Source organism: Terrabacter carboxydivorans (assembly GCF_039532035.1).
In the GTDB taxonomy this organism is placed as follows: domain Bacteria; phylum Actinomycetota; class Actinomycetes; order Actinomycetales; family Dermatophilaceae; genus Terrabacter; species Terrabacter carboxydivorans.
The window spans coordinates 1-226067 of sequence record NZ_BAAARE010000010.1; the positions used below are offsets into that span (position 1 = coordinate 1).

Annotated in this window: 212 protein-coding genes, 1 pseudogene and 3 riboswitches; of the genes and pseudogenes, 101 read left to right on the plus strand and 112 right to left on the minus strand. The window is 72.6% G+C overall.

The features are described 5' to 3' along the window. Positions 1–288: 288 nt before the first annotated feature. Entirely contained in the window at positions 289–1629 is a 1341-nt protein-coding gene (locus tag ABD297_RS11975) for an HNH endonuclease signature motif containing protein (protein ID WP_344255167.1), read from the plus strand. 31 nt (positions 1630–1660) lie between these two features. Here the strand turns inward: ABD297_RS11975 and ABD297_RS11980 are convergent, their stop codons facing one another. Together ABD297_RS11980 and ABD297_RS11985 are read right to left on the minus strand one after the other, a co-directional pair. Continuing rightward, complete coding sequence (locus ABD297_RS11980) at positions 1661–2053, minus strand: VOC family protein (protein ID WP_344255168.1); 393 nt, start codon at positions 2051–2053, stop codon at positions 1661–1663. Between the two features lie 93 nt (positions 2054–2146). Continuing rightward, entirely contained in the window at positions 2147–2326 is a 180-nt protein-coding gene (locus tag ABD297_RS11985; RefSeq protein ID WP_344255169.1) for a hypothetical protein, read from the minus strand. Positions 2327–2417: 91 nt separating this feature from the next. On the opposite strand from ABD297_RS11985, the gene ABD297_RS11990 reads away from it, so the two are divergent. Both ABD297_RS11990 and ABD297_RS11995 read left to right on the plus strand, forming a co-directional pair. Further along, complete coding sequence (locus tag ABD297_RS11990; RefSeq protein WP_344255170.1) at positions 2418–3380, plus strand: GlxA family transcriptional regulator; 963 nt, start codon at positions 2418–2420, stop codon at positions 3378–3380. A 239-nt stretch (positions 3381–3619) separates the two neighbouring features. Then, entirely contained in the window at positions 3620–4849 is a 1230-nt protein-coding gene (locus ABD297_RS11995) for a lipase family protein (protein WP_344255171.1), read from the plus strand. 9 nt (positions 4850–4858) lie between these two features. Here ABD297_RS11995 and ABD297_RS12000 read toward each other — a convergent pair whose 3' ends face one another. From ABD297_RS12000 to ABD297_RS12025, 6 genes are read right to left on the minus strand one after another with little or no spacing between them, the layout of a single operon-like run. Then, a complete protein-coding gene (locus tag ABD297_RS12000) occupies positions 4859–6256 on the minus strand; it encodes a tryptophan-rich sensory protein (RefSeq protein WP_344255172.1) in 1398 nt (465 codons plus the stop codon). Between the two features lie 4 nt (positions 6257–6260). Continuing rightward, entirely contained in the window at positions 6261–6980 is a 720-nt protein-coding gene (locus tag ABD297_RS12005) for a CPBP family intramembrane glutamic endopeptidase (RefSeq protein ID WP_344255173.1), read from the minus strand. Between the two features lie 8 nt (positions 6981–6988). After that, entirely contained in the window at positions 6989–8350 is a 1362-nt protein-coding gene (locus ABD297_RS12010) for a cryptochrome/photolyase family protein (RefSeq protein ID WP_344255174.1), read from the minus strand. Continuing rightward, on the minus strand, positions 8350–9660 hold the full coding sequence (locus ABD297_RS12015) for a class I SAM-dependent methyltransferase (protein ID WP_344255175.1): 1311 nt from the start codon (positions 9658–9660) through the stop codon (positions 8350–8352). Before ABD297_RS12015 ends, ABD297_RS12010 begins: the two co-directional genes overlap by 1 nt. After that, a complete protein-coding gene (locus tag ABD297_RS12020) occupies positions 9657–10412 on the minus strand; it encodes a DUF1365 domain-containing protein (RefSeq protein WP_344255176.1) in 756 nt (251 codons plus the stop codon). The genes ABD297_RS12015 and ABD297_RS12020 overlap by 4 nt, the downstream gene beginning before the upstream one ends. Beyond that, on the minus strand, positions 10409–11689 hold the full coding sequence (locus ABD297_RS12025) for an NAD(P)/FAD-dependent oxidoreductase (protein WP_344255177.1): 1281 nt from the start codon (positions 11687–11689) through the stop codon (positions 10409–10411). Before ABD297_RS12025 ends, ABD297_RS12020 begins: the two co-directional genes overlap by 4 nt. Before the next feature lie 147 nt (positions 11690–11836). Between ABD297_RS12025 and ABD297_RS12030 the strand changes: the two genes are divergently transcribed. Genes ABD297_RS12030 through ABD297_RS12050 form a run of 5 tightly spaced genes read left to right on the plus strand, consistent with a single transcriptional unit; the run spans position 11837 to position 16284 of the window. Beyond that, positions 11837–12292: an SRPBCC family protein gene (locus ABD297_RS12030; RefSeq protein ID WP_344255178.1), complete on the plus strand. Its 456-nt coding sequence runs from the start codon at positions 11837–11839 to the stop codon at positions 12290–12292. 3 nt (positions 12293–12295) lie between these two features. Further along, the gene (locus tag ABD297_RS12035; protein WP_344255179.1) at positions 12296–13231 is read left to right on the plus strand and encodes a MerR family transcriptional regulator; all 936 of its coding nucleotides are present in this window, start codon (positions 12296–12298) and stop codon (positions 13229–13231) included. Between the two features lie 2 nt (positions 13232–13233). Further along, on the plus strand, positions 13234–13971 hold the full coding sequence (locus ABD297_RS12040; RefSeq protein WP_344255180.1) for a cobalt-precorrin-6A reductase: 738 nt from the start codon (positions 13234–13236) through the stop codon (positions 13969–13971). Positions 13972–14000: 29 nt separating this feature from the next. Next, a complete protein-coding gene (locus ABD297_RS12045) occupies positions 14001–15809 on the plus strand; it encodes a SulP family inorganic anion transporter (protein WP_344255181.1) in 1809 nt (602 codons plus the stop codon). 10 nt (positions 15810–15819) lie between these two features. Next, positions 15820–16284: an MOSC domain-containing protein gene (locus tag ABD297_RS12050; protein WP_344255182.1), complete on the plus strand. Its 465-nt coding sequence runs from the start codon at positions 15820–15822 to the stop codon at positions 16282–16284. Here the strand turns inward: ABD297_RS12050 and ABD297_RS12055 are convergent. The 11 genes from ABD297_RS12055 to ABD297_RS12105 all read right to left on the minus strand — a co-directional run bounded on the left by ABD297_RS12055 (position 16250) and on the right by ABD297_RS12105 (position 27336). Continuing rightward, entirely contained in the window at positions 16250–17209 is a 960-nt protein-coding gene (locus ABD297_RS12055; RefSeq protein WP_344255184.1) for a cobalamin biosynthesis protein, read from the minus strand. The two genes, ABD297_RS12050 and ABD297_RS12055, sit on opposite strands and share 35 nt — an antisense overlap. Next, positions 17206–18219 carry a uroporphyrinogen-III C-methyltransferase gene (gene cobA, locus ABD297_RS12060; protein WP_344255185.1) on the minus strand — a complete coding sequence of 338 codons (1014 nt, stop codon included), beginning with the start codon at positions 18217–18219 and terminating at the stop codon, positions 17206–17208. The genes ABD297_RS12055 and cobA overlap by 4 nt, the downstream gene beginning before the upstream one ends. Further along, positions 18209–19264, minus strand: a complete 1056-nt coding sequence (cobC, locus tag ABD297_RS12065; protein WP_344255186.1) for an Rv2231c family histidinol phosphate aminotransferase CobC — start codon at positions 19262–19264, stop codon at positions 18209–18211. The genes cobA and cobC overlap by 11 nt, the downstream gene beginning before the upstream one ends. Further along, the gene (locus tag ABD297_RS12070; RefSeq protein ID WP_344255187.1) at positions 19261–20727 is read right to left on the minus strand and encodes a cobyrinic acid a,c-diamide synthase CobB; all 1467 of its coding nucleotides are present in this window, start codon (positions 20725–20727) and stop codon (positions 19261–19263) included. Before ABD297_RS12070 ends, cobC begins: the two co-directional genes overlap by 4 nt. Further along, the gene (gene cobO, locus ABD297_RS12075) at positions 20721–21332 is read right to left on the minus strand and encodes a cob(I)yrinic acid a,c-diamide adenosyltransferase (protein WP_425581164.1); all 612 of its coding nucleotides are present in this window, start codon (positions 21330–21332) and stop codon (positions 20721–20723) included. The genes ABD297_RS12070 and cobO overlap by 7 nt, the downstream gene beginning before the upstream one ends. Continuing rightward, entirely contained in the window at positions 21332–23455 is a 2124-nt protein-coding gene (locus ABD297_RS12080) for a magnesium chelatase subunit D family protein (RefSeq protein ID WP_344255188.1), read from the minus strand. Before ABD297_RS12080 ends, cobO begins: the two co-directional genes overlap by 1 nt. Positions 23456–23536: 81 nt before the next feature. Further along, a riboswitch (cobalamin riboswitch) is annotated at positions 23537–23608 on the minus strand. A 56-nt stretch (positions 23609–23664) separates the two neighbouring features. Further along, positions 23665–24462 carry a hypothetical protein gene (locus ABD297_RS12085; RefSeq protein WP_344255190.1) on the minus strand — a complete coding sequence of 266 codons (798 nt, stop codon included), beginning with the start codon at positions 24460–24462 and terminating at the stop codon, positions 23665–23667. Next, on the minus strand, positions 24459–24953 hold the full coding sequence (locus ABD297_RS12090; protein WP_344255191.1) for a hypothetical protein: 495 nt from the start codon (positions 24951–24953) through the stop codon (positions 24459–24461). Before ABD297_RS12090 ends, ABD297_RS12085 begins: the two co-directional genes overlap by 4 nt. Next, entirely contained in the window at positions 24950–25339 is a 390-nt protein-coding gene (locus ABD297_RS12095) for a hypothetical protein (RefSeq protein WP_344255192.1), read from the minus strand. Before ABD297_RS12095 ends, ABD297_RS12090 begins: the two co-directional genes overlap by 4 nt. A 93-nt stretch (positions 25340–25432) precedes the next feature. Further along, positions 25433–26473, minus strand: a complete 1041-nt coding sequence (locus ABD297_RS12100) for a hypothetical protein (RefSeq protein WP_344255193.1) — start codon at positions 26471–26473, stop codon at positions 25433–25435. Between the two features lie 80 nt (positions 26474–26553). After that, positions 26554–27336 carry a hypothetical protein gene (locus ABD297_RS12105; protein WP_344255194.1) on the minus strand — a complete coding sequence of 261 codons (783 nt, stop codon included), beginning with the start codon at positions 27334–27336 and terminating at the stop codon, positions 26554–26556. Positions 27337–27502: 166 nt separating this feature from the next. Between ABD297_RS12105 and cbiE the strand changes: the two genes are divergently transcribed. The 5 genes from cbiE (at position 27503) to ABD297_RS12130 (ending at position 31226) form a co-directional block, all read left to right on the plus strand. Next, complete coding sequence (gene cbiE / locus ABD297_RS12110; protein WP_344255195.1) at positions 27503–28813, plus strand: precorrin-6y C5,15-methyltransferase (decarboxylating) subunit CbiE; 1311 nt, start codon at positions 27503–27505, stop codon at positions 28811–28813. Then, positions 28810–29583, plus strand: coding sequence for a precorrin-4 C(11)-methyltransferase (cobM, locus tag ABD297_RS12115; RefSeq protein WP_344255196.1), 774 nt, complete (start codon positions 28810–28812; stop codon positions 29581–29583). Before cbiE ends, cobM begins: the two co-directional genes overlap by 4 nt. Positions 29584–29633: 50 nt before the next feature. Next, a riboswitch (cobalamin riboswitch) is annotated at positions 29634–29809 on the plus strand. A 31-nt stretch (positions 29810–29840) separates the two neighbouring features. Further along, complete coding sequence (locus ABD297_RS12120; RefSeq protein WP_344255197.1) at positions 29841–30038, plus strand: CbtB domain-containing protein; 198 nt, start codon at positions 29841–29843, stop codon at positions 30036–30038. A gap of 22 nt (positions 30039–30060) precedes the next feature. After that, complete coding sequence (locus tag ABD297_RS12125; protein WP_344255199.1) at positions 30061–30831, plus strand: CbtA family protein; 771 nt, start codon at positions 30061–30063, stop codon at positions 30829–30831. Further along, the gene (locus tag ABD297_RS12130; RefSeq protein WP_344255200.1) at positions 30828–31226 is read left to right on the plus strand and encodes a hypothetical protein; all 399 of its coding nucleotides are present in this window, start codon (positions 30828–30830) and stop codon (positions 31224–31226) included. The genes ABD297_RS12125 and ABD297_RS12130 overlap by 4 nt, the downstream gene beginning before the upstream one ends. Before the next feature lie 4 nt (positions 31227–31230). On the opposite strand, the gene ABD297_RS12135 is transcribed toward ABD297_RS12130, so the two are convergent. The 4 genes from ABD297_RS12135 to ABD297_RS12150 all read right to left on the minus strand — a co-directional run bounded on the left by ABD297_RS12135 (position 31231) and on the right by ABD297_RS12150 (position 35114). After that, a complete protein-coding gene (locus ABD297_RS12135; protein WP_344255201.1) occupies positions 31231–31521 on the minus strand; it encodes a DUF1905 domain-containing protein in 291 nt (96 codons plus the stop codon). A gap of 235 nt (positions 31522–31756) precedes the next feature. Further along, entirely contained in the window at positions 31757–33286 is a 1530-nt protein-coding gene (locus ABD297_RS12140; protein WP_344255202.1) for a precorrin-2 C(20)-methyltransferase, read from the minus strand. Beyond that, positions 33283–33954: a precorrin-8X methylmutase gene (locus ABD297_RS12145; RefSeq protein WP_344255203.1), complete on the minus strand. Its 672-nt coding sequence runs from the start codon at positions 33952–33954 to the stop codon at positions 33283–33285. Before ABD297_RS12145 ends, ABD297_RS12140 begins: the two co-directional genes overlap by 4 nt. Then, the gene (locus ABD297_RS12150; protein ID WP_425581165.1) at positions 33945–35114 is read right to left on the minus strand and encodes a precorrin-3B synthase; all 1170 of its coding nucleotides are present in this window, start codon (positions 35112–35114) and stop codon (positions 33945–33947) included. Before ABD297_RS12150 ends, ABD297_RS12145 begins: the two co-directional genes overlap by 10 nt. 30 nt (positions 35115–35144) lie before the next feature. Continuing rightward, positions 35145–35278, plus strand: a riboswitch (cobalamin riboswitch). A gap of 40 nt (positions 35279–35318) precedes the next feature. Here ABD297_RS12150 and cobN point away from each other — a divergent pair. Next, the gene (gene cobN, locus ABD297_RS12155; RefSeq protein ID WP_344255205.1) at positions 35319–38990 is read left to right on the plus strand and encodes a cobaltochelatase subunit CobN; all 3672 of its coding nucleotides are present in this window, start codon (positions 35319–35321) and stop codon (positions 38988–38990) included. Positions 38991–39003: 13 nt separating this feature from the next. Here the strand turns inward: cobN and ABD297_RS12160 are convergent, their stop codons facing one another. The 3 genes from ABD297_RS12160 to ABD297_RS12170 form a co-directional block, all read right to left on the minus strand. Next, complete coding sequence (locus ABD297_RS12160; protein ID WP_156415514.1) at positions 39004–39144, minus strand: hypothetical protein; 141 nt, start codon at positions 39142–39144, stop codon at positions 39004–39006. Positions 39145–39193: 49 nt separating this feature from the next. Then, positions 39194–39652 carry a DUF2510 domain-containing protein gene (locus ABD297_RS12165; RefSeq protein WP_344255206.1) on the minus strand — a complete coding sequence of 153 codons (459 nt, stop codon included), beginning with the start codon at positions 39650–39652 and terminating at the stop codon, positions 39194–39196. A gap of 158 nt (positions 39653–39810) precedes the next feature. Further along, positions 39811–40413, minus strand: coding sequence for a helix-turn-helix domain-containing protein (locus ABD297_RS12170; protein WP_344255207.1), 603 nt, complete (start codon positions 40411–40413; stop codon positions 39811–39813). A 61-nt stretch (positions 40414–40474) separates the two neighbouring features. On the opposite strand from ABD297_RS12170, the gene ABD297_RS12175 reads away from it, so the two are divergent. After that, complete coding sequence (locus tag ABD297_RS12175; RefSeq protein ID WP_344255208.1) at positions 40475–41050, plus strand: dienelactone hydrolase family protein; 576 nt, start codon at positions 40475–40477, stop codon at positions 41048–41050. 9 nt (positions 41051–41059) lie between these two features. Here the strand turns inward: ABD297_RS12175 and ABD297_RS12180 are convergent, their stop codons facing one another. The 3 genes from ABD297_RS12180 to ABD297_RS12190 form a co-directional block, all read right to left on the minus strand. Next, complete coding sequence (locus ABD297_RS12180) at positions 41060–41662, minus strand: hypothetical protein (protein WP_344255209.1); 603 nt, start codon at positions 41660–41662, stop codon at positions 41060–41062. 71 nt (positions 41663–41733) lie between these two features. Then, entirely contained in the window at positions 41734–43110 is a 1377-nt protein-coding gene (gene cobF, locus ABD297_RS12185) for a precorrin-6A synthase (deacetylating) (protein WP_344255210.1), read from the minus strand. After that, positions 43107–44639 carry a cobyric acid synthase gene (locus ABD297_RS12190; protein WP_344255211.1) on the minus strand — a complete coding sequence of 511 codons (1533 nt, stop codon included), beginning with the start codon at positions 44637–44639 and terminating at the stop codon, positions 43107–43109. The genes cobF and ABD297_RS12190 overlap by 4 nt, the downstream gene beginning before the upstream one ends. A gap of 56 nt (positions 44640–44695) precedes the next feature. On the opposite strand from ABD297_RS12190, the gene ABD297_RS12195 reads away from it, so the two are divergent. After that, on the plus strand, positions 44696–45202 hold the full coding sequence (locus tag ABD297_RS12195) for a nitroreductase family deazaflavin-dependent oxidoreductase (protein WP_344255212.1): 507 nt from the start codon (positions 44696–44698) through the stop codon (positions 45200–45202). Between the two features lie 66 nt (positions 45203–45268). Here the strand turns inward: ABD297_RS12195 and ABD297_RS12200 are convergent, their stop codons facing one another. After that, the gene (locus ABD297_RS12200; RefSeq protein WP_344255213.1) at positions 45269–45991 is read right to left on the minus strand and encodes a PadR family transcriptional regulator; all 723 of its coding nucleotides are present in this window, start codon (positions 45989–45991) and stop codon (positions 45269–45271) included. 393 nt (positions 45992–46384) lie between these two features. Between ABD297_RS12200 and ABD297_RS12205 the strand changes: the two genes are divergently transcribed. Genes ABD297_RS12205 through ABD297_RS12220 form a run of 4 tightly spaced genes read left to right on the plus strand, consistent with a single transcriptional unit; the run spans position 46385 to position 50012 of the window. Continuing rightward, a complete protein-coding gene (locus ABD297_RS12205) occupies positions 46385–46822 on the plus strand; it encodes an ATP-binding protein (protein ID WP_344255214.1) in 438 nt (145 codons plus the stop codon). A 37-nt stretch (positions 46823–46859) separates the two neighbouring features. After that, entirely contained in the window at positions 46860–48347 is a 1488-nt protein-coding gene (locus ABD297_RS12210) for an LLM class flavin-dependent oxidoreductase (protein WP_344255215.1), read from the plus strand. A gap of 28 nt (positions 48348–48375) precedes the next feature. After that, positions 48376–49263: a DUF5926 family protein gene (locus ABD297_RS12215; RefSeq protein WP_344255216.1), complete on the plus strand. Its 888-nt coding sequence runs from the start codon at positions 48376–48378 to the stop codon at positions 49261–49263. 14 nt (positions 49264–49277) lie between these two features. After that, a complete protein-coding gene (locus ABD297_RS12220) occupies positions 49278–50012 on the plus strand; it encodes a glycosyltransferase family 2 protein (RefSeq protein ID WP_344255217.1) in 735 nt (244 codons plus the stop codon). A gap of 273 nt (positions 50013–50285) precedes the next feature. Here ABD297_RS12220 and ABD297_RS12225 read toward each other — a convergent pair whose 3' ends face one another. Both ABD297_RS12225 and ABD297_RS12230 read right to left on the minus strand, forming a co-directional pair. Continuing rightward, positions 50286–50843, minus strand: coding sequence for an orotate phosphoribosyltransferase (locus tag ABD297_RS12225; protein ID WP_344255218.1), 558 nt, complete (start codon positions 50841–50843; stop codon positions 50286–50288). Positions 50844–50853: 10 nt separating this feature from the next. Continuing rightward, positions 50854–53046 (minus strand): hypothetical protein, encoded by a 2193-nt coding sequence (locus tag ABD297_RS12230; RefSeq protein ID WP_344255219.1) that lies wholly within the window; start codon positions 53044–53046, stop codon positions 50854–50856. A 97-nt stretch (positions 53047–53143) separates the two neighbouring features. On the opposite strand from ABD297_RS12230, the gene ABD297_RS12235 reads away from it, so the two are divergent. Both ABD297_RS12235 and pheA read left to right on the plus strand, forming a co-directional pair. Then, positions 53144–53644: a DUF4446 family protein gene (locus tag ABD297_RS12235; protein ID WP_344255220.1), complete on the plus strand. Its 501-nt coding sequence runs from the start codon at positions 53144–53146 to the stop codon at positions 53642–53644. Continuing rightward, positions 53641–54588, plus strand: a complete 948-nt coding sequence (gene pheA, locus ABD297_RS12240) for a prephenate dehydratase (RefSeq protein ID WP_344255221.1) — start codon at positions 53641–53643, stop codon at positions 54586–54588. The genes ABD297_RS12235 and pheA overlap by 4 nt, the downstream gene beginning before the upstream one ends. A gap of 19 nt (positions 54589–54607) precedes the next feature. On the opposite strand, the gene ABD297_RS12245 is transcribed toward pheA, so the two are convergent. Next, positions 54608–55387 carry a peptidoglycan-binding domain-containing protein gene (locus ABD297_RS12245; RefSeq protein ID WP_344255222.1) on the minus strand — a complete coding sequence of 260 codons (780 nt, stop codon included), beginning with the start codon at positions 55385–55387 and terminating at the stop codon, positions 54608–54610. Positions 55388–55846: 459 nt separating this feature from the next. Between ABD297_RS12245 and ABD297_RS12250 the strand changes: the two genes are divergently transcribed. The 4 genes from ABD297_RS12250 (at position 55847) to ABD297_RS12265 (ending at position 61145) form a co-directional block, all read left to right on the plus strand. Further along, positions 55847–57418 carry a S8/S53 family peptidase gene (locus tag ABD297_RS12250; RefSeq protein WP_344255224.1) on the plus strand — a complete coding sequence of 524 codons (1572 nt, stop codon included), beginning with the start codon at positions 55847–55849 and terminating at the stop codon, positions 57416–57418. Then, entirely contained in the window at positions 57415–57996 is a 582-nt protein-coding gene (locus ABD297_RS12255; protein ID WP_344255225.1) for an RNA polymerase sigma factor, read from the plus strand. The genes ABD297_RS12250 and ABD297_RS12255 overlap by 4 nt, the downstream gene beginning before the upstream one ends. 1 nt (position 57997) lies before the next feature. Beyond that, the gene (locus ABD297_RS12260) at positions 57998–58495 is read left to right on the plus strand and encodes a hypothetical protein (protein WP_344255226.1); all 498 of its coding nucleotides are present in this window, start codon (positions 57998–58000) and stop codon (positions 58493–58495) included. Between the two features lie 106 nt (positions 58496–58601). Further along, positions 58602–61145, plus strand: coding sequence for a CHAT domain-containing protein (locus ABD297_RS12265; protein WP_344255227.1), 2544 nt, complete (start codon positions 58602–58604; stop codon positions 61143–61145). Between the two features lie 139 nt (positions 61146–61284). On the opposite strand, the gene ABD297_RS12270 is transcribed toward ABD297_RS12265, so the two are convergent. Continuing rightward, the gene (locus tag ABD297_RS12270; RefSeq protein ID WP_344255228.1) at positions 61285–62469 is read right to left on the minus strand and encodes a flavin-containing monooxygenase; all 1185 of its coding nucleotides are present in this window, start codon (positions 62467–62469) and stop codon (positions 61285–61287) included. An 80-nt stretch (positions 62470–62549) separates the two neighbouring features. Between ABD297_RS12270 and ABD297_RS12275 the strand changes: the two genes are divergently transcribed. Next, positions 62550–63437 (plus strand): methyltransferase domain-containing protein, encoded by an 888-nt coding sequence (locus ABD297_RS12275; protein WP_344255229.1) that lies wholly within the window; start codon positions 62550–62552, stop codon positions 63435–63437. Between the two features lie 37 nt (positions 63438–63474). On the opposite strand, the gene ABD297_RS12280 is transcribed toward ABD297_RS12275, so the two are convergent. Next, on the minus strand, positions 63475–64158 hold the full coding sequence (locus ABD297_RS12280; protein ID WP_344255230.1) for a DUF2461 domain-containing protein: 684 nt from the start codon (positions 64156–64158) through the stop codon (positions 63475–63477). Between the two features lie 112 nt (positions 64159–64270). On the opposite strand from ABD297_RS12280, the gene efeU reads away from it, so the two are divergent. The 3 genes from efeU to efeB all read left to right on the plus strand — a co-directional run bounded on the left by efeU (position 64271) and on the right by efeB (position 67675). Next, entirely contained in the window at positions 64271–65140 is an 870-nt protein-coding gene (gene efeU, locus ABD297_RS12285; protein ID WP_344255231.1) for an iron uptake transporter permease EfeU, read from the plus strand. A gap of 61 nt (positions 65141–65201) precedes the next feature. Next, positions 65202–66383 carry an iron uptake system protein EfeO gene (gene efeO / locus ABD297_RS12290; protein WP_344255232.1) on the plus strand — a complete coding sequence of 394 codons (1182 nt, stop codon included), beginning with the start codon at positions 65202–65204 and terminating at the stop codon, positions 66381–66383. Beyond that, positions 66380–67675: an iron uptake transporter deferrochelatase/peroxidase subunit gene (efeB, locus tag ABD297_RS12295; protein WP_344255233.1), complete on the plus strand. Its 1296-nt coding sequence runs from the start codon at positions 66380–66382 to the stop codon at positions 67673–67675. Before efeO ends, efeB begins: the two co-directional genes overlap by 4 nt. Positions 67676–67694: 19 nt before the next feature. Here the strand turns inward: efeB and ABD297_RS12300 are convergent, their stop codons facing one another. Continuing rightward, complete coding sequence (locus ABD297_RS12300; RefSeq protein WP_344255234.1) at positions 67695–68798, minus strand: diacylglycerol/lipid kinase family protein; 1104 nt, start codon at positions 68796–68798, stop codon at positions 67695–67697. 71 nt (positions 68799–68869) lie between these two features. On the opposite strand from ABD297_RS12300, the gene ABD297_RS12305 reads away from it, so the two are divergent. From ABD297_RS12305 to ABD297_RS12330, 6 genes are all read left to right on the plus strand, one after another. Next, positions 68870–69418 (plus strand): DinB family protein, encoded by a 549-nt coding sequence (locus ABD297_RS12305; RefSeq protein ID WP_344255235.1) that lies wholly within the window; start codon positions 68870–68872, stop codon positions 69416–69418. After that, positions 69415–70470 carry a Gfo/Idh/MocA family protein gene (locus ABD297_RS12310; RefSeq protein ID WP_344255236.1) on the plus strand — a complete coding sequence of 352 codons (1056 nt, stop codon included), beginning with the start codon at positions 69415–69417 and terminating at the stop codon, positions 70468–70470. The genes ABD297_RS12305 and ABD297_RS12310 overlap by 4 nt, the downstream gene beginning before the upstream one ends. An 88-nt stretch (positions 70471–70558) precedes the next feature. Further along, positions 70559–71056: a hypothetical protein gene (locus ABD297_RS12315; RefSeq protein WP_344255237.1), complete on the plus strand. Its 498-nt coding sequence runs from the start codon at positions 70559–70561 to the stop codon at positions 71054–71056. 88 nt (positions 71057–71144) lie between these two features. Then, positions 71145–71561 (plus strand): DUF2500 domain-containing protein, encoded by a 417-nt coding sequence (locus tag ABD297_RS12320; protein WP_344255382.1) that lies wholly within the window; start codon positions 71145–71147, stop codon positions 71559–71561. Between the two features lie 135 nt (positions 71562–71696). Continuing rightward, complete coding sequence (locus tag ABD297_RS12325; protein ID WP_344255238.1) at positions 71697–72293, plus strand: hypothetical protein; 597 nt, start codon at positions 71697–71699, stop codon at positions 72291–72293. Further along, on the plus strand, positions 72290–72673 hold the full coding sequence (locus ABD297_RS12330) for a hypothetical protein (RefSeq protein ID WP_344255239.1): 384 nt from the start codon (positions 72290–72292) through the stop codon (positions 72671–72673). The genes ABD297_RS12325 and ABD297_RS12330 overlap by 4 nt, the downstream gene beginning before the upstream one ends. Positions 72674–72685: 12 nt before the next feature. Here the strand turns inward: ABD297_RS12330 and ABD297_RS12335 are convergent, their stop codons facing one another. Then, positions 72686–73150, minus strand: coding sequence for a cupin domain-containing protein (locus ABD297_RS12335; protein WP_344255240.1), 465 nt, complete (start codon positions 73148–73150; stop codon positions 72686–72688). 291 nt (positions 73151–73441) lie between these two features. On the opposite strand from ABD297_RS12335, the gene ABD297_RS12340 reads away from it, so the two are divergent. Beyond that, positions 73442–73888, plus strand: a complete 447-nt coding sequence (locus tag ABD297_RS12340; RefSeq protein WP_344255241.1) for an SRPBCC family protein — start codon at positions 73442–73444, stop codon at positions 73886–73888. A gap of 235 nt (positions 73889–74123) precedes the next feature. On the opposite strand, the gene ABD297_RS12345 is transcribed toward ABD297_RS12340, so the two are convergent. Genes ABD297_RS12345 through ABD297_RS12355 form a run of 3 tightly spaced genes read right to left on the minus strand, consistent with a single transcriptional unit; the run spans position 74124 to position 75858 of the window. Next, positions 74124–74573: an SRPBCC family protein gene (locus tag ABD297_RS12345; RefSeq protein ID WP_344255242.1), complete on the minus strand. Its 450-nt coding sequence runs from the start codon at positions 74571–74573 to the stop codon at positions 74124–74126. Further along, entirely contained in the window at positions 74570–75313 is a 744-nt protein-coding gene (locus tag ABD297_RS12350; protein ID WP_344255243.1) for a hypothetical protein, read from the minus strand. The genes ABD297_RS12345 and ABD297_RS12350 overlap by 4 nt, the downstream gene beginning before the upstream one ends. After that, positions 75313–75858, minus strand: coding sequence for a hypothetical protein (locus tag ABD297_RS12355; RefSeq protein WP_344255244.1), 546 nt, complete (start codon positions 75856–75858; stop codon positions 75313–75315). The genes ABD297_RS12350 and ABD297_RS12355 overlap by 1 nt, the downstream gene beginning before the upstream one ends. A 354-nt stretch (positions 75859–76212) precedes the next feature. Here ABD297_RS12355 and ABD297_RS12360 point away from each other — a divergent pair, with 354 nt between their 5' ends. Further along, entirely contained in the window at positions 76213–76617 is a 405-nt protein-coding gene (locus ABD297_RS12360; RefSeq protein WP_344255245.1) for a hypothetical protein, read from the plus strand. Positions 76618–76927: 310 nt separating this feature from the next. On the opposite strand, the gene zwf is transcribed toward ABD297_RS12360, so the two are convergent. Continuing rightward, positions 76928–78361, minus strand: a complete 1434-nt coding sequence (zwf, locus tag ABD297_RS12365) for a glucose-6-phosphate dehydrogenase (RefSeq protein WP_344255246.1) — start codon at positions 78359–78361, stop codon at positions 76928–76930. A gap of 107 nt (positions 78362–78468) precedes the next feature. Between zwf and ABD297_RS12370 the strand changes: the two genes are divergently transcribed. After that, positions 78469–79473 carry a YihY/virulence factor BrkB family protein gene (locus ABD297_RS12370; RefSeq protein WP_344255247.1) on the plus strand — a complete coding sequence of 335 codons (1005 nt, stop codon included), beginning with the start codon at positions 78469–78471 and terminating at the stop codon, positions 79471–79473. A 27-nt stretch (positions 79474–79500) separates the two neighbouring features. Next, on the plus strand, positions 79501–79764 hold the full coding sequence (locus tag ABD297_RS12375) for a GlsB/YeaQ/YmgE family stress response membrane protein (protein WP_344255248.1): 264 nt from the start codon (positions 79501–79503) through the stop codon (positions 79762–79764). Here the strand turns inward: ABD297_RS12375 and ABD297_RS12380 are convergent. The 4 genes from ABD297_RS12380 to ABD297_RS12395 form a co-directional block, all read right to left on the minus strand. Then, the gene (locus ABD297_RS12380; protein ID WP_344255249.1) at positions 79754–80362 is read right to left on the minus strand and encodes a hypothetical protein; all 609 of its coding nucleotides are present in this window, start codon (positions 80360–80362) and stop codon (positions 79754–79756) included. The genes ABD297_RS12375 and ABD297_RS12380 overlap by 11 nt on opposite strands. A 36-nt stretch (positions 80363–80398) precedes the next feature. After that, positions 80399–82057 carry an ABC-F family ATP-binding cassette domain-containing protein gene (locus ABD297_RS12385; RefSeq protein WP_344255250.1) on the minus strand — a complete coding sequence of 553 codons (1659 nt, stop codon included), beginning with the start codon at positions 82055–82057 and terminating at the stop codon, positions 80399–80401. Positions 82058–82344: 287 nt separating this feature from the next. Further along, positions 82345–83055, minus strand: coding sequence for a response regulator (locus ABD297_RS12390; protein ID WP_344255251.1), 711 nt, complete (start codon positions 83053–83055; stop codon positions 82345–82347). Next, positions 83052–84287, minus strand: a complete 1236-nt coding sequence (locus ABD297_RS12395; RefSeq protein ID WP_344255252.1) for a sensor histidine kinase — start codon at positions 84285–84287, stop codon at positions 83052–83054. Before ABD297_RS12395 ends, ABD297_RS12390 begins: the two co-directional genes overlap by 4 nt. Positions 84288–84473: 186 nt before the next feature. On the opposite strand from ABD297_RS12395, the gene ABD297_RS12400 reads away from it, so the two are divergent. Together ABD297_RS12400 and ABD297_RS12405 are read left to right on the plus strand one after the other, a co-directional pair. Next, positions 84474–85373: an ABC transporter ATP-binding protein gene (locus ABD297_RS12400; protein WP_030202693.1), complete on the plus strand. Its 900-nt coding sequence runs from the start codon at positions 84474–84476 to the stop codon at positions 85371–85373. Next, positions 85370–86230: an ABC transporter permease gene (locus ABD297_RS12405; RefSeq protein ID WP_344255253.1), complete on the plus strand. Its 861-nt coding sequence runs from the start codon at positions 85370–85372 to the stop codon at positions 86228–86230. Before ABD297_RS12400 ends, ABD297_RS12405 begins: the two co-directional genes overlap by 4 nt. An 85-nt stretch (positions 86231–86315) precedes the next feature. Here the strand turns inward: ABD297_RS12405 and ABD297_RS12410 are convergent, their stop codons facing one another. Beyond that, positions 86316–87902 (minus strand): catalase, encoded by a 1587-nt coding sequence (locus tag ABD297_RS12410; protein ID WP_344255254.1) that lies wholly within the window; start codon positions 87900–87902, stop codon positions 86316–86318. A 77-nt stretch (positions 87903–87979) separates the two neighbouring features. Here ABD297_RS12410 and ABD297_RS12415 point away from each other — a divergent pair, with 77 nt between their 5' ends. After that, positions 87980–88519, plus strand: coding sequence for a hypothetical protein (locus tag ABD297_RS12415; RefSeq protein ID WP_344255255.1), 540 nt, complete (start codon positions 87980–87982; stop codon positions 88517–88519). A gap of 172 nt (positions 88520–88691) precedes the next feature. Next, positions 88692–90017, plus strand: coding sequence for a serine--tRNA ligase (gene serS / locus ABD297_RS12420; protein ID WP_344255256.1), 1326 nt, complete (start codon positions 88692–88694; stop codon positions 90015–90017). A 67-nt stretch (positions 90018–90084) separates the two neighbouring features. Here the strand turns inward: serS and ABD297_RS12425 are convergent, their stop codons facing one another. The 6 genes from ABD297_RS12425 to ABD297_RS12450 all read right to left on the minus strand — a co-directional run bounded on the left by ABD297_RS12425 (position 90085) and on the right by ABD297_RS12450 (position 95384). Next, positions 90085–91131 carry a Gfo/Idh/MocA family protein gene (locus ABD297_RS12425; protein ID WP_344255257.1) on the minus strand — a complete coding sequence of 349 codons (1047 nt, stop codon included), beginning with the start codon at positions 91129–91131 and terminating at the stop codon, positions 90085–90087. A gap of 45 nt (positions 91132–91176) precedes the next feature. Continuing rightward, a complete protein-coding gene (locus tag ABD297_RS12430) occupies positions 91177–91917 on the minus strand; it encodes a GntR family transcriptional regulator (RefSeq protein WP_344255258.1) in 741 nt (246 codons plus the stop codon). A gap of 66 nt (positions 91918–91983) precedes the next feature. Beyond that, positions 91984–92397 carry a universal stress protein gene (locus ABD297_RS12435; protein WP_344255259.1) on the minus strand — a complete coding sequence of 138 codons (414 nt, stop codon included), beginning with the start codon at positions 92395–92397 and terminating at the stop codon, positions 91984–91986. 13 nt (positions 92398–92410) lie between these two features. After that, positions 92411–93226 carry an ATP-binding cassette domain-containing protein gene (locus ABD297_RS12440; protein ID WP_344255260.1) on the minus strand — a complete coding sequence of 272 codons (816 nt, stop codon included), beginning with the start codon at positions 93224–93226 and terminating at the stop codon, positions 92411–92413. A gap of 1 nt (position 93227) precedes the next feature. Continuing rightward, a complete protein-coding gene (locus ABD297_RS12445) occupies positions 93228–94289 on the minus strand; it encodes an ABC transporter permease (RefSeq protein WP_344255261.1) in 1062 nt (353 codons plus the stop codon). Positions 94290–94379: 90 nt separating this feature from the next. After that, positions 94380–95384 carry a substrate-binding domain-containing protein gene (locus ABD297_RS12450; RefSeq protein WP_344255262.1) on the minus strand — a complete coding sequence of 335 codons (1005 nt, stop codon included), beginning with the start codon at positions 95382–95384 and terminating at the stop codon, positions 94380–94382. 385 nt (positions 95385–95769) lie between these two features. Here ABD297_RS12450 and ABD297_RS12455 point away from each other — a divergent pair, with 385 nt between their 5' ends. The 10 genes from ABD297_RS12455 (at position 95770) to ABD297_RS12500 (ending at position 107545) form a co-directional block, all read left to right on the plus strand. Next, positions 95770–96774: a Gfo/Idh/MocA family protein gene (locus tag ABD297_RS12455; RefSeq protein ID WP_344255263.1), complete on the plus strand. Its 1005-nt coding sequence runs from the start codon at positions 95770–95772 to the stop codon at positions 96772–96774. Positions 96775–96788: 14 nt separating this feature from the next. After that, positions 96789–97838, plus strand: a complete 1050-nt coding sequence (gene iolC / locus ABD297_RS12460) for a 5-dehydro-2-deoxygluconokinase (protein WP_344255264.1) — start codon at positions 96789–96791, stop codon at positions 97836–97838. Continuing rightward, the gene (locus tag ABD297_RS12465; protein ID WP_344255265.1) at positions 97835–98779 is read left to right on the plus strand and encodes a Cgl0159 family (beta/alpha)8-fold protein; all 945 of its coding nucleotides are present in this window, start codon (positions 97835–97837) and stop codon (positions 98777–98779) included. The genes iolC and ABD297_RS12465 overlap by 4 nt, the downstream gene beginning before the upstream one ends. Beyond that, the gene (gene iolB, locus ABD297_RS12470) at positions 98776–99696 is read left to right on the plus strand and encodes a 5-deoxy-glucuronate isomerase (RefSeq protein ID WP_344255266.1); all 921 of its coding nucleotides are present in this window, start codon (positions 98776–98778) and stop codon (positions 99694–99696) included. Before ABD297_RS12465 ends, iolB begins: the two co-directional genes overlap by 4 nt. Further along, the gene (iolD, locus tag ABD297_RS12475; RefSeq protein WP_344255267.1) at positions 99693–101663 is read left to right on the plus strand and encodes a 3D-(3,5/4)-trihydroxycyclohexane-1,2-dione acylhydrolase (decyclizing); all 1971 of its coding nucleotides are present in this window, start codon (positions 99693–99695) and stop codon (positions 101661–101663) included. The genes iolB and iolD overlap by 4 nt, the downstream gene beginning before the upstream one ends. Beyond that, a complete protein-coding gene (locus tag ABD297_RS12480; RefSeq protein WP_344255268.1) occupies positions 101660–102541 on the plus strand; it encodes a sugar phosphate isomerase/epimerase family protein in 882 nt (293 codons plus the stop codon). The genes iolD and ABD297_RS12480 overlap by 4 nt, the downstream gene beginning before the upstream one ends. 52 nt (positions 102542–102593) lie before the next feature. Then, positions 102594–104093 (plus strand): CoA-acylating methylmalonate-semialdehyde dehydrogenase, encoded by a 1500-nt coding sequence (locus ABD297_RS12485; protein ID WP_344255269.1) that lies wholly within the window; start codon positions 102594–102596, stop codon positions 104091–104093. A gap of 41 nt (positions 104094–104134) precedes the next feature. Further along, positions 104135–105067 carry a TIM barrel protein gene (locus tag ABD297_RS12490; RefSeq protein WP_344255270.1) on the plus strand — a complete coding sequence of 311 codons (933 nt, stop codon included), beginning with the start codon at positions 104135–104137 and terminating at the stop codon, positions 105065–105067. Between the two features lie 30 nt (positions 105068–105097). Then, the gene (locus tag ABD297_RS12495) at positions 105098–106102 is read left to right on the plus strand and encodes a Gfo/Idh/MocA family protein (RefSeq protein WP_344255271.1); all 1005 of its coding nucleotides are present in this window, start codon (positions 105098–105100) and stop codon (positions 106100–106102) included. A gap of 84 nt (positions 106103–106186) precedes the next feature. Then, positions 106187–107545, plus strand: a complete 1359-nt coding sequence (locus tag ABD297_RS12500) for an MFS transporter (RefSeq protein WP_344255272.1) — start codon at positions 106187–106189, stop codon at positions 107543–107545. 78 nt (positions 107546–107623) lie between these two features. Here the strand turns inward: ABD297_RS12500 and ABD297_RS12505 are convergent, their stop codons facing one another. Genes ABD297_RS12505 through ABD297_RS12515 form a run of 3 tightly spaced genes read right to left on the minus strand, consistent with a single transcriptional unit; the run spans position 107624 to position 110656 of the window. Next, entirely contained in the window at positions 107624–108511 is an 888-nt protein-coding gene (locus ABD297_RS12505) for an ABC transporter permease (RefSeq protein WP_344255273.1), read from the minus strand. Then, complete coding sequence (locus ABD297_RS12510) at positions 108498–109469, minus strand: ABC transporter ATP-binding protein (RefSeq protein WP_344255274.1); 972 nt, start codon at positions 109467–109469, stop codon at positions 108498–108500. Before ABD297_RS12510 ends, ABD297_RS12505 begins: the two co-directional genes overlap by 14 nt. Next, the gene (locus ABD297_RS12515; RefSeq protein ID WP_344255275.1) at positions 109466–110656 is read right to left on the minus strand and encodes a LolA family protein; all 1191 of its coding nucleotides are present in this window, start codon (positions 110654–110656) and stop codon (positions 109466–109468) included. Before ABD297_RS12515 ends, ABD297_RS12510 begins: the two co-directional genes overlap by 4 nt. Positions 110657–110750: 94 nt before the next feature. Between ABD297_RS12515 and ABD297_RS12520 the strand changes: the two genes are divergently transcribed. Together ABD297_RS12520 and ABD297_RS12525 are read left to right on the plus strand one after the other, a co-directional pair. Beyond that, positions 110751–111401 (plus strand): response regulator transcription factor, encoded by a 651-nt coding sequence (locus ABD297_RS12520; protein ID WP_344255276.1) that lies wholly within the window; start codon positions 110751–110753, stop codon positions 111399–111401. Further along, complete coding sequence (locus ABD297_RS12525; protein ID WP_344255277.1) at positions 111398–112783, plus strand: sensor histidine kinase; 1386 nt, start codon at positions 111398–111400, stop codon at positions 112781–112783. Before ABD297_RS12520 ends, ABD297_RS12525 begins: the two co-directional genes overlap by 4 nt. 88 nt (positions 112784–112871) lie before the next feature. Here the strand turns inward: ABD297_RS12525 and ABD297_RS12530 are convergent, their stop codons facing one another. From ABD297_RS12530 to ABD297_RS23715, 3 genes and pseudogenes are all read right to left on the minus strand, one after another. Next, on the minus strand, positions 112872–113315 hold the full coding sequence (locus ABD297_RS12530; protein WP_344255278.1) for a ferritin-like domain-containing protein: 444 nt from the start codon (positions 113313–113315) through the stop codon (positions 112872–112874). A gap of 116 nt (positions 113316–113431) precedes the next feature. Beyond that, entirely contained in the window at positions 113432–113884 is a 453-nt protein-coding gene (gene arr / locus ABD297_RS23710; protein WP_425581168.1) for an NAD(+)--rifampin ADP-ribosyltransferase, read from the minus strand. A gap of 114 nt (positions 113885–113998) precedes the next feature. After that, positions 113999–114385 (minus strand): annotated as a pseudogene (locus ABD297_RS23715) (putative immunity protein); the annotation flags it as partial. A gap of 63 nt (positions 114386–114448) precedes the next feature. Here ABD297_RS23715 and ABD297_RS12540 point away from each other — a divergent pair. Together ABD297_RS12540 and ABD297_RS12545 are read left to right on the plus strand one after the other, a co-directional pair. Next, positions 114449–115756, plus strand: coding sequence for a hypothetical protein (locus ABD297_RS12540; RefSeq protein WP_344255280.1), 1308 nt, complete (start codon positions 114449–114451; stop codon positions 115754–115756). 52 nt (positions 115757–115808) lie between these two features. After that, positions 115809–116963, plus strand: a complete 1155-nt coding sequence (locus ABD297_RS12545) for a DNA glycosylase AlkZ-like family protein (protein ID WP_344255281.1) — start codon at positions 115809–115811, stop codon at positions 116961–116963. Here the strand turns inward: ABD297_RS12545 and ABD297_RS12550 are convergent. Both ABD297_RS12550 and ABD297_RS12555 read right to left on the minus strand, forming a co-directional pair. Beyond that, a complete protein-coding gene (locus ABD297_RS12550) occupies positions 116929–117867 on the minus strand; it encodes an alpha/beta hydrolase (RefSeq protein WP_344255282.1) in 939 nt (312 codons plus the stop codon). The genes ABD297_RS12545 and ABD297_RS12550 overlap by 35 nt on opposite strands. Positions 117868–118008: 141 nt before the next feature. After that, a complete protein-coding gene (locus ABD297_RS12555) occupies positions 118009–118926 on the minus strand; it encodes a patatin-like phospholipase family protein (RefSeq protein ID WP_344255283.1) in 918 nt (305 codons plus the stop codon). 128 nt (positions 118927–119054) lie between these two features. Here ABD297_RS12555 and ABD297_RS12560 point away from each other — a divergent pair, with 128 nt between their 5' ends. The 3 genes from ABD297_RS12560 to ABD297_RS12570 all read left to right on the plus strand — a co-directional run bounded on the left by ABD297_RS12560 (position 119055) and on the right by ABD297_RS12570 (position 120727). After that, complete coding sequence (locus ABD297_RS12560) at positions 119055–119255, plus strand: hypothetical protein (protein ID WP_344255284.1); 201 nt, start codon at positions 119055–119057, stop codon at positions 119253–119255. A 119-nt stretch (positions 119256–119374) separates the two neighbouring features. Further along, complete coding sequence (locus tag ABD297_RS12565; protein WP_344255285.1) at positions 119375–120115, plus strand: DUF72 domain-containing protein; 741 nt, start codon at positions 119375–119377, stop codon at positions 120113–120115. 51 nt (positions 120116–120166) lie between these two features. Then, positions 120167–120727: an NYN domain-containing protein gene (locus ABD297_RS12570; RefSeq protein WP_344255286.1), complete on the plus strand. Its 561-nt coding sequence runs from the start codon at positions 120167–120169 to the stop codon at positions 120725–120727. A gap of 231 nt (positions 120728–120958) precedes the next feature. On the opposite strand, the gene ABD297_RS12575 is transcribed toward ABD297_RS12570, so the two are convergent. Then, positions 120959–121837, minus strand: coding sequence for an oxidoreductase (locus ABD297_RS12575; protein WP_344255287.1), 879 nt, complete (start codon positions 121835–121837; stop codon positions 120959–120961). 401 nt (positions 121838–122238) lie between these two features. Here ABD297_RS12575 and ABD297_RS12580 point away from each other — a divergent pair, with 401 nt between their 5' ends. Next, positions 122239–131601 (plus strand): SpvB/TcaC N-terminal domain-containing protein, encoded by a 9363-nt coding sequence (locus tag ABD297_RS12580; RefSeq protein WP_344255288.1) that lies wholly within the window; start codon positions 122239–122241, stop codon positions 131599–131601. 84 nt (positions 131602–131685) lie between these two features. Here the strand turns inward: ABD297_RS12580 and ABD297_RS12585 are convergent, their stop codons facing one another. Together ABD297_RS12585 and ABD297_RS12590 are read right to left on the minus strand one after the other, a co-directional pair. Then, positions 131686–132054 (minus strand): hypothetical protein, encoded by a 369-nt coding sequence (locus ABD297_RS12585; RefSeq protein WP_344255289.1) that lies wholly within the window; start codon positions 132052–132054, stop codon positions 131686–131688. A 77-nt stretch (positions 132055–132131) separates the two neighbouring features. Next, positions 132132–133499, minus strand: coding sequence for a ferredoxin reductase family protein (locus ABD297_RS12590; protein ID WP_344255290.1), 1368 nt, complete (start codon positions 133497–133499; stop codon positions 132132–132134). A gap of 172 nt (positions 133500–133671) precedes the next feature. On the opposite strand from ABD297_RS12590, the gene ABD297_RS12595 reads away from it, so the two are divergent. Then, positions 133672–135276, plus strand: a complete 1605-nt coding sequence (locus ABD297_RS12595; RefSeq protein ID WP_344255291.1) for an alkaline phosphatase PhoX — start codon at positions 133672–133674, stop codon at positions 135274–135276. Positions 135277–135334: 58 nt separating this feature from the next. Here ABD297_RS12595 and ABD297_RS12600 read toward each other — a convergent pair whose 3' ends face one another. From ABD297_RS12600 to ABD297_RS12610, 3 genes are read right to left on the minus strand one after another with little or no spacing between them, the layout of a single operon-like run. Next, on the minus strand, positions 135335–136372 hold the full coding sequence (locus tag ABD297_RS12600) for a Gfo/Idh/MocA family protein (RefSeq protein ID WP_344255292.1): 1038 nt from the start codon (positions 136370–136372) through the stop codon (positions 135335–135337). Positions 136373–136377: 5 nt separating this feature from the next. Continuing rightward, a complete protein-coding gene (locus ABD297_RS12605; RefSeq protein ID WP_344255293.1) occupies positions 136378–137364 on the minus strand; it encodes a sugar phosphate isomerase/epimerase family protein in 987 nt (328 codons plus the stop codon). A gap of 45 nt (positions 137365–137409) precedes the next feature. After that, the gene (locus ABD297_RS12610; RefSeq protein WP_344255294.1) at positions 137410–138591 is read right to left on the minus strand and encodes a Gfo/Idh/MocA family protein; all 1182 of its coding nucleotides are present in this window, start codon (positions 138589–138591) and stop codon (positions 137410–137412) included. A 152-nt stretch (positions 138592–138743) separates the two neighbouring features. On the opposite strand from ABD297_RS12610, the gene ABD297_RS12615 reads away from it, so the two are divergent. Further along, positions 138744–139856, plus strand: a complete 1113-nt coding sequence (locus ABD297_RS12615; protein ID WP_344255295.1) for a LacI family DNA-binding transcriptional regulator — start codon at positions 138744–138746, stop codon at positions 139854–139856. Positions 139857–139893: 37 nt separating this feature from the next. Continuing rightward, a complete protein-coding gene (locus tag ABD297_RS12620; protein ID WP_344255296.1) occupies positions 139894–140550 on the plus strand; it encodes a VOC family protein in 657 nt (218 codons plus the stop codon). Positions 140551–140575: 25 nt separating this feature from the next. Here the strand turns inward: ABD297_RS12620 and ABD297_RS12625 are convergent, their stop codons facing one another. Continuing rightward, positions 140576–141367 (minus strand): alpha/beta fold hydrolase, encoded by a 792-nt coding sequence (locus ABD297_RS12625; protein ID WP_344255297.1) that lies wholly within the window; start codon positions 141365–141367, stop codon positions 140576–140578. Continuing rightward, positions 141364–142389, minus strand: a complete 1026-nt coding sequence (locus ABD297_RS12630; protein ID WP_344255298.1) for a LacI family DNA-binding transcriptional regulator — start codon at positions 142387–142389, stop codon at positions 141364–141366. The genes ABD297_RS12625 and ABD297_RS12630 overlap by 4 nt, the downstream gene beginning before the upstream one ends. A gap of 117 nt (positions 142390–142506) precedes the next feature. On the opposite strand from ABD297_RS12630, the gene ABD297_RS12635 reads away from it, so the two are divergent. Together ABD297_RS12635 and ABD297_RS12640 are read left to right on the plus strand one after the other, a co-directional pair. Continuing rightward, positions 142507–143538, plus strand: coding sequence for a Gfo/Idh/MocA family oxidoreductase (locus tag ABD297_RS12635; protein WP_344255299.1), 1032 nt, complete (start codon positions 142507–142509; stop codon positions 143536–143538). Then, entirely contained in the window at positions 143535–144329 is a 795-nt protein-coding gene (locus ABD297_RS12640) for a TIM barrel protein (protein ID WP_344255300.1), read from the plus strand. The genes ABD297_RS12635 and ABD297_RS12640 overlap by 4 nt, the downstream gene beginning before the upstream one ends. Before the next feature lie 143 nt (positions 144330–144472). On the opposite strand, the gene ABD297_RS12645 is transcribed toward ABD297_RS12640, so the two are convergent. After that, positions 144473–145324: an SCO6745 family protein gene (locus ABD297_RS12645; RefSeq protein WP_344255301.1), complete on the minus strand. Its 852-nt coding sequence runs from the start codon at positions 145322–145324 to the stop codon at positions 144473–144475. A 23-nt stretch (positions 145325–145347) separates the two neighbouring features. Next, positions 145348–145884 carry a MarR family winged helix-turn-helix transcriptional regulator gene (locus ABD297_RS12650; RefSeq protein ID WP_344255302.1) on the minus strand — a complete coding sequence of 179 codons (537 nt, stop codon included), beginning with the start codon at positions 145882–145884 and terminating at the stop codon, positions 145348–145350. A 26-nt stretch (positions 145885–145910) separates the two neighbouring features. On the opposite strand from ABD297_RS12650, the gene ABD297_RS12655 reads away from it, so the two are divergent. Next, positions 145911–147725 (plus strand): chloride channel protein, encoded by a 1815-nt coding sequence (locus tag ABD297_RS12655; RefSeq protein WP_344255303.1) that lies wholly within the window; start codon positions 145911–145913, stop codon positions 147723–147725. A gap of 10 nt (positions 147726–147735) precedes the next feature. On the opposite strand, the gene ABD297_RS12660 is transcribed toward ABD297_RS12655, so the two are convergent. Together ABD297_RS12660 and ABD297_RS12665 are read right to left on the minus strand one after the other, a co-directional pair. Continuing rightward, positions 147736–148470, minus strand: coding sequence for a sulfite exporter TauE/SafE family protein (locus ABD297_RS12660; RefSeq protein ID WP_344255304.1), 735 nt, complete (start codon positions 148468–148470; stop codon positions 147736–147738). Between the two features lie 119 nt (positions 148471–148589). Next, positions 148590–150227, minus strand: coding sequence for an LCP family protein (locus ABD297_RS12665; RefSeq protein ID WP_344255305.1), 1638 nt, complete (start codon positions 150225–150227; stop codon positions 148590–148592). A 175-nt stretch (positions 150228–150402) separates the two neighbouring features. On the opposite strand from ABD297_RS12665, the gene ABD297_RS12670 reads away from it, so the two are divergent. The 9 genes from ABD297_RS12670 to ABD297_RS12710 all read left to right on the plus strand — a co-directional run bounded on the left by ABD297_RS12670 (position 150403) and on the right by ABD297_RS12710 (position 159476). Further along, positions 150403–151770: a dihydrolipoyl dehydrogenase family protein gene (locus ABD297_RS12670; RefSeq protein WP_344255307.1), complete on the plus strand. Its 1368-nt coding sequence runs from the start codon at positions 150403–150405 to the stop codon at positions 151768–151770. Positions 151771–151946: 176 nt separating this feature from the next. Then, positions 151947–152804, plus strand: a complete 858-nt coding sequence (locus ABD297_RS12675) for an HAD family hydrolase (protein WP_344255308.1) — start codon at positions 151947–151949, stop codon at positions 152802–152804. A gap of 29 nt (positions 152805–152833) precedes the next feature. Continuing rightward, positions 152834–153796 (plus strand): hypothetical protein, encoded by a 963-nt coding sequence (locus ABD297_RS12680; RefSeq protein ID WP_344255309.1) that lies wholly within the window; start codon positions 152834–152836, stop codon positions 153794–153796. A 56-nt stretch (positions 153797–153852) separates the two neighbouring features. Beyond that, positions 153853–154293: a YciI family protein gene (locus ABD297_RS12685; protein ID WP_344255310.1), complete on the plus strand. Its 441-nt coding sequence runs from the start codon at positions 153853–153855 to the stop codon at positions 154291–154293. Positions 154294–154393: 100 nt separating this feature from the next. Continuing rightward, positions 154394–155689, plus strand: coding sequence for an RNA polymerase sigma factor (locus tag ABD297_RS12690; RefSeq protein WP_344255312.1), 1296 nt, complete (start codon positions 154394–154396; stop codon positions 155687–155689). Between the two features lie 86 nt (positions 155690–155775). Then, the gene (locus ABD297_RS12695; protein ID WP_344255313.1) at positions 155776–156609 is read left to right on the plus strand and encodes a uracil-DNA glycosylase family protein; all 834 of its coding nucleotides are present in this window, start codon (positions 155776–155778) and stop codon (positions 156607–156609) included. Next, the gene (locus ABD297_RS12700; protein WP_344255314.1) at positions 156594–157973 is read left to right on the plus strand and encodes an amidohydrolase family protein; all 1380 of its coding nucleotides are present in this window, start codon (positions 156594–156596) and stop codon (positions 157971–157973) included. Before ABD297_RS12695 ends, ABD297_RS12700 begins: the two co-directional genes overlap by 16 nt. A gap of 59 nt (positions 157974–158032) precedes the next feature. Further along, positions 158033–158770 (plus strand): phosphotransferase, encoded by a 738-nt coding sequence (locus tag ABD297_RS12705; RefSeq protein ID WP_344255315.1) that lies wholly within the window; start codon positions 158033–158035, stop codon positions 158768–158770. A 79-nt stretch (positions 158771–158849) separates the two neighbouring features. Further along, positions 158850–159476, plus strand: coding sequence for a hypothetical protein (locus ABD297_RS12710; RefSeq protein ID WP_344255316.1), 627 nt, complete (start codon positions 158850–158852; stop codon positions 159474–159476). A gap of 120 nt (positions 159477–159596) precedes the next feature. On the opposite strand, the gene ABD297_RS12715 is transcribed toward ABD297_RS12710, so the two are convergent. From ABD297_RS12715 to ABD297_RS12745, 7 genes are all read right to left on the minus strand, one after another. Continuing rightward, on the minus strand, positions 159597–160673 hold the full coding sequence (locus ABD297_RS12715) for a TerC family protein (RefSeq protein ID WP_344255317.1): 1077 nt from the start codon (positions 160671–160673) through the stop codon (positions 159597–159599). Between the two features lie 211 nt (positions 160674–160884). Continuing rightward, positions 160885–161580: an NADPH-dependent F420 reductase gene (locus ABD297_RS12720; RefSeq protein ID WP_344255318.1), complete on the minus strand. Its 696-nt coding sequence runs from the start codon at positions 161578–161580 to the stop codon at positions 160885–160887. 176 nt (positions 161581–161756) lie between these two features. After that, on the minus strand, positions 161757–163133 hold the full coding sequence (locus tag ABD297_RS12725; protein WP_344255319.1) for a HAMP domain-containing sensor histidine kinase: 1377 nt from the start codon (positions 163131–163133) through the stop codon (positions 161757–161759). After that, positions 163130–164002 (minus strand): response regulator transcription factor, encoded by an 873-nt coding sequence (locus tag ABD297_RS12730; RefSeq protein ID WP_344255320.1) that lies wholly within the window; start codon positions 164000–164002, stop codon positions 163130–163132. Before ABD297_RS12730 ends, ABD297_RS12725 begins: the two co-directional genes overlap by 4 nt. Before the next feature lie 57 nt (positions 164003–164059). Further along, on the minus strand, positions 164060–164590 hold the full coding sequence (locus tag ABD297_RS12735) for a DedA family protein (protein ID WP_344255321.1): 531 nt from the start codon (positions 164588–164590) through the stop codon (positions 164060–164062). A gap of 88 nt (positions 164591–164678) precedes the next feature. After that, positions 164679–165239, minus strand: coding sequence for a cysteine hydrolase family protein (locus tag ABD297_RS12740; RefSeq protein ID WP_344255322.1), 561 nt, complete (start codon positions 165237–165239; stop codon positions 164679–164681). A gap of 85 nt (positions 165240–165324) precedes the next feature. Beyond that, a complete protein-coding gene (locus ABD297_RS12745; protein WP_425581166.1) occupies positions 165325–165750 on the minus strand; it encodes a VOC family protein in 426 nt (141 codons plus the stop codon). 78 nt (positions 165751–165828) lie between these two features. On the opposite strand from ABD297_RS12745, the gene ABD297_RS12750 reads away from it, so the two are divergent. From ABD297_RS12750 to ABD297_RS12765, 4 genes are all read left to right on the plus strand, one after another. Beyond that, a complete protein-coding gene (locus ABD297_RS12750) occupies positions 165829–166647 on the plus strand; it encodes an AraC family transcriptional regulator (protein WP_344255323.1) in 819 nt (272 codons plus the stop codon). A 174-nt stretch (positions 166648–166821) separates the two neighbouring features. Next, on the plus strand, positions 166822–167250 hold the full coding sequence (locus ABD297_RS12755) for a DUF2000 family protein (protein WP_344255324.1): 429 nt from the start codon (positions 166822–166824) through the stop codon (positions 167248–167250). A 103-nt stretch (positions 167251–167353) separates the two neighbouring features. Continuing rightward, positions 167354–168211, plus strand: a complete 858-nt coding sequence (locus ABD297_RS12760) for a TrmH family RNA methyltransferase (RefSeq protein WP_344255325.1) — start codon at positions 167354–167356, stop codon at positions 168209–168211. A gap of 151 nt (positions 168212–168362) precedes the next feature. Further along, entirely contained in the window at positions 168363–168998 is a 636-nt protein-coding gene (locus ABD297_RS12765) for a VOC family protein (protein ID WP_344255326.1), read from the plus strand. 170 nt (positions 168999–169168) lie between these two features. Here the strand turns inward: ABD297_RS12765 and ABD297_RS12770 are convergent, their stop codons facing one another. The 10 genes from ABD297_RS12770 to ABD297_RS12815 form a co-directional block, all read right to left on the minus strand. Continuing rightward, positions 169169–170185, minus strand: a complete 1017-nt coding sequence (locus ABD297_RS12770; protein WP_344255327.1) for a hypothetical protein — start codon at positions 170183–170185, stop codon at positions 169169–169171. 127 nt (positions 170186–170312) lie between these two features. Continuing rightward, positions 170313–170651 carry a VOC family protein gene (locus ABD297_RS12775; RefSeq protein ID WP_344255328.1) on the minus strand — a complete coding sequence of 113 codons (339 nt, stop codon included), beginning with the start codon at positions 170649–170651 and terminating at the stop codon, positions 170313–170315. 31 nt (positions 170652–170682) lie between these two features. Beyond that, positions 170683–171270, minus strand: coding sequence for a hypothetical protein (locus tag ABD297_RS12780; RefSeq protein ID WP_344255329.1), 588 nt, complete (start codon positions 171268–171270; stop codon positions 170683–170685). 23 nt (positions 171271–171293) lie between these two features. Further along, complete coding sequence (locus ABD297_RS12785) at positions 171294–173858, minus strand: heavy metal translocating P-type ATPase (RefSeq protein ID WP_344255330.1); 2565 nt, start codon at positions 173856–173858, stop codon at positions 171294–171296. Continuing rightward, a complete protein-coding gene (locus ABD297_RS12790; RefSeq protein WP_344255331.1) occupies positions 173855–174076 on the minus strand; it encodes a heavy-metal-associated domain-containing protein in 222 nt (73 codons plus the stop codon). The genes ABD297_RS12785 and ABD297_RS12790 overlap by 4 nt, the downstream gene beginning before the upstream one ends. Positions 174077–174132: 56 nt before the next feature. Continuing rightward, positions 174133–174414, minus strand: coding sequence for a metal-sensitive transcriptional regulator (locus ABD297_RS12795; protein ID WP_344255332.1), 282 nt, complete (start codon positions 174412–174414; stop codon positions 174133–174135). A 51-nt stretch (positions 174415–174465) separates the two neighbouring features. Beyond that, positions 174466–174879, minus strand: a complete 414-nt coding sequence (locus ABD297_RS12800; RefSeq protein WP_344255333.1) for an MmcQ/YjbR family DNA-binding protein — start codon at positions 174877–174879, stop codon at positions 174466–174468. Positions 174880–174949: 70 nt separating this feature from the next. After that, on the minus strand, positions 174950–176362 hold the full coding sequence (gene purB / locus ABD297_RS12805; RefSeq protein WP_344255334.1) for an adenylosuccinate lyase: 1413 nt from the start codon (positions 176360–176362) through the stop codon (positions 174950–174952). A gap of 119 nt (positions 176363–176481) precedes the next feature. Next, on the minus strand, positions 176482–177273 hold the full coding sequence (locus ABD297_RS12810; protein ID WP_344255335.1) for a VOC family protein: 792 nt from the start codon (positions 177271–177273) through the stop codon (positions 176482–176484). Positions 177274–177277: 4 nt separating this feature from the next. Then, on the minus strand, positions 177278–177880 hold the full coding sequence (locus ABD297_RS12815; RefSeq protein ID WP_344255336.1) for a low molecular weight protein-tyrosine-phosphatase: 603 nt from the start codon (positions 177878–177880) through the stop codon (positions 177278–177280). 173 nt (positions 177881–178053) lie between these two features. Here ABD297_RS12815 and ABD297_RS12820 point away from each other — a divergent pair, with 173 nt between their 5' ends. Beyond that, positions 178054–178473, plus strand: coding sequence for a YybH family protein (locus ABD297_RS12820; protein ID WP_344255337.1), 420 nt, complete (start codon positions 178054–178056; stop codon positions 178471–178473). A gap of 9 nt (positions 178474–178482) precedes the next feature. Next, the gene (locus ABD297_RS12825; RefSeq protein ID WP_344255338.1) at positions 178483–179832 is read left to right on the plus strand and encodes an MFS transporter; all 1350 of its coding nucleotides are present in this window, start codon (positions 178483–178485) and stop codon (positions 179830–179832) included. Positions 179833–179865: 33 nt separating this feature from the next. Here ABD297_RS12825 and galE read toward each other — a convergent pair whose 3' ends face one another. The 7 genes from galE to ABD297_RS12860 form a co-directional block, all read right to left on the minus strand. Next, entirely contained in the window at positions 179866–180882 is a 1017-nt protein-coding gene (galE, locus tag ABD297_RS12830; protein WP_344255339.1) for a UDP-glucose 4-epimerase GalE, read from the minus strand. Between the two features lie 41 nt (positions 180883–180923). Further along, positions 180924–181820 carry a M56 family metallopeptidase gene (locus ABD297_RS12835; protein WP_344255340.1) on the minus strand — a complete coding sequence of 299 codons (897 nt, stop codon included), beginning with the start codon at positions 181818–181820 and terminating at the stop codon, positions 180924–180926. A gap of 35 nt (positions 181821–181855) precedes the next feature. Continuing rightward, positions 181856–182266 (minus strand): BlaI/MecI/CopY family transcriptional regulator, encoded by a 411-nt coding sequence (locus ABD297_RS12840; RefSeq protein ID WP_344255341.1) that lies wholly within the window; start codon positions 182264–182266, stop codon positions 181856–181858. Positions 182267–182277: 11 nt separating this feature from the next. Beyond that, entirely contained in the window at positions 182278–184224 is a 1947-nt protein-coding gene (gene cydC, locus ABD297_RS12845) for a thiol reductant ABC exporter subunit CydC (RefSeq protein WP_344255342.1), read from the minus strand. Beyond that, positions 184221–185963, minus strand: coding sequence for a thiol reductant ABC exporter subunit CydD (cydD, locus tag ABD297_RS12850; RefSeq protein ID WP_344255343.1), 1743 nt, complete (start codon positions 185961–185963; stop codon positions 184221–184223). The genes cydC and cydD overlap by 4 nt, the downstream gene beginning before the upstream one ends. A gap of 63 nt (positions 185964–186026) precedes the next feature. Next, positions 186027–187076: a cytochrome d ubiquinol oxidase subunit II gene (cydB, locus tag ABD297_RS12855; RefSeq protein WP_344255344.1), complete on the minus strand. Its 1050-nt coding sequence runs from the start codon at positions 187074–187076 to the stop codon at positions 186027–186029. 16 nt (positions 187077–187092) lie between these two features. Continuing rightward, on the minus strand, positions 187093–188571 hold the full coding sequence (locus ABD297_RS12860; RefSeq protein ID WP_344255345.1) for a cytochrome ubiquinol oxidase subunit I: 1479 nt from the start codon (positions 188569–188571) through the stop codon (positions 187093–187095). 154 nt (positions 188572–188725) lie between these two features. Here ABD297_RS12860 and ABD297_RS12865 point away from each other — a divergent pair, with 154 nt between their 5' ends. Together ABD297_RS12865 and ABD297_RS12870 are read left to right on the plus strand one after the other, a co-directional pair. Further along, the gene (locus ABD297_RS12865) at positions 188726–189094 is read left to right on the plus strand and encodes a GntR family transcriptional regulator (RefSeq protein ID WP_344255346.1); all 369 of its coding nucleotides are present in this window, start codon (positions 188726–188728) and stop codon (positions 189092–189094) included. Positions 189095–189507: 413 nt separating this feature from the next. Continuing rightward, positions 189508–190116, plus strand: a complete 609-nt coding sequence (locus ABD297_RS12870; protein ID WP_344255347.1) for a hypothetical protein — start codon at positions 189508–189510, stop codon at positions 190114–190116. Positions 190117–190150: 34 nt separating this feature from the next. Here ABD297_RS12870 and ABD297_RS12875 read toward each other — a convergent pair whose 3' ends face one another. The 6 genes from ABD297_RS12875 to ABD297_RS12900 form a co-directional block, all read right to left on the minus strand. Next, the gene (locus ABD297_RS12875) at positions 190151–190576 is read right to left on the minus strand and encodes a nitroreductase/quinone reductase family protein (RefSeq protein ID WP_344255348.1); all 426 of its coding nucleotides are present in this window, start codon (positions 190574–190576) and stop codon (positions 190151–190153) included. Between the two features lie 126 nt (positions 190577–190702). Then, positions 190703–192052, minus strand: coding sequence for a phenylacetate--CoA ligase PaaK (paaK, locus tag ABD297_RS12880; protein WP_344255349.1), 1350 nt, complete (start codon positions 192050–192052; stop codon positions 190703–190705). A 130-nt stretch (positions 192053–192182) separates the two neighbouring features. Then, positions 192183–193031 (minus strand): amino acid ABC transporter ATP-binding protein, encoded by an 849-nt coding sequence (locus tag ABD297_RS12885; protein WP_344255350.1) that lies wholly within the window; start codon positions 193029–193031, stop codon positions 192183–192185. Next, positions 193031–193981, minus strand: a complete 951-nt coding sequence (locus ABD297_RS12890) for an amino acid ABC transporter permease (protein WP_344255351.1) — start codon at positions 193979–193981, stop codon at positions 193031–193033. The genes ABD297_RS12885 and ABD297_RS12890 overlap by 1 nt, the downstream gene beginning before the upstream one ends. 11 nt (positions 193982–193992) lie before the next feature. Further along, on the minus strand, positions 193993–194895 hold the full coding sequence (locus ABD297_RS12895) for an ABC transporter substrate-binding protein (protein WP_344255352.1): 903 nt from the start codon (positions 194893–194895) through the stop codon (positions 193993–193995). Between the two features lie 179 nt (positions 194896–195074). Then, positions 195075–196208, minus strand: a complete 1134-nt coding sequence (locus ABD297_RS12900; RefSeq protein WP_344255353.1) for a ScyD/ScyE family protein — start codon at positions 196206–196208, stop codon at positions 195075–195077. Between the two features lie 424 nt (positions 196209–196632). Here ABD297_RS12900 and ABD297_RS12905 point away from each other — a divergent pair, with 424 nt between their 5' ends. Further along, positions 196633–198222, plus strand: a complete 1590-nt coding sequence (locus tag ABD297_RS12905) for a DEAD/DEAH box helicase (RefSeq protein WP_344255354.1) — start codon at positions 196633–196635, stop codon at positions 198220–198222. 173 nt (positions 198223–198395) lie between these two features. Here the strand turns inward: ABD297_RS12905 and paaI are convergent, their stop codons facing one another. Both paaI and ABD297_RS12915 read right to left on the minus strand, forming a co-directional pair. After that, positions 198396–198857, minus strand: a complete 462-nt coding sequence (gene paaI / locus ABD297_RS12910; protein WP_344255355.1) for a hydroxyphenylacetyl-CoA thioesterase PaaI — start codon at positions 198855–198857, stop codon at positions 198396–198398. Next, entirely contained in the window at positions 198854–200098 is a 1245-nt protein-coding gene (locus ABD297_RS12915) for a 3-hydroxyacyl-CoA dehydrogenase NAD-binding domain-containing protein (protein ID WP_344255356.1), read from the minus strand. The genes paaI and ABD297_RS12915 overlap by 4 nt, the downstream gene beginning before the upstream one ends. A gap of 105 nt (positions 200099–200203) precedes the next feature. Between ABD297_RS12915 and paaN the strand changes: the two genes are divergently transcribed. Together paaN and ABD297_RS12925 are read left to right on the plus strand one after the other, a co-directional pair. Continuing rightward, positions 200204–201928 (plus strand): phenylacetic acid degradation protein PaaN, encoded by a 1725-nt coding sequence (gene paaN / locus ABD297_RS12920; RefSeq protein WP_344255357.1) that lies wholly within the window; start codon positions 200204–200206, stop codon positions 201926–201928. A 7-nt stretch (positions 201929–201935) separates the two neighbouring features. Continuing rightward, entirely contained in the window at positions 201936–203258 is a 1323-nt protein-coding gene (locus ABD297_RS12925) for an MFS transporter (protein WP_425581167.1), read from the plus strand. 91 nt (positions 203259–203349) lie between these two features. On the opposite strand, the gene ABD297_RS12930 is transcribed toward ABD297_RS12925, so the two are convergent. From ABD297_RS12930 to ABD297_RS12940, 3 genes are all read right to left on the minus strand, one after another. Continuing rightward, positions 203350–203730 (minus strand): DUF1304 domain-containing protein, encoded by a 381-nt coding sequence (locus tag ABD297_RS12930; protein WP_344255359.1) that lies wholly within the window; start codon positions 203728–203730, stop codon positions 203350–203352. A gap of 165 nt (positions 203731–203895) precedes the next feature. Beyond that, positions 203896–206889 carry an AAA family ATPase gene (locus ABD297_RS12935; RefSeq protein WP_344255360.1) on the minus strand — a complete coding sequence of 998 codons (2994 nt, stop codon included), beginning with the start codon at positions 206887–206889 and terminating at the stop codon, positions 203896–203898. Position 206890: 1 nt separating this feature from the next. Then, complete coding sequence (locus ABD297_RS12940; RefSeq protein WP_344255361.1) at positions 206891–208087, minus strand: exonuclease SbcCD subunit D; 1197 nt, start codon at positions 208085–208087, stop codon at positions 206891–206893. Positions 208088–208373: 286 nt separating this feature from the next. On the opposite strand from ABD297_RS12940, the gene ABD297_RS12945 reads away from it, so the two are divergent. The 3 genes from ABD297_RS12945 to ABD297_RS12955 are packed head-to-tail and all read left to right on the plus strand — an operon-like array spanning position 208374 to position 210627. Then, entirely contained in the window at positions 208374–209141 is a 768-nt protein-coding gene (locus ABD297_RS12945) for a LamB/YcsF family protein (protein WP_344255362.1), read from the plus strand. Continuing rightward, complete coding sequence (locus ABD297_RS12950) at positions 209141–209770, plus strand: 5-oxoprolinase subunit B family protein (protein WP_344255364.1); 630 nt, start codon at positions 209141–209143, stop codon at positions 209768–209770. The genes ABD297_RS12945 and ABD297_RS12950 overlap by 1 nt, the downstream gene beginning before the upstream one ends. After that, on the plus strand, positions 209767–210627 hold the full coding sequence (locus ABD297_RS12955; protein ID WP_344255365.1) for a 5-oxoprolinase subunit C family protein: 861 nt from the start codon (positions 209767–209769) through the stop codon (positions 210625–210627). The genes ABD297_RS12950 and ABD297_RS12955 overlap by 4 nt, the downstream gene beginning before the upstream one ends. Before the next feature lie 161 nt (positions 210628–210788). On the opposite strand, the gene ABD297_RS12960 is transcribed toward ABD297_RS12955, so the two are convergent. Both ABD297_RS12960 and ABD297_RS12965 read right to left on the minus strand, forming a co-directional pair. After that, positions 210789–211166, minus strand: coding sequence for a phage holin family protein (locus ABD297_RS12960; RefSeq protein ID WP_344255366.1), 378 nt, complete (start codon positions 211164–211166; stop codon positions 210789–210791). A 4-nt stretch (positions 211167–211170) separates the two neighbouring features. Beyond that, positions 211171–212259 (minus strand): 6-phosphofructokinase, encoded by a 1089-nt coding sequence (locus ABD297_RS12965; protein ID WP_344255367.1) that lies wholly within the window; start codon positions 212257–212259, stop codon positions 211171–211173. 147 nt (positions 212260–212406) lie between these two features. On the opposite strand from ABD297_RS12965, the gene hisC reads away from it, so the two are divergent. The 5 genes from hisC to ABD297_RS12990 all read left to right on the plus strand — a co-directional run bounded on the left by hisC (position 212407) and on the right by ABD297_RS12990 (position 217679). After that, on the plus strand, positions 212407–213564 hold the full coding sequence (gene hisC, locus ABD297_RS12970) for a histidinol-phosphate transaminase (RefSeq protein WP_344255368.1): 1158 nt from the start codon (positions 212407–212409) through the stop codon (positions 213562–213564). 50 nt (positions 213565–213614) lie between these two features. Beyond that, on the plus strand, positions 213615–215120 hold the full coding sequence (locus tag ABD297_RS12975; protein ID WP_344255369.1) for a hypothetical protein: 1506 nt from the start codon (positions 213615–213617) through the stop codon (positions 215118–215120). 121 nt (positions 215121–215241) lie between these two features. Then, positions 215242–215682, plus strand: a complete 441-nt coding sequence (locus tag ABD297_RS12980; protein ID WP_344255370.1) for a glyoxalase superfamily protein — start codon at positions 215242–215244, stop codon at positions 215680–215682. A gap of 1 nt (position 215683) precedes the next feature. Beyond that, positions 215684–216226, plus strand: coding sequence for a hypothetical protein (locus tag ABD297_RS12985; protein WP_344255371.1), 543 nt, complete (start codon positions 215684–215686; stop codon positions 216224–216226). A gap of 61 nt (positions 216227–216287) precedes the next feature. After that, positions 216288–217679 carry an AAA family ATPase gene (locus tag ABD297_RS12990; RefSeq protein WP_344255372.1) on the plus strand — a complete coding sequence of 464 codons (1392 nt, stop codon included), beginning with the start codon at positions 216288–216290 and terminating at the stop codon, positions 217677–217679. 58 nt (positions 217680–217737) lie between these two features. Here the strand turns inward: ABD297_RS12990 and ABD297_RS12995 are convergent, their stop codons facing one another. Beyond that, positions 217738–218247 carry an SRPBCC domain-containing protein gene (locus tag ABD297_RS12995; protein WP_344255373.1) on the minus strand — a complete coding sequence of 170 codons (510 nt, stop codon included), beginning with the start codon at positions 218245–218247 and terminating at the stop codon, positions 217738–217740. 95 nt (positions 218248–218342) lie between these two features. Between ABD297_RS12995 and ABD297_RS13000 the strand changes: the two genes are divergently transcribed. The 4 genes from ABD297_RS13000 to ABD297_RS13015 all read left to right on the plus strand — a co-directional run bounded on the left by ABD297_RS13000 (position 218343) and on the right by ABD297_RS13015 (position 222657). Further along, entirely contained in the window at positions 218343–218840 is a 498-nt protein-coding gene (locus ABD297_RS13000) for a winged helix-turn-helix transcriptional regulator (RefSeq protein ID WP_344255374.1), read from the plus strand. 212 nt (positions 218841–219052) lie between these two features. Then, positions 219053–220207: a pyruvate dehydrogenase (acetyl-transferring) E1 component subunit alpha gene (gene pdhA / locus ABD297_RS13005; RefSeq protein ID WP_344255375.1), complete on the plus strand. Its 1155-nt coding sequence runs from the start codon at positions 219053–219055 to the stop codon at positions 220205–220207. Then, entirely contained in the window at positions 220207–221193 is a 987-nt protein-coding gene (locus ABD297_RS13010) for an alpha-ketoacid dehydrogenase subunit beta (RefSeq protein ID WP_344255376.1), read from the plus strand. The genes pdhA and ABD297_RS13010 overlap by 1 nt, the downstream gene beginning before the upstream one ends. A gap of 15 nt (positions 221194–221208) precedes the next feature. Further along, entirely contained in the window at positions 221209–222657 is a 1449-nt protein-coding gene (locus tag ABD297_RS13015; protein ID WP_344255377.1) for a dihydrolipoamide acetyltransferase family protein, read from the plus strand. A gap of 172 nt (positions 222658–222829) precedes the next feature. Here ABD297_RS13015 and ABD297_RS13020 read toward each other — a convergent pair whose 3' ends face one another. Continuing rightward, positions 222830–223924: a YeiH family protein gene (locus ABD297_RS13020; RefSeq protein WP_344255378.1), complete on the minus strand. Its 1095-nt coding sequence runs from the start codon at positions 223922–223924 to the stop codon at positions 222830–222832. A gap of 102 nt (positions 223925–224026) precedes the next feature. On the opposite strand from ABD297_RS13020, the gene ABD297_RS13025 reads away from it, so the two are divergent. Next, complete coding sequence (locus ABD297_RS13025; RefSeq protein WP_344255379.1) at positions 224027–224938, plus strand: LysR family transcriptional regulator; 912 nt, start codon at positions 224027–224029, stop codon at positions 224936–224938. Here the strand turns inward: ABD297_RS13025 and ABD297_RS13030 are convergent. Next, positions 224920–225741 carry an oxidoreductase gene (locus tag ABD297_RS13030; RefSeq protein WP_344255380.1) on the minus strand — a complete coding sequence of 274 codons (822 nt, stop codon included), beginning with the start codon at positions 225739–225741 and terminating at the stop codon, positions 224920–224922. The two genes, ABD297_RS13025 and ABD297_RS13030, sit on opposite strands and share 19 nt — an antisense overlap. Between the last annotated feature and the right edge of the window lie 326 nt (positions 225742–226067).

Genomic DNA, 226067 nt, shown 5'->3' on the forward strand with positions numbered 1-226067 from the left:
TCCAGACATGACTGGTTGTCCGGGAACCACTCGAGCAGCTGCTGGTACGTCGCTGGGTAGTCCTGCCCCCGAATCGGATTCGCGGTCATCCACAAAGGCTACTTCACCTAAGCAGATATGCAGAACATGTGTTCTACTTGAGGAGTCGGCGACCCGGGTGGGAGGAGTGAGTTCGTGCCATTCCTCGACTCCGGGCGCTCGGCTTCCGATGCGACTGACGGCGGGATCAACCCGCGTATCGTCTGGCTGCTGAGCCACGCGAGGTCGGGGTCCAGGCAGGTTCCGAGGGTGCGGCCCGAGCCGCGCCCACCGCTCTCCCTCCTCGACGAGGCCGAGGCGGTGCTCTCGCAGATCGAGCGCCTCGAGGTGCACAAGGCCCGCCTCGAGGGCCGGATCGTCGACGCGTACGCCGCTCTGCACTCCGTCGAGGAGCAGCACCTCTCCCAGCTCGTCACGAGCTCGCCCGTGCCCATCACGGCTCACCAGGTCGTGACGCAGGAGGTCGCGTGCGCGACCGGAGTGGGTGCCGCAGAGGTCGCACGCCGGCTCGAGCTGGCGACGGCGCCCCGGCGGCACCGAGTCCTGCGCGAGCGGCTGCGCGCGGGGTCGGTCAGCCTGCACCGGGCGCTGCGCATCGTCGTCGAGACGAGGATGCTCGCCGATGACGCCCTCCCCGATCTCGAGGCGACCGTCCTCGCGCCGGCTCGCGACGGGTCGATCTCCTCTCACCGTCTCTTCGGCGAGCGGTTGCGGCGCTGCGTGCGTGCCGCCGACCCGCGCGGCCATGAGGAGCGTCGTCAGGCTGCCACGGCCAGGCGCACGGTCTTCGGCCGTCTGGTCGAGGACGGCATGGGCACCTTCACGGTCGTCGCTCCGGCCGAGCGGGTCGTCGGCGTCCTCGACCGGGTCGACGCGATGGCACGGGCCGCGCGTGCCGCCCGCGACGCCCGCACCCTCGACCAGCTGCGCAGCGACCTGCTCTGCGACCTCGTCCTCTTCGGGGCTGTCGCGGAGCCCGAGGGAGACCGGTCTGCAGGGTCCGCCGGGTCTGCGAGCTGGTCCGGCCTGTCGGACGCCCCGCCTGCGGCGGTGCGCATCGTCGTCCCCTTCGAGGTCGCCGCAGGGCTCTCGGATGCTCCGTGTGAGCTGACCGGCCACGGCTGGGTCACGGCCGCGCACGCCCGCCAGATCATGACGGCCCCGGGGTCCGTCTGGCAGCGACTGGCCGCCGACGTCGACACCGGACGCGCGTTGGAGCTCTCGACCGAGCGCTACCTCCCGACGCCCGAGATGGTCGCCCACGTCAAGGCGGTCGACGGCGTCTGCCGTGGCCCGGGGTGCCAGGTCCCGGCCGACCGGTGCGACGTCGACCACCTCCAGCCGTGGCCAACCGGGCGCACGCACGTCTCCAACCTCGACTCCCTGAGTCGCGGCTGCCACAACGGCAAGACCTCTCGGGTCTGGAACGTCCGGCGCGTGGCCGACGAGGGGATCTCGTGGACCTCTCTCGCCGGCCGCGAGTACATCACCTATCCCAAGGACTGGCGCGGGCCGCTGCGCGGGCCCGGGTCCGGGCCGACCCGGGACGTCTCACCCGGCTCCCCGCCGGGCGATCCGCCGCCGTTCTGAGGGGCGGGTGCGGGTGGAGGCGGCTGGCCGGTCAGTCGCCGGTGACGGTCGTCAGGCAGAAGGGGTGCCCGACCGGGTCGAGCAGCACTCGCCAGGCCGACGGCGCCGGCTGGTGGGCGGCCTCGTTGGCGCCGAGGGCGATCGACCGCTCCACCGCGTCGTCGAGGTCGGTGACGAGGATGTCGAGGTGCAGCTGCTGCTGCTGGCCCGGCTCCGGCCAGGTCGGCCGCACGTGGTCGGCGGCCCGCATCATCGTGACGGCGATGCCGCCGTCGGACAGCGACACGACACCTCCGTCCGGGCTCTCGTAGGCGCGCGGCAGGCCGAGCAGTGCGCCGTAGAAGTCGGCGAGCACGGACGGGTCCGGGCAGTCGAGCGACACGGAGGCGAGTCGGCCGACGGCGGGGGCGGGAGAGGTCGTCATGCACCCGAGCCTTCCATCCGGGTCCGACGTCCGGGTCGGGCGCCCCTGGCCGAGGTCGCTCGTGCGGCGCGATCGGCCGGCGAGCGCCGAGCCTCAGTGGGCGACGCGGGTGTCGTGCGCCAGCGGCGCGTCGTGGAGCACCCGGTCGATGTCCCGGTCCAGCTCGGCATCGGCACCGAACGGGGCCCGTGGCAACGAGAAGGTACGGCGGTGGTGCGGCCCGAGGGCTGCGACGAGAGCGACGATCATGGCGATGAAGAAGATGATGTCCATGGCAGAAAGCCTGCGCTCATCAGGATCCCGCCACGAGTGGCAGAACTGTCGACGTTCGACAACATCCTGCCAGTGCTGGCATGCTGACGGGATGCTGCGCACCATCGCCGTGATCGCCCAGGAGCCCGTCGCCATGTTCGAGCTCGGCGTGCTGTGCGAGGTCTTCGGCATCGACCGCACCGACGACGGCGTCCCGGCCTTCGACTTCCGGGTCTGCTCGGCCCGGCCGGGCGAGGTGCTGCGCACGACGAGCGGCATGAGCATCGTCGCCCCGTTCCCCCTCGAGGCCGCCCGCGGCGTCGACCTCGTCGCCATCCCGGGCGGCGCCGTCGACGGCCCCTACGACCCGGACGTGCTCGACATCCTGCGACACAACGCCGCCGGCGGCGGACGCGTGCTCTCCGTCTGCTCGGGCGCCTTCCAGCTCGGCGCGGCCGGCCTGCTCGAGGGACGCGAGTGCACGACCCACTGGAGGTATGCCGCCCGCCTGGCCGACGAGCACCCGCGGGCCTGCGTGGACCTCGACGTCCTCTATGTCGAGGACGGCCCGGTCCTGACGAGCGCCGGCACCGCGGCCGGCATCGACGCGTGCCTGCACCTCGTGCGCACCGAGCTCGGCTCGGAGGTCGCCACCCGCATCGCGCGCCGGATGGTCGTCCCGCCCCACCGCTCCGGCGGTCAGCGCCAGTTCGTCGAGACGCCGGTCCCGTCCGAGCCGTGCGAGGGGCTGCAGGACGTCATGGAGTGGGTCGCCGAGCACCTCGACGAGGAGCACTCGATCCCGACCCTCGCCCGCCGGGCGGCCATGTCCGAGCGGACGTTCGCGCGGCGGTTCACCGCCGAGGTCGGCACCACGCCGCACAAGTGGCTGACGAGCCAGCGAGTGCTCCGGGCCCGCCACCTGCTCGAGTCCACCGACCTCGACATCGAGCGCATCGCCCGTGAGAGCGGCTTCGCCACCGCCGCCGTCCTGCGCCACCACTTCCAGCGCGAGATCGGGATTCCACCTGTCGCCTACCGTCGCGCCTTCACCCGTCAGCCCGCCCCGGCCTGACTTGGCCCGCCCCGGCCTGACCCGGTCTGACCCCCGGACGGGCCTCGGACAGATCACCCGTCACGGCAGGTGTCGATCCCCGTATGGGCACGTATCGGACGAGCGCTAGACGGCCGAAGACGATGTGATCGGTCTCTTGGCCGGCGCCCGCTCGGCGCGACAGCCGTGGTTACCGCCAGTAGGTTACTGGCCAGTGGGCGCCACCGACGCCGCCTGCCTGCCTCGAGGAGCACGCCGTCATGCTGCGTTCGACCCACCGCCTGCCCCGGACCCGACGCGTCGTGGGGGTGCTCGTCCTCGCCCTGGCGGCGGCCGTCATGGCACCGGTCACGACAGCCCGCGCGGACGGGTTCTACGACCCGCCTCCGTCCGTCGCTGCAGCGCCCGGCACGGTGCTGAGGTCCGAGGCCATGATCTTCTACCTCGACCCGGCGAGAACGATCCGCTCGACCGCGCACGCGACGCGCGTCATGTATGCCACCCGCGACCGCACGGGAGCCCCGATCGCAGTCACCGGCACGGTCCTCGTCCCGCCGGTCCCGTGGGTCGGCAAGGGGCAGCGTCCCGTCATCGGCTACGCCGCGGGTACGCAGGGCATGGGCGACCAGTGTGCGCCGAGCCGACAGCTCGCCGCGGGGTCTGAGTACGAAGGTGCTTTCATCTCAGGCCTGCTCGCCCGCGGCTACGCCGTCGCGATGACCGACTACCAGGGCCTCGGTACGCCCGGCACCCACACCTACATGGTCCGCGCGGCGCAGGCCCACGCCGTCCTCGACATGGTCCGTGCAGCCCAGCGGCTGCCCGGCTCGGGCCTGCCCACGGCCGGCCCCGTCATGCTCGCCGGCTACAGCCAGGGCGGCGGCGCGAGCGCAGCCGCCGCCGAGCTCGCGCCGACCTACGCGCCCGAGCTGGAGCTCAAGGGTGCCGTGGCCGGAGCCGTCCCCGCCGAGCTGGGTGCCGTGGCCGCCCACCTCGACGGCAGCCTCTACTCCGCCTTCGCGCTCTACGCCGTCGCCGGCCAGGCCGCCGCCTACGGCCTCGACCTCGGCACCGTCCTGAACGACCGCGGCACGTCGGTCATCCACGCGGTCGAGGGCGAGTGCGTCGGGGAGTCCATCGCCCTGCACGCCTTCACGCGCTCGAGCGACCTCACGAAGGACGGCCGATCCCTGACCGAGCTCGCGGCCACCGAGCCGTTCCGCTCGATCATCGCCGACCAGCGCATCGGCCGCCTCGAGCCCACCGTGCCCGTCCTGCTCACGCACTCGGTGCTCGACGACGTCATCCCGTATGCCGTGGGGCGCGGCCTCGCGCACGACTGGTGCGCCCGCGGGGCGAACGTCGCGTTCTCGGCCAACGTCACGCCCACGCACGTCGGGGGAGCGGTGCCGTCGTTCGCGAAGGAGTACGCCTTTCTCGAGGCGCGCGTCGCCGGCCTCCCGCAGGTCTCCGACTGCTGGTGGCTCTGAGCGGGAGCGTCAGGCGTTGCGGCGCGCGATCGCGGTCGAGAGGGCGGTCGCGAAACCGCACCACGCGGCATACGGCGACAGGGCGATCCCGGCCCCCTTGCTCGCGATGCCCGCGCGTCGGGCCAGGTCGGCCGAGCTCGCGGTGAGCAGGGCGGCCTCGGCCGCGGCGACCCACGGCCGGCGGGAGCGCCAGAAGAGGACGCTCCAGGCCGCGTTGAGCGCGAGGTTGGTGCCGAACGCCTTGAGGTACGCGTCGCGTCCCTCGGTGTCGCCGGCCTTGTCGTACGCGTTGAGCGCGGTCGCCGAGCTCGCCGCGATGTCGGCGTAGAGCGCGGTCCACACGACCGGGAAGGCGATCGTGGGCGGCTGCCACTCAGGCAGGTCGAGCGAGCGGTACCACGCCGAGTCCGGCTTGGTGGCAAGGGTGCCCACGGCGACGGTCGCCACCGTCGCGGCACTCGTCAGGGCGAGGTTGCGCATCGCGGTGTCGGGCTTGGCGGTGCGCATCGCCGAGCGCACGGCGGTGTCGAAGTCGATGAAGCCCCCCGGCACGTCGACGTAGCCGACGAGGTCGTTCTCCTTGGCGACGACCTCGTGGACGAGGCTGCCGACGAGCGGTTTGGCCAGGCCCGCGGAGATCGGCGTGACCAGCCCGACCCAGTGGCTCGCGAGGCGCGGCGTCAGCACCGGCACGGTCACGACGACGGGACGGCGGCGGCCCGTGGCGTCGGAGAAGCGCCCGATCATCTCGCGGTAGGTCAGCACCTCGGGACCACCGATGTCGAAGGTACGGTTGACCTCGGAGGGCAGGCTGCCGGCGCCGACGAGCAGCGTCACGACGTCGTCGATGGCGATCGGCTGGATCTTGTTGTCGAGCCACTTCGGCGCGACCATCGCCGGCAGGCGGGTCGTGAGGTAGCGCAGCATGTCGAACGACGCCGACCCGTCGCCGAGCACGACCGCAGCCTGGAGCACGGCGGTGGGCACGCCCGAGTCGAGCAGGATGCGACCGACCTCGACCCGCGAGGCCAGGTGCGGCGAGAGCACCTCGTCGTCGGGGTGCAGCCCGCCGAGGTAGACGATGCGCGAGACGCCGGCATCCTTGGCCGCCTCGGAGAAGATCGTGGCCGCCTCACGGTCACGCTCGGCGAAGTCGGGCTTGTCGTCCATCGAGTGCACGAGGTACCAGGCGGCGTCGACCCCCTCGAGCACGCGGCGCATGTCGTCGGCCGAGCCGACGTCACCCTCGGCGACCTCGACGCGGTCGGCCCACGGCTTGCCGTCCATCGAGCTGCGGCGGCGGGTCAGCACGCGCACCGTCCAGCCCTCGTCGAGCAGCCGCGGCACGACCTGCCCCCCGATGTAGCCGGAGGCTCCGGTCACGAGGGCGGTGCGGGAGGAGGTCATCGGATCACCTGGTCAGCTCGAGGGCGGGTGGGAGGAGGACGAGCATCCCGGTCGACCACACGACGTGCGTGATGATCGGCCCGAGGAAGCCGCCGGTGACGCGGCGCTGCAGCGCGGTCACGAGACCGATGACGGCGGCGGCGAGCACGAGCAGCGGGATCCCGCTGCCGACGGTGGTCAGGGCGTAGAGCAGCGTCGTCAGGGTCACCTGGTGGCGGGGCAGCGCGGCATACAGGGCGCCGCGGAAGTAGAGCTCCTCGACGACGCCGTTGACGAACGTGATGGCGAGCACCGCCGCGAAGGCGCCGAACCGGGCGTGGTCGAGCAGCTGGTCGACCGGCTCGCGCAGCACGGGGATGCGTGCGACGACGAGCGCGCCGACGAGGAAGACGAGCAGGAGCAGCACCCCGAGCACGAGGGACTGCACGATGGGCCGGGCGGGCTCGCCACGACGCGTGTGACCCCACCCGGCGTGCAGCGGCCCGGACAGCAGCGCGCCCACGAGCCACACCGCGGCCAGCGCGAGCGTCGCGACGTAGAAGATCGGGTCGCCCGGCGTGATCCGGAGCGCCCAGGCCAGCACCGCGCTGCCGACGACGAAGGTGACGGCGACGACGACCTGGCGGCGCCGGAAGACGTCGTCGGGGTCGTGGTGGTCGCGGTCGACCTTCTCGATGAGCGCCGCGTTGACGAAGGCGCGCAGCTCGGTCACGGGGCCCCGCATCTGCTCTCCTAGCCTCGGGCGCGCTCGTAGCGGGCCAGGGTCTCCTTGCGCTCGTCGTCGTGGTCGACGACCGGCTGGGGATACTTCTCGTCATACCCGTTGTCGTGCTTCCACGGCTCGTGCGCGGCGCTGCCCGACAGGTGGCGCAGCTCGGGCACCCAGCGCCGGACGTAGTCGCCGTCGGGGTCGAACTTCTTGCCCTGCGTCACCGGGTTGAAGACCCGGAAGTACGGCGAGGCGTCGGTCCCGGTGCCTGCGACCCACTGCCAGCCGTGGTTGTTGCTGGCGATGTCGCCGTCGATCAGGTGGTCGAGGAAGTGCTGCGCACCGACGGGCCACCACACGTGGAGGTCCTTGGTCAGGAAGCTGGCGGTGATCATCCGCACCCGGTTGTGCATCCAGCCCTCCTCGAGCAGCTGGCGCATGCCCGCGTCGACGATGGGGTAGCCGGTGCGACCCTCGCGCCAGGCGTCGACGAGCCGGTCGGTCTCGGCGCCGGAGTCGTAGGGCAGCTTCGCGAGCTCGCCCCGAAGGTCGTGCCACGCCGAGTCCGGCTGGTGCCACAGCACGTCGGCGTAGAACTCGCGCCAGATCAGCTCGGTGACATAGGTGTTCGCCGCCTGCGACCGACCGGCCGAGTGGGCGGCGATGTCGGCGAGGATCGTGCGCGGGTGGATCTCGCCGTACTTCAGGGGCGCCGACAGCCGCGAGGTCGTGTCGAGGTCGGGTCGGTCGCGTTCCTTGTCGTATGCCGTCAGCCCGTCGCGCAGGAAGCTCTCCCACCGCTTCAGCGCGGCCGACTCGCCGGCCTCGAGGTCGGAGTCCACCTTCGGCAGCGGGTCGCTGTGCACGTCGTCGCGCAGCCACGGGATCCGTTTGGGCCGCGCGGCGGGCGCCGGCCGGCCGTGCTGGTGCCACGCCTTGGAGAACGGCGTGAAGACCTTGTACGGCGAGCCGGACTGGTTGACGATGCGACCGGGCCCCACGGCATACGGCGACCCGGTCGCGACGAGCTCACGCCCGTCGTCCGCGAGCGCCTTCTCGACGGCCTCGTCGCGGCGGCGGCCGTAGGGCGTCGTCTCGCGCGAGACGTGCACGTGCGTCGCGCCGACCTGCTTCGCGAGCGCCGGGATGACCTCGACCGGGTCACCGTGGCGGATGACGAGGGCGCCCCGGGTGTCCTTCGACAGCGCCGCCACCGAGGCAAGGAGCCGTCGGGTGCGGGGCGTGTCGTGCTCGAGCAGCCGCGGGTCGAGCACGAAGACCGGCAGCACGTGCGAGGCCGAGTCGACGGCCGCGAGCAGCGCCGGGTGGTCGTTCAGGCGCAGGTCGCGCCGGAACCACAGGATCGACGTCGAGGCCGCTGCCATCACGAGGCCGCGGCCGCGGCACCCTCACGCTCGAAGCGGACCTGGGCGACGTCGAGGTAGCCCGTCGCGAAGCCGGCCTCGCAGTAGGCGAGGTAGAACTCCCACTTGCGGCGGAACGTCTCGTCGAAGCCGAGCGCGTTGACCTCGGACCAGCGGGCGAGGAACGTCTCGCGCCAACGGCGCAGCGTCTCGGCGTAGTCGGTGCCGAAGGCCTCGACGGCCGACATCCGCAGCGTCGTCGCGGCGTCGGTCGTCTCGCTCATCGCCTGCAGGCTCGGGATGAGGCCGCCGGGGAAGATGTGCTTCTGGATCCAGCCGTAGGAGTGCTTCGTGGCCATGAGCCGCTCGTGCGACATGAGGATCGCCTGGATCGCGGCGATGCCCCCGGGCGCGAGGCGCTCGTCGATGGTGCGGAAGTAGGTCTCCCAGTACTCCTCGCCGACGGCCTCGATCATCTCGACGCTGACGACCGCGTCGTAGACGCCCTCGACCTCGCGGTAGTCCTGGATGCGGATGTCGACCGTGTCGGCGAAGCCGGCGTCGGCGATGCGCTGACGGGCCAGCGCCGCCTGCTCCTTGGAGAGCGTGACGCTCGTGACCGTGGCGCCGCGGCGGGCGGCCTCGAGGGCGAGCGTGCCCCAGCCGGTGCCGATCTCGAGGACGCGGCTGTCCTGGCCGACCTTGGCCATGTCGAGGATCGCGTGCACCTTGCGCAGCTGGGCCTCCTCGAAGGACTGCGTGCGCAGCGGCTGGTCCTCGTCGAAGATCGCCGAGCTGTAGCTCATCGTCTCGTCGAGGAACGTCGCGAAGAGGTCGTTGGACAGGTCGTAGTGCGCCTCGATGTTGCGGCGAGAGCCGAGCAGCGAGTTGTTCTGGATCGTCGGGATGCGGCGGTCGACGAAGCCGCGCAGCCGCAGCCAGCCCCCGGGAACCGCCGTCGTCATCCGCTCGGCGAACGGCATGAGCAGCTCGGCGAGGTCGGTGCCCTCGGCGGCCTTCCAGTCGCCGGCCATGTAGGCCTCGCCGATGCCGATCTTCGGGTGGTGCGCGAGCCGCTCGAAGAGGGCGGTCGGCCGCACGATCTCCAGACCGGGACGGTCGGCCTGGCGCGTGCCGCCGCCGAGCAGCGACCCGTCGGGCATGACGACGTCGACGGGGACGCGCTTGGCGACCTGCGCGAGGATGCTGCGGGCCAGGCGGGCGCGGACGCAGAGGACCCGCAGGCTCGGCCGGCGCAGGCAGATGGGCTGGGCCATCGACAGCGTCGGCGAGACGGGCGACTGGACGGACGGGGCGGACTGGGCGGTCATCGGACGGCCTCCTCGGGGTGGTGGGGGCGGGGCATCACGGGCAGGCGACGCAACCACAGTCGTATGCCGTGTACCCGGATCAGGGCCGTCACCCTCTGGGTCATGAGGCCGTGACGGCGGACGAGTCGGAGCAGGGAGCGGGTGGTGGCGGGTTCGGGGGTGCCGCGGGTGACCGCGGTCATGATGCGTTCGCCGCCGCGGTCGAGGCCCACGGTCACCGCGACGGCGTCGGGGGCGAGGACGAGGCGGACGGCATACTCCCCGCTCGTGTCGTTGAAGGGCGAGACGTAGAAGGCCTTGGCGACGGTCGCCGTGCCGTCGTCCTCGACGTCGAGGAGGTAGGCGTGGCGCTCGCCGTAGGTGTTGTGCACCTCGAAGACGACCGCCAGCAGCGTGCTGTCGGGGCGGAGGCACCAGAAGACGCTGAGCGGGTCGAAGGTGTGGCCGAGCACCCGCGCGTTGGCGAGCATGAGCACCCGGTCGTCGGCGCCCAGGGTCACGCCACGCGCGGCGAGGAACCGCTCGACGTCACCCCGGATGCCCCCGCCGAGCCGACCGCCGTCGAGGTGGTCGCGCGCATCGAATCGTGCGAGCAGCCTTGCCGGCCAAGGGAGTCGGGGCAGCTCGTCGATGTCGACGAGCCACTGGTACTGGCCGTGGGTGAAGGAGTGGTGCAGCGGCGTGCGGCGCGAGTGCGCCACGGTGCCGTCGACGAGCGCCGGCACCCGCGGCGGCGTGAGGACCGCCGTCACCAGCGCACCCCGAAGGACTCGGCGGCGTGCACGCCCGAGCGGCACCCGTCCTCGTGGAAGCCCCAGCCGAGGTGTGCACCGGCGAAGGCCAGGCGGTCGCCGCCGGCGCCGCGCAGGCGCTCCGCGGCCTCGACGGCCTCCTGCGTGAAGATCGGGTGGTCGTAGGACATGCGCGCCGTCACGAGCGACTCGTCGACGGTGCCGGCCGGGTTGAGCGACACGACGTGGTCGTCGCCGTCGGTGATGCCGTGCAGCCGGTTCATCCAGTAGCTGACCGTGACGTCGGGGGCCGGCGCGTCGCAGGCGTGCATGCGGTAGTTCCACGAGGCCTTGGCCTCGCGCGGGCGGGGCAGCACGGAGGAGTCACGGTGCAGCCAGGTCTCGTTGCGGGAGTAGCGGATCGCCGACAGGTCACGCTTCTCGTCGGGCGTCGCGTCGGCGAGCAGCTCGAGCGCCGAGTCGGCGTGCGTGGCGACGACGGCGCGGTCGAACGTCGCCGTCTGGCCGTCGCGCACGAGTACGTCGACGCCGTCGTCGTGCCTCGTCACCGCGGTCACCGGGCTCTCCTTGCGCACGTCGGGCAGTCGTGCGACGAGCCGGTCGACGTAGGTGGCCGACCCGCCGGTGACGGTGCGCCAGGTCGGCGAACCCGTCACCGTCAGCATGCCGTGGTGGTCGAGGAACCGGAAGAGGTGGCGGGCCGGGTAGGACGTCGCGTCGAGGTCGCCGCACGACCACACGCAGGCGACGAGCGGGATGGCGAAGTGGCGCACGAAGTAGTCGGAGAAGCCCTGTGCGGCAAGGAATTCGCCCCACGTCGGGTTCTGCGACTCGTCGGCCAGCAGGGCGTGCGCGGCCTTGTGGAAACGCGGGACGTCGCTCAGCATCTTGACGAACCGCGGGTCGAGGAGGCGGCGCTTCTGGGCGAACATGCCCTTGGCGCCGCGCCCACCGGCATACGACAGGCCGCAGCCCTCGCACGTGATGCTCATGCTCATCTCGGTGGGCTGGGTGGGCACGTCGAGCTCGCGGAAGAGCCGGAGCAGGTGCGGGTACGTCTTCTCGTTGTGGACGATGAAACCGCTGTCGATGCGCAGGCTGCCGTCGCGGCCGGCGACGTCGTGCGTGTGGGCGTGCCCTCCGAGGCGGCTGTCGCTCTCGTAGAGCGTCACGTCGTGGGTCCTGCTCAGCACGTGGGCTGCGGTCAGTCCCGAGACCCCGGCGCCGATGACGGCTGCGGTGGGTCGGGTGCTGTCGTTTCGGTTCGGTCGAGTCACCGAGGCCTCCTGGCTGATGTGGTCCCGTGTGCTTCGGCGCGGAGCCCCGACCGGATTGTCGGAGGACAGCATGCGTGGTGCTCGTTGTCCATCCTTCGTCCACACCGTAGAGTGGCTGTTCAAGGTCTGTCAAAGGTTGGAGAAGGCATGGACATCGAGCGCACCGTCACCGTGGCACAGCCCGTCGACCGCGTGTTCGCGTACCTCAGCGACTTCACCAACACGACCGAGTGGGACCCGGGCACGGTGCGCACCGAACGGGTCGCCGGAGACGGCGGCCTCGGCACGCGCTACCACAACGTCTCGAAGTTCCTCGGCCGCGAGACCGAGCTCGACTACCTCGTCGTCGAGCACGTGCCGGGCGAGCGGTTCGCGCTCCGCGGCGAGAACGCGACAGTGGTCGCCCAGGACACCATGACCTTCGTGCGCACCATGACGGGCACCGGTGACGGTGCGGGCGAGGGCACCACCGTCACCTACCGCGCCGACTTCGAGTTCAAGGGTGTGGCCAAGCTCGTCGCGCCCCTGCTCGCGCCGGCCTTCAAGAAGCTCGGTGACGAGGCCGAGCAGGGCATGCGAGACGCCTTGAGCAGGTTGGGGTAGCCGATGTACACCATCAAACGTGCCGCTGAGCTGACCGGCATCAGCGTCGCCACCCTCCGGGCCTGGGAGCGCCGCTACGGCGTCGTCAGCCCCCAGCGCTCCGACGGCGGCTACCGCCTCTACGGCCCCGAGGACGTGCGCGCCCTCGCCATCATGAACTCCCTCGTCAACGAGGGGTGGTCCGCCCGCGAGGCGGCCGCCGAGACGACCCGCCGACTCTCCAGCCGCGACCTCGCCGGTCGCGACAACGGCTCGGGCCGCCTCGAGCGAGAGGGCCGCGGCGCCCGGGTCGCCCCGCTGCGCCCCGGCGGGCGCTACCAGTCCGAGGACGCCGAGGCCTTCGTGCGCGCCGCCGAGCGCCTCGACTCGGCGTCGGCTACGGCCGTCCTCGACGCCCGCTTCGCCCTCGGCACCTTCGAGCACGTCGTCGACGACTGGCTCATGCCCACGCTCAAGCTCGTCGGCGAGGAGTGGGCCCACGGCCGCCTCACCGTCGCGGGCGAGCACCTCGTCTCGTATGCCGTGCAGCGGCGTCTCGCGGCCGCCTACGAGGCCGCGTCCGGCCGCGTCGACGGCCCGACCCTGCTCATCGGCCTGCCGCCGGGGGCCCGTCACGAGCTCGGACTGCTCGCGTTCGCCGTGGCCGCGCGCCGGGCCGGGTTCGCCACCGTCTACGTGGGGGCCGACCTGCCTGCCGACGAGTGGGTGCGTGCCATCGAGGCCCGCCACGCCGCCGGGATGGTCATGGCCGTGCCGCGCAACATCGACATCACCGCCGCCCAGGAGATCGTCGACACCGTCGGGCGCACCCACCCCGAGGTCGTCGTCGGGCTCGGCGGCAGCCAGCAGAACGAGATCAACGGCCCCTGCGTGCACCTCGGCCACTCGATCACCGTCGCCGTCGGCGAGATGACGCGCCGCCTGCGCATCCCCGCCTGAGCGTGCGCGTCCTCGTCCTCGGAGGCACCGGGGAGGCCCGCGACCTCGCGGCACGCCTCGTCGACCGGGGGGACGACGTCGTGTCGAGCCTCGCGGGCCGGGTGAGTGCGCCGGCCCTGCCGGTTGGGGAGGTGCGCACGGGCGGCTTCGGCGGCGTGGACGGTCTCGCCGCCTACGTCGACGGGTCCTTCGACCACGTCGTCGACGCGACGCACCCCTTCGCCGCCCGCATCACCGACCATGCGGTGCGGGCCTGCCAGCGGGTCGGGGTCCCGCTGGTGCGGCTCCAGCGTCCCGGGTGGACGCGCCACCCGCTCGCGTCGACGTTCACCTGGGTCGACGACGTCGAGGGCGCCCGCGTCGCGGCCGAGCGGCTCGGGGTCCGGCCCTTCCTCACGACCGGCCGGCAGCAGCTCGAGACCTTCGCCGCGTGGGACGACCGCTACGTCCTGGCCCGCGTCGTCGACCCGCCCGACTGGGACGTGCCCGCGTCGTGGGAGGTGCTCCGCGCCCGCGGCCCCTACCCCTACGCCTCCGAGCGCGACCTGCTCGAGAGCCGGCAGGTCGACGTGCTGCTGACCAAGGACTCAGGCGGCGCGCTCACCGAGGCCAAGCTGGTGGCCGCGCACGACCTCGACGTGCCCGTCGTCGTCGTCCGCCGGCCGGCGGTGCCCGAGGGCGTGCCCGTCGTCGAGTCGGTGGACGACGTCCTCGAGGCGTTGGGCGCGAAACGGGCCTGACGGCATACGTCCTCGCGTACGTTCGTCGCGTGACGGCGGGTCCGACGGAACGGCTGGGACGGGCGCGGTGGGAGCGGCTGCTCCCCGGCGTCGCGGTGCTGCGCCGCTACGACCGGGTGTGGCTGCGCGGCGACGTGCTCGGCGGGATCACGGTCGCCGCCTACCTCGTGCCCCAGGTGCTCGCGTATGCCGAGGTGGCCGGCCTGCCCGCGGTGACCGGCCTGTGGGCGGTCGGGCCGGGGCTGCTCGTCTACGCCCTGCTCGGCTCGTCGCGGCAGCTGTCGGTCGGGCCCGAGTCGACGACCGCCCTCATGACCGCGGCCGGGGTGGGAGCGCTCGTGACCGCGGGCGGCGGACTCGCGATGCGCCAGGAGATGGCCGCGCTCCTCGCGATCGCCGTCGGGCTCCTCTGCCTCGTCGGCTTCGTGACGCGGCTCGGCTTCCTGTCCGACCTGCTCTCCAAGCCCGTCCTCGTCGGCTACATGGCGGGCATCGCGGCGCTCATGGTCGTCAGCCAGATCGGCAAGGTGACCGGGCTGAAGGTCGTCGGGGACTCCTTCCTCCAGGAGCTGAGGTATGCCGTCACGCACCTCGGCGACGTCCACCTGCCGACGCTGTGGCTGGCGCTCGGGGTGCTCGCCGCGCTCTTCGCGTTCCAGCGGTTCGCGCCCCACTGGCCCGGTCCGCTCATCGCCATGCTCGGCGCGACCGTCGTCGTCGCGGTGCTCGGGCTCGTCGAGCGGGTCGGGGTCCACGTCGTCGGCGCGGTGCCGCAGGGGCTGCCGGCGGTGCGGCTGCCGAACGTCGCCGACGTCGACGTGTGGGCGCTGCTGCCGGCGGCGCTCGGGGTGGCGGTCGTGGCCTACTCCGACAACGTGCTGACCGGGCGCGCCTTCGCCTCCCGTCACCGCGACAGCATCGACAGCGACCAGGAGTTCCTCGCGCTCGGCGGGGCCAACGTCGCCTCCGGCCTGCTCCAGGGCTTCCCGATCAGCTCCAGCGGCAGCCGCACCGTCATCGCCGACGCCATGGGCTCGCGCACCCAGCTGCACTCCCTCGTCTCCCTCGTCATCGTCGTCGCGACGCTGCTGTGGCTCGGGCCCGTCATCGGCGCCTTCCCGACGGCGGCCCTGGGCGCGGTCGTGGTCTTCGCGGCGATCCGGCTCGTCGACGTCGCCGAGCTGCGGCGGATCGCGGCCTTCCGGCGCAGCGAGCTCGTGCTGGCGCTCGCGACGACGGCCGCGGTGCTGCTCTTCGGCGTGCTGCCGGGCATCGGCGCAGCCATCGCCCTGTCGGTGCTCGACCTGCTGCGGCGCATCGTCCACCCGCACGACGGGGTGCTCGGCTACGTGCCCGACGTCGCCGGCATGCACGACATCGACGACCACCCGAACGCCGTCCAGGTGCCCGGGCTCGTCGTCTACCGCTACGACTCCCCGCTCTTCTTCGCCAACTCCGACGACTTCGTCACGCGTGCGCTCGAGGTCGTCGACGCCGCGTCGCGCCTCGGCCACGTCGAGTGGTTCCTGCTCAACTCCGAGGCCAACACCGAGGTCGACCTGACGGCCGTCGACGCGCTCGAGACGCTGCGCTCGACGCTCGCCGGCCGGGACATCCGCTTCACGATGGCGCGGGTCAAGGAGGACATGCGGGCCTCGCTCGACGCAGGCGGCTTCATCGACGAGGTCGGCACCGACAACATCTTCCCCACCTTGCCGACCGCCGTCGCCGCGTATGCCGCGTGGTACGAGCACGAGCACGGCTCGGGGCCGCCGGGGCTGCGCATCCCGCCCGTGCCCGCGCAGCCCGAGCCCACCCGGCCGGAGACCGACGCCTAGCCTTTGCGGCATGGACATCGAGCGTGAGGCAGGCGAGGGGACACCGACCGTGGTCGCGATCCACGTCGCCAAGGGCCGCCGGCTGCCGACCCGGTCGGTGCCGAGCGTCGAGGCCGAGGCGGGAGCCGGGCTCGTCGGCGACCGCTACCACGGCAGCAGGCACCGGCACGTGACGATCCAGGCGCTGCCGGACCTCGAGGCGGCCGCGGCCGACCTGGGACGGCCCGTCGACCCGGGCCTGACGCGGCGCAACCTGACGATCTCCGGCGGGACGATCCCGACGAGGCCGGGGGAGCGCATCACCATCGGCGACGTCGAGCTCGAGGTCGTGCGCATCGCCGCGCCGTGCCGGCTGCTCGACGACAACCTCGGGCCGGGCGCCGCGCGGGCGCTGCACGCACGGGCCGGGACGGTGTTCCGGCTGCTGACGTCGGGGACGATCAGCGTCGGCGACGAGGTCGACCTCTCGCACTGAGGGCCTCGACGGCGACGACCACTGCGACCGCGAGGGCGAGCGAGCCGGCCGACACGCGCTGCGCCAGACGGCTCCCGCGGGCGATGTCCTGCACGCCGGCGGCCGGGCCGTCGCCGAGCGTGCCGCGGTCCTCGGACCGGCCGTCGTAGGTGTTGGACCCACCGAGACGCACGCCGAGCACCCCGGCGAAGGCGGCCTCGACCACACCGCCGTTCGGGCTCGGGTGCGCCGGGGCGTCACGCCGGATGGCGTCCCGCGCGTGCGCCGCACGCCCGCGGGAGCCGCTGCTCACGAGGGTCAGGGCCGCTGCGACCCTGGCCGGGATCCAGTTGACGACGTCGTCGAGCCTGGCTGCCGCCCAGCCGAACTCGCGGTACCGCTCGTTGCGGTGGCCGACCATGGCGTCGAGCGTGTTGACGGCGCGGTAGCCGAGCAGGCCCGGGACGCCGAGCAGCCCGCCCCACAGCAGCGGGGCGACGACGGCGTCCGAGGTGTTCTCGGCGAGGGACTCGATGCACGCCCTGGCCACCTCGTCGGCCTCGAGCGCGGAGGTCTCGCGCCCGACGAGGTTGCGCACCTGGACGCGTGCGGCGTCGAGGTCCCCGCGGCGCAGCTGGCCGTCGATCGTGGACGCCTCACGGGTCAGCGAGCGGCCTCCGAGCACCGCCCACGTCGCCGCAGCGGTCACGAGCGTGTGGGCGGACCGGTGGCGCCGTGTCGCCCGCTCGACCGCGACGCCGAGGACGGTCGTCGACGTCACCAGGAGCGCGACGTGGGCGGCCCCGTTCACCCGCGAGCCGGCATACGTCCTCTTCTCCAGCGAGCTGGCGGCTGAGCCGAAACCGGCCACCGGGTGCCACCGTCGAGGGTCGCCGAGGGCCTGGTCGAGCAGCCAGCCGAGCGCCAGGCCGAGCGCTCGGCTCATCGCAGGACGTCGAGCGCCGCGACGTCGCCGATGACGACGACCGCGGGGGCGCCGAGCCCCTCCCTGCGGGCGACGACGTCGATGTCGGCGAGGGTCGCCCGTGCCGTGCGCATGCTCGGCAGGCCGGCGTCGGCGACGACGGCCGCCGGTGTCGTCCCCGCCAGGCCCTCGGCGACGAGCGTCTCGGCGATGGCGCCGAGCGTCGCGACGCCCATGAGCACGACGACCGTCGTGCGGCTGCGGGCGATCGCACCCCAGTCCAGGGTGCTGCGGGGGTCACCCGGGGGCACGTGACCGCTGACGACGGTGAAGCCCTGGACCAGGGTCCGGTGCGTCACCGGGATGCCGGCAAGGGCCGGCGCCGCGATGCTCGACGAGATGCCCGGGATGACGACGACGGGGATGCCGTGGGCCGCGCAGGCCTCCGCCTCCTCGCCACCGCGGCCGAAGACGAAGTTGTCACCACCCTTGAGGCGCAACACGTCCCGTCCGGCGAGGGCGTGCTCGACGAGGAGCTCGTTGATGCGCTCCTGGGGGGTGAAGTCGCCACGCGGGATCTTGCCGACGTCGATGACCTGCACGTCGTCTCGGGCGTGGCGCAGCGCGCTGAGCGGGGCCAGCCGGTCGTGGACGATGACGTCGGCCGCACGGATCGCCTCGATGCCGGCGACGGTGAGCAGCCCGGGGTCGCCGAGACCGCCACCAAGCAGGGTGACGGTGCCGACCGCCCGATTCTCCTGCGCGACAGCCCGATCCGTCGGCAGGGGCATCGGTGTCGTCGAGACGTCGCCGCGGATGACGACGTCGTGGGTCGTCGGGTCGGCGTCCGGGTCGAGCGTCACGAGCCCGCGCTCGGCGAGGTCGCGCAGGGAGGTCGGCAGGTCATCGAGGGCTGCGGCGACGGTCACGCGGGCGCCGTCGCGCAGCAACGCGTGGACGGTCGCGACCGAGTGCGGCGCGACGCGGGCGAGGAGGACCGACAGTCCGGAGAAGCTCAGCTCAGGCGACACGACGCAGTCTCCTCAGGTCGGTGAGAGCCGCCGCGACGGCGCGCGAGGTCTCGGGGTCGCGGACGGCGAGGCGCACCCACGTCGGGCCGAGCCCGGGGAAGGTCTCGCCGCGGCGCACGGCGAAGCCCAGGCGGGCGAGGTCCGGGCGCACGGACGTCCCTCCGAGCGGGCTCGTGTCGACGAGGACGAAGGGGGCGTGCGAGGGCGCCGCCGTGCTCAGCCCGGCCGCGGCGAGCTCGCCGACGAGCACGTCCCGGTCGACGGCGTAGGCCAGGGCCGCGGCCTCCGCCTCGGCGACGGCACGGGGGGACAGGCAGGCGACCATCGCCGCGACCGCCGGGCTCGACACCGACCACGGCGGCTGGACGGCACGCAGCCCCTCGACGACCGCCGGGTCCCCGACGACGTAGCCCGCTCGCAGCCCAGCCAGCCCCCACGTCTTCGTCAGGGACCGGATGACGAGCAGGCCCTCGAGGTCCGCTCCGGCGAGCGACTCCGGCTCGCCGGGCACGGCGTCCATGAAGGCCTCGTCGACGACGACGACGCGTCCGCTTCGGCGCAGGGCGCGCAGGTCCGTGGCCCGGTGCAGGACACCCGTCGGGTTGGTCGGGTTGCCGACGACGACGAGGTCGGCGTCGGCGTGCTCGCCGTGCGGTCCGAAGGCGTCGGGGTCGAGCCGGAAGCCGTCCTCACGCCCGAGCACGCACCGGCCCACGCCGCGACCGGCCGTCACGAGAGCGGCCTCGGGCTCGGTGAACTGGGGGTGCACGACGACAGGCCGCTCGCCGCGCACCGCTCGCGCCACGAGCGTGAACGCCTCGGCGCCCCCCGCGGTCGGCAGCACGCACTCGGGCGGCACCCCGTGCCGAGCGGCGATCGCCTCCACCGCAGGCGCCGGGTCGGGGTAGCGGCCGAGGTCGCGCAACGAGTCGGCGATGACGTCGGCGAGCCAGGGCGGCGGCGCCGGCAGCCGGACGTTGACGGCGAGGTCGACGAGACCGGGGGAGACGTCACGGTCGCCGTGGTGGTGCAGGTCGACGCTCACGAGGCCCGCCTGCGCGAGCCGGACGACACCTGCGACGCGCACGACACGGACGACACGGCATACGCGTGCACGGCGTCGGCGAACCGCGCTGCCAGACGCGGGTGCCCGGCCCAGTGCGTGTGCAGGTAGGACGCGTGGAGCGTGGCACGACCGGTTCCGGCGGGGTCGAGCGCGAAGCCCTCCGGGGTGCCGTCGAGCAGCCAGGCGGCGCTCGGCGCGGGCGAGCCTGCCTCCACGCCGCTCACGGTCGTACGGTGGAACTCGTGCCCGGTGACCCGGGTGCCGGGGACGCCGAGCACCGAGTCGCCGGGGGCGATCGCGCTCCGGTAGCCCAGCGTCAGGCGCGGTCCCATGGACCCGGCGACCGGAAGGGCACCGACCATCTCGTGACCGTCGACCGACTCGGCCAGGTAGAGCATGCCCGCGCACTCGGCGACGGTCGGCAGACCACTCCTCACGCAGTCCCGGATGTGCTCTCGCAGAGCGGAGTTCGCCGACAGCTCCTCGGCGTGCACCTCGGGGAAGCCGCCGCCGAGGTAGAGCCCTGCGGCCTCCGGCGGCAGCGACCGGGCGTGGAGGGGGTCGAAGACGACGGGCTCGAGACCCGCGGCGCGGAGCAGCTCGTCGGTCTCGGCGTAGCGGAACGTGAAGGCGCGGCCCCCGGCCACGGCGACGACCGGGCGGTGGCCACCGTTCGTGGGACGCGCCGCGTCCCCGAGGGCGGTCGTGGGATCCCAGGCCGGGCCGACGAGGTCGGGGGCCGACCCGGCGATGGCGAGCACGGCGTCGAGGTCCACGTGGTCGGCCACGCGCTCGGCGAGCAGCCGCACCGACCGAGCCGCCTCGTCGCGCTCGGCAGCGGGCACGAGTCCGAGGTGCCGTGACGGGGCCTCGATGCCCGTGTCGCGGGGCAGCACGCCGAGCACCGGGACCCCGGTGGCCTCGAGAGCCGACCACACCTCGCGCGTGTGCCGGCCCGACGCGGCCTTGTTGAGCACGACTCCGGCGACCCGGACGCCCGGCTCGAAGGTGGCCAGGCCGTGGACGATGGCGGCGGCGGTGCGGGTCGTGTGGCTCACGTCGAGGGCGATGACGACGGGGGAGCGGGTCAGCGTGGCCACGTGCGCGGTGGAGGCGAAGCCGTCGCCGCCGATCCTGCCGTCGAACAGGCCCATGACGCCCTCGACGACCGCGACGTCGGTGGGTCCGTCGGCGGTCGCCCCGTGCAGGAGCAGCGGCGCCACCTGCTCCTCGCCGCACAGGAAGGGGTCGAGGTTGCGGCCCGGGCGACCGGTCGCGAGGGAGTGGTAGCCCGGATCGATGAAGTCGGGCCCCACCTTGAAGCCCGAGACCGCCAGGCCGCGGGCCCGCAGCGCAGCCATGAGGCCGGTCGCGACGGTGGTCTTGCCGTGTCCCGACCCGGGGGCGGCCACGACGAGACGGGGCAGGTGGGCGGTCACCACTCGATGCCCCTCTGGCCCTTCTGGCCCGCGTCGAACGGGTGCTTGACCTTGGTCATCTCCGTCACGAGGTCGGCGAGGTCGAGCACGGCCTGGGGGCAGCGGCGCCCGGTGATGACGACGTGCTGGTGACCCGGTCGGTCGCGCAGGGTCTCGACGACGTCGTCGACGTCGATCCAGCCCCACGCCATCGGGTAGGTGAACTCGTCGAGGACGTAGACGCCGTGGGTCTCGGCGGCGAGGCGGCGCTTGATCTCGGCCCACCCCTCGCGCGCCGCCTCGGCGTGGTCGTCGTCGGTGCCCTCCTTGCGGCTCCACGACCAGCCGGACCCCATCTTGTGCCACTCCATCGGACCGCCCTTGCCGGTCTCGCGGTGCAGCTCGCCGAGCGTCTCGACCGCCGTCTGCTCGCCGATGCGCCACTTGGCGCTCTTGACGAACTGGAACACCCCGACCGACCAGCCCTGGTTCCACCCGCGCAGGGCGAGCCCGAAGGCGGCCGTCGACTTCCCCTTGCCGTCGCCGGTGTTGACGATGAGCAGCGGCCGGTTGCGCCGCTGTCGCGTCGTGAGCCCGTCGGCCGGGACCGCGGTCGGCTGGCCGCGCATCAGGCGGCCCGTCCCGTCGCGGGCCGTGCGGTGCGGGCGGCGCCCACGATCGCCGAGGCGGCGAGGTCACCCACCGGTAGGTGCTCGGCGCCGAGGTGCTCGGCCAGCCGGGCCGCGAGGCCGAGCCGGAAGCGCCCCGACTCGCAGTCGAGCACGACGCTCTCGACCCCCTCGTGACGCAGCTGCGCGGCGACGCGGGTGGCGCGCGCCAGGGCGTCGCTGCCGCTCGTGGCCCGGCCGTCGGTGACGACGACGAGCAGCGCTCGCCGGTTCGGGTCGCGCAGTCGCTCGAGCCGCAACGTGTCGTATGCCGTCTCGAGACCCTCCGCGAGCGGCGTCCGTCCGCCGTGGGGCAGGTCGCGCAGCCGTCGGGCGGCGATGTCGACGGAGCCGGTCGGGGGCAGGGTGAGCTCGGCGCCCGCACCCCGGAAGGTGACGAGGCCGACCTTGTCGCGGCGCTGGTAGGCGTCGAGCAGGAGCGACAGCACGGCCGACTTCACGGCCTCCATGCGCTTGCGGGCGGCCATCGAGCCGGACGCGTCGACGCAGAGCAGCACGAGGTTGGACTCGCGGCCCTGCAGCACCGAGCGACGCACGTCGCCGGGCAGCACGAGCAGCCGGCCGGTCGCCTCTCCGCCCCGGGAGGCGGCCGCACGGATCGTGGCGGGCAGGTGGACCGGGCCGGTATGGGCGCTCGTCGAGCCGACCCGGCGGCCGGTGCTCGTGAGGGCGTTGGACCGGCGGCCGGGGTCGCCCTTGCCGACGCCCTTGGCGCGCAGCAGCCGGGCGCGGTACGGCTCGTCGGCGGCGCTGACACCGGATGCGGCTGCCGCAGCGGGAGCGGTCGGCGTCCCGGCCTCGGCCTCGGATTCGGGCTCGGCCCCGGGCTCGGACCCGGGCTCGGTGGACTCGTGCTGGGCCCGCTGCGGTTCGGGTCGTGGGGCGCTCTCGCCCGCTTCGCCGTCGTGGTCCGCAGGCTGTGCCTGCGGGTCGTCGCCGTCGCCCCGGTCTGGCTCGGGCTCTGGCTCGTGGTCGGCGTCCGGCTGCCCGTCGGGCTCGGGGTCCGGCTCGTCGTCGCCGAGCAGGCGGTCGAGCAGGTCCTCGTCGAGGCCGGGGGAGTCGAACGGGTTGCGTCGGCGGCGGTGGGGCAGCGCCAGGCGCGCGGCGGCGCGCACGTCGGCGACGGTGACCGTCGTGCGGCCCGACCAGGCGGCGTGCGCCACGGCAGCCCGGGCGGTGACGATGTCGGCGCGCAGGCCGTCCACCTCGAAGGCCGCACAGACGGTCGCGATCCTCGTCAGCATCGCGTCGGTGAGCGTGACCGAGCCGCGTCCCGCCCGCGCCTGCGCGATGCGTCGTCGCAGCGCCTCCTGGTCGTCCTCGAACCGGGCCACGAACGCAGCGGGGTCGGCGTCGAAGGCCAGCCGACGGCGTACGACCTCGGCCCGCAGGCCGGGCTCGCGGGGAGCCGCGACCTCGACGGTGAGCCCGAAGCGGTCGAGCAGCTGCGGGCGCAGCTCGCCCTCCTCGGGGTTCATCGTGCCGACGAGCACGATGCGGGCCGCGTGCGAGACGGAGACGCCGTCGCGCTCGACGGTGTTGCGGCCCATGGCCGCGGCGTCGAGCAGCAGGTCGACGAGGTGGTCGTGCAGGAGGTTGACCTCGTCGACGTAGAGGATGCCGCGGTTCGCGGCCGCGAGCAGGCCGGGCTGGTATGCCGTCTCGCCGCGTCCCAGCGCCCGCTCCAGGTCGAGCGACCCGACGACGCGGTCCTCGGTGGCGCCGATCGGCAGCTCGACGAGGCGGGCTGCGCGGCTGGCCGCCGGTGTCGCGGGGTCGTGCGGGCCGTCGGGGCAGGCCGTGCGGTCGCCGGGCGCGCAGCCGAACCGGCAGTCGGCCACGACGAGCTGGTGGGGGAGCACCGCGGCGAGGCCGCGCACCATCGTCGACTTCGCCGTTCCCTTCTCGCCGCGCACGAGAACGCCGCCGACGTCCGGGGACACCGCGGTGAGCACGAGGGCCAGCGCCAGGTCGTCGGAGCCCACCACCGCCGAGAACGGGAAGGTCTCAGGCGGGATGGCCTGCTGGACAGAAGTTTTCGAGTCGTTCGAACCGTCGCGCATGTGACTGCGAGCCTCCTGCGGGTGCCTCGCCCGCGTCGGTGGACCGGTCACGTCCGGACGGGCGCGACCAGCGACGGGAGATGCCCTGGCTTCCCCCGACCGGTTGGTCGGAGGTTCACAGTGGCGGGACCGCTCCGGATTCGCACCGGATTCCTCTCCAGTCGCCACCGCGCAGTCTGCCAGACGTCCGGCGACCTGGCGCGCGGGTGTCAGACCTGGACGTCGGCTCCGAGGTCCGCTCCGAGGTCGGCGTCGGACGGCAGGATGCTCGAGACCATGAACCACACGTCGGACGGCGTCGTCGGCGTCAGCTCCAGGTGGTCCCGGCCCGAGGCGTCGGCCCCGCCCTCGAGCGTGAGCATGCCCGCCGTCGTGTCGAGCGCGCTGACGCGGCGGCTGGACAGGTCGGCGTCGGAGCGGACCGTCCGGCCGGGCGGCGCCCACAGCACGTCGGCCGACCAGAAGCACCAGGCTCCGGAGCGCACCAGCTCGGCGACCTCGCCCCAGTGGGGGGAGAGCGCCGTCGCGAGGTCGTCGGCCACACGGGATCGACGTCCGTCGTCGGAATCGATCAGCCCGTCCAGCAGGTCGGGGGTCACGGTCACGCTGCCTGAGGCGAGCCGTTGCCGCGGGCGCAGCCGGACGAGACGGACGATCGTGGTGGGCACGAACTCCGTCGCCACGCCGGCGAAGTCGTAGGTGCCGTCGCCGACGTCGGCGAGCACGGCCGACAGGACCGACATCCAGCCCTGGTGCACGAGCAGGCTCTGGCGCGACGCGACGACCGCCTCGAGCCGCGCGAGGGGCCGGGTGACCGCGGCGAGACCGGGGGTGAGCACCTCGTGCGGACGACCGTCGACGACGGCCCCGGCTGCGGTCAGGTCCTCGAGCGGGCCTCGATGGTCCGCGGTGCCCGTGCGTGTCCCCGAGCCCAGCTCGACGAGGGCCTCGAAGGTGGCCGGGTCGAGGCGGACCCGGCCCACGCCGGCGTCGAACTGCACGGTCACGCGGACCGCCTCCCGGTCGCGGTGGGGTCGACGACGAGGCTCGAGAAGACGTGCCCGAGCAGCTGACCCTGCGCAGCCCAGGCGAGCGTGCTCGTCGTCGCGGTCAGGGTCACGCCCGTGCCGTCGACGAGCGCGGCTCTCTGCTCGACCGTGACCGAACGGTTGTCGTCGGTGGCATACGTCGCCAGGCGTCGCAGGCCGGGCTGGCCACCGACGACGAGGCGCTCGGCGTCGAGGGGGACGTAGTCGGCGAGGTGCGCGGCGAGGTAGGACTCGGTGCCCACCTGCCAGTCGCGCAGCGACATCGCGACCTCGGTCACGGTGAGCACGAGGTTGGCCCGGAAGAGGCCCTCCTGCTCCGGCTCGACGACGACGAGCTCGACCCCGTCGTGCGGGTGGTGGACGGTCTCCCACGCGTCGGGGACGAGGAGCGACACGGCTCCGCCGGCGACGACCTCACGGCGTGGCTCGCCGGGCAGCGGCAGGCTCATCGGGCGTTCCGTCGGTCGGGTCGGCGGTCGGGGCGGCGGCGGTCGCCGATGATGCGGACCTGCAGGCGCGGGGCCCGAGCCTCCTGCGACCAGCGAGGCACGTACCAGCGGGGAGCGGGGAGGAAGAGGCCGCCCCAGAGGCTGACGACGAGCCCCACGAGCAGCAGCGGGACGAACGCGAGGGCTCCCTTGTTGGCGCCGTCGTCGTAGCCGCGCAGGCCGGCCGTGGCGGCCAGCACGAGCGCGAGCCCGGGCAGCCAGAAGAGGATCGCGGACTCCTGGAGGCGGTCGCCGACCCACCAGCGGGCCCCGTGCGTGCGGCCCAGGCGGGACCAGACGACGAAACCCAGCATGGCGACGGCGACGACGACGAGGAGGGCGGACACGGCCACGACTCTACCCACGCAGGCCGGTGACGGCCTGTCCGGAACGACGGGGGCAAGGGCGGTCGGGACGACGGCGGTAGGGGCTGGCGGGCATCAGTCGAACAACCCTCCGATGAAGCTGCCGGCGGCCTTGAAGCCGTCGCCGATCTTGTCGCCTGCCCACTCGGCGGCGTCGCCGACCGGTCCGACCACCTGGTCGCTGACCCAGCCGCCGACCACACCTCCGAGGCCTCCGCCGACGAAGCCACCGATGGCTCCGCCGATGACCGCGCCGACCGGGCCACCGACGGCGGCCCCGATGAGGGCGCCGCCCTGGGCCCCGGCCCATGCCCCGGCCCACGACCCGGCGGCCGTGACGGCGCCGGCGGTGGCCGAGCGCGTGACCCGCTCGGTCGTGCCCATGGTCGGGTCGGCGGAGTCCCTGTTCCACTGGCCGAACGCCGAGGTGGCGAACGAGGTCACGGTGCCGGCGCGGCCCGCCCACTTCGAGGCGGTGCCCCACCTGGCGACGGTGGCGGCGCGGTAGGGGTTGGCCTGCCAGTTGCGGGCCTGGTTCATCGACCAGGCGGAGGCCCAGCGTCCCGTGGGCCGGGGGAGGTAGCCGTAGCGGCCGTTGGCCATGTAGCCGCGGGGCTGCCACCGCCCGAAGTGGTTGCGCTGCATGTACGAGGCGAGGGCGCTCGTGCCGAACATCGCGTTCGCGGTGATGAGGCCGGGCCACGCGAGGAAGGAGGCCGAGCCGTCAGGAGCGAGGTTGGACTGCGTGAGGAGCTTGTCCCAGAAGGAGTCCCCGCCCTTGTCTCCCGGGCCGCTCGTCGGCATGGCAGCGGTCAGGAAGGCGGCCGAGTTGATGGATCCGCCGTCACCGCTCACCCCGCGCTGGGCCTGGGCGTTGCGGGAGAGCCGGTCGCCGAGACGTCCCAGCTCGGTGCCGAACCGGTCGATCTGGGCCTCCATGGCCGGCCACTGGGAGATCAGGGACTGCAGGTTCTCGCCGCCCCAGTTGCCCTTGAGAGAGCCGAGGACGCCGCTGACGGCCTGCCGCGACGAGGCGGCCTCGCGGGCGTAGACGGCGAGCAGCTCGGCGGATCGATCCAGTGCGTCCGGGTCGGCGCCCTTGCGATAGATGGCCATCGCTCCCCCTGTCGTGTGTCGGCGCGCCCGAGCCTACGGTCGGCTGCGGGCCTGCGCGATGGGGAGCGCTCCCCATCGCCTCAGGCGGGGGCGTCGGGCCCAGAGGGGGCGGCGTCGGCCGGCAGCGCCCGGACGAGGGCCTGCCAGACGGCCCCGGTCGTGGTCCCGGTCAGGACGGGACCGGCGGGGTCGTCGTCGAGGCGGAGCACCCCGGCGGGCGTGTCGAGCCAGATGAGCTGCTCGGTCGCCGTGCTGCCGCCACGGCTCTCCGCGACGTCGACGGCGCTCAGGCGCCACGAGCCGGTCCTGAGGCACTCGGCGACCTGCGGCCAGGCCGCGGCCGCGTCCGCGAGTGCCGCCTCCGATGCGGGACAGCACTCGCCGGCCGGGATCAGGAGCGCCTCCAGCGTGTCGGGGTCGACGTGCCCACCGCGGCCCTCGAGGCGGGGGCGAGGCTGCAGCATCGTGAGGTGCGCGATCGCGGCCGGCAGAAAGGCGACGTCGACCTCGACGAGTTCGGCCCCCTCGTCACCCTGGTCGACGACGAGGGCGCTGGTGCGGTCGACCCAGCCGTGGTGCAGCCGTGTCGAGGCCTGGGTGCCGACCGCGATCTCGAGCCGGGCGTACGGGTCGGCGACGGCAGCGAGGCCGGCGTGCAGCCCCAGGTGGAGCCGGCCGTCGACGAGAACACCTGCGCCGGCGAGTGATTCGTGCTGCTCGGCATCGAGTGCCGTCTCGTCGCCGAGATGGAGGTCGACGAGGCCGAGGACGGCCGACACGTCGGCGCGGAGCCGGCCCGTGGATGCGTCGAAGTGCGGTGCACGCCGTGCGCGCGCAGCCGTGGTCCACCAGTTCTTGTGCATGCTGCCTGGCCCCGTCCCCCCGGGAGATCCGTAGCGGGCCTGCCCCTTGCCTGGCCCGCTGCCCATCATGGGGCACGAAGGACCGGTTGGGACCTGAATGTCCACACCCCGTCCCGGAGGTCGGGCGGGAGAGTGGGTGTGTCCTCCTCCGGCTAGGGTCGCCGTCGTGGTCTCGAAGGCGCAGGTGGACAGCAGCGACGGGGCGGAGAGGGCGACTCGCGGACCCGCCGCCGACTCCGAGGACGCGGTCGTCGACGTGGTGGGCGTGGGCGCGGCCGGCCTGGGCTCGCTGGGGCCCGACGGCCTCCAGCTCGTCGACCGGGCGGCCGTGGTCGTCGGCGGCGAGCGCCACCTCTCGATGCTCACGAGTCGCCCCGGTCGCCGCCTCGTGCCCTGGCCGTCGCCCCTGCTGCCGCAGCTGCGTGCGCTCTTCGACGAGGTCGGTCCGGGCCGAGTCGTCGTGCTGGCGAGCGGCGACCCGCTCGTCTCGGGCGTCGGCGCCACCCTGATCCGTGAGCTGGGCCCCGACCAGGTGCGCATCCACCCGGCCGTCTCCTCCGTCTCGCTCGCCCGGGCCAGGATGGGCTGGTCGGCGGAGGAGTCCGACGTGGTCACCCTGGTCGGCCGCGACGTCGACCGGCTGCGCCGCGACCTCGCACCCCGGGCACGGATCGTCGTGCTGACCTCGGGTGAGGACGCCCCCGCCCGGGTTGCTGCCCTGCTCGTCGAGGAGGGGTATGCCGACAGCCGGCTCACCGTGCTCGGTGACCTCGGCGCGCCGAGCGAGTCGCGGACCGACGCGGTCGCAGGTTCGTGGGGCGCGCACCCGGTGCCCCGCCTGCACCTCGTCTGCATCGAGTGCCAGGAGCGTCCCAGCCGTAGCGCGAGGTCCCTCGTGCCGGGACTGCGCGACACGGCATACGACAACGACGGGCAGCTGACCAAGCGGGTGGTGCGCGCGGCCGCCCTGGCGCACCTGGCTCCCCAGCCGGGTGACGTGGTGTGGGACCTCGGCGCCGGGGCGGGGTCGGTCGGGATCGAGGTCGCCCGCCAGCACCCGCGCAACGAGGTGCACTCGGTGGAGCGTGACCCCGTGCGAGTCGACCGGATCCGTCGGAACGCCAAGGCACTCGGCGTGCCCGGGTTGCGTGTCGTCGAGGCTTCCTCCCTCGAGGCGGTCTCCTCTCTGCCGCGGCCCGATGCGGTCTTCGTCGGGGGCGGCGCCAGCGCGGCGCTGCTCGACGCCTGCTGGGAGGCGCTCGCGCCGGGCGGGCGGCTCGTCGTGCACGGTGTCACCGTCGAGACGGAGCTCCTGCTGCACGAGGTCCGGGCCCGTCTGGGTGGGTCGATGAGCCGCATCGCCGTCGAGGACCTCGACACGATCGGCTCCCTCCACGGCTGGAAGCCTGCGCGGTCGATCGTGCAGTGGTCGGTGGAGAAGCTTGTGCAACAGACAGATTCGGAGACCCTGCTGTGACCGTCCACTTCATCGGCGCCGGACCTGGTGCTGCCGACCTGCTCACCCTCCGTGCCGTGCGGCTGGTGGGGGCCTCGCCGGTGTGCCTCTATGCCGGCACCTACATCGGCGCCGAGGTGCTCGCGCACTGCCCCGACGGCGCCGAGCTCGTCGACACCCAGAGCCTCGACCTCGACGCCATCACGGAGCACTGCGTCCGGGCCCACGACGCGGGACACGACGTCGCCAGGCTGTGCTCGGGAGACCCCTCGCTCTACTCCGCGATCGCCGAGCAGACACGTCGGCTCGACCGCGCCGGGGTGCCGTGGGACGTCACGCCGGGCGTGCCGGCCTACGCCGCTGCGGCGGCCATCGTCGGGCGCGAGCTGACGGTGCCCGAGGTGGCGCAGTCGGTCGTGCTGACGCGCGCCCACCGCGACTCGACGCAGATGCCCGAGACCGAGTCGCTCGCCCACTTCGCGAGGTCCCGGGCGACACTCGTGCTGCACCTCGCGATCCGCCGCACCCGTGAGCTCATGGCGTCGCTCGTGGCCGACTACGGCGACGACTGCCCGGTCGTCGTCGTCGCCAACGCGGAGCAGCCCGACCAGCTCGTGCTGCGTGGGACGTTGGCCGACATCGCCGACCAGGTCGAGGCCGCCGGGCTGCGTCAGGCGGCGGTCATCCTGGTGGGGCGTGCGCTGGCCGCCCGCGACACCGACGACTTCGTCGAGTCGCACCTCTACGGCACGCGCATCAGGGGTCAGGAGCCAAACACCCCGCGTCCGTGAGGGTTTCGGACTGTCCGGTGGGTCCCCATGGCATCCCGGCGCCGCCTGTGTCAGGATGCCAGTGCCGCAGTGCACGGGAAGTCGGTGTGATTCCGACGTGGTCCTCGCCACTGTGACCAGGGAGCAAGTCCCCATCGTTCGCCACTGGTGACCTCAGGTCGCCGGGAAGGCTGGGGAGGCGTGACGATCTGGAAGCCAGGAGACCGGCTGCGGCGATGATCTGTCCACGAGGCATGGAAAGAAAGGGTCAATTCGCCATGACCACAGCTGCATCCGTTCACGCCGCCACCTCCGTCCGCGTCCCCGCCTGGGCGTGGGCCCTGCTCGCGTTCGCGGTCTTCGCGCTCTACTTCGTCTCGCAGGAGAACGGTGCGCTGCTCAGCGCGCCCGCCGCGCAGATGCTCCACGAGCTGACGCACGACGCGCGTCACGCTCTCGGCGTCCCCTGCCACTGAGGTGGGCCTGAGCTTCGGCTCCGTGCTGCGGCGCGGGGTCCTTGCCGGCGTGCTCGCAGGCCTCGCGGCTGCCCTGGTGATCTGGCTCGTCGTCGAGCCCGTCATCAGGCGGGCGCTCGTCATCGAGGACCGGCGTTCGATGCACGGGGGCCAGTCCGCGCCGTCCGGCCTGCTCGCCCACGGCGGCGACGAGCCGCTCGTGTCGCGCGCGGCACAGGTCGTCGGCGGGGCCGTGACCTCGGTGGTCGTCGGGGTCGCCGTCGGCGTCATCTTCGCCGTCGTCTTCGCCAAGGTCCGCGACCGGTTGCCCGGACGCGGAGACTTCGGGCGGTCCCTGGCGCTGGCCTCCATCGGCTTCGCAGCCGTGAGTCTCCTGCCAGCACTGAAGATCCCGGCCAACCCGCCCGCAGTGGGTGACCCGTCGACCGTCGGGCGACGCACGATGCTGTATGCCGTCGTGCTCCTCCTCGGGGTCGCCGCTGCCGTCACCGTGCCCCAGCTCGACCGCCACCTCGGCCGACGCGGCATGAGGTCGTCCACCCGGTGGGCACTCGACATCGCGGTCGTCGTCGTGCTCATCGGGCTCGTCGCCGCTCTCGTGCCGGGCACGCCGGACCAGGTGCCGGCCGACGTGCCGGCCGACCTCGTCTGGGACTTCCGGCTCGCGTCTCTGGCCCAGCTCGCGGCGCTGTGGCTCACGCTGGGCGTCACGTTCGGGCTGCTGCTCGAGCGGGACGGCCGACGCTCCCCATTGGGCGAGCGTGCCGGCGCCGGCGCACGCGTCCCGGCGTGACGGCATACGACAGCAGCGCTCGCGATCTCGGCACGTGCATCGTCCGCGTCTGTCGCGACTGCTGCTGCGGCACGGAGGCCAAGCACCCGGGCGTCGACCACGACGGGCTGCTCGCCCGCCTCGAGGTCGGCACCCGGGGCCGCGCGAGGGTGCTGCGCAGCGGCTGCCTGCTCGCGTGCGACCACTCGAACGTCGTGGTCGTGACACCCTCGCCGGCGGGCCGGAAGGCGGGTGGGCGCCCCGTGTGGCTGCAGTCCGTGCTCGACGCCGCGACGGTCGACGCGATCAGCGCCTGGGTCGCCTGCGGTGGGCCCGGCATCGCCTCGATGCCTGAGTCGGTCCACGAAAAGGCTTTCGCGCCAACGCAGCTGGCCGCCACGTGGACGGCGGTCTGACCGCTCAGGGTTCAGTGCGGACGTCCAGCCCGACCGCAACCGTGTCGCCGTCCTGGACGTCCTCGGCACGCCGGACGGCGACCTTGAGCGGCACGACGTAGCCACCGTCCTTGGGCCACAGGGAGGTCGTCCACTCGGTCCTCCCGACGCGGGCGGTGACCGGGATCATGCCCCAGCCGTAGCTGACGTGGGCCACGTCGTGCAGCGCCTGGGACTCGTCCTCGGGCACCGTGACGAAGTAGTAGGGCGCTGGACCACGCCACTGCCAGACCTCACCGCTGAACTCGAGCTGCATGGGCTCAGGATGTCAGGTGTCGCGCACCCGATGAGGTCAGTGCGAGCCCGGCCGCCCGAAGGCGCTGACCGAGCCCGTCGCCACGCAGCGTCGCGCGTCGTTCGGTGAGGTCATGCATCTGTCGTCCCTGTCAGGTCCTGCGGTCGGGCACCCGGTCGAGGGCCGCGAGGTAGCGCCTCGTCATCATGTCCTGAACCGCTGCGTCGACGGGAGGCAGCAGGCCGGCGTGCCGACGTCACACGACGAAGCGCGGGGTCCAGACCTGTCCCGTCGGGGTCACCCGGGTCCCTGAGGCGCAGACCATGACCAGGCACTTCATGTCGATCGTGGCCGGGTCGAGGTCCTCGAGGGTGGTCACCGTCAGGGACTCCTCTGCGCGGCCGACGTCACGCCCGACGACCACGACCGTGCCGGGGTCGCGCTCCTCGAGGAAGACCTCGCGGGCGCGGGCGACCTGCTCGGTGCGCGATCGCGATGCCGGGTTGTAGAGCGCGACGACGAGATCGGCCCGGGCTGCGGCACGCAGGCGCTTCTCGATGACGTCCCACGGCTTGAGCCGGTCCGAGAGCGACATGACCGCGAAGTCGCCACCGAGCGGGGCGCCGGCGCGCGCGGCGACGGCCTGGGCCGCCGTGAGACCCGGGAGCACCCGGACGGCCACGTCCGCGTAGCCGTGCGTCTCGGCCGCCTCGAAGACGGCCGAGGCCATGCCGAAGACGCCGGCGTCGCCCCCCGAGACGACGGCCACCCGCTCGCCCTTGCGCGCCAGCTCGAGGGCGTCCCGGGCGCGATCGACCTCGACCGTGTTGCCGGAGGCGTGACGCGTCAGGCCTTCCCGCTGCGGCACCCGGTTGACGTACGGCGCGTAGCCGACGACGTGCTGCACCTCCGCGAGGGCGGCCGTCGCCTCCGGGGTCAGCCAACGGTCCGGGCCCGGACCGAGCCCGACCACGACGACCTCACCGGACGGCATACGCGCTCGGTCAGGCGGTGCAGCAGGCGCATCCAAGGGTGCGGACGAGGTCGCGCGGCCGGCGGCGTCGGCGCGCAGGTCCTTGCCCGGCACGACGACCATCGACATGTACGGCACGGTCGATGCGTCCACGTCGGCGACCGGCAGCACCCGCTCGGCGTCCGAGCTGGCCCGCTCGACGTAGCGCGCCTCGTCCAGGCGCCCGGCCTGCCGCAGGGCCTCCCGGACGTTCTCGAAGGTGCGCCCGAGCTTCATGACGACGGCGGCCTCCGTGTCGGCCAGTCGGCGGGCCAGCTCCGGCACCGGCAGCGTCCCCGGCAGGATCGTCAGGACGTCCTCGTGGCGGCAGAGCCCGGTCGCGACCGCGGCGGCCGACCCGCTGACCGACGTCACCCCCGGCACGACGGCGGCGTCGTAGCGGTCCGCCAGGCGGTCGTGGAGGTACATGTAGGTGCCGTAGAAGAGCGGGTCACCCTCGGCGAGGACGACGACGTTGCGACCCGAGTCCAGATGCGCCGCAAGCCGATCCGCCGACTCGTCGTAGAAGTCGGCCATCAGCCCGTGGTAGCCCAGGGGGTGGGCGGTTACGCCGGTCGTCACGGGATAGACGAGCAGCTCCTCGACGACGCCGTCGGGGAAGTACGACGAGGCGATGCGCCGGGCGATCGAGTCGCCCCGCGGGCCGCTGTGGAACGCGACGACGTCGGCCGCGGCGATGAGCCGTGCCGCCTTCACCGTCACGAGCTCGGGGTCGCCGGGACCCACCCCGACCCCGCGGAGCCAGCCGGTCACAGCTCCTCCTCGCGAGCCAGCGCGTTGACGGCAGAGGCGGCCAGGGCCGACCCGCCGCGCCGACCGTGCACGACGAGCCATGGGATGTCGAACGGGTTCTCGGCGAGCGCCACCTTGGACTCGGCCGAGCCGATGAAGCCCACCGGGATGCCGACGATCGCCGCCGGTCGGGGACCCCCGTCGGCGATCGTCTCGAGCAGGTGGAAGAGGGCCGTCGGGGCGTTGCCGATCGCGACGACCGCGCCCTCGACCCGATCGCCCCACAGCGAGACGGCCGCCGCGGATCGTGTTGTGCCCCAGGCCCTTGCGAGCGCGGGCACCCGCTCGTCGCGGAGCGTGCAGATGACGTCGTTGTCGTGCGGCAACCGGGCGCGGGTGATGCCCGAGGCGATCATGTGGGCGTCCGTGAGGACCGGCGCGCCGGACCGCAGGGCGGAACGGGCCGCCCGGACGAGGCGCGGATGGACGGCGATGTGCTCGGTCAGCGCGACGTCGCCGCTCGCGTGCACCATGCGGACCGCAACGACCCGCGCGTCCTCCGGCAGGTGGTCGAGGCGTGCCTCAGCGCGGATCGTCGCGAACGACCGGCGGTAGATCTCTGCCCCGTCCGTCTCGTAGTCGTAGCGGCGCGTGGGCGGCGCCGGCCGCACGTCGGTGGTCACGTCCATGAGGACTCCTGCTCGGCGATGGTGGACAAGGCTTCCTCCGTGGACCGCGGCGCCAGGACGTCGAGGTATGCCGTGGACGGCGTTCCGCACCGGCGCTCGCACCCGCTGACGTGCACGGGCAGGCGGCCGGCGGGCAGCACGGGGGCGAGGTCGCGGGCCAGGGCCCGGGTGTCGACGGCGGAGCGCGAGCATCCGGGGAGACCGGTGCAGGCGTGCAGCCGGTGCCACGGCGACCCGCTGTGTGTCGCGAACCCCGCCGCCTCGAGCTCGGGGAGGGCGGCCGCGCCGTCCTCGACGACGAGCGAGCGCCACGGCGTCACGCGTACGGCATCGGTGGTGCGGGCCAGCGCCGCGACGTGGTGGGGCCGGAGGAGCCCGAGCGGCACGGCGACGACGGCGTGCTGCCCGACTGCCCCCAGGGGGTGCGGGAGAGCGCCGGCCCGGGACATCCCTCCGATCCGGTCGGGTCGGGCGGTGTAGGCAGGGCCCCCGAGCGTGAGGGGATCGTCGAGATCGTCGACGTGCCAGACCGACTCGTCGTCGGCGGCTCGCTCGACGAACTCGACGGCGAGCCGGACGATCAGGTCCACCGCCCCGTCGAGCGACACCTCCCAGCCGTCGTCGTGGCTGCCGGCGAGGACCACGCCGCGGTCGGGCCCCGTGGCGACGAAGGCCAGGTCGGAGCTCAGGTCGACGACGTCGCCGCGCCCGTCGTCGACGACGAAGAGGAAGCGCCCACCCAGGCGCGACAGCCGCGGATCCGCGCAGACGGCCTGGTCGAGGTCGGCCACGACGGGCCGCACGTCGCACCGTCCGGCACCGTCGAGGCCCGAGAGCGGCGAGGCGACGACGTTGCGCACGAGCTCGTGGGTCGGCGACGGGACGAGGCCCGTGGCCCGGATCGCGTCGTGGACCCGGGGTGTCAGCGGGTCGGGCAGTCCGCGCAGCTGCAGTGCGCCGCGAGACGTCAGCTGGATCGCCGGATCTGGCTGGGCGGCAATGACTTCCCTCAGTGTGATGAGGGCCTCGACCGCCACCGGCTGACCGGCCGGACGGAGACGCACGATCGAGCCGTCGGCGGCCGCGAAGGGTCGCTGGAGGCCGGGACAGGCGTCGCCTGCCCGACGCTCACGGCTCGACGGGGCGGTCACGCGGCACATGCTAGGCCCGGACCCATGGGCGTCAAGACGCCCGTCTCGGGCTATGGTGGCCCCAGCGTCGTCGATCCAGGAACCCGGTGAGAATCCGGGACGGTCCCGCCACTGTGAGCCGCCACCCGTGAGGGAGGCGGCGAGTCAGGAACTGCCGGCAGCGCTTCGTTTCCTATCGACCGCGGGGCGCGGATACCCCGCCGAGGAGTTCCTGTGACGCGCATCGCGCTGCTCTCGACGTCTGACACCGACCTGCTGTGCGCCCGCGGCAGCGGCGCCGACTACCTGGTCGCCAACCCCTCGCGTCCGGGCCACACCTCGATGGCCGAGGCCATCGGGGCCGCCGACGTCGTCGTGGCACGCATCCTCGGAGGGCCCCAGGACCTCTGCGATGGCTTCCGCCACGTCCGGGCGACGGGCAAGCCCCTCGTCGTGCTCGGCGGCGAGCAGACCCCGAACGCCGCCCTCATGGAGCTCTCGACGGTCGCGCCCGGCGTCGTCGCCGAGGCCCACCGCTACCTCGCCGAGGGCGGTGCCGCGAACCTCCGCGAGCTGCACGCCTTCCTCGGCGACACGCTCCTCATGACCGGGGAAGGCTTCGAGCCCCCCGCCGCCCTGCCGGTGTGGGGCGTGCTCGACCGCCCCGAGCCGGCGGGGGCCCTCACGACTTCCGGCGCTGCGGGCGATGCTCCCCGCCCGCGCGTCGGGATCCTCTTCTACCGGGCCCAGTTCGCGGCCGAGAACACCGACTACGTCCATGCCCTCGCCGACGCCGTCGACGCGGCCGGAGGCATCGGGGTGCCGGTGCACGTCTCGTCGCTCCGCGACGCGCCGGCCGACCTGCTCGAGCACCTCACGGCATACGACGTCCTCGTCACGACCGTGCTCGCGGCCGGCGGCACCAAGCCCGGCACGGCGAGCGCCGGCGAGGACGACGAGGCCTGGGACGTCCAGGCCCTCGCCGCGCTCGACGTGCCGATCATCCAGGGCCTGTGCCTGACGTGGAGCCGCGACCAGTGGGAGGCCAGCGACGACGGCATGAGCCCGCTCGACGTCGCCACGCAGGTCGCCGTGCCCGAGTTCGACGGCCGGATCATCGCGAACGCGTTCTCCTTCAAGGAGACCGACGCCGACGGGTTGCCGCACTACGTCCCGGACCCTGAGCGGTGTGCCCGTCTGGCGACCCTGGCGGTGAACCACGCCCGCCTGCGGCACACCCCGCCCGCCGAGCGCCGCATCGCGATCGTCCTGTCGGCGTACCCCTCGAAGCACTCCCGCATCGGGAACGCCGTCGGCCTCGACACCCCGGTCTCGATCATCCGGCTGCTCCGCGCGATGCGCGACGCCGGCTACGACCTCGGCGAGCCCGGCGAGATCCCCGGCACCGGGCCGCTCGAGCCCGTCGACGGCGAGACGCCCGACACGACCGCCGGCAACGCGCTCATCCACGCGCTCATCGAGGCCGGCGGCCAGGACGAGGACTGGCTGACCCAGGAGCAGCTGACCGGCCAGCCGGTGCGCATCCCCGCCGAGCGCTACCGCGAGCACTTCGACACGCTCCCCACGAACCTCCGCGACGCCGTGACGAAGCACTGGGGCGACGTGCCCGGCGAGGTCTTCGTCGACCGCCACACCGACGCCGACGGCGAGCTCGTCGCCGCGAGCCTGCGCGCCGGCAACGTCGTCGTCATCGTGCAGCCACCGCGCGGCTTCGGCGAGAACCCGATCGCGATCTACCACGACCCCGACCTGCCGCCCACGCACCACTACCTCGCCGTCTACGACTGGCTCGCCAGGGATTTCGGCGCCCACGCGATCGTGCACATGGGCAAGCACGGCAACCTGGAGTGGCTGCCCGGAAAGAACCTCGCGCTCTCCGCCGCCTGTGGACCGGATGCGACGATCGGCGCGATCCCTCTCGTCTACCCCTTCCTCGTCAACGACCCCGGCGAGGGCAGCCAGGCCAAGCGGCGCGCCCACGCGACGATCGTCGACCACCTCGTGCCGCCGATGGCGCGCGCCGAGTCCTACGGCGACATCGCCCGGCTCGAGCAGCTGCTCGACGAGTACGGCAACGTCTCGGTCATGGACCCGGCCAAGGCGCCGGCCCTGCGCGCCGAGATCTGGACGCTCATCCAGTCCGCGCAGATGCACCACGACCTCGGGCTCGACGAGCGTCCCGACGACGAGGCCTTCGACGAGTTCGTCATGCACGTCGACGGCTGGCTCTGCGAGGTCAAGGACGTCCAGATCCGCGACGGGCTGCACGTCCTCGGCGAGGCCCCCACGGGGGAGGGCCTGGCCAACCTCGTGCTCGCCATCCTGCGGGCCAACCAGGTCTTCGCCGGGGCCGTCGGCGCGGTGCCAGGGCTCCGGACCGCCCTCGGGCTCACCGAGGGGCAGTCGGGGCGCTCGTCCGTCGACGACACCGAGGCGCAGGCGGCCGCGCTCGTCGCCGGCCTCGCGGAGGCCGACTGGGACGAGGCCGCCGTGCCCCGGATCGTCCGCGAGCAGCTGGGTGCCGACCCGCAGGTCGACACCGAGGGCGTATGCCGTTCGCTCGCCTTCGCGTGCCGCGAGGTCGTGCCGCGGCTGCGGGCCACGACGGGCGAGATCGACGCCGTGCTCCACGCGCTTGACGGGGGCTACGTGCCGGCCGGGCCCTCCGGCTCGCCCCTGCGCGGTCTCGTCAACGTGCTGCCGACGGGACGCAACTTCTACTCCGTCGACCCCAAGGCCATCCCGAGCCGGCTCGCCTGGGAGACCGGACAGCGCCTGGCCGACGACCTGCTCGCCCGGCACCGCGCCGACACCGGCGAGTGGCCGCGGTCGGTCGGCCTGTCGGTGTGGGGCACCTCCGCGATGCGCACCTCCGGCGACGACATCGCCGAGGTGCTCTCGCTCATCGGCGTCCGGCCCCGCTGGGACGAGATGTCCCGACGTGTCGTCGGCCTCGACGTGGTGCCGCTCGCCGAGCTGGGCCACCCCCGCATCGACGTCACGGTCCGCATCTCCGGCTTCTTCCGCGACGCCTTCCCGCACGTCATCGCGATGCTCGACGACGCCGTCCGTCTCGTCGCCGACCTCGACGAGGGCCCCGACGAGAACTACGTCCGGGCCCACGTCGCCGACGACCTCGCCGAGCACGGCGACGCCCGCCGTGCGACGACCCGCATCTTCGGCAGCAAGCCCGGCTCCTACGGCGCCGGCATCCTGCCGCTCGTAGAGTCGGGCAACTGGCGCACCGACGCCGACCTCGCGGAGGTCTACGCCACGTGGGGCGGCTTCGCCTACGGGCGCGAGCTGGACGGCATACCTGCTCGGGCCGACATGGAGCGCACCTACGCGCGCATGGACGTCGCCGCCAAGAACATCGACACCCGCGAGCACGACATCGCCGACAGTGACGACTACTTCCAGTACCACGGCGGCATGGTCGCGACGGTCCGCGCGCTGACGGGTCGCGAGCCCAAGGCGTACGTCGGTGACTCGACGACGCCCGACGCGGTCCGCACCCGCACGCTGACCGAGGAGACCGCCCGCGTCTTCCGCGCCCGCGTGGTCAACCCCCGGTGGATCGCGGCGATGCGGCGGCACGGCTACAAGGGCGCCTTCGAGCTCGCGGCCACCGTCGACTACCTCTTCGGGTTCGACGCCACGGCAGGCGTGGTCACCGACTGGATGTACGAGCAGCTCGCCCAGACGTACGTGCTCGACAAGGAGAACCGCGACTTCGTCCAGCACGCCAACCCGTGGGCGCTGCACGGCATGATCGAGCGGCTGCACGAGGCCGTCGACCGCGGGCTGTGGGCCGAGCCCGACCCGGCGCTGCTCGCCGAGCTCCAGCAGGTCTACCTCGACGTCGAGGGCGACCTCGAGGACTGAGCCGTCTCCCCGATCAGAACTGCAGGCCACGCATGTCGTGCTCGACGACGTCGACGTCGCCGCACCGCTTGCAGGTCAGGATCGTCCGGCCGCGCAGCTTCATCCGCGTGTAGCGGTGGCCGAGGATGAGGCACTTGAGGTTTCGTCGCGCCATCTTCCCAGTGTCCTCCGCTGCTGTCGCGCCCGCGGCGGATCGACCGGAACTAGCTGAGGATGCCGTGCCGCGCGTTCCAGCGCCTCGCGCCCTCGGCGGCGTCGACCATGCCCCATACCCAGAAGCCGAGGACCCCGACGAGCCCGACGAGCACGATGACGAGCACCCAGCTGATGAAGTAGCCGACGAGGATCCCGATGCCCTTGGCGACGTCGCCGTTGATCATGCTGCCGAGGCCGGGCACGAAGAACGACGCGAGCGCGGACAGCGCGGGGTTCTTGGGGGCGACCTGGGTGAAGTAGATGGGGGCGGCGTTCACCGGTGCCGGGCCGGCGGCCGGGGGCGGCCCGGCACCGGTGGCCTGGTGGGGGAGCCCGTGCGTGTCCCGCGCCGCGACGGGCGGGGCCATGGCCGGCCGCACGTGCGGGGTCCAGGCGCTGCCGTCCCAGTAGCGCTCGCCCTCGCCCGCCGGGTACCAGCCCGCGGGCGCCGAAGGTACGTCATCCATGCCCGACTCCTCGTTCCGTGACAGGGCACGAGGGTATGCCGCCGAGCGGGCTGTTCTCGTCGTTTTGCGTCGTTCCACGCCGTTCCCCGTCGAGATCAGGCGTGAGGTCGCGCGCCCGGTGTCGCCCAGCAGCAGCGGCCGCGCGATCACCTGCCCGATCAGGCCGGGTCGTCCTCCGGCTCCGTCGGCTCCGGCGGCTCCGGGAGGACGGGCTGGTCGGTGGGGTAGAGGCCGACGGCGAGGCCGTAGACGGTCTCGCCCGAGCGGGGGAGCGCCGTGAACTCCCGGACCAGACCCTCGACCCGGCGCCAGAACTCCGAGGCGCTCTCGCGGGGGATGCGGACGTGGCGCAGCGTCGAGTAGAGGGTGTCGTCCTCGTGGGCGGGCACGGACTCTGCGGCCGCGACGGAGAGGGAGTTGACGCACACCGGGGTCATCTCGTCGCCCGGGCGCCGCGCGACACCGATCGTGATGGTCCGGCCGGTGCGGCCGTAGTAGCGCTCGTCGATGGCTCGGACCCGGCGCGTCCGCACGACGCGGAGCATGCCGGCGTCGACGAGCACACCGACGTGGTGGGCCACGGTGCTCCTGGGCCGGCCGACGGCTGCGGCGAGCTCGGCCACCGTGGCCGCGCGCTCGAGCACGAGGTCGAGCAGCGAGGAGCGCAGCGGGTCGGCGATGGCGCGCAGCTGGGCAGGCGTCGTCAGCTCGACCGCGTCGGGGAGGTCGTAGTCCGGGAGCTGCTGGCTATTGATCGACATTGTTGGATCAGTCTAGATTGTTGGATCAAAGCCACGGGAAACCTCGAGCACAGGAGCAAGCATGGCCGCCGTCCTCCTCTTCCACCACGCGCTGGGCCAGACCGACGGGTTCCTCTCCTTCGCCGACGCCCTGCGCGCGGCGGGCCACACCGTCCACGCGCCGGACCTCTACTCGGGCAAGAGCTTCGCGACCCTCGACGAGGGCATGGCCAACGCCCGCTCCCTCGGTTTCGGTGCCCTCCTCGAGCAGGGCGTCGCCGCTGCCGAGGGCCTGCCCGACGACCTGGTGTATGCCGGGTTCTCCCTGGGCGTCATGCCTGCCCAGCAGCTGGCGCAGACTCGAGCGGGTGCGCGCGGCGCCGTGCTGCTCGACTCGGCGATCCCGCTGGGGGAGTTCGCGGCCGGGTGGCCGGCCGGCGTTCCCGTGCAGGTCCACGGGGGTGAGGCGGACGAGTTCTTCATGGACGAGGGGGACGTCGACGCGGCACGGGCCGTCGTCGACGCGGCCGAGCAGGGTGAGCTCTTCCTCTACCCCGGTTGCGGGCACCTGTTCGCCGACGCCAGCGCGCCGGCCCACGACAATGAGGCTGCCGCCCTGGTGCGGCAGCGCGTCCTCGACTTCCTCGCGCGGGTGTAGCGGGAGGGTCTACGCGTCGGCCCCGGTCTGGTGCGCCACGACCTCGGCGCCACGCGTCAGCCGCAGGACCGTCGCCGCCCACAGGGCGAAGGTGGCCACGTTGAGCGCGACGAAGCCCCAGGCGTCCGTCGGGTCGGGGGTGACGCCGGGCGGCCGGGACCCACGGAGCTGTGCGGAGAACGGCACCCACAGGACGGCCCAGGCGATGGGTGTCCAGGACCGATGCCCGTGGATGGCCTTGTCCCAGCGTGAGATCCGCATTACCGGCAGGACCCAGCTGAGCAGCGGGATGCCCCACATGATCCAGAGCCCGAGGTCCGACGAGACCGACGGCACACGCCCCGCCCGGCCGAGCAGCCACTGCAGCCGGACGAGCCACACGCAGGCCACGCAGCCGGCGGCGACGAAGAGGGCCGCGGCGAGGTTGACCGTCCAGCCGGACTCTGCCGAGCCGGACGAGAGCTGGAGCTTCTCCGGCGGCAGGAAGGCGTAGACCGACAGCGCGACGAGGGACGCCGCGCCGAGCCCCAGGGACCACAACGCGGGGCGCCTCAGGCGCGGCTGCTCCACCCGCCGCGGGCGGTCGTCGGGCACGACGGGCGCGACGGACATCGGCTCCCCTGCGTCGGTCGTCCTGTTCAGGCCCCTGTCGCCCATGGCGGCACCCTAGCCCGCCGTGGCGCTCAGGCGCCGTCCTCCGGCGAGAGCTGGTCGCGCGTCAGGGCGTAGTAGATCTCGTCGGAGCGGGTGCCGTCCGGGTTGGGCAGGCGCTGGCGCAGCCGACCTTCGGGACTGAAGCCGGCCTTGGCGGCTGCCCTGCCCGAGGCGAGGTTCTCCGCCTTGTGCCCGAGCTCGAGCCGCTCGATGCCGGCCTCCTCGAACGCCCACCGGGCCACCAGCCGCAGGGCCCGCGTGGTGAAGCCGCGTCCCCGGAAGTCGGGCAGCACGCCGTAGCCGACGAGCCCGAGCCCGGGCGGTCCCATCCGCATGACGTTGATGACGCCGGCGCCTTCGCCGGTGACCGCGTCGACCATGACGAACCGTGCGGCTCGCCCCAGCCGCCACTCGCGCCGCGCCTGAGCCGCCAGCTGCCCGGCCCGCTCGTCGGTGTGGGGCTGCCCGAAGAAGTCCCAGCGCAGCGACTCCTCGTTGTTGTGCTCGTCGCGCAGCACCTGCCAGTCGCCTGCGGTGACCGGTCGCACGGTGACGATACCGTCGGTCAGCGGCGCGGTCTCGGGGAAGCCGCTCGGGCCGGCGACCGCGGGCGCGCCGGCCGGTGGCCGCAGCAGGTAGGTGTCCATGACCCACCCGTGGCGCTCGCGGGCCTCGTCGCGCACCCGGCGCACCTCGTCGACCACCTGGGCCAGCGGCCCGTGCACGAGCAGCTCGTCGGGCGTGCCGAGGTAGGCGCCCCAGTAGAGCTCGACGTCGGGGTGGGCCTGCGCGAGCTCTGCGCACGCCAGGTGCCCGTCGAGCATGACGACGACGTCGCCGAGGGCGGGGTCGTACTCGTCCACGAGCCGTCGCCCGGTCGTGATGTGGATCGGCGCGCCGATGCGGTTGAGGGGGATGCGGTGGCGGGCAGCGAGAAGCTGGGGTGCGCTGATGCCCGCGATGACGTCGTGGTCGACCTCGAGTCCCTCTGCGGCCCAACGCTGCACGAGCGCGTCGACGACACGGATGGTCGAGTCGTAGAACGCCGGGTCGCCCCACACGAGGAAGCCGACCGTCGTCTCGCTGTCGGGCAGGGACTCGATGAGCTCGGCATAGGCGTCCACCCGCGCCGCGTGCCAGTTCCGCACCCCGCGGTCGTATGCCGTGTCGTCGCGTTCCGCGTCGGGTCCGCGCCTCGGGTCGGGGACCTCGACGACGCGGTAGGCGTGCGCCGCCGGGATGAGGGCGTCGCAGACGGCTTGGCGCGCAGCGACGAGGTCGGACTTCACCTCGCCCTTGTCGGCGACGAGAAAGACGTCGACCGTGGCGAGCGCGCGGGCGGCCTCGCCGGTGACCTGCAGCGGGTCCCCCATGCCGATGCCGATGATGCGGATGCGTTCGATCACGGGGTGGCTCCCATCCGGGTGAGGGCGATCAGGGCGTCGAGGTCGACGTGCTCCTCGAGGGCGTCGGCGAGGGTGTCGAGCATGCGTTCACGGCGTGCGGCGAAGCCCGGCGCGTCGGCGTGCGGTCTCCACTCCGAGCCCGCGAGGGCCGCCACCTGCGTCAGCCAGGCCCGGCGGAAGGCGTCGCTCTCGAAGGCGCCGTGCCACATCGTCCCCCAGACCGAGCCGACGTTCCAGCCGTCCAGGAAGCCTTGCGCGCCAGCCGGATCCGCGCCCTCATCGCCCCCGCTGATGAGCGGTCGGGCGATGCCGTGGTGGATCTCGTAGGCCGTGTCCACGACGTGGTCCGACCAGGCCCCGAGCGGCCGCGCGAGCACCTTCGCCTCGCCGAACTCGGTGCGGACCGGCAGGTGCCCGAGTCCCGGCACGACCCCCACCCGCCCCTCGACGTCGTCCTCGATCTCGTGGCCGAGCATCTGGTAGCCCCCGCAGACGCCCAGCACCGGACGCCCGGCGGCGACCCGGCGCCTGACGACCTCGGCCAGCCCCCGTTCGCGCAACCACTCGAGATCACTTGCGGTCGAACGGGACCCGGGCAGCACGAGCAGGTCGGCGGACTCGGCCACGGCCGGGTCGACCGTTACGAGGACGTCGACCCCCGGCTCGGCGGCGAGGGCGTCGACGTCGGTCGCGTTGGAGATGCGTGGCAGCCGGACGACCGCCACCTTGAGCCGGTCGCGCGAGGTCGCCGACAGCGCGGTCGAGGCGCGCCAGTGGCCGACCTCGAGGGTGTCCTCGCTGTCGAGCCAGACGTCGAGCAGCCACGGGATGACCCCGTGGAAGGGCACGCCGGTGCGGTCCGTGATCTCGTCGAGCCCGGGCTCGAGCACCGAGGCGTCGCCGCGGAACTTGTTGATGACGAAGGACTTCAGCAGGGCGCGGTCGTCCTCGCCGAGCAGGGCCCACGTGCCGTAGAGCGAGGCGAGGATGCCCCCGCGGTCGATGTCGCCGACGACGACGACCGGCAGCCCGAACGCTCGAGCCAGCCCCATGTTGACGTAGTCACCTGCGCGCAGGTTGATCTCCGCGGGGGAGCCGGCACCCTCGCAGACGACGAGCTCGTAGGCGTCCGCGAGCTCCCGGTAGGCCGCGAAGGCCGCGTCGGCCAGGTGGGCGCGGCCCGCGGCATACTGACCCGCCTCGAGCGTCCCGGCCGGCTCGCCGCGCACGACGACGAACGACCGTCGGTCGGTGCCGGGCTTGAGCAGCACCGGGTTCATCGCCGTCGTGGGCTCCAGCCTCGCCGCCTGGGCCTGGAGGTACTGCGCCCGCCCGATCTCGCCGCCGTCGAGGCAGACCATCGAGTTGTTCGACATGTTCTGCGCCTTGAAGGGCGCCACGCGGATCCCGCGGCGCGCCAGGGCGCGGCACAGTCCCGCGACGACGACGGACTTGCCCGCATCGGACGACGTGCCGGCGACGAGCAGCCCCGACGGGCCCGGCGGCTGGAGGGGTGCTGACGTGGACACCCGGCCATCCTGCCCGACGCCTCGTGCGCGGGACGGGCGGGTTCTACGCTGCAGACATGCGACTGCGCCCCATCGACGAGGCGAACCCGGTCCAGCGTGCCCTGCGCGGGCTCGTCGCCTCGCGCCCCGGGGCGTGGGTCTCCCGTCGCGTGCTGCACCGGATCGACGGGGTCGCCCACCGGATCGCGCCCGGTCGCGCCCTGCCGAGTCAGTGGGTCGCCGCCGTCCCCGTCGGGATGCTGACGACGACCGGCGCTCGGTCGGGGCTGCCACGCGCCGTGCCGCTCATGCTCGCCCCGCTCGAGGACGGGTGGGGCGTCATCGCCTCGAGCTACGGCTCCGAGCGCCCACCGGCGTGGTACTTCAACCTCCGCGCCCACCCGCGGGCCACGCTCGAGGTCGACGGCGTGCGGCACCCGGTGCGGGCCGTCCAGGTGCAGGGGCCCGAGAGGGAGCGCGTGCGCGAGGCGGCGCTGGCCTACTACCGCGGCTACACGGCATACGAGATGCGCGCCGGCGGGCGCGACCTCGGCTTCTTCGTGCTGCACCCCGAGCGCGACTGAACGCGCTCGGGGTGCAGGGGTTGCTCGGTTCCGGGCGGGTGTCTACTCCGGGTTCTACTCCGGGTTCTACTCCGGGTCGCCGTCGGCGAGCAGGCGGTAGAGCTTGCGCCGGGTCTCCGTGAGGATCTCCGCCGCCTCGGCGCGCTGCTGCGAGGTGCCGGTCGTGACGACCTGCCACATGCCGCCCATGACCTGGCCGACGAGCGGCATGAGGTCGTTCGCGCCGCCGGAGGGCCGGGGCGACTCCTCCTCCTCGGTCGACTCCTCGAAGGGCCGCCAGGTGGCGGCCATCTCCTCGGCGTTCTCCTCGACGTAGGCACGACCCGCGTCGGTGAGCCGCAGCAGCCGCCGGCCCTCGACGTCGCGGCCCTCGACGAGGCCCTCGTCCTCGAGCTGCTGGACGGTCGGGTAGACCGAGCCTGGGCTCGGCTTCCACGCGCCGCCGGTGCGCTCGGAGATCTGCTGGATGAGCTGGTAGCCGTTCATCTCGTCGCCCGCGAGGACGTCGAGGATCGCGGCGCGGACGTCGCCGCGACGGGCGCGGGGCCCGCGGCGCGGGCCGCCGAAGTCGGGGCCGAAGCCGGGTCCGCCGAAGTGGCGGACGAGGTCGGCGACCCACGGGGGAGGTCCGGGGCGACCGCGGCCGCCGGGACCGGAGCCGCCGGGACCGCCCCAGGGCCCGCGACCGGGGCCGAAGCCGGGGCCGTTGCCCTGACCTCCCCAGCCGCCGCCCCAGCCGCCGTCCCAGCCGGACTCGCGACGGGTGTGGTGATGGTGGTGTCCGTGCATGGTGTGTCTCCTTCTACGAACGCGACTCACGAACAGTCGCGATAGGTCAACGATATATCGCGACTGTTCGCGAAGCAAGACGTGAATGGGAGGGGTGGAATGGGGTACGGCCGGGTCCGGAGGTCGGGTCCCACGGGCCTGCCTCGACGATCGGTCCGTATGCGGACATCTAGAAGAGCCGCTAGAGAGCCGGATAGTGAGGAAGGTGCAGGTCAGCGGCTCGGGAAAAACTCACAGTTCATTGAGGTCCGGCGCAGGTTTGGTTAGCGTTCGTCGACGGGGGAAAGCGATTCGCCCGTGAGAGGACGTGACGTGGCGAGCACACAGGGGAGCGGCTCGACGTCCCACGCCGGCGTGGGACCTCGACGAGCCGACGCAATCGCAAGGAGATCCATGAGCACCGTCCCGGCCGCTGCGCCCCTGGGCGACAAGCGCACCGTGCGCATCCAGTGGGCTCCGTCCGCAGCCCCGCGCATCCGCAAGGCCCTCGTCGAGGACCTCGTGGCCCGGCGCGTGCTGCCGCAGGTGATCGACGAGGCCGAGATCGTCGTCAGCGAGCTCGTCGCCAACGCCATCCGCCACGCCAAGCCGCTCTCCGACGGAGCCATCCGCATCCACTGGAAGGTCAAGAACGACGTCGTCGAGGTCGAGGTCTCCGACGGCGGCGGCCCGACCGTCCCGAGGCCGGCCCCACCGACGATGTGGGCGCCCGGGGGACGCGGCCTGCGCATCGTCCGCTCGCTCGCGCACGAGTGGGGCGTCATCGAGGATCCCAACGGCCGCACCGTGTGGGCCTCCCTCGGCGGGCCGTCCCGCCGCCGCTCGCACTGAGCCGTCCGGTCCCGCGCCCGTGGTCGACGTGGTGCCCGTGCCCGACCCGGCGCTCGTCGTCCTCGTCGGCGCCTCCGGATCCGGCAAGTCGACCTGGGCGTCGTCCCGCTACCGGACCGCCGAGATCGTCTCCTCCGACGCGCTGCGGGGCGTCGTCGGCAGCGGTGAGCACGACCTCGACGCCTCGGCCGACGCGTTCGCGCTGCTCGAGCAGGTCGTGGCCGCCCGGCTGGGTCGGCGCCTGACGGTCGTCGTCGACACGGTCGGCACCGACCCGGCGAGGCGTCGCCGCTGGCTCGCTGCCGCCCACGAGGCGGGACTGCCCGCGGTCGCCGTCGTGCTCGACACCCCTGCTGGCGTATGCCGTTCGCGCAACGCCGCGCGCGACCGCCCGGTCCCGGCCCGCGTCCTCGACCGCCAGCTCGCGACCGTCGCCGCCACCGTGGGCCTGCTCGACGACGAGGGCTGGGACTCCGTCCTCGTCGCCACCCCGGACGTCCCCACCCACCCCGGCAACACACCGAGCACCGGACGGCCGACCACGGTTGCAGCCGGCACGACCTCGCGCTCCTCCGGTGCGTTGCCGGAGCAGGGCGCCGGGCTGCGCGGCGTCGTGCTGCAGCTCTCACGGTTCCCGGCCGACGTCGACCTGCTCACGTGGCTGCGCGACGTCGCGGCAGCCACCGAGGAGGCCGGCCTCGCCGGCATCGCGCTCATGGACCACCTCATCCAGATCCCGCAGGTCGGTCGGGCCTGGGACCCGATCCCGGAGCCGTGGGTGACGCTCGGGGCGCTCGCAGCCTCGACGACGCGTCTGCACCTCGGCACCCTCGTGACGCCGGTGACGTTCCGCGCCCCGGGCATCACCGCCAAGGCGGCAGCCACCCTGTCTGCCCTGACGGGTGGACGGGCGTTCGTCGGGGTCGGCGCGGGATGGTGGGAGCGCGAGCACACGGCATACGGCCTCGGGTTCCCTTCTGCGAGAGAGCGGCTCGACGCGCTCGAGCGGGGGATCGAGACGATGAAGGCGCTCTGGGCGCCGGGGACGAAGACGTATGCCGGACGCCTGGTCTCACTGCCCGAGACGACCTGCTACCCCCGCCCGGTCGGTGAGCTGCCGGTCGTCGTCGGTGGCGGCGGCGACCGCACGCTGCGCGTCGCCGCCCGCCTCGGCGACGGGTGCAACGTGCTCTCCGACGACGCCGGGCTGGCCAAGGTCGCGCGCTACCTCGACCTCGTCGACGAGGCGGGCCGCGACCGGGCCACCGTCCACGCGACGGTGCTCGACCTGCCCCTGCTCGGTCGCGACCGCGACGACGTCTGGTCCCGCGTCGAGCGGCACCGAGGACGCGTCGCGGCGGCGACCTTCGCGGCCCGGCACCATGCCGGCACGCCGGGCGAGCACGCCGACCGCCTCGCGGGCCTCGCCGAGCGCGGCGTCACGACCGCGTTCGTCGCCCCGGTCGGCCTCGACGGACCCGACGACGTGCTGGCCCTCGCGCCGCTCGCGACCGCGTTCGGCTGACCCCGGCGCGGCCACTAGGGTGGCGCGCATGGGTAAGGCATCACGTCGACCGCGCGGCGAGCGCGCTGACCGTTCCGCACGTCCGCTTCCGGCCCCCTTCGTGGCGCGCCCCTTCGAGGGCCTGCCCAACGAGACCGACTGGGTCGCCATGCGCGAGATCGTCCCGGCCGCGACCGCGACGGTGCGCTTCGCCAAGGGCAAGGCGCCCGAGGGTGCGCCCGACGAGGTGACCATCGCGACGGTGCTCCCGCTCGCCTGGCCCGGCCTGCACCGTGAGGGCGGCGAGGTCGTCGTCGGCATCCAGTCCGGCAACGGCAGCGGCGACACGAGTCGCGACATCGCCCAGGCCATCGCTCTCGCGTCGGTCGCCGAGCCCGGCTCGCCCGTCGCGACGCTGCCCGTCTCGATGGCCGACACCCCGCGCCTGCAGGACATCCTCGACACCGACGCGCCCTTCGAGATGCAGCTGCACGAGGGCTTCGACTTCTGGGTCGCCGACGCCGACCTCGACGCCGACGGCAAGGAGTCGCTCGACCGCGCCAACGAGTCGGCCATCCCGACCGTCAAGCTCGACGCCGCACCGTCCGCCTTCTGGTGCCGCATCGGCGAGCGCACCTACGTGCGCTGGGTGCTGCCCTTCGCCGAGGACGACGCCACCAACGCCCTGGCCCGCCTGCACGCCGCCGGCGACAGCCACCTCGGCGAGGACGGCCGCCTGCTCGGCTGCTTCCGCTCGAGCGGCCTGCTCATCCCGGTGTGGGAGGTCGACCCCGCCTCCGAGGCAGCCGACTTCGAGGACGCCGTCGCGGCCATGAAGACGAAGGTCGACGCGGCCGCCGCCTCCACCGAGCCGCTCACCGCGGCCGAGCGCGGCGCCAAGGCCGGCCTGACCAACCGCCAGGTCACCCTGCGCTGAGAGGATGGGCGACGATGCCGACGACCCCGCCGATGTCCGTCGCCGTCGTCATCCCGGCCAAGGACGAGGCGGCCCGCATCGCCGCGACGATCCGCGGCGTGCGCACCATCCCGGGCGTCTCCGCGGTCGTCGTCGTCGACGACGGCTCGACCGACGGCACCGCAGCCATCGCCGCCCGCGAGGGCGCTGAGGTGGTGCGCCACCCGCGCAACCACGGCAAGGCCGACGCCATGATGAGCGGGCTCGGCCGGGTCAGCGGGCTGCGCCGCGTCGGGCGGCTCGAGGAGTCCACGTCGGTCCTCTTCGTCGACGCCGACCTCGAGGCCTCCGCCCAGGCCGTCGGGGCGCTCGTGGGGCCGGTCGCCCGCGGCGAGGCAGACCTCACCATCGCGACCCTGCCGGAGCAGAAGGGCAGCGCCGGCGGGCACGGACTCGTCGTCGGCCTCGCCCGCCACGGCATCGAGGAGCTGACCGGCTGGTCGCCGCACCAGCCCCTCTCGGGCATGCGCTGCCTGTCGCCGGCCGCGATCGCCGCCGCGACCCCGTTCGCCCGGGGGTGGGGGGTCGAGGTCGGCATGACGGTCGACGTGCTCGACGCCGGGCTGACCATCCTCGAGGTGCCGTGCGACCTGCAGCACCGGGTCACCGGCACCGACTGGCGCTCCCAGGTGCACCGGGCCGCGCAGTACCGCGACGTGGCGCTCGCCCTCGGGGTGCGCCGGCTGCGCCGCCGCCTCGGCCCCGCCTGACCCGCTGGACCCGCCTGACCTGCCCGGCCACCCTCCGCGAGCCCAAGCCACCCGTATGCCGGTGGCTCGGTGCCGCCTCGGTGGGCACGGGCTCGAGTGCTCGCCCTCAGCGCGACTGCTCTTTCAGCGCACGAGCGACACGGCATACCCGGGCAGTCTTCCGGTCGGCGAGCAGTCGGGCAGGTTGGGGGCAGTCGGGCAAGTGACGGACGGTCGGGCAGGTGGCGGGCAGTCGGGCAAGTGACGGGCGGTCGTGCAGGGGGCGAGCAGTCGTCAGGAGCGCGCGGCCTCGCGGGCGCGGTCGAGGTCGGCGCGGGTCAGGACCGAGCGGGTCTCGAGGCCGAGCTCGTGCAGCCGGTTGGCGCCCGGCTCGCTGCGGTCGATGGTGCACACGACGACCTCGACCGTCGCGCTCTGCTCGCGCAGCGCGACCGTGGCATCACGCGCGGCACCGCCCGTCGTGACGATGTCCTCGACGAGCGTGATCCGGCGGCCGGCCACGTCGGCGCGCTCGGCGAGGCGCCGGGTGCCGTACGCCTTGGGTGCCTTGCGCACGAAGAGCGCCGGCAGGCCGGTCAGGCTGCTCATCATCGTGGCGATCGGCACCCCGCCGAGCTCGAGACCGCCGAGCAGGTCGGTGTCGGCGTGCACGAGCCGCACCATGGCCTCGGCGACCCGGCGCAGCAGGACCGGGTCGGACTCGAAGAGGTACTTGTCGAAGTACTCCGGCACTACGGCCCCGGACCGGACGACGAACTCGCCCTCGAGGCGGCAGACCCGGTCGATGTCGGCGGCGAGCTCGTCGCGGGCGTCGGGGGTCTGCTCGTCCACGGGCTGCTCCTCAGAGGTGGTGCCGGTCGCGGCGACGTCGGACCGGCGCGTTCCGGGCCTCGATGGACAGGAAGTGCATGACCGCCGAGACGACGAGCGGCACCGTGAAGATCGCCGCCACCGGCGGGATGGCCGCGCCCGAGTCGTTGGTGAGGAAGCCGATGACCGACATGACGATGACCGAGAGCAGGCCCCGACGCATGAGCGGTGCCTCCTCGAGCAGGCGCCGCAGCGGCTCGGTGCCGAGGATGCCCGGGCGCAGCACGATCATGACCGCGACGGCCATGAGGGCGACGACGACGACGAGGAGCACCGGCATCGCGATCGCGAGCTCGACGTTGGCCCACAGCTTGCGCGACAGCACGTCCCACGCCCCGCCGTCGATGACGGTCTGCAGGAACCGGCCCGGGTGCGAGCGCTCGGCGTCGGGGCGTCGCCAGTCCAGGTAGGAGACCAGCCCCACGACGAGGGCGGCGACGAGCAGGACGACCGAGATGTTGCGCACCGACGTACGCCAGCCCATGACGCCCATGAGCAGGAAGCCCAGCGCCGGGACGAGCGCGATCGGGCCACCGAAGTCGGCGCCCCACGCCGGCAGCACGTCGACGGCGAGGGCCACCCCGCCCACGACGACGACCGCGAAGACAGCCAGGCGCGGGGCGGAGCGTCGGACCAGCGCGTGCGCGAGCGCGGCGCAGAGCAGCAGGACGGCCGCGGCATACAGCGCGAAGGCGACGTTGCCCATGCCGTAGAACCGGCCGCCCACGAGGGGCTGGAGGCCGAAGATCGAGGAGATCTGCAGGCGCGAGCCGGTGAGCAGGTCGATGCCGATGACGCCCGCCGTGATGGCCGACATCGCCGCCAGCGGACCGAGCGCCGAGCTGCTCCACGGGCCCTTCAGGCAGACCAGGGTGAGCACGGAGCTGATGACGAGCACGAGGACGAGCAGCAGCGCGACGAGCACGGCGGAGTTGGTCGACCACCGCCACCACGGGACGATGTTGGCGAGGAACGTCGCGGCCGGCATGGCGGCCGAGCCGAGGCCGATGAGGCGGACGAGGCGCAGCACCCGCGCCCGGGTGAAGCGGCGGTTCCAGGGCCGCGCCCGGCGGATCACGACCCACAGCACGAGCATGGCCAGCGCCGTGCCGACGAGCCAGATCGTGAGGAACGGCGCGACGATGCGGTGCATCGCGTCGGCCTTGGTGTCGATGTCGGTGAGCACGGTCAGCTTGCTGGCTGCCGTGGACTCGCTGTTGTTGGCCGAGGGGACGACGCTGAGCGCGCGGCCACCGATCTCGGTCTTGGGCTGGACGCCGCCGCGCTGGAGGATCGTCGCCGTGATGTCGGAGAGCTGGGCGACGCCCGTCAGGCGGGTGGAGGCCGAGGCGAGCAGGCCCGGCGCGTAGTGCGGTCCGCTCGCGGTGAGCAGCCTCAGCCGCTCCTGCTGGTCGCGGTCGGCGAGGCCGGCGACGACGAGGTCGGCGCCATTGGGCATGGCGTCCGTGACGAGCTCGATGCGCCGCTCGATGCCGTTGATCTTCTCCAGGTGGCGGGTCGGGTTGGGATCGGTCGCGTCGATGCCGCCGACGTCGACGATGCTCACCGGGCACTGGGCGAGGTCCGAGACGAGCGTCGTCGCCTGGAACGGGGCGTACTTCGCGACCTTGCCGTCGGAGGTGGCGGCCGCGAGGCCGGCGCCCGGCCCGATGGCCTGGATGCACGTCTTGTCGGCGGCGAAGCTGTCGCCGAGCAGGCCGAGCTGGGCCCGGAACTCCGCGTCGTGCGACGCCTTCGCCAGGGCGTCGAAGCCGATGACGCGGAGGCCGTCGGTCGCGCTGCCGGCGACCGAGGGGAGCGGCGAGCACTGGGGTCGGGCCTCGGAGGTGTCGGGGCCGGCGGCCTCACCGGCCGAGACGGTGGCCCAGCCGTCGGTGGGGCAGGTCGTCAGGCGCAGGCTCTTGACGGACACCGAGGCGGCCGAGCCGTCGCGGAGCAGGCCCCACAGCGTCGGGGTGTCCTCGGCCGAGACGTCGTCCCAGGAGAGGCCGCCGAGCCCCACGACGACGAGGGACTCGCCCGGCTGGGGCTGCGCCGTCGGTGGGACGGGGACGGTGGTGCGCTTGGCGTAGGCGAGCGTGAGCGCGGCCACCATCACCAGGAGCAGGACGACGAGCGTCTTGACGGGATGGCGGCGGATCACGGTGGACAGACTACAAACCGGGGCTGTCCGCCGGTGGCGAGGTCACGGGCTGGAATGGCCGGGACGGGCCCCTCGCGCACGGCTACCCTTGCCGATCGTGGACGCCTCGACGCTGACGACCCTGGCCATCGCGGCCGTCGTCGTCGCGCTGCTCGCCCTGGCGCTCGCCCTCGGTGCCCAGCTGAGGCTCGCCCGCGTGCGGCGCGACTTCGCCGCCCTGGGCGACGACGGCCAGACCGACATCGCCCGGGTCGCCGCCACCCAGAACCACCGCATCGACCGCCTGACCGCCGAGCTGACTCGCCTGCGCGAGCACGTCGCGAGCGCCGAGGAGGACGTGCGCCAGAGCCTGCGCAACGTCGCGGTCGTGCGCTACGACGCGTTCGGCGACATGGGCGGACGCCTGTCCTTCTCCGCCGCGATCGTCGACGACCTCGGCGACGGCATCGTGCTCAGCTCGATCCACGCCCGCGGCGAGTCCCGCACCTACGCCAAGGGCATCGTCGGCGGCCGCTCGAGCATCACCCTGACCCCCGAGGAGCAGCAGGCGCTGGCCTCGGCGACCCGCCTGCCCGACCGCACGAAGGACGCGTCGTGACGCCACCCCGCACGCCCGACCAGCTGCACCGCTTCGGCTACCTCGGTCCCCGCGGCACCTTCACGCAGATGGCCCTCGACGCGTGGGACGCCGCCGAGGGCCGTGAGCACGTGCCGTTCGGGTCGGTCGACGCCGCCCTGTCGGCCCTGCGCGCCGGCGACATCGACGCCGCCATGGTGCCGATCGAGAACTCCGTCGAGGGCGGCGTCTCCGCCACGCTCGACTCCCTGGCGACGGGCGAGCCGCTCGTCGTCATCGGCGAGGTGCTCGTGCCGATCACCTTCGTGCTCTGCGCGAGGCCGGGTATGCCGTTGGCCGACATCCGCACGGTCGGCACCCACTCGCACGCCTGGGCGCAGGTGCGCGGCTGGATGGGCCGCAACCTCCCCGACGCGGCCTACGTCCCGACGCTGTCGACGGCCGCGAGCGCGGCCGCGCTCGCCCAGCCGGGCGAGGTGATGTTCGACGCAGGGGTGTGCGCCCCCGTCGCCGCGAGCAACGAGGGCCTCGAGGTGCTCGCCGAGGACATCGGCGACAACGCCTCGGCCGTGACCCGCTTCGTCCTCGTCGCGCGTCCCGGCACGCTGCCCGAGCCGACCGGCGCCGACAAGACGACCGTCGTGCTCTTCCAGCGCGAGGACCACGCCGGCGGCCTGCTCGAGCTGCTCGAGCAGTTCGCGGTGCGCGGCGTCAACATGACGCGGCTCGAGTCGCGCCCGACCGGGGCAGCCATGGGCTCCTACTGCTTCTCCATCGACTTCGAAGGGCACGTCCTCGACGCCAGGGTCGGCGAGACCCTCATGGGCCTGCGACGGGTCTGCGCCGAGGTGCGCTTCCTCGGGTCCTACCCGCGCGCCGACGGCGGCCGGCCGGACGCGCGGCCCGGTACGACCGACGCGGACTTCGACGGGGCGCGGGCCTGGCTCGAGGACCTCCGGGCATGAGCGACCGGGAGCCCGACGGTCAGCCGATCGTCGCGCCCATCTTGAGCAGGAAGAGCGTGTCCTCGGCGACGACACCGTCGTCGCCGACGCGGTTGGCCTGCTGGAAGCGCTGGACGACCTTCTTCGTCTCCGCGCCGAAGCTGCCGTCGACGGTGATCGTGCCGCCCGCCGCCCGCAGGGCCCGCTGGAGGGTCACCACCTCGGCGCCCTTCGACCCGACCTTGAGCGGCTGGTCACCGAGCGTGCGCGAGATGAGAAGCACCCACATGCCGGCGTCGATGCGGCCCGGCTTGGGCGGCGGACCCTCGAAGCTCGCCTCGACCTTCGTGACGGCCGCGCGCGTCTGCGCGCCGTAGACGCCGTCGACGGCCACCGGGCCGTAGTCGGCGTCGTCGAGGAAGCACTGCAGGGTGCGCACCGCCGGCCCCTTCGCGCCGGGCTGGAGCACGGGGTATGCCGGCAGCGTCCGCTCGCACGAGCCGGCCACGCTTCCCGGGTCGGTCGGTGCCGGCGTCGTGGCGGGCGCGCTCGGTGTGGTCGGCGCGCTGGTCGTGGTGGTCGGCTTGGTGGGGGTGAGCGGGTCGGCCGTGACCGTCGGGATCGGCGCCGTGGACCCGGGGTCGGCCGGGCCCGTCGTCGTGGTGGACGACGCCACGGCGGGGGACTCGGCGGCCGACGCCGTCCGGGGCGTGGTGCCGCTGCACGCCGAGAGCGTCAGGCCGAGGATGACGGCCGTTGCCGCAGAGGTGAACCCGGCTCCTCGTCTGCCGCCGTTGCGAACGCCTGTGCTGACCTGCATCTGTCTCCCCTGAGCTCACGCGGCGGCCCTGACGTCCGCTCACGTTGGTGAAGTATGCGCCCACCGGAGCGAGCGCGCGAGCGGACGCGCGGCACGGCATACGCCCTGCTTTGTCCTCCGTCGCCGCGACGGGAGGGGAGGGGGCGCCGGTGCTGCCAAGCCCGGCGCCCCACGGACGGGACTGCCCCCTGGTAGTCCCGAACCCCTGCAAGGTCACCGGGCCTGCTGCCCCTCCGCAGCGCCCCGTAGCAGCCCGGTGACCGTTCCCCCTGACCACCCAGAGTCCGGGCGGGAGCACCTGATACGTCCCCGGACGAACATTTTCGGAAGAACTTTCCGAAGGCCCGATGACGGCCGATGTATCAGGAAACCGAGTACGCGCACTCAGTCGGGTGTAAGGGTCTTTCCAAGACCATCCGCCCCCTGTCGAACCAGACGACCAACGAGCAGGAGCTGTCGATGTCAGAGTCGGGTCCCGGCGTCCCCCGCGGCGCGAACGGCGACGGTGCGAGCGAGCGCTCGCCACGCCCCGAGCGTCCCCCCGTGCGCGCCCTCGACCCGGCCACGGCGATGCGCCTGACCGACGGACGCGCGCCGCTGCCCGCGCTCTACCTCTCCGACCGCCTCCTCGTGCGCGCCGCGCCGGGAGGCGGTGCGACCCGGGGGCTGGGCGACCTGCGCTCGGCGCTCGCGAAGCTCGAGCTCGACTTCCGGGTGACGCCGCGACCCGACGGGGGCACGCGCGACCTGGAGGCCGACTCGTGGGGCACGAGCATCACGCTGACGCCGGCCCGCCCGATCGACGCGGTCGACGCGTGGAAGGTGCTCCAGCAGCTGCGTCAGTCCGACGGCCCGCTGGCCGAGCAGCTGAGCCTCGAGCACGTGCTCCGGCCGGCGGACGGCTACTGGGGCGGGGTCGGCGGCTACTGGGGCGGCGTGGGCGGCTACTGGGGTGGGGTCGGCGGCTACTGGGGCGGCGTCGGCGGGTCCGCGCTGCAGGAGTACTCCGTGCCCGGCCGTGGGGGTCGTATGCCGGTGGCCCTGGCGCTGCCCGACCCGCGGCTGCGGGCGCGGCCGGTCGACCGCAGCCCCGTCGTCGTCGTGCCCGACACGGCCATCGCCGGGCACCCGTGGTTCAAGCGGGACTCGGGGGTGCTGCGCATGGTGCTCGAGAACGGTCGCCTCGTGCCGCTCCTGACCGGCCCGGCCGACCCGCCCGTCGAACCGCCGATCACGGCGCCGACACCCCCGCCGGCCGAACCGGCGGGGCTGCTCCAGGGGCACGCCACCTTCATCGCCGGGCTGGTCCGCCAGGGCTGCCCGGAGGCGACGATCCTGTCGATCCGCGTCATGGGTGACGACGGCATCGTCGACGAGAGCGTCATGCTCGACGTCCTCCAGGCCCTGCTCGACCGGCACGTGCACGGGCAGGAGCACGACGACCCGTCCGAGGTCGTCGACGTCCTGTCCCTGTCGATGGGCTACTACGCCGAGGACAGCACCTACACCTCCGGCCCCGTCGCGGACCTGCTCGACCGGTTCGCCGAGCGGGGCATCCTCGTCGTCGCAGGCGTCGGCAACGACGGCACCTCGAGCCCGTTCGTCCCGGCGGCGCTCGCCGCCGCCCCGCCGCAGCGCGTCACCAAGAAGTCGGTGCCGCCGCTCGCGAGCGTCGGCGCGAGCAACCCCGACGGCACGACGGTGGCGCTCTTCTCCAACACCCTCACGGTGGTCAGCGCCGTGCGTGCCGGCGTCTCCGTCGTCAGCACCCTGCCGCTCACCAACGGGATGGGCCAGCCCTCGTCGCAGGTCTCGTCGTCCGACGGCACGGTGCGCTGCACCGTGGACCCCGACGACTACACCGGCGGCTTCGGCGTGTGGAGCGGCACGTCCTTCGCGACCCCCGTCTTCGCCGCAGAGCTCGCAGCCACCCTCATCGAGGAGGGTGGCCTCACCGACGTCTCGGCGCCCACCATGCGCAAGCGGGCCATCCGCGCGCTGCGCACCTGCATCGGAAGGACGCGGTCATGACCCCGACCCCCACCGCACCCGACGGCCTCGGGACCCTCGCGGGCAAGGCGTTCGCCGCCTACCGCGCGGGTGAGCGCGAGCGGCTCTCGGAGCTCGTCGACCTCGTGACGCCCGTCCTGTGGAGCGCCGCGCGGTCCCAGGGCGGGGCGCCGGCGACCTGCGAGGACGCCATCCAGACGGCCTTCCTGCAGCTCGTCGACCGGGCCGACTCGATCCACGAGCCGGCCGCCGTGCTTGGCTGGCTCGTCGTCGTGGTCAAGCGCGAGGTCTGGCGCCTCGCCCGGGGGGCCCGGCGCGAGTTCGGTGTCGAGGAGGTGCCGGAGGCTCCGGCGCAGCAGCTCGACCCTGAGGCGCAGTCGATCCTCTCCGAGCGCCAGCGCGTGCTGTGGAAGCACGTCTCGACCCTGTCCCCGCGGTGCCAGGAGCTGCTCCGGGTCATCGCGTTCGCCGACCGCCCCGACTACGCCGCCATCGCGGAGTCGCTGGGGATGCCGGTCGGCAGCATCGGCCCGACCCGCGGCCGCTGCCTCCAGAAGCTGAGGACCACCCTCGGCACCGACCCCGGATGGGCGGTCTGACATGACATCGCACACGGACGCCATCGATGCCCGCGACATCGCCAACCTCGCCCACGTGCGCGACCTGTTCGCCCACGCAGACCCGGTGCCGAGCGACCTGGCCGAGCGGGTCAAGTTCGCGATCACCGTGCACGCGCTGCACGCCGAGGTCGCCGAGCTCATGGACTCGGCGCTGCTGACGACCCGGGGGGCCGAGGCCGCGGTCGAGCCGACGCCGACCGAGTCGGTGACCTTCACGGCCGCCTCGATGAGCCTCATGGTCTCGTCGGGACCGATGGACTCGGACGAGTCGGAGGACCGCGTCCGGGTGGACGGCTGGGTCACGACGCCGGGCGCCCGGGTCGAGGCGGTGACGAGCGAGGGCAGCAGCTCGGTGATTTCGGATGCGAACGGGCGCTTCGTTCTGGATGATCTACCCCATGGGCCGGTGCACTTCGTCGTGACCGACCCGGGCAACGACGACACGCGGCCGGTCATCACTCCGACGATCCAGATCTGACGATCCCGACACCTGAGCTGACCGGCCCTGAGCGAGAGGCCGGGCGGGAGCCATCGATCTGCTCGAGAGTGCACGCACCCTGCGCGAGCAGGGCGCTGCCGACAACGTGGCCGGCCGCCCTGTCGAGGCGGCGCGGTCGCTGACGGCGGCGCTGGACGAGCTCGACCGGGCGGCCGGGTCGGCTCCCTCGCGGGAACGGCTCGAGCTGCGGTGCAAGACGCTCATCACGCTCGCGCTCACGGAGTTCATGCTGTCGGGGGTCGAGTCGGCGTCGGCGCGGCTCGCCGAGGCCGAGGAGGTCGTCGACGACCTCGGCGACGACCGGCTGCGGGCCCGCCTCGACTACCAGCGGGCCAACATCCACGGCAGGGTCGGTGACCTCGCCTCGGCGTGGGACGGCATCGAGGGTGCCGTGCGGCGCCTCGACGCCTTCACCGAGCAGGAGCAGTGCTCGGTGCACCTGAGCCGCGGCATGCTCGCCTTCGAGCTGCTGCGCCCGCAGGAGGCCCTCGACTCCTTCGCCGAGGCGGCGCGGCTCGCGCACGACCTCGGCGGCGCCGAGCAGGAGTTCATGGCCCGCCACAACGAGGGGTATGCCGCCTACCTCCTCGGCGACATCCCGCGGTCCCTGGCCGGCATGGCGCGGGCCGAGGAACTCGAGTCCGACGTGTTCCCGGGCCCCGCGCGCCTCGACCGGGCGCAGGTGCTGCTCGAGGCCGGCCTCGTCAAGGAGGCGGTCGAGGCGCTGCACGCGGGGCTCGCGTCCCTCGAGGGAGACGGGCACGACCAGATGCGGGCCGAGTTCGAGCTCGCCCTGGCCCGGGCCCACCGGCTGCTGGGGCACCTCGACCTCGCCGCGGCCGCGGCGGCGTCGGCGCGCGAGACGTACGGCCGCATCGGGGCCACGGCATGGGCGGCCAAGGCGCGGCTCGTGGAGCTGCTCGTCGACCTCGACCGGCAGCGGCGGACGCGGCGGGGGCGCGACGACCTGCCGCCCTCGAAGGCGGTGCGAGGTCTCGTGGGCGTGGGCGACGCCGCAGTGGCGCTCGCTGCCGCGGCCACCGCCGACGAGCTCACCGAGACCGCGACCGAGCTCGGTGACCCCGAGCTGGCCGACAGCGCCCGCGTCGTCGCCGCACAGGCGCTGCTGCTCGCCGGTGACGCCGCCGGCGCCAACACGCGCCTGCTCAGCCTCGAGCGGGTCTCGACGGGGTCGCTGTCCGACGAGCTCGACGCAGCGGTCGTGACGGCGATGACGCTGGTCGCCACCGGCGACGTGGCCCCGGCCCGGCGCATCCTCGTCCGGGCCTCGCGTCGCCTGGCTGCGGGCCAGCAGGGCAGTGCCAGCCTCGACCTGCGCACGGCCCGCGCCGTGCACGGGGCCCGGCTCTCCGAGCTCGACCTCGAGCTCGCCGTGCCGCGTGGCAGCGCCTCCGTGCTCGAGGCGCTCGAGCGCTGGCGCAGCGCGACGGACCGGCTGCCGTCGCTGGGCCGACCCGACGACGAGCAGCTCGCCTCACTCACCGAGCAGCTGCGCGCGGTGCGCGGCCACCTGCGCGGTGAGAGCGACCCCACCCAGGTGCGCGAGCTGCACGACCACGCCTCGCGTCTCGAGCGTCAGATCCGGGACCGCGACTGGGCCCTGAGCCGCGACGGCGGCTCCGGCCGGCCGGTCCCCGTGCGGGTGCGCGAGGCGCGCGAGCTCCTCGGGCACCTCGACCGCGACCTCGTCTGGTTCTTCCGGCACCGCGGGCGCATCGGCGCGGTGGGCGTCGTCGGCGGACGGGCGACCCTGCGCGACCTCATGCCGGCCGACCGTGCGGCCGAGCTCGCCCAGCGCGTCCGTGTCGACCTCCGCGCCGCCGCCACCCACCACCTCGGTCCCCTGGCGGGAGCGGTGTGGTCCTCGCTCCGGTCGAGCGCGGCCGAGCTCGACGACGCGCTGCTGCGGCCGTGGCGCTCCGACCGGGGTCTTGTCGTCGTGACGTGCCCGGAGCTCTCGGCGCTGCCGTGGGCCCTGCTGCCCTCGATGGCGGGACGCCCGTTCACCGTCGCGCTGTCGCTGACGTCGTTCGCGCGGCGGGCGGCGGCGTCCGACGCGGCCCGGTCCTCCGGGGTGCACGTGAGTGTCGGGCCGTCGGTGCCGCGCGCGTCCAAGGAGGGCCGCACGATCGTCGGCACGTGGGGCGCCGGCGCGCGCCTGGCCGAGCCCTCGCGGCGCGACGAGCTGGTAGGGGCTCTGGCCCGACCCGGCGTCGTGCACGTCGCCGCCCACGGCACGCACCAGATCGAGTCGCCGCTCTTCTCCTCCCTCGTGCTGCACGACGGCCCGGTCTTCGCCCACGAGCTGCAGCCGACCGGCGTCCGCGCCGACCACGTGGTGCTCTCGGCCTGCGAGGTCGGCCTGGCGTCGGCCCGCCCCGGCCACGAGTCCCTCGGGCTGGCGCTGTCGCTGCTCTCGCTCGGCGCACGCTCGGTCGTGGCCGCCGTCTCTCCGGTGCCCGACGACGTCGCCGCGACGGCGATGACCCGTCACCACGAGCTGCTCGCCTCGGGGCTGCCGAGCGACGAGGCGCTCGCCCGCGCGGTCGCCGAGACCGATGACGTCGCCGCAGCCTTCCTCAACCTCGGCGGCCAGCACCGCCCCTGACCCGCCGCTGCGCCTGCCCACCGAACGCCGCGTTCGGTCTCGAACTCACTGTTAGAACACTGAGTTCGAGACCGAACGCGGCGTTCGGTCGGTCAAGCCCGGGAAGGGGCCCGGGGAGTGTGTGGAGTGGGCCGGTGGGTCAGGCGGCCTTGGCGCGTCGGGCGCGGATCTCCTGGCGCTTGCGCAGTGCCATGGACAGGGCGATCTTGCGGGCGTCGATCGACAGCTCGCGGAGCATGCCGGAGATCGGGTTGGTGTAGCCGGTGAACCACATCCCCTTGGCGCCGCGGGCGGTGCGGCCGCCGCGCTCCACGGGCCGGCCCTTCTCGTCGAGCACGCCGAGGTGGCCGATGAGCGGCTCGAGCCCCTGGCTGTAGCCGGTCGCGAGCACGACGAGGTCGGGGTGCAGCCGCGTGCCGTCGGCCAGCACGACGGTGTCACCGTCGAGCTCGCGCAGGGCCGCCACCGGCTCGACGGTGCCGGAGCGGACCGCGTCGATGATGCCGACGTCCTGCACCGGGATCGCGTTGTCGCGCTCGACGCGGGTCAGCAGGCCGGTCGTGGGGCGAGGGAGCCCCTGCGCCGAGAGGTCGGGTGTCTGGAGGCGCTCGACGACCGGGGCGACCCGGTCGACGAGCGCCGTCGGCAGCCGCCGCACGGCGATGCCGGTGTACTGCGCGGCATACGGCCCCGTGTTGCGGCGCAGGATGTGCGGCACGGTGCGCACGGCGAGGCGCACCCGGGCGGCGCCGTGCTCGACCAGGTCGACGGCGAGCTCGGTGCCGGTGTTGCCCGTGCCGACGACGAGCACGTCCTTGCCGGCGTGGGCCGAGCCGTTGCGGTAGTCGCGCGCCAGCACCACGTCACCCGAATAGTCCTGCAGCCCAGGCACGTCCGGCTCGCGCGGGGTGTGGTTGAAGCCGGTCGCGACGACGACGTAGGGCGCCGTGAGCGTCGTGCCGTCGCGGAGCGTCAACGTCCACGACTCGCCGTCGGCTGACCGGTCGACCCGGCGCACCTCGGTGCCGAGGCGCACGTCGAGGCGGTGGTGGGCGGCATACAGCTCGAGGTAGCGCACGACGTCGTCGCGCGAGACCCACCGGCCCATCTCCTTGGGGATCGGGAAGCCCGGCAGTCCCGAGAGCTCGCGCGGCGTGTGCAGGTGCAGGCGGTCGTAGTGCCCGCGCCACGACGTGCCGACGCCGGTGCTCCGCTCGAGGACGACGCCGTGCAGGCCCCGCGCCTTGAGGGCGGCGGCCGTGGCCAGCCCGCCGGGGCCGGCACCGATGATGTACGCGTCGACCGGGACGCTGCGCTGGGTCACCGGGACAACGTAGCCGCACACCCTCGACAGTTCTCGCCAAACCGTGCGCCGACCCGAACCGTGGACAGCATGCTGGAGACGTGACCCCCCAGTCGGTCCCGACCCCCTCCGGGGAGTCGGGCGCCGCCCCGAACATGTTCACGCGGGAGCGGATCGGTGAGGGCGGCGCGGCGCGCGTCGCCACCCTCGTCGCGCTGCTCGACGCGCAGGAGCAGCAGCCGGCCGTCCGGCGTCTGCGGGCGTGGGCCTTCGAGGCCCTCGCGCCGCAGCCGGGGGAGTCGGTCGTCGACGTGGGAGCCGGCACCGGCACCGAGCTGCGCCGCCTCGCAACGGCCGTCGCACCCAACGGCCGCGCCGTCGGGATCGAGCCGAACCCGGGGCTGCGCGAGGTGGCTGCGCAGCGGGCGGCCCTGCTGGGGTCGGCGGCCACCTTCATCGACGGCGACGCCGCCGACCTGCCCTTCGCCGACGGCGCCGTCCACGTGCTCCGGTGCGAGCGCGTCTTCCAGCACCTCGCGGACCCGCAGGCGGCGGCGCACGAGTTCGCGCGGGTCCTCGCGCCGGACGGACGGCTCGCGGTCCTCGACAGCGACTGGGGCACCGCCATCACCCACCCCGGCGACCCCGACCTCGTGCGCCGCTACACCGAGGCCAACTGGCGGCGCATGCCCAACCCCTTCTCGGCCCGCCACCTCCCCAACCAGCTGCGGACCGCGGGCCTGATCGTCGACCACGACATCGGCTCGGCGGCGCTCGTCATGCCGCCGCGCGCCCTGCTCGGCAGCGGCGTCGTGCACCGCAACGCCGACGCTGCGGTCGAGGAGGGCGTGCTGACGCGTGAGGAGGCGGACCAGCTCCTCGCCGACGCCATGGCTGCCGCCCGCGACGGCACCGCCTTCTTCTCCGTGACGATGTATGCCGTCATCGCCCGCAGGCCCGACCGTGGACCCGGGCCGTCGCTGGGCTGACCTGCCGCCCGTCAGCGCCGCCCGTCAGCGCCGCCCGTCAGCGCCGCGCGTCCGCGCCCTCTGCGCCGACGTGCTCCTCGAGCCACTCGGTGAGCGGACGCACGGCCCGCCACGTGTCGCGCACCATGGTGAGCGCGCGTCGCGTGGACAGCCAGGCGGGGGCGCCGAAGTCGCGGGTGACCATGAGTTCCTTGTGACGCAGCGTCGCGATGCGAGGGTGGTCGACGGCATACCCCCGCGGTGCGGTCTTGACCTGCTCGCCGAGCAGCTCGAAACCCTTGCCGCGCAAGGCTGCCAGCACGGCCTCGAGCTTCAGCCCGCTCGACGGGGCGTCGACGGCAGCGCGGAAGCGAGCCGTCTGTGCGGTGCTCGCCGCGCGGAAGCCGCCCCCGGCGCGCAGCCCGTCCGCGCTCACCTGGACGTAGTAGCCGAGGACCGTCCCTGACCCGACGAGCGCGCCCTGGTGGGTCTTGTAGGGCGACTTGTCGGCGCTGAAGCGCACGTCGCGGTTGGGGCGGAAGAGCTTCGCCTCGCCGAACTCCTCCTCGAGCCCGTCGAGCAGGGCGAGCATGGGCTCGCGCACGTCGCGCTCGTAGACGTCCTTGTGGGCGAGCCACCAGTCGCGGGAGTTGCGGTCCTCGAGCTCGGCGTAGAAGGACAGGGCGCCGGGCGGGAAGCCGGAGAACGTCGGCGTGGCCGGTGCCGTCGGGGGAGTGCTCATGTGGCGACTCTGACATCCCGGCGGACTTGTTAGGCAAGCCTTGCCTGTGCTTTGCTGATTTCAGTCACGTGGGTGTGGCGTAATTCCTGCAAGCAACCTGAGAGAAGGAACCGTGCTCGCGAGCAACGCGCTCATCGGCCTCCGGGAAGGTCTCGAGGCCGCCCTGGTGGTGGTCATCCTCGTGGCCTTCCTCGTCAAGACCGACCGCCGCTGGGCCCTGCGCCACGTGTGGACCGGCGTCGGCGTCGCCGTCGCCCTCTCGGTCGCCCTCGGCGCCCTGCTCACCTACGGCACGCGCCAGCTCAGCTTCGAGACCCAGGAGCTCATCGGCGGCACCGCCTCGATCGTCGCGGTCGTCTTCGTCACCTTCATGGTCTTCTGGATGAAGTCCGCCTCGCGCACCATCTCCGGCGAGCTCAAGGGCAAGCTCGACCAGGCCCTCGACATGGGGCCGCTCGCCATCGCCCTCGTCGCCTTCCTCGGCGTCGGCCGTGAGGGCCTCGAGACCGCGATCTTCTTCTACGCCACGACCGAGGCCGCCGGACAGGGCAACAACCAGCCCCTCATCGGCTGGGTCATCGGCCTCGGCGGTGCCGTCGTGCTCGGCTGGCTCATCTACCGCGGCGCCGTGAAGATCAACCTCACGAAGTTCTTCCGCTGGACCGGGATCCTGCTCGTGCTCGTCGCGGCCGGCATCCTCGCCTACGGCATCCACGACCTCCAGGAGGCCGGCTTCCTGCCCGGCCTGACCACCCTCGCCTTCGACGTCAGCGCCACGGTCGACCCGGGCAGCTGGTACGCCACGCTGCTCAAGGGCATCTTCAACTTCACGCCGGCCACGACGCTGCTCCAGGCCATCGCCTGGGTGCTCTACGTCGGCATCGTCCTCACGCTCTTCCTGCGTCCGGCACGCCCGAGCCGCCCGGTGGACGCCCCCGCCGTGGCACCGGACAGCACGTCGCGCCCCTCCGTCGCCGCCTGAGCGCCCGTCCGGCCCACCCTCTGTCGCACTCACACCGCCTGCCCCTCCAGGAGAACTCGCCATGCCTCGCCCTGCCCTGCGCCGCTCTGCCTTGAGCCGTCCCGTGCGCGCCGTCGTGCCCGTCGCCCTCTCGCTCACCGCAGCCCTCGCCCTGACCGGCTGCGCCGACAAGCCGACCGCCGGCTCGGGCTCGGCGTCGGGTGCGTCCCGCGCCGTCACCGTCACCGCGACCGACACCGCGTGCACGCTGAGCACCACGACCGCCAAGGCGGGCACGGTGACCTTCCAGGTGACGAACTCGGGCAGCAAGGTCAACGAGTTCTACCTCTACGCCGAGGGCGACCGCATCGTCTCCGAGGTCGAGAACATCACCCCGGGCCTGAGCCGTGAGCTCAAGGTCGAGCTCACCGAGCCCGGCACGTTCACGACGTCGTGCAAGCCCGGCATGGTCGGCGACGGTATCCGCGGATCCTTCACCGTGACGGGCACCGCCGCCAAGGGGAGCGCCGACGCCACGGTCGCCACCGCGATCGCGGACTACAAGAAGTTCGTCGCGTCAGAGGCCGACGAGTTCGTCGAGAAGACCAAGGGTTTCGTCGCCGCGGTCAAGGCCGGCGACGTCGCGAAGGCGAAGTCGCTCTACGCGCAGGCGCGCCACCCGTGGGAGGCCATCGAGCCCGTCGCCGAGAGCTTCGGCGACCTCGACCCGAAGATCGACGGCCGCGAGGACGTCATCGCCGACGGCATGGCCTTCACCGGCTACCACCGCCTCGAGAAGGACCTCTGGAAGGACGGCCTCAAGAAGGACTCGGGCGCCATCGCCGACCAGCTCCTCGCCGACGTCACCGAGATCGCCGCGAAGAGCAAGACCGTCGAGCCGACCGCCCTGTCCATCGCCAACGGCGCCAAGGCCCTGCTCGACGAGGTCGCGACCGGCAAGATCACCGGCGAGGAGGAGCGCTACTCGCACACCGACCTCTGGGACTTCGACGGCAACCTCGAGGGCTCGCGCCAGGCGCTCGCCGCGCTGCGCCCGGTCATCGCCGAGCGTGACCCTGCCCTGCAGAAGGCGCTCGACGCCGACTTCACCGGGCTGTCCAGTCTGCTCGCGAAGCACAAGGCCGGAGCCGACTACAAGAGCTACACCGCGCTGACCGCTGCTGACATCAAGGAGCTCACCGTCTCGCTCGACGCGCTCTCGGAGCAGGTGTCGAAGGTCCCCGGGGTCGTGGAGGCCAAGTGACCGACGAGGGGCTGAGCCGCCGCCGTCTGCTCGGCGTCTCCGGGACCACGGCCGTCGCCGGCGTGGTGGCGGGGGTCGCGGGGGCGTATGCCGTGTCGCGCGGTGACGACGCCGCCGCGGCAGGTGCCCCGTCGTCCACGACCTCCGGCGCGCTCGCGCTCGACGCCGCGATCCCGTTCCGCGGCGAGCACCAGGCCGGCATCGTCACGCCGGCCCAGGACCGGCTCCACTTCGTCGCGCTCGACGTCGTGACGAAGGACCGCGAGCAACTGCGCCGGCTCCTCGAGGACTGGACCCGGGCCGCCGAGCGCATGACGGCCGGCGCCGAGGCCGCTCCCGGCGGTCTGGTCGGTGGCGGCCCCAACCGGGCACCCGAGGACACCGGCGAGGCATACGGCCTGCCGGCATCGGGCCTGACGATCACCATCGGCTACGGCCCGTCGCTCTTCGACGGCCGCTTCGGCCTCGCCTCGAAGCGCCCGGCGGCGCTGAAAGACCTCCCCGCCTTCACCGGCGACCAGCTCGACCCGCGCCGCACGGGCGGCGACCTCTGCATCCAGGCCTGCGCCAACGACCCGCAGGTCGCGGTCCACGCCGTGCGCAACCTCGTCCGGCTCGGCTTCGGGGTCGTCGCGGTGCGCTGGTCGCAGCTCGGCTTCGGTCGCACGTCCTCGACCTCGACCGCGCAGGCGACGCCCCGGAACATGTTCGGCTTCAAGGACGGCACCAACAACCTCAAGGCCGAGGAGCCCGAGAGCCTGGCCCAGCACGTGTGGGTCGGCGCCGCGGACGACACGGGTGGCGGCGCCTGGATGGCCGGCGGCTCCTACCTCGTCGCGCGACGCATCCGCATGCACATCGAGGTCTGGGACCGGACGAGCCTGCAGGAGCAGGAGGACGTCATCGGCCGCGACAAGAAGGAGGGCGCCCCGCTCGGCGCCACTAAGGAGTTCGACCGGCCCGACTTCGCGAAGAAGGGGCCGGACGGCACGCCCTCGATCCCCATGACCGCGCACGTGCGCCTGGCCCACGAGAGCCAGCTCGGCGGCATCCGCATCCTCCGTCGGGGCTACAACTTCACCGACGGCTCCGACGGCGTCGGCCACCTCGACGCCGGGCTCTTCTTCATCGCCTACATGCGCGACCCGGCCAAGCAGTTCGTCCCCATGCAGCGGGCGCTCGCCAAGGCCGACGGGCTCAACGAGTACATCGAGCACAACGGGTCGGCCGTCTTCGCGTGCCCACCCGGCCTGAAGGACGGGGAGCACTGGGGCCAGGCGCTGTTCGCCTGACGTAGGCCCCGGCGGCGGGCTACTGGCTGACGCGGACCGTCAGGCAGCCGGGACGCACGGTCGCGCTGACCTCGCTGGCCTCGCCGATGACGTCGCCGTCGATCTGCACCGGCACCGGGCGGTCGGTGCGGACGCGGATCTCCTTGCACGCCTTGTGGTCGAGGGTCGGGTGACCCTTGCGCTGACGCGTCGCGACGCGGGTCGCGACGGGCACCCAGCCGACCACACCGCGCGGCGACGCGATGACGGTGTCGAGCTGCCCGTCGTCCACGCGGGCGTTGGGCATCAGCACGAGCCCGCCCAGCAGCCGGCCGCAGTTGCCGATGACGACCATCCGCGCGCGCCGGCGGAACTCGAGCTCGTCGTCGACCTTGACGGAGATGCGGAACTCCGGCGAGACGAGGTGCTTGACGCCCGAGAGCATGTAGGCCGGCCAGCCCACCTTGGCCTTGAGGTTCTCGTTGGTGCCGGCCATGATCTGCGCGTCCATGCCGACCCCGCTCATGACGAGGAAGTAGTGCGTCTCGGGGTCGCCGGACTCGTCGGGGGCGTCGTCCATGGGCGCCGCCCCGATGACGAGCTCGCCGACGTCGATGCGCCGGTTGCGGCCCGTGAGGGCGACCCCGACCGCAGCCTCCAGCGCCACGGGCAGGTCGAGGTTGCGGGCCAGCAGGTTGCCCGTCCCGGCGGGCAGGATGCCGAGGGCGGTCTCGGTGCCGACGAGCGCCCCGGCGACGTTGCGCACCGTGCCGTCGCCCCCGAGGGTGCAGACGATGTCGACGCCGTCCCGGACGGCCTGGGCCGCCTGGCCATGGCCCGGGTCCTCGACGGTCGTCTCGTAGAAGACGGGCTCGGCCCAGCCGTTCGCCAGGCACGCGGCCGTGATGCGCTCGCGGGCCGTCGGCAGGTCGGCCAGCTTCGTCGGGTTGATGACGACGCCGGCGCGTTTGAGCGGGGCCGGGACGTCGTCCTCGCCGGTGCGGAAGTGGTCACGCGGGGGGCGCGGGCGTCGACGACGCGTCGCCGCGACCTCGGGGACGACGCGGGTCAGGACGAGGCCCCCGATGACCAGCGCCAGCACGACGAGGCCGGCGATGATCCACGGCAGGTAGTCCTTGAGCACGAAGACATACGCTATCCCGCTGGTCGGGCGCGCCCCGAATCGCCGAGGCCCCGCGGCCCTAGGCTGGCCGCATGAGCGAGCCCGTCACCGACCCCGGCCCGTCGACGCCGGACGACGCGGACTGGACGTGGGTGCTGGAGCGCCCGTGCCCCGACTGCGGCTTCGACGCCGCGGCCACCGACCCTGCCGCCGTTCCCGGGATCCTCCGCGACGCGTCGAGGAGGTATGCCGTGAGGCTGGGTCGCGACGACGTGCGCACCCGACCGGCCGAGGGGGTCTGGTCACCGCTCGAGTACGCCTGCCACGTCCGTGACGTCTGCGACGTCATGCGCGGCCGCCTCGAGCAGATCCTCGAGGGCGAGGGCTCGCTGGTGCAGTTCGCCAACTGGGACCAGGACGAGACCGCCCTCGAGGCGCAGTACTGGCGCTCGGACCCCGAGGTCGTGGCCCGCGAGCTCGGCGAGGCGTTCGAGTCGGCGGCGACGGCATACGCCCTCCCGTCGGGTACGCAGTGGGAGTGGCCGGCCCTGCGCAGCAACGGCTCGCAGTTCACGGCCCGCACCCTCGCGCTCTACTTCGTCCACGACATCCACCACCACCTCTGGGACGTGACCTCTTGACCCTGCCCATCGACGTGCCCCTCCAGCTGCCCGAGCCGCGTACGCCCGACCCGCACGACGCGCCCGCGATCCGCTGGGGGATCCTCGCGCCCGGCGGCATCGCGCACGCCTTCGCCGACGCCGTCGCCGTCGGGACCTCCTCGTCGGTCGTGGCCGTCGGCTCGCGCAGCCGGGACCGCGCGCAGGACTTCGCCGACGAGTTTTCGATTCCTAGGGCGCACGGCTCCTACGAGGACCTCGTCGCCGACCCGGACGTCGACGCGATCTACGTGGCGTCGCCGCACTCGGAGCACCGCGACCACGCCCTGCTCGCCCTGCGTGCCGGCAAGCCGGTGCTCGTCGAGAAGGCCTTCACCCGCAGCGCCGCCGAGGCGCGCGAGGTCCTCGCCGCGGCCGACGAGCAGGGACTGCTCGTCGTCGAGGCGATGTGGAGCCGCTTCCTGCCGCACTACGACGTCGTGCGGCACGTCGTCGAGACCGGGCTCATCGGCGAGCTCGTCGCCGTGTTCGCCGACCACGGCCAGCGGCTCTACCCCGGCGGTCCGGCCCGGCTGTCCCAGCCCGAGCTCGCCGGCGGCGCGCTGCTCGACCTCGGCGTCTACCCCGTCTCGTTCGCGGACATGGTGCTCGGCGCGCCCGCGTCGGTGTCGGCGCAGGGCACCCTGACCGACCTCGGCGTCGACGCGACGACGACCATCACCGTGACCGGCGTGGGCGGGGCGCACGGCGTGCTCTCGTGCACGATGGCCGGCGTCACCCCGTGCAGCGCGGTCGTCGCGGGCACCGAGGCGCGGCTCGAGCTGTCGAGCACGTTCTATGCCGGCGGCTCGACGATCCGCCTCGTCGACCGCAACAACGAGGTCGTCGACGAGCGGGCCGGTGGCCTCACCGACGAGGTGCGCGGCTTCTCCTACGAGGCGGCCGAGTTCGCCCGGTGCCTCGTCGCCGGCGAGACCGAGTCGCCGCTCCTGCCGCACGCGACGACGCTGCGCGTCATGGAGACCATGGATGCCGTGCGCCGCCAGGTCGGGGTCGTCTACCCCGGCGAGTGACGCGTTCTCCCAGGGCGGGGCGCGGCCGACGGGCATCACCCTGCTGAGGTGATGCCCGGGCTGGTGTCGGCGGCGAGGATCGAGTGTCATGACGACGACGACATCGCTGACCGCGCCGCAGGCCGACCTCGTCCGTGAGACGGAGCCAGCCCGGCTCGCCGAGCTGACCGAGGACGAGCTCATCGAGCTGCACCAGCGGGTGCGCCGGGCTCGCAACAAGCACGTCGGCCTCTACCGCCGGCAAGCCAGCGCCCGCGTCCCGGCCAAGGGAGCGCGGGGCGCGGCTCGGCCGGCCAACCGGCTCAACGCCGACCGGGCCGAGGTCTTCGAGCTGGCGCTCGCCCGGGTCAGCGCACGGCTCGGTGTCGTCGCGCGGGCCGCGGCCGCGGAGCTGAAGGCCGAGCGCCTCGCCGCCGCCCGCGAGGTCAAGGCCGGCACGGGCCCCGGTTCGGTGGCGTCCGTCGCGGGGTCGGGGTCGGTGCCCTCGGCGAAGCGGCGCGCGACGAAGACGACCGGAGGCCTCAAGCGCGACGCCTCGTCGCAGTCCCAGGGCGCGCGCCGCCAGGCCCGCAAGGATTCTCGCTGAGGCCGGGCGCCCGCCGCAGGTGAGTGGCAGACTGCCGCCACCGGCGCGGTGCCGGTCTCGGTGAGAGGGGGGTTGGGCGGTGTTCGACATGTCCGGCATGGAGGCTCTCGTCCTGCTCTTCATCGCGGTCGTGGGCGTGCTCGTCGTCGGCACGTTCGCCTTCGTCATCGTCAAGGGCGTCTCGCAGTGGCGCGCCAACGAGGCCAGCCCACTGGTCAGCGTGGACGCCCTCGTCGTGTCGCGCCGCACCGACGTGCGCCGGCGCTCCGGCACGACGGCGCTCCCCGGCGCCGACGCCGGCTCACCGATGGTGAGTGGCACGCCCGCCACGTCCAGCACGACCTACTACGTGACCTTCGAGGAGCCGTCCGGCGAGCGGCGCGAGCTGCAGGTGAGCGGCCAGGACTTCGGGCAGCTCGCCGAGGGCGACCGCGGTCACCTGATGCACCAGGGCACGCGCTTCAAGGGCTTCACCCGCCAGAACGTCGTCGACGGACCCCAGTGACACGCTCGCGGTCCGAACGGAGCCGGCCGGACGGCATACGTCGTCGGTGACGCCCGGCGGTCGCTCTGAGTGGGAGAGCGGTGCGGGGGAGCGGTGGGGCGCAGCGGTGTGGCGGGCCTCGAAGCGGGTACGGCCATGGCCACACTCCACGCGCCCCGTCACGGGGCGCCACGGCAGCAGGGACCCGGCATGACGGCATACAGCACCATCGTTCGCGCGACGCACCTGCTCACCAACGCAGCGTGGTTCGGGGGCTCCCTCGCGGGCGCCGCGGCGCTCAACCCGGCAGCGCGTGAGGGGGAGCAGGCCCGCGACCGGGCCGACATCGCCGATGCGGGCTGGCGGCGCTGGGGACCCGTGCAGGGCGCCGCGGTCGGGCTGCACCTGCTGAGCGGCATCGCGATCCTCGCCGACAACCGTCGTCGCGTCGTCGAGCACCGGCCGACGACTGCCGCCGTAATCCTCAAGACGGCGCTCACGGCGACGGCCATGGCCGTGAGCGCCGAGGCCTACCGGTCGGGGGCCGAGTTGGGCGACGCGCTCGAGCGAGCGGACGCGGACCCGGCGGCCGGCAAGCGGGCGAGGGACCTGACGAAGCGGATGGGCTGGCTGCAGTGGGCGACCCCGGCGACCACTGCCGGGCTGCTCGTCCTCGACGCCTACCTCGGTGAGCAGCAGCGAGGCGCAGCAGGGCTGCTCGACCGGCCGTCCCGGCTGTGGCGCCGGTCGTGACGCGCGAGTTCGAGTTCGCCTTCGAGGGGCGCTACCGCCTGCCCGCGCTCGCGTTCGGGGTGACGCCGGCGACGGCGAAGGTCCTCGTCACCGACACCGAGCTGCTCGTGCGCTTCGGCCCTTGGCGACTGCGCACATCGCTGGCCAACATCTCGGGCACGGAGGTGTCCGGGGACTACGCGTGGTACCGCACCGCCGGGCCTGCGCACCTCTCGCTGACCGACCGCGGCGTCACCTTCGCGACGAACTCGCATCGGGGACTGTGCGTCTCGTTCGTCGAGCCGGTCCGCGCGATCGAGCCCACGGGCGCGCTGCGTCACCCGGGCGCGACGATGACCGTCGCCGACCCCGAGGCTCTGGCGGAGGCCCTGCGTCGCTGACGCCGCGGTGGGTCAGGCGTGCTGGTCCGGGGCCGCTGCGGGCTGCACGGACCAGGCTGCGGGATCGTCGTCCCTGTCGGCGTCGGCGACCTGCTTGGTCTCGTGGACCTTCCCGGGGGTGTGGTGCTGAGGCGCATAGACCGTGTAGAGCTGCATCGGCTCGTCGCCCGTGTTGGTCACGTTGTGCCAGCTCCCGGCCGGGACGATGACGCACCAGCCGTCGCCCACCTCCTGGTCGAAGGTCAGCTCGTCCTTGCCGGGTCCCATCTGGGCTCGACCGCGCCCGCGGTCGAGCCGGATGAACTGGTCGGTGTCGGGGTGCTGCTCGAGCCCGATCTCGCCACCGACCGGGATCGACATGAGCGTGACCTGCAGGTACTTCCCGCTCCAGGCCACGGTGCGGTAGTTGGGGTTCTCGAGCGTCTCGCCCTCGAGGTCGAACGCCTGAGGGGCGGGTCCCACGTCTTCGATGCTCATGCTTCGACCGTAGCCTCGCCGGGTCATGGCCGAGGGGGCTTCGCTGAGGTCGAGGAAGGCAGTAAGGCCCGATGCCATCTGGTCGCGGCTCGTGGGCTCAGCAGAGGTGAGCGCTCACGCGGGCAGCCCGGAGGCTTGCGCCAGGCTCGCGGCGAAATGAGGCGGGCCGAACCGGGTGTTGTCGGCGGCCCCACCTTCAGCCGGGCGGCGGGCGAAGGCCCGAGGAGCACGCGCAGTGCGAGCTTGCTGCTGACGCGTCCCTGTCGATCCAGTCGCGAGTAGGCTCCAGCGATGGCCGTGGACGTGGAGACCTCCATTGACATCGACGTTGCGCGTGATCGCGTCGCGGACTTCGCCTCCGACCCCGAGAACGCCCCGGGCTGGTACGTGAACATCTCAACCGTAGTCTTGGAGACTCCGCCGCCCGTCGCTGCGGGGTCGCGCATGGCGTTCGTTGCACATTTCTTGGGCAGGCGGATTGCGTACACCTACGAGGTCCGCGAACTGGTGGCCGGCGAGCGGTTCGTGATGAGTACCGCGGAAGGCCCCTTCCCAATGGAGACGACCTACACCTGGTCCGATACAGCGGCCGGTGGGACGCGAATGACCATGCGAAACCGGGGAGAGCCATCGGGTTTCGGCCACCTCGCGGCCCCGGTGATCTCACGAGCCATGCGACGCGCCAACCTCAAGGACCTCCGGGCCCTCAAAGGCCTCCTCGAGAATGCGACGACCTAGTCGATCTCATCAGCGTCTACACAATCGGGACGCTCAGTAGCGGCGGTAGGCAGTGGGGTCCCGCACGCGCCCTATCTGGGCGGAACGCTTGCGCCCGACAGGCGGCGGAAGGACGCACCATGCCCGGCGCTCGTCAGCGTGGGCCGTCACCTTTCGTGGCGCCACGGCGTCCAGGAAGGCCGTGGACTCGCGGTCGGGCCGTCCTTGCCGGGTGAGCGCCGGTACGCCTCGGACTTCAATGCGTGGCGTCGGTGTGCTCGAGGTGGCGTTTGAGGCCGGTCCAGATCGCCTGTTCCTGACGTCGGCCGATGACGCCGACCAGTGGGCCGGCGAATCGTGCCGGTCCGGTCAGCGTGATGGTCCAGTCCCAGGAGAAGTGGGTGCCCGTGGGAGTGGGGTCGCACTGCACGTGCCCTTCGACGGTGGCGTCGGCCATGACGCTGCGCGAGTCGATGCGGTGAGGCCGATCGAAGCTCGTGTACTCGATGCTCACCGGCCTTGGCCTGCCCCGAGAGAGCACGGTCGCCTCGAAGCGGGTGCCGTTCCCGATCAGACCGTCGCTCGTTTTGGTGGCCGCGGTCCTGTGCGGGTTGTAGCGCGGTTCATTGCGTTGGTCGGCGACGACGTCGAAGACCATCTCCACCGAGCGGGCGATGTCCAGGCTCCCTCGCACGCGGCGGCTCATTGGTGGATCTCACGGTCTAGGTGGAGCAGCTTCCAGCCGACCAGCGCGAACCAGGTCGGGAGCAGCAGCCCGTAGAGCATGTACGCCGGGCCGATGACCGGCCGCAGTGCCTCGGACACGATTCCGACCGCCCCGGCGACGATTCCGATGGTCGCGAGGACCGGCCCGAAGAACGAGGTGTGGCGCATGATCGAGGACAACAGCAGGATCGCGGCCGCGGTCAGGATCCCCGCCCACGAGACGGCGTTGGTGGCGGCGATGAGCGCGTCGGCAGCACTGACGAGCCGAGCCCGGTCGGCGTCCCTACCGGCGGTCGCGTAGGCGTTGCTGAGCACGACCAGGCCGCCGTGCAGGGACTGCGGGCTGCCGCCCAGCGCCAACGCGATCACCTCGGAGGCGATCCCGAACAGGCCCCCCATGGCCGCAACGGTCTTGTTTGCGTCCTTCAACGCCAACGCCACCGCGCTGAAGACCACGAGGGCGGGCACCGCCAGCCCGACGAAGCAGACCAGCTCGGTCAGGTAGACCCCCGTGTGGGCGGCGATGTACCCCAGCAGGGCAGCTCCCTCGGTGGGCGGGACCGGCGCGAGGAAGACGAGCGCCACAGGAACCAGGACGAGGAGCGCGAGGAGCACCGCCGACCAGCCTCCGGTCTTGAACAACAGTCCCCACGAGGCGTCCGGCTCTGGCGACCGGGCGTGCTCGACCTGCCCCGTGCCTGTCCAAACCGTCCTGGCCATCACCATCGCCCCCCGGGCATGGGCACGGCACCGGCCCTGCGCGTTACCCGGCCACGGTCATCGGTCCCGCTCATTCCCGTATGCGTGGTGCGCCGCTCGGCGCGCAACAGCAGGGTGAGGGCGCCGATCATCGGCACGGCATACAGCCAGAGCCACCAGCCGAAGAACAGCAGGCCGAGGTGGAACGCCATGAGCAGCACCAGCCCGACCTGCATCAACCGGCCCCCGGACAGCACCAGGATGCCGGCGGTGGCCTCGCCGGCGATCAGCAATCCGATGAACAGGCCCGTGTTCGGGACGACGAGGGAGGCCCAGGCGTCGCGGACGAAGGCGAACTGGGACATCTCACCGAAAGGGGCGAAGGAGTCCCAGTCTTTGATCAGGTAGACGACGTTCACCATCGCCCCGAAGACGAGGAACAGCACCCCGAGCGCGACCCGAGCAACGAGCCGTGCCCGTCGGCTCCGGTCAGCGCGCAGAGACGCAGCGATGATGGTCACGCCGAGGACGAGCCACATCACTTTTTCCATGGCATTGCCTTCCACCCAGCCGCCGGGGTGACCGCGCTCTCATGCGCCGGCTTCCCATCACGGCAGCCGCGACGGCGCCTGCTAGGAATTCTCCTCGCGTCGCGGTTGGCCGGTCCCGGACTGTGGCCGGCTTCACCACGAAAACGAGCATGGCTCCGCTCGGCCACCGCGACGATGGTCGGCTGCGCGGCGCAGTGACGCACCCTCGTCGACTCCGTCGGAGGCACCTCGAGGCTCCCCCGCGTTAGGACTACGTGGAGGGGAGATCTCATTCGGCGATGTCGACGCGAGCAACTGTGCGAGCCTTAGCCCATGGTCGCTCGCGCATACAGCACCACCTTGACCGCGTCGGACGATTGGTCCGGACCGATGCTCGAGATCGTCAGCGTGCCCGCTGAGTCCACGTCGGGCTACTCCCTAGAGGACTTGCTCGGATCTCTGGGGCTTGCGCCGGCTTCGGTTGAGAGATTCGGTGAGCTTAGCCAAGCCCGCGACCTACTCGTTGGACACTTTTCCACCACAGGACTTGGCGACCTTGTCTCGTTAACGTTCGACGAAAATTTCGTCGTTGTCGAAGAGTCCCCCGGGAAGGCTAAGGCGCTGTCGGCGGTCGCAGGGGCCGGCGCGATCGCAACTGGATTCGCCGTTTTTGGTCCGTGGGCGATCATCGCCGTTCCAGCGGGTGTCTTCCTCCTGGCGGCGGCGCCCGAGGCCGGGCGAGGATTCGGTGAATGGGTCGGAGACTGGTTCCGCGGCCACCGCAGGAACCGTTGAGAGAAGTCGTCGACGGTGATCAGAGCCCCCGAGCTGTAGGCGGTGCTGTGGACGGGTTCGGGCGCCCAGCCCCCGAAGCCACATGGCGCTGGAGATCAGCAGCATGCGCGTCACTCGCTAGGGCGGCGCTTTGATTGCCGAGGCTGCCTCGCTCGCGGCGGTGTGGGTCGCCCATCGGGGCGGTAAGCGGGGTGCTGTCGTCGAACGGCGTGCTTCCGTAGGCCCGGTGGGAGACTGTCGTCGACGGTCCCCGCTGATTCGCCCACGCGACGCGCGGAGGCGGGCGGACGGCATACGCCATCGGTGACGGTCAGGCGCCCATCGCGTTGGGGTCGCGCCAGCGGCGCTCGAACGGCAGTCGCCACGTGAACGGGGCGACGAGCTGGTGGATCTGGTTGGGACCCCACGTGCCTGCGTCGTAGGGGCGCACGATCGGCGGGTTGTCGAGGAGCGGCTGGCTGATCTCCCAGAGGCGCTCGATGCCCTCCGCCGACGTGAAGAGCGTCCGGTCGCCGCGGGCCGCGTCGTAGATGAGGCGCTCGTAGGCCTCGAGCACCGCGCCGGCCCAGTGGGTCTCCTGCATCGAGAACTGCATCGACAGTTTGTCGAGCTTCATGCCGGGGCCGGGACGCTTGCCGTAGAACGACAACGACATCCGGGCCTTGTCGGCGAGGTCGAAGGTCAGGTGGTCCGGCCCGTTGTCGCCGACGCCAGACCCGGCGGGGAACATCGAGCGCGGCGGCTCCTTGAAGGCGATGGAGATGATGCGGGCGCCCTCGGCCATCCGCTTGCCGGTGCGGAGGTAGAAGGGGACGCCGGCCCAGCGCCAGTTGTCGACGAAGCACTTGAGGGCGACGAACGTCTCGGTCTGGCTCTCGGCCTTGACGCCGGGCTCGTCGCGGTAGCCGACGTACTGCCCGCGCACGACGTCGTGGGGCTCGATGGGCGACATCGACCGGAAGACCTTGTTCTTCTCCTCGCTGATCGCGGCCGGCTCGAGCGCGGTCGGCGGCTCCATCGCGGTGAAGGCGAGCACCTGGAAGAGGTGCGTCACGACCATGTCGCGGTAGGCGCCGGTGCTCTCGTAGAAGTCGGCCCGCTGGGCGAGCCCGAGCGTCTCGGGCACGTCGATCTGGATGTGGTCGATGTGGTTGCGGTGCCAGATCGGCTCGAAGAGGCCGTTGGCGAAGCGGAACGCGAGGATGTTCTGCGCCGCCTCCTTGCCGAGGAAGTGGTCGATGCGGAAGATCTGCTCCTCGTCGAAGACCTGGTGCAGCTCGGCGTTGAGCGCCCGTGCGCTGGCGAGGTCGGTGCCGAAGGGCTTCTCCATGATGATCCGGCTGCGCTCGACGAGGCCGGCGTCGGCGAGCTGGTGCACGACGGTGAGCGCGGCCTTGGGCGGCACCGACAGGTAGTGCAGCCGCCGGGCGCCCTCGCCGAGGATCGCCTCCGACTCGTCGACCGCGGCCCGGATGCCCTGTGGCCCAAGGCTGCCCGGCACCCAGTGTATGCGGTCGGCGAACTCGCGCAGGTCGTCGTCGGTGACGTCGTGGCTCGAGTGCTCGCGGATCGAGGCGAAGACGAGGTCGAGGAACTCGTCTCGGCTCAGCTCGTCGAGCGAGGTCGCGACGACGCGCAGGCCCTCGAGCAGCTGCGACTCGTGCAGGTGCAGCATGCCCGGGAGCAGCTTGCGCTTGGCAAGGTCTCCGGTGGCGCCGAAGAGGACGACCGTGGTGGCTGGCATGGGTCCAGCGTGGCGCAGATCGGGCGCCAGCGGGAGGTGCGGTGCGGGTCACGTGCGGGTGGGCCCGATCGGCCTCCGGGTCGGCCGACCGTGTGGGAACCTCGGTCATGGCACCTGATGCCGCGCCCGATGCCGCGCCCGATGCCGTGCCCGACGACGGCCTCCCCGGCGAGGAGCGGCCGTCGGACGTCACCTCTGGTCGCCTCTCGCGGCTGCGGACGCGCGGCGAGGAACGGGCGATGCGGTATGCCGCCCGCTACGGCGAGCTGGGCCGCCGGGTCCCGGCGCTGCGAGTCCCCCTCGACATGGTCTCGCTCTACGTCGCTCGACAGGGGATGCTGCTCGCGAGCGCGGTCGCCTTCCGGGCGTTCCTGTGGCTGCTGCCGCTCGCGCTCGTCGCCGCAGGGGTGCTTGCCGGGATCGGGGACGCGTCCCCGTCCGCCGCCCCGGAGGTCCTCGCGGCGGCAGGCGTGACGAGGACGATCCGCGGCCAGATCACGGCGGCCCTCGTCGAGTCGAGGGGCTCGTGGTGGGTGGCCGTCCTCGTCGGGACCGTGCTGTCGCTGTGGACGACCCGGACGCTGCTGCGCAACCTCGTCATCGTCAACGCGCACCTGTGGGACGCGCCCGTGCCCAGGCGCACCCAGCGCGAGGTGCTGCGCGGGACGCTCGTCTTCGGTGGGGCGTGGGTCGCCATCTTCGCCGGCGCAGCGCTCGTCTCGCACGTCGACCGCCTCTTCCCCGGCGGCGTCGTCCTGTCGTTCTTCGGACAGGCAGCGGTCTCGGCCGCGGGCTGGCTCTGGATCACCTCCTACTTGCCCGACCGGCGCAGGTCGTGGACCGACCTGCTGCCCGGCGCGACCCTCTTCGGCGTCGGGCTGGCCACGCTCCACCTCGTCAGCCGCGTCGTCCTCCCGGCGCGCATCGAGCACTCGGCCGCCCTCTACGGCTCGCTCGGCATCGCGGGGGCGGTCCTGCTCTGGCTGCTCTTCGTCGGGCAGGTCGTCGTCGGCTGCGCCCTCCTCAACCGGGTGTGGCTGCGGTACCGCGACCCGACCTTCGACGCCGGGACCGGCCTCCGGGCGGACGATTCCGCGCAGGCCCGGGCCTGAGGGCCTCGAGCGTCCTATGCTCGGGCCATGCTCATCATCGGGATGATCCTCTTCGGCATGCTCGTCGGCGCCGCCGCCCAGCTCATCCTGGGCCGCGAGGGCAAGAGCATCGACTGGACGATGGCGATCGTCGCCGGCCTCGTCGGCTCGTTCGCCGGTGGCCTGCTCGCGAGCCTCATCGCGGGCGACGGCATCGCGCTGCGTCCCAGCGGCATCATCGGCTCCATCGTCGGGGCCGTGATCGTCACCGCGGTGTGGCGCTGGAGCCGCACCCGCAGCGTCACTCGCTGACGCCGACCACCTCGAGGCGGATGGCCTCGAGCGCCTCGCTGAGCTGGCGCGCGCCCACGGCGAGGTTGAAGGGCAGCGAGATCCCGTCGGGCCCGGGTGAGGCGAGGGGGTGGAGGCGCGAGAGCCCGCCATCGACGTTGCCGCGCTCAGCCGTCCAGGCGGTGACGGCGGCCTTGTCGACGACGATGGTGGCCAGCAGGTGACTGTTCGGGCCTCGGCCCTCGTGGCGGCTGGTGCCGAAGCCGGAGATGACGGTCCACGGCACGCAGCCGCCCTGGACGTGCACGCCCTCCGCGTCAGCGACGACCGGCGGCCGGGAGGGACGTGCCAGCGCCAGGCCGAGGGCCAGGACCAGGAGGCCGAGGACGGCCGGGACGAGGCCCATCACGACGCCGATGATGCCGCTCCACGGCTTGCCGGTGCGGGTGGAGATGACGTGGATCCCACCGCCCATGAGCACGAGGCCGCACGCGAGCAGACCGAGTCCGAGCGTCCAGTAGACGGCGACCCTCAGCCCGCTGAAGCCGACCTCCACGCGCCCCTCACGCCGGAAGGTCTCCATGAGACGACGGGCCTGGGCTCCCCTGAGTGCACTCACCGGCGCGATTGTGCCGCACGGCGGCCCGGCCCCACGTCAGAGGGCCTCGACCCTCACCCGTCCGCGGGCGACCGTCCACCGGTGGGTGAGGCGTATGCCGTCCAGCAGGCTCTCGTCGTGGCTGACGACGAGCACGGTCCCCCCGAAGGCCGCCACGGCGGCCTCGAGCTGCTCGATGGCGTCGACGTCGAGGTGGTTCGTCGGCTCGTCGAGCACGAGGACGTTGACCTCCCGTCCCTGGAAGAGCGCCATGAGGGCACGGGTCCGCTCACCCATCGACAGGCTCCGCGCCGGCCGTGACACGTGCTCGGAGCCGAGGCCGAACTTCGCGAGCAGGGTGCGCACCTCGGCGATCGGCCACTCCCGGGAGGTCTTCGGGTCGGGACCGAGCTCGCGGCGCACGACGTCGAGGACCGTCGCGTCGTCGTCGAGCAGGTGCCGCCGCTGGTCGATGACGCCGACGGCGACGCGCGTGCCGAGGGACTGCCGACCCGAGGTGAGCGGGAGCCGGCCGAGCAGCGCGCCGAGGAGCGTCGTCTTGCCCGACCCGTTGTCTCCGACGAGGGCGATGCGGTCGCCCCGGCCGACGGTGAGGCTGACGGGGCCCAGCCGGAAGTCGTGCCGCTCGACGACCGCGTCGGACAGGGTCGCCACGACATCGGCCGACGGTCGGCCCTCGGTGATGGCGTAGCGGAGCTGCCACTCCTTGCGCGGCTGCTCGACCGCGTCGAGCCGGTCGGCGGCCCGCTCGAGCCGGCCACCCTTCGCGGCCTGGCGGTCGGCCCGCGCCTTGTGCTTCTCACGGATGTGCTTGTCCGGCTCCTTCCCGAGCGCGACGTTGCGCCGGCCCTTGTCGGCCCAGTCGTGGCGCTGCCGGGACTGCGCGAGCAGCGAGTCCTGCGTGGCGGCATACCCCTCGTAGGCCTCCCAGGCGTGGGCACGGGCGACCGCGCGCTGCGCGACGAAGCTGCTCCAGCCGCCGGTGTAGTGGCCGATGCGCTGCTGCTTGACGTCGAGCTCGACGACGCTCGTGGCGACCGCGTCGAGGAAGGTGCGGTCGTGGCTCGCGATGAGGATCGGGCCCTCGTGGGCGGCGACGAAGTCGGCCATCAGGGTGAGCCCGCGGGCGTCGAGGTCGTTGGTCGGCTCGTCGAGCAGGAGCACGTCGTACTGGCTCAGCAGCACAGCGACGAGGCAGGCCCGAGCGGCCTGACCGCCCGACAGCGTGCCCAGGGGCCGGTCCCGGTCGACGTCGAGCCCGACGCGCGCGGCCACCTCGGGGAGCCGCTCGTCGAGGTCGGCGGCGCCGAGCGCGAGCCAGCGCTCGAGCGCCGCGGCGTAGCGGTCCTCGCTACCCTCGTCCCCGCTCGCAATCGCTGCAGACGCCGCCTCGAGCTCGGTGTCGGCGGCCAGGACGCCCGTGCGGCGACGCGCATACGCCAGCAGCGTCTCGGACGGGTCGGGCACGACCTGCGGCAGCCAGCCGATCGTCGCGTCGCGCGGGGCGAGCCGGATCGCGCCGGCCTCGACGGGCAGCTCGCCGACGACGGTGCGCATGAGGGTCGACTTGCCCGAGCCGTTCGGGCCGACGACGGCCGTGACGTCGCCGTCGGCGAGCGTCAGGTCGAGGCCGGAGAAGAGGGTGCGGGCGCCGAAGGCGACGTCGAGCCCGGAGATGGTGAGGGTGGAAGACATGTGGGGTCCTTGATGGTCGGCAGGGCCCCGCGGCGCGACCTCAACCGGTCATCGGGAGGAAGCGCGCGGGCGGGCACGAGGCATCAGGAGATCCACACGGGAGAGACCGTAAGCGGCGCCGGCGCGCCGCGTCCACAGACTTTTCGCCGCCACCCCCGCGCGAAGAACCCCCGCCTGCCCCACCGAACGCAGCGTTCGGTGGCGAAAGCTGTGTTCTAGCACTGAGTTCGAGACCGAACGTTGCGTTCGGTGCGAGAGGAGGGAGGGGTACTGGTGCCCGCGCGGCCTCAGGTGAGCGACGCGTCGTGGACGACGATGGCGATCTGCACGCGGTTGTCGGCGCGGAGCTTGTCGAGGACCCGCGACACGTGGGCCTTGACGGTCGGCACCGAGAGGTAGAGCTCGCGCGAGATGTCGGCGTTGGACAGGCCACGGCCGATGGCGAGGGCGACCTCGCGCTCCCGGTCGGTCAGGGTGGCGAGCAGGGACTCGGCGTCGGTGCGCCGCCGGTCGCTCGCGTCGACGGCGACACCGCCGGTGGCGACGTGCGCCATGAGGGTCGCCGTGATGCTGGGGGAGAGGATCGGCTCGCCGGCCGCAACGAGCCGTACGGCCTCGACGAGCCGCCGCGGCTCGGTGTCCTTGAGCAGGAAGCCGTGCGCCCCGGCCCGGAGCGCCTGCACGACCATCTCGTCGGCGTCGAACGTCGTCAGCACGATGACCTTGAGGTCGTCACCACGGGCGTCACGCACGGCCCGAGCACCTTCGGAGAGAAGCGATCTCGTCGTCTCGAGGCCGTCGCGCCGCGGCATGCGGATGTCCATGAGGACGACGTCGGGCCGGTGCTCGTCGACGACCCGCTCGCCCTCGATGCCGTCGCCGGCCTCGGCGACCACCTCGAGGTCGGGCGCGCCGCCGAGGATCATCCGGAGCCCCGCACGCACGAGCGCGTCGTCGTCGACGATGACGACCCGCGTAAGCCCCTGGTCCCCGTTCATCGCGACCACGGTAGCCGAGCCGTGAGGACGAACTCGCCTGCCCGGTCAGGGCCGTAGGTCAGCTCGCCACCGGCGAGGACGGCGCGCTCGGTGAGCCCGAGCAGTCCCAGCCCGGCGCCGACGGTCGGACCCTGGCGTATGCCGTCCGCTGCGTCGGTGCCCCCGCGCGGCACCGCGTTGCGCACCGTCACCTGCACCGCCTCGTCGTCCAGCCCGCGCTCGGGCGCCGTCGAGACGGTGACGCGGACCGCTGCGCCGGAGGCGTGCTTGCGGGCGTTGGTCAGGCCCTCCTGGACGATGCGGTAGGCGCTGCGCGACACCTGCTCGGGCACGGCCCCGAGGTCGCCGGAGCGGTCGAGCGACACCGTCGTCCCGCCCGAACGGGCTTCGGCGACAAGGGTTTCGATGTCGGCGAGGGTCGGCTGTGGCGGCTCCGGCGATCCGTCTGCGGGGGCGTCGACCCCGGGCACGTCGCGCAGCACCCCGAGCACGGCCCGGAGCCCGGTCAGGGCCTGGTTGGCGCTCTCCCGGACGATCTCGGCCGTCTCGGCGACCTGCTCCGGAGCGAGGTCGGTGCGATAGGCGAGGGCGCCGGAGTGCATGGCCACCAGGGAGATCCGGTGGGCGAGGACGTCGTGCATCTCGCGGGCGATGCGGGCCCGCTCGGCGACCTGGGCCTGGACGACCCGCATCGCCTGCTCGCGCTCGGCGGTCAGGGCCCGCTCGTGCAGCGAGGCGACGAAGGCGCGGCGCTCGCCGACGGCCCACCCGATGGCGACGCTCACCGCCAGGCTGAGCAGCGCGATGATGACGTTGGGCAGGGTGATCGCCTCGGGCTCGGTCGGGTAGACCAGGGAGTGCGACAGCCCCGCCAGCATCCACGGCAGGGCCATGACGGCGATGTCGCGCCAGCGCTGGCGCGTCGACAGCGACACGAGCGCGACGAGGGACGCCCCGACGGCAACCGAGGAGACGCCGGAGATCGCCGTCGTCGCGAGGGCCATGACGAGCGGCCACCGACGCCGCCACAGCAGCAGCACGGTCGCCACGACGCCGAGCGCGAGATCGACGAGCAGCCAGTCCTTGCCGAACGTCGGTTCGACGCCACGCTGGTCCAGCTGCGCCTGCACGGCGCCCCAGATCGCGAGCCCGAAGAGGAAGCCGACGCCGAGCCGCCACGACTCGCCCCACACGTGACCGCGTCGGGTGCGGGCGATCCGGGGCAGCGGCACCCGGCCAGCCTAGGCGCGGACGGCGCGGGACGGCATACGACCAAGGTCTGCTATCCCACCCCACCGGGACGCCGACCCTGAGCACGCACCCTGACTCCGGTCAGGGTCGGGTGCGACCTTGGTAGGGGTCGGAATCAGGCTTGTGACGGATGTGCGGCACCACCCGGGACCGGGAGGGTGGAGCCCATGATCACAGTGGAACGACTCACCAAGCGCTACGGCCCCTTCACGGCCGTCGACGACGTCTCCTTCGACGTCAAGCCCGGCCTCGTCACCGGCTTCCTCGGCCCGAACGGTGCCGGCAAGACCACCGCCATGCGGGTCATGGCCGGCCTGACGCCCGCCACGTCGGGTCGTGCCACGGTGCTCGGCAAGCCGTATGCCGCCCTGCCGAACCCGGGCCGCCACGTCGGCTTGCTGCTCGACGCCTCAGCGCAGCACGCCGGTCGCACCGGCCGTGAGGTGCTCACGCTCGGCGCGATCCTCATGGGCGTCGGGCGGCACCGCGTCGACGAGATGGTCGAGCTCGTCGGGCTCACCGAGAAGGAGGCGAACCGCCGGGTCCGCAACTACTCCCTCGGCATGCGCCAGCGCCTCGGCATCGCCCACGCGCTGCTCGGCGACCCCGAGGTGCTCATCCTCGACGAGCCGGCCAACGGCCTCGACCCGGCGGGCATCCGCTGGATGCGCGACCTGCTGCGCGGCTACGCCAACGAGGGCGGCACGGTGCTGCTGTCCTCCCACCTGCTCAACGAGATCGAGCGCGTCGCCGACGAGATCATCGTCATCGGCCACGGCAAGATCGTCGCCCAGGGCACCAAGGACGAGCTGCTCGCCGGCGCAGGCACGTTCACCCGCTCCACCGACGACGACGCCCTCATGGCCGCGCTGGCCGAGCAGTCGATCGTCGCGCAGCGCACGCCCACCGGCGGCCTGCAGGTCGAGGCCGAGCCGATCGCCGTCGGCCGCGTCGCCGTCGCCCACCAGATCGTCCTGACCGAGCTGCGCGGCGCCGACAGCCGGGGACTCGAGGAGATGTTCCTCGACCTCACGGCCGACGCCGCCCGAGAGGAGGTGGCGGCATGACCACCGCGACCACGACCGCCACGACCCAGGCCGCCAGCGGGGCACCGGTCTCCAAGAACGCCGAGTCGGCACTCCCGACGCACGCCAAGGTGCCGAGCCGCATCGACGGCCCGCGTCCCACGACCGGGGTGCCCTTCGGCCGCCTCGTCCACGTCGAGCTGCGCAAGATGCTCGACACCCGCGCCGGCCGCTGGCTCATCATCGGCATCGGCGCGATCATCGCGGTCGCCCTGACGATCATGTTCTTCAACGAGGGCGGCCAGCACACCTTCGGCGAGTACCTCCAGGCCACGACGATGCCGATGGCGCTCATCCTGCCGGTCGTCGGCATCCTCGCCGTCACGTCCGAGTGGAGCCAGCGCACCGGCCTCGTCACCTTCGGTCTCGAGCCGCGCCGCATCCGCATCGCCTGGGCCAAGCTGCTGTCGGCGCTCGTCGTCGGGGTCTGCGCCTTCGCGCTGGCGCTCGTCCTCGCCGCCCTCGCGCACCAGGCGGCCATCACCTTCCGCGGCATCGAGGGCAACTGGTCGACGGACGCGCTCGTGCTCCTCGGCGCCGGCGGCTACGTGCTGCTCGGCATCGCCCAGGGCGTCGGCTTCGGCATGCTCTTCAAGAACACGCCCGCGGCGGTCGTCGTCTTCTTCGTCCTGCCGACCGCGTGGTCGATCCTCGGCTCGATGGTGTCGTGGCTGCGCGACGCCGCCACCTGGCTCGACATGAACCAGACCATGCAGCCGCTCTTCAGCGGGTCGCTGACCGGCCAGCAGTGGGCGCACCTCGCCACCTCGGTCGGCCTCTGGGTCATCGCGCCCCTTGCCGTCGGCATCTGGCGCCTCACCCGCGCCGAGGTGAAGTAGCCGGCACCACGAACGAGAGGTATGCCGTGTGCCTGACGGGGGCACACGGCATACCTCTTCGTGTTGTGCGGGTCGAAAACCCTTGTCAGTGAGCGGCGTTCGTCGCCGACTCGACGATGGGCTCCTCGACGACCTTGGCGTCGTCGGCGTCGCCGCCCGGGTTCTCGCCGCCGAGCCCGGCGCGGACGAGCTCCTCGATCTGCTTGCCGGTCTCGGCGTCGACGCTCTTCCAGTAGTCGAAGGCGCGCTCGAGCACCGGCGACTTCACGCCGCCGAGCAGGTGGCCGGCGACCGTCTCGGTGAAGGCCTCGCGCTGGGCGTCGTCCCAGACCTCGCGGACGAGGCGGCCGGCCTGGCCGAAGTCGTCGTCGTCCTCGCGCAGCGTGTAGGCCTGGCGCACCATGGCGCCGTCGGTCTCCCAGCCCTCCTCGGCCTCGCCGACGTTGTCGGCGTAGCCGCGGCCCTCGCTGTTGGGGGCGTAGACCGGGGCGTCGCCGCGGTGGTCGTAGGCCATCGGGCCGTCCTGCGTGTAGGTGTTGACGTTCTCCACGTGGGGGCGGTTGACCGGCAGCTGGAGGTAGTTCGGGCCGATGCGGTAGCGGTGGGTGTCGCTGTAGGCGAAGACCCGTCCGAGCAGCATCTTGTCCGGCGAGAAGCCGATGCCCGGGACGACCGCCGACGGCTCGAAGGCCGCCTGCTCGATCTGGGCGAAGAAGTTGTCGGGGTTGCGGTTCAGCGTCATCGTGCCGACCTTGATGAGCGGGTAGTCGCTGTGCGGCCACACCTTCGTCAGGTCGAACGGGTTGAGGTGGTAGGTCTTCGCGTCCTCGTAGGGCATCGCCTGGATCGACAGCGTCCAGCTCGGGAAGTCGCCCGCCTCGATGGCGTCGTGGAGGTCGCGGCGGTGGTGGTCGGCGTCCTGCCCGGCGATGCGCTCGGCCTCGGCGCCTGTCAGGCCCTCGACGCCCTGGTCGGAGTGGAAGTGGTACTTGACCCAGTGCTTCTCGCCGGCCTCGTTGACCCAGAGGAAGGTGTGGCTGCCGTAGCCGTTCATGTGGCGGAACGTCTTCGGGATGCCGCGGTCGCCCATGAGGTAGGTGACCTGGTGGGCCGACTCGGGGTTGAGGCTCCAGAAGTCCCACTGCATGTGGTTGTCGCGCAGGCCCGAGCCGCCGCGGCGCTTCTGGCTGCGGATGAAGTGCGGGAACTTCATCGTGTCGCGGACGAAGAAGACCGGGGTGTTGTTGCCGACGAGGTCGTAGTTGCCCTCGGTCGTGTAGAACTTCAGCGCGAAGCCGCGCGGGTCGCGCCACGTGTCGGGGCTGCCCTGCTCGCCGGCGACGGTCGAGAAGCGCGCGAGCATCTCGGTCGTGACGCCCGGCTGGAAGAGCGCGGCCTTGGTGTATGCCGTGACGTCCTCGGTGGTCTCGAACGTGCCGAAGGCGCCGGAGCCCTTCGCGTGCACGTTGCGCTCGGGGATGCGCTCGCGGTTGAAGTGCGCCATCTGGTTGAGGAAGTGGTGGTCGTGCAGCAGGATCGGGCCGTCCGGGCCGACGGTGAGCGAGTTGCGGTCGCTCGGCGCCGGTGCGCCGGTCTCGGTGTGGGAGCCGAGCTCGGCCTCCTTGCTCGGGGCCGTCTCGATCGACTCGCGTGACTGCGTGGTTTCGCTCATGTCTGCTCCTTCGACGTCTGTACCGGGGCCATACCCACTCGACCGCCATCGGCTGGGCACACGCCTAGAGTCGGCATGTGCGAGGGATCCGAGGCGCGGTCGTGGCGATGCCCGCCGTCGTCGCGGCGTCGGTCGTGGCGTCGCTCGCGGCCGGATGCACGGCCGGCGTCACCGCGCCTGTCGCGCCCACAACGGTCGGGTCCGCAGCGGGCTCCACCCCCGACGTCTCCCTGACGCCGATCGACCCCGGTCCGCCGCCCGTCGTCACCGTCCCGGCGCCGGTCGCCGGCGAGGTGGCGCGAGTCGTCGTGACGAGGCAGGGCGCCGGCCGGGCCGCGCGCAACGTGCCCGGGGTCCCGGTCGCGGCAGGGCACACCTACACCGTCGAGGTGGCCTGCGCGGCCGGCCGCCCTTCGACCGGCACGAGCTACGCCGTCTACGACGCGGCGCCCGGCACGTGGGGCCACGGCGAGCCGCTCTACTCACGGCCGTTCCCGTGCGACGGCTCGGTCCAGCGGACCGCCCACCTGGGCCTGCCGGCAGGCAAGGTCCAGATCGACGTCCGCGGGCTCCCCGGGGACGCCGTGACGGCATACGCCCTCATCCGCCCCGAGTAGTCGAGTGGCCTCGTGGCCCCATCCGGCCCACGCCGACCACCCCCTCCCCGTCGAGTGGCCCCGCAACCCCACCCTTCACGCGACAGGAGTGACGACGGGGCCACTCGAGTGGGAGGCGTGTGGGCGGGAAGTGGGTCGTGGGCGGCGCGCGGGCGCGGATAGGCTGGCCCGCGTGATCGACATCAAGCTCGTGCGCGACGAACCCGACCGGGTCCGCGCCTCGCAACAGGCCCGTGGTGAGGACCCGGGGATCGTGGACGCGATCCTCGCTGCCGACGAGCGCCGTCGATCGTCCCTCGGCGAGTTCGAGAGGCTCCGCGCCGAGCAGAAGACCGTCAGCAAGTCGGTCGGTGCCGCGATGGGCGCGTTCCAGAAGGCGAAGAAGGCCGGCACCGACGACGCCGAGCACCTCGAGAGGGTGGCCCACGAGGCGCGCACGCACGCCGGCCGGCTGAGCGAGCAGGTCAAGTCGCTCGAGAGCGACGCCGACGACGCCGCGGCCGAGCTGGAGCGCCTGCTGCGCCAGGTCGGCAACGTCATCATCGACGGCGTGCCCGTCGGCGGCGAGGACGACTACGTCGTGCTCGAGACCGTCGGCACCCCGCGGGACTTCGCGGCCGAGGGCTTCGAGCCGCTCGACCATCTCGCGCTCGGCGAGAAGCTCGGCGCCATCGACATGGAGCGCGGGGCCAAGGTCGGCGGCGCGCGCTTCTACTACCTCACCGGCGTCGGCGCGCTGCTCGAGCTGGCGCTGCTCAACATGGCGATCGCCCAGGCGACCGCGGCCGGCTTCACGCCGATGATCACGCCGACGCTCGCGCGCCCGGAGATGATGATCGGCGCCGGCTTCATGGACGCACACGCCGACGAGGTCTACCGCCTCGAGGCCGACGACCTCTACCTCACCGGCACCTCGGAGGTCGCCCTCGCTGGCTACCACTCCGACGAGATCATCGACCTGACCAACGGCCCGAAGAGGTATGCCGGGTGGTCGGCCTGCTACCGCCGCGAGGCCGGTTCGCACGGCAAGGACACCCGCGGCATCATCCGCGTGCACCAGTTCCACAAGGTCGAGATGTTCAGCTACTGCCGACCCGAGGACGCCGAGGCCGAGCACCAGCGCCTGCTGGCCTGGGAGCGCGAGATGCTCGCCAAGATCGAGGTGCCCTACCGCATCATCGACACCGCGGCCGGTGACCTCGGCGGCCCCGCGGCCCGCAAGTTCGACTGCGAGGCGTGGGTGCCGACGCAGGGCAAGTTCCGCGAGCTGACCTCGACCTCGAACTGCACGACGTTCCAGGCTCGCCGCCTCAACACCCGCGAGCGTGACCCGAACGGCTCGGGCACCCGCGCCGTCGCGACCCTAAATGGCACGCTCGGCACGACGCGCTGGCTCGTCGCGATCCTCGAGAACCACCAGCAGGCCGACGGCTCGGTGCGCGTGCCCGAGGCGCTGCGCCCCTTCCTCGGTCTCGACGTCCTCAAGCCCCTCGCCTGACGCTCCACCCGGCGCGGTTCGATGTATCGGCGCGGTCCCTGGGCCGCGCAGATACATCGAACCGGGGTCAGGGGGTGGAGGAGTACGTGACGCCCAGCTGTCTGGTGACCTCGTCGAGGGCTCGAAGGTTGGACTGCACCGCTGCGGCGGGGTGGAGCGGGGACTCGAGCAGGCCTTCGCCGATGCAGCGGGCGACCTCGAGCGCGGAGTGGAAGAGGGCGCCGTGGCCGATGGGCTCCGGGTCGGTCCACGTCACCGAGCGTGAACCGTCGGCCGAGGTGACGACGACGTCGCCGGGCATGAAGAAGGGCCCGGGCAGGGTCAGCGTGGCCGCCGTGCCCGCGATCGTCGCCGTCGTGGGCGTACGCGTGAGCAGCGTCGAGTGGAGCACGCTCGTCGCGTCGCCGGCGTGCGTCAACAGCATCGCGGCCTGGCCGTTGACGCCGGTGCCGGTCGTCTCGCCGGTGGCCAGCACCCGGGTCGCCGGACCGAGCGCCCACGTCGCGAGCATCGTGACGTAGGTGCCGAGGTCGAGCAGGGAGCCGCCGGCCATGGCCGGGTCGAGGATGCGGTGCGGCGGGTCGAAGTGCTCGCCGTGGTCGGCCAGGACGGTGCGCACGTGACCGAGAAGCCCGGCGTCGAGGACCTGCCTCACGACGTCGAGGCGCGGCAGGAAGAGCGTCCACATCGCCTCCATGCAGAAGACGCCCGCGGCCGCAGCAGCGTCCGAGATCTCTTGCGCCTCAGAGGCATTGAGGCCCAACGGCTTCTCGACGAGCACGTGCTTGCCGGCCCTGATCGCGAGCAGCGCACCCGCCAGGTGGAGGTGGTGCGGCGTCGCGACGTAGACGACGTCGACCTCGGGGTCGGCGACCAGGGCCTCGGCGGACGGATGGGCCCGCTCGATGTCGGACGTCCCCGCGAACGCGTCGGCCGAGGTCTGCGTCCGTGACCCGACCGCCACGACCCGCTGCGTCGTCGAGGCCTGCAGCGACGCGACGAAGCGGGAGGCGATCCACCCGGTGCCGAGCACGCCCCAGCGCAGGCGCGGCACGGACGAGGGTGACGGACGTCGGGGCGCCGGGAGGGCGTCGGGCAGCGAAGGGATCGACACGGCATACCTTCTCGGCGGTCGGGCGCCGTGACGGAGGCGGCGCGGTCAGCGCTCGTCGAGCATGACCTCGATGGAGTAGTCCTGGGCGCGGTAGCAGTGGTCGCCGTACTCGACCGGGCCGCCGACCGCGTCGAACGCGGTGCGCGACATCGTCAGCACAGGCTGCGACGGCGTGAGGTCGAGGTGCTTGCGCTCGGCGGCCGACGGCTGTCGGGCCCCGATGCGCTGGTGGGCGACGACGGGCTTGCCGCCGCGGGCGCGGAGCAACGCGTAGAGGCCGTTGTGCTCGAGGTCCTCGCGGCTGATGTCGGAGTAGGCGGGCGGCAGCCAGTTGCGCAGCATCGCGAGCGGCCGGTCGCCGTCGCGGCGCAGCCGGACGAGCTTGAGCAGCGGGGTGTCGACGGGCAGCCCGAGGGCCGTCGCGGCGACCTCGTCGGTCGTCACCTCGTGGGTCAGCACCTCGGTGCGCGGGTCGCCCGAGCCCTCGCGGCGGAGGTCGTCGTAGAGGCTCGTCAGCTCGGCGCGACGGTGGATCTGGCGCCCCGCGACCGTGGTGCCGAGTCCGCGCCGGCGCAGCAGCAGGCCCTGCCCGACGAGCTCCTGGATGGCGCGGCGCACGGTCGGTCGCGAGAGCCCCAGCCGGTCGGCCATAGCGACCTCGTTCTCGAAGGCGTCGCCCGGCTGGAGCTGCCCGCTCGCGATCGCCGCACTCAGCTGCTGCGCCAGCTGGTGGTAGAGCGGGACGGGCGTCTCGCGGTCGATGCGGACGTCAACGGGCTGGGGCATGGCCGCAGACTATCGAGACCCGGCATCCATGAGCATATGTCTTTATGTCAGCACAGACTCGTGTCCTCACCGGGGGCTCTTGACGACGAGGATCGGCACGTCGGCGTCGAGGATGAGGTTCTGCGCGACGCTGCCGAGGAACGCCTTGCCCATGGGGGAGCGGCGCCGCGCCCCGATGACGAGCAGCTCGGGACCGAGGTCGCGCACGGTGGCGAGGATCGCCTCCGAGACGTCCGCGATGTCCCGGCCGCCCGGCACGAGGCGGACGTCCCAGGCGACGTCGGGCAGCCCGACCACCTCGAGCGCCGACCCGACGGCGTCGGAGATGCCCGCCCGGTTGGCCTCGGCGATGTCGTTGTCGAGCGACTCGACGACGTGGACGACGACCATGTCGGTGCCGCGGTAGGCCGCCTGGCGGGCTCCCTCCTGCAGGGCCAGGGCGCTCGAGCTGCGGGTGTGGTGGGCGACGGCGACGCTCATGACGCCATCCCCCTCACTTCTGCAGCTCGTGCGAGAGCTCGGTGAGCTCGTCCCCGCCGGCCATCTGGCGGGTGAGCTCGTCGAGGCCGACGTCGGACCGCTTCTTGTCGAGCACGGCCTGGCCGAGCTTGAGGATGACGAAGTGGTTGCCCACGAGGTAGGCGTGGTGCGGGTTGTGGGTGATGAAGACGACGCCGAGGCCGGCGTCGCGGGCCGCAGCCGTGTACTTCAGCACGACGCCGGACTGCTTGACGCCGAGCGCCGCCGTCGGCTCGTCGAGGATGAGCACGCGGGCCCCGAAGTAGACGGCCCGGGCGATGGCGACGCACTGGCGCTGGCCACCGGAGAGGGTGCCGATGGGCTGGTTGATGTCCTTGACGACGACGCCCATCTTGCGCAGCTCCTCGTCGGCGATGCGCTTCATGTCGGCGATCCGGAGCGTCGCGAACGGCCCGCGGCCGCTCGTCAGCTCGGAGCCGAGGAAGAAGTTGCGCCACACCTCCATGAGGGAGACGACGGCGAGGTCCTGGTAGACGGTCGCGATGCCGTGGTCGAGCGACTCGCGCGGCGACCCGAACGACACCTCCTTGCCGTCGACCTTCATGGTGCCCTCGTTGTGCGGGTGCAGGCCGGCCATGATCTTGATGAGCGTGGACTTGCCGGCGCCGTTGTCGCCGAGGACGCACGTCACCTCGCCGGCACGGACCGTGAGGTTGATGCCCTTGAGGGCGCGGATCGCGCCGTACGTCTTGCCGACGTCCTTCATCTCGATGAGCGGCTCGCCCGAGTGGAGGCCCGGGTCCGCGTGCTCGGACAGGGTGTCAGTCATGTCAGCCCACCTTTCGGGCGGTCGAGAGTCGCTTGACGTAGAGGTTGACCATCACGGCGAGCAGGAGCATGACGCCGAGGAAGGCCCGGAACCAGTTGGGGTCCCAGCCGGCGTAGACGATGCAGAGGCTCGTCATGCCGAAGATGAAGGCGCCGATGGCGACGCCGATCGCGTTGCCGAAGCCGCCGGTGAGCAGTGTCCCGCCCACGACCGCGGCGATGATGTAGAGGAACTCGTTGCCGATGCCGTTGCCGGCCTGGAGCGTGTCGAACTTGTAGAGCGTGTGCATGCCGATGAACCAGCCGAGGAACGACACGGTCATGAACAGCCCGATCTTGACGGCCTTGACCGGGACGCCCACGGCGCGGGCGGAGTCGGCGTTGCCGCCGACGGCGTAGATCCAGTTGCCGATGCGGGTGCGCTGCAGGACGAACGCCGACAGGGCCACGAAGAGGAACCACCAGATGACGGTGATCTCGACGGTGACGCTGCCGACCTTGAAGCTCGAGGCGAAGATCGCGTCGAGGGTGCCGTAGCCGGCCATCTGGTTGATGTTCGGCGTCGAGACCGAGCCCGTGACGAGCTTGGTGACGCCGAGGTTGGCACCCTGCAGCACGAAGAAGGTGCCCAGGGTGATGAGGAAGCTCGGTATGCCGGTGCGCACCACGAGGTAGCCGTTGAGGAAGCCGATGGCGAGGCTCACGACGAGCGAGAGCACCGCGCCGACGATGAGGTTGATGCCGAGCTGGTAGCAGAACATCGCGTTGACGAGTCCGGCCGTGGTGACGATGACGCCGGCGGAGAGGTCGAACTCGCCGCCGATCATGAGCATTCCCACGGCGACCGCGACGATCCCGATGGTGGAGGACTGGTAGAGCACCGTGAAGAACGACGCCGGCGACCGGAAGGCGGGGGCGACGACGAGGAAGAAGATGAAGATGACGATCGCCGCGACGAGCGCCCCGACCTCCGGGCGTGCGAGCAGGCGGTTCGACCAGCCGAGCGTGACCCGGTTCGACGCCTCGGCCGGCGCCGAGGGGGGCGTCGTGGTGGTTTGACTCATGGACCTCTCCGATCCGTTTGACGAGCGAGCGAGCAGTGGAGTGCGAGGGGGCGGCCGGCGCCGGTTGCCCGGGCCGGCCGCCCCGGTGGGTCAGCGCGTGTTGTTCTTGGCGAACGGGAGGATCTGGTCGATGTTGGTCGAGTCGACGAACGACGGGCCGGTGAGGACGGCCTTGCCGCCGCCGATGTCGTTGCCGTTCTTCTTGTTGAGGTAGAGCGCCTGGATGGCGAGGTAGCCCTGGACGTAGGGCTGCTGGTCGATCGAGAACTCGATCTTCTTGTCCTTGATCGCCTGGGCGGCGTCGACGTTGAGGTCGAAGGTGACGAGCTTGGCCTTGCTGCCGGCCGCGTCCATCGCCTTGAGGGCGTCGAGGGCGATCGGGGCGCCGAGGGTCACGATGTAGTCGATCGAGCTGTCCTGGGCGAGCTTGGCCTGCAGGGCCGAGACGACCGACGGGTCGTCGGCGCCGTTGACCTGGATGTTCTCGGTGGCCGGCAGCCCGGCCTTGACGCCGGCGCACCGGGCCTCGAGGGCGACCGAGCCGGACGCCTGGATGACGCAGAGCGCCTTCTTGCCGCCGGCGTCGGCGATCCGCTTGCCGGCCGTCGTGCCGGCGAGGGTCTCGTCGGAGCCGAAGTACATCTTGGCGCCGACCTTCTGGTACTGGTCGATGCCGGAGTTGAAGGCGACGACGGGGATGCCGGCGTCGTTGGCCGACTTGACCGCGCCGGCGAGGGCGTCGGGCGTGGCGAGCGTCGTGGCGATGCCGTCGACCTTGGAGTCGACCGCGTTCTGGATGAGCGTGGCCTGCTTGGCGGGGTCGGGGTCGTTGGAGTACTTCAGGGTGATCCCGTTGTTCTTGGCCGCCTGCTGCGCGCCGGCCTTGATCTTGTCCCAGAAGGTGTCGCCGGGGGTCTCGTGCGTGACCATGGCGAAGGTGTAGCCGGAGTTGTCACCCGCACCGCCGCCGCCGCTGCCGGCCGTCGAGCTGGTGGAGGGTGCGCCGCCACCGCTGCACGCCGCGAGGGCGAGGGTGGCGGCCGTGGCCAGGCCGGCTACGACGGTCAGGCTCCTGCGAGTCCGAGTCGGAGTCATCGTTGATTCCTTTCGTTGCCGTCGCGGTGGCCCGGTCGCCGGAGTGGCGCGACGTTCTGTGACGGTGGATCCGTCGATCAGGGTGGAGGTGCCCGTATGCCGTGTGCCGCTTGGCGCTCAGGTGCGGGCCGGAGGGTGGTGCCGGGTCGAGGGTCGTCGCCCGGGAGGTGTACGGGTCCAGCGATTGGAGGATGCCCCCCATTCCGTCGTCGTGTCAAGAGATTGATCAAACATCAGAATGTCCTAACATTTGCTTGACACGACGTGGGGCGCGGCACGACGATCGTTCTCGAAAGGCCGACGACGCCGAGGCTCGCGTCGACCGGACCCCACGGCGACCGCCCACCGGCCGCCACCCACCGCGATCACCCAAGGGAGTGTGCACATGCGCATCGGACTGGCCGGAGTCGGCCGCATCGGGGCGTTCCACGCCGAGACCCTCCGCGACCTCTCCGACGTCGACGAGGTGGTCGTGGCCGACCTGGACTCCGACGCCGCGCGCACCGTCGCCGACAAGCTCGAGGTCGGGTATGCCGCGTCGCCGGCCGAGCTGCTCGCCGCGGGGGTCGACGGCTTCGTCATCACGACGGCGACGCCGGGTCATGCGCCCCTCATCCGCCTCGGCCTCGAGGCGGGCGTGCCGACCTTCTGCGAGAAGCCGGTCGCCGCCACGCTCAGCGAGACGCTCGACCTCGCACAGCTGGTGGCGCGGACGTCAACCCCGGTCCACGTCGGCTTCCAGCGCCGCTTCGACCGCGGCTACCAGCGAGCCCAGCAGGCCGTCGCCGGCGGCGAGCTCGGCTTCCTGCACAGTATCCGCGCGCAGACGCACGACCAGTCCCCGCCGCACGCCGCCTACATCCCGACGAGTGGCGGACTCTTCCGCGACTGCTCGATCCACGACTTCGACATCATCCGGTTCGTCACCGGCCGCGAGGTCGCCTCGGTCTACGCCACCGGCGCCAACAAGGGCGCGGCGTTCTTCTCCGAGGCGGGCGACGTCGACACCGCCGCGGCCGTGCTCACGCTCGACGACGGCACGCTCGTCAACCTCTCGGCCACCCGCTACAACGGCGCCGGCCACGACGTGCGCATGGAGGTCCTCGGCAGCGAGGGCACCATCGGCGTCGGCTACGACGACTCGCTCGCCGTCACCTCCGCCGAGCCCGGCGCCACCTACCCGTCCGGCCCGCGCCACTGGTCGTTCATGGAGCGCTTCCTGCCGGCCTACCGCGCCGAGCTGACGGCCTTCGCCGCCGTCGCCCGCGGCACGCTCGCCTCGCCGTGCACCGTCACCGACGCCCTCCAGGCGTTCCGCGTCGCCGAGGCCTGCGAGCTCTCGCGCCGGGAGAACCGGCCCGTCGCGCTCACCGAGATCCCCGGTCTGTGAAGGACCTGGGCACGATGAGCACCTCGACCACCCCGGCCGGCGACACGGCATACGACACCCTCGACGACACCCGCGACGACACCGCCTACGACGTCGTCGCGATCGGGCGCACGGGCGTCGACATCTACCCGCTCCAGCACGGCGTCGGCCTCGAGAAGGTCGAGACCTTCCAGAAGTTCCTCGGCGGCAGCGCGACCAACGTCAGCGTCGCCGCGGCCCGGCACGGCCACCGCGTCGCCCTGATCACCCGCACGGGGCAGGACGCCTTCGGCCGCTACGTCCACGAGGCGCTGCGCGGCTTCGGCGTCGACGACGCGTTCGTCTCCGCCGTCACGGGGCCGCCGACGCCTGTCACCTTCTGCGAGGTCTTCCCGCCCGACGACTTCCCGCTGTACTTCTACCGCTACCCGACCGCGCCCGACCTCATGATCGACGCCGACGAGCTGCCGCTCGACGCGATCCGCACGGCCGGCGTCTACTGGGCCACGGTCACCGGCCTGTCGCAGGAGCCGAGCCGCGCCGCGCACTTCGCCGCCTGGGCGGCTCGAGGACGGCGCGCCCACACCGTCCTCGACCTCGACTACCGGCCGATGTTCTGGGCCGACCCCGCCGAGGCGAGCGAGCAGGTCGGGCGCGCGCTCGACCACGTCACCGTCGCCGTCGGCAACCGCGAGGAGTGCGAGGTCGCCGTCGGTGAGACCGACCCGCAGCGGGCGGCCGACGCGTTGCTCGAGCGCGGTGTCGAGCTCGCCGTCGTCAAGCAGGGACCCAAGGGGGTGCTGGCCGCGACCCGCGACGAGCGCGTCGAGGTGCCGCCCTTCCCGGTCGAGGTCGTCAACGGCCTCGGTGCGGGCGATGCCTTCGGTGGGGCCCTGTGCCACGGGCTGCTCGAGGGTTGGGACCTGCGGCGCGTCCTCGAGTTCGCCAACGTCGCCGGTGCCATCGTCGCGAGCAAGCTCGAGTGCTCCACCGCGATGCCGACGTCCGCCGAGGTCGAGGAGCACCTGGCCACCCGCGCCCGGCCCGCCGCCCCGTTCGCCACCGTCGCCGAGGAGGCACGATGACCACCACGCAGCACACGCCCGCGACCCGTCCCTCCAGCCCGCGCGTCGCTGTCGCCGACTTGACCGAGATCCGGGTCCGGGAGCCCGGGCGCATCGCCGCCGCCTGGGCTGCCCGGCAGCGCCGGCCCCTCGTCCGCGAGGACGGCCGCATGCTCCTCGTGGCCGCCGACCACCCGGCCCGCGGAGCCCTCGGCGTGCGCGGCGCAGGCGCTGCCATGGCGAGCCGCAGCGACCTGCTCGACCGGCTCGTCACGGCCCTGCAGCGTCCCGGCGTCGACGGCGTGCTCGGCACCCCCGACATCCTCGACGACCTCCTCCTGCTCGGCGCGCTCGACGACAAGGTCGCCATCGGCTCGATGAACCGTGGCGGCCTGCAGGGGTCGAGCTTCGAGCTCGACGACCGCTTCACCGCCTACACGGCCGCCGAGATCGCGGCTCGCGGCATCGACGGCGGCAAGATGCTGACCCGCATCTGCCTCGACGACCCGGGCACGGTGGCCACGCTCGAGGCGAGCGCCCGTGCCGTCACCGAGCTCGCCGAGCACCAGGTCATGGCCATGGTCGAGCCCTTCCTCTCGACGCGCGAAGGTGGCCGGGTGGTCAACCAGCTCGACCCCGACTCGACCATCAAGTCGGTCCACATCGCGGCCGGGCTCGGGGCGTCGAGCGCCTACACGTGGCTCAAGCTCCCCGTCGTCGACGAGCTCGACCGGGTCATGGACGCGACGACGCTGCCGACGCTGCTGCTCGGCGGCGACCCCCAGGGCGACCCGCAGGACACGTATGCGTCGTGGGGCCGCGCGCTCGACCTGCCCGCGGTGCGTGGTCTCGTCGTCGGTCGGGCCCTGCTCTTCCCGCCCGACGGGGACGTCGCCGCGGCCGTCGACATCGCCGCCGGCCTCGTGCACGGCTCGGCCGTCGGGAGCGGGGCCGACGCGTGAATGACAACGAGCGCTGGGTGCGCCCCCTCGGCAGCGCCGGCACGGCCGAGTGGTCGGTCGCGATCGACGACTCCGTCGACGGCTGGGCACACACGAGGTTGTATGCCGTGGACCTCGCTCCCGGGCAGAGCCGCACCGTCGCGGCGGGGGAGTGGGAGCACGTCGTCGTGCCGTTGTCGGGCACGGTGTCCGTCACGGCGGTCGACGCCGACGGGGGCACGCACGAGGCGCACCTCGCCGGCCGGGAGTCCGTCTTCGCGGGCCCGACCGACGTCGCCTACGGCTCGCGGGACGCCGAGCTGACGGTGACGGCCGAGGGGGGCCCGGCCCGGGTCGCGGTGTGCGGCGCCCGCGCGGCGGAGCGGCACACGCCGCCGTTCCGCCACGTGGGCGTCGCCGACGTGCCCGTCGAGCTGCGCGGTGCGGGCGTCGCCTCTCGCGAGGTGCGCAACTTCGGCATCCCGGGCGTGCTCGACGCCGACTCGATCATCGCCTGCGAGGTGGTCACGCCCGGTGGCAACTGGAGCTCCTACCCGCCGCACAAGCACGACGAGGACCGGCCCGGGGTCGAGACCGACCTCGAGGAGATCTACTACTTCGAAGTGGCACCCGAGGCCGGTTCCCCGGCGGCGGCAGGCACGGACCCCGTGGGCTACCAGCGGGTCTACGGCACCGACGCGCGGCCGATCGACGTGCTGGCCGAGGTGCGATCCGGGGACGTCGTGCTCGTGCCGCACGGCTGGCACGGTCCGGCGATGGCGGCTCCCGGCTACGACCTGTACTACCTCAACGTCATGGCCGGCCCCGGCCGGGAACGGTCCTGGCTCATCTGCGACGACCCCGCCCACGGCTGGGTCCGCGACACGTGGTCCGGCCAGCCGGTCGACCCTCGTCTCCCCTTTGGAGGTGCTCGATGACGAGCGACACCCACGCAGCCACGACGGTGCGCCTCACGGTGGCCCAGGCCGTGGTCCGCTTCCTCGCCAACCAGTGGAGCGAGCGCGACGGCGAGCGGCAGAAGCTCTTCGCCGGCTGCTTCGGCATCTTCGGCCACGGCAACGTCGCCGGCATCGGCCAGGCGCTGCTCCAGAACGAGCTCGCCGACGGCGAGGAGCACCTCCCCTACGTGCTCGCACGCAACGAGCAGGCGATGGTCCACACGTCCGTCGCCTATGCCCGGCAGAAGGACCGCCTGCAGACGTGGGCGTGCACGGCCTCGGTCGGGCCCGGCTCGACGAACATGCTGACGGGTGCGGCGCTCGCGACGATCAACCGGATCCCCGTGCTGCTGCTGCCGTCGGGCACCTTCGCGACGCGCGTCAGCTCCCCGGTGCTGCAGGAGCTCGAGCTGCCGTATGCCGCCGACGTGACGGTCAACGACGCCTTCCGCCCGCTGTCGAGGTTCTTCGACCGGGTCAGCCGCCCGGAACAGCTGCCGTCCGCGCTGCTCGGCGCGATGCGCGTGCTCACCGACCCGGTCGAGACCGGCGCCGTGACCATCGCGCTGCCGCAGGACGTGCAGGCCGAGGCCCACGACTGGCCGGTCGAGCTCTTCGCGCCGCGCACGTGGCGCGTGGCCCGTCCCCTGCCCGAGGCCGTGGACGTCGAGGACGCCGCGGCGGTCATCCGCTCGGCCCGTCGTCCGTTGGTCGTCGCCGGTGGTGGCGTGCACTACTCGGGCGCGGAGTCGGCCCTGCAGGCGTTCTGCGAGGCGACCGGCATCCCCGTCGGGGAGTCGCAGGCCGGCAAGGGCTCGCTGCCGCACGGACACCCGCAGGAGATGGGCGCCGTCGGCTCGACCGGCACGACGGCCGCCAACGCCCTCGCGGCCGAGGCCGACGTCGTCATCGGCATCGGCACGCGCTGGAGCGACTTCACCACGGCGTCGCGGACCGCCTTCCAGGACAAGGGGGTCCGCTTCGTCAACATCAACGTTGCGCGCTTCGACGCGGGCAAGCACGCCGGCCTCTCGGTCGTCGCCGACGCCCGCGAGGCGCTCACCGCCCTGACGGCGGCACTGCAGGGGTATGCCGTCGACGACGCCTACCGGTCGCGCCAGGCGACGCTGTGGGCCGAGTGGGACGCGGCCGTCGAGGGCGCCTTCAACCCGCCGACGGACGTCACCGACCGGCTCGCCGAGGGTCTGCTGACCCAGGGCCAGGTGCTCGGCGCCGTCAACGAGCTGAGCGACCCGCGCGACGTCGTGCTCTGCGCGGCCGGCTCGATGCCCGGCGACATCCACAAGCTGTGGCGGGTCCGTGACCGCAAGGGCTACCACGTGGAGTACGGCTACTCCTGCATGGGCTACGAGGTGCCGGCGTCGATCGGCATCCGCCTCGCCGACGAGTCGCGCGACGTCTTCGCCATGGTCGGGGACGGGGGCTACCTCATGATGCCGACCGAGCTCGTCACCGCGGTGCAGGAGCGGGTCAAGGTCATCGTCGTGCTCGTGCAGAACCACGGCTTCCACTCGATCGGCTCGCTGTCTGAGTCGCTCGGCTCGCAGCGCTTCGGGACCTCGTACCGCTTCCGGGGCGAGTCGTCCGGCCGGCTCGACGGTGCAGTCCTGCCGGTCGACCTCGCGGCCAACGCGCACTCCCTCGGTGCGCACGTCATCGAGGTGCACTCCCTCGACGAGCTGCACCAGGCGATCAAGGAGGCCAAGGCCTGGCCGGCCGACGGTGGACCCGTCGTCATCCACGTCGAGACCGACCCGCTCGTCCACGCCCCCGACAGCGCGTCGTGGTGGGACGTGCCCGTCTCGGCGGTCAGCGACCTCGACACGACGCAGACGGCATACGGCGAGTACGTCGACCACAAGGCGACCCAGCGCCCGCTCATCACCCCCGCCGCCATCACCTCGGACCCGGAGTCCCAGTCATGAAGCTCGCCCTCGACCCCTACATGTTCCGTGAGACGCCGCTGCTCGAGCTGCCCTCTCTCGTGGCCGAGCTCGGCTACGAGTGGATCGAGCTGTCGCCGCGCGACGACTTCATCCCGTTCTTCAACCACCCGCGCGTCGACGACACGACGGTCGCGTCGTTCCGCAAGGCGCTGGCCGTCGCCGGGGTCGGGGTGTCGTCGGTCCTGCCGCTCTTCAGGTGGAGCGGGCCGGACGAGGAGGACCGCCGGGCAGCGGTGCGCTACTGGACGCGGGCCATCCAGATCGCCAGCGACCTCGGCGTCGACACGATGAACTCCGAGCTCAACGGCAACCCGCGTGAGGCGGCGGTCTGCGAGCGGATGTTCTGGCAGTCGATGGAGGAGCTGCTGCCCGTCTTCGAGAAGGAGGGGATCCGGCTCGTGCTCGAGCCGCACCCCGACGACTGGGAGGAGGACGGCAAGCGCGCGGTCGACATCATCCGCGGCATCAACAGCCCGAACGTCAGCTTCCTCTACTGCGCGCCGCACACCTTCCACCAGGGCAACGACTGCGACGGGATCCTCGACAAGGCAGGCGATCTCGTGACGATGGTCCATGTCGCCGACGCCTACGACCACACCGCTTCGTCGGGGCTGCGCTACATCGTCAACCCTCCCGGCTCGCAGGTCACGGTGCACCAGCACCTCGACATCGGCCAGGGCGAGGTCGACTTCGGCCAGTTCTTCGCCGGCCTCGAGCGCATCGGCTTCGACGGCATCGTCACCTCGTGCGTCTTCGCCTGGGAGGACCGCGCGCGTGACTCGAGCACCTACATGCGCGACGCCATCCGCTCCTACCTCGACACGTGGGCGACCCCGCCCACGCTCGTCTCCCCGTGAAGCCCGCCACGCGGCATACCCCTGAACCAGCTTGCAAGAGAAGGAAACCCTCATGAGCACGCCTACCCGCATCACCCACCTCATCGACGGCCAGTCGTGGACCGGCACCGCCGAGCGCACGTCGCCCGTCTTCAACCCCGCGACCGGTGAGCAGACCGGCGTGCTCGACCTCGCCTCGGCCTCGCTCGTCGACGACGTCGTGAAGTCCGCCGCCTCCGCCTGGGAGGAGTGGGCCGACGCGTCGCTCGCCAGGCGGACCGGCGTGCTCTTCGCCTTCCGCGAGCTGCTCAACGACCGCAAGGAGGACATCGCCGCGCTCATCACGGCCGAGCACGGCAAGGTGCTCTCCGACGCGCTCGGTGAGGTGAACCGTGGCCTCGAGGTCGCCGAGTTCGCCTGCGGCATACCGACGCTCATGCGTGGCGGCTTCTCCGAGAACGCGTCGACCAACGTCGACGTCTACTCCATCCGCCAGCCGCTCGGCGTCGTCGCCGTCATCTCGCCGTTCAACTTCCCGGCCATGGTGCCGATGTGGTTCATCCCCGTCGCCATCGCGTGCGGCAACGCCGTCGTGCTCAAGCCCTCGGAGAAGGACCCCTCGGCCGCGCTCGCCATCGCCGCGCTGTGGAAGGAGGCGGGGCTGCCCGACGGCGTCATGCAGGTCGTCAACGGCGACAAGGAGGCCGTCGACGCGCTGCTGACCCACCCCGACATCAAGTCGGTGTCGTTCGTCGGCTCGACCCCGATCGCGAAGTACGTCTACGAGATGGGCACGGCCCAGGGCAAGCGCGTCCAGGCCCTCGGCGGGGCGAAGAATCACATGCTCGTGCTGCCCGACGCCGACCTGGACCTCGCCGCCGACGCCGCCGTCAACGCGGGCTTCGGCTCGGCGGGGGAGCGGTGCATGGCGATCTCGGCCCTCGTGGCCGTCGAGCCCATCGCCGACGAGCTCATCTCCAAGATCAAGGACCGCATGGGCAAGCTCGTCACCGGTGACGGCACGCGCGGCTGCGACATGGGCCCGCTCGTCACCGCGCAGCACCGAGACAAGGTCACCTCCTACCTCGACGCCGGCGTGTCCGAGGGGGCGACGCTCGTCGTCGACGGGAGGCAGGACTCCTACGACTCCGACGGCGAGGGCTACTTCCTCGCGCCGACCCTCTTCGACAACGTCAAGCCGGGCATGTCGCTCTACGACGACGAGATCTTCGGCCCGGTGCTCTCGGTCGTGCGGGTCCGCTCCTACGACGAGGGGCTGGAGCTCATCAACAGCAACCCCTACGGCAACGGCACGGCCATCTTCACCAACGACGGTGGTGCCGCCCGCAAGTTCCAGCGCAACGTCGAGGTCGGCATGGTCGGCGTCAACGTGCCGATTCCCGTGCCTGTCTCGTACTACTCCTTCGGCGGCTGGAAGAACTCGCTCTTCGGCGACACCCACGCCCACGGCATGGAGGGCGTGCACTTCTTCACCCGCGGGAAGGTCGTGACCTCCCGCTGGCTCGACCCGAGCCACGGCGGCCTCAACCTCGGCTTCCCCCAGAACGACTGAACCCCCTCACCCCAAACACTCTTCGAGAGGAACGACCGACGATGGCCGAGTCCAAGGCCCGCAACACCGACGACCGCTACAGCAAGCTGACGATTGGTGTCTGTCCTGACCAGTGGGGCGTGTGGTTCCCCGAGGACGACAAGCAGATCCACTGGGAGACCGCCCTCGACGAGATGGCCGAGGCCGGCTTCTCGGTCATGGAGACGGGGCCGTTCGGCTACTTCCCCAAGGACCCGAAGCGTCTCCAGGAGGAGATGGACAAGCGCGGCTTCAGGGTCGTCGCCGGCACCGGCTGGGGCATCCTGCACAAGCCCGAGGCGTGGGCCGACACGGAGAAGACGTTCCGTGAGATCGCCGAGACGCACGCCGCGGTCGGGGCCGAGTACATCGTGCACCTGCCCCCGATGTTCCGCGACGAGAAGACGTGGGCCTATACCGACGACCGGGTGCTCTCGACGGAGGCATGGAACGCTTACATCTCCAATGCCGACAAGCTCGGTCGCATCATGAAGGAGGACTACGGCCTCCAGATGGTGCTGCACCCGCACGGCGACAGCCACATCGAGACGCCCGAGGACATCGACCGGGTCTTCCAGGCCACCGACCCCGACTACGTCGGCTTCTGCCTCGACACCGGCCACATCGTCTACGGCGGTGGCGACCCGATGGAGCTGTGCCGCAAGTACCCCGAGCGCATCTCCTACGTCCACATCAAGGCGATGGACGAGGGCCTGGTCAAGCAGGCCCACGACGAGGACTGGCCCTTCGGTCTCGCCGTCGCCAAGGGCTGCTCGGTCGCTCCGCCCGCCGGTGCCCCCGACATGCCGGCCTTCGTCGAGGCCCTCGCCGACCTCGACAAGGAGCTCTACGTCGTGTGCGAGCAGGACATGTACCCCTGCGACCCGTCCTACCCGCTGCCGAACGCCATCCAGACCCGCGAGTACCTCGCATCCATCGGCCTCGGCCTCCGCTGAGCCCCCGCACCCGTTGACGAAGGAGTCACAATGACCGTACGCATCGGCATGATCGGCCCGGGCGGCATGGGCCAGGCGCACATCGACCGCATCCACACCGTCATCGCCGGCGGTCGGGTCGTCGCCGTGAGCGACGTCGACGAGGGCCGCGCGCAGGAGGTGGCGACCCGGATCGGGGCGACGGCCTACCCGGACTCGGCCAGTCTCATCGCTGCCCACGAGGTCGACGCCGTCATGATCTGCAGCTACGGACCGGCCCACGAGGTCGACGTCATCGCGTGCATCGAGGCCGGCAAGCCGGTCTTCTGCGAGAAGCCGCTGACTCCGACGGCAGAGGCCGCGCTGCGGATCATGGAGGCCGAGCAGGCCGCCAGCCAACGTCTCGTGACCGTCGGGTTCATGCGGCGCTTCGACCGGAGCTACCGCGAGATGAAGGCGCTGCTCGACTCGGGCGACCTCGGCGAGACGCTCATGGTCCACTGCGCGCACCGCAACCCCACGGTGCCCGAGCACTACACGTGGGACATGGCCATCAACGACACGGCGATCCACGAGGTCGACACGATGCGCTGGTTGCTCGGCGAGGAGTTCGTCTCGGCACGCGTCGACAAGCCGAAGAAGACCTCGCTGCGCTTCGAGCACCTCCAGGACCCGCTCGTGCTCATCCTCGAGACCGAGTCGGGCGTGCGGGTCGACGACGAGATCTTCGTCAACTGCCAGTTCGGCTACGACATCCGCTGCGAGGCCGTCGCCGAGAGGGGCACGGTGAGCCTCGCCGACCAGAACGCCGTCGAGGTCCGTGACGGCTCGGGCCACCGCAACTCGATCGCCCGCGACCACAACGACCGCTTCTGGGGGGCGTTCGTCACCGAGGTCCAGGAGTGGATCTCGGCCGTGGCCCGCGGTGAGCACACCGGCTCCACGTCGTGGGACGGGTATGCCGCGGCGTGCGTCTGCGACGCCGGCGTGCGAGCGCTCACCGACGAGGGCGTCGTCAAGGTCGAGATGATCGCCAAGCCCGACTTCTACGCCTGACCGCACGCACCGATGACGCGCTGATTCGCGCCACGCCGGACAATTCGGACGACAGCCGGCCCCTCGATCCGGAGAATCTCCCGGGTGATCCTCGACGCCGCGCTCCGCCATGCCCGCCCGCCGTCGCCCCTGGCGGGCCGGCTGTCCGCGCAGTCGCTGCTCTTCGCCCTGGGCGAGGGGACCTTCATGACGGGGTCGGCGGTCTTCTTCACCCAGATCGTCGGGCTGTCCGCCGCGCAGGTCGGCCTCGGCCTGACGATTGCCGGCGTCGCGGCCTTCCTCGCCGCGCTGCCGATGGGCCGGCTCGTCGACCGCTTCGGGCCGCGGAAGATGTGGGCGGTCAGCGCGGCCGGGCAGGCGGCGATGTTCGCGTTCTGGCCGTTCATCACGGGCTTCCAGGGCTACGTGTCGATGGCGGTCGGCATGGAGGTCATCGGGGCGCTCGGGGGTGCGGCGTACGGCGCGTACACGATCGACGTCCTGCCCCCGGAGGAGCGCGTGCGGTCGCGGGCCTACATGTACTCCGCGCTCAACCTCGGCTTCACGCTGGGCTCGGTCGTCGGTGGCATCGCGCTGGCGTTCCACTCCAACGACGTCCTGCACGCGCTGCCGTGGTTCACGGCGCTCGCCTTCCTCGTCAACGCCGCAGCCATCCTGCGCCTGCCCAACGCCTCGCACGACGAGCGCACGCCCGAGGAACGGGAGGTCCGCATCCCCGGGCCGGGCCCCTTGCGCAACCCCGGCTGGCTGCTGACGACCTTCTTCACCGGCGTCTTCTGGACCAACCAGGTGCTGCTCAACGTCGTCATCCCGTTGTGGCTCGTGCAGAAGACGGATGCGCCCCGGGTGCTGCTGGCGTTCCTCTTCGGCACCAACACGGTGATGTGCATCTTCCTGCCGATGATCACCTCGCGCGGCGTCAAGGACGTCCCCAGCGCGCTGCGCGCCATCCGGATCTCGGCCGCCCTCTTCGTCGTGTCGTGCCTCATCACACTCGCCACGCACGACACCCTCGGCTGGCTGACGATCGCGCTCGTCTGGCTCGGGCACGTGACGGTGACCGGCGCCGAGCTCTACGTGTCGGCCGCCAGCTGGTCCTTCGAGGCGGAGCTGATGGACCCGCGCCAGCGCGGCTCGTACCAGGGCGCGGCGCAGCTGAGCATGACCCTCGGCAAGGTGTGGGCGCCGGCGGTGTTCACCTTCCTCGCCCTGGACTGGGGGCCGGTCGGTTGGCTCGTCATCGCCGCGATCATCGTCGCGGCCACCATCGGCATCCACCCCTCGACGCGTCTGGCGCGACGGTTCCTCGAGCGGCACGTGCCGGCCGACGTGCTCGCGGACGCCCGGGCGTCCGCGCCGTCGGCGGAGGAGGAGCTGGTCGTCGGGCCGCCGTCGCTCATCGACGCCGACGAGCCCGTCCCCGATCCCGACCCGATCCGCTGAGGACCCCATGGCGTATGCCGGGTGGCCACCCCCGTGGTGAGGTGACCACCCGTCCCGCCGCTTCTACCGCCGCCGCCGTCAGCTCGTGATGTCCTTGCCCGCGAAGCGGGCCCACGCGAGCAGGCCGAACACCACGGCATACGCGAGGTCGACCCGCAGGCCCTGGGCGATGTTGTCCCAGAAGGGCGGGTCGCGGAGCAGGTCGCCGAAGGCCATCCACTGGTCGACGAGCAGCCACGGGTGCAGCCACGAGATCTGCGGCACCGAGTCGGCGATCCACGACAGGATCGTGAAGATCATGAGGGCGACCGTCGCGGCCAGGGGTTGCTCGGTGAGCGTCGAGATGAACAGCCCGACGGCGGCCAGCGCGGCCAGTCCCGCGGCGACGTAGAGGCCGACCAGCACCACGCGCCAGGCGGCCGAGCCGAACGAGATCTCGGTGCCCGACAGCGTCAGCATCGGCCCGGTGCCGAACAGGGCGATCCCCGCGACGGCGCCGGCGACCACGACGACCGCGACCCCCCACAGGGCGCCGATCATGAGCGAGGCGTACTTGGTGACGAGCAGCCGCGTGCGCCCCACCGGCACGGTGAGCAGGTAGCGCAGCGTGCCGAGGTTGGCCTCCCCGGCCACGGCGTCGCCCGCGAGCATCGCGATGGCGAGGGGGAGGAAGAGCGTGAGCTCGACGCTGAGGGCCGCGAGCGGCACGAAGAGCCCGTTGGAGGTGATCGACGACAGGAAGTCCGGCCCCCGACCCTGACGCGGTGAGGAGATCCGGACGGCGACCGCGATGAGCACCGGCACGGCGGCGAGGACGAGCAGCCCCATCTGGTTGCGTCGACGTCCGGCGATGAGGCGCAGCTCCGACCGCAGCAGGCGTGAGGGCAGCCGCCGCGAGATCGGTGCCGGTTCGCCGCGCGGTCCCGCCCCGCGGTCGTCGGTCAGGGTCGGTTCAGCCGCTGACATCGAAGCCCTCCCCGGTGAGCGAGACGAACAGGTCCTCGAGGCTGGGGCTCGTCACGGTGAACTCCTTGACGCCGACCCCGCCCTCGACGAGCGCTGCGACGATCTTCTCCGGGGCGATGCCGTCCGGGGTGCCGCGGACGCCGCCGGGCACGGCCTCGACACCGACGAGCCCGAGCTCGGTCATGATCCGCGCCGCGACGGTGGGCTGCTCCGTGAGGATCCTCGCCACCGGAGCCGCGCCGCCACGGACCTCGGTGCTCGACCCCTGGGCGACGAGCCGCCCGTCGCTCATGACGCCGAGGTGGGTGCACATCTGCTCCACCTCGGAGAGCAGGTGGCTCGAGACGAAGACCGTCGTCCCGTCCGACGCCAGCGAGGCGACGAGGTGGCGCACCTCGCGCGTGCCTTGCGGGTCGAGGCCGTTCGTCGGCTCGTCGAGCACGAGCAGCTCCCTCGGGACGAGCAGCGCCGCGGCGATGGCGAGCCGTTGGCGCATCCCGAGGGAGTAGGCGCGGTACCGCTTGCCCGCGGTGGCGAGGAGGCCGACCCGGTCGAGGGCGGCGTCGATGCGCTGTCTCGAGTCACGGGCGTCCGCGGTGAGGTCGGCCGCGTCGAGCCGCTGAAGGTTGGCCCGGCCCGACAGGTACGGGTGGAAGGCCGGACCCTCGACGAGGCTCCCGACGCGGGGCAGCACGAGCTGGGCGCCCTGTGGGACCGGTTGCCCCAGGAGCGTGCTGGTGCCGGCGGTGGGTCGGACGAGGCCGAGCAGCATCCGGATCGTCGTCGTCTTGCCCGAGCCGTTCGGGCCGAGGAAGCCGTAGACCGACCCGCGAGGCACGAGCAGGTCGATCCCGTCGACCGCGGCCCGGGCGCCGAAGCGCTTCGTCAGCCCCCGGGTCGCGATCGCGAGATCCTCCCCGGGGGCCGACGCCAGCCGCGGATCGACTGGACGGGTCACTTCGCTGCCAGTGCGGCGTAGAGCTGGTCCGCCGGGACGGCTCCGACCGCGACGCGGCCGTCGTTCGTCAGCACGACCGAGAAGAGCGTGCCCTGCAGGACGTGCCCGCTGCCCCACGCGCCCGAGGCGGCAGGGAGGGCCTTGAGCAGGCCGCTCAGCTGGGCCGCGCTGCCGGCCGCGGTGCCACCGCCGGACTTCGCCGTGGGGAGGGCGAACGGCGCGACGACGACCGTGCTCCATCCGGAGCCGGTGATCTTCGGCGCTCCCGGCATCGTCGGCAGGGAGGGCGCGGACGGCTTGCCCGGGGCCGGGTTGCTGCCGGCGGCGCCCTTGGGCGCGGTCAGTCGGTCGGACTCGGTGACCGTGGTGCCGGCGGGCGGGGTGAAGGCGAACTGCCGGGTGTCGGGCCGGCTGAAGTCGACGGCCGTGAACCCGACCTCGAACGCAGGGTTGGTCAGCTTCGTGGAGTAGACCTGCACGCGCAGCGGCACGTGCTCCTGGCTGTCGATGGCGATCCGCACCGACCCGACGAGGGTGGCCCGGTCCTTCGGGGTCAGGACCAGCTCGTACGCCGAGCGGCCCGCGACCGAGGCGGTGCCCGACGTCGTCACCGTCGTGTCCTTGCCCATGAGGGCCAGGGCTGCTGCCGCCGCCTCGTCCGGGGTGCGAGGCGCCCCGGACGGCAGCGCGCTCGGGACCCCGCCCGGAAGGTGCGTGCCGGTCGAGCCGGCACGCCCCTGCGCGGGAGCCTGCCGGTGGTGCACGGCGGTCTTGTCGGCGCTGGACCACAGCCAGACGTCCGAGCCGTTGTGGATGACGTCGGACTCGCCGTTCGCGCCGATGAGGGCGAGTCGCTGACGGGTGGGACCGTCGAGCCAGATCCGCCAGGTGTGCGTGCCGGAGACGAGGGAGGTGAGCGAGCTGCTAGCGGAGCCCAGCCCGCCGCCGCCTCCGCCGAGTCCCGGCAGGTCGGGCAGCCCGAGGTCCGAGGTCTGCACCACGGTCCCGGAGAGGCTGGAGACGTTCGCCGAGCGCGCGTCGGCGAGCAGCTGGGCGGCGGTGCGGGCCGGCAGGCCGCTGTCCGCGCTGGCCGTCTGGTTGACGGTGAGGGCCGTGGCCCCGATGACACCGACCGCTGCCACGGGCAGGACCCAGCGGGACTTGGGGTGGTCGCTGAAGAAGCTCATGCGACCATCGTGCGTCGCGGGTGCTGAGAGGCGCCTGAGACCGCCCCGGCGCAAGGCGCGGCGTGGCGCCCGTGCGTCGTGGCATCGTGGCGGTGTGCGGGTGCTGCTGGTGGAGGACGAGGCGCGGATGGCTGCCGCCGTCGTGCGCGGGCTGACCGCCGAGGGCTTCGTCGTCGACCACGTCGGGGACGGTGAGGCGGGGCTGGAGGCGGCCCGATTCGGGGCCTACGACGTCGTCGTCCTCGACATCATGCTGCCGCGGATGTCCGGCTACACCGTCGTGAAGACCCTCCGGGCCGAGCAGAACTGGGTGCCCGTGCTGCTCCTCACGGCGAAGGACGGGGAGTACGACGAGGCCGACGGGCTCGACTACGGCGCCGACGACTACCTGACCAAGCCGTTCTCCTTCGTCGTGCTCGTGGCGCGGCTGCGGGCCCTGCTGCGCAGGGACCCGGTCCCGCGTCCGGCCGTGCTCGAGGCCGCCGGGGTGACGCTCGACCCGGCTGCCCACCACGTCGAGGTCGAGGGCTCGCCCGTCTCGCTCGCCCCACGGGAGTTCCTCCTGCTCGAGCACCTCCTGCGCGCACACCCCGCCGCCGTCCACAAGGAGGTCCTCCTCGAGAAGGTGTGGGGCGACCTCGACGACGCCAACGTCGTCGAGGTCTACGTCGGCTACCTCCGTCGCAAGCTGGGCCGGGCGCGGATCGAGACCGTGCGAGGCGTCGGCTACCGGATGTCGTCGTGACCGACCGCGCTCGCAGGCGCAGGGTGCGGCACCGGGTCGCACGGCTCAGCATCCGAGCCCGGCTGATGCTCGTGGGCCTCGCGGGGGTCGCCGGGGCGCTCGTCATCGGTGGCGTCCTGCTGTATGCCGTCCTCACCGCCTCGCTGGGCCGCTCCCTCGAGGGCACGGCTCGCGCCAGCGCCCAGCAGGTGGCCCTGCTCGTCGACTCGGGCAGGATGCCGGACCCGGTCCCGGTGTCGGGCTCCCAGGTGGTCCAGGTCATCGATGCCGCGGGACGGGTCGTGACCGGGTCCGTGACGGCCGACCGGCTGACCGCCCTCGTCACCCCCGACGAGCTGCGCCGCGCCCTGGCTGGGCTCCAGGTGGTCGTCCCGGGCAGCCGGTCGGGGCTGTCGGGCCGCCTGCAGGTCGTGGCCGTCCCGGCCGGCCCGGCTCACGCGTACTCCGTCGTGGCCGCCGCACCCACGGCGGACGTCGAGCAGAGCACGAGGACGCTGCGCACCCTGCTGCTGTGGATCTTCCCGCTGCTGCTGGCGGTGCTGGCGCTCATCGCGTGGCGGGTCATCGGCGCGGCGCTCGCCCCGGTCGAGGCACTCCGTCGGGGCGCCGCGCGCATCGACGAGTCGTCCTCGGAGAGCGAGCGACTGCCCGTGCCGCCGACGAGCGACGAGGTCAGCGCCCTGGCGACGACCCTCAACGCGATGCTCGACCGGATCACGGTGGCCCGGCGCAAGCAGCGCGCCTTCGTCGCCGACGCGGCCCACGAGCTGCGCAGCCCCCTCGCCAGCATGCGCACCCAGCTCGAGGTGGCACAGCGGCTCGGTGAGGGAGGGGACCTGCCGGCCGACCTGCTCGGGGACGTCGACCGCCTGACGACCCTCGTGGACGACCTGCTGCTGCTCGCGCGTGCCGATGACGCCGCGACGAACCGCCAGTCCTCCGCGGTCGACGTCGCCGAGCTGCTCTCGGAGGTCGTGGGTCGCTACCGCGGCGCCCGGGTCCCGGTGCGCGTCGCGCCCGGCGTCGTGGGGCGCGACATGCAGACCTGGGCGCGCAGGGGCGAGCTGGTGCGGGCCCTGACCAACCTCGTCGACAACGCCGTCCGGCACGCTCGCACCGGTGTCGTGCTCGACGCCGCCGCGGTGGGCCACCAGGTCGAGGTCACGGTCAGCGACGACGGGCACGGCATCGGGACGCAGGACCGCGAGCGGGTCTTCGACCGGTTCACCCGACTCGACGAGGCCCGCGACAGGGACAGCGGAGGCAGCGGCCTCGGACTCCCGATCACACGGGCGCTCCTGCGGCGCAACGGGGGCGACGTGCGCCTCGAGGATGCCGCCCCCGGCCTGCGCGCCGTCGTGCGCCTGCCGACGGAGGGCTGACCGGAACGCGCCGAGCCGGCCAGCCCCTGTGGGGAGCTGACCGGCTCGTCGTTCTGCGGTGTGCCTCCGAGGAGGCGGCCACTTCTCGTCAGTCTGCGACGTGCAGGGCCTTGACCTCGTCGCGAGCAGCGACGACGGCGGCGTGCTGACGGGCCACGACCTCGCGGAAGCCGGCGCTGAGGTCGGCCTTCTCGGCCTTCTCGTACTCCGACACCGCGTGGTCCTCGCCCTTGACGGCGGCGCCGAGGACACCGCCCGCGTCGTCACCGGTCAGGGCGTCCTTGAGCGAGATCCAGCCGCGGTGCAGCGCGGCCGCAGCCGAACCGCTCTCGTCGACGTCGTCACCGTACTCGTGGCCCATTCCGACGATCTCGCGGCGGAATCCGGCACGCTGCTCAGCAAGGCGCTGCAGGGTGGTGGCCCACTCGGCGCGGTCGCTGTCGCGCAGCTTCTCGGCAGCAGAGGTGAACCCACGCTCGCCGTCATTCAGGGTCTCCACGAGGTCCTTGGCGACCTTGGCGTCGTCCGACATGTGCGCTCCTTCGTTCGGGGTGCTGTACCCCCGGGTCCTACCCGCCCCACCGGCCGCCCAACCGTCGCCGGGGCAGATGTGCAGGCAGCTCACAGGCTCGGACGACCGACCGCACGTCAGTCGTCCATGGCCTCGATGCCGAGCTCTGCGAGCTCGCCCATGCGCTCGCGGATGTGCCGGACCGTCTCGGCTGGAGGGGGCTCCCAGCCCGTGACCTCCTCGAGGACGCGGAGGGGTTCCTTCGTGCGGTAGGAGCGCGTCGGGTTGCCGGGGAAGCGCTTGTCGGTGACGTTGGGGTCGTCCTCGATGGCCCCGAGCGGCTCGACGCGATAGACCCTCGGCGGACCGTCGCCGCGGGCGAGCTCGGCTGCGAGAGGCGCGCCTTCACGGCTGGCCGTCACGTAGATGTTTCTGGACTCGCGTCCCGAACCGTAGTTCGACCGCCGGCCCGGGGTGAGCAGGTCGCCCGGGGCGACATCGGCCCTCGTGCCGTGGAAGAACGGCCCGGGGTCGTCGACGACGCGCGGGGTCGGGGGAGGGTCGCGGAGCAGGCTGTCGAGACGCGCCATGACGACGGCAGTTCGACTGCGCCCGTGGGGTGCTCGCGGATAGCGGCTCAGCACGTCGAGGACCACCGGGGTCGCGCGCTTGGCCGCGGCGGTGACGACGTACTCCGCGACGACGGGGTCGTCGCCACGCGCGAGCTCGGCCGCCCGTGCGGCGTGCGTCGCTGCCCCGAGGATGTGGCGCACCTGCGTCGCCTTGGCGAGTGGGTGGAGGTATGCCGCGGCGGCCGCATGCCCCGCAGCGGTCGCCGCGTGCCGGGCCGGCTCGGTCGACGCCTCCTTGGCTGCGCGGTGGGCCTCGGTCGCCGCCGTCCGCTGGAGACGCGACCGGGGTGCGCCCTGGGCGAAGACGCGGGCGGCGTCCAGGGCGGCAGCCGGGCGAGGGTCGTCGGGGTGCGCCCGCTGGAAGATCACGAGGGCCGGCTCGGCGCACGCGACGGCATACGTAGCGACGGCGCGCAGCTCGTCGGTGGTCAACACGAAGTCTCCCGAGCGTGTCTGCATCGTCTCGAGTTTCGCACAGCCGAGGCTGCGTATCAGCGCCGATCCGGCGCGCCTCTGACCGGCATGACTCTCTCCACAGTCGGCTCCACCACGCACTACACGATCAGCTACGACACCTCGTTGTCGAGCGCTGACGGCCTCCAGCGGGCTCAGGCCCTGATGAACGTGTGCGAGGCGGACTACCAGATCATGTCCGATTGGTTCGGTGGCATCGCGCTGCCGTACTCACTCCCCATCCAGGTCAACATCGTGCCGGGAGGCTACGCCGGCGCCTCGTGGGGACCTCCCATCTCGCTCCGGCCCGGCAACGGCTCCGGGCTCGACGTCGTGCGCTACCTGCTCGTCGCCGAGGTCGTCGAGATGCTCATGCTCGCCCAGAACCGGGGCTGGTTCGCCAGCGACGGCAGCAACGAGGGTTCCGCCGGTGAGGGGCTGTCACGCGTCCTCTCGGCCGAGTTCCTCAGACGAACGGGCCTGGGGTTCAACGAGCCCGGCTTCGACACGGCCCGTTTCTGGATCAACAGCGACCGGCTCGACTACGTCAACAGCATCGACGAGCACGACCATGCGCCGGACGAGAAGAGCGGGTGCGCGACGCTCTTCATCAACTACCTGTCGTACCAGCTCGGCTACGACATCAAGCGGGTCATCGCCGCCGCTGCGCCGACGCTCGCGGGCGTCTACCGCAACCTCACCGGCCGCACCGACGACCCGTTCCCGGCCTTCAAGGCGCTGCTCGACGCGCACTTCCCGCGCACGAATCCCGATGGCTCCGTGCACAGCTGGACCCTTCCCGGTCCCAACCCCGACAACCCCTTCCCCCTCGACTTCTACGAAGGAGCAGTGCCCATGTCCGTTCGCATCTACTGGAGGATGAACCCGGGCCGCAACGTGGTCAACCTCAACTGGGGGGCCCTGAGCGCGGACTCCGTCGTCGCCGTCTCCGCGAGCGAGTACGTCACGGGCGGCCAGAAGCTCGCCGACAACAGTGCCCAGCGCTTCGTCGGGGCGGCCTCGATCACCGTCGACAACGTGACGCCGCACGGTCCGCCCTTCGACCCGAACCACGGCGTGACCTTCGTCGTCACGGTCGGCTGGGGCTCGCCGCTCAACATCTGCACCGACGTCTCGCTCATCCAGAACGAGCCGCAGGCGGTCATCTACATCGGCTCCCAGACGGAGTCCGGCTCGGAGGCCACCCGCGACCTCGTGATGGACGGCCAGTCGTCCGACGGCACGAGCGGGGACCCGCGCACGTCGTCGCTCGGGCCGGTCACGTGGCACACGGCCACGGTGTCCAGCGACGGCGAGCTGACCAAGCAGTCCTCGTCCCGCGCGCCGGCCGTCAGCACCGAGGTCGAGGCCAGCTGACCCGCTGCCTCTCCGGACGCCTTCCGTCCGGGAGCGGTGCCACCATGCAGGGATGACGACCTCGACAGGGGTGACACGCGAAGCCACACCCGAGGCCACGGCCACCTGGCCGCAGGCGCTGGCCTGGCGGATGGAGCGACAGCTGCTCGATCCGACCGGGGCAGCGCCTGCGGCCGACGTCGTGCGCCGGCTCGGAGCCGTGCTCTCGATGGACGACTCCCTCGCCGACCTCGCGGTCTGCACCCGGAGCTCGACGGCGCGCCCGGGCGACCTGGCGGCGGCCGTGGCGGACGGGAGCGTCATCAAGGCCTTCGCCTACCGCGGCGCGGTGCACTATCTCGCGCCGGAGGACGCCGGCATCTACCTGGCGCTCCGGTCGGCCGGCCGCCAGTGGGAGCTGAAGAGCTGGGTCGACCACTACCGGCTCGGGCCGCAGGACTGGCCGGACTTCCGCGCGGCGGTGCGTGAGGCGCTCGGCGACGCATCCCTGACGGTCACGGAGCTCGGGGACGCGCTGACGAGGCACCCGGCATACGCCCACCTCAGGACGGTCTTCGACGAGGGACCGTGGACGCTCCTGAAGCCGCTCTCGTGGCAGGGCGACCTCAGCCTCGGTCCGCTGCGCGACGGCCGGATCACCTTCCAGCGGCTCGACCGCAACGAGCGGTGGGCGGGCATCCCCGACCTCGAGGACGCCGGACCGCGCGCCGTCGCCGCCTACTTCCGCAGCTACGGCCCGGCCACCCTGGACCGAGTCCACTACTGGCTCGGCAACGGCCTGTCCGCCGGACGCCGGCGGCTCGACCGGTGGATCGCCGGCCTGGGCGACGGTCTGGTGCCGGTCGACATCGAGGGTACGACGGCCTACGCCATGCGTCAGGACGTCGAGTCGCTCACTGCCGCAACGCCGTCCGAGGTCGTGCGCCTCCTGCCGGGTCACGACCAGTGGGTCATGGGCGCCGGCACCAAGGACGTCCACGTCATCCCGCCGCCCCTGCGCGAGGCCGTGACCCGCAAGGCCAACCCGGTGCTCGCCGGCGGCGTCGTCCGTGGCACCTGGGCGAGGAAGCACGACGAGCTGACGGTCACGTGGGCCGACCGCGCGCCGGCCGCCGAGGGCATCGAGCAAGAGGTCGCCCGGTTGGGCGACCTCCTGGGCGTCCAGCTGCGCGTCAGGGTCGAAGGGCACGGTCGAGGGTCATCCTGATCGCGCTCGGCACGTCGTCCGCCGTCGGAACGCCGACCATCTCGGAGGCCGACGACAGGGCGAGCACCCGACGCTGCGACGCTCGCCAGGCCGCCTCGACCTTCCTGGCGTCGACCGCCGCCGGCCACGACTGGGGCTGGGACTGCGCCTCGACGAGGTCGTAGAGCGGCACCGACGTCGGCGCGAGTCGCGCATACGTGGTCCACGACCTCGGGTCGAGGCTCTCCCTGTTGGTCGCCGGGTCGTTGAAGCGGTCGAGATCGGCCCACAGGTTGCCGAGCTCGGGGTCTCCGGGGTCCTTGGGCGGCAACAGCTTCACGAAGATCCCGTCCGGGCCGAAGTAGCCGGGAGGCATCGGGTCGAGCAGCACGACCGCGCGCGCGTCGGAGCGGTGGCTGCTCGCCCACGACAGCACGATCGGGGCGCCCATCGAGCGGCCGACGGCGACGACGGGACGCGTCAGGCCCAGCGCGGAGATGAGGCCGTCGAGGTCGGCGGCGAGGGTCGCGAAGGTCTGCCGTTCGGGCGGCGGGTCGCTGCGTCCCACCCCGAGCCGGTCGTAGACACAGACCCTTCCGCTCGACGCGAGCGTCTGCGGGAGCGTGTCCCACGCCTCGTCCATCGACTGGCCGTAGTCGGCGACCAGGACCACGGACGGCCCGGTGCCGGCGCACCGCGCCTTGAAGTGTCGACCGGTGACGGTGACGTCGCGCTCCGGCTCGAGTGCCGTGCTCGCCGCACCCCCTGCCGTCCCCGGGACCGCCGTGGTCGTATGCCGTGTGGTGGCCGTCGTGGAGGCCGTGCCGGTCGCGGACGTGCAGGCCGACAGGGCGGCTCCGAGCCCGAGGCCGAGGGTCAGCATGGCTGCGACGGTCGTGCGTCTGCGTGTGGTCGAGGTGGTCATGGTGTCGCTCTCCCCAGCGGAGTCGGAGGCGTGGCTGCCTCCGACTCCGACGATGCCGGGAGGTGGGGCCGCTGTCTGTGCGCGCGACGACACAGGCCGCACGCAGGTGCGGTCGGAGTGTCCCGGGCGTCGCGCGAGCGGTCAGCGCCAGAAGTCCGCGAGCGACGCGGCGAGGGCTCGGCCCTGCTCGTAGCCGCCACGTGCCGCCGGCAGCCGGGTCGAGGGGTCGAGCGCGTTGGCGCCGAAGACGTCCCCGGCCCCGGCATCGGGGTAGACCGTCCGGACCGCGCTGCCCCCGGCGCGCAGCTCGGCGACCTGCGTTGCGAGGTCCATGCCCCAGGCGGCCGGCATGCGGGTGCGTCCGCTGAAGGGAGACAGCACGACGACGCGGCCGAGTCCTGTGGCCAGGTCGGCGTTCTCGCTCCGGCGGTAGCCGCCGTTGAGGTAGCTCCGCTCACCGATGGCATACGGCGTCATGGCCGACGTGCTGGCCGCGACGGCGTCGACGAGGTCGATGCCGCTGTGCCGGTCGAAGACGACGGGCTCGCCGGTGTGGGCGTCGACGGCCGGGATGAGCACCCGCTGCATCGGCCACTCGTGGCTGGGCAGCCGCGCCGCCACGATGTCACGCCACCGCGTCGACGGTGAGCCCTCGGCCGCGTGCCTCTCGAGGGCGGCCGCACCCAGCCTGCGTCGCATGTCGGCCGGGTCCTGCGCCGAGGCGATGATGGCGTCGGACCACTCGAGGTAGCCGGGTGCCGAGACCTGCGGCGTGCGGGGACGGGGTGGTGCCCCGTCTCGGGGCGGGGGCGGCGGCCGCTCGGCGAGGATGGCGGCATACAGCTGCGACGGCGCTGTGCCGGAGGTGATCTGGGCGGCCACGGTGGCGCCGGCCGAGGTGCCGATGACGAGGTCGGCCTCGGTGAGGTCGACGCCGCCCTCGGCGAGGCCGGCGACGAGGCCGAGCTCCCAGGCGTTGCCGGCGGCTCCGGCGCCCCCGAGCACGAGGGCGCGCCCTTGAAGGTTGCCCTGTGGGGTGGGTCGGGGTGCGGTGTCCATGGCGGTTCGTCCTTCCGGGAGGTGCTGCGCTCTCGACGTGGTCCGTCACCATGGGACCATCGGTTCATGACAGCTGGGCCGCTGGCGTGTGGAGAGCTTGACGGGTGGGCCGGCCTGCCTGTGCACGGATGACGTACTTCTGGGTCGGCATCGGCGCCATGCTCCTGCTCGGCCTCGGGCTGATCGTGTGGGCCTCCCAGTCGGGACCGGACCGGGCCGGCCACGACCTGAACCGGCGCCGGACCAACCAGACCAGGGTCGGTGCCGTGCTCGTGGGAGTCTCGCTCTGTGCCCTGGTGATCGCCTACTTCACCGCCGACTGGCCGTAGGACGGGGCCTCCCCGGAACGCCGGGGCCGTCCCGGACTGGGGCAGAATCGGCGGCATGGCCCACCTCACGCTGCACAGGACGGCGGCTCGAGCGCGCCGGCGCCGGGATGGGTGACCCGGTGGACCCGGTGGACCCGGTGGACGTTCGGGTCGGGCTGTGCGGATGGACGGTCTCGCAGGCGTCGTACGTGCGGCGCTTCCCCGTCGTCGAGGTCCAGAACACGTTCTACGACCCGCCGACGGATGCCGTGCTGACGCGTTGGCGCACCCAGGTGCCGGCCGACTTCGAGTTCACGATGAAGGCGTGGCAGATCGTCACGCACGAGTCCAGCAGCCCCACCTACCGTCGGCTGAAGCAGCCGCTGCCGGAGAGCGCCCACGGGCAGGTGGGAGGGTTCCGGACGACGCCCGAGGTCCTGGCCGGTTGGGAACGGACTCTGGAGTGCGCCCGGATCCTGAAGGCGACCGCGGTGCTGTTCCAGTGCCCGTCGAGCTTCCGCCCGACGAAGGAGAACGTCCAGCGACTGCGGGACTTCGTGTCGCAGGTGGAGCGGCCGGCCGGCCGCCTGCTCTGGGAGCCCCGCGGGAAGTGGCCCACGTCGCTGCTCAAGGAGCTCTGCGCCGAGCTGGACCTGGTGCACGTCGTGGACCCGATGCAGACCGAGACGGTGACGCCGGAGCAGACCTACTACCGGCTGCACGACACGACCGGCTGGCGCCACGTCCACACCGATGACGAGCTGCGCCGGCTGCGGGACCTCGTCGACGGCCGACCGAAGCCGTACGTCATGTTCAACAACATCCCCCGGACCGGCGACGCAGAGCGTTTCCTCGCCCTGCTCTCCGGCGACGGTCGGTGAGCCGGCCGGCTTCGCCCGGCGCCGGCGCCACGTGGACGTAGGCTCCCTGTCATGGCTGACGCTCCTCGCATCACGTACGTGCTCGTCGACGGGGAGAACATCGACGCCACGCTCGGCGCCTCGATCCTCGGACGACGCCCGCGGCCGGAGGAGCGCCCGCGATGGGAACGGCTCCTGCAGTTCGCGGAGGAGCTGTGGGGGCAGCCGGCGGCCGGGCTCTTCTTCCTCGCCGCGAACAACGAGCTCCCGATGCCGTTCGTCCAGGCCCTGATGGCGATCGGCTACCGGCCGGTCCCGCTGTCGGGCGCGGTGGGCGAGAAGGTCGTCGACATCGCCATCCAGCGGACGCTGACCGAGATCCGTCACCGCCGGGCCGACGTGCTCCTGGTCAGCAACGACGGCGACTTCGTCGAGCAGGTGGGTGACCTGCTCGACGGTCGTCGGGTGGGTGTCGTCGGGTTCCAGGAGTTCCGCAGCAACGCGTTCCTCGAGCTGACGACCCAGGGTCTGGCCACGTTCGACCTCGAGTACGACATCCAGGCCTTCAGGGAGTCCCTGCCGCGCATCCGGGTCATCGCCATCGAGGACTTCGACCCGGCCGACTTCCTCTGACCGGGCCGTGAAGGACTGCTGGAAACCGGGGTCGTCGCGCCAGTAGCGCCACCGGCGGCCCTCGACGGCCACCTCGTAGACCCGGTGGACACCGCGGCGGTCGAAGTAGTGCATGAGCAGCCGGCCGTCGACCGGCCCGATGACGGGCCGAGGCACCGTCCGCCGCAGCAGCCCCCGGTGGGCGGGAGACCGACCGGTCACCCGGCCGGTCTCCCACCGACGTGGGCAGCCTCAGGCCGCGACCGTCGACAGCTCCGAGAGGTCGTCGTCGGTGAGCTCGAGGTCGGCGACAGCCATGTTCTCCTCGAGGTGGGCGACAGACGACGTGCCCGGGATCAGCAGGACGTTGTCGGCGCGGGCGAGCAGCCAGGCCAAGCCCACTCGCGCCGCGGGCACGCCCCGACGAGCAGCGACCGCCTGGACGGCCGGTTGGTCGACGACCTTCGGCAGGTGCGGGAAGGCCGAGCCGAGCGGGAAGTACGGCACGTAGGCGATGCCGGCGGCGGTGCACGCGTCGAGCACCTCGACATCCGCCTGGTCGACGAGACTGAACGGGTTCTGCACGCAGACGATCTCCGTGATCGCCTGCGCCGCAGCGAGATCCGTCGCCGAGACGGTCGACAGGCCGACGCCTGCGATCTTGCCCTCGTCGCGCAACGCGGCGAGCTCGGCGACCTGGTCCTCGAGAGGCACGTCGTCGGCGCCCTCCGCGGCAGCGGCGTGCTCGTCCATCCGGCGCAGGTTCACCGCGGTCAGGTGGTCGACGCCGAGCGAGCGGAGGTTCTCCTCGACGTCGGCGCGCAGCTCGGCCGGCTTCTGCGCCGGCAGCCACGCGCCGGAGGCGTCGCGGCGGGCGCCCACCTTGGAGACGAGGGCCAGGTCGGCGGCATACGGGTGGAGGGCCTCGCGGATGAGCTCGTTGCTCACGTCGGGCCCGTAGAACTGGGCGGTGTCGATGTGGTCGACGCCGAGCTCGACGGCGCGGCGCAGCACGCGCAGCGCCTCGGCGCGGTCCCGGGGTGGCCCCATGACGCCAGGGCCGGGGAGCTGCATGGCGCCGAAGCCGACGCGTCGGACGGTGCGGTCTGCGAGGGGGAAGGTCTCGGTCATTCCAGCGACGCTAGGTGTTGGAGCGCGCTCCAAGGCAAGCCCCGGTTGGTCGCAACGTTGGACAGAGAGTGTCCGCGGGCAGCCCTCTGCGGCCGCACGAATCCGCGAATTCGGCGGCCACGACAACTGATTCCGTCGAATTCGCGCAGACGTGACCGAAGTTCGTCGTTTCCCGCACATCCTCGGCGACGGACCAATAGCGTGATCTGCCGTACCGCCGAACGCCGATCCTGGCCGACGCCCGGACGACCCCTCACTCCAGGCCGCCCCTCGCCGACCCCACCTGCGTCCCTTCAGGGGACGTGCATGCCGCTGCGGCTGCTCCACGAGCCGTGGCCCCTCGCGGGCCCACCCACCTCGGGGCCCGTGTGACTCGGGGAGTAGCAACCGGGAGCCTCGCCATGCCCTCACGCCGTCTTGTAGACCACGCCCACCCCTCGCAGCACCGACGCCGCAGCTTCTGGGCCGTCGTGCTGGCGGCCCTGCTGGCGCTGACGACGGCGATCCCGATGGCGGTGGCCGGCAGTCCGGGAGGGGGCATCATCGACTCGACGCTGCCCGGCATCGCCCCGACGACACCGCAGGAGATCGGTGACGGGTCCACCGCCGACCTGCTCTACGCGAACGTCACCGAGGGCCTGTCGCAGATGACGCCACCGGAGGCGAACCCGAGCGGCACGGCCGAGCTGACCTACCCCATCGAGCTGCCCAAGGGCCGCGGCATGACGCCCGACGTCAGCCTCAGCTACAGCTCCGAGGGCGGTCCGTCGTGGGCCGGGCTCGGCTGGGACCTGGCCGCGCCCGAGGTCGCGGTCGACACCTCCTTCGGTGCCCCGCGCTTCTGCGACGGCACGACGAAGAGCCCGCCGTGCGGCAACGTCGAGAGCGAGTCCTACACCCTCGACGGCGACGCCCTCGTGCCCAACGCCGTCAAGGCCGTCCTCGAGCCGCGCATCGCCGAGCGCCAGGACTTCACGCGCAAGGTCGAGACGGAGTTCGAGCAGGTCATCCGCCACGGCGACAAGCCGAGCAACTACTGGTGGGAGGTGCGCGACAAGCAGGGCAACATCCGCTACTACGGGGGCACCCCCGACAGTGGCGGCCCCCTCGGCGAGGCCGGCACGCAGGCCGGCGTCGACGACCGCAGCCGCGACCCCAAGGGCATCCTCACGGACGCGAACGGAAACGGCGTGCGCTGGTTCCTCACCGCCAAGCGCGACATCGGCGTCAACATGTTCCGCTACGTCTACGACACCGTCACCTACAAGCAGGACGACACCAAGCCCACCGGCTGGGTCGCCCTGGCCCCGGGAGCGAGCTGCCCCGGCGGACAGGTCTGCCCGAAGCACGTCTACCTCAGCAACATCCTCTACACCGCCGCCAGCACGGTCAGCGGCGAGCCCGAGGACCCCGCCTACGAGGTGCGCTTCGTGCGCACCCCAGGCGCGCGCACCGACGCCGTTCTCGACGGCCGTGGCGGCGTGCTCGACCTCGACCAGGACGTCCTCACGAACATCGACGTCGTCTACCGCAAGACGGGCAACGTCGTCACGCGCTACACCCTGGGCTACGACGCAGACCCGCACTTCGGCAAGACGCGGCTGCGGTCCGTCACCCAGATCGGCTGCAACGGCCTGTCCGACTGTCCTGCAACGGGACTCAAGCACACCTTCGCCTACTTCGACGACGTCGCCACGGCCGGGAGCGGCTTCGACACCGCTGCCAAGTGGGACACCGGGGCCAACCCCTCGAGCGGCGGCACGGCGGCCTACATCAACCAGAAGCTGAGCGGCCTCGGCTCCTCGATGACCGACGCCGGTGACGGCAAGATCTACGTCGGCTTCAACCTCGCCGACCCGGAGAAGACCGGGTCGGTCGGCGGCTCGTTCGCCATGAACGGCACGAGGAACCGCTCCGTCATCGAGTTCATGGACCTCAACGGCGACGCCCTGCCCGACAAGGTCTACCGCGAGGCGATCTCGGGCACCGGACCGTCGGGCCAGATCCGCTACCAGCTCAACACGAGCCGTCCCACGACATCGCTCACGGCCGACCTCACCTTCGGCCCGATGCACGCCCTCTCCGGCTTCTCCGACCTGCCCGTCCAGCGCACCATCGGCATCCAGGGCGGCATCGAGGCCTACTTCGGCGTCTACGGCGTCTTCAACGTCGGCGGCCAGTGGAGCTGGGTCGACAGCTACTTCACCGACGCCAACGGCGACGGCCTCGTCGACCTCGTGAGCGGCACCCAGGTCCTCTTCAACCACCTCGTCTGCGACCCGACGAAGACCGGGGTCGAGGCCTGCCAGCCCACCTTCGACGCCTCCGACGCGCAGACCCGCGTCCCCCTGACGCCGCAGACCGTGCCCGTCAGCGACCCGGCCTTCGAGGCCATGGTCGACCGCCTCCGTGAGGCCGTGCCGCCGATCGACACCGTGCGCCGCTGGACCGCACCCTTCGCCGGCGACGTCACGGTGGCCGCCAAGGCGACCCTCGGCACCCCGGTGCCGGACTCCGCCGGCGGCTCCGTCCGCGTCGCCATGCAGCAGGGCGGCACCGAGCTCGCCAGCGCGAGCGTCAGCGCGGCGTCCCCGACGTGGCAGCCCGCCGCGCAGACCGTCCACGTCGACAACGGCCAGTCCCTCTACTTCCGTGCGGGGTCGCGCCCGAAGGGCAACGGCGACACCGTCACGTGGGACGCGACGATCACGTATGCCGGTGGGTCGGCTCCCGACGCCAACGGCCTCGACCAGCGCAGCTACTCCCTCGCCGACGACTTCACCCTCGCCGGCCGCCCCGACGTGTTCACCTCCGTCAGCAACGGCGGCACCGCGCACTTCAGCGCGGCGCTGGACAAGACCGCCGCCACGACCGACGACCTGCGCCCCGAGGTCGCCGTGCGCAGCGGCACGACGAAGGCCGTGGCGACCACGCCGGTGACGGTCACACCGATCACCTCGACTGGCGCGACCGACGCGACGCGTGTCAAGACGGTGAGCCAGAACGGTGGCCAGTGGTGCGTCGCCGACCCGACGACGAGCTTCGGCTGCTTCGCCACGCAGGCCGCCGCCACCGCGCGCCTGGCCGTCATCGGCCAGACGGAGACCGGCCGCTTCCGCATCACTGCGGACCCGACCGTCGCGGCACCGGTCAAGGACGCGAACGGCGTCGTCACGGCATACGACTCCGTGCGCACGCGCGTGCTCGTCGACAGCCCGGTCGACCTCTCCACCATCACGTGGGTCGAGGCGGGCAAGCTGTGCTTCCTCAGCGGCGGCAGCTGCGACGCGTCGAAGACGACGGTCACGCCGCACATGGACCTCGACACCTACCCGCTGAGCACGCGCGGCGGCCCGGCGAGCGCCTGGTCCTCGACGCTCGGCCGCACCGTCACGCCGACCCTCACCGGCACCCGTGACGCCGACAACCCCGGCGGCGAGGTCATCGTCACCGCCAAGACCTCGGCCGGGCTCGTCTACAAGGCGGCGTATGCCGTCCCGTCGGGTGGCGGCGCCTTCACCGCCTCGCTCCCCGACCTCGCGCTCTCCAACGGCACGGGCTACTGGTTCGACGTGACGATGCGCAACGCCGGGCTGTCCTCCCACGTCAGCGGGATCGACCTGACGATGAAGTGGACCGAGAGCTCCGTCGACAAGTCCGAGGACGTCCCGCAGACGGTCAACTGGGCGGGCCCGCAGGGCTACTTCCCCGTCGCCTACCGCGGCTGGGCGGCCGCCGGCTACACCGCCACGGGCGCCCGAGCCACGACGGCCCTCGACGAGGCGGACTTCCGCACGACGACGGCGTCCGGCGACCCCTACGACAACAAGGACGACGCCTGCCAGGCGATGTTCGGCGGGTCCTGCCCGACCGACACGACGGTCAACGACACCGGCTTCGGCAACTACCCGCCGGGCTCGGGCGCGCCGCCGGAGCTCGACACGAGCAAGGCGACCGCCAACATCCCCAAGGCCTTCGCCTACACCGCCGTCGTCGACCCCGACACCTTGGTGCAGCGCTGGCAGGGGCCCAAGGCCAAGATCTACGCCGGCGACGCCGGCCTGACCGGCTCGGCCCGCTTCGGCGAGGACCTGCCGATCACCGGCGCGGCGGCCAGCGGGGGCACGCGTGCCCCGAACCTGCTCGGTGAGACCGGACCGATCTTCATGCTCATGGCCGGGGTCGGCCCGCTCGGCGGCAGCTTCGCCGCCGGCTGGAGCCGCAGCCTCGTCGACTTCCTCGACATGAACGGCGACGGTTACCCCGACACCGTGCGTCCCGACTCGGTGACCTACACCAACGCCCGCGGCTCCCAGGAGTGCGGCCCGGCCAAGGCGCGCGTCGCGTGCACCGGCGGTGGCGTCGGGGTCGTCGACTCCTCGACGACGCTCGCCGTCTCCGGCGGCTTCGGCGGTGCCCCGATCGGCATCTCCGGCAACAACAAGGGCACGACCAACTCGACGAAGGGCAGCTCCTCCACCAAGGGCAGCAGCGCCTCCGACACCTCCTACGGTGCCAACATCGGCGGGTCCATCGGCGCGGGCGCGAGCTTCACCAACCCGACGTCGCAGAACACCCACCAGGACGACGCTGCGCTCAAGAAGGTCCCGCGCGACGCGACCATCCCGGTGCAGGAGACCCTGAGCGACATCAACGGCGACGGACTGCCAGACCGGATCACCGTCGACGACGACGAGATCCGGGTGCAGCTCAACCTCGGGCACTCCTTCACGCCCCAGTTCCGCTGGACCGTCAGCTCGTTCAGCTCGACGAACTCCTACAGCGGCTCCGTCGGCGCGAGCCTCGGCTTCAACATCGACAACGGCGGGTTCGCCGGCGGTGTCGCGGCCAACTCCAACGTCGACCTGCCCAACGTCTCGTGGGACGACGTCAACGGCGACGGCCTGCTCGACGCCGTCTACAGCGACAACGGCAACGTCAAGGTCGCCTTCAGCAACGGCACCGGACTCGTCGACCAGGCCGTCTACGGCACGCACCAGAAGTCGGACTTCAACGTGCTCGGCGTCATCAACGTCGCCGGCAAGCCCCAGATCCGGCAGGACAGCTCCGAGAGCATCGGCGGTGGCGCCGACGTCACCGTGGGCATCCCGCTCTGCCTCGTCGCCTGCTACCTCATCCTCAACCCCGGCGGCCACTACGAGAACAGCATGACCTCCACCGACGTCGACCTCACCGACGTCAACGGCGACGGCTACGCCGACTCCGTCTCGCGGGTCAAGGGCTCCTCCGACATCAAGGTCGCCCTCAACACCCAGGGCCGCACCAACCTGCTCAAGACCGTGACGACCCCGCTCGGCGGGACCATCGGCCTCGACTACCACCGCGACGGCAACACGACGAGCCACCCCGACAGCCAGTGGGTGCTCGACGACGTCGCCGTGAAGTCCAGCCGTGGCGCGGACGGCATCGCCGAGCGCCACAGCACGATCTCCTACGGCGCCACCGCCCAGGACTTCGTGGGCCGCACCGACCTCGGCTACGACTCGGTGACCGTCAGCGAGCACTACGTCTCCTACGACCACAGCGCCGACGTCGAGCACCCGGTGACGACCGACAAGGTGCGCACGACGCAGCACAAGTACCGCAACGGCTCCGTCTTCGAGTCGGGGCTGGAGTACGAGACGACCGTCTACGACGGCACGACGAGCGGTCCCGTCATGCAGCGCACCCGCACGACGTGGACCTTGGGCGACCTCGACCGCACCGCGGCCGGAGGCGGCTACGCCCCGCTCGACCTCGGCGCCGCCACCGTCGAGCAGCTGCTCGCGCTCCGCGCCACGCCACAGGTCTCGAAGGTCGAGCAGGACTGGTACTCGGGCGGATCGCTCCAGCAGACGACGACCATGTCGTACGCCTACGACCGCCTCGGCAACCCGGTCCGGATCGTCGACAGCGGCCTGTCGACGCCGACCACCGACGACACCGTCGTCGACATCGCCTACGCCAACTGTGAGACGAGCACGTCGGAGGACATGAACGTCTTCTTCGGCTGCGGCTCGACGCTGAAGTACACGCCGGCGGCCAAGGCGCCCTTCTGGGCGGCGACGAACTGCCAGACCTGGGACAGCCAGCCGGTCGGCGTCACCGTCACGGCGCCCGACGGGACCGTGCTGCGCTCCCGCAGCGGCAACACCGCCTACTGCGACAACAACTCGGTCACCGTCCAGCGTGAGGTCGTTACTCCCGCAAGCGGGTCCACGCCGGCGACCTACGCCGAGACCAGGCTGACCTACGACCAGTGGGGCAGCTACAACCGGATCGTCATGCCGCCCGACGCCAAGGGCAAGCGGTATGCCGTCCGCTACGTCTACGACGACGCGAACCACGCGAACGTCGGCACCGTCACCGACTACGCCCTGACGGGCTCCGGCGACCCCGCGGGCACCGACCCGGCCGACACGACCCGGGCGTTCATCGAGGACGACCAGGACCCGACGGGCAACGCCGTCGGCCTGACCTCGACGGCCGCCTTCGACGGGCCCACCGGGCGCGTCAGGACCCGCACCGACGCCAACGGCAACGTGACGTCCTACACCTACGACGCCTTCAGCCGGGTGCGCACCATCACCTCACCCGACGGCGGCGTCGCGACCTTCGCCTACCACCCGGACGACGCGCAGTACCCGTACGCGACGGTGACCCACACCGACGAGTTCAACCCGGGCACGACCATCGACACGGCGACGTATGCCGACGGCTCGGGACGTGTCACCGGACGCAAGCGCGACGCCCAGGTCTACGACCCCGTCACCGGCGTCAGCGGGTCCGGGTTCGCCGCCGAGGGAGGCTCGGACGTCGACGGTCTCGGCCGGACCGTGCACCAGTGGAAGCCGTTCCTCCAGACCGGCTCGACCCTCGCGGACTACACCGTCGACACGAGCAACCCCACCTACGGCGAGGCGACGATCACGAGCTTCGACGCCCTCGACCGCACCACGTCCGAGAGGCTCTCCAACGGCGCGACGACGCTCACGGCATACGCCCACGAGGCCTACGGCGGCTTCGGCACCGTCGCGACGACCGACGTCACCGACCCGCTCGGTCGCCACACGAAGACGTGGCTCGACGCGCACGACAACGTCATCCGCAGCGAGGACCGCACGGCCACGGGCACGTCCCTCTTCACGACGTACGCCTACGACCGGCTCGGCCAGCTGCTCACCGTCAGCTCGCCCGGCGGTCTCGTGACGACGCACACCTACGACCTGCTCGGCCGCAGGACCTCGACGACGACCCCCGACGGCGGGCTCGTCCAGTGGACCTACGACCTCGCCGGCAACAAGACCTCCGAGCAGAGCCCCGTGCTGCGCGAGGAGGGCAACGTCAGGACCGTCTTCGGCTTCGACTTCGGCCTCATGACCTCCATCACCTACCCCGGCGAGAAGCCCGTCACCATGGACTACGGCGGCTACCTCGGCCACTCCATGGCGGCCAACGCCGCCGGCAAGATGGTCCACGTCGAGGACAAGGCGCGCACGCAGACGTTCGGGTACGACGTCAACGGGCGCCTCGCCCAGGACGTCACGACGATGACCGGGCCGCACCCCAACACGGGCCCGTTCACGACGAGCTACGACAACGACTGGCTCGGCCGGCTCGCGAGCGTCTCGCTGCCCGACGGGGAGACCGTGCGCAACGACTACGACACGGGCGGACGGCTCAAGCGCGTCGTCGGCACGAGCAGCTGCACCGAGCTGGGCCTGCTGACGAACTCGGTCGACGCCACCGCGACGACCATCACCGTCACCGAGTACCAGCACGGCGACCCGGCCTCGAGCTGGAACCCGACGCTGCCGTTCACGATCCGGCTCGACGGCGAGCAGCTCAACGTCACCGCGCGGACTCCAGGGACCGTGCCCGGCACATTCGACTACACGGTCGAGCGCGGCATCAACGGCACCGTGCTGACGCCCACCGCGGCTCCGCACGCCTCGGGCGCCACCGTGCGCGTCGACGTCGCCGTGCCGTGCGTGCACAGCTACCTCGACAACCAGCGCTACGACGTCTACGGCCAGACCTCGCAGCGCCAGACCGGCGACGGCGTCGTCGACACGACCTACCGCGACGTCGACACGAGGCGTCTCACCGGCCGGTCGGCGATGTCGCCCGACGGGACGCGGCTGCTGATGAACCTGAAGTACGCCTACGACCTCGTCGGCAACGTGCTCTCGGTGCGGAACCAGCTGCCGCCCGACGTGCCATCGCTCTTCGGCGGCCCGACGACGCAGGCCTACAGCTACGACGGGCGCTACCGCCTGCGCGCGGCCAGCGGCACGTGGGACTACGCGCCCAAGACGACGCGCAACTACACGTGGTCGGCGGCGCTCGACGACGCGACGAGCAAGGTGACCCGCATGACCCAGCGTGACTGGACGGTCGACACCGGGTGCACGAGCAAGTGCAAGGAGGCCACCGTCCTCGCCAACACCTTCGACCGCAGCGCCTACACCTACGACGCCGCCAAGCCGAACCAGGCGACCAAGGTGGTCGACTCGCTCAACAAGCGCACCGAGACGTACGCGTACGACTCGGACGGCGAGCAGACGACCGTCACCAACCCCGACATGATCCGCAACATGACGTGGGACTGGGCGGGCAAGCTCACCGACATCGTCGACAACAACGCCAAGGGCAACGGGCGCAAGGTGACGAGCTACGTCTACGACTACGCGGGCCAGCTCGCCGTCGAGATCAAGGAGCAGGGCGTCACCTACTACGTCAACCCGTGGGTGACGGTCCGCAACGGCACGATGCTGAAGAACATCTGGGCCGGGAACGACCGCCTCGCCGTCAACATGACGACGACCGGTGACACCTTCGCCCAGAAGGTCTACTTCATGCACAAGGACCTCCAGGGCAGCACGAACATCGTCACCGACCGTGTCGGCACGGTCTTCCAGCACCAGGAGTACTTCCCGACCGGAGCGGTGTGGATCAAGGAGGACAGCACGATCTTCCGCACCCCGTGGCAGTACGCCGGCGGCTACGTCGACGAGGACCACAACCTCGTCAACTTCGGGGACCGGTGGTACTCGACGCAGCAGGCGCGCTTCCTCACCGTCGACCCGATCCTCACCGACGACCCGACGGCCCTGGTGGCGAACCCGACGCTGACGACGGCCTACACCTACGGGCAGTCCGACCCGATCGGCTACGTCGACCGCGACGGCCGCGTGCCCAACCGGGCCAACGCCGACGCCGTCTCGGTCCTGCGCACGATCGCCTCGCTCAAGCCGGACGGCGACCCGATCACGCAGGAGCAGTCGACCAAGCTGCTGGGCTTCTTCGCCAAGAACTCCGACACGTTCCGGGGCCGGGTGACCTTGTCGCTGCTCAAGAACCTCAACACCTACCAGGAGCGCAAGGCGAAGTTCTTCAACCGGCTCGACTCGCGGCCGGTCCTCGAGTTCGAGCTCGAGGACGGCAAGCTCAAGGCGGTCAAGCTCGGCTTCGGCGTGGGCAAGCGGCTCAAGTTCGAGGTCGCCGACAAGGGAGCCGGCGCGACACCTCAGGCAGCGAGCCCGGTGGCCGCCAACCAGACGGGTGGGTCATCCGCGGCGACCGGTGGTGACGCGAACGGTCCGGGTGGTGTCGGCAAGTCCACGGCGCCGTCCACGGTCGCGCCCGACACGGGCACGAGTGCCACGACGGGCGCCGGGGGGACCGGGTCGCCGCCGAGCCAGGGCGGCACGAAGCCGGCGACGACGGCCGGAGCGCAGCCCAAGGGCTCCGAGGGCCAGTAGCGCCGGTGGCGCGGGCGGCGCCACCCGGTTGAGGTATCCCCGCCGCAGATTCAGCGGCGGGGATACCTCAAACCGGTGGTCGGCTCACTGGAGGATGACGAGGAGGATGCCGGCGATGGCCACGAGGCCGCCGAGCACCACCGGCACGAACCCTGCGCGGGTGCCCTCCCGCCAGGCCCTCAGGCCGTAGACGACGGCACCCGCGCAGGGCAGGGAGAGGATGAGCAGAGCCGGGATGCCGGCGACGAGATCGGCCCAGAGCGGCGGCGTCGCCCCGGCGCTCGGGTCGTAGCCGGTCATCGCGTAGATGCCCTGCGCCGCCGCGAACGCGACGAAGAAGAAGACGGGCACGAGGGCGACGGAGATCCAGGCGCGGGTCAGCGGCGCCTGGTCGCGGGGACCCCCACCGGACGAGGGGCTGCTGGACGGGCTGGGACCGGACGGACTGACCATGACGCGCCTCCTGGCTCCAGCATCCCGCTCCGGGGCGCTGCGAGAGAGGGCCGAAGGTCCCGTTGCCGGCGTGGGAGTCAGCGCAGGTTGTAGAACTCGCGGTGGACGTTGGCGGGCTTCACCCCGGCGCGCACGAGGTCGCGCTGCAGGGCGTTGACCATCGTCTCGGGCCCGCAGAGGAACGCCGACAGCTGCCGGGGCTCGACACCGACGGTCGCCAGGACGTGCTCGGTGCTCAGCCGGGGATCGGTGGCGGTGTCGACGAGGTGGAGGTGCATCTCGTCGTGGTGCTCGGCAAGGTGGCTGACCTCGTCGGCGAGCGGGGCGGGCCCGCGAGCGGTGTAGAAGAAGTCGACGCGGTGCGGCAGCTCGCCCGGCACGGCGGAGCGCAGCCAGCTCAGCATCGGAGCGACCCCGATGCCGCCGGCGATCCACACCTGGTGCTCGGTGCCCCGTTTGAAGTCGAAGTGGCCCTGGGGGCTGCTGATGACGGCCGGCATACCGGGTGCGACGAGCTCGCCGATGCTCGAGGTGAAGTCGCCGAGGGCGCGCACGGTGATGCGGACCTCCTTCTCCTGCGGGGCGCTGGCGATGGTGAAGGGGTGGCGGTGCCACCCGTCGCGGGCCTCGAGGTTGACCAGTGCGAACTGCCCTGGGCGGAAGGCGAAGCGCTCGCCGAGCGGCCGCAGCCAGATCTCGTGGGCCGCGTCGTCGATGGGTGCCACCGAGGACACCTGGTAGTCGTGGGTCTGGGCGACGTGACGGGCGAGCAGCTCGCGGTAGAGGTAGAAGGCGAGGCCGACCCCACCGACGGCGACGTAGGACCAGCGCAGCAGGGACGAGCCGAAGAGGGTCGCGTCCATGAGGCCGTGGACGAAGCCGAACCCGAGGAAGACACCCGTGAGCCGGTGGAACCCGCGCCAGAGGCCGTAGCTGCCGACCCACCGGCCGACGAGCCGGACCGGCGCGGTCTGCATGACTCGCTCCACCGCCGAGCGCAGCGGACGCGGCGTGATGGAGCGCCAGCGCGGGGCGATGGCCCACACGGTGAGGGTCGCGAGACCGACGATGCCGATGGTGCCCAGGGTCGGTCCCAGCTGCGAGGGGTGGCGGTTGCCGGTCGAGGCGATGTGGACGCCGATGAGGATCGTGCCCACGATCGCGACCCGCCGGTGCCAGACGGCCGCCTTGTCGACGCCGTCGAAGAACTGCTCGACCCAGCGCAGGGTGCTGATGAGCACGAGCCCGACCGAGAGGAGCAGCACCCCCTCGGCCCCGATGAGCTGGCCGACGAACTGGCCGACGTCACCGACCGGCCGAGCGACGAGCCAGAGCAGCGCGAACGCGAGGACGAGGGCCCCGATCGTCAACGGGCCGACGAGCCGGGTGATGAGGTGCGAGCCGCGGTAGGGCCGCCGGTGCCGCACGGCAGTGTCGATCGCCATGCCCCACACGTACCCTCCCGGAGCCCGGAGCCGGCACCCGCCCGGTCGCCGAGACTTCACCGGCTGCTCCGCTCGATCTTCCGCAGAGTTAACGCAATCCGAAGGCTTCTCCCAGAATCGGCGGAAAGTGTTGCGCTGTCTGGCAACTCACCCGGACTCACCCTCCAAACGCATGAGAGGCAACTCCGTGAACACGCCCAACAGCAGCATCGTCAAGGCGGGTCTCGTCGGCACGCTCGCCGCGGTCGCCGCCTTCGCCCTCGGCGGCACCTCCGCCGACGCGCACGACGGCCTGCCCGTCGCCAACGTGCCGCACGCCAACCCCCGGTCCGGCATCCAGGACAACGTCCTCACGCCGTCCGCGAGCGAGACGTCCGTCGCCTGGGGCAACCTGCCCCTGACCAACCCCGACGCCGCCAACGGGGTCACGCACTACGGCTACAACACCCTCGACGGCGCGCCGCTGACGCAGACGAAGAACGAGGCCCACAAGACGGAGCCCGACAAGAACGTCTACCTCGTCCTCGGTGGCAGGCACTACCTCTACCAGGGCCACGAGATCGGCCCGCGCGGCTACGCCACGCGCATCGACCTCGACGAGAGCGACCCCCTCAAGCGGGTCACGCTCATCTCGGACACCGACACCGCGGGGAGCGCCTACCCGACGATCGACGGCATCACGTGGGACCCCTTCACCCAGCAGCTGCTGCTCACGGCCGAGTCGAGCGCCCCCAAGGGTGGCGTCTTCGCCGTCCGCCTCGACGCCAACGGCGACCCGGTCGACGGGGGCAGGGCCACCCGGCTCACGGCCCTCGGTTCCGGCGGCTTCGAGGGCATCCAGAACGACTCCGACGGCAACGTGTGGATCGTCGAGGACATCGGCGGCAAGGGCGTGAGCGGCGGCAAGGTGCCCAACAGCTTCGTCTACCGCTTCGTCCCCACCGACAGGACCGACCTGACGAAGGGCGGCACCCTGCAGGCCCTGCAGATCGAGCGCAAGGACGGCACCCCCGCGACCACCGCTGCGCTGCAGGCGAACCCGTCGGACACGTTCATCAGCCAGCTGCACGCATACGGCTCCTCGTTCGCGACGAGGTGGGTCACGATCCACACAGGGACGACCGAGGCCTTCGACGCCACGGCCGCCGCGAAGGCCGCTGACGCGACGCCGATGAAGCGCCCCGAGAACGGCGTCTTCCGTCCCGGCACCGGCTTCAAGGAGTTCTACTTCACCGAGACGGGCGACACGAGCACGTCGAGCACGCTGCCCGGCGCGTACGGCGGCGTCTTCCGCATCTCGCAGAAGAGCCCGAGCGCCGACACCGGGCGCATCTCCATCGCCGCCGTCGGAGACCAGGAGCACACCGGCTTCGACAACATCTCCTTCGCCACCAGGGACGACCTGCTCGTCGTCGAGGACGCCGGCGACGGCCTGCACGCCCAGCGCAACGCGCTCGACTCCGGCTACGTCTTCAACCTCGGTGACAGCCGTGAGGACGAGGGGTCGTATGCCGCGGGCCGCGGTCGCGCTCCCCGCCCGGTCCGCTTCCTCGCCGAGGGTCGCGACGCGTCGGCGACGTTCGACTCGATGAGCGGCCCGTCCTACAACGACGGTGACAACGAGATCACCGGCATCCACGTCTCCGACGGTGACGCCTCGGTCGGCGGTCTGCTCGGCGCCAAGCTGCCCCAGCCCACGACGTCGCCGGCCTGGCGCACGTTCTGGACCCAGCAGCACGGCGACAACACGACGTGGGAGATCCACTGGAACGGCTGATCCCGTCCCGACCACCCGTCTGAGGTGTACCCGCCGCAGCTCCTGCGGCGGGTACACCTCAACCCTTTGCTGGGGCGGAGGCCGAGGCGGTGGTCGCTGCGGGCGTCGAGGCGGCGACGAACGCGGCGTCGATGAGCTGGGCGTTGCCGACCGCCCAGTCGGCGTCGGTCGTGACGGCGCGACCGTTGCGCACCGCGCTGGCGAACGCCTCGAGCTGGTAGGTGTAGCTCGTCCGGGTGCCGAGGTGCTCGACGACCTCGGGCTCGCCGTGGCGCCGGACCACGAGCGAGTCGTCCTCGTGCGGCACGGCGAACATCGGCACGACGATCTCGCCGGCGTCGCCGGTCACGGTCAGGGCCATGTCGCGTTCGGCCGAGTCCATGTCGCTGCCGCCGCTGCCCGTGGCCCCGCTGGGGTAGGCGACCTCGAGGAAGAGCCGCTCGTCGACGCCGGGACGCCCGGCCCGGTCCTCGCGGCGGGCGCCGACGAGTCGCGGCTCCCCACCGACGAAGCGACCGAGCAGCCGCAGCGCCGCGATGCTGTAGCAGCCGAGGTCCGTCGTGGCGCCGCCCCCGAGCTCGCGGGACCACCGGGGGTCGCCGTCCGGCGGAGCCGGCATCCGGAGGATCGCCTGGACGTGCCGGACCTCGCCGACGGCCGACTGGTCGAGCAGGGCGCACAGGCGACGCATCAGGGGGTGGTACGGGAAGTGGAAGGCCTCCATGAAGACGACGCCGGATGCCGCCACCGCGTCCCGAACCCGCCGCGCCTCGTCCGCGTCGAGCGCCGACGGCTTCTCGGCGAGCACGTGCTTGCCCGCCTCGGCTGCGCGGACGTTCCACTCCGCGTGGAGCGAGTTGGGCAGCGGGTTGTAGACGACCTCGACGTCGGGATCCGCCAGCACGGCGGCATACGACTCAAGGACCCGCTCGACGCCGTGCTCGTCGGCGAAGGCGCGGGCCCGCGCGACGTCGCGGGCCGCCACGGCCACGAGGCGGTGCCCCGTGGCCGCGGCGGGCTCGACGAGCGAGAGCGGTGCGATGCGTGCGGCGCCGAGGACGCCGATGCGCAGCGGCTGCGCCACGACCTTCGACATCGCGATCAGATGCCCTTCTCGGCCTCGATGAGGGTGTTGGCTGCGAAGCGCAGGCCCTCGAGCTGGTCGAGCTCCTGGTCCTCGTGCTCGATGTTGACCGGCAGGTCGGGGTCGACCTTGTGCAGCGCGCGGAGGAACTCGGTCCAGTAGGCGGTGTCGTGGCCGCGGCCGACGGCGACGAAGTCCCACGACGGGCTCTTCGGCCAGCCGCTCAGGGTCGTGCCACCACCGAGCGGGAGGTAGCCCTTCTCGCCCTCGGCGACACGGTAGAAGCTGTCGTCGATGACGCCGTTGACCTTGGCGGCCTCGTTGATGCGGGTGTCCTTGGCTGCGGCCACGTAGACGAGCTCGCCGAGGTCTGCGACCGCGAGCACGGGGTCGATGCCCTGCCAGAAGAGGTGACTGGGGTCCATCTCGGCGCCGACGTGCGTCGCGTTCGTCTCCTCGACGAGACGGTGGAGCGTGCGGGGGTTGAAGACGATGTTGCCCGGGTGCATCTCGATGGCGACGCGCACGTCGGCCGCGGCGGCGCGGGCCTGGACGTCCTTCCAGTAGGGCACGGCGACGCTCCACTGGTGGTCCTGCACGTCGAGGAACGGGCTCCACCAGGGGAGCGGGTTCCACACGGGGACAGAGGTGCCCGGCTCGCCACCGGGGGCGCCCGACATCGTGATGACGCGCTTGACGCCGAGGAGCGCGGCGAGCTCGATGGAGTCGATAAGGTCCTGCGAGTGCGGGAAGCCGGCGGCCGGGTGCAGCGGGTTGCCGTTGCAGTTGAGGGCGGTCAGGGTCAGTCCGCGCGAGCTGAACTCGCCGAGGTAGTCCTGTCGGGCCTGCTCGCTCGCGCGGAGGTCGTCGACCGGCAGGTGGATGGGCGGCAGGAAGCCGCCGGAGTTGATCTCGACACTCGTCAGGCCGAGGCCCTTGATGAGGTCGAGGGCCTCGGGGAGGGTCTTGTCGGCGAGGCAGGCGTTGTAGGCACCGAGCTGCATTGGTCGTTCCTTCGTCTTCCGGAGGTGGTTGGGGTGGTGGGGGACTCAGCTGAGCGGGATGGTGGCGCCGCCGGCTGCGGCAGAGCGCGCGACGGCGTCGATGACGGTGAGGTCGCGCACGCCGTCGTCGAAGGCGGCGACCTTCGGCAGGCCACCCTCGATGCCGGCGACCTGCTCGAGGAAGGCCCGCGCCTGGTAGCCGAAGAGGTCGCCGACGCCGTAGGAGCAGCCGGGGAAGTCCATCGGCAGGCCGCCCTTGACGTAGGGGTGCGCCGGCCCGGCGAGCACCTGGTTGTAGCCGTCCAGGCCGTCACCGCGCAGCTGCCGGATGACGGAGAACTCGGCCGGCCGGTCCATGTCCCACTTCGCGGCGCCGTGCTCGGCCATGAGGTCGAAGGCGAGCGAGTTCGCGTGGCCGGGGGCGATGCGCGAGATGGAGAACGTGCCGACGGCGCCGGACGCGAAGTGGGCCGTGAAGGTCGCCACGTCGTCGTTCTCGACGGGCTCGCGCACGTCGGACAGCTCGGCTTTGGCGTGGCCGTAGGTCGTGCCGAGCGGAACGGCGCGCTCGGTGACCTTCGTCGTGAAGGCCCCGCCGCTGACGGAGGTCATCGGGCCGCAGACGAACTCGGCGAGGTCTATGAGGTGGCTGCCGATGTCGGCGAGGGCGCCGGTGCCGGGACCGCCCTTGTAGCGCCAGGCCATCGGGGTCTCGGCGCTGCGGGCGTAGTCGCACCAGTAGCGCCCGTTGAAGTGCGAGACCTCGCCGAGCTCGCCGACCACGAGGTCGCGGATGGCGGCGACGGCCGGTTGGCGCCGGTAGACGAAGCCGACCCCGCTGACGAAATCGGGGTGGGCCTCGGCGGTGGCGACCATGGCGCGGGCGTCCTCGAGGCTCGCGGCCAGCGGCTTCTCGCAGAGCACGTGCTTGCCGGCGGCGAGCAGCGCCTCGACGATCTCGCGGTGCAGGTGGTTGGCGACGACGACGCTGACGACCTGGACGTCGTCGGCGTCGAGCAGCTCGCGCCAGTCGGTGCCGTGCCGCTCGTAGCCGTAGCGGCCGGCCGCGTCCTTTGCGACGGCCTCGTTCGCGTCGACGACGGCGGCATACCGGATGCGCGGCAGCGGCGGGTCGAACAGCGTCGGGGCGGTGCGGTAGCCGGCGCAGTGTGCGCGGCCCGCCATGCCGGCGCCGATGACGGCGACGCCGATGGGTGACTCGGTCATGGGATGTGCCTCTCTGGACATCTCGGTCAGGGTCGGAGCCAGGCTTTAAAGCGCTTTAAGGCTACGATGGCACCAGTGTGCGGAGCCCGTCCCGCCCCTGTCAACACTTTGTCCTGACAAAGTGTCGTGAGCTCGTCGAACCAAGGAGTCGTATGCCGTCCCGTCCCTCGCGTCCCCGCCTCGAGGACGTCGCTGCGCGGGCCCGGGTCAGCACGGCCTCGGTGTCTCTCGTCCTGCGCGGCCGGCCCGGCCCCAGCGCCGCGACGAGGGAGGCGGTGCTCGAGGCGGCGCGCGACCTCGGCTACCGCGCCGACCGCACGGCGAGCCTGCTCGCCCGCCGTCGCACGCAGCTGCTCGGGGTGACGATGGACGTCCGCAGCAGCTTCCACGCCGAGCTCCTCGAGGACCTCCAGGCCGCCGCCGACGAGCGCGGCTACGACATCGTCGTCAGCCCCCTGACGCGCACCCGCGACGAGCGTCGAGCCGTCGAGTCGCTCCTGGACTTCCGCTGCGAGGCGCTGCTCCTGCTCGGTCCGCGCCTGACCGACCCCGAGCTGGCGGCTCTCGCCGAGGAGCACCACGTCGTCGCCATCGGCCGCCGCGCCCAGGCCGCCGGGGTCGACGTCGTGCGCGCGGCCGACGACGTCGGCGTCGGCCTCGCCGTCGAGCACCTCGCCGGGCTCGGCCACCGCGACATCGCCTACGTCGACGGCCCGCGCGGACCCATCGCCACGGTCCGCCGCCAGGGCTACCGCCGCGCCCTGAAGCGACTCGGGCTCGTCGACCACGCGCTCGTCGTCGAGGGCGGGGGTGACGAGGAGGCCGGCTCCGCCGCCGCCCACCTCCTCCACCCGCTCCAACCGTCGAGAGGCCACGATGTGCCCCCTCCGGACCGTCGAGAGGCCACGGGTGGCCCATCGCGTATGCCGTCCGCGGTCGTCGCGTTCAACGACCGCGTCGCCCTCGGCCTGCTCGACCGCCTCCGCCGCGACGGGGTCGCCGTCCCCGGGGACGTCGCGGTGGTCGGCTACGACGACAGCCCCATCGCGCGACTCGCCACGGTCGACCTCACGAGCGTCAGCCAGGCCCCCGAGGCCATGGCCGTCGCAGCGATCGAGGCTGCGACCCAACGCCTCGATGACGGGCGCACGCATGCCGTCGACGTCGTCCTCGAGCCCCACCTCGTCGTGCGCGGCACCACGTCGCCACCACCCCGCGACGGAGCGTCGACGACGAGCGGCTCACGCGGCATACGCCTGCGGTGACGCGCGCGTCGTCGGTGCCCGGGGCTACGGTCGGGCCATGGCCGACAAGCTCTCCCGCCAGGCGGCGTCCGATGCCCTGCCCCAGTGGCGGTTCCTGCTCCAGCGCATGCACCTCACCGTCCGGGCGCCCGACACCGCATCGGCGTTCGCCTTCGTCGCGCGCGTGGGCGAGCTGACGGCGGCACGCGGTCGCGGTCCCGACCTCGACGTGCGCGGGGACGTCGTGCATCTGGCCGTGTCGACCCCGTCCGTGGGCGGCGTCACCGACGACGACGTCGCCCTGGCGCGCGACGTGGACGCCCTGGTCGCGGAGCTGGGCCTGCCCTCCGAGCCGGGCACGCTGACAGTCGTCGAGATCGCGATCGACGCGATGAACATCGACGCGGTCCGGCCCTTCTGGGACGCCGTGCTCGGCTGGGACGTCGTCGCCCGCGACGACCTCCAGGACCCGCTGCGGCTCGGCCCGGCGGTGTGGTTCCAGCAGATGGACGAGCCACGGCCGCAGCGCAACCGGATCCACCTCGACGTCACCGTCGCCCATGACGAGGCGCCCGGCCGCATCGAGCGGGCCCTCGCCGCGGGCGGCTGGCTCGTCTCCGACGACAGGGCCCCCGCCTTCTGGATCCTCGCCGACGCCGAGGGCAACGAGGCCTGCATCTGCACGTGGCAGGGTCGCGACCCCCTCCCGGGATGACAGAGCGGCGCCATCCGCCCGTCCCTCAACGGGCTCGCGTGGCGTCCTCTGCAGCGAGCGCCACGAGGTCGGCGACCTCGTCCGGGTGGGTGAACAGGTTGTTGTGCGAGCCGCCCAGCAGCGACGTGCGCACGCTCGGCGCACGACGGGCCGAGAGGGCCAGCAGGTCGAGCCACTCGACCGGCATGAAGGCGTCGTGCACGCCCGTCGTGACGGTGACGGGCACCGGCAGGTGCGCGATCCGCTGCTCCGGCGCGTCCCTCAGTCCCGAGTGCAGCATCGCGACGATCCCCGCGCGCCCGCGGTACAGCTCGGCCGGGTCGACCTCGTCCGGCTGGTCCTCGCGGTAGGCGAGGGGCGTGGCCCGGGCCAGTCGCCACACGTGGCGCTGCTCGGGCGCGAAGGTCGCGCCGGCGAGCACGACCGAGAAGGCGCGTCGGTGGGCGCTCAGGGCCAGCCCGGCCGTCAGGGCCGCCTGGGCCCCGGTGGAGTGGCCGAGCAGCACGACCGGGCGGTCCGCCGCCACGGTCTCGACCCAGCGCGCCGCGGTGAGCCCGATGGCGTGGATGGTGGGTCGGGTCGGCCACGGGCGGTCCGAGCCGAAGCCGGGCAGGTCGAGCACGGCGGCGTCGAGCCCCCGAGCGACGAGCGCCCGTGCGGTCGGCAGTGTGTAGAAGGGCAGTCCAAGACCGGGCACGATGACCACGAGCGGCTCTGTGCTGGAACGTTGTTCGCCGACCGTCAGAGAGCGCACGACACGGCCGCGCACCGGCGTGAGGTGCTCGAGCAGGTCGACCCCGATCTCGCGGCCCCTCATGAGGACGCTCTCCCCGTGAGGGGCGCCGTGCTGGAGCGCACGACGAGCTCGGGCGCGATGACGGTGTGCGCCGGGGTGCCTGCGGCAACCGGGTCGCCGTCGAGCCGGTCGGCCAGCGAGCGCACCGCCGCGGCGCCGAGACGGGCGGCGTCCTGGCGCACCGTGGTCAGGGCCACGTGCGGGTACCCAGCCTCGGTGATGTCGTCGAAGCCCACGACCGACACGTCGCCGGGCACGCGCAGGCCGGCCTGCCGGGCGACGTCGACGAACCCGATGGCGCACCGGTCGTTGAAGGCGGTCACGGCGGTGGGGCGCTCGTCGGCCCCCAGCTCGACGAAGGCGCGGGCCGCGGCGGCGCCCTCGAGCTCGGTCAGGCCACCGGGCAGGACGACCTCGGTCAGCGCGGGGGAGTGGCGCATGGCCGAGCGGTAGCCCCGTCGCCGCTCGGTCGCCCCTGCCGTGCGGCCACCGTCGAGCAGGGCGATGCGGGTGTGACCGAGGCCCCGCAGGTGCTCGACGGCGAGGCGCAGCCCGGCGGTGTCGTCGGTGCGGACGACGCCGATCTCGTCGCCGGTCGCCGGGCGCAGGACGCTCACGACGGGCAGGCGTGCGGCAAGCCGGGTGAGCTGCGCCGTGGACTGGCTGCTGCCGAGCAGGACGATGCCCTCGCACCGCTCGGCGAGGAGGGTCTCGACCGCAGCCTCCTCCGACCGTGAGGGTGTGACGCCGCTCAGCACGAGCTCGTAGGCGGCCGCGTCCGCGTGCGTGTAGAGGCTCTCGAGGAGGTCGCCGTGGAAGGCGTGCCCGACGCTGAAGGTGACGCCCAACGTCCGGGTGCGGCTGCTCCCGAGCCGGCTCGCCCGGGTGTCGGGGCGGTAGTCGAGCTCGCGCGCCGCGGCGAGGACGCGCTCCCGGGTGGCGTCGGAGGCTCCCGCGACGCCGCGGAAGACGATCGACACGAGGGCACGCGAGACGCCCGCCCGTGCGGCGACGTGCTCCATCGTGACCTTCTCGCGTCCCACGCCGCGACTCTAGAGCGCTCCACAAGATTCGGCCAAGCCCTTGACGCGCGTCGCGCCGAGCGGCTTCACTGGAGCCAGCACTAGAGCGCTCTAGTCCAGATCTGCGAAGGAGCAGTCATGACGCGCACCGACCCCGTCCGGTTCGGGCTCATCGGAGCCGGACGCATCGGCACCCACCACGCCACGACCTTGGCGCGCCGCCTCGGTGAGGCCGAGCTCGTCGCCGTCGCCGACGTCCAGGCTGCGGCCGCCGAACGCCTCGGCGGCCAGCTCGGCGTCGAGTGGCTCACCGACCCGCAGGCCCTCATCGACGACCCGCGCATCGAGGCCGTGGCGATCACGTGCGCGAGCACGGCCCACGCCGACCTCGTCGTCGCCGCGGCCGAGGCCGGCAAGGCCGTCTTCGTCGAGAAGCCGATGGCGATGACCCTGGCCGACGCGGACCGCGCCATCGCCGCGACCCGGGCTGCCGGCACACCCCTGCAGGTCGGCTTCAACCGGCGCTTCGCCCGCGACTTCGCCACGGCCCACGAGACCGTCGCGGCCGGCGGCATCGGGACGCCGCAGCTGCTGCGCTCGGTGACCCGCGACCCCGGACTCGCCAACCCGGCCGGCGTGCCGCCGTGGACGATCTTCACCCAGACGCTGATCCACGACTTCGACGCCCTCAACTGGTTCAACGCCGGTGCGAGCGCCGTCGAGGTCTCCGTCATGGCCGACGCCCTCGTCGCGCCCGACTTCAAGGACGCCGGCCTGCTCGACACCGCGGTGGTCACGATCCGCTACGACAACGGCGCCATCGCCGTCGCCGAGGCCAGCTTCTCCGCCGCCTACGGCTACGACGTGCGGGCCGAGGTCTTCGGGTCGGCGGGCATGGTCACGGCCGGTAGCCCCGCGCACCTCAGCACCGCGCACTGGAGGGCCGCCGGGGTCTCCAGCCCGACGGCTCGCGCCGACACCGACCTCTTCACCGATGCGTATGCCGGCGAGCTCGCCGCGTTCTGCGCCGCCGTCCGTGAAGGCACCCCGACGCAGGTCGGCGGCGAGGACGCGCGTGCCGCGCTCCGGGTCGCGCTGGCCTGCATCGAGGCCGTCGAGACCGGCACCACCGTCGCCGTGCGCGACACCGACCGGGCGGGTGTCGCATGACGACGACCCCGTTCACGCTCGCCGTCAGCGCCGAGATGACCTACCTCGGCCTGCCCGTCGTCGAGCGGGTCCGCCGCATCCACGAGCAGGGCTTCCAGGTCGAGATCTGGGACTGGACCCGTCATGACATCGACGCCCTCGTGTCCCTGCGTGAGGAGGGCGTCGTCTACTCCTCGATGACCGGCTACGTGCGCGGACGCCTCTCCGACGCCGAGGGTGCCGACGAGCTGCTCGCCACCGCGGCCGAGTCCGTGCCGGTGGCCCAGCGGCTGGGCATCCCGCGGCTCAACCTGCACGGCACGGGCCTCGACGACCGGGGCCTGCCCGTGCGGCCCGAGCCGGTCGCGACCGGCCCGATGTGGCTGACCGCCCAGCACACCCTGGGCCGGATCGCCGCGCTGGGCGAGCGCGAGGGCGTGATGTTCGTGCTCGAGAACCTCAACACCGCGGTGGACCACCCGGGCGTCCCCTTCGCGACCGCGGCGGACTGTCTCGCCCTCGTGGCGGCCGTCGACAGTCCGCACCTGAAGCTGATGCTCGACCTCTACCACGCGCAGATCGGCGAGGGGAACCTCATCGAGCTGTGCCGGCGCGCGCTGCCCCACATCGGGGAGATCCAGGTCGCCGACGTGCCGGGGCGCCGCGAGCCGGGCACCGGTGAGATCGCCTATCCCGCGGTCGCGCGAGCGCTCGCGGAGATGGGGTATGCCGGCCCGGTCGGTCTCGAGGGATGGGCCTCCGGAGACGACGACCTCGCTCTCAAGCGGTTCCGCGACGCCTTCACCCTCTGAGCGCTGCCGATTCGAGGTGATCCCGCCACCGGCACGGGTGGCGACATCACCTCGAATGCGCCCGAGCGGTAGCCCGTTCGAGGTGATCCCGACACTGACGCGGGTGGCGACATCACCTCGAATCGGCGGAGGGTGCTGACCGGTCAGCCGCGGGTGCTGACCCAGTCCGGGAGGATGCCGCTCGCGAGGGCCGCCGTCCGCAACGGTGCGGCGAGCTCGGCCACCCGGCACGTGCCGTCGAGCCCGAGGTGCGCCCAGCCCTCGAGCGCCATCCGGTCGGTCTCGCGCTCGAGGTCCTTGCGGAAGGCGAGGCCCTCGTCGGTGAGCGAGTCGCCGTCGACGAGGCCCCGCTCGCCGAGCCGCGCGGTCGCCTCGGCCCACTCCTCGTCGCTCCAGCCGCGACTCGCCCGCATGAAGCCGGTGTTGCCGGCGAAGAGCCCGCCGATGACGATCGACTCCACCGGGTCGAGGCCGGCACGGAGCAGTGCGGCGACGTGTCCGTCGCCCCGGTGCTCGCGGATCAGGGTCGCGGCGTGCCAGAGCGCGAGGCGCGGCTCGTCGGGCCACGCGAGCCCGGCGTGGGCGGCATACAACGGGCGGCCGGGCGCCGTCAGGCCGGCGCAGACGGTGCGGGCGAGCTCGAGCAGCTCGCTGACGTCGGTGTCGCCGACGACGCGGTCGAGGACGACGGCCATGCCGTCGCGGCGGGCCTGCTGCACCTGCGCCGGGCTCGCCACCGACCATGCGGCGGGGAGGGCCTTGGCGTGCAACCAGGGTGCGAAGACGTAGAAGGTGGCGGTCGGCACCTCGGGCCCGACGGCGCCGAACGCCGCCGACCGGGCCGCGAAGTAGCTGAGGCGCGGGTGGAGGCCGAGGGCGACGTAGGCATCGCGTACGTCGTCGGCGAAGTAGCCCAGCACGTGGAGCGTCTCGAGACCACCCCACGCCCGGCGTGAGGCGCGGATCAGCTCGAGGTCGTCGGTCGGGTCAGCCATGACTGCACCCTACGGAACGGCGCTCACCAGCCGAGCCGGGTGGCCGCGTCGGCGAGTGCCTCCGGCTCGTCGGCCGCGGCGCTGAAGGCGACGAGCGCCTCGACCAGGGTGTGCCGCTGCGAGGCGGGCATGGCCTCGACGATGGCCCGGATGGCGGCCCGTCGGCGCTCGGTCACCTCGGTCACGAGGGTGCGCCCGGCGTCGGTCAGTGCGATGACCACTTCACGCCGGTCCTGCGCGTTCTCGGTGCGCGCGACGAAGCCGGCCGCGATGAGCCGGTCCACCGAGCGCAGCGCCGTCGACGGGCCGACGGCGAGCCGGGTCGCGAGCTGGTTGAGGCGGGTCGGGCCATGCGCCTGCAGCACGACGAGCGTGCGGAACTGGCTGAGCGTGACGGTGCCCTCGACCTCGGACAGGGACCGCGCCGAGACGCCGACGAGGACGCGCGAGCCGGTCAGGAGGGCGGTCACGAGGTCGTCGGTCCCGCCGTCGTCGCCGACCCGGTCGCCGGCCGGCCCGTCGTGGGGGTCGCCGTCGCGAGTTCGCCTCTGTGCTGTCATCATGCAATTATTGCACCATGCAATCCATGGCGCCAGACCCGACGATCGCCTCCTCCTCGACGCTCCGCCAGGCCGGTTCGTCGGGCTGGGCGCCGTCCGAGGTGTGGCGCCGGACGGTCGTCGGGCTGCGCACCTCCGGGACCGGCCTGCTCGTCATGGCCCTCGTCGTCGGCGCGGGGGCGGCCGGCTTCGCCGTCCTGTTCCGCTGGCTGATCCAGACCTTCACGATGCTCTTCACCGGCCACGCGGACTATGCGGCCTCGCCCGGCGCCGCCAACCCGCACCTGCCCGGCCTCGGCCGGTGGTTCGTGCTCCTGACGCCCGTCGCGGCAGGCCTGCTCTACGGCCCCCTCGTCCACTTCTTCGCCCGCGAGGCGCGCGGGCACGGCGTGCCGGAGGTCATGTATGCCGTCGCGCGCCGGGGCGGTCGCATCGCTCCCCAGGTGGCCGCGGTCAAGGCGCTCGCCTCCGCCCTGTGCATCGGCGGTGGCGGCTCCGTCGGGCGCGAGGGGCCCATCGTCCAGATCGGTTCGGCGCTGGGATCCACGGCCGGGCGGTGGGTCAGGCTGCCCGAGTCGCGCCTGCGGGTGCTCGTCGCGTGCGGGGCCGCGGCCGGGATCAGCGCCACCTTCAACGCACCCCTCGCGGGCGTCTTCTTCGCGATGGAGCTCATCCTCGCCGACTTCACCGCGCAGGCCTTCGGCATGGTCGTGCTGGCGTCGGTCGCGTCGAGCGTCATCGCGCGGTCCGTGCTCGGCGACACCCCGTTCCTCGCCCTGCCGTCCTTCGAGGTCGGTCACCCGGCGGAGTACCTGCTGTTCGCCGTGCTCGGGGTCCTCGCCGGCGGAGCCGGCGTCCTCTTCACCCGGGTGCTCTACGCCATCGAGGACCTCTGCGACGCGATCTGGCGCGGCCCCGAGTGGCTGCGGCCCGCTGTTGGTGGCCTGCTCCTCGGTGGCGTGCTGCTGCTCCTGCCGCAGATGTACGGCGTCGGCTACCCCGTGCTCGGCCACGCGGTGGCCGGTGGCTACGCCATCGCCTTCCTGCTCGTCCTGCTGGTCGGCAAGATGGTGGCCACGAGCCTCACCATCGGGATCGGCGGCTCGGGCGGGGTCTTCGCGCCGAGCCTGTTCATCGGCGCGATGCTCGGCGCCGCCTTCGGCGAGGTCGCCCACCTCGTCGTCCCGTCGGTCGCCGGACCGGTCGGTGTCTACGGCCTCATCGGCATGGGCGCGGTCTTCGCCGGCGCCGCGCGGGCGCCGATCACGGGGGTCATCATCCTCTTCGAGCTGACGGGCGAGTACACGATCATCCTGCCGCTCATGCTGGCGATCGTCCTGGCCACGGGGATCAGCCACCGGCTCAGCCCCGACACGATCTACACGCTCAAGCTGCGCCGTCGCGGCGTCGACCTCGGCCTGCCGTCCGAGACCGTCGGTGGTCACCCGGTCCGCCTGGTGCGCGACGTCATGACACCGGTGCCCGCCCCCGTCGCGAGCACCTCGTCGCTGGTCGAGGTGGCTGCGGCGCTCGCCGGGACGCCCTTCGGGGTGCTCCCCGTCGTCGACCCCGACGGGGCGCCCCTCGGCGTGGTGTCGGCGCGCACCGTGTCCGACGCGCTCGCGGACGGCCGGCACGACGCTGCTGCGGCGAGTCTCGTGGCGGAGGTGCCGACCACGGTTGCCGCCGACGAGCCCCTGGGCGCGGCTGCAGAGGCGTTGTCCCGCAACGGGATCGATGCCGCGCCGGTCGTGGACGAGGGTGGGACGGTGGTCGGTTGGATCGACTACCGCGCCCTGCTGCTCGCGGAGAGCAAGGGAGCCACCCCGGCGGTCGCGTGACCGGCGGCGCTCAACGCACGACGAGCGCCAGGGCCGAGACCACGGTCGCCGCGAGCACCGCCTGGTCGAAGCGGGTCTGGCTCAGGCGTCGCGCCGTGTGCAGCCCGACCCAGGTCCCCACGAGCACGAGCGGCGCGAGCAGCGCCGTGCGCCAGAGTGTCCCGGCCCCGAAGAGTCCCAGCCCGAGGCTGAAGGGCACCTTGCAGAGGTTGACGCCGAAGAAGAACAGGGCGCTCGTGCCGAGGAACCGGCGCTTCTCGACGCCCTGCGCGACGAGGTAGAGCGTCATGACGGGGCCGGCGGCATTCGCGGTCATCGTGGCGAAGCCGGCCGCGGCGCCGGTGCCGATGGCGGCCGCCCGGGACGAGCCGACCCGCGTGGTGTCGGGGGAGCGCCACGTCAGGAAGAGCTGCAGCGCCGCGAGGACGAGCAGCAGCCCGCCGATGGCCCGGCGGAGCGTCGTGTCGTCGACCCAGGCGAGGAAGAGCGCGCCGAGGGCGAGGCCGGGCAGGACGGCCGGGATGAGGCGCTTCAGCAGCCCGAGGTCGGCGTCCCGCCGGTAGTGCCACACGGCGACGACGTCGCCGACGAGGAGCAGCAGCAGGATCGCGGCGGTCGACTCCTTGGTCGGCAGCACCAGGGCGAAGATCGCGATGGCGATGCTCCCCACGCCGCCGATCGCGGTCTTGGCGAAACCGACGAGCAGCGCGGCGACACCGAGCAGCACCAGCGTCGTGACCGTCATGGAGTCGCAGCGTAGGCGCTCGGTCACGGCTACGGTCCGGCCGTCCGCGCCAGCGCCTCCGCCGCTGGGCGGCGCCTCCGTCGCCCAGCGGCGGGCGGACGGTCGCTACATCCGCCGACTCACTTGACGCAGGGGATGCCGCCTCCGGAGAGGTCGGTCAGCGCGGTGGGCGGGGGCCCGGCGCGGCCGCCTCCCACCGCCGAGACCGCGGTGGCGGGCGGGGGCGCAGGAGCCGTGGTGGCCGATCCCGACGCTGCCGACGCCGCGGCCCCAGCGGGGAGCGTGAAGCCGTCGCCGACGCGCACGATGAGCGAGCCCGCCGGTGTCGAGGCCCGCTCGCGGATCTGGATCCCGCCGAGGAACGTCGCGAGCGACTGCGCGGCGGCGGAGTCACCGGGCGCGTAGTCGACGACGGAGCTCACCCGGCGGATCCCGGTGGACGTGAGTCCCTGGCGGTAGCCCTTGGCGACGGCAGCGCGCAGGACCAGCCGCGCCTGACCGGAGACGCCCGACTCGTTGATGACGTCGACCTTGCGGTCGGGCGTCGCGGCCGAGCCCGTGGAGGCCGAGGGGCGCGGGGTCGCGGAGGCGGCCGGCGCGTTGCCCGTGGTGAGGATGGCGTGCACGGTGCTGCGGATCACTGGGACGTCGACGAAGTTGACCGACTGGCCCAGGGGGTCGAAGCCGAAGCGCTGGACCGGGAGCGTGAAGAAGTGCAGGTTGCCGCCCGAGATCGCCGAGGCGTCACGCGCGAGGCCGATCGGGTCGAGGCCGGCATCGATCGCCGTGTTCTGCTTCGCGACGTTGATCAGGCTCGAGATGGTCCCCGGGTTGATGAAGGTGTCGGCCTGCTTCAGCTGGTGGAAGAGCGAGGCGATGAAGGCCTGCTGGCGGCGGGACCGGTCGAGGTCGGTGAACTGGAGGTCGGGGTGCACCGTGTCGCGCCGCTGGCGCACGAAGGCCACCGCCTGTGAGGCGTTGATCTCCTGCAGGCCGGCGTGGAAGTTCGCTCCCGAGAACTTGTCCTGCGTGTTCTCCTTGACGCAGACCTGGATCGGCTGGACGTTCTGGGCGATCTGGTAGAAGGCCGCCATCGTCACCTCGACGAAGTGGTCGATCGGCACACCGCCCAGGAACTGTCGCACCGTGGCGATCTCCGTCTTGCGGCCCGCCTCGCGCGCCTGCTGGTTCGCCGCATGACCCTTCACGCCCTGCTTGGCCAGGCGACGCTGCTCCTGGTCGTAGGCGAGCCCGTAGGCCTCCTTGATCTTGCCCTTGCACTCGCCGTCCGGGCAGCCGACGAAGTCGACGTAGTCGTCGCGCGGGATCGAGATGGCCGTCGCGCGGCCGCCGTCGCCGGGGATGTGCACGAGCATGAGCACGTTGGCGTTGAGGCCGCCGTGGCTCGCGTCCCCGGTGTGCAGCGCCGCGTACATTGTCTGGGGGAGCGGGTCGCCGTTCTCGTCGAGCCGGCTGTCGAGCCCCATGACCAGCAGGTTCGTGTCACCGTGCGACGACTGCGTGGTGCCCGCCAAGGCGGACGAGCGCCGGATGCCCGAGTCGAGCAGGTGGTACTGGAAGGCCCCGTAGCCGCCGAGGGCGACGACGAGGGCCGCCACGATGCCGAGGACCCACCACCGCCGGCGGCGGCGCGGGCGCGCCGCGTCGGACGTGGCCCGGACGGGTCCTTCGGGTCGCACGGGTCCGTCGGGACCCCCGGGCGGTGGGCCTGGGTGGCCGTCGGCGCTGCTGGTCACTGCTCGTCCTCCGGTGTCGTGCGCGTCGGTAGCGCGACGTCCCGCACGATCTCGTGCGCGACCACGTCCAAAGGATCGAGGATCGCTCCTGGATCTGGGCGTTCGCTGGGAGTTCACTGGTCGCACACCTCGGCCGGCCCTTTCCTCTGCGCCGCCGAACGGACAGGCTGTCCCCATGGCCACCGACAGCAACCACACGTTCGACGTCATCGTCATCGGGCTCGGGCCGGGAGGTGAGCACGTCGCCGGCAGCCTCGCCGAGCGTGGCCTGAGGGTGCTCGGGGTCGACCGCGGCCTGGTCGGCGGCGAGTGCCCCTACTGGGGGTGCATCCCGTCGAAGATGATGATCCGGGCCGCCGACGCGCTCGCCGAGGCGCGGCGCGTCGAGGGCCTCGCCGGCTCGGTCGGGGAGGTCTCGCCCGACTGGTCGGTCGTCGCGAAGCGCATCCGTGACGAGGCCACCGACAACTGGGACGACCGGGTCGCCGTCGACCGACTCACCGGCAAGGGCGCCACCTTCGTGCGCGGCACCGGTCGCATCGCCGGACCCGGGCGGGTCGACGTCGACGGCACCGCCTACACGGCGACGAAGGGCATCGTCGTCAACACCGGCACGACCGCCGCCGTGCCGCCCGTCGAAGGTCTGCGCGACACGCCCTACTGGACCAACCACGAGATCATCGAGGCCACCGAGCTGCCCGCCTCGCTCATCGTCCTGGGCGGGGGCGCCATCGGCTGCGAGCTCAGCCAGGTCATGGCCCGCTTCGGTGTCGAGGTGACGGTCGTCGAGGCCGCCGACCGCATCCTCGCGCTCGAGGAGCCCGAGGCGTCCGCCGCACTGCACAAGGCGCTCGAGGCAGACGGCATCACGGTGCGCCAGGGCGTCGGTGCCGACAAGGTCGCCCACGACGGTTCGGCCTTCACCGTCACCCTCGCCGACGGCTCGACGCTGAGCGCCGAGCGCCTGCTCGTCGCTGCAGGCCGCCGCGCCGACCCTGCCGCCGTCGGGCTCGACACCGTCGGCGTCGCCCAGGACTCGCGCACCGCCCCCGTCGACGACCGCTGCCGTGTCAGCGACGGGGTGTGGGCCGTCGGCGACATCACCGGCAAGGGCGCCTTCACGCACGTGTCGATGTACCAGGCCGGCGTCGTCATCCGTGACGTCCTCGGGGACGACGGCCCGCCGGCGGAGTATGCCGCCCTCCCGCGCGTCACCTTCACCGACCCCGAGGTCGGTGCCGTCGGGATGACCGAGGCCCAGGCCCGCGAGAGGCTCGGCAACGTCCAGGTCGGCCTCACGCCGCTCGGCGAGACGACCCGGGGCTGGATCGCCAGGGCGGACGGGCTCATCAAGGTCGTCGCCGACGCCGACCGGGGTGTCCTCGTGGGCGCCACGACGATGGGCCCCGCCGGCGGAGAGGTGCTCGGCGCGCTGGCCGTCGCCGTGCACGGCGAGGTCCCGATCGAGCGGCTGACGTCGATGATCTACGCCTACCCGACCCTGCACCGCGGCATCGAGGACGCGCTCGGCCGGCTCGCCTGACCTTCGACCCCTCGTCTGCATGGTCGGTCGCCCGCGGCTCATCAGGTGGCGTTGCCCAGCGGTGGGACGACCGACGGTCGTCCGCCGGGTGGCCGGCGGGCGTCGGCTCCGTGTCGCGCCGGCGACGACCGTCCGGGCCTGCATGGGCGGCCCGAGCCGGACGATACGGTGAGCGCATGGCACAGCGACTGCTCGCCCTCGACCTCGACGGCACGACCCTCAACCACATGGGCGAGCTCTCCGACCGCGTCCGTGACGCCGTGCAGGCGCTGCCCGAGGACGTCGCCGTCGTCATCGCGACGGGCCGCTCGATCATCGCGACGACCCCGATCCTCGAGGCGCTCGGCCTGCGTGAGGGCTACGCGATCTGCTCCAACGGCGCCCTGACCCTTCGTCTGGACCCTGCTGCGGCAGAGGGATACTCGATCATCGACATGGTGACCTTCGACCCGCGGGCGGTGCTCGAGAAGATGCGCGTCGCCCTCCCGGACGCGCTCATCGCCGTCGAGGAGCCGGGCGTCGGCTTCAAGGTGAGCAAGCACTTCCCGGACGGCGAGCTCATGGGCCACTCCCGTGAGGTCGAGTGGGACGAGCTCATCGCCCACCCCGTCACGCGCGTCACGCTGCGCCAGCCCGAGGCCACGGCCGAGGAGTTCATGGAGCTCGTCGAGCGCGCCGGCCTGCACGGCGTGTCGTATGCCGTCGGCTGGTCCGCGTGGCTCGACATCAACCCCGAGGGCGTGTCCAAGGCGAGCGCCCTCGAGCTCGTCCGTCGTCAGCTGCGCGTCGAGCCGATCCACACCGTCGCGTGCGGCGACCAGCGCAACGACCTCGAGATGCTGCACTGGGCCGCCTGGGGCGTGGCCATGGGCAACGCGCCCGACCAGGTCAAGGCGGTCGCCGACGAGGTCGCGGGTCACGTCGACGACGACGGGCTCGCCCCCGTCCTCGAGGCCGTGGCGCAGGCCGCCATCGACGGTGTCCCCTTCCGGGACGGTGTCGAGTCGGCCGCGACGGTCCGGCTCGAGCTCTAGGCCGCGCGGCAGGACGGCAGGTCGCCCGCGTGCCCATCGTCTTCGTCCACGGCGTCGCCGTCCGCGACGAGGACGCCGGGCTGGCCCGGGCGAGCCGGGCCTTCGGCGAGGTGCCCTGGTCGGTCGTCGAGGCGCAGCTGCGCGAGCACGTGGCGCCGGCGATCTCCGACGACCCCGGCGGCGTGCCCGTCATGCGGATCTACTGGGGTGACCTCGGGGCGCACTTCGCCTTCGGCGGCCGCTCGCTCGTCTCACGTCCCCACGGTCTGCCGGAGGTCGCCGACCGGGTCGGCGACGCGGTCGCCGCCACGACGGACGCCGCCGCCACGACGGACGCCGCCGCCACGACCGACGTCGAGGCGGACGAGGTCGCCGAGGTCCCACAGTCGCGCCGGCTCAGCCGGCTCCGGGACGCCGCCACCTCGCTGCGGCGGCCGCTCGAGGACTTCGTGCCCGTCTTCCTCGGCGACGTCCTGACCTACGTCTCGACGCGGGGCACCGCCGACGCACCCGGCCCGATCATCGAGCGAGTCCTGGCCGGGCTCGACGCCGCCGCGTTCGCCGCCGAGAGCAGGGGTGAGCCGCTCGTCGTGCTCACCCACAGCATGGGCTGCCAGATCGTCTACGACCTCGTCACCCACTTCCTGCCCCGCATGCCGGAGCACCGCGGCATCCGCATCGACTACTGGTGCGCGGCCGCGTCCCAGGTCGGACTCTTCGAGGAGCTCGGGCTGTTCCTCGAGAGCGCACCCGACCGCGGCGCCGGGCCCACGGCATACCCTCCCTCCGAGCACCTCGGCGGCTGGTGGAACGTCTGGGACCACGCCGACCTGCTGAGCTTCCGTGCCGAGGGGATCGTCGAGGGCGTCGACGACTCGGCGTACTTCGCCGCGGGGAGCCTCGCGACCGACCACTACCGCTACCTGGCGAGAGCCGACTTCTACCGAACCCTGGCGGCGCGTGTCGAGAGCTGGCTGTCCCGTTCGACGTAGGGAGTGAGGAGGGACCACAGGCCCTCGCGAGACCCACACCCACGGAGGAGACCACCATGCGTTTCATGATCATCGTCCACGCCACCCCGGAGACCGAGCAGGGCACCACCGGCACCGAGCAGCAGTTCGCCGACATGCAGGCCTACAACGAGGAGATGCTGAGGGCCGGGGTCTTCGTCGACGGCCAGGGCCTGCACCCCACGGCGAAGGGGGCGCACGTCAGCTTCGAGAACGGTGAGTGGGTCGTCACCGACGGGCCGTTCGCCGAGTCCAAGGAGCTCGTGGCCGGCTTCACCATCATCGACGTCAGCTCCCGCGAGGAGGCCATCGAGTGGCTCAGGAAGTGGCCGGTCTCGTGCGCGCCCGCCCCGGGGCAGGCGCTCGAGCTGCGCCAGGTCCTCGCCGCCGAGGACTTCGGTGACGCCTACACGCCCGAGCTGCGTGAGCGCGAGGAGCAGATGCGCGCCGATGCCGCCCGCGCCGCCGCCCGCGGCTGACCCGCACCCCACCGAGCAGTCGCCGACCACGTCGGCTGCAACCGCAGGGGTCGCCGACTTCTCGGTGTGTTGCCGGGGACGGCCGTGCCAGAGTGTCGGGGTGTCAACCACCCCCGACCACGGCCGCACCTCAGACGACGTCCGGCGCACCCTCGAGGCCGTCTGGCGCATCGAGGCCGCCAAGGTGACGGCCGTCGTCGCCCGCGTCGTGGGCGACGTCGGGCTGGCCGAGGACCTCGCGCAGGACGCCTTCGTCCAGGCGCTCGAGCAGTGGCCCCGCAACGGCATCCCGGACAAGCCCGGCGCGTGGCTCACGTCGACCGCCCGCCGTCGGGCCATCGACCGCATCCGACGCGACGTCAACCTCGCGAGCAAGCTGCAGCAGGTCGGACACCTGGAGGAGCTGAGAGTGGCCGAGCTGGCGGAGGGCGACTTCGACGCGGCGCTGGAGGACATCGACGACGACGTCCTCGGCCTCGTCTTCGCCGCCTGCCATCCGGCGTTGACCGCCCAGGCCCGGATCTCGTTGACGCTCAGGATGATCGGCGGTCTCACGACTCGCGAGATCGCTCGAGCCTTCCTCACGACCGAGTCGACCGTCGCCCAGCGCATCTCGCGCGCCAAGAGGACATTGAGCCAGGACGGCATCACCGTCGAGATCCCCTCCGGCGCCGAGCTCGCCCCGCGCCTCGCCTCGGTGCTCGAGGTCGTCTACCTCATCTTCAACGAGGGGTATGCCGCGACGTCGGGTCGCGACTGGGTGCGCGGCGAACTCATGGAGGAGGCGATCCGGCTGGGCCGCGTCCTCGCGGCCCTGGCGCCCTCGGAGCCCGAGGTCCACGGCCTGCTGGCGCTCATGGAGATCCAGGCCTCGCGCACCCGTGCCCGCATCGGGCACGACGGCGAGCCGGTGCTGCTGCTCGACCAGGACCGGACCCGGTGGGACTGGGCGCTGATCCGGCACGCGCTCGTCGCCCTCGACCGCGCCGTGTCCCTCCTCGACGCGGCGCAGGTCCCCGCCGGTCCCTACGTGCTGCAGGCGGCGATCGCGGCCTGCCACGCCCGCGCCCACACCGCCGACGCGACCGACTGGGGCCGCATCGTCACGCTCTACGCGCAGCTCGGTGCCATCCGGCCGTCGCCGGTCATCGACCTCAACCGGGCCGTCGCGCTCTCCTACGCCGACGGACCGGACGCCGCGCTCGAGGTCGTCGACGGGCTCGTCGCCGCGGGCGCGCTCGGCGGCTACCACCTGCTGCCCAGCGTCCGCGGCGACCTGCTCGCCCGACTGGGCCGTGACGACGAGGCACGCGCCGAGTTCGCCCGCGCGGCAACGATGACCGACAACGACGCGGAGAAGGCGCTCCTCCTGCGCCGGGCGGCGGGCGGCGACTGACCGGTTCCACCGACGCGGCCCATGTATCAGGACTACCGTCGAACCACCCTGCACTGACAAGGCCGTCGATCAGGTGGAGGTCAGCCATGGCCGTGGTGCACCAGAGCTGTGTCGGTTACGGCGCCGAGCCGTTCGCCTCCCTCGTCGCCGGCTACCCGGACGACGACGTCTACCCGCCGGGGGACTTCCGCACCGAGTGGGGGCCGATCTTCCACCGCGGACGCCTCGACGGCAGCGCCCGGGTGCTCGTCCTCGGGCAGGATCCCGCGACGCACGAAGCGATCTCGCGGCGCATCCTCGTCGGCGAGGCCGGCCAGCGCGTCCAGGGGCTGCTCGCCAAGGTCGGTGTCGACACGGCATACGTCATGGTCAACGTCTACCTCTACAGCGTGTTCGGGCAGGCCGCGGGCAGCCGGCACGCGAAGGACGCGCTCATCGCCGACTACCGGAACCGCTGGCTCGACGCGCTCCTCGTCGGCACTGGCGTCACCGCCGTGCTGACGCTCGGCGACCTCGCCGCCACCGCCTATGCGCAGTGGGTCAAGGTGCAGCCCGCGGCGGCTGCGTCGCTGCACCTCGTCGCGGTCCGGCACCCCACGTACCCGGAGGGATTCGCGCGCGCCTCGGGCAAACCGCTCGCCGAGACGACGGCCGCGCTGCTCGCGAACTGGAACGAGCACCTGCCCGACCTCGCGTCGCACGTGACGCCCGAGGGGCCGACGAACCTCACGCCGTATGCCGCCACCTGGGGTCCCACCGACCTCGCGCCGATCCCCGAGGCCGACCTCCCACCCGGCGCGCCCGGCTGGTGGCGCGGCGTCGACGCGTGGGCGACCCGCGACGGAGCCGACGCCCAGACCAAGCGAGCGACGATCAGCGTCGTCGTCCCGAAGGGGGACCGCACATGGCCGGCACTGTGAGGCACGGGGACGCGAGCTCCTTCGACGAGGCATATGCCCGGGGCATCACCGAGGAGCTCCCCGAGCCGCCCCGCCGCACCCGCGCCCTGCCGCCGGCGCCCTTCGCGCTGCACGGAGCCGTCATCACGCCCGACGGCGCGTGGTCGAGCGGCTACGTCATCGTGGCGGCCGGCCTGGTCGACCGGGTCTCGCAGCAACTCCCGACCGATGTGACGGTGCTCGAGACCGACGGCGTCATCCTGCCCGGGCTGCTCGACCTGCACGGGCACCCGGAGTTCAACGTCTTCGCGGCCTGGGAGCCGCCGAAGCTCTACGACAACCGCTACGCGTGGCGTCGCTCCAAGCCCTACCAGTCCCTGGTCCGCGACCCGCAGAACACGCTGCTGACCCAGGTGCCACCGAAGACCCAGACCCGCTACGCCGAGGTGCGGGCCCTCGTCGGCGGCGTCACCGGCATCCAGGGTGCGTCCGGGGCGAGCAGCGCCTCGTCCGAGCCGCTCGTGCGCAACATCGACCAGTGGGCCTTCGGCGCGCACCGGGCCCGGTCGATGATCGACCTGCCGTCGGGCTCGTTCGGGCTGCCGAGCTTCGAGGCCGTCATGACGCGCATCGCCGCCGGGGACGTCACTGCGTTCTACCTCCACCTCTCCGAGGGGCGACGCGGAGATGCCCTGAGCGCCAAGGAGTTCCAGCACTTCCTCGACCTCGGCGGAGCGACCCCGGCGACGAACATCATCCACGGGACCGCGCTCACCGCCGACGACCTGCACACCGTGGCAGGCCTCGGCTGCCGGCTCGTCTGGTCCCCGCAGTCCAACCTGCGCCTCTACGGCGAGACGACGCTGGCCGGCGAGGCGATGGCGGCCGGGATGCCGGTCGCCCTCGGCGCCGACTGGCTGCCGTCCGGGTCGACGAGCCTGCTGGCGGAGATGAAGGTCGCCCGTCGCGAGCTGGCCCTCCAGGGCCACCCCGTCGCCGCGGCCGACCTCGTCGCCATGGTGACCTCGGTCGCTGCGCGCGTGGCGGGGCTCGACGAGCACCTCGGCTCCCTCGCCGAGGGGCGACCCGCCGACCTCGTCGTGCTCGAGCGGCACCACACCGACCCCTACGAGAACGTCTGCCTCGCCGACCCGTCCTGGGTCGACCTCGTCTGCATCGGGGGCGACGTCACCTACGCGAGGGGCGACTGGTTCGAGCAGCTCTCCGGGGCCGCGACGGGCACGACCATCGAGGACCTCATCGCCTGGGGCAAGCCGATGCGGCTCGACACCGGCTTCCAGGGCGGCACCGACGTGCCGTCCCTGACGGCCGTCCGCACGGCGCTCACCACCGCCTACCCGGCAGTGGGCCCGATCTTCGCGTGACGGCATACGGCCTCGAAAACCATTGCGGCACGGGCCGCTCCGTGGGCCAGACTGACGGCGTGGACGAGGTCGAGGTGGTGGTGGCGCACAGCGAGCGCGCGACCCTGCGCGTCGGGGGGATCTTCCTCAAGGTCGATGCCGACGCCGACCGGCTCGACCGCGAGGTCGCGGCGATGGCCCTCGCGCCGGTGCCGACCGCCGAGGTGCTGTGGCGGCGGCCGCCCGTCCTGGCGCTGGCCGCTCTTCGAGGCGCCGCGCTGGGTCGCCTCGGTCGCCCGTCGACCGCCTCCGCACAGGCCTGGGTCGCTGCGGGAGCGGCCGTGCGCGCGCTGCACGACGCGCCGGTCCCACCGTGGACGGGAGCGAGCCTCGAGGACAGGGCGACCAGCCTCGCCGACGAGTGCGCCGGGCTGCTCGCCGAGGACGTGCTGCCCGACGGCCTCGTCAGGCGCAACCGCGAGGTCGCCGAGGTCGCGCTGCGGGACTGGACCCCCGTCTTCGTGCACGGCGACCTCCAGGTGGCGCACGTCTTCGTCGACGGCGACACGGTCACCGGTGTCCTCGACTGGTCCGAGGCCGGCGCCGGCGACGCGATGTACGACCTCGCCACGCTGACCCTCGGCCATCCGGAGCACCTCGACGACGTCGTCGCGGGCTACGGCGGCGGCGTCGACCTCGACGTCGTGCGCGGCTGGTGGTCGCAGCGCAGCCTGACGGCGATCCGCTGGCTCGTCGAGCACGGCTTCGACCCCGCCGCGCCGGGGTGCGAGATCGACGTGCTGCGCGCCCAGGCCTGACTCGGCATCGGTCCCGCCCGAACATGATCCGAACACGACTCGCACCGTGGCTTCACCCGGGTGCGCGAACGTAGGGGTCATGAACACCGACACGCGCCGGACGACCGGCCTCAAGCGCACCTCGACCGCCCTCGGCGGCGCCGTCCTGCTCCTCGGCAGCCTCACCCTCGGTGCCTGCTCCAAGACCGACTCCACAGCCGCCGCCGCCAGCGCGATCGGCTCCCAGTCCCAGCAGGCAGCCGGTGACAGCGACACCGTCGACCTCGTGAACGCCGCCCTCGTGACACCGGCGGCCGACACCACCCCCACCACGCCGCCCGGCGCCTCCGGTCAGCGCGACAAGGACGACCGCAAGGGTCTGCGAGCCCGCCTGCTCCGCGCCCTGCACGGCACCTGGGTCACCGAGAGCAAGAGCGGGCCCGTCACGCACCAGGCCGTGCGCGGCGAGGTCACCGCCGTCACCGCCACCTCGATCACCGTCAAGGCCAAGGACGGCTTCACGCTCACCTACTCCGTCGGCACCGACACCAAGGTGCGCGAGCGGTCCCAGGGCAAGGGCGTCGACTCGACCATCGGCGCGGTCAAGGTCGGCGCCAAGGCCCTCGTCACCGGCGTCGGCGCGACGAACCCGACGGCCCGACTCGTCGTCTTCAAGATCATGACGTCCCGGCCCGCCGCCTCACCCTCCCCAAGCGCGACGAGCTGAGGCACCGCCCGACCGGAGACGGGCCGGGAGGGCGGCACACGAGGGAGGCGCCCCGCACCCAGCGGAGCGCCTCCCTCCTGACGTCGCCACACGGCATACGGCGTATGCCGTGTGGCCGGCTCAGCCCTGCGGCACCGACGACTGCTCGTCCTCGGGCTCGCCCGCGGCCCCTGCGGACGACGCGCGCTCGGCCCGCCGGTTGCTGAGGATGCTCGTCACGGTGACGACGGCGAGGATGCCGAGGATGACGCCCAGCGAGAGCAGCGTCGGGATCTCCGGGACGCCCGGCCACACGCCGTGCGCCCAGTGCAGGACGAGCTTGACGCCGATGAAGGCCAGGATGAGCGACAGGCCGTGCCCGAGGTGCACCAGCTTGGCCAGGGCGCCCTCGAGCACGAAGTACAGCGCGCGCAGGCCGAGCAGGGCGAAGGCGTTCGTCGCGAAGACGAGGTAGGGGTCGCCGGTGATGCCGTAGACCGCGGGCACCGAGTCGATCGCGAAGACGATGTCGGTGCCGAGGATGGCGACGGCGACGAGGGCGAGCGGCGTCAGGGCGCGCTTGCCGTTCTTGCGCACCGTGAGGTTGGTGCCCTCGTAGGTGTCGGTGACGGGGTAGAAGCGGCGGATCAGCCTGACGCTGCGCAGCTGGTCGACGTCGATGCTGTGGTCGGCGTCCGACAGGGCGTCGCGGCCCACCTTGACCGCGGTCGCCAGCAGGATCGCGCCGAAGAGCAGGAAGGTCCACGCGAAGCTCGCGATCATCTGCGCGCCGAGCGCGATGAAGATGCCGCGCAGCACGAGCGCTCCGCCGACGCCGATGAGCAGCCCCCGCTGGCGCAGCTCGCGCGGCACCGCGAAGGCCGACAGCAGGATGATGAAGACGAAGAGGTTGTCGACCGAGAGCGACTTCTCGACGAGGTAGCCGGTGTAGTACTCGATGCCCTGCTGCGAGCCGTACTGCCACCAGAGCCAGCCGCCGAAGACGACGGGGATGGCGATGTAGAAGGCCGACCAGCCGATGGCCTCGCGCATGCTCGGGTCGTGCGGGCGGCGGGTGATGAGGAAGTCGACGACGAAGAGCGCCGCGATGCCGGCGATCGTCGCGATCCACAGCGTCGGTGAGCCGATCGACTCGGCCGTGGGGGCGGTGGCCGCCGAGGGAGCCTCCGTGACGGCGGAGGACAGTGCAGTGAGCATGGGTCTCCTCAGAACGATGTCTGAGGTCTCCTTCACCGACTGCCGTCGGCCGCGGACCGGGGCGGTCGTGGGACCGCCGTACTGACCGGAGCGCGCGAGGAAGTACTCCCCTCGGTGCCCAGTGTAGGTGCGCTCCGGCCAGTGCCCAAATGTCCTGTCGAGGGTGCCGGGTCAGGCTTGGCGGTCAGGGCTGGTGGTCAGGGCTGGCGGGTCAGGCCTCGCGGGTCGCGCGAGTCGCCAGTCCGGCGAGCTCGTCGCTGCCGACCCGGCGGGCGCCGGCTGCCCAGTCGCTCTCGTCGACGGCGTACTGCGTGCCGTACGCCGGCTGTCCGGGCTGGGTGCGCCACCCTTCGGCGAGCGGGCCGAGGTCGAGGGTGTCGTAGCCGAGGGCGTCGAGCGCCCGGCGCACCGTCTGCTTGGCGTCCGCGTCGTCGCCGGCGATGGCGAGGGTGCTGCGCTCGTCGGACCCGGCGTCGGCCGCCGGGCGTGCGAGGTCGCGCAGGTGCTGGAAGAAGATGTTGTTGAAGCCCTTGACGACGTGGGACTGCGGCAGGTGCGCCTGGAGCAGCTCCGAGCTCGTCGTGGTGCCGTCGTCGAGTGCCTCGATCTGGCCGTCGCGCTGCGGGTAGTAGTTCATCGTGTCGATGACGACCTTGCCGCCGAGCTCCTCGGCCGGGACGTCGCGGTAGGCCTTGAGCGGGATCGTCACGACGACGACGACGTCGCCGGCCGCTGCTGCCTCCTGCGCCGTGGCCGCGCGGGCGTGGGGCCCCAGCTCGTCCACGAGGTCCGCGAGGGTCTCGGGACCCCTGCTGTTGCTGAGCACGACGTCGTGTCCGGCTGCGATCGCGAGCCGGGCGACGGTGCTGCCGATGTTGCCGCTTCCGATGAATCCCCAGGTGGTCATGCGGTGGTCAACCGCGAGTGGCGTCGGCCCATTCCGCGCGGCGGACCGACCCGGCCATGGACCTGCGGATGATCGTGCGGATGCTGCTGCGGCTGGTGGGTGGCCGACCCGCTGTTCGCAGGACCATCGGCCCGTCCATCGGGTATGCCGTCTGCGGCCTCCGCGCCCCCCTGTCGTCAGGGGGTGGCCGGGCGGGGGAGGCGCAGGGTGAAGCGCGCCCCGCCCTCCGGTGCGTGACCGGCCTCGACCGTGCCGCCGAGCACCTGGGCCAGCCGTCCGACGATGGCGAGCCCGAGGCCGGTGCCGACGGGGCGGATGCCGCGGTAGCGCTCGTGCAGGACCGACGGCTCGAAGGCCACGGCGAGGTCGTCGTCGGTCAGCCCCGGTCCGCCGTCGCGAACCTCGACGATGTCGGCTGCGCCCTCCCGGCGGACCTCGACGACGACGGGCCGGCCGGCGGGGGTGACCCGCAAGGCGTTCTCGAGCAGGCCGTCGACGAGCTGGCGCACGCGGGCCGGGTCGGTGACCGTCCACGCGTCGGTGACGGCCGGCACGAAGGCGAAGGGGACGCCGACGGCGGCACAGCGTCGCGCCCAGACGGACTCGACCTCCCGGCCGAGGGTGACGAGGTCGGTGCGCTCCGGCGCGACGCTGGTCCGGTCGGCGCCGAGACGGGCGAGGTCGAGCAGGTCGCCGACGAGCCGCTCGAGGCGCTTCGCCTCGGTGAGCACGACGCCGCCCACCCGGGCCGTCTCCTCCGGCGGCACGACGCCGCTCGCGAGCGACTCGGCGTAGCCGCTGATGCCGGTGAGCGGCGTCCGCAGGTCGTGCGACACCGACAGGAGGAAGTCGCGCTGGCGCCCCTCGGACCGGGTCAGCGACGCGGACAGGGAGTTGAGGGCGCTCGCGACCTCGGCGACCTCGTCCGGGCCCTCGACGGGCACCTGCACGTCGCGCCGGCCGGCGGCGAGCGCGTGGGCGGCGTCGGCAGTGCGCCGCAGCGGCCTCGACAGCCGTCGGGCCACGGCGACCGAGACGATCACGGCCACGGCCGCGGCGATGAGCAGCGCCAGGAGCACGCGTCGCACGAGCCGGTCGGAGTCGGCTGTGGCGTCGGACCGGCGCTGGACCAGCACGATGCCCCCCGCGTCGGTGGGACGTCCCTCGATGAGCACCAGGGTCCCGCCGACGTCGTCGCGCGCCGAGACGGCGCCGCCGGCGAGCAGGTCCCGTTGGCGCGCCGGGGTCAAGGCAGCCCGGGCGAGAGGGCTCGTCGACGCCACGGCGCCGCCCCGGCCGATGCTCGCGGACTCGATGCCGAGGGCGCCCAGCGTGCGCACGGCGCGGTTCTGCGCGACGCGTGCTGCGGCGCCGGAGTCGGCCCGCTCGGCGGCGGCGTCGGCGATCCGCGCGAGCGTGCTCCGGGCTGCGTCGTCGACCGACGTCCGGGTCAGGCCGACCGCGAGCAGCCCGGCGAGGAGGGCGGTGAGCACGGCGATCCCGACGGCGAGCAGCACGATCCGCCGGGAGAGCGAGCCGCGTCCGGTGGTCACGGGCGGGGCCCGGAGTGGCTGGAGTCGGTCGACTTGCTCGGGTCGGCGGCGGTGCCGGAGTCGGCGGAGCTGCTGGGGTCGGCGGAGCTGCTGGGCGAAGGGCCCTCGGGAGTGGGCGGGACGCCGGGGGCGCCAGGTGCGAGGTCACGCGGAGCCCGCTCGGCGGCATACCCGACCGAGCGCACCGTCCGGATCGGGCTCGCGTCACCGAGCTTGGCGCGGACCTGCGCCACGTGGACGTCGACGGTGCGGGCACCGGCGGTCGCGGCATACCCCCACACGTCGCTCAGCAGCTGCTCGCGCGTGAAGACGACCCCCGGCCGTCGCAGCAGATGGCTCAGCAGGTCGAACTCCGTTGCGGTCAGGGCGATCTCGCGACCCGAGATCCTGACCTCGTGGCTCGTCAGGTCGAGGGAGAGCTCCCCGAAGCGCAGCACCTCCGGGGCGTTCGTCTCCCCGCGCGTGCGCCGCAGCACGCCCCCGAGACGTGCCACGAGCTCGCGCGGGGAGAAGGGCTTGGTGACGTAGTCGTCCGCGCCGAGCTCGAGGCCGACGATGCGGTCGACCTCGTCGTCGCGGGCCGTCACGAACAGGACGGGCGTCCAGTCGCCGCGACCGCGCAGGCGCCGGCACACTTCGATGCCGTCGAGCACCGGCAGGCCGATGTCGAGCACGATGGCGCTGGGCCTGAGGTCGCGGGCCGCGTCGAGCGCACTCGCGCCGTCCCCGACGACCTCGACGCCGTAGCCGGCTGCGCGCAGGTTGAGCCGCAGCACGTCGGCGATGGCAGGCTCGTCCTCGACGACGAGCACGAGTCCGCGGCCGTGGTCGGCGGGCAGGCCGGCGCGGTGGTCGGACGGGACGGTCACGCTTCGCAGCGTAGTGAGCGGGGGCGCCCCCCACGTCACGCTCGTGTTCGGATCGTGTCAGGACGCCGGCGACTCGACCGGTGCGGGGCGTTCGCTCGACTCCGCCCCACTGCGAGTGCCTGTTCCGGCGTCGGCAGCGGCGGAGTGGCGCCGGGCCACGAGCCAGCCGACGAGGCCGGCGACCACGAGGGCGACGACGAGCAGACCCCACCACGACCCGGCCTCGGCCGCGACCCACGCCTGCACCACCGCGAGCCCGACCGTCGCGTAGAGCACGGCCCAGACGACCGACCCGACGACGGCCGCCGGCACGTACCACCGCAGCGGCATCCGGACGACTCCCGCGGTGAGGTGGATGGCGGTCTGGATGCCGACGGTGAGGTAGGAGAGGGTGACGGCGAAGGGCCCGAAGCGGCTGACCAGCCGCTCGGCCCGTGCGGTCAGCTCGCCGTGCTCCCCGCGGTGGCGGCGCCAGCCGGCGATCGCGCCGCGACCCACCCAGTAGGTGCCGTTCGACCGCACCATGGCGCTCGCGAACAGCGCGAGGAGGGCCTGCCAGAAGGGCAGGGCGGCCAGCGCGTCGAGCATGGGCCCAGCCTAGGTGGCGGCAGGGCCGGGCCGTCAGGCCGGGAGCGGGCGCCCGGCAGCCGGCGACCGTCGCGCGCAGGGGCGCCGGTCAGCGCGCTCCGAAGTCGACCTCGGCCGCCGGCGTGACCTCGCCGGTGCGGCCCGGGGCGTCGGACCAGCTCCAGTACGTGTTGGTGTGGGCGATGACCTGCTCGGGGCTGACCGGCACGCCCCACTGGCGCAGGTCCTCGGTCGTGTGGGCGTCCCCGACGAGCGTCGTGTCGTAGCCGCGGACGGCGGCGCCGTGCAGCGTCGAGCGGATGCACGCGTCGGTCTGCGCCCCGGCGACGACGAGCCGCCCGACCTGCCGCTCGGCGAGGAGCGTCTCGAGGTCGGTGTCCTCGAACGAGTCGCCGTAGCGCTTGTGCACGACCGGCTCGGTGTCGGCGAGCGTGAGCTCGGGGACGAGCTGCCACCCGTCCGAGTCGCGGGCCATCTGGTCGTCGGAGTGCTGCACCCAGATGACGGGGACGTTCTCGCCCCGCGCCCTGTCGACGAGCGTGTTGATGCGGCCGATGACGCCGTCGCGGTCCCAGGCGTCCGCGACCACCTGGTTCTGGACGTCGATGACGAGCAGGGCCGTGTTGGGCCGTCCTTCGAGAGTGGTCATGGTCTCGAGCGCCTCCCGGGTCGTCGGTGCGTCTTCGCTGTCCGTGCTCTCGCACGCTACGCCGGCACTCCGACAGCCGGGGCGTTCACGGTGCGACGAGCAGGCAGAACGGGTGGCCGGCCGGGTCGGCCAGGACGACGAGCGGCTCCTCCTCGTCGTCGGTGCGGTCGAGCAGCACGTGCGCCCCGAGGGCGACGGCCCGCTCCCGGTGCCGGTCGAGCTCACCGACCGACGGCACGGCGTAGTCGACGTGCAGCTGCATCGGCACGTCGTGCGATGGCCACGTCGCGCGGGGGAGCGGGCCTTCGACCCGCTGGAAGGCCAGTCGGCGCACCCCGTCGGCGTCGAGCAGCACGAGCCAGTCGGCGTCGTCCCGGCCCTCCACAGGCGGCTCGTCGCCGGGCCGGTAGTGCAGCCCGAGCAGCTCGCGGTAGAACTCCGCGAGACCGCGGGCGTCCTCCGTGTCGAGCGCGGTGTGCATGAGTCGCGGGTATGCCGTCTGCTCCGCCACAGGTCCTCCTCAGGCCGCCCGGGCCGTTCTCGCCGGACGACCTCACCCTAGGAGCGTGCTCGGGGTTACGGTGCCGGAGTGGAGGTCCCGACCGATCGCACGCTGTCGTGGCGGCCCGCCGTCGCGGGTGTCGCGGAGGTCTTCCACGCGCAGTGGCACGACCACGCCTACCCGGGCCACACCCACGACACGTGGACCCTGCTCGTCGTCGACGACGGCGTCATCGGCTACGACCTCGACCGGCACGACCACACGGCCGTCCGCTCCGGCGTGACGCTGCTGCCGCCGCACGTCGTCCACGACGGCCGGGCGCTGACGTCGGCGGGTTTCCGCAAGCGCGTCGTCTACCTCGAGGAGGACGTCATCGCACCCGACCTCGTCGGCCGGGCCGTCGACGCCCCGCTCGTCCCGGACGCCGACCTGCGTCACGCGGTCTCGCTGCTCGACCGCGCCCTCGTCGCCCGCGACGACCTCGAGGCCGAGTCGCGCCTCGCCCTCGTCGTCGAGCGCCTCACCGCCCATCTCGTATGCCGTGTCGCCGAGCCTGCGACCACCGCCCGGTCCGCGGGCGTCCGGCTCGCCGGTGGCCGGGTCGCGGCGCTGGCGCGCGAGAGGTTCGACGCGGACCCGGTCGGCACCGACGGCATCGCCGCGGTTGCGGCCTCGCTCGGGGTCACGACACCGCACCTCGTGCCCTCGTTCGTCACGGCATACGGCATCGCCCCGCACCAGTACGTCGTGGGCCGTCGGCTCGACCTCGCCCGACGGCGACTGCGCGACGGCGTCCCGGCAGCCCTCGTGGCGACCGAGTCCGGCTTCTACGACCAGGCGCACCTGACGCGCCACTTCAAGCGTTTCCTCGGCACGACCCCCGGCCGCTACCAGCGCGGCACCTGACGGCACGGACGGCCGCGACGCGGCCACCCGGCATACGTGATCGGGCGTGTGGTCGGGCGCCCGCTGTCGTGGGGCGACACCACCTGCGCGATCTCGCGCCCGACCTGCCGCCCGGACTGCCGAGGATCAACGACGTACAAGACGGTGGTCGCCACCGCGCCGGACCATCGGCGCATGAGCGACCTGCTGACCCCGCCCTTCGACACCAAGATCGCCGTCCTCGTCCGTGACGACCTCGAGCCCTGGCAACGCCTCAACGTCACAGCGTTCCTCGTCAGCGGCGTCACCGCGGCCCACCCGGAGCTCGTCGGGGAGCCGTATGCCGACGGTGACGGGCACTCCTACCTGCCCCTGCTCGGCATGCCCGTCCTCGTCTTCGAGGGCGCGGCTGCGACGATGACCTCGGCCCACGAGCGGGCGCTCCGTCGCGGCACGGCGCTCGCCGTCTACACGCGCGAGATGTTCGCGACCGGCCACGACGCCGACAACCGCGCCGCCGTCGCGGGGGTCCCCGCCGCCGACCTCGACCTCGTCGGCCTCGCGCTGCACGCCCCGAAGAACGCCGTCGACCGCATCCTCAAGGGCGGCCGCCTGCACCCGTGACACGGACTGCGCTTCGTGTCACGGGCGGCCGTTCGCCCAGCAGCCCGTGACACGAAGCGCAGGTCGTGTGGCGAACCGGCGTCAGTGGGATGCTGGGCGCGCCATGACGAACCCGACGCACCCCACCCGCGAGCTGACCATCACCTCGGCCGCCAACCCCCGCCTCAAGGCGCTCCTCGGCCTGCGCCGCCGGCGCACCCGCGAGGAGACCGGCCAGACGCTCGTCGAGGGCTACGAGGAGATCGGCCTCGCCCTGTCGGCCGGCGTGCGCCCCGGCACGGTCTACGTCTGCGAGGAGCTCTTCAGCCCCGCCGGCCGCGCCGGGTCCCAGGACATCGGCCACCAGGTCGACCTGCTCGCGCGCCTGCGCGACGACCGCGTCGAGGTCGTGCACCTCAGCCGCGGCGCCTTCGAGAAGGTCAGCTACCGCGAAGGCCCCGACGGGCTCATCGCCGTCGTCGACCGCATCGGCGTCCCGCTCGCCGACCTGCGCGTCGACGGCCCCGACCACCTGACCCTGCTCAGCCAGGGCGTCGAGAAGCCCGGCAACCTCGGCGCCATGCTCCGCACCGCCGACGCCGCCGGGGTCGACGCGGTCATCGCGGCCGACCCCGTCACCGACTGGGGCAACCCCAACGTCGTGCGCGCGAGCAAGGGCACCGTCTTCGCCGTCCCGGCCGCGAGCGCCACGACGGCCGAGGCCCTCGAGTGGATCCGCGCCAACGACATCTGCCTCGTCGTCACGACCCCCGAGACCGACCTGCTCCACACCGACGTCGACTACACCGGCCGCGTCGCCATCGCCGTCGGCAGCGAGAAGCACGGCGCCGACCGCACCCTGCTCGACGCTGCCACGCACCGCGTCCGCATCCCCATGTTCGGCTTGGCCAACAGCCTCAACGTCGCCGCGTCGGCCGCGATCGTGCTCTACGAGGCCGTCCGCCAGCGCGACGCCCGCTGACCCGGCACCCCCTGAGGGCGCCGTCGGGAGCCCGCGAGACGGCATACGCGATGACGTTCAGGTTTCATCCATGTGACGGGTGTGGCGAGCCCCGCAGCCGGTGGGGAGGGGTGGTCAAGAGCACCCCTTCGCGTGTGTCACGATGTTCTGTATGCGAGTTGACCACGTCTCTTATGCAGCGGAGGCTGGTGGCCTCAAGGCCACGGCCGCCCGCCTGTCCGAGCTCATCGGCGTCGCGCCGGTCGACGGCGGGGTGCATCCCCGGTTCGGCACGCGCAACGTCATCTTCCCGCTGGCCAAGGACCACTACCTCGAGGTCGTCGAGGTCCTGGACCACCCGGCCAGCGACAAGGCCCCCTTCGGCCAGGCCGTCCGTGCCGCCTCCGAGGCCGGCGGCGGCTGGCTCGGCTGGGTCGTCGCCGTCGACGACATCAGCGTCGTCGAGGAGCGCCTCGGCCGCGAGTCGGTGCCCGGCAACCGGCACCGTCCCGACGGCACCGAGCTCAAGTGGCGCCAGCTCGGCATCAAGGGCCTCATGGCCGACCCCCAGGTCCCCTACTTCATCGAGTGGGACGACATGACGGTGCACCCCTCCGCGGGCGCCGACACGTCGGTCTCCATCGACAACCTCCAGATCGCCGGTGACCCCAAGCGCGTGCGCGAGTGGCTCGGCCCGGAGGACACCTTCGACAAGGGCGGGATCGACTTCACGTTCGTCGCGCCGCACGGCACGCCCGGCCTGCTGTCGGTCACCTTCGACACCCCCGGCGGCAAGGTCACCATCTGACCCGCCCTCAACTCGCACGCGAACGGCGGTCACCCCTCTGGGGTGGCCGCCGTTTCGTCGTCCCGAGGGCGTATGCCGTGTCGCGCGCCGCCGCGGTCGTGCCCGGTTTGCCGGGGTGGCCGGGTCAGGGTGCCCGGATGCCCCAGGAGCCGGTGCACGAGGCTCGACGGTCAGCTCCGTGGGTGGGGGAGGCTTCGCCCGGCGCCGTCCCTCGACCTCGAGGCGCGAGCGACGAGGAGCGTGCCGACGGCACCGACCGCCGCCGCGACGACGACAGCCACGAGCGGCGCCGCCGGTGGAGGACCCCCCGCGGTGAGGTTCGCCTCCAACGAGCCGCCGAGCACGCGGACGCCGTCGGCGAGCAGCTCGGAGAGGGCGTCGCCACGGATCGGTGTGCCGCGCAATGCCTCGAGCACGTAGCGCATCGCCGTCAGCGCCGACGCGGTGACGACGAGCAGGCCGAGCGAGCAGGCCCAGGCGGCGACGCGGGCCACGGGGTGGGACCGTGCGGTTCGCGTCAGTGCCAGGCCGACGGCGGCACCGGATAGGGCGGCGATCAGCGTCGACAGCCACGTCGGGCCCGGTGACCCGACGCCGGCGAGCACGACCCGGCCCAGCCAGTCGGCGACGAAGACGGCTGCCGGCGCTGCCGCCACGGCCCGGACCGCTGCGCCGGCGAGGGACACCGTCAGGCCGAGGGCGAGGCCGAGCAGCGCACCCGCGACGGTCACCGCGACGAACGCCAGACGCACGCGGTCGGCCGTCGCGCCGGAGCCGCCGAGGTCGGGGTCGGGGGCAAGGGTCTGGACGACCGACCAGCCGGCCCCGAGCAGGGCGCCGAGCGTCGTCAGTGCGGCGAGGACGAGGCGTCGCGAGCGACGGGCGGTGGCGCACCAGGGGGCGCTCCCGGCCAGGATCCCGGCCACGACCGCGACGACGACGAGCAGCGGCAGCAGCTGGTGGTGGTACGGCAGCAGGGCGTCGCGCAGGTCGTTGCGCGGGTTCCACGGCGTGCCGAAGGTGCCCTGCCGCGATCGCGTGACGAGCCACGGCAGCAGGCCGACGAACCAGCCGAGCAGGGCAGCGACCGGCACCACCCACGGGCTGGACCAGAGCCCCGCTCCGAGCCGTGTCCCGCGGTCCTCGTCCGGCGGCGCCGGGCGTGATGCAGTCGTCGTCGACGTCACCGTCTGACCTCCCCTGTCGTCACCGACGACCGGTCCGCCGTCGGAGACCCGAGCCCACCAGAGCGGGCCGCGTGCGTCAAACTGCGGATGCGACTCGGCTCGGTTCGGGTCGGCTATCGACGCCGCGTCAGGACTCGACGCAGAACTCGTTGCCCTCCGGGTCGGCCATGACGACCAGGTCCCCGTCGCGGCCGATGACCGTCGCGCCCAGGGCCGTGAGGCGGTCCACCTCGGCCTCGACCGAACCGACGGCCCGCAGGTCGAAGTGCTGCCGGTTCTTCGCGGTCTTGCCCTCGGGCACGGGCTGGAACCACAGGGTCGGCCCACCCCAGCCGGCCGGCTCGACCCACGCTCGCCGGTCCGTGCTGTCCTCGTCGACGTTCGAGCCGAGCGCAGCGGCCCAGAAGCCCGCGAGCCGCAGCGGGTCGGAGCAGTCGAACGTCACCGACTTCACGAAGGCCACCATGCCCCGAACCTAGGGCACCGCCGTCGCGATCTCAGGTCGACGGCGCCCTGACCGACGAGTCCCACGCCCACTGGGTCAGGCGCGGCCGGTCCGCGAGGGCGGCGCGACCGGTGACGTGGAGCAGCACCTCCGAGGGGTCGCCCTGCGGCGCGTCGGGGAAGAGACGCTCGAGGACGGGGGAGCAGCACTCCGCCGGCGGTGCCCAGTCGAGTCCCAGGCCCCGGGTGGTGTCGTAGCAGTGGACGAGCACCTCGACGACCCCCATCGCGGCGAAGCCCTCCGGGTCCGAGGTCCCGTAGGGGTGCCAGGCGCGGGCCTCGGCAGGCATCGAGTCGACAGCCAGGGCCAGCAGCCGACCGCACATCTGCACGGCGCGCAGGATCTCGGCGTTGCCCGCCGACGGCTCGATCACCGCCTCGATCGGGAGGTAGCCCACTTCCGGCTGGGCGATGACCTGGGACGCGTAGGAGAAGAGGTCGTCGGCGAGGTGGGCCGCGGTGGCCAAGCAGGTCCAGTCGAGGTCACCGGCCCGCACCTCCCAGCCGAGGTCGGCCGCCGGGAGCAGGACGGCCTGCATCTCGAGGCCGGCACGCTGCACGAGGTCGCTGAGGACTGCCACGGCGCAGGAGCCTAGAGGAGATCTCAGCGGCCCCAGCGCTTGAGGCGCAGCGAGTTGCTGACGACGAGCACCGACGACAGGGCCATCGTCGCCCCGGCGATCATCGGGTTGAGCAGGCCGAACGCGGCGAGCGGGATGGCGGCCGTGTTGTAGCCGAACGCCCACGCGAGGTTCTGCTTGATGATGCGCAGCGTCTCGCGTGAGAGGCCGATCGCGTCGCCGACCGCGTCGAGGTCGGGGCGCACGAGCACGATGTCGGCCGAGTCCATCGCGACGTCGGTGCCGGAGCCCATCGCGAGGCCGAGGTCGGCCTGGGCGAGGGCGGCAGCGTCGTTGACCCCGTCGCCGACCATGGCGACGACCCGCCCGGCCTTCTGCAGCTCGGTGACGACGGCGTGCTTCTGCGCCGGCAGCACGTCGGAGCGCACGTGGGCCGGGTCGATGCCGACCTGCTCGGCGACGCTGCGGGCGTTGGAGGCGCTGTCACCCGTCAGCAGGTAGGGGGTGAGGCCGAGCGCCCGCAGCCGTTCGACGGCGGCCCGGGACGAGTCGCGCACGGTGTCCTCGACGGTGAGCGCGGCCTGCGCGACGCCGTCCCAGCCGACGAAGACCGTCGTGCCCGCGCTGGCACGGGCGTGCTCGAGCAGCTGCGGGTCGACGCTCTCGAAGAGGACGGCCTTGCCGACGGTGACCTCGGTGTCCTTGATGCGCGCGGTGGCGCCCTCGCCGGGGTTGGCCTCGAAGTCGTGGATGCGGGGCAGCTCGAGCCGGGCGAGCCTGGCGCCGGCGACCACGGCCTGGGCGATGGGGTGCTCGCTGCCGAGCTCGACCGCCGCCGCCGCGGTGAGCGCTGCCTTCTTCGACAGCCGGCCGCGCACGGCGATGCTCCGCAGGCGCAGCTCGCCGGTCGTGACGGTGCCGGTCTTGTCGAGCACGACGGTGTCGACGCGGCGGGTGTCCTCGAGCACCTGGGGGCCCTTGATGAGCGTGCCGAGCTGGGCGCCGCGACCGGTGCCGACGAGCAGCGCCGTCGGTGTCGCGAGCCCGAGCGCGCACGGGCAGGCGATGATGAGGACCGTGACGGCGACGGCCAGCGCCGTGCCGAGGTCGTGCCCGGTCGCGAGCCACGCGACGAAGGTGACGAGCGCGAGCACGAGGACGACGGGCACGAAGACCGCCGAGACGCGGTCGGCGAGGCGCTGCACGTCGGCCTTGCCCGTCTGCGCGGTCTCCACGAGCCGCTGGATGCCGGCCAGCATCGTGTCGGCGCCGACCTTGCGGGCCTCGACGACGAGGCGTCCCGTCGTGTTGATCGAGCCGCCGGTGACGCCGTCGCCGGGGGTGACGTCGACCGGGGTCGACTCGCCGGTGACGAGGCTCGCGTCGACCGCGCTCGAGCCGTCGAGCACGACGCCGTCGGTGGCGACCTTCTCCCCGGGTCGCACGACGAACTGGTCGCCGACGACGAGCTGGTCGACGGGGATGCGCACCTCGCTCGTGATCCGGGACTGCGGGTCGATGCGCAGCACCGAGACGTCCTTGGCGCCGAGGTCGAGCAGCGACCGCAGGGCGTCCTTGCCGGAGTCCTTGGCGCGCGCCTCGAGGAAGCGGCCGACGAGCAGGAACGTCGTGACGACCGAGGCGACCTCGAAGTAGAGGTGCATGCCGCCCTGCAGCAGCTCGACGACGGAGTAGCCCCACGCCGCGAGCACGCCGAGCGAGACGAGGGTGTCCATCGTCGAGGCGAGGTGGCGGGCGTTGACGGCCGCGGCGCGGTGGAAGGGCCATGCGCACCAGAAGACGACGGGCGTGGCGAGCGGCAGCTGCAGCCACGGGCTCGCGCCGAACGACGGCAGCACCATGGCGAGCAGCAGCACCGGGACGGTCAGCGCGATCGCGACGACGAGCCGCGGCCGGAGCACGTTCTGGGCCGGGGTGTGCCCGAGGTGGTCCTCACCCCCGGCGCCCGCGTGCGCGCCGGAGTCGTGCGCCGAGCCCGACGACACGGTCGATGGCGTATGCCGGGTGGCCGCCTGGGTCGATGCCGCTGGGGCCGTCCGTGCCTGGGTCGAGGACGGCTGGGTCGAGGACGGCTGAGTCGAAGGCGTCCGGTTCGGGAGCGACTGGGCCGACGGCTCCGGCGCGGGGCGGACCCTCTGGCGGGCCAGCTCCTGGGCGCGCAGCTTCTCGAGCAGCGCTCCGGCCGCGGGCCTGGCCGGACCACCGTCCTCGGGACCGGCAGAACCGGCCGGCCCGGCGGGCCCGGCGGGGGCACTCTCGGGCGACGCGGCATACGGAGTCTGCGAGGCGGTCGGCGAGGAGGCGGGGCGCGAGCCGTCGATGACGGTGGCGCCGTAGCCGGTCTTCTTCACCTCGGCGACGATCTGCTCGATCGTGACGGGCGCGTTGAAGGAGACCAGCGCCTTCTCCGTGGCGAGGTTGACGGTCGCGGACTCGATGCCCGCGACCTTGGCGAGCTTGCGCTCGATGCGGGCCGAGCAGGAGGCGCAGGTCATGCCGGTGATGGCGAGGCGAACCTCGTCGGGAGTCCGTTCGGTCGTCGTCACCGGTGCCCGGCCCTCGCTCATCGGAGGCTGTAGCCGGCCTCGGCGACGGCGTCGGCGACGACGGCCGGGTCGAGGGGGGCCTCGCTCGTGATGGTGACGGGGGAGTCCTCACCGGGGTGCAGGTCGACCGCGACCGCGACGACGCCGGGCAGCGCCGACAGCTCGCTGCTCACGGCGTTGGTGCAGTGGCCGCACGTCATGCCGGCGACGGTGATCTCGGTCTGGGTGGTCTGGCTCATCGGGTGCCTCCTGGGCGGACGGGGTCGGTGGACGTCGGTGGGCGTCGGTGGGGTGCTCAGCTGCGCACGAGGCGGGCGATGGCGTCGGCGGCCTCGCGCACCTTCTCGGCCGCGGCCTCATCGGACTCGCGGGCGGCGTCGACGACGCAGTGCGCGACGTGGTCCTCGAGCAGGCCGAGGCTGACGGCCTGCAGCGCCTTGGTGATCGCGCTGACCTGGGTCAGGATGTCGATGCAGTAGGTGTCGGTGTCGACCATCTTCTGCACGCCACGCACCTGGCCCTCGATGCGGCGCAGCCGCTTCAGGTAGTCGTCCTTGCTGCCGGTGTATCCAGCCATGGCACCTCCCTCGTCGTTGGCAACACCATACCCCTGCGGGGTATTCCGGTCCTACGGTTGCAGACTCTCGAGGTGCTGCCGGGTGAGTCGCTTGGGCGCGCGGACGAGCCACGCGTCCGTCACGACCTCCCGGACCTCGTCAGCCGTGAGCCGGCCGAGGTCGCGCTCGAGGAGGAGCACGGCGTTGTAGCCGTTCCAGTGGGGCGTCGTGAACCACGGCGAGTCGGGGTCGCCGACCATCGCCTCCTTGTCCTCCGCCGTGCACCGGAAGACGAGGACGTCCTCGTAGGGCTCACCAGTCTGCGGGTCGTGGGCGTCCTTGCGGGGCTCGCGGGCGAAGGCGAAGGTGGCGCCGTGCACGGCGTAGGCGGGGCGGCCCCCGCTCGCGGGGTCGCGCGTCACCTCGGGCAGCGCGAGGGCGGCCTCGTCGATGTCGCGGAGCGTGGCGGCGCGTGGGCGGGACATGCCTTCACACGCTAGCCGGTCGACCCCTCACCGGGGGAGGGGTCGACCGAGGTCGGGTCGGTGTGTGCCGTCAGGCGAGGTAGTCGTCGACGAGCCGGCTCGCGAGCGCGGTGTAGGTCTGCGGCGTCAGCGCGACGAAGCGGGCCTCGACGTCGGAGGGCAGGCCGAGCCCGCGCACGAACTCGCGCAGGTCGTCGCCGTCGATGCGCCGGCCGCGGGTCAGCTCCTTGAGCCGCTCGTAGGGCTCTTCCATGCCCGGGACGCCTTGCGCACCAAGGGCTCTCATCGCCGACTGGATGGGCTCGCCCAGCACCTCCCAGTTGGCCTCGAGGTCGGCGGCCATGCGCTCGGGCACGGCGTCGAGACCGGCGAGGCCACGGGCGACGTTGTCGAGCGCGAGCATCGAGTGACCGAAGGCGGTGCCGATGTTGCGCTGCATGCTCGAGTCGGTGAGGTCGCGCTGCAGGCGGCTCTGCACGAGGGTGCCGCCGAGGACGTCGAGCAGGGCGTTGCTCACCTCGAGGTTGGCCTCGGCGTTCTCGAAGCGGATCGGGTTGACCTTGTGCGGCATGGTGCTCGAGCCGACGGTGCCCTGGCCGCGTACCTGGGCGAAGTAGCCCATCGAGATGTAGGTCCACACGTCGGTGCAGAGGTTGTGCAGGATCCGGTTGAAGCGGGCCACGTCGGCGTAGAGCTCGGCCTGCCAGTCGTGGCTCTCGATCTGGGTCGTCAGCGGGTTCCACGTCAGGCCGAGGCCCTCGACGAAGGCGCGCGACACGGCCGGCCAGTCGACGTCGGGCAGCGCCAGGGCGTGGGCGCCGAACGTGCCCGTCGCGCCGTTGAACTTGCCGAGGTACTCCTGCTTCTCGATGCGGCGCAGCTGGCGGCCGAGGCGGTGCGCGAGCACCGCGAGCTCCTTGCCCATCGTCGTCGGCGTCGCCGGCTGGCCGTGGGTGTGCGCCAGGAGCGGGACGTCCTTGAGCTCGCGCGCCAGCTCCGAGACCTGCGCGACGAGCGCCTGCGCCTTGGGCAGCCACGCCTGGTCGACCGCGCCCTTGACCATGAGGGCGTAGGAGAGGTTGTTGATGTCCTCGCTCGTGCAGCCGAAGTGGATGAGCTCCGCGAGGCCCTTGTCCTCGTCCGCCGGGGCGATCGCCGTCAGGCGCTTCTTGAGGAAGTACTCCACGGCCTTGACGTCGTGGACGGTGACCCGCTCGATCTCGCCGAGCTCGGCCACCTCGTCGGTGCCGAAGTCGTCGACGACCCGGCGCAGGGCCGCGACCTCGCCGTCGGTGAGGCTGCGCACGCCCGGCACGACGCCGTGGCTCGTCTGGTGGATCAGCCACTCGATCTCGACGTGCACGCGCTGCCGGTTCAGGGCCGCCTCCGAGAGGTGGTCGACGAGCGGCGCGACGGCGCCGCGGTAGCGACCGTCGAGCGCCCCGAGCGCGATGGGCGGGGTTGCGTCAGCGAGCGAAGCCATGCCCACATCCTCCCAGAGCGGGGGGAGTGGTCCGTATGCCGTCCGCCGCGCTCGGGAGTGCGAGCGCGGTCCCGGGCACACGGCATACGCCATCGGTGCCGACAGCCGGCTGGGCCGCCTCAGTCGAGGTCGGGCACGAGGAGCGAGAAGACCTCTCCCTCGGGGCCGGCCAGCACGGCGCCCATGCCGTAGGGGCCGTCGAACGGTCCCTGGAGCAGACGGGCGCCGAGGTCGAGGGCGCGGGCCACGCCGGGCACGACGTTGCGCGTCGCGAACGAGGCGACCCAGTGCGGCGGGATCTCCTGCGGCCACTCGTCGTCGATCTCGGCCAGCCCGAAGGCGGGGTTGCCGTCACCGGTGTGCGCCGTCGCCCAGCGCGGGCCGCCGGGCTCGGTCTCGTCGGTGAACTCGTGACCGAAGACGGACAGGGCGAAACCCTGCACGCGGTCGTAGTCGCGGGTCAGCAGCTCGTTCCAGGTGAGCGACCCCGGCTCGTCGAGGACCCCGCTGCCCGGCAGGTCCCCCGGCTCCCACACGCCGAAGTAGGTCCCGCCGGGGTCGACGGCGATGAGCGTGCGCGAGAGGGCGCCGATCGAGACCGGGCGGCCGAGCGTGCGCCCGCCGTAGGCGTTGATGGCGCGGGCCGCCACCTCGAGGTCACCGACGCGCAGGTAGGTCGTCCACTGGCTCGGGATCGGGGCGCCGTCCGGCTTGCGGCTGATGCCGGCGACCGGGTGGCCGTCGAGCAGCGCCATCGTGTAGCCGCCCGTCGACGGGTCGCCGCTCAGCCACTGCCAGCCGAAGAGGTCGCTGTAGAACGCCTTGGCGCGCGGGACGTCGCTGACGAGCAGGTCGACCCAGCACGGGGAGCCATAGGGGTAGTCGGGCACGGTGAGGTTGAGGTCTCGCATCGGGTCAGGGCTGCCCCGGGTCCGTGCGCTGCGCATGGTCGGGCCGGCCGTTGCGGGTCTGGGCGTGGTGCTGGGCCGCGATGCGGCCGTCGTACTGGCCGTCGTGCTGGCCGTCGATCCGGCCCTGGACGTGGTGGAGGATGCCGCGGCAGGCGGCCTCGACCTCGGCGAAGCACCGTGCGAAGTGCTCGGTGTCGCCGTACCAGGGGTCGCCCGTCTCGAGGGTGCCGGCCGCGACGGCCTCGGGGTCGAACTCGCGCACGAGCCTGATCTTGCCGCGGTTGTCGGGGGTGCGCGCGAGCCGGGTCAGGGTGCGCACGTGGCCCTCGTCGGAGGCGAGCACGAGGTCGAGGTCGTCGAACTCGTCGGGGTCGAACTCCCTGGCCCGGTGCCGCGAGCCGTCGTAGCCGTGCCTCGCGAGCACCTCGACGGTGCGCGGGTCGGCGTGCTCGCCGACATGCCAGTCGCCGGTGCCGCTCGAGCTGACGCGGACGTGGTCCGACAGCCCGGCGTCGTCGACCATGTGCTGGAGGATCACGTGACCCATGGGAGACCTGCAGATGTTGCCGCTGCACACGAAGGTGACGTGGAGTGGGCGAGACGACATGGTGCCCATTGAACACCGCGAACCGCGCACCGAGGCCCGAAGCGAGGGGACTCCTCGTGTCCGATCTCTACCGATACCCGTGGAGGGCGCCACGACGGGCGTCGGGAGGGTGCTGGTGGGGCGCAGGAGGCGGCCGGACCGTCGCTGTCGGTGGCCGGTGACACGGTGTGCCCATGACGACGCGCACGCACCCGACCGGCCCCGGGGCCGAGGCGCCCGAGGCCCTCGAGTCCCGTCTCGCAGCCTGCGTCGCCGCCGGCGACGTGGACGGGCTCGTGGGGCTGTATGCCGCTGACGCCGTCGTGAGCCTCCCGCGCGGTCGCGAGGCGGCGGGCTCCGCCGCCATCCGCGAGGCCTTCGCCGCGGCGCTCGCGGCCGGGGTCCTCGGCGGCGACGAGGCGGCCGTGAGCTCGCGGGCGGTCGTCACCGGTGACCTGGCGATGACGACGTCGACCACCGCCGACGGGCGCGTGCGCACGCAGGTCGCGCGTCGCACGGCCGACGGACGCTGGGTGTGGGTCCGTGACGGCTCGCGACTGCGCGAGGTCGAGGCCTGCCTGCCCGCGCTGCGGGGCGCGCTGGCGGTGGCGTAGTTTCGCTCCGTGACAGACGCACCTCCCGGCCCTGAGGCACCGGCACCGGCCGGGGGCACGCGTCGCTCGCACTTCGTCGACCTGACGCCGCTGCGGGTCAGCCCCGCCTTCGCCCGGCTCTGGTTCGGCAACACCCTCGCCGGCATCGGCACCTTCGTCACCAACACGGCCGTCGGGCTGCACATCTACGACCTGACGCGCTCGACCTTCATGGTCTCCCTCGTCGCCTGGTTCTCGCTGCTGCCGATGATCGTCGCCGGCCTCTACGGCGGCGCCATCGCCGACCGCTTCGACCGGCGCACCGTGGCCCTGTCGGCCTCGACGGTCGCGTGGGCCTCGACGGTCGTGCTCGCGACCATCGTGTGGCTCGGCGCCGAGCAGGTGTGGATGTTCTACGTCATCACGACCGTCAACGCCGTGGCGGCGACGATCGCCTCGGCGACCCGACAGGCGATCACGCCGCGCCTGCTGCCCAAGGAGCAGCTGCCCAAGGCGGCGGCGCTGCTCGGCATCTCGGCCGGGGTCATGGTCACGGTCGGACCCGGCATCGCCGGGGTGCTCGTGGCGCGGGCCGGCTACGCCTGGACCTACACCGTCGACGTCGTGCTCTTCTTCGCCGGCTTCTTCGGCCTCTGGACCCTGCCTCGCATCCGACCCGAGGGCGAGCACGCGCCGGCCGGCGGGTTCCGTTCGGTCGTCGACGGGCTCGCGCACCTGCGTCGGGCGCCGAACGTCCGGATGAGCTTCGTCGTCGACATCATCGCGATGACCTTCGGGCAGCCGATGGTGCTCTTCCCTGCCGTCGGGGCGATCGTCATCGGCGGTGGCTCGGTCACCGCCGGCATCCTGCTCGCGTCGTTCGCCGTCGGCGGCATCCTGTCGAGCCTCGGCTCGGGGCGCGTGACCGGGCTGCGCTGGCAGGGCAGGGCGATCCGCGACTCGATCGTCGCGTACGGCCTCGGCATCCTCGGCTTCGGGGTCGTGCTGGCGGTGACGACCCTCGGCGGCTTCGCCGTCTCCTCGATGGACTTCGGCGACGTCAACCGGTGGGCCCTCGCCGGTGCGGCCCTGTGTCTCGCCGTCTCCGGCGGCGCCGACAACATCAGCGCGATCTTCCGCCAGTCGATCCTGCAGGCGGCGGTGCCGGACCACCTCCGCGGCCGCACCCAGGGCGTCTTCACCGTCGTCGTCACCGGCGGGCCGCGGCTCGGGCAGATGTTCGCCGGGACGCTGGCCACCCTGACGGCCACGTGGGTGCCGTCGGTCGTCGGTGGCGCGCTCGTCGTGGTCCTCGTCGTCGTGACCGTCGCGCGCGTCACGTCCTTCCGCGACTACGACGCCCTCGACCCCCGCCCCTGACGGGGACGGGCGCGGACGGGGTCTGTCGGTCGGTCAGGCGTCGGGGTAGCCGGTGGGGTTGGCGCTCTGCCAGCGCCACGTGTCGACGCACATGTCGTCGATCGTGCGCGTCGCCCGCCAGCCCAGCTCGTGGTTGGCCTTGGTCGGGTCGGCGTACGACACCGCCACGTCACCGGCTCGACGGTCGACGACCCGGTAGGGCAGCTCCCGCCCGACCGCCCGCTCGAAGGCGTGCAGCATCTCGAGCACCGTCGTGCCGTGGCCGGTGCCGAGGTTCCACACCCCGACCGGCTCGTCCATCGAGCCGAGCTTCGTCAGCGCGGCGAGGTGGCCGGCGGCGAGGTCCTCGACGTGGATGTAGTCCCGGGCCCCGGTGCCGTCGGCGGTGTCGTAGTCGTCGCCGTAGACCTGGAGGTACTCGCGGCGGCCGACCGCGACCTGCGAGATGTAGGGCACGAGGTTGTTGGGGATGCCCTGCGGGTCCTCGCCCATCTTGCCGCTGACGTGGGCACCGACCGGGTTGAAGTAGCGCAGCAGCGCGAAGCGCATGCTCGGGTGGGCGACTGCGACGTCGCGCAGGATCTGCTCCTGCATGACCTTCGTCCAGCCGTAGGGGTTGGTCGCCGAGGTCGTGCGGTCCTCGGTGGCGGCCTCCTGGTTGGTGCCGTAGACCGTCGCGGAGGAGCTGAAGACGAGCTTGTCGACCCCGTGGCGGCGCATGGCGCGCACGAGGGAGAACGTCGAGCCCAGGTTGTTCTCGTAGTACTCGAGGGGCAGTTCGACGCTCTCGCCGACGGCCTTGAGGCCGGCGAAGTGGATGACGGCGTCGATCTTCTCGTTGGCGAAGAGGTGCTCGGTCTTGTCGTGGTCGGTCAGGTCGAAGGCGTGCACCGGCAGGTGCGTGCCGGTCAGTGCCTCGAGACGGTTGACCACCGTCGGCTTGCTGTTCGCGAAGTTGTCGACGATCAGGACGTCGTGCCCCGCCGCGACGAGCTGGACCACCGTGTGCGAGCCGATGTAGCCGGCTCCGCCGCTGACGAGTACGCGCATGGCGCCACCCTATCGAGCCCACCCCGCGGGCCGAGGACGTCTCAGACGAGGGTCAGCTCGGCGATCGCGGCGGAGTAGAGCACGACGGGGAGGGCGACGAGGACGACCGACACGGCATACATCCCCGCGGCGGCCACGGGCAGCGGCAGCCCGCCGATGCGTTCGGCGTCGAGCAGCCCGATCCGCGCGGTGGCGACCCGGGTGCTGTCGGCCATCGCCATGGCGCCCGCGGGCTTGGGCCCGCCGGCCATCGCGACGATGGCGCGTCCCGTGCTGACGGGTCCGGCGTGCCGCACGGCCGCCCGGTCGGCGAGGACCTCGATGAGCAGGTGCACCTCGCGCAGGGCCGCGTCGCAGCGCAGGAAGCCCGGCATCGCCTCGTGGACGACGGTGAAGAACTCCATGACGAGGTCGTGCCGGGCGCTGAGGTGAGCACGCTCGTGGGCCAGGACCGCCGACAGCTCGTCGGGTCCGAGCCGGTCGAGGGTGCCCTGGGTCAGCACGACGCGGCGGCGCACGCCCGGGACGCAGTAGGCGGTCGGCGTCGTGTGCTCGAGCACGCGCATGTGCCGGTCGGCTCCCTCGCCGGGCACGCCGAGGAGGTCGACGAGGTCGCGGTGGCGCCGGCGGGCGGCCCGGAGGTTGCGGCCGACGCGGTCACCCGACAGGAGCAGGCGCACGGCGACGACCCCGCTGAGCGCGGCGGCGACGGCGACCACGGCCCAGTGCTCCGACAGCCGCACCTGACGGCCGACGAGGAGCGGGATCGCAGCCGGGGCCGCCAGCAGGGCCGCGAGCACCGCGGCGACCGCCGTCGACTGCCACAGCACGAGGGCCGCCCGCGGGGCGCGCCGCAGCTCCGTCGCCCGGGCGAGGGCACGCGGCACCGGCCACGCGAGCAGGATCGCGAGGACGACGAGGGCCGCGACGAGGAGCACAGGACCAGTGTGGAGGCTCGGGGTGCGGTCGGGGGTCAGCCGGCCAGACCGGGGCGGCGCGCCTCGAGCTCGGCCAGGGCCGCCTTGAGCTCGTCGATCTCCTCGGGCGTCGACTCGTCGAGGAAGTGGAGCAGTGCCGTGCGGCGCTTGTCGCCGGCGAGCTCGCCGAGGGTGTGGTGCAGTGACTCCGACGTCAGCTCGGCGCGGGTCGAGGCGGCGGTGTAGCGCCAGGCGCGGCCGTCGCGCTCGCGGTTGACGAGGTCCTTCTTCGCCATCCGGTCGAGCACGGTCATCAGGGTCGTGTAGGCGAGCCCGCGCTCGACCCCGATGGAGTCGTGGACCTCACGCACGGTGCGGCCCTCGGGGTGGGCGTCGGCGGTGTTCCAGAGCTCTTCCATGACGGCGCGCTCGAGGTCGCCGAGACGGTTCTTGGGGGTGCTGGGCATGGCGGTCCAATCTACCGACGTGGCGGGTCGGGTTCGTGCGTGCGGTTGTCCGGCCGGACGTCCGGGTCTGCGGTGTCGTGTGCGGTGCTCGGTGACATCGTCGCCGATGGGCGGCGGCGCACCTCGACGACGCGGTCGAACAGGTCGGCTCCGTCGTCGCGGTGGGTCACCATGATGATCGTCTGCCCGGGCAGGTCGGTGCCCGACACCGGGTTCGTACCCGGCGCCCCGGTGCGTCCGGTCAGGTCCTCGACGACGGCGCGGGCCGTGGGCGGGTCGAGGTGGGCGACGGGCTCGTCGAGGAGCACGACCGGTCGCCGGCTGACGTGGGCGCGGGCGACGCCGAGGCGGGTGCGCTCGCCGCCGGAGAGCCCACGGCCCGCGGCTCCGAGCGTCGTGTCGAGGCCGTCGGGGAGGCTCTCGACGAGGGGGCCGAGCCCGGCTGCTCGAAGGGCGTGCGCCATGGCCGCGTCGTCCGCGTCGGGTCGGGCGAGGGCGAGGTTGGCGCGCAGCGAGGTGCTGAAGACGTGCGTCTCGTCGTCGACGACGGCGATCCGGGAGCGGGTCTGCTCGAGCGGCTGGTCGAGGGCGTCGCTGCCGCCGAGCCGGTAGGTGCCGCCGGACGGGTCGAGGTGGCGCGCGAGGACGGCGAGCAGCGTCGACTTGCCGCTCCCGTTGGGTCCGGTGATCGCGATGCGGCTGCCGGTCGGAACGTCGAGGTCGACCGGGGCGAGGTCGGTCTGCACGCCCGTCCACGAGGCCGTGAGCCCGCGCACCTCGATGTCACTGCTGGCGTATGCCGTGTGCCCGGGTCGGGTGCCGGGCGTGCCGTCGTCGAGGTGGCCGGGGTCCCCGGAGGTGCGGGACGCGTCACGGCCGGGGGAGGTCCCGGCGGCGTCGTGGGTGTCGGTCCCGGTCCCGGTGTCGGTCCCGGTGTCGGCGAGGGCGACGGCGGGGGTGAGGTCGAGGAGCGCGTCGATGCGGCGCTTGCTGCCGCGGGCCCGGGCGAGGGCGCGCATCGCGTCGACGAGCGGGGTGATCGCCTCGGAGACGGCCACCGGCGTCAGGACGAGCAGGGCCTTGACGGGGGTCGAGACGGAGAGACCCGAGGCGACCACCGCGCTGACGGCGACGGCCGCGCCCACCGCGACGAGGAAGAGGGAGCCGGCGGTCGCGCGGCCGGCGCTGATGCGCCGGGTGACCCGGTCGAGGGAGGCGTGGGCGTCGTCGAGCCAGCCGAGCGTGGTGTCCCAGCCGCCGACGGCACGCAGCTCGCCGGCCTGGCTCGCCATGAGCTCGCTGACTCGGGTGACCTCGGCGCGAGCCGCGAGCAGCTCCGGGAGGGAGCGGGACTCGAGGCGAACGGCCAAGGCGCTGACGAGGGTGACGACGACACCGAGACCGAGCAGCACGAGGCCGACCGGCAGGGCGAGCGCCATGGTCAGCGCGATGACGATGCCGCCGGCGACCGCGGTCGAGATGACGGGGACGGTGACGCGCACCTGGGCGTCGACGACGTCGGTGAGGTCGTCGACGACACCGGTGAGCACGTCGGCGCGGCGGCGGCGCCCGAGTCGGGCCGGTGTCAGCGGGATCAGCGCCTCGTAGGCGGAGGTGCGCCGCTCGGCGAGCAGCCGGAGGGCGGCGTCGTGGCTGGTGAGGCGCTCCCAGTAGCGGAACGCCGGCCGGGCCATGCCGAAGGCCCGCACGGCGACGATGGCGGTGAGCAGGGTGAGGATGACGGGGCGCTCGGAGGCGCGCACGATGAGCCAGCCGCTGGTGGCGGTCAGGGCCATGCCCGAGGCGGTCGCGATGCCGCCGAGCAGGCCGCCGCGGACCGTGCCGGCCGACGGCCACCAGACCCGCCGCTGCGCACCGGCGGTTCGAGGTGATGCCGGCACCGACGTCGGGTGCGCGATCACCTCGACGCGCGGGTCGGGGGAGGACGCAGTGCTCATCGTGCAGCCTCCTCTCCCGCGGTTCGAGGTGATGTCGACGGTGACGTCGCTGCCGCGATCACCTCGACCGGGGAGGCGTCTGCGGAGGCGAGGACGAGGTGGTGGTCGGCGTGGGCGAGCAGCTCGTCGCGGTGGGTGACGGCGATGACGACGCGGCGCTCCGCGAGCTCGGCCACGACGGCGGCGACGTGCGCCGCGCCCTCGGGGTCGAGGTGGGCGGTCGGCTCGTCGAGGAGCAGCAGCGTCTCGGGGGCGAGCCAGGCGCGGGCGAGGGCCAGCCGCTGGCGCTGCCCCGCCGACAGGCCGAAGCCGTCGTCGCCCAGGTCGGCCGAAAGGCCACCGGGCAGCGCAGCGACGACGCCGTCGACCTCGACCGCCCGCAGCGCCTCCCACAGCTGGTCGTCGGTGGCCGGGTGGCCGATCGTCAGGGCGGAGCCCACCGAGCCGGTGGCGAGGAAGGGCCGCTGGGTGACGTAGTGCGACGACGGGGCCTGCACGGTGCCCGCACCCGGTCGGCGCAGTCCGGCGACCAGGTCGAGCAGCGTCGACTTGCCGACGCCCGAGGGGCCGGTGACGACCGTGAGCCCGGGCCCGGCCACGAGGTCGAGGTCACGGATGACGGGGACGGGCGACCCGGCATACGCGTAGGTGACGCCGGTCAGGCGCACCCGCCCGACTTCTCCGCCACCCCCAGGCCCGCTACCTCCCCGACCGAACGCGGCGTTCGACGGCGAACTCAGTGTTCTGACAGCGCTTTCGGCACCGAACGCGGCGTTCGGTGCGGAAAGCGGGGTGGGGGTCGGGGTGGGCTCGAGCTGGGCGAGGATCGCGTCGAGCGCGACCGCGCCGTCGGCGGCGGCGTGGTACTCCGCGCCGACGCGACGCACCGGCCAGTACGCCTCCGGCGCGAGCAGGATGGCGACGAGGGCCGGCCCGAGCGCCATCGAGCCGGTCGAGAGGCGCAGGCCCACGGTGACGGCGACGATGGCGACCGAGATCGTGGCGAGCAGCTCGAGCGCGGCGGAGGACAGGAAGGCGATGCGCAGCGTCTCCATCGTCGCCCGCCGGTGCCGGTCGCTGACCTCGCGCACCGTGGTGACTTGGCGGCGGGCGCGGCCGTAGGTGACGAGCGTCGGCAGGCCCCGGACGACGTCGAGGAAGTGGCCCGACAGCGCCGCGAGCGCGGCCCACCGGCGCTCCGTCGACTCCGCCGTCGCCTTGCCGATGAGGGCCGCGAAGACCGGCAGGAGCGGCAGGGTCAGCACGACGACGAGGGCGCTGGGCCAGTCGACGACGACCAGGGTCGCGATGGCGAGCGCGGGCACGACCGCCGCGGTCACGAGCGTCGGGAGGAAGCGGGCGGCATACGGCTCCACGGCCGCCGTGCCGGCGGTCGCGAGCGACACCGCTGCCCCGGGCTCGAGCCGGGCGTCCGCGTCGACCGTGCCCCAGCGGCGCAGCAGCGCAGCCCGCAGCGCCGACGACACGGAGACCCCCGCCCACGCCGCGACCCACTCGGTGGCGGCGGCGAGCACGGCCCGCACCGCGAAGAGCGCGAGCAGCCACGCGAGGGGACTGGCGAGGTCATACCCCTGCACGACGGCCACGACGACCGCGGACAGCGCGAAGGCGGTCGCGATCGTCGCCAGGCCGGTCGCGATGCCGGTGGCGGCGAGGACGGCGACGGGCCCCCGGGCGGCAGGGACCGCCCGGAGGAGACGTGGGTCGAAGGGCTTCACCGAGTCCGTGCTCTCTTCAGTGTCGTGCGGAGGTCGTGCGTCGGGCGGGGACGTGGTGCCGTCTCAGTGCGACACCTTCTCGAGGGGGGCGTCCTCGGGGATGTGCTGGACCGTGAGGCGCTTGCGGAAGACCCAGTACGTCCAGCCCTGGTAGAGCAGGACGATCGGCGTGAAGATCAGCGCGACGATCGTCATGACCTTGAGGGTGTAGTCGGTGCTCGACGCGTTGTGGACCGTGAGGTTCCACGCGGGGTTCGTCGTGCTCGGCATGACGTTGGGGAAGAGCACGAGGAAGTACGTCGCGACGGCCATGGCGATCGTGACGGCCGTGCCGATGAACGCCCACCCCTCACGGCCGGCCCGGTTCGCGGCGAGCGCGCCGAGGAGAGCGACCGCGGCGACGACGGTGGTGACCCACGAGGCGAGCTTGCCGTCGGTCAGGCCGATCCAGAGCAGGAGGGCGACCGCCAGCACCGCGGCGACGACGCCGACGCGCTCGGCGATCTGGCGCGCCTCGTGGCGGATCTTCCCGTCGGTCTTGAGGGCGATGAAGATCGCGCCGTGCGTGAGGAAGAGCGCGACGAAGACGAGGCCGCCGAGCAGGCCGGCCGGGTTGAGCAGCGTGAAGAGGTTGCCGGTGAACTCCTTGTTCGCGTCGATCGGCACGCCGCGCACGATGTTGGTCAGTGCGACGCCCCACAGCAGCGCGGGCACGAGCGAGCCCCAGAAGATCGCCTGGTCCCAGCGCGCCTTCCACTGCGCCTCGGGCCGCTTGTGGCGGTACTCGAAGCCGAGGTTGCGCACGATGAGGGCAACGAGGATGAGCAGGAGCGGCAGGTAGAAACCGCTGAACAGCGTTGCGTACCAGTGCGGGAAGGCCGCGAACGTCGCACCGCCGGCCGTGAGCACCCACACCTCGTTGCCGTCCCAGACCGGGCCGATGGTGTTGAGCAGGACGCGGCGGCGCTTCTCGGCGTCGACGGCGTCTGCCGCGTAGCGCTTGCCGCCGAGGACCGGCAGCAGCATGCCCACGCCGAAGTCGAAGCCCTCGAGGACGAGGTAGCCCGTCCACAGGACGCCGAGGACGATGAACCAGAAGGTGGCGAGATCCATTGCAGCTCAGCCCTTCTCAGTAGGCGAAGACGAGGGGTGCGTCCTCGTCCCGGTCGGCGGGGTCCTGCGGCTCCTCGAAGGGCTCGGCCCCCTTGCGGACGTAGTGCAGGAAGAGCTTGATCTCGACGACGGCCAGTGCTCCGTAGAGGAGCGTGAAGACGACCATCGAGGTGATGACCTCGCCCATGGAGACGCTCGGCGAGACGCCGTTGGCGGTGGTCATGAGGCCGAAGACGAGCCACGGCTGGCGGCCGACCTCGGTGAAGATCCAGCCGAAGCTGTTGGCGAAGACGGGAAGGAGCGGAGCGGCCACGGCGGCATACGCCAGCCACCTCGATGTCGGCGTGCGCCCCTTGCGGGTCAGCCACAGCACCGCCAGCGCGATGGCAACCGTGGCCATGCCGAGCCCGATCATGAGACGGAACGACCAGTAGGTGGTCGGGATGTTGGGCACGAACGCGGTCGCGACGTCGGCGACGCGGGGGTTGCCGCTCGCGCCGTAGGTCTGGGCGTACTCGGCCTTGAGGTCGTTGATGCCCCGGACAGCGCCCTTGAAGTCGCCGGTCGCGAGGAAGCTGAGCAGCCCGGGGATCTCGATGAGGGCATTGGCGTGCGACCCGTCCAGCGAGCCGATCGTCAGCACGGAGAAGGGTGCTCCCTGGCCGGCGGGCACCGAGTCGTAGAGCGCCTCGGCGGCGGCCATCTTCATCGGCTGCACCTCGGTCATGATCTTGCCCTGCGCGTCGCCGGAGACGATGACTCCGACCGCGGCGACGAGGGCGAAGGCCGCGCCGATGCGCGTGGCCCGGCGGTACATCGGGGCGTCGGTCCGGGCGACGTCCTGCGCGTCGTCGGCGGCCCGCTTGGCCTCGCGGCGCATGAGCCACAGCCCGACGCCCATGACGACGCCGGCGCCCGCCATGTAGGCGGACAGGACGACGTGCGGGAAGGTGACGAGCTGGACCTTGTTGGTCAGCACGGCGAAGAAGTCGGTGAGCTCGGCGCGGCCGCTGGCCTTGTTGTAGGTGTAGCCGACCGGGTGCTGCATGAAGGAGTTGGCGGCGAGGATGAAGTAGGCCGAGAGCACCGTGCCGATGTGCACGAGCCACATCGTCGTGGCGTGCAGCTTCTCGGGCAGCCGGCCCCACCCGAAGATCCACAGTCCGAGGAAGGTCGACTCGAGGAAGAAGGCGAGCAGCGCCTCGATCGCCAGCGGGGCACCGAAGATGTCACCGACGAAGCGGGAGTAGTCGCTCCAGTTCATCCCGAACTGGAATTCCTGCACGATGCCGGTGACGAGACCGAGCGCGAAGTTGATGAGGAAGAGCTTGCCGAAGAACGTGGCCAGCCTCATCCACTCCGGGTTGTGCGTGCGCACCCAGGCGGTGTGGAAGACGGCGACGATGAGGGACATGCCGATCGTGATCGGCACGAAGAGGAAGTGGTAGACGGTGGTGATGGCGAACTGCCACCGTGCCAGGTCCGTTGCATCCATGAGGGCTCCGCGAGGGTCGCTCCAGAACTACATTACGTAGTAGATGCTAGCGGGTGGGTCGGGCGCCATCGACCGCCCTGTCGAGGGATGCGCGGTGACGCCGCTCACCCCTGCCGGCGTTGACACGGCCGCGCGCCACTGCGTTACTTCCCGGGTGACCGAACTCGGCGTCGTCGTCGACCCCGCCTCCCACGAGGCCCCCTTCGAGCAGGTGCGCGCGCAGCTGGAGGCGCTCATCCGCACGGGCCGCCTCGTGCCGGGCGACCACCTCCCGACCGTGCGCGCCCTCGCTGCGGACCTCGGCCTCGCGGCCAACACGGTGGCCCGGGCGGTCAAGGAGCTCGAGGCGTCGGGCCTCGTCGAGACGCGTGGTCGCGCAGGCACGGTCGTGGCCTCGGGTGAGCACGCGGTCGAGGCAGCCCTCGGCGTGCTGGCAGCGCGCTTCGTCGCCGCGGCTCGCGAGGCGGGCGTGGATGACGACGCCGCCGTCGAGGTCGTGCGCCGAGCCCAGCGCAACAGCTGACCGAGGGCGTATGCCGTGTGCGCGGATCAGGCGTGCCGGGCGGGTTGGGTGCCTGCGGGGCTCTGGGAGTCGTTGCGCGACAGAGGAATCGGTCGGCTCAACGGGTGCAGGACGCGAGCGATGGCCGTCCGGGACGACCGGTCGCGAGCGCGTCGGCGGGGCGGTGCAGCGACGGGCTCCGCAGCGGGACGAGTGCTGCTGACGGCCCAGGTGCCGGCGAGACGTGCAGCGTGCGGAGGGATGTTCATGGCGTGCTCCTCGATCGTCCGGCGGGTGCGGCGCACTCGTCTGTCCTCGTCGATCAGAGCGGTGCGCCACGCCGCTGATACCTCGGGCCAAGGCGTGCACCGCCGCGGCGCGGTACCGTGCAGGCGCCGTCTGCAGGGGGCGGTGCGCAGCCCAGGGGAGTGCCGATGCGCAGTGACGAGTCCGTGTCGCCGGGACGGTCCGAGTCGGGCCGGCCACGGAGGCGTCTGCGCCGGCTCGCGTCCGCCCTCGCAGCCCTCGCCACCGGCGCCGTCACGGTCACGGGGGTCGCGGCCTGCACCTCGGGTGCTTCGGCGCCCCGCCCGACGGTCGAGGGTCCGTCGATGACGTCCGTCCCGGACGGGACGACGGTCAGGCTCACCGAGCTCGAGATGCCACCGTCGTCGGCCGCCGAGGTGGCGCGCCTCCTCGTGCGCGACGCCGACGGGCTCTTCTGGTCCGGCTCGAAGGAGCCCGGGCGGCCCTTTCCCGCCCGCGCCGGCGGGCGGTACCGGCTGACGGGCCGCTGTCTGCCGGCGACAGCGCCCGGGCTCCTCGTCGTCGACCTCCTCGGCCCCGACGAGCCCGGCGCGGTCGACGGGGCGCCGTCGCAGCCGCAGACGGGCAAGCGGGTGGCGACGGTCCGCATCCCCTGTGACGGCAACGCCACGCACCTGGACCTCGAGGCGGTGCCGGACGGGTCGGGCGCCCTGTCGGTCGCCGAGGCCACGAGCCAGGTCGCGACCGGCTGGGTCGTGCTGACGCGCACGTCCTGACCTGGTCGGGCACGCGCCCACCCGACGAGCCCGGTCAGCCCGTCGGAGTCAGCTTCGCCACGGCGATCCGGCGGCCGGCCTTCGTCTCGTAGGCGGCGAAGAAGGGGTGCGACGCGACGACGACGTCGTTCCAGGCGGCGTCGCGGTCGGCCCCGCGCAGCACCTCGACCGACACCGGGTGGGTCTGCCGGCCGACCTGGATCGTCGCCGTGCTCGTCCGGCGCAGGTTGCGGATCCACTGCGGCTCCGCCGGGGCCCCGCCTGCCGAAGCGGCCAGGTAGTAGCTGCCGTCGCGCCGGACGTAGCCCACCGGCACGGTGTGCGGCCGGCCCGACGTGCGTCCCGTGACGGTGAGCAGCAGGACCGGGCAGCCTCGGGCCGACCCTCCCACCTTGCCGCCAGTGGCCCGATAGGCCCAGACCGCAACCGTGTTCGCCGTCTTCCAGAGGCGACTCGCCATCGATGCCATCGTCGTGCCCCGCTCGCTCGGAGGATCCCCTCCCGAGTCAAGCACCGCGAGAGCGCGCAGGTCCGGCAAACCGCGCGACCCGGCATACGCGGTGGGTGCGAGAGGTTGCGTGCGGCCTCAGCCCTTGGGTCGCTCGTCGACGATGCGGCGCGCCTTGCCGATGGAGCGCTCGATCGATCCTGGTGCGCGCACCTCGACGCGGCACGTCGTGCCGATGTGGGTCTTGATCGCGTGCTGGAGCGTACGCGCGATCTCGTCGGCCGCGCCGGGCTCCAGGCGCGTGAGCGGCTCGACGAGGACGGTCAGCTCGACCATCCGGCTGGGCTGGGTCAGCACGCACTGGAAGTACGGCGACAGGCGTGGCTCGGCGAGCACGTGCTCCTCGATCTGCGTCGGGAAGACGTTGACGCCGCGGATGATCATCATGTCGTCGGTGCGGCCCGTGATCTTCTCCATGCGGCGCATCGACGGGACGGCCGTGCCGGGGAGCAGACGCGTGAGATCCCTGGTGCGGTAACGGATCACGGGCATCGCCTGCTTCGTCAGCGACGTGAAGACGAGCTCGCCGACCTCGCCGTCGGGCAGCACCTCCTCGGTGACCGGGTCGATGACCTCGGGGTAGAAGTGGTCCTCCCAGATGTGCAGCCCGTCCTTGGTCGTCGCCGCCTCCTGCGCGACGCCCGGGCCCATGACCTCCGAGAGGCCGTAGATGTCGACGGCGTCCATGCCGGTGCGGCGCTCGATCTCCTGGCGCATCGACTCGGTCCAGGGCTCGGCGCCGAAGATCCCGACCTGCAGGCTCGTCGTCGCCGGGTCGATGCCCTCGCTCTCCATCTGGTCGAGCAGGCTGAGGAAGTAGCTCGGCGTCACCATGATGACGCGCGGCCCGAAGTCCTGGATGAGCTGCACCTGCCGCTCGGTCATGCCTCCGCTGACGGGCACGACCGTGGCGCCGAGCCGTTCGACGCCGTAGTGCGCCCCGAGCCCACCGGTGAAGAGGCCGTAGCCATAGGCGACGTGGACGATGTCGCCCGGGTGGCCGCCCGCGAGGCGGATCGAGCGGGCCATGAGGTCGGCCCACGTGTCGATGTCTGCCTTCGTGTAGCCCACCACCGTGGGTCGCCCGGTGGTCCCGGAGCTCGCGTGCACGCGGACGACCTGCTCGCGCGGTACGGCGAACATCCCGAAGGGGTAGTTGGCGCGCAGGTCCGCCTTGGTCGTGAACGGCATACGGCTCACGTCGTCGAGCGACGTCAGGTCGTCGGGGTGGAATCCCTTGGCCTCGAACGCTGCCCGGTAGTGCGGGACGTTGTCGTATGCCGCGTGCACGCTTCGCTGGAGACGCTCGAGCTGGGTGGCCCGCAGCTCGTCGACCGACATCGTCGGGATCTCGTGGTCCGGCAGGCCGGGCTGGGCCGGCCGGGCGGGCTCGTCGGCTGGGCGGGTGGCGGCTGACTCCGTCGTCATGGCCCCATTGTGCCCGCGCCCCTTCCCGCGACACACCGGGCAGACGCCAACGCCTGCGGTTGTAGCCGCAGGCGTTGGCAGGTGCCGGTGTAGGCCGGGGTGTCGCCGACCGGGAGCGGGTGGGTGGCGGTCAGGCCCCGGCGGCGTCGGCGCGCGCCTCGTCGTCCTCGGTGCGCATGCGCTTGAGGAACGACTTGGTGCGGTCCTGCTGCGGGTTGCCGATGACGTCCTTCGGTGTGCCCTCCTCGCAGACCACGCCGGCGTCCATGAAGACGACGTGGTCGGCGACCTCTCGGGCGAACCCCATCTCGTGCGTCACGACGATCATCGTCATGCCCGCGGAGGCGAGGTCCCGCATGACGCGAAGCACCTCGCCGACCAGCTCGGGGTCGAGCGCGGAGGTCGGCTCGTCGAAGAGCATGAGCTTCGGGTCCATCGCGAGGGCCCGCGCGATGGCCACCCGCTGCTGCTGGCCTCCGGAGAGGGCCCCGGGGTAGGCGCCCGACTTGTCGGCGAGACCGACCTGTGCGAGCAGCTCCTCGGCATGCTGACGTGCCGTCTTCTTGTCGACGCCCTTGACCTGGATCGGCGCTTCCATGACGTTCTCGATGGCCGTCTTGTGCGGGAAGAGGTTGAACCGCTGGAACACCATCCCGATGTCGCGGCGCTGGGCAGCGACCTGCTTGTCGGTGAGGTGGTGCAGGTGCTCACCCTCGGCGCGGTAGCCGACGAGGTCGCCGTCGACCCAGATGCGTCCCCCGTCGATCGACTCGAGCTGGTTGATGCAGCGCAGGAAGGTCGTCTTGCCCGAGCCGGACGGCCCGAGCAGGCAGACGACCTCGCCGCGGTGCACGTCGAGGTCGATGCCCTTGAGCACCTCGTTGCCGTGGAAGCTCTTCATGACGTTGACCGCCCTGACGAGCGGGTGCTCCCCGCCGGCGCGTGGTCGCGCGGAGGTCGACGGCGTGGTCTCGGTCATCAGGCTCCTCCCGCCCCGGCCGGGCGTGCGAAACGCTTGGTCTTGGGTCGCTGCTGTCCGAAGCCGCGACCGAAGTAGCGCTCCAGGTAGTACTGCCCGACCATGAGGATCGAGCAGATGATCAGGTACCAGGCGGTCGAGGCGACGAGGCCCGGCATGATCTTGAAGATCCTGTTGGCGATCGCACCGGTCTGGTAGTTGAGCTCGGCGATGACGGGGATCGCGATGAGCAGAGAGGTGTCCTTGACCATGGCGATCGTCTCGTTGCCCGTGGGCGGCACGATGACGCGCATCGCCTGGGGGAGCACGATGCGCCGCATGAGCTTGCCGTTGCTCATGCCGAGCGCCTGTGCGGCCTCGCGCTGCCCGGGATCGACCGACAGGATGCCGGAACGCGCGATCTCCGCCATGTAGGCCGCCTCGGACAGACCCAGGCCGATGATGCCGCCGATGATCGAGCCGGTGATGCCGTTGACGTTCAGCGACCCGATGGTCAGATCGCTGCTCAGGCCGAGCAGGCCCGCGATCTGCTGGCCGAAGGGCAGCCCGATGTCGAGCGTGTTGTAGAGGTAGCCGATGCCGCTGCCGATGATGACGAGCAGCACGTAGCGGGGGATCGCTCGGAAGAACCAGGTGTAGACGAAGGACACCCCGCGCAGCACCGGGTTGCTCGAGATGCGCATGACCGCGATGACGATCCCCAGCACCACGCCGATGAGCATCGACCCCACGGTGCCGAGGATGGTGCCCTTGAGCAGGCCGTCGATGACCGGCTGCTGGATCATGATCTGGCCCGCGAGGCTGAAGTCCCACCGGTCGTTGGTCAGGAACGAGCTGATGATCATCGCGATCATCACGACGATGACGGCGACCGCCACCCACCGCCACGGGTGCCGGACCGGCCGGGCGTTGATGAGCCCCGGCCGCTCCGTCGACGACTGGTCGGTCACGTGGGTCACCGTCACGGGTTGACGGCGAAGTCGTGGATGGCGCCGTCCTGGACGTTCCACTTGGTGAGGATCTTCGTGTAGTCGCCCGACGCGTCGAGCGCCTTGAGCGCATCGACCATGGCCGCGGCGAAGTCACTCTCGCTCTTGGGCACGACGTAGCCGTAGGGCGCGGTGTCGTAGGGCTTGCCGACCGTCTCCACCGCGCCGTTCGTCTGCTTCACGGCATATGCCGTGACGGGGGAGTCTGCAGCCATCGCGTCGACCTTGCCGCTGGCGAGGTCGGCGTTGACCTTGACCTGGAGGTCCTCGACGATCTGGTTGATGGCCGGCTTGCCGGCGGCGGTGCACTTCTTGCTACGGGCGGTGAGGTCGTCGACCTGCGTCGTGCCCTTCTGCACTCCGACGTTGAGTCCACAGGCGTTGTCCGGGTCGACCTTCTTCGGGTTGCCCTTGGGGACGCCCCACAGCGTGCCGGCCGAGTAGTAGCTGACCATGTCGACCTGCTTCTTGCGGTCGGGATTGATCGTGAAGCTCGAGACGCCCACGTCGTACTTGCCGCTGCTGACGCCGAGGATGATCGAGTCGAAGGAGGCCGTCTGGAACTCGGCCTGCACGCCGAACTTGCGCGCCACCGCCTGGAAGAGGTCGATGTCCATGCCCTCGGCGGTCTTCCCGTCGGTGCCGAGGAACTCGTTGGGCGGGTAGCTCGTGTCGACGCCGACGATGATCTTGCCCGCGGACTTGATCTTCGCCGGGAGCTTGCCCACGAGCGCTACGTCGGAGGACTGGTTGGTCGGTGCGGCACCCGTTCCGGCCGGTGAGCCGCCACCCGACAACGAGTTGGAGCCGCAGGCCGACAGGGTGAGGCCGGCGGCGACGAGGCCGGTGACGGTGAAGAGGGACATGCGACGCATCAAAGGGTCCTTCCGGGGCAAGCAGGTCGTCCGTGGAACAGGTGCGGCGGTGCGGCTCCTGATGCGCAGATCCTGCCACCTTTCCCTGCGAGTTCCCACGGATGCGACCGAACCGTTAGCGGGCACACAGGGACGCCCCGGGCACGGTCGCCCGGGGCGTCCGGCGTGACCGGCCCGCGTCAGAGTCGGTAGCGGGTGATGCTGCCGGGAGCGTTGACCACCGGGCCGTTCGGTCCGAACGCCACGTCGGCGAGGGTGCCGACGTAGAGCGACCGGCCCTGGATCTCGATCGACAGCGGACGGTCCGTCGTGACGACGGTCGAGGTGCGGCCGTGCATCAGCTTCGTCACCTTCCCGGCGAAGAGCTCTGCGACGTAGACCGCCCCGTCGTCGCCGAGGGCGAGGTCGGTCGCGCCGAGGAAGCCGGTCGCCACGCGCTTGGCCGAGTGCCTCCACGGGTTGACGGTGTAGACCGACCCCCGGGCTCCGAGGCTCGGGTCCTCGGGGCCGCCGGGCAGCGTCGAGACCCACAGCCGGCCGTCCTCGCCGCGCTCGACGTCGGTCGGGACGGCCTCGAAGTTGTACGTCGCCCCGGCCAGGCAGGACGGCGCACCGATCGCGGCGACCTGCGCGGCCGACAGCGTGACGGGCTGCGGCGGCAGGACCGCGATCGTCGAGACGTGCCCCCGACGGTCGACACGGAGGACGTCGTTGCCCCCCGCGTCCGCGACCGCCCACGACCCGTCACCGAGGTAGGCGACGGCATACGGGTGGGAGTCGACGTGGCCGGTGTACGTCGCCGGCAGCTGGAAGGCATTCTGGAAGAAGGCGTCCAGCTCTCCCGGCGCACAGGACGTGCCCCCGGAGACGACGCCGTAGGTGGCGCCCCCGTCGGGGTTCGCCGTCCGCTCGTAGCCGCTGAGGTCGGCGACGACGTCCGGTCGGCCCTTGGTGCGGATCGTCAGGGTCGTGGCGCTGTGGTCGTCGTTCGACGACGTGAAGGCGAAGGTGCGGCCGCCCTGGATCACGTCGATGCCGGCGACCTCCGGCTGCGGTCCCGTCGTGACGACGGTGTCGGTCCCTCGCGAGATCTTGTTGACGGTGCCGACGAATCCGTCTGTGTACCAGACGTCCTGGCCGGCGATGGCCATGCCGAAGGGCGCAATCACCTTGCTGTTCAGCACTTTCGGTGAGTGCCCGGGGTTGGCTCCGGGCTGATGGGCGGAGGCGCCGGTCGCCGTGACGGCGACGAGCGCGGTGGCTGTCGTACACGCGGCGACGGCAGCAGTGATCGCACGGATGGTGATCGTCATGTGGTTGTCCCCTTGTCATCCTCGAGAGCGGGAGTTGCGGTGCGCTCTCGCGGCGTCCCAACGACGTCGTGCCATCGACGGTAGGGAAGGGCTGTGGCGTCCGTCAGACGATTTGCCGGATCGCGCCCGCCGTTTGCGAGGTCTGTGCCGAAAGGCCCCGAAGATCCTCGCGACGTGACCGTCGTCAGGCCCCGAGGGCCGTCGTCGGGTCCCGAGGGCCGTCGGTGGACGACCGATGCGGGGCATCGGCCGCACTCGGGTAGCATGGACACCAGCGGCCCGCCCAGTTCTGCCTCGGGCTGCTTCTTCTTGGCCTGGCGGAGTGTCGCCGGCCCCGTCGATTCGCTCTTGCGCCGCGACACCTCACAGCCGAGGCCGTCGCGCCGGGCAGAACGACCGCATCCACTTTTTGGAGTACCCACCTGTGTCCACTGACACGAACTTCGCCGTTCTCGGCGTGCCCACCCACCTCGTCACCGTCCTCGACGACCTCGGCATCACCGTGCCGACGCCGATCCAGGCCGCGACGCTGCCCGACTCGATCGCCGGGCGCGACGTCCTCGGCCGTGGCCGCACGGGCTCCGGCAAGACGTACGCGTTCCTGCTGCCCCTGCTGACCCGCCTCTCGCAGTCGGGCGGCCGCCGCCAGTCGCGTCGTCCCCGCGCCCTGATCCTCGCGCCGACCCGCGAGCTCGCGACGCAGATCGACACCGCCATGGCGCCGCTCGCGAAGCCGCTCGGCCTCACGTCGCAGACGATCTTCGGCGGCGTCGGCCAGAACCCCCAGGTCCAGGGCCTGCGCGCCGGTGTCGACGTCATCGTCGCCTGCCCCGGCCGCCTCGAGGACCTCATGCAGCAGGGTCACGTCTTCCTCGACGGCATCGAGATCACGATCCTCGACGAGGCCGACCACATGGCCGACCTCGGCTTCCTGCCCGGCGTCCGCCGGATCATGGAGAAGACCCCGCCGAAGAGCCAGCGACTGCTGTTCTCGGCGACCCTCGACGGCGCGATCAACGTCCTCGTCAAGCGCTTCCTCAACAACCCCGTGACGCACGAGGCGGACTCGGCCCAGTCGCCGGTCTCGACGATGAGCCACCACGTGCTCCACGTCGACAACGGCTCACACCTTCCGGTGCTGCTGGACCTCACCGCCGCGCCGGGTCGCACCGTCGTCTTCACGCGCACCAAGCACCGGGCCAAGAAGCTCGCCAAGCAGCTCAACGCCTCGGGAGTTCCGGCCGTCGAGCTGCACGGCAACCTCAGCCAGGGTGCCCGCACGCGCAACATGGACGACTTCCACTCGGGCCGCGCGCAGACGCTCGTCGCGACCGACATCGCGGCCCGCGGCATCCACGTCGACGACGTCGCGCTCGTGATCCACGCCGACCCGCCCGTCGAGCACAAGGCCTACCTCCACCGCTCGGGCCGCACCGCCCGCGCGGGCAATGACGGCACCGTCGTCACGATGATGCTCGACGACCAGGTGCGCGACGTGCGTGACCTGACGCGCAAGGCCGGTATCAAGCCGACGACGACGCGCGTCCAGCTCGGACACCCGCTTCTCACCGAGCTCGCCCCCGGCGACCGGTCGTATGCCGGTGGGCTCGTCCGCGAGGAGGCGCCCGCGGGTGCCGGGGGCGGACGCGGCGGCAACGGTGGCGGTGGCGCCGCTGGTGGCCGTGGACGCGGTCGTGGCCGCGGCGGCAACGGCGGTGCTTCCGGTGGTGGCCGTGGCGCCGCAGCCGCTCGGCCTGCCGGCGAGGGTGGCCGCGCTCGTGGCCGCGCCGACGAGGGCTCGGGCCGTGCAGCCGGTTCCGGTCGTGGCGCCGGCGGTGGCCGTGGAGGTCAGGCCGGTGGCCAGGGTGGTCGTCGTTCCGGTGGCGCCGGCAGCGCTGGCACCGGCGGTTCGGGCCGTCGCGGCGGCTCCTCGACCGTCTACTCGACGAGCAGTGGCGGCAGCGCCGCGTCGTTCTCCGCCGGCTCCCGCGCAGGCACCCGCCGCTCCCGCTGACTGAGGGCCCGCACCAGCTCTTCACCGTCGAGAGGCCAGAGTTTGCGGCCTCCGACCAGTCGAGAGGCCAACGTTCGTCACGAACGTTGGCCTCTCGACGTCACCACACCCACAAACCGTGGCCTTTCGACGTTCGGGACCCGGCCACATGTGGCCTTTCGACGGGTGTGGGGTCAGGAGCGCTTGAGGCTGCGGCTGCGGCCGCGGAACTCGGCGATGATCTGACCGTCGGACTCCCGCTTGACCGTCACGTCGGTGATCCCGCTGCGCCCGAACGCCGAGCGCACGTGGCCCTCGGCGACGAGCACGTCCCCGAGCCGGCCCGGCGCGGTGAAGGAGATGTCGGCCCCGGCCGCCACCGTGAGGCGCCCCCGCGAATTGCAGGCGAGCGCGAAGCACGAGTCGGCCAGGGTGAAGATGTAGCCGCCGTGGCAGATGGCGTGACCGTTGACCATGTCGTCACGGATCGCCATCTGCACCACGGCATGGTCCTGCTCCACGACGACCGCCTCCATGCCGAGCCGGCGCGAGGCCTCGTCGTCGGCCCACATCTGCCGCGCGAAGGCCACGCCGGCCTCGGGGTCCGAGCCGTCTGCGTCCGGGCCGCCACCGGCAGGGAGCTGGGTCTCGCTCATGTCAGGCTCCCGTCGGTCAGGGCCGGGCTCGGCCGGTAGCGGCCTCCGGGGTAGGCCTCGTCGAGCTCGGCGAGCTGCCGGGCGACGACGTCGAAGCCGACCTCACGGCCCCACTCGATCGGGCCCCTCGGGTAGCGGGTGCCGAGCCGCATCGCGGTGTCGACGTCGTCGGCGCTCGCCTCGCCGCGGGCGACGAGGTCGACGGCCTCGTTGACGAGCATCGCGACCGTCCGGGCGAGCGGGTCGGTCGCGACCGGCCCGCCGACGAGTCGTCCGGCGAGCTCGAGGTCGGGCCCACCGTCCTGCGCCGAGGCGTCCAACGAGCCGTCGGCGGCATACGCGTAGACACCCCGGCCCGACTTGCGGCCGAGCCGGCCGGCCTCGACCAGCTCCTGCTGGAAGGCCGTCGGCGCATAGCGCTCGTCGCGGCCCGTCTGCTCCCACACCGACGTGCCGACCGCGAGGTTGACGTCCTGCCCGATGAAGTCGGTGAGCTCGAGCGGGCCCATGGGGAAGCCGCCCTTCTCGCGCAGCACCCAGTCGACGGTCGCGGCGTCGGCGATGCCGGCCTCGACGATGCGCTGGGCCTCGCCGTAGAAGGGTCGCGCGACGCGGTTGACGATGAAGCCCGGTGTCGAGCTGCAGCGGACGGGGGTCTTGCCCCAGGCCTTCATGAGCGCGAGGGCGTGCTCCACGTAGGCGTCCGCCGTGCGCTCGCCGTGCACGACCTCGACGAGCTCCATGACGGGCGGGGGGTTGAAGAAGTGCAGGCCGAGCACGCGCTCCGGGTCGGCGACCTCGGCGGAGATGTCGTCGATGTCGATGCTCGAGGTGTTGGTCGCGAGCACCGTCGTCGACGGCTGCCTGTCGGCGAGCTCACCGAAGATGCGGCGCTTGAGCTCGAGGTCCTCGGGCACTGCCTCGATGACGAGCCCGCAGTTGGGCAGCTCGTCAAGGGTCTCGGCCGGCGTGATGCGCGCCAGAACGGCCGCCGCGTCGTCCGACGAGAGCCGTCCCTTCCCGACGAGCCGCGACAGCGCGGCGCCGATGCGTTCGACCGCAGTCGCTGCCGCGCCGGGAGCCGCGTCGACGAGCGTCACGGCGTGGCCGGCGGTCGCGGCGACCTGGGCGATGCCGGCGCCCATCGCGCCGGCGCCGACGACGCCGACCGGGCCGAACGGCGACCCTTCGTCGACAGGCTCCGCGCGTGCGTGTTCGGGCTCGGTGAGGTCCGTGTCCATGCCCGCCATCCTGCCCGTTCCCCCGCCCCGGGTGCGCGGTGGGAGGCCGCGTGACGGTGCCCGACGGCATACGGCCCCGGTGTGCGCCGGGGCTAGCATCGACCCGTGACTGCACCGGCAACGACGCCCACCCACCCCTTGCTCGACGCGCACGCGGGAGTCCTCGACGAGATCCGTCAGGCCCTGGCGAGCCGCTCCTGGTACTCCCGCTACCCCGAGTCGCCGAGCCCTCGCGTCTACGGCGAGACCGCCGCGGCCGACGGACTCGCCGCGCACGAGGCGCACCTGGACACGGCGTATGCCGGCCTGTCGGGTCAGCCGACCGACGGCACCTTCGTGGGGAGCGAGGTCTCGCCCTACGGCCCGACGCTCGGCGTCACCTACCCGGCGCTGGACCTCGACGCGGGGCTCGCGGCCGCGCGGGCGGCGATGCCGGCCTGGCGTGACGCAGGTCCGCAGGTGCGGGCCGCGGTGTGCGTCGAGATCGTCGACCGCATCAACAAGCGCAGCTTCGAGATCGCGAACGCCGTCATGCACACGTCGGGGCAGCCGTTCGTCATGTCGTTCCAGGCCGGTGGCCCGCACGCGCAGGACCGCGCGATCGAGGCTGTCGCGGCCGGGCTCGTCGAGCAGGAGCGCGTGCCGGCGTCGGTCGTCTGGGAGAAGCCCGGCCGCGACCGCGAGGGCAAGCCCGCTCCGACCCGCATGCAGAAGGACTACCGCCTCGTGCCGCGCGGCGTGGCACTCGTCATCGGCTGCAACACGTTCCCGACGTGGAACGCCTACCCCGGCATCTTCGCCTCGCTCGTCACGGGCAACGCGGTCGTCGTCAAGCCGCACCCGCGCGCCGTGCTGCCGCTCGCGATCTCCGTCGAGGTCGCCCGCGAGGTGCTCACCGAGGCGGGCTTCGACCCGGCGCTCGTCCAGCTCGCCGCCGAGGCGGACGGCCAGGGCCTGGCCAAGACGCTCGCAGAGCGCGACGAGCTCGCGATCATCGACTACACCGGCGGCCCGACGTTCGGCGCCTGGCTCGAGGAGTCCGCAGCCGCGCACGGCAAGCTCGTCTACACCGAGAAGGCCGGCCTCAACTCCATCGTCGTCGACTCGACCGACGACCTGCGCGGCATGCTCGGCAACCTCGCCTTCAGCCTCACGCTCTACTCCGGCCAGATGTGCACGGCGCCGCAGAACATCTACGTGCCCGAGGGCGGCGTCGACACCGACGAGGGGCACCTGAGCTTCGACGAGTTCGGTGACCGCCTCGCCGGCGCCGTCGGGCGCCTCACGGGCGACGACGCCAAGGCCGTCGAGCTGCTCGGCGCCACGGTCAACGACCAGGTGCGCGACAACGCGGACTCGCTCGCCTCGATCGCGCAGGACGCCGACGGTCGCGTCGTGCTCGACTCGCGCCGCGTGACGCACCCGGCGTATGCCGATGCCGTCGTCCGTGCGCCCGGCCTCGTCGCCGTCGACGTCGCCCGCGAGGACGTCTACACGCAGGAGTGCTTCGGCCCGGTCGGCTTCCTCATCCGCACCGCCTCGACCGAGCAGTCGCTCGCGCAGCTCGCCGACACAGTGCGCGAGCACGGCGCCATGACGGCCGCCGTGTACTCGACGGACGAGTCGGTGCTCGACGCGGCGCGCGACGCCGCGGCCGAGGGCGGGGTCGCCCTGTCCGAGAACCTCACCGGCCAGATCTTCGTCAACCAGACGGCGGCGTTCTCCGACTTCCACGGCACCGGTGCCAACCCGGCCGCCAACTCCGCCTACACCGACGCTGCCTTCGTCGCGAACCGCTTCCGCGTCATCACGTCGCGCCGTCACGTCTGAGGCGCGGGTGGTCCGCGCTCCAGCCTCCCTCGACCGGGCAGCCTTGCAGCGCAGGGTGGTTCGGACTCTCGTCGGATCCCAGATCCTCAGCGGTGTGGGGATGGCGTGCGGCATCGCCGTCGGTGCCCTCCTCGCAGAGGACCTGAGCGGCACCGAGGCGCTCGCAGGCGTCGGCACCACGGCGCAGGTGCTCGGCACAGCGCTGCTGACGATCCCCGTCGCTCGGGCGACGGCGGCCCGGGGGCGCCGCGTGGGCCTGCGATCGGGCCTCGCGGTGGCGTTCGTGGGCGCCGCGCTCGTGCTCCTCGCCGCGGTGCTGCGCTCGTTCCCGCTCTTCGTCGTCGGCATGTTCCTCTTCGGTGGCGGCACCACCGCCAACAACCAGACGAGGTATGCCGCCGCCGACCTCGCCGCGCCGGTGCACCGTGGTCGAGACCTGTCGGTCGTCGTGTGGGCCACGACGATCGGGTCCGTGGTCGGGCCGAACCTCGTCGGTCCGGGCAAGGCGCTCGCGCGCACCCTCGGCCTGCCCGAGCTGGCCGGGACGTTCCTCTTCTCGCTCGTCGGCTTCGTGCTCGCCTGGGTCGTCGTCGACCGGCTGCTGCGACCCGACCCGCTGATCACCGCCCGCGCCCTCGACGCCGCCGATCGCGAGGATGCCCGCCGGGCCGTCGAGCCCGACGTCGTCGTCGACCCGGCGTCCGGGGGCGTGGCCGACGTGCCGAACCACGACGGGTCGATGCGACGGGGCCTCGCCGTCGTGCGCCGCAACCCCCGGGCGCTGCAGGCGATGCTCGTCATGGCCCTCGGACACCTCGTGATGGTCAGCGTCATGGTCATGACGCCGATCCACATGCAGCACGGTCATGCCGAGCTCGAGGTCATCGGCTTCGTCATCTCGGTGCACATCCTCGGGATGTTCGCCCTGTCGCCGCTCGTGGGTGCAGCGGTCGACCGCTGGGGCGCCCCGTCCGTCGCCATGACCGGTGGCGTCGTGCTGACACTCGCGTCCCTGCTCGCCTCGCGCTCGCAGGCCGGCTGGTCCGGACTGCTGCTCGTCGCGCTCTTCCTGCTCGGAGTCGGCTGGTCGTGCACGCTCGTGTCCGGGTCGACCCTGCTGACCTCGGTCGTCGCGACCGACGAGCGCCCGGCGACGCAGGGTCTCGCCGACGTGCTCATGGGGCTCGCCGGAGCGGTGGGAGGCGTGGCGGCCGGAGTCGTCGTCGGGTCCCTCGGCTACTCCGTCCTCGCGTCGGGGTCCGCCGTCGTCGGTGTCGTGGTCCTCGTCGTCGGCGCGTCCCGAGTGAGGTCCGCCGTCACCGTCGGCTGAGCGCCTCAGGCCGACCCCTGTCGGCCGAGGCTGGTGGGCTGGGAAGGGCCTGCCGGCCAGGCCTCAACTGAGCAGGGTCAGCCGAGCAGGGTCAGCTGAGCAGGGTGAGCACGAAGCCGATGAGCGGCAGCGTGCCCTGGGTCAGGGCCGCCCGCAGGTAGCTGCGTCCCGTCGTCACGAGGACGGAGGCGGCGAGCACCATCGACCCGGTGCAGAAGAGGGCGAGCGTGCGTCCGGCCGTGTCGTGACCGGTCCACCACAGCACGAGGCCGAGCCCGGCACCGAGCCCGAGGAAGAGGTTGTAGAAGCCCTGGTTGTAGGCCATCGACCGGGTCACGTCGGCCGCGGCCTGGTCGGCGACGCCGAAGCGCTTCCAGACCTCGGGCCGGGTCCAGCCGACGCTCTCCATCCAGAAGATGTAGACGTGCAGCAGTGCGGCCAGCCCGACGAACACGCTCGCGGCGATCCTCATGCCCGGATCGTAGGCCCCGTCGAATGGCCCCGCGGTCCCACGGACCCCGACTCTCCGGCCCCGGCACCTGTGACGACGGGTCCACTCGACGGGGAGCGGGGCCCGCGGGTGTGGCGGCGGTCCCCTCGACGGAGGAGCGGGACCGGCAGGTGTCACGGCGGGGTGTCAGGCGGTGATGCGCAGGGTGCTCGTGCGGTCGGGCTTGACGAGCACCTCGATGCGGTCGGCGACCCGGGACTTCAGCTCCGTCACGTGGCTGACGATGCCGACGGTGCGTCCGCCCTCGCGCAGTCCCTCGAGGGTGTGCATGACGTCGTCGAGCACGTCGGGGTCGAGGGTGCCGAAGCCCTCGTCGACGAAGAGCGTGCCGAGGTCGACGCCTCCGGACTCGGCCCGCACGACCTCGGCCAGCGCGAGCGCGAGGGACAGCGAGACGTAGAAGGTCTCGCCGCCCGAGAGCGTGCCGACCTCGCGGACCTGGTTGGTTTGCATGTCGTGCACCCGCACGCCGAGGCCCGACTTGGCGTTGCCCTTCTTCGCGTCGGTGTGCTCGAGCGTGTAGCGGCCGCCGGAGAAGCGTCCGAGCTCGGTGTTGGCCGCCGAGAGCACCTCGGTGAACCGCCGGATGAGGACGTACTTGGCGAGGTCGAGGTTGAGCTGGTTGTCGCCGTTGCCGGCGACGAGCTGGCCGACCCGCACGGCGTCGGCGGTCTCGGCGATGACGGCGGCGTTGCGGGCCATCGCCTCGCGCACGTCGGTGACCCGTCGCTTGGTGCGGGTCACCTGGTCGCGGAGGCTGCCGTGCTCGTTGGTCGCGGCCTCCATCTCCTTCTTGGCCGCGGCGGCGAGGGCCTCGAGCTGCTCGATGTCGTCGAAGAGGGCGTCGAGCTGGACGTCGGCGAGCTCGGGCCCGGTGAGGCCGGCCCGGACCTGGGTGCAGGCGCGCTCGAACTCGGCGATCTCGCGGGTCTTGGCGTTGATCCACTCGGCGCCGCGGTCGGCCGCCATCCACTCGGCGACGTCGGCGAAGCCGAACTGGGCGAGGTCGGCGTCGCGCGCTGCGGTGTCCTCGGCGACCGACGCTGCCGCGACGTCGCGCTGGCCGAGGGCATCGACGAGGGCGTCGATGCGGGCGGCGCGGGCGACGAGGTCGTCGCGCCGGGCGGTGACGCTGGGGTGGCCGTCGCGAGCGATCTCGACGACAGACGTCTCCTCGGCGATGCGGGCCTCGAGGTCGGCGGCCGACTGTTCGGTGCGGGCGAGGTCGGCACCGAGGCGGCCCGCCTGCGCGGAGAGGGTGTCGACGCGGTCGCGCAGCTCGGTCAGGCGGCCGACCCCCACCTCGACGTCGGCACGCGCCCGCACGGACTCCGCGAGCTCACGGGCCGCAGCCTCGGCCCGCGACCGGGCCGTGGCGACGTCGAGGCCGTCGCACCGGGCCGCCAGCTCGCGCACCTCAGACCGCAGGTTGCCGAGGGCCTCGGCCGCGAGGGCTGCCTGCTCACGGAGGCGGACGACCCGACCCTCCTCGGATTCGATCTGCTCGGGGGTCACGGCATCGAGGGTCGGGTGGGCCGGCGAGGGGTGCTCGAGCGACCCGCACACGGGGCACGGGTCGCCCGCGACGAGGGAGAGGCCGAGCTCTCCGGCGATGCCGTCGATGCGGGCTCGGCGCAGGCCCGCGAGGGAGGTCTCCGCGGTCGCGACCGCCGACAGGGCCTCGGTCGCCACCGACTCGGCCCGCGGCGCGCGGGCCAGGGCGGCCTCGTGCGCGACCGCTGCCTCGAGCCTCTCCTTGACGCGCTCGCCCTCGGCGGTGCGTCCGTCGAGGAGGGCGGCGACACGTCGGGCCTCGGTCAGCGCCTCCTCGTGCGTCGCGATCGTCATGGGAAGGGCCTCGAGCTCGGTCGTCACGGCCGTCACCGACCGGTGAAGGCCGTCGAGCCGTTCGCGCAGCTGCCCCAGCTGTGCGACGCGGCCGGGAAGGGCGTCCTCGAGCGTGATGGCGCCGGTGAGAGACCCGACGACCTCGCGGGCCTGCGCCGCGGCCTCTCGCAGCGCGGCGGGACCGTGGTCACGCAGGGCCGCGTCGACGCGCGCACGGGACTGCGTCAGGGCTGCCTCGGCTCGCTTGAGGGCGGCATCGGACTGGGCCAGGGTGCGCACGGCGCCGGCGACGGGTCGGGCCTGTCGGGCGCGGGCCACCTCCTCGCCGAGCTGCTGGAAGGCGACCGCCTGCTTGCCGAGGTCGTGCTCCTGCTGCTGGAGCTGGAGCAGCCGCTCCCGACGCTGCATGCGCAACCGGGCGTCGCTGACCATGTCGGCCATCTGCTTGTGGGTCTCGATGGCCTCGCGGCTCGCCTTGCCGGCGTGGCGCTCACGGGTCGTCAGCTCGTCGACGACCTGGGCCAGCTCGGCGTCGAGGGACTCGGGGGCGGTGCGGCTCAGATCCTCGAGGACCTCGCGGCGCTCGGTCTCGAGGCCTGCCGACACCGCGAGCGCGTGCACGGCGAGCCGGATCTCGTCGACGGCCGACTGACGACGGGCCTGGGCGACGCGGCCGGCCTCGACGATCTCGTCCTGCACCCGGCGGAAGAACGCCGTGCCGAAGACCTTCTCGAGCAGCTTGCCCTTGTCCTCGGAGCGGGCGCGCAGGAAGGTCGCGAACTCGCCCTGCGGCAGGATCACCGTCTGCACGAACTGGTCGCGGGTGAGGCCGACGGCGCGGGTGATCTCGTCGTCGCAGTCGCCGATGTTGGTCGAGAGCAGCTCGCCGCCCACGAGGTCGTCGGGGGTCTGCAGGCGCCACAGCTTGATCGTCGGCTGCTGCACCGTGCTGCCCTCGCCGCGCGACTTGGGCCGCTCGAAGCGAGGCGTGCGCTGCACGCGGTAGAGACCCGACTGGGTCTCGAAGACGAGCACGACGACCGGCACCGTGCGGGGGTCGGCGTGGTGGGAGTGGATGCGCTCGACGTCCGCCGAGGCCTGGGCGACCTTGCCGTAGAGGCCGAAGGTGATGGCGTCGATGATCGTCGACTTGCCCGAGCCGGTGGGGCCCTCGAGCAGGAAGAGGCCGGCGCGCCCGACGGTGGTGAAGTCGATGACCTCGGTGCCGGCATACGGCCCGATGGCCGTCATGGACAGGTGGTGCAGCTGCACGTCAGCCCACCTCCTGCGCCTCGGCCCGGTGCTGGGCCCGGACGGCCGCCTCGAAGCCGGCCTCGAAGACGTCGATCTCGCTGCTGCTCGCCTCGGTCTTGGTGACGTAGGCGATGAAGTCCGCCCCGAGCTCGCGCGGGTCGCGCTCGCTGACGACGGTCGTGCCCGACCGGCCGCGGTCGATGGCGCCCTCGGGCTCGTGGAAGACCTGGAGGGCGTGCGGGAAGCGGGACTTCAGGCGGTCCATGAGCGAGTCGGGGCGCACGCGGTCGGTCACGGTGACCCGCACCCACGCGTCCTCGGCCGCGGCGAACGCCGCGGACTCGAGCAGCTCGTCGAGGCGGCCGCGCAGGGTCGCCATCGCGCGCGGCTGCACGACCTCGACCGGAGTCACGCGCGCCGGCCCCGACGCGTCGAGGTCGACGAGCAGGACGACCTTCTGCTGCTCCTGCTCGGAGAAGGAGTAGCGCAGCGGCGAGCCGGAGTAGCGCACGACCGACCCCTCGGCCGACTCGGGAGCCTGCGGGCCGTGCAGGTGGCCGAGCGCGGCGTAGTCGATGCCGTGGAAGGCGGTGCCGGCCACGCGGTCGACGCCGCCGACCATGATCGAGCGCTCGGAGTCGCTCGGCTCGGCGCCGGCGACGAAGGCGTGCGCCAGCACGACCGAGCGGACGCCGGGACGGTCGCCGAGGTCGGCGCGGATGCGGTCGCACGCCGCCGCGACCACGGCCTGGTGCGAGCGCGGCAGCGGGTCCCCGCCGCCGGCCAGCGCAACTCGCGCGTGGTCGGGGTCGAGGTAGGGGATGCCGTAGACCGCGGCCCGCACGCCGTCACTGCCCTCGAGGAGCAGCGGCAGGTCGAGCTGCCCGGGGTCGGTGACCATCCGGATGCTGTCGCGGAACAGGCCGGCGCCGTAGCCGAGCCGGATCGCCGAGTCGTGGTTGCCCGAGGTGACGACGACGGTCGTGACCGCTGACAGCCGCGAGAGCGTCCACTCGAAGAGCTGGACCGACTCCACCGGTGGCACGCCACGGTCGTAGACGTCACCGGCGACCAGCACGGCGTCGATCGGCACCCCGTCGGGCGGGTCCTCGACGAGCTCGCAGATGCGCTCCAGGACAGCCGTCTGCGCCTCGTGGAGGTTCACGCCGTGGAGCGTGCGCCCGAGGTGCCAGTCGGAGGTGTGGAGCAACCGCATGCCACGACGGTAGGACCCCGCGCCGACACCCTCGCCACCGACACCCCGGTGGGCGGTGCGGCCCTACGGCAGCGCCGGCGCGTCGGGCGGCCGGAGGACGGCGAGGCGCAGCTCGGCCAGCAGCCCTCGAACGTCGCAGAGAGGGGGCACGCTGTCGCAGGCGGTTATCGTCGTCCATGGTCGTGAACCTTCGTCAGCGCCAGCCGCCACGAGCAGCCGACATGAGCCCGACCCCGCCCGTGGCCCCGGTCGACCCTCTCGTCGGCACGGCGGTACGGTCCGCCCCATGAGCTCCATCGACCTCAACAGCGACCTCGGCGAGGGCTTCGGCCGGTGGACCCTCGGGGACGACGAGGCCATGCTCCGCGTCGTCACGAGCGCCAACGTGGCCTGCGGCTTCCACGCCGGCGACCCGAGCATCCTGAGGCGCGTGTGCGCCAGCGCGGCCCAGCTCGGGGTGGCCGTCGGTGCGCAGGTGGGCTACCGCGACCTCGCTGGCTTCGGCCGCCGCCACATCGAGATGGACCCGGCCGAGCTCGTCGACGAGCTGATCTACCAGATCGCCGCCCTGCACGGCATCGCCGGTGTCGAGGGGGCCCGCGTCAGCTACGTCAAGCCGCACGGCGCCCTCTACAACTCCGCGGCGAGCAACGCCGTGACGGCCGGCGCCGTCACGGAGGCGGTCGCCCTCTTCGACCGGACGATGCCGGTGCTGGGCCTCGCCGGTTCCGAGCTCCTCCTCCGGGCGGAGGCCGACGGGCTCACCGCGGTCGCCGAGGCCTTCGCCGACCGCGCCTACAACCCCGATGGCCTGCTCGTCCCTCGCCGCGAGCCCGGAGCGGTCATCCACGACCCCGACGTGGTCGCGCGCCGCTGCGTCCAGATGGCGACGGAAGGCACCGTCGTCGCCATCGACGGGACCACGATCTCCGTCGCGGCACAGTCGATCTGCATCCACGGTGACACCCCCGGCGCCGTCGAGATGGCGCACGCCGTGCGTCGCGCGGTCGACGACGCCGGCGTCGCGCTCCGGGCGTTCACGGCAGTGCCGTGATGACGCGACTGCTGGCCGCCGGGCACCGCGGGCTCCTCGTCGAGTGCGACGACCTCCCGGAGGTGATGGCCCTCCACCGGGCGCTCGAGGAGGCCCGCGCCGGTGGCGCGCTGCCCGGCGTCGTCGACCTCGTGCCCGCGGCCCGCACGGTGCTCGTCACGTTCGACGAGACCGCCTCGCACAGCAGGATCGCCGAGGCGCTCGCAGCCCTCGAGGTGCGCCCTCGCGACGACGACCCGACCGGACGCGAGGTCCAGGTCGACGTGTCCTACGGCGGGGACGACCTGGACGAGGTCGCACGCCTCAGCGGCCTGTCGGTCGAGGAGGTGGTGCGCCGCCATGCCGCCGCCACCTACGTGGTGGCCTTCACCGGGTTCGCCCCGGGCTTCGCCTACCTGGTCGGGGGAGACCCGGCCCTCGTCGTGCCGCGCCGGGACACCCCGCGCACCCGCGTCCCGCGCGGCTCCGTCGCCCTGGCCGGCGAGTTCACCGGGATCTACCCGCAGGAGGGGCCGGGGGGCTGGCAGCTCATCGGCCGCACCGAGGCGCCCCTCTGGGACCTCGACCGTGAGCCGCCCGCCCTGCTCGCCCCCGGCACCCGGGTGCGCTTCGCGAGGCTCGACCCGTGATCGAGGTGCTGCGGGCCGGACCGCTGACGACGCTCCAGGACCTCGGCCGCCCCGGGCTCGCGCACCTGGGCGTGGGTCGCTCGGGCGCCGTCGACCGGCCGAGCCTGCGCCTCGCCAACCGGCTGGTCGGCAACGCCGAGGGCGCTCCGGCGCTCGAGACGACGTTCGGCGGCCTGGTGCTGCGCTTCACCGAGGCTGCCACGGTGGCGGTCACCGGCGCCCCGGCCCCGGTGCGCGTCGACGGTCGGGCACACGCCTGCTGCACGCCCGTGACCGTGCGGGCGGGCGAGGTGCTCGAGCTCGGGATGCCGACCCGCGGCGTGCGCACCTACCTGGCGCTGCGCGGCGGCGTGGCGTCCGAGCTCGTGCTCGGGTCGGCCGCCACCGACCTCCTCTCGCGCCTCGGGCCGGCCCCGTTGCGCGACGGCGACACCGTCGAGCTGGGCCGACCCGTGGGCCCGATGCCCGGCGTCGACCACGCCGCGGTGGCCGAGCTCCCCGACGAGGTCGTGCTGCGCGCCGTCCCCGGCCCGCGCGCCGACTGGTTCACCGCCGACTCGCTCACCCGCCTCGCCCGCGTCGCCTACGAGGTGACCGCGGCCTCCGACCGGATCGGGCTTCGGCTCGAGGGTCCGGCGCTGACCCGGCAGCGCACCCACGAGCTGCCCTCCGAGGGCGTCGTCGAGGGGGCGGTGCAGGTGCCTCCGGACGGTCGCCCGGTGATCTTCCTCGCCGACCACCCGGTCACCGGGGGGTATCCCGTCGTCGCCGTCGTGCACCCCGACGACGTGCCGCTCGCGGCCCAGGTCAGGCCCGGCCAGCCGCTGCGGTTCGCGCTCGAGCCGCCCCTGCTCTGACGCACGGCGCCGCCGGTCTCCAGAGCGTCGTATGCCGTGAGCCCGCCCTCCGGACGGAAGGCGGGCTCACGGCATTCCGGATTGACCTGCCGGAGCCGCTCGCAGGCTCACGGCCACGGCAGCTCCCCGGCTCCAGACCTCGTCGGACGGCGTCGAAATGCTCAGTCGGTCTTGAGGAAGCTGAGGATCATCGAGACGAAGGTGACGATGAGGGCGCCGAAGACGGCGTCCCAGAAGAAGTGCTCGACATGGAAGGCGAGGTTGAACTTGCCGGCCAGCCACGAGGTCAGCTCGAGCATCAGCGCGTTGACGATGAAGACGAACAGCCCCAGCGTCAGGATGATGAACGGCAGCGAGACCAGCTTGAGGATCGGCTTGATGAAGGCGTTCACGATGCCGAAGATCAGCGCCACGATGACGACCGTCTTGACGACCTGACCCGTGTTGTCGCCGCCGAAGGTGATGCCCGGTATCGCCCAGGCGGCCACCCACAGCGCGACGGCGTTGATGACCGTCTGCAGCGCGAAGTTGAGGAGCATGCGCTCAGTGTTCCACGGGGGCGGGTGCGTCGGAGGGAAGACCGGGGTGCTCGTCACCGGGGATGCGGGGCTGGAACATCGCGTTGAGGCGCAGCATGTCGGCGTCGACCATCTTGAGCGAGCTGATGGCGTCGGCGACGGGCACGCGCTCGATCCGGCCCTTCTGCAGGGCGACCATCTGGCCCCAGGCGCCGTCGAGAGCGGCCTCGACCGCAGCGACCCCGAAGCGGGTGCCGAGCACGCGGTCGAACGCCACGGGCGAGCCGCCGCGCTGGATGTGCCCGAGGGCCGTCATGCGGCTCTCGATGCCGGTGCGCCCCTGGATCTCGCGGGCCAGGATCGAGCCGATGCCGCCGAGGATCTTGTGGCCGTACTTGTCGACCTCGGGGGCAGGGATCTCCATCGTGCCGGCCTTGGGCAGGGCGCCCTCGGCGACGACGACGATGGTGGCGAAGCGACCCTTCTTGTGGCGGTGGACGATCCGCTCGCAGACCTCGTCGATGTCGAAGGGCTCCTCCGGCACGAGGGTGATCGCGGCGCCGCCGGCCAGGCCGGACCAGATCGCGATGTGCCCGACGTGGCGCCCCATCACCTCGACGACGAGGACGCGGTGGTGCGACTCGGCCGTGGTGTGGAGGCGGTCGATGGCGTCGGTGCAGATCTGCACGGCCGTCTGGAAGCCGAAGGTCATCTCGGTCAGGGAGATGTCGTTGTCGATGGTCTTGGGCACCCCGATGACGGGGAAGCCGTTCTCGTGCAGGCGGTTGACGACACCCATCGAGCCCTCGCCGCCGATGCCGATGATGGCGTCGAGGCCGTGCCGGTCGTAGGCCTTGCGCACGCGCTTGAGCCCGTCCTCGTGCGCGAAGGGCTGGTCGCGGCTCGTGCCGAGGATCGTGCCGCCGAGGGGCAGGATGCCGCGGCAGCGGTCGACGTCGAGGATCTCGTAGTCGTTGTCCATGACTCCGCGCCAGGCGTTGCGGAAGCCGATGACGGTGCTGTCGTAGGTGACCTCGGCGGCGCGGGTCGCGCCGCGGATGACGGCGTTGAGGCCGGGACAGTCCCCGCCCCCGGTGAGGATGCCGATGCGCATTGAGTGGACTTTCGGAGAGTGGGCAGCAGACAGGGTGTCGTGGCGGCGCTGACGCGACGGTGTGAGCCTAGCCACAGACCGGTCCCGGCGTCAGGGGAGCGTCCATGGGCCGGTCGCTCCCGTGGACACTGCCTCTACAGTTCGGGTATGAGCGAGAGCACGGAGTCCGTCAGCGAGAGCGTGACCGAGAGCGCCACCCCGCGGGAGTCGTATGCCGCGTCGCCGGCCACGCAGACCGCGGTCCGCCTGCGCGAGGTGCTGGCCCAGATGCCCGACTACAAGCCCGGCAAGCCGGCCGCCGCTCCGGCGGGCGTCACGGCCTACAAGCTGTCGTCCAACGAGAACCCGTACGGTCCGCTCCCCTCGGTGCTCGCCGCGATCGACGACGCGGCCGCGACGGTGAACCGCTACCCCGACATGGCCGTCACGGCTCTTACGGAGCGCCTCGCCAAGGCGCTCGACGTCCCGGCCGAGTGCATCGCCACCGGTACCGGCTCGGTCGCGGTGCTCGCCCAGATCGTCAACGCCGCGTGCGACGCGGGCGACGAGGTCGTCTTCGCGTGGCGCTCCTTCGAGGCCTACCCGATCGTCACGCAGCTGGCCGGCGCCAAGCCGATCATGGTCGGGCTCGACGAGCAGGCGCGGCACCGGCTCGACGCGATGTTCGCGGCGATCACCGACCGCACCCGCGTCATCCTCGTCTGCACGCCCAACAACCCGACGGGCCCGTGCGTGCACCAGTCCGAGCTCGAGGCGTTCCTCGACAAGGTGCCGAGCGACGTCATCGTCGTCGTCGACGAGGCCTACGTGGAGTTCGTCCGCGACCCCGAGGCCGTGCGCGGCCTCGACGTGTGGCGTCACCGCCCCAACGTCGTCGTGCTGCGCACCTTCTCCAAGGCCTACGGCCTCGCCGGCCTGCGGGTCGGGTATGCCGTCGCGCACCCTCCCGTCGCCGCTGCCCTGCGCAAGACCGCCACGCCGTTCGGGGTGAACTCGGTCGCGCAGGTGGCGGCCGTCGCCTCGCTCGACGCGTTCGACGAGCTCAACGAGCGCGTCGAGTCCCTGGTCGCCGAGCGCGACCGGGTCGTGCAGGCACTGAACGACCAGGGCTGGAAGCTGCCGCAGTCCGACGCGAACTTCGTGTGGTTCCCGCTGGGGGCCGACTCGACGGCCTTCTCGCAGGCCTGCTCCGACGCGGGGCTGACGGTGCGGCAGTACGGCGACGACGGCGTGCGCGCGACGATCGGCGAGGTGGAGGCCAACTCGCGGCTCATCGAGGTCGCCGCGGCCTTCGGCGCCCGCTGACGCGCGGGCCGACGGGCTGACGCGCGAGGGCGCGCGACACGGGAGGACACATGGCGTTGCAGCGTGGACGGGTGCCCGCAGGTGCGGCCGCACTGCTGGCCGTGTGCCTCGCGCTGCCGTCGGCGCTCGCGCCGACGTGGACGCTGACGACGCTCGACAGCTCGCGCGGTGTCCTGCTCTTCGACCAGGAGTTCTGGAGCTGGGGACGCTCACGAGTGACCGGTGCGGGCGGTGCCGTGGTGCAGGACCTCTCCAACCCGGTCGGTCTGGCCGTCCTCGTGACGCTCCTCGTGGGCGCGCTCGTGGGGGTCACTCTGTGGGTGCTCGTGCGGGCTCCGTGGGCCACGGCCGTCGCGTCGGTCGCGTGGGCCGCCCTGCTCGGGCACCTCGTGTCGGCGGTCGCCGAGCGCGCGGGCCGGCCGGTCCGGGACGACGTGCACGGGCTCGCCGCCACCGGGGCCTCGACGACCGCGGGCGTCCTGGAGTCGCTCGCGGCCCTGGCTGCCGTCGTCGCGGTCGTGCTCCTCGTGCTCGCCCTGGTCGGCGTGCGTATGCCGTCCGCCTGGGTCGCGCGGGTCCGCGCGCTCGCGACGCCGCAGGACGACGACCGTCCCGTGACGCCCGGGCAGAGCGTGGAGAGTGGGGCTGCGCTCGCGCCGCCCACCGCCTCCTGGCTGCCGGCGCCCGAGCGGTCCGCGCCGGAGCCGTCCCCGGGTGTGGCCGCGGCTCGCCAGGTCGAAAGCAGGGTCGGGCTGGCGGCGTCCCAGCACTCCGCACCGGAGCCGTCCCCGGGTGCGGCCGCGGACCGCCCGGTCGACAGCCGCGTCGGGCTGCCGTTGCGGGTGGCCGTCGCAGTGCTAGGAGGGGTCGGCGTGCTCCTGGCTGCAGCCACGGCGGTCTGGCCCACGACGGTGCTGGCGATGCGGGTGCCGGAGGTCGGGGACTTCACGAAGGGCTACGAGCAGCGCGTCTGGGCGTGGGGGCGGCAGGTGGTCTACTCCTCCGACGGGGTCGTGCTCGACGCCTTCGGCGGCCCGGACCCGGTGTCCCGGCTCGTGCTGCTCGTCGTCGTGCTGGTGCTCGCGGCGGCCGGTCTGCTCGGGTGGCTCCTGATGGCCGACCGGCGTGGGCAGGTCGCCGGCGCAGCCGGTCTCGCGCTGGCTCTCGCGACCGTCACGGGCTCCGTCGTCGCGCGGGTCAGCTTCGACGACCGGTCGATCGGCCTGGCGCCCGGGCTCGTCGAGGTCACGACGGTGGCCGGGTGGCTCGAGGTCGTGTCGGTCGGGCTGCTGGGGCTGGCGCTCGTCGTGCTCGTCGCCCCGGTCCTGCTGCCCGGACCGGCGTATGCCCTCGGGGCGCGCGTCTCGACCGTGGCGGCGCGCTGGGCTGGACGTCGGGGCTCCCTTCCCGAAGGAGCGCCCCCGTCCCGCGGGACCCGTGGTCGGTCGTCGACGGGCGACGTCGCGACCCTGCGGGAGGCGGCCCCACCCGGCAGCACGCATACGCCCTCGGTGGGCTTCAGCGACGACGAACCGCGCGGGGGACGGCCGGGCTGACGCGCCTGCCGGGCCCCTCCGCGCGTTGCTGCCCGCACGCCCGGCGCGCCGCGCGACGCGACCACCAACCCGCGGACGGCTCTCGGCCCCGCGTGTGGGTGCCCGGCCCTACCGTCGGTGCATGGACATGAAGCTCGAGCTGGTGGCGGTGCCCGTTACCGATGTCGACCGGGCCAAGGACTTCTACGTCGACAAGGTCGGCTTCAACGCCGACCACGACCACACGGTGAGCGAGGAGGTGCGGTTCGTGCAGCTGACGCCGCCTGGGTCGGCCTGCTCGATCGCGATCGGCAAGGGGCTGACACAGATCGTTCCCGGCGGCCTCGACAACCTCCAGATGGTCATCGCCGACGCGGACGCGGCGCGGGCCGAGCTCGTCGGACGCGGCGTCGAGGCCTCGGAGGTCGACGAGCAGCCGTGGGGTCGCTTCGTCTACTTCAGCGACCCCGACGGCAACCGGTGGACGCTCCAGCAGCTGCCCGCCTGGTCGGGCGGCGCGGACCGCGCAGGCGGCGGGGACGTCGCGGGCGAGGGCGACGCAGCCGCCGGCACCCAGGCGTGACGTGCGGCGTGTCGTCACCCTGCTGCTGGCCGCCGGTGCGGCGCTGCTCGTCGCGGGCCTGATCTGGCCCACCGACCGCCTCGTCGTGGAGTCACCGGGCGGGGCCGTGCGGCCCCTGCTCGACATCTGGGTGTGGGGGCGGGTCCGCTCCCGCTCGGCAGAGTCGTCGACCGACCTCGACGGCTCGATCGTCTCGCTGGCCGCCCTCGGGGCGTCGGCGGTGGTGGCGCTCGTCGCAGCCGTCCTGTGGGCCCGGCGCCGGCCAGGCCGTGCCGGAGCGCGTATGTCCGGAGTGGTCGCAGCCGTCGCCGTGGGCGTTGCGCTCGTGGCCGCCGTCATCGGGCTCAGGAGCGGGGACGCCGCCTTCGGCTGGGTGTCGATGGGCGGTGAGCCGGTGTTCGTCCGGACGGTCGCCGCAGCCTTCCCGATGGCGGCGCTCGCGCTCTGGGCCGTGGCCCTCGTCGTCATGGTGGTCGCGGTGCTCCGCCGAGGAGGCGCTCCCGGCAGCGAGTCCCGCGAGGCCGGGGAGCCCGCGCCCTCCTGACGGCTCCGCCGGGCGCGCCGGACGGTGACGCGCTGTCGGACCCGCGACCTACCGTCGGGGCATGCTCACCGCCGTCGCCGTGTCCGGCTACCGCTCCCTGCGCGACGTCGTCGTGCCGCTCCACGGGCTCGACGTCGTCACCGGTGCCAACGGCAGCGGCAAGTCGAGCCTCTACCGGTCGCTTCGGCTGCTGGCCGGCTGCGGGCGCGGCGACGTCGTCGGGACCCTCGCCCGCGAGGGAGGCCTGCAGTCCGCGCTCTGGGCCGGACCGGCCACGCTCGGCGGTGCGCGCGACCGCGGCCACGCGGTTCAGGGCACCCGCCGCAAGGGCCCGATCAGCCTGCAGCTCGGTTTCGCCTCCGACGACTTCGGCTACCTCGTCGACCTCGGCCTGCCGCAGCAGTCGTCGGGGGCGGAGGGCACCTCCGCCTTCCTGCGCGACCCCGAGATCAAGCGTGAGGTCGTCTGGTCCGGCCCGGTCATGCGGCCCGGCTCCGTGCTCGTGCGCCGCCGGTGGGGCGTCGTCGGGACCCGGGCCGCGCCGAGCGGCGACGACGGCTGGGGATCGGAGTGGGGCGGCGCCGCCGAGGACTCGGAGTGGGAGTCCGACCCCGTCGAGGAGCCCGGCTCGCGGACCGGGTCGCGCGCGGCCTACAAGGACCCGGAGGGCGTCGCCGGTCGTCCGGCGGGTGGAGGCGGTGCGCGCACGGCACGGCCCGGCTGGACCGAGCTGACGCGCTCGCTCCGCCCCTGGGAGAGCATGCTCACCGAGCTCGCCGACCCCGAGCGGGCGCCGGAGCTGCTCCGGGTGCGCCGGATGATCCGCGGCTGGCGGTTCTACGACGGCTTCCGTGCCGACGCCGAGGCGCCGGCGCGCACCCCGCAGGTCGGCACCCGCACGCCGGTGCTCGCCGACGACGGCCGCGACCTCGCGGCCGCCCTCCAGACGATCCGCGAGAACGGCCGGTCCGAGCTGGACCGTGCGGTCGCCGACGCCTTCGACGGCGCCATCCTCGAGGTGACCATCGACGCCGGGCGATTCGACGTCGCGCTGCACCAGCCGGGCATGCTGCGCCCGCTCTCCGCTGCCGAGCTGTCCGACGGGACCCTGCGCTACCTGCTCCTCGTCGCGGCCCTGCTCACGCCCGACCCGCCGCCGCTCATGGTGCTCAACGAGCCCGAGACCTCGCTCCACCCCGAGCTGCTGGCGCCCTTGGCGCGCCTCGTCCGCGCGGCGGCCGAGCGCAGCCAGGTCATGGTCGTCTCCCACTCCGACGCCCTGGTCCGCGAGCTCGGCGTCGTCGACCCGGACGACGACGTGGACGATGACATCCGGGTGGGGCTGGCCTCACCGGCTCGTGGCGTCACCCTCGTCAAGGACCTCGGCGAGACGTTCGTTCAGGGCCAGGGGCTGCTCTCCACGCCTGCCTGGAGCTGGGGCACCCGCCGCTGATGTCGCGGCGGGTACCGGTCGGAGTGGGTCACGATGCAGCGGTTCAGGATTCAACGGGTCAGGAGGCGGACGGGACCGTGGCGGTGCCGGCCAGCGCAGCGTCCAGGGACTCCTGGTTGCTGAACTCCCCGGGGCGCCCGACCCCGGCTCGGATGAGGTCGCGCAGGCTGCCGACGACGTACTGTCCCCATGCTGTCTCGCACACGTCGTGGCACTCGACCTCACTCGTCAGGCCGACATGGGTGAAGTCGAGCCGGGTGTGACCCTGCGGACCGTCGGGCTGCGTGATCTCGAAGCGGATCGTCGTGCCGGTCCATTCCTCCTTGTCGTCGGTGAAGCTGAGGTAGCTGTCGACGACGAGCCACTCGACGCGCTGCCCGGGCACGAGGACGGTGGTGCGCTGCTTGGAGAAGTGGATGTCGGGGGTGACGTAGACCCACTCGGCGCCCCGGCTCGCGGTGTCGCCCACCACGTTGTCGGACCACCAGTGGCGGACGTCGTTGATCGCGTCGAAGACCTGCTGCGGGGTCTGCTCGACGGTGAAGCCGTGGGTCAGGTCGGTGCCCATGTCAGTCCTTCTGTCGATTGATTCACACTTGCATGATGCAAGTCACTGTAGGAGCGGAACTTTCATGATGCAAGGGGTTCTCCTAGACTGGTCGCATGCTCGGCAGGACGTATGACAGCCAGGTCTGCTCGATCGCTCGTGCGCTCGAGGTGGTGGGTGAGCGCTGGAGCCTGCTGATCCTTCGTGATGCGGTCTTTGCGGGCGTGACCCGCTTCGGCGACTTCCAGCACAACCTCGGGATCGCGACCAACGTGCTCCAGGCTCGTCTCGACGCGTTCGTCGACGGCGGCCTCATGGTGCGCCGGGAGGTCGTGGGGCAGGCGAAGCTGAGCGAGTACGTCGTCACCGAGAAGGGGCGCGACCTCGCTCCGACGCTCGTCGCGCTGACCGAGTGGGGCGACCGGTGGGCCGCTCCGGGCGAGCCGCCGATCCTCTATCGGCACGACGACTGCGCGGACCCCGTTCACGTCCGCGCGGTGTGCGACTCCCACGGTCCGGTGGACCCGACGGACGTCCACGTCACCTTGGGCCCCGGGATGCCGGCTGCCTATGTCGCGAACCGCCGCCCCCGCCGAGACGGGGCGGGCGGCTGAGGAGTCCAGCCGACCCTTCGTTCCCGCAGGTCAGGGTGCACGACCGTCCCGCATTGTGAGATTTGCAGGCCTCTCCGGTAAGTTCCGGGTCGAGGACCAAGCACGTGTCCGTCGTCACGAACGGCGGCCTTGCGCCCCCAGAAGCCGACGAGCGGGTGACCCCCGTTCGCGGGCCGAACGAGTAGGCCGGTCTCACCGGCGAAGGAGCCCCAGTGAGCGACAAGGTTGTCGCCGAGCTGCAGGAGCCGACCCCCGCGGTCGGCGACGGTGGCCCGGACATGATCCAGCTGCTGACCCCCGAAGGTCAGCGTGTGTCCCACCCCGACTACGACAAGTACGTCGCGGACCTGACGCCCGAGGACCTGCGGAGCTTCTACCGCGACCTCGTCCTCATCCGCCGGCTCGACGCCGAGGGCTATGCGCTCCAGCGCCAGGGTGAGCTCGGCCTGTGGCCGAGCCTGCTCGGCCAGGAGGCCGCCCAGGTCGGCTCCGGCCGGGCGCTGCGGCCGCACGACTTCGTCTTCCCGACCTACCGCGAGCACGGCGTCGGCTTCGTGCGTGGCATGGACCCGCAGAGCTCGCTGCAGCTCTTCCGCGGCGTCAGCCAGGGCGGCTGGGACCCGCAGGAGAACAACTTCCACCTCTACACGATCGTCATCGGGGCCCAGGCGCTGCACGCCACCGGCTACGCGATGGGCGTGCGGATGGACGGCAACGTCGGCACCGGCGACCCCGACCGCGACACCGCGGTCATCTGCTACTTCGGCGACGGCGCCTCCTCGCAGGGCGACGTCAACGAGGCGTTCGTCTACGCGGCGAGCTTCGACGCCCCCGTCGTCTTCTTCTGCCAGAACAATCAGTGGGCCATCTCCGAGCCCGTCGAGAAGCAGACCCGCATCCCGCTCTTCCAGCGCGCCCGCGGCTTCGGCTTCCCGGGCGTGCGCGTCGACGGCAACGACATCCTCGCCACGTATGCCGTGACGCAGCACTGCCTCGACGAGGCCCGCAACGGCAACGGCCCGCTGCTCATCGAGGCCTACACGTACCGAATGGGCGCGCACACGACCGCCGACGACCCGACGAAGTACCGCGTCTCGGCCGAGGTCGAGGAGTGGAAGTTCCGCGACCCGATCCTGCGCCTCAAGACGCTCCTCGCCCACGAGGGGATGGCCGACGAGGCCTTCTTCACGAAGATCGACGAGGAGGCCGACCAGTTCGCCGCCGAGCTGCGCGAGGGCTGCGTCACGATGGAGACGATGCCCGGCGAGACGATGTGGGACCACGTCTACGCCGAGGACCACCCCGTCATGGAGGCGGAGCGTGCCGCCTACCTCGCGTACAAGGCGAGCTTCGAGGAGGCGAACTGATGGCGCTCGAGAAGGTCACCCTCGGCAAGAGCATCACCAACGGCCTGCGCAAGGCCATGGAGGCCGACCCCAAGGTCGTGCTCATCGGTGAGGACATCGGCAAGCTCGGCGGCGTCTTCCGCATCACCGAGGGCCTGCAGAAGGACTTCGGCGAGGACCGCGTCATCGACAGCCCGCTCGCCGAGTCCGGCATCGTCGGCACCGCGGTCGGCATGGCCCTGCGCGGCTACCGCCCGGTCTGCGAGATCCAGTTCGACGGCTTCGTCTACCCGGCCTTCGACCAGATCGTCAGCCAGGTCGCCAAGATGCACGCGCGTGCGCTCGGCGCGGTCAAGATCCCGATGGTCATCCGCATCCCGTTCGGCGGTGGCATCGGCAGCCCGGAGCACCACTCCGAGAGCCCCGAGGCCTACTTCGCCCACACCGCGGGCCTGCGCGTCGTCGCGTGCAGCAACCCCGAGGACGCCCACTGGATGATCCAGCAGGCCGTCGCGTGCGACGACCCGGTGATCTTCTTCGAGCCGAAGCGCCGCTACCACGACCGCGCCGAGTACGACACGGCCGCGCCGTCGTCACCGCGAGGGCTGTTCGAGGCCAACGTGATCCGTCAGGGCACGGACGTGACGATGGTCGGCTACGGCCCCGTCGTCAAGACGATGCTCGAGTCGGCCGCCGCAGCCGAGGCCGAGGGGACGAGCATCGAGGTCATCGACCTGCGCTCGCTCTCCCCGCTGCCCATCGACACCATCGTCGCGTCGGTCCGCAAGACCGGTCGCCTCGTCGTCGTGCACGAGGCGAGCAGCTTCCTCGGCATGGCCTCGGAGATCTCGGCCCAAGTGACCGAGCAGTGCTTCTACGAGCTCGAGGCGCCGGTCATCCGCGTCAACGGCGCCAACATCCCGTATCCGCCGAGCCGGATGGAGGAGGAGTTCCTCCCCGACCTCGACCGGATCCTCGACGGCGTCGACCGCGCGCTCGCGTACTGAGAAGGGCTGCGACACATGGCAATCAAGACGTTCAACCTGCCCGACCCCGGTGAGGGCCTCGTCGAGGCCGAGATCGTCGAGTGGAAGGTCTCGCCCGGCGACTCCGTCAAGGTCAACGACATGGTCCTCGAGATCGAGACCGCCAAGTCGCTCGTCGAGCTGCCGATCCCGTGGGCCGGCACCGTCAAGGAGCTGCTCGTCCAGGTGGGCGAGACCATCGACGTCGGCACGCCGATCATCTCGATCGACGACGGCCTCGGCGGCGAGGATGCTCCCGCCGTGGCACCGTCGATCCCGGGGGAGAAGGCCGCTCCGGCCGAGGGCGCCTCCGAGGCGATCCTCGTCGGCTACGGCGCCAAGGCCGGCGCCACCGCCCGGCGGGCACGCAAGGGCACGACGGCTGCCGCTCCGGTGGCGGCCTCCCCGACCGAGACCGAGCAGGTCGCAGCCGCTGCGCCGGTCGCGGAGCCCGTGGCCCCGGCTGCGCGCGTCGAGTCCCCGGCCTCCGCGGTCCCTGCCGTTGCTGCTGCCGGTGGCCGACCCAAGGCCAAGCCGCCGGTGCGCAAGCTCGCCAAGGACCTCGGCATCGACCTCGCGTCGGTCACCCCGACCGGCGCCGACGGCATCATCACGCGCGACGACGTGACCAACCACGCGAGTGGCGCGTCCGTGAACGGCCTTGCGGCGCAAGCCGACTCGGCCGCCGTCGCTGCCCCCACGGCATACCGTATGCCGTTCGGCGCGGGTGAGCGTGAGGAGCGCACGCCGATCAAGGGCGTCCGCAAGATGACCGCGCAGGCGATGGTCGGCTCGGCGTTCACCGCGCCGCACGTCACCGAGTGGATCACCATCGACGTCACGAAGACGATGGAGCTCGTCGACCGTCTCAAGGGCAGCCGCGAGTTCAAGGACGTCAAGGTGACGCCGCTGCTCGTGCTCGCCCGGGCGCTCGTCCTCGCGATCCGGCGCAACTCCGGCATGAACGCGACGTGGGACGAGGCCAACCAGGAGATCGTCCAGAAGAACTACGTCAACCTCGGCATCGCAGCGGCGACCCCGCGCGGCCTGATCGTCCCGAACATCAAGGACGCCCACGCCATGACGATGCTCGAGCTGGCGCAGGCCATCGGACAGCTGACGGCGACGGCCCGCGAGGGGCGCACCCAACCGGCCGAGATGTCGGGCGGCACGATGACGATCACCAACGTCGGCGTCTTCGGCGTCGACAGCGGCACCCCGATCATCAACCCGGGTGAGTCGGCCATCGTCTGCTTCGGCGCGATCCGCAAGCAGCCGTGGGTGGTCACCGATGCCGACGGCAACGACGAGATCGCGATCCGCCACGTCACGCAGCTCGCGGTCAGCTTCGACCACCGGCTCATCGACGGCGAGCTCGGCAGCCGCTTCCTCAGCGACCTCGCCGCGATCATGGCCGACCCGGCCCAGGCTCTCGTCTGGGGCTGACCCGCCCATCTGCTCGACCCTCGAAGGGCCAGCTCTCGTCCTGAGAGCTGGCCCTTCGACATGCGAGGCAGGGCCATTGGTGGCCTCTCGACGTTGGGGGAGGGGCTACTCGTGGCCTCTCGACGTGGGAGGAGGGGCCGTTCGTGGCCTCTCGACGGTGGAGGCTGCTGGGTCAGGTGGCGAGGAGGATGCCGCCGAGCGCGACGACCGAGACCCACACGGTCGTCGCCGCTGCGAGCACGAACGGGCGAGACCCCACCCGTCGCAGGGAGGCGACCCGCACGCCCGTGCCGAGGGCGAACATGGCGATGGTGAGCAGGGCCGTCTCGCCCCACTTCGCCAGCGAGAGCACGCCGGACGGCACGATCCCCGTGGTGCGCAGCGCCATGAGCGCGACGAACCCGACGACGAAGAGCGGCACCAGGGGAGGACGCCCGCCGCGGCCCTTGCCCGCAGACCCGTCGACCGTCCCGTCAGCCGCCGACCCGTCAACCGCCGTCCCGGCGCCGGACCTGCTCGCGCGCCGTCGTTCCCCGAGGGAGACGAGGGCCAGCACCGGGGCGAGCATGAGCACGCGGCCCAGCTTGACGACGACGCCCACCGCCAGGGCGCCGGTGCCGATGACGCCCGACGCCGCCACCACCTGGGCCACCTCGTGGATCGAGGCGCCGGCCCACATACCGGCCTGCACCGGCGCCAGCCCGACCCATCCCGCGACCAGGGGGAGCAGCGGGATCATGGCGGTCCCGAAGAGCACGACGAGCGCGACCGACGTCACCAGCTCGTCGTCCTCCGACTCGATGACGCCGTCGACGGCCGCCGCGGCCGCTGCTCCGCAGATCGAGAAGCCGCCGGCGATGAGAAGGGTCTGCGAGCGGCTCAGGCCGAGCAGGCGCCCGACGACCACGCCGCCGGTGATCCCGAGCACGACGACGGCGACCACCACGGCGATGACTCCCCAGCCCAGCGCGAGCACGTCGCCGAGCGCCAGCTGGAGCCCGAGCAGCGCGACGCCGATCCGGAGCAGACGTCTGGACGCCACGGCGAGCCCCGGCTCGAGGCGCGCGCCGACCCGGCCGGTGTTGGCGAGCGTGGCGCCGACGACGATGGCCACGAGCAGCGGGCTGAGCGAGGGCACCCAGTGGTTGAGGCCGAGGGCGGCTGCCGACATCGCGGCACCCAGTGCGAGGCCCGGCAGCGCACGCGCCACCCCGCGCGAGGGTGGAGCCGAGGTGGCGGACTGCTGCGGGCTGAGAGTGGTGGACATGGTGACCAGCCTCGACCCCGGGACGTCCGACCGGTAGCCGGAGATCCTGCATGCATCCATATCCCAGCGATATGGGCTGCGGCGTGGCCATATGCTCAGAGCATGTCTCGCGCCTGGCCCGACCTCGCGGTGCTGGCCGTCCTCGTCGGCGTCGACGACCTCGGCAGCCTCGGTGCGGCTGCGCGCCGGGAGGGCATGGCCCAGCCGAACGCGAGCCGGGCCGTGCGCCGGCTCGAGGGCGAGCTCGGGGTGCCGCTGCTGCGACGAGGCGCGCGCGGGTCGGCGCTCACGCCGGAGGGGACCGTGGTGGTGCACTGGGCCCGTGAGGTCCTGGGCGACGCGGAGCGCCTGCTCGACGCGGCCCAGGCCCTCCGCGGTGCGCGCCGGCACGAGCTGGCGGTCAGCGCGAGCATGACCGTCGCGGAGCACCTGGTCCCGGCGTGGCTCGGTGAGCTGCGTCGGCACCACGAGGACCTGCGCATCCACCTGCTGGTGCACAACTCGACGCAGGTCCTCGAGCAGGTCGAGGCGGGCGGCTGCGACATCGGCTTCGTCGAGTCGCCCTCGGTGCCTCGCGGCCTGCACAGCTGCACCGTGGGTCGCGACCGCCTCGTCGTCGTGGTCACGCCGGACCATCCGTGGGCCCGCAGGCGCCGGCCCCTGCGTCCGGACGAGCTGGCCGCGACGCCACTGGTCGTGCGTGAGCCGGGCTCCGGCACGCGCACCACCCTCGACGACGCGCTGCGCGACCTCACCCGCGCCGAGCCGCTGCTCGAGCTGGCCAGTGGAGCGGCCGTCCGTGCGAGCGTGCTCGCCGGCGTGGGCCCCGCCGTCGTCAGCGTCCTCGCGGTGCGCGAGCAGGTCGACGCCGGGACCCTGCGGGTCGTCGAGGTGGAGGGGCTGGCGCTGGAGCGACGGCTTCGGGCCGTGTGGCGCGAACCCCGTCGCCTCGCTGGACCCGCCGCCGAGCTCGTCGCGACCGCCCGACGGCTCGGTCAGCCCTTGAAGGCCTGATGGATGAGCAGGTCCATGGCGCGGTCGGGCAGGAGCCTGCGCGCCGTGACGATGGCACGGGCGCCCTTGCCGGCGGGGTAGCGGGCCGCCGGGTTCGTCGCCTCGAGGGCCTTGAGCACCTTCTCGGCGACGGCCTCCGGCCCTGAGCTCATCCGGGGGGTGTCGACGCGCTCGAACATGACGGCCATGCGCCGGGCCATGTCCTCGTAGACCGTGCCGATCGACCGCTCGACGAGGCTCTCGCGGGCGATGGTGTTCCACTCCGAGATGATCGGTCCCGGCTCGACGATGACGACGTCGATGCCGAACGGAGCGAGCTCGATGCGCAGGCTGTCGCTCAGACCCTCGACGGCGAACTTCGTGGCGTGGTACCACGCGCCGAGCGGCTCGTAGATCTTGCCGCCGATGCTGGAGATGTTGACGATCCGCCCGCGGCGGCGCGTGCGCATGTGGGGTGTGACGAGCTGGGTCAGCCGCGCCAGACCGAAGACGTTGACCTCGAACTGTCGCCTCGCCTCGTCGATCGGCACGTGCTCGACCGGGCCGTAGGAGCCGTAGCCGGCGTTGTTGACCAGGGCGTCGATCTGCCCCTGCTCGGTGATGATGCGGTCGATCCCGGCGACCATCGACTCGTCGTCGGTGACGTCCATCGCGAAGGCGATGACGCCCCGCGTCTCGAGCGCGGCCATGCGCTCGACCCGGCGGGCCACGGCATACACCGTCCAGCCGGAGTCGACGAGGTGGAGGGCGATGGACTCACCGATGCCGGACGACGCGCCTGTGACGAGGGCAACCTTGGTCATCCCGACACCGTATGCCGTGTCGCGGGCCCCCAGCGCCGGGCCCGCTCGAGCGCGCCCCGGCCACACGGCATACGCCGCCTGGCCGCACGGCATACGCCGCCTGGCCGCACGGCATACGGCCCGGTCCCGAGGTCGCGGACTCGGCGAACCCCGACCGTCGAAAGGCCAGAGTTTGCGGGTGTGGGGACGTCGAGAGGCCAGAGTTCGCGACGTGCTCTGGCCTCTCGACTGCTTGAGTTCAAGGGTCTGTTGCAACGAGGGCTATCCAAGGATGGTGTCCATGCCTGGTCCTCGTTTGTCGGTGTCCGAACGCGCTCAGATCGAGG

Excerpts from the sequence above, each read along its gene's own strand:
- ABD297_RS11980 (WP_344255168.1), bottom strand. The coding sequence starts at position 2,053 with ATGACGACCTCTCCCGCCCCCGCCGTCGGCCGACTCGCCTCCGTGTCG.
- ABD297_RS11985 (WP_344255169.1), bottom strand. The coding sequence starts at position 2,326 with ATGGACATCATCTTCTTCATCGCCATGATCGTCGCTCTCGTCGCAGCC.
- ABD297_RS11990 (WP_344255170.1), top strand. The coding sequence starts at position 2,418 with ATGCTGCGCACCATCGCCGTGATCGCCCAGGAGCCCGTCGCCATGTTC.
- ABD297_RS11995 (WP_344255171.1), top strand. The coding sequence starts at position 3,620 with ATGCTGCGTTCGACCCACCGCCTGCCCCGGACCCGACGCGTCGTGGGG.
- ABD297_RS12000 (WP_344255172.1), bottom strand. The coding sequence starts at position 6,256 with ATGACCTCCTCCCGCACCGCCCTCGTGACCGGAGCCTCCGGCTACATC.
- ABD297_RS12005 (WP_344255173.1), bottom strand. The coding sequence starts at position 6,980 with ATGCGGGGCCCCGTGACCGAGCTGCGCGCCTTCGTCAACGCGGCGCTC.
- ABD297_RS12010 (WP_344255174.1), bottom strand. The coding sequence starts at position 8,350 with ATGGCAGCGGCCTCGACGTCGATCCTGTGGTTCCGGCGCGACCTGCGC.
- ABD297_RS12015 (WP_344255175.1), bottom strand. The coding sequence starts at position 9,660 with ATGACCGCCCAGTCCGCCCCGTCCGTCCAGTCGCCCGTCTCGCCGACG.
- ABD297_RS12030 (WP_344255178.1), top strand. The coding sequence starts at position 11,837 with ATGGACATCGAGCGCACCGTCACCGTGGCACAGCCCGTCGACCGCGTG.
- ABD297_RS12035 (WP_344255179.1), top strand. The coding sequence starts at position 12,296 with ATGTACACCATCAAACGTGCCGCTGAGCTGACCGGCATCAGCGTCGCC.
- ABD297_RS12050 (WP_344255182.1), top strand. The coding sequence starts at position 15,820 with ATGGACATCGAGCGTGAGGCAGGCGAGGGGACACCGACCGTGGTCGCG.
- ABD297_RS12055 (WP_344255184.1), bottom strand. The coding sequence starts at position 17,209 with ATGAGCCGAGCGCTCGGCCTGGCGCTCGGCTGGCTGCTCGACCAGGCC.
- cobO (WP_425581164.1), bottom strand. The coding sequence starts at position 21,332 with ATGCGCGGCCAGCCGACCGCGGTCCCGGCCGACGGGCTCACGACGCGA.
- ABD297_RS12080 (WP_344255188.1), bottom strand. The coding sequence starts at position 23,455 with ATGCGCGACGGTTCGAACGACTCGAAAACTTCTGTCCAGCAGGCCATC.
- ABD297_RS12090 (WP_344255191.1), bottom strand. The coding sequence starts at position 24,953 with ATGAGCCTGCCGCTGCCCGGCGAGCCACGCCGTGAGGTCGTCGCCGGC.
- ABD297_RS12100 (WP_344255193.1), bottom strand. The coding sequence starts at position 26,473 with ATGGCCATCTATCGCAAGGGCGCCGACCCGGACGCACTGGATCGATCC.
- ABD297_RS12105 (WP_344255194.1), bottom strand. The coding sequence starts at position 27,336 with ATGCACAAGAACTGGTGGACCACGGCTGCGCGCGCACGGCGTGCACCG.
- ABD297_RS12120 (WP_344255197.1), top strand. The coding sequence starts at position 29,841 with ATGACCACAGCTGCATCCGTTCACGCCGCCACCTCCGTCCGCGTCCCC.
- ABD297_RS12135 (WP_344255201.1), bottom strand. The coding sequence starts at position 31,521 with ATGCAGCTCGAGTTCAGCGGTGAGGTCTGGCAGTGGCGTGGTCCAGCG.
- ABD297_RS12145 (WP_344255203.1), bottom strand. The coding sequence starts at position 33,954 with ATGGACGTGACCACCGACGTGCGGCCGGCGCCGCCCACGCGCCGCTAC.
- ABD297_RS12150 (WP_425581165.1), bottom strand. The coding sequence starts at position 35,114 with ATGTGCCGCGTGACCGCCCCGTCGAGCCGTGAGCGTCGGGCAGGCGAC.
- ABD297_RS12160 (WP_156415514.1), bottom strand. The coding sequence starts at position 39,144 with ATGGCGCGACGAAACCTCAAGTGCCTCATCCTCGGCCACCGCTACACG.
- ABD297_RS12165 (WP_344255206.1), bottom strand. The coding sequence starts at position 39,652 with ATGGATGACGTACCTTCGGCGCCCGCGGGCTGGTACCCGGCGGGCGAG.
- ABD297_RS12170 (WP_344255207.1), bottom strand. The coding sequence starts at position 40,413 with ATGTCGATCAATAGCCAGCAGCTCCCGGACTACGACCTCCCCGACGCG.
- ABD297_RS12175 (WP_344255208.1), top strand. The coding sequence starts at position 40,475 with ATGGCCGCCGTCCTCCTCTTCCACCACGCGCTGGGCCAGACCGACGGG.
- ABD297_RS12180 (WP_344255209.1), bottom strand. The coding sequence starts at position 41,662 with ATGTCCGTCGCGCCCGTCGTGCCCGACGACCGCCCGCGGCGGGTGGAG.
- ABD297_RS12195 (WP_344255212.1), top strand. The coding sequence starts at position 44,696 with ATGCGACTGCGCCCCATCGACGAGGCGAACCCGGTCCAGCGTGCCCTG.
- ABD297_RS12200 (WP_344255213.1), bottom strand. The coding sequence starts at position 45,991 with ATGCACGGACACCACCATCACCACACCCGTCGCGAGTCCGGCTGGGAC.
- ABD297_RS12205 (WP_344255214.1), top strand. The coding sequence starts at position 46,385 with ATGAGCACCGTCCCGGCCGCTGCGCCCCTGGGCGACAAGCGCACCGTG.
- ABD297_RS12215 (WP_344255216.1), top strand. The coding sequence starts at position 48,376 with ATGGGTAAGGCATCACGTCGACCGCGCGGCGAGCGCGCTGACCGTTCC.
- ABD297_RS12220 (WP_344255217.1), top strand. The coding sequence starts at position 49,278 with ATGCCGACGACCCCGCCGATGTCCGTCGCCGTCGTCATCCCGGCCAAG.
- ABD297_RS12245 (WP_344255222.1), bottom strand. The coding sequence starts at position 55,387 with ATGCAGGTCAGCACAGGCGTTCGCAACGGCGGCAGACGAGGAGCCGGG.
- ABD297_RS12250 (WP_344255224.1), top strand. The coding sequence starts at position 55,847 with ATGTCAGAGTCGGGTCCCGGCGTCCCCCGCGGCGCGAACGGCGACGGT.
- ABD297_RS12255 (WP_344255225.1), top strand. The coding sequence starts at position 57,415 with ATGACCCCGACCCCCACCGCACCCGACGGCCTCGGGACCCTCGCGGGC.
- ABD297_RS12260 (WP_344255226.1), top strand. The coding sequence starts at position 57,998 with ATGACATCGCACACGGACGCCATCGATGCCCGCGACATCGCCAACCTC.
- ABD297_RS12280 (WP_344255230.1), bottom strand. The coding sequence starts at position 64,158 with ATGAGCACTCCCCCGACGGCACCGGCCACGCCGACGTTCTCCGGCTTC.
- efeO (WP_344255232.1), top strand. The coding sequence starts at position 65,202 with ATGCCTCGCCCTGCCCTGCGCCGCTCTGCCTTGAGCCGTCCCGTGCGC.
- ABD297_RS12305 (WP_344255235.1), top strand. The coding sequence starts at position 68,870 with ATGAGCGAGCCCGTCACCGACCCCGGCCCGTCGACGCCGGACGACGCG.
- ABD297_RS12315 (WP_344255237.1), top strand. The coding sequence starts at position 70,559 with ATGACGACGACGACATCGCTGACCGCGCCGCAGGCCGACCTCGTCCGT.
- ABD297_RS12320 (WP_344255382.1), top strand. The coding sequence starts at position 71,145 with ATGTCCGGCATGGAGGCTCTCGTCCTGCTCTTCATCGCGGTCGTGGGC.
- ABD297_RS12325 (WP_344255238.1), top strand. The coding sequence starts at position 71,697 with ATGGCCACACTCCACGCGCCCCGTCACGGGGCGCCACGGCAGCAGGGA.
- ABD297_RS12335 (WP_344255240.1), bottom strand. The coding sequence starts at position 73,150 with ATGAGCATCGAAGACGTGGGACCCGCCCCTCAGGCGTTCGACCTCGAG.
- ABD297_RS12340 (WP_344255241.1), top strand. The coding sequence starts at position 73,442 with ATGGCCGTGGACGTGGAGACCTCCATTGACATCGACGTTGCGCGTGAT.
- ABD297_RS12345 (WP_344255242.1), bottom strand. The coding sequence starts at position 74,573 with ATGAGCCGCCGCGTGCGAGGGAGCCTGGACATCGCCCGCTCGGTGGAG.
- ABD297_RS12350 (WP_344255243.1), bottom strand. The coding sequence starts at position 75,313 with ATGGCCAGGACGGTTTGGACAGGCACGGGGCAGGTCGAGCACGCCCGG.
- ABD297_RS12360 (WP_344255245.1), top strand. The coding sequence starts at position 76,213 with ATGCTCGAGATCGTCAGCGTGCCCGCTGAGTCCACGTCGGGCTACTCC.
- zwf (WP_344255246.1), bottom strand. The coding sequence starts at position 78,361 with ATGCCAGCCACCACGGTCGTCCTCTTCGGCGCCACCGGAGACCTTGCC.
- ABD297_RS12370 (WP_344255247.1), top strand. The coding sequence starts at position 78,469 with ATGGCACCTGATGCCGCGCCCGATGCCGCGCCCGATGCCGTGCCCGAC.
- ABD297_RS12375 (WP_344255248.1), top strand. The coding sequence starts at position 79,501 with ATGCTCATCATCGGGATGATCCTCTTCGGCATGCTCGTCGGCGCCGCC.
- ABD297_RS12385 (WP_344255250.1), bottom strand. The coding sequence starts at position 82,057 with ATGTCTTCCACCCTCACCATCTCCGGGCTCGACGTCGCCTTCGGCGCC.
- ABD297_RS12390 (WP_344255251.1), bottom strand. The coding sequence starts at position 83,055 with ATGAACGGGGACCAGGGGCTTACGCGGGTCGTCATCGTCGACGACGAC.
- ABD297_RS12400 (WP_030202693.1), top strand. The coding sequence starts at position 84,474 with ATGATCACAGTGGAACGACTCACCAAGCGCTACGGCCCCTTCACGGCC.
- ABD297_RS12405 (WP_344255253.1), top strand. The coding sequence starts at position 85,370 with ATGACCACCGCGACCACGACCGCCACGACCCAGGCCGCCAGCGGGGCA.
- ABD297_RS12410 (WP_344255254.1), bottom strand. The coding sequence starts at position 87,902 with ATGAGCGAAACCACGCAGTCACGCGAGTCGATCGAGACGGCCCCGAGC.
- ABD297_RS12430 (WP_344255258.1), bottom strand. The coding sequence starts at position 91,917 with ATGCCCCAGCCCGTTGACGTCCGCATCGACCGCGAGACGCCCGTCCCG.
- ABD297_RS12435 (WP_344255259.1), bottom strand. The coding sequence starts at position 92,397 with ATGAGCGTCGCCGTCGCCCACCACACCCGCAGCTCGAGCGCCCTGGCC.
- ABD297_RS12440 (WP_344255260.1), bottom strand. The coding sequence starts at position 93,226 with ATGACTGACACCCTGTCCGAGCACGCGGACCCGGGCCTCCACTCGGGC.
- ABD297_RS12445 (WP_344255261.1), bottom strand. The coding sequence starts at position 94,289 with ATGAGTCAAACCACCACGACGCCCCCCTCGGCGCCGGCCGAGGCGTCG.
- ABD297_RS12450 (WP_344255262.1), bottom strand. The coding sequence starts at position 95,384 with ATGACTCCGACTCGGACTCGCAGGAGCCTGACCGTCGTAGCCGGCCTG.
- ABD297_RS12455 (WP_344255263.1), top strand. The coding sequence starts at position 95,770 with ATGCGCATCGGACTGGCCGGAGTCGGCCGCATCGGGGCGTTCCACGCC.
- iolC (WP_344255264.1), top strand. The coding sequence starts at position 96,789 with ATGAGCACCTCGACCACCCCGGCCGGCGACACGGCATACGACACCCTC.
- ABD297_RS12465 (WP_344255265.1), top strand. The coding sequence starts at position 97,835 with ATGACCACCACGCAGCACACGCCCGCGACCCGTCCCTCCAGCCCGCGC.
- iolD (WP_344255267.1), top strand. The coding sequence starts at position 99,693 with ATGACGAGCGACACCCACGCAGCCACGACGGTGCGCCTCACGGTGGCC.
- ABD297_RS12480 (WP_344255268.1), top strand. The coding sequence starts at position 101,660 with ATGAAGCTCGCCCTCGACCCCTACATGTTCCGTGAGACGCCGCTGCTC.
- ABD297_RS12485 (WP_344255269.1), top strand. The coding sequence starts at position 102,594 with ATGAGCACGCCTACCCGCATCACCCACCTCATCGACGGCCAGTCGTGG.
- ABD297_RS12490 (WP_344255270.1), top strand. The coding sequence starts at position 104,135 with ATGGCCGAGTCCAAGGCCCGCAACACCGACGACCGCTACAGCAAGCTG.
- ABD297_RS12495 (WP_344255271.1), top strand. The coding sequence starts at position 105,098 with ATGACCGTACGCATCGGCATGATCGGCCCGGGCGGCATGGGCCAGGCG.
- ABD297_RS12505 (WP_344255273.1), bottom strand. The coding sequence starts at position 108,511 with ATGTCAGCGGCTGAACCGACCCTGACCGACGACCGCGGGGCGGGACCG.
- ABD297_RS12515 (WP_344255275.1), bottom strand. The coding sequence starts at position 110,656 with ATGAGCTTCTTCAGCGACCACCCCAAGTCCCGCTGGGTCCTGCCCGTG.
- ABD297_RS12530 (WP_344255278.1), bottom strand. The coding sequence starts at position 113,315 with ATGTCGGACGACGCCAAGGTCGCCAAGGACCTCGTGGAGACCCTGAAT.
- arr (WP_425581168.1), bottom strand. The coding sequence starts at position 113,884 with ATGGCGCGTCTCGACAGCCTGCTCCGCGACCCTCCCCCGACCCCGCGC.
- ABD297_RS12540 (WP_344255280.1), top strand. The coding sequence starts at position 114,449 with ATGACTCTCTCCACAGTCGGCTCCACCACGCACTACACGATCAGCTAC.
- ABD297_RS12545 (WP_344255281.1), top strand. The coding sequence starts at position 115,809 with ATGACGACCTCGACAGGGGTGACACGCGAAGCCACACCCGAGGCCACG.
- ABD297_RS12550 (WP_344255282.1), bottom strand. The coding sequence starts at position 117,867 with ATGACCACCTCGACCACACGCAGACGCACGACCGTCGCAGCCATGCTG.
- ABD297_RS12555 (WP_344255283.1), bottom strand. The coding sequence starts at position 118,926 with ATGGACACCGCACCCCGACCCACCCCACAGGGCAACCTTCAAGGGCGC.
- ABD297_RS12560 (WP_344255284.1), top strand. The coding sequence starts at position 119,055 with ATGACGTACTTCTGGGTCGGCATCGGCGCCATGCTCCTGCTCGGCCTC.
- ABD297_RS12570 (WP_344255286.1), top strand. The coding sequence starts at position 120,167 with ATGGCTGACGCTCCTCGCATCACGTACGTGCTCGTCGACGGGGAGAAC.
- ABD297_RS12575 (WP_344255287.1), bottom strand. The coding sequence starts at position 121,837 with ATGACCGAGACCTTCCCCCTCGCAGACCGCACCGTCCGACGCGTCGGC.
- ABD297_RS12580 (WP_344255288.1), top strand. The coding sequence starts at position 122,239 with ATGCCCTCACGCCGTCTTGTAGACCACGCCCACCCCTCGCAGCACCGA.
- ABD297_RS12585 (WP_344255289.1), bottom strand. The coding sequence starts at position 132,054 with ATGGTCAGTCCGTCCGGTCCCAGCCCGTCCAGCAGCCCCTCGTCCGGT.
- ABD297_RS12590 (WP_344255290.1), bottom strand. The coding sequence starts at position 133,499 with ATGGCGATCGACACTGCCGTGCGGCACCGGCGGCCCTACCGCGGCTCG.
- ABD297_RS12595 (WP_344255291.1), top strand. The coding sequence starts at position 133,672 with ATGAGAGGCAACTCCGTGAACACGCCCAACAGCAGCATCGTCAAGGCG.
- ABD297_RS12600 (WP_344255292.1), bottom strand. The coding sequence starts at position 136,372 with ATGTCGAAGGTCGTGGCGCAGCCGCTGCGCATCGGCGTCCTCGGCGCC.
- ABD297_RS12605 (WP_344255293.1), bottom strand. The coding sequence starts at position 137,364 with ATGCAGCTCGGTGCCTACAACGCCTGCCTCGCCGACAAGACCCTCCCC.
- ABD297_RS12610 (WP_344255294.1), bottom strand. The coding sequence starts at position 138,591 with ATGACCGAGTCACCCATCGGCGTCGCCGTCATCGGCGCCGGCATGGCG.
- ABD297_RS12615 (WP_344255295.1), top strand. The coding sequence starts at position 138,744 with ATGCCGTCCCGTCCCTCGCGTCCCCGCCTCGAGGACGTCGCTGCGCGG.
- ABD297_RS12620 (WP_344255296.1), top strand. The coding sequence starts at position 139,894 with ATGGCCGACAAGCTCTCCCGCCAGGCGGCGTCCGATGCCCTGCCCCAG.
- ABD297_RS12625 (WP_344255297.1), bottom strand. The coding sequence starts at position 141,367 with ATGAGGGGCCGCGAGATCGGGGTCGACCTGCTCGAGCACCTCACGCCG.
- ABD297_RS12635 (WP_344255299.1), top strand. The coding sequence starts at position 142,507 with ATGACGCGCACCGACCCCGTCCGGTTCGGGCTCATCGGAGCCGGACGC.
- ABD297_RS12640 (WP_344255300.1), top strand. The coding sequence starts at position 143,535 with ATGACGACGACCCCGTTCACGCTCGCCGTCAGCGCCGAGATGACCTAC.
- ABD297_RS12645 (WP_344255301.1), bottom strand. The coding sequence starts at position 145,324 with ATGGCTGACCCGACCGACGACCTCGAGCTGATCCGCGCCTCACGCCGG.
- ABD297_RS12650 (WP_344255302.1), bottom strand. The coding sequence starts at position 145,884 with ATGACAGCACAGAGGCGAACTCGCGACGGCGACCCCCACGACGGGCCG.
- ABD297_RS12655 (WP_344255303.1), top strand. The coding sequence starts at position 145,911 with ATGGCGCCAGACCCGACGATCGCCTCCTCCTCGACGCTCCGCCAGGCC.
- ABD297_RS12660 (WP_344255304.1), bottom strand. The coding sequence starts at position 148,470 with ATGACGGTCACGACGCTGGTGCTGCTCGGTGTCGCCGCGCTGCTCGTC.
- ABD297_RS12670 (WP_344255307.1), top strand. The coding sequence starts at position 150,403 with ATGGCCACCGACAGCAACCACACGTTCGACGTCATCGTCATCGGGCTC.
- ABD297_RS12675 (WP_344255308.1), top strand. The coding sequence starts at position 151,947 with ATGGCACAGCGACTGCTCGCCCTCGACCTCGACGGCACGACCCTCAAC.
- ABD297_RS12685 (WP_344255310.1), top strand. The coding sequence starts at position 153,853 with ATGCGTTTCATGATCATCGTCCACGCCACCCCGGAGACCGAGCAGGGC.
- ABD297_RS12695 (WP_344255313.1), top strand. The coding sequence starts at position 155,776 with ATGGCCGTGGTGCACCAGAGCTGTGTCGGTTACGGCGCCGAGCCGTTC.
- ABD297_RS12700 (WP_344255314.1), top strand. The coding sequence starts at position 156,594 with ATGGCCGGCACTGTGAGGCACGGGGACGCGAGCTCCTTCGACGAGGCA.
- ABD297_RS12710 (WP_344255316.1), top strand. The coding sequence starts at position 158,850 with ATGAACACCGACACGCGCCGGACGACCGGCCTCAAGCGCACCTCGACC.
- ABD297_RS12715 (WP_344255317.1), bottom strand. The coding sequence starts at position 160,673 with ATGCTCACTGCACTGTCCTCCGCCGTCACGGAGGCTCCCTCGGCGGCC.
- ABD297_RS12720 (WP_344255318.1), bottom strand. The coding sequence starts at position 161,580 with ATGACCACCTGGGGATTCATCGGAAGCGGCAACATCGGCAGCACCGTC.
- ABD297_RS12735 (WP_344255321.1), bottom strand. The coding sequence starts at position 164,590 with ATGCTCGACGCGCTGGCCGCCCTGCCCTTCTGGCAGGCCCTCCTCGCG.
- ABD297_RS12740 (WP_344255322.1), bottom strand. The coding sequence starts at position 165,239 with ATGACCACTCTCGAAGGACGGCCCAACACGGCCCTGCTCGTCATCGAC.
- ABD297_RS12755 (WP_344255324.1), top strand. The coding sequence starts at position 166,822 with ATGAGCGACCTGCTGACCCCGCCCTTCGACACCAAGATCGCCGTCCTC.
- ABD297_RS12760 (WP_344255325.1), top strand. The coding sequence starts at position 167,354 with ATGACGAACCCGACGCACCCCACCCGCGAGCTGACCATCACCTCGGCC.
- ABD297_RS12765 (WP_344255326.1), top strand. The coding sequence starts at position 168,363 with ATGCGAGTTGACCACGTCTCTTATGCAGCGGAGGCTGGTGGCCTCAAG.
- ABD297_RS12775 (WP_344255328.1), bottom strand. The coding sequence starts at position 170,651 with ATGGTGGCCTTCGTGAAGTCGGTGACGTTCGACTGCTCCGACCCGCTG.
- ABD297_RS12785 (WP_344255330.1), bottom strand. The coding sequence starts at position 173,858 with ATGAGCGAGGGCCGGGCACCGGTGACGACGACCGAACGGACTCCCGAC.
- ABD297_RS12790 (WP_344255331.1), bottom strand. The coding sequence starts at position 174,076 with ATGAGCCAGACCACCCAGACCGAGATCACCGTCGCCGGCATGACGTGC.
- ABD297_RS12795 (WP_344255332.1), bottom strand. The coding sequence starts at position 174,414 with ATGGCTGGATACACCGGCAGCAAGGACGACTACCTGAAGCGGCTGCGC.
- ABD297_RS12800 (WP_344255333.1), bottom strand. The coding sequence starts at position 174,879 with ATGTCCCGCCCACGCGCCGCCACGCTCCGCGACATCGACGAGGCCGCC.
- purB (WP_344255334.1), bottom strand. The coding sequence starts at position 176,362 with ATGGCTTCGCTCGCTGACGCAACCCCGCCCATCGCGCTCGGGGCGCTC.
- ABD297_RS12810 (WP_344255335.1), bottom strand. The coding sequence starts at position 177,273 with ATGCGAGACCTCAACCTCACCGTGCCCGACTACCCCTATGGCTCCCCG.
- ABD297_RS12815 (WP_344255336.1), bottom strand. The coding sequence starts at position 177,880 with ATGTCGTCTCGCCCACTCCACGTCACCTTCGTGTGCAGCGGCAACATC.
- ABD297_RS12820 (WP_344255337.1), top strand. The coding sequence starts at position 178,054 with ATGACGACGCGCACGCACCCGACCGGCCCCGGGGCCGAGGCGCCCGAG.
- galE (WP_344255339.1), bottom strand. The coding sequence starts at position 180,882 with ATGCGCGTACTCGTCAGCGGCGGAGCCGGCTACATCGGCTCGCACACG.
- ABD297_RS12840 (WP_344255341.1), bottom strand. The coding sequence starts at position 182,266 with ATGCCCAGCACCCCCAAGAACCGTCTCGGCGACCTCGAGCGCGCCGTC.
- cydC (WP_344255342.1), bottom strand. The coding sequence starts at position 184,224 with ATGAGCACTGCGTCCTCCCCCGACCCGCGCGTCGAGGTGATCGCGCAC.
- cydB (WP_344255344.1), bottom strand. The coding sequence starts at position 187,076 with ATGGATCTCGCCACCTTCTGGTTCATCGTCCTCGGCGTCCTGTGGACG.
- ABD297_RS12860 (WP_344255345.1), bottom strand. The coding sequence starts at position 188,571 with ATGGATGCAACGGACCTGGCACGGTGGCAGTTCGCCATCACCACCGTC.
- ABD297_RS12870 (WP_344255347.1), top strand. The coding sequence starts at position 189,508 with ATGCGCAGTGACGAGTCCGTGTCGCCGGGACGGTCCGAGTCGGGCCGG.
- ABD297_RS12875 (WP_344255348.1), bottom strand. The coding sequence starts at position 190,576 with ATGGCGAGTCGCCTCTGGAAGACGGCGAACACGGTTGCGGTCTGGGCC.
- paaK (WP_344255349.1), bottom strand. The coding sequence starts at position 192,052 with ATGACGACGGAGTCAGCCGCCACCCGCCCAGCCGACGAGCCCGCCCGG.
- ABD297_RS12885 (WP_344255350.1), bottom strand. The coding sequence starts at position 193,031 with ATGACCGAGACCACGCCGTCGACCTCCGCGCGACCACGCGCCGGCGGG.
- ABD297_RS12895 (WP_344255352.1), bottom strand. The coding sequence starts at position 194,895 with ATGCGTCGCATGTCCCTCTTCACCGTCACCGGCCTCGTCGCCGCCGGC.
- ABD297_RS12900 (WP_344255353.1), bottom strand. The coding sequence starts at position 196,208 with ATGACGATCACCATCCGTGCGATCACTGCTGCCGTCGCCGCGTGTACG.
- paaI (WP_344255355.1), bottom strand. The coding sequence starts at position 198,857 with ATGAGCGAGACCCAGCTCCCTGCCGGTGGCGGCCCGGACGCAGACGGC.
- ABD297_RS12915 (WP_344255356.1), bottom strand. The coding sequence starts at position 200,098 with ATGGACACGGACCTCACCGAGCCCGAACACGCACGCGCGGAGCCTGTC.
- ABD297_RS12930 (WP_344255359.1), bottom strand. The coding sequence starts at position 203,730 with ATGAGGATCGCCGCGAGCGTGTTCGTCGGGCTGGCCGCACTGCTGCAC.
- ABD297_RS12940 (WP_344255361.1), bottom strand. The coding sequence starts at position 208,087 with ATGCGGTTGCTCCACACCTCCGACTGGCACCTCGGGCGCACGCTCCAC.
- ABD297_RS12945 (WP_344255362.1), top strand. The coding sequence starts at position 208,374 with ATGAGCTCCATCGACCTCAACAGCGACCTCGGCGAGGGCTTCGGCCGG.
- ABD297_RS12950 (WP_344255364.1), top strand. The coding sequence starts at position 209,141 with ATGACGCGACTGCTGGCCGCCGGGCACCGCGGGCTCCTCGTCGAGTGC.
- ABD297_RS12960 (WP_344255366.1), bottom strand. The coding sequence starts at position 211,166 with ATGCTCCTCAACTTCGCGCTGCAGACGGTCATCAACGCCGTCGCGCTG.
- ABD297_RS12965 (WP_344255367.1), bottom strand. The coding sequence starts at position 212,259 with ATGCGCATCGGCATCCTCACCGGGGGCGGGGACTGTCCCGGCCTCAAC.
- hisC (WP_344255368.1), top strand. The coding sequence starts at position 212,407 with ATGAGCGAGAGCACGGAGTCCGTCAGCGAGAGCGTGACCGAGAGCGCC.
- ABD297_RS12975 (WP_344255369.1), top strand. The coding sequence starts at position 213,615 with ATGGCGTTGCAGCGTGGACGGGTGCCCGCAGGTGCGGCCGCACTGCTG.
- ABD297_RS12980 (WP_344255370.1), top strand. The coding sequence starts at position 215,242 with ATGGACATGAAGCTCGAGCTGGTGGCGGTGCCCGTTACCGATGTCGAC.
- ABD297_RS12990 (WP_344255372.1), top strand. The coding sequence starts at position 216,288 with ATGCTCACCGCCGTCGCCGTGTCCGGCTACCGCTCCCTGCGCGACGTC.
- ABD297_RS12995 (WP_344255373.1), bottom strand. The coding sequence starts at position 218,247 with ATGGGCACCGACCTGACCCACGGCTTCACCGTCGAGCAGACCCCGCAG.
- ABD297_RS13000 (WP_344255374.1), top strand. The coding sequence starts at position 218,343 with ATGCTCGGCAGGACGTATGACAGCCAGGTCTGCTCGATCGCTCGTGCG.
- ABD297_RS13010 (WP_344255376.1), top strand. The coding sequence starts at position 220,207 with ATGGCGCTCGAGAAGGTCACCCTCGGCAAGAGCATCACCAACGGCCTG.
- ABD297_RS13015 (WP_344255377.1), top strand. The coding sequence starts at position 221,209 with ATGGCAATCAAGACGTTCAACCTGCCCGACCCCGGTGAGGGCCTCGTC.
- ABD297_RS13020 (WP_344255378.1), bottom strand. The coding sequence starts at position 223,924 with ATGTCCACCACTCTCAGCCCGCAGCAGTCCGCCACCTCGGCTCCACCC.
- ABD297_RS13025 (WP_344255379.1), top strand. The coding sequence starts at position 224,027 with ATGTCTCGCGCCTGGCCCGACCTCGCGGTGCTGGCCGTCCTCGTCGGC.
- ABD297_RS13030 (WP_344255380.1), bottom strand. The coding sequence starts at position 225,741 with ATGACCAAGGTTGCCCTCGTCACAGGCGCGTCGTCCGGCATCGGTGAG.